This window comes from bacterium (assembly GCA_021372615.1).
Taxonomy (GTDB): domain Bacteria; phylum Armatimonadota; class Zipacnadia; order Zipacnadales; family UBA11051; genus JAJFUB01.
This window is the reverse complement of sequence record JAJFUB010000085.1, coordinates 1-193,998: the sequence shown is the minus strand read 5'-3', so window position 1 is coordinate 193,998 and position 193,998 is coordinate 1. Positions and strand designations below refer to the sequence as shown.

Below are 193,998 nucleotides of genomic sequence, written 5' to 3'. Positions count from 1 at the left end.
GGGAGGGGTTGGTGGCGCGGTCGGTTGTCAGCTTCCCCGGCACCGTGTCATGGTACTCACGAACACGTCGGCAGTGCTCCCCCTCCCTGCAGGGAGGGGGCAGGGGGTGGGCCGCCGTAGGCGTACGCCGTCCCACCCCCGCGCCTTCGGCGCGACCCCTCCCCACGGGGGAGGGGTTGGTGGCGCGGTCGGTTGTCAGCTTCCCCGGCACCGTGTCATGGTACTCACGAACACGTCGGCAGTGTTCCCCCTCCCCCGTGGGGAGGGGTGCCCGCGCAGCGGGCGGGGTGGGCCGCCGTTACTCCCCCAGCCACTGCTTGAAGTCCGGCGCCAGCAGCCCCTGCATCTTCGGCTCGTTCATGTTCTCCGGCGTCACCAATGTCTCGCCGGTGCTGATGCGCGCCTCGACCTGCTCGCCGCGCAGGTGCTGCACCACCGTCTTCACGCCCAGGTAGCCCATGTTCATCGGGTCCTGCAGCACCAGGGCGTTGAGCTGCTTGTCCTTGAGCGCCTGCACGAGCTTGGGCGAGCTATCGAAGCCGAGGAACTTAACCTTGCCCGCGAACCCGCCATCCTGCAAGGCCCGCAGCATCCCGAACGTCGTGGACTCGTTGGGGCAGAAGATGCCGTCCACATCGAGCTTGCCGCCCTTCTGGTACGGGGCGAGCAGGTTCTCGCTGGCGGCATACGCCGACTCGGTCGTAGCGCCGCCATACTGGTTGCTGCTGACCACCTGGATGCCCGGCGCCTTGGCGATGGCCGCGAGGAAGCCCGCCTCGCGGTCGGCGGTGCTGGCGGAGCCCTCCTGGTAGCGCAACACGATGACCTTGCCCTTGCCGCCCAGCAGCCGCGCCATCTCCTCGCCGGCCAGTTGCCCGCCGTGCTTGTTGTCGGTGGCCACGAAGCTGACCAGATCCTGGCTCTGGAGGGCCGAGTCGATGATGACCACGGGGATACCCTTGGCCTTGGCCTCGGCGACGGGGGCGCGCAGGGCCGTGTCATCCAGCGGCGCCAGCACGAGGCCCGACATCTTGGCGCTGACCATGTCCTCCACGATCTTGATCTGCTCGTCGCGGTTGTCTTCCTTCAGCGGGCCTTTCCAGACGATTTCCACACCCAGCTCCTTGGCCGCCTTCACGGCCCCGGCGTGGATGGACTTCCAGAACTCGTGCGTGGTGCCCTTGGGGATGACCGCCAGCTTGATCGGGCCGGTCGCGGGCTGGGCTGTCGCCTGCGGGGGCGCCCCCTCCGGCGGGGCGCTAATGGGCGGGGCCAGCTTGGGCGCGCACGCCGCCAGCCAGACCAGACACAAGGACAGTAGCAGAAGCAGCAGCAAGCGGTTCATGGCAGGCACTCCGTTGCATGGTTTGGTGTCATCTACTTCCCCATAGGAAGCCCCGCCCCCTGCTGTGCAGGTGCTGCCCGGAGGTCGGGGAAGCTATCAGCCGGCGGGCCGCCCGGGACGCCCGGCCCACGCGAAGGCCAATGAAGGAGCCGCACATGGACAATGACACCCGGGTGCTACGTGACCTCGTCCAGCAGTACAACGAGGCCATCAGCGACCCCGTCTACGACGAGCGCCGCGCCCTGTGGCGCGACCATCATAGCCTCAAGCCCACCCGCCCGCCGGTCATCGCCAGCATGGGCATGTGGAATGTGTGGTGCCGCGAGGTCTTCGGCAACGAGCGGATGCAGTGCCAGGACGCCCTCTACCGCGAGTACGAGCGCACCCTCCGGATGTGGCTGTTCCATCACGAGGTGGGGGATGACTGGATCCTTGAGCCGTGGCTGACGGTGGGCGCCAGCCAGCGCCATCCCAGGGGCGGCTGGGTCGGCGTCTGGGGGCTGGACGTGGAGCTGAAGCGCACGGGCATGGAGGGCGGGGCCTTCAAGAACGTCAAGCCGCCCCTGCAGTCGTGGGCCGACATGGAGAGGATGACCCGGCCCACGCACGAGATCGACGAGGAGGCCACGGCGAGGAACGTCGCACGGCTGCAGGAGGCCGTCGGCGACCTCATCGCCATTGACGTGAACCGTGGTCCGATCATGCAGGGCTTCCTGGCGGACATCTCGACCTCACTGGCCTACCTGCGGGGCCTGGAGCAGCTCATGCTGGACATGTACGAGAGCCCGCGCGAGCTGCACGCCTTGCTCGCCTTCATGCGTGACGGCATCCTCGCGAACCAGCGGCAGGGCGAAGCGGCCGGCGACTTCAGCCTCACCTGCGCGCACAACCAGGCGATGCCGTACGGCGGCGGCCTGGAGGACCCGATCGCCAACTCCGGCACGCGGCAGCGGCGCGACCTGTGGGGCTTCTTCGCCGCCCAGGAGTACACGCTCATCAGCCCCAAGTTCCACGACGAGTTCCTGTTCCAGTACCAGCTTCCCATCATGGCGAACTACGGGCTGACGCACTACGGGTGCTGCGAGGACCTCACGCGGAAGATTGGCATGCTGCGGCAGGCGCCGAATCTGCGCAGCATCGCCGTGACGCCCGTCGCCAACCTGGCGCAGTCGGTCGCGGAGATCGGGACGGACTACGCCATCTCGTGGCGGCCCAACCCAACCGACATGGTATGCGCCGACTTCAACGAGGACCGCATCCGCCGGATCATCCGCGAGGGCTTGCAGGCCGCCAGGGGCACGTACCTGCACATTTTCCTCAAGGACATCGAGACGCTCCAGGGCGAGAACGACCGCCTGCGGCGTTGGACCGAGATCGTGCGGAGTGTGATTGACGAGGTGTGGTAGGCAGGAACGTCACGATCGCGGTCTTGACGCGATGGCGATCGCGCCCTACAATCCGTCTCGTACGAACAGGCGACCCGACCGGGTGCGGCTGGGCTCCATGCGGAGCAGCGGGTGAGACTACGACCCGTGGGACTTCATGTCCCACGGGTCTTTGCGTTTGGGAGGCACGGGTGGAACACGGTCAGTTGCGGCGCAAGACGAACGTGGCCATTCTCTCGGTCGCGTCGAACGCCGTACTGGTGCTCCTGAAGCTGGGAGTGGGGCTCAGCATCGGCGCCGTGTCCATCATCTCGGAGGCCCTGCATTCGGCCGTGGACCTGGTCGCGGCCGCCATCGCCCTGGCTGCGGTGCGCATCTCGGGGCGCGAGGCCGATGAGGACCACCCGTACGGCCACGGCAAGTACGAGAACATCTCCGGTGCCGTGGAGGCGTTGCTGATCTTCGTCGCGGCCGCGTGGATCATCGTGGAGGCTGTCCACAGGCTCATGAAGCCCGCGCCACTGGAGGCCGTGGGCTGGGGTGTTGCCGTGATGGTGGTCTCGGCGGCGGCCAACACGATCGTGTCCGCGATGCTCTTCCGCGTCGGGCGCGAGACGGATTCGCTGGCCCTGCAGGCGGACGCCTGGCACCTGCGCACCGATGTCTACACCTCGGCCGGGGTCATGGTGGGCCTGGGGCTGATCTGGGGCGGCAAGACGCTCTTCCCCCATGCCGCCATCGAGTGGCTGGACCCCGTCGCAGCCATCGGTGTCGCGCTCCTCATCATCAGGGCGGCATGGCGCCTGACGTCCGAGGCGGTGCGGGGCTTGCTCGACACCGGTCTGGACAGAGATGAGCGCGACTGGGTCGCCGAGTACCTGCGGGCGCTGGTGCCCCGGGTGTGCGGCTATCACCACCTGCACACCCGCAAGGGTGGGGCCACGCGGTACATTGAGATGCACCTGATTGTGGACCCGGCCCTGTCGCTGTCTGCCGCGCACCACCTGACGGACGAGGTCATGGCTGCGCTACGCGAGCACTTCCCCGGCGTCCACGTAACGATCCACACCGAGCCCTGTGGCGAGGACTGCGACGAGTTGTGTCAGGCCGGGTGCTTCCTGCCCCCTGACCAGCGCCGCACCGCCCGGGAAGCAATCTGAAGGAGTGAAAGACCTGGATGGAGTGTCCCGTATGTGATGAGCGGATGCGCGAGATCGAGCGGTCGGCTGTCATGGTGGACATCTGCCCGTCCGGCAAGGGGATCTGGCTCGACCGGGGCGAGTTGGAGAAGCTGATCGAGATCAGCCGCGGTGAGGCCCCGGCCGACGACGCGCCTGCCATGCACCCGCAGGACGCATACCCCCGCGAGCCTCGAGACCACCGCCACGATGACCACGACGACCACGATCACGGGCACGACCGCCCCCACGACGATGGCCGCGGGTACGGTCACGCCGGCTCGCACGGTCGCCGGCGCGGGTCGTGGCTGGCGGACATCCTCGAGGGCCTCGGCGGTGGGGACTGACCCCAGGGCTTCAGGTCGGCCCCGACCGCTCGCACTACTCGGCCGGCGCGTTATCCTCGCGCATGAGCCGCGTCACAGGCAGCAGACCTCTCGGCCTCTTCCCGCGCGATCTGCGCCCAGAGCCACAGCCGCTGCGGCTCGAAGCTGACCGTGCTGATGTCCTTCAACACGATCTCCACCACGCAGCCCTGCAGCTTCTCGAGGTCCTCGCGGATCTCCCGCCGCGCCACGTCCGGGTCCCAGTAGCTGCCCGCGAAGATCGCCGGGTTGGGCTTGAGCGAGATCACGTAGTCGGTGCCGCACTGCTCGGCCATGGAGGCCTTGTCGGCCTTGGGGCTGCACGAGATCTTGCGCAGGCGTGGGACCTGCCGCAGGATGCCGATCTTGGTATGCAGCGGCTCGCAGCAGCCGTAGTAGTTCATGCCCCAGCGCCCCAGCCAGCGCAGCTCGTGCCGCAGGGCGAACTCCTCGTGCATCGCCGGGGAGATCTCCGAGAAGATCTGCGGCGTCGCGCAGCCCCACAGGTCCATCGGGCGCACCCGCCCCGGGTCGCAGTCCGCCTGGGGCAGCTCATCCGTGGCGCTCAGGCCGCCGGATCCCGCGCCGGCAGCGGCGTCGCCGAGCGACAACAGGTTCAGCGCCTCGTATTGGTCCAGCCGGTATAGCCAGGCATCCACCAGACGACCGATGGCGGCATTGACCAGTTCGGGTTGCAGGGCCATGTCCAGCATCGCCGTCTCGACGCCGTACCAGGTGATGAGCGAGTCCCACGGGGCGAACCAGAAGTGGCTCGTGCCCTGCTTGCGCACGGGCATGATGTCGGCGAAGACCTCGCTCAGGCGCTCGTAGCCCTCCGCGGTCGCCGCCTCGTTGTGCGTCACCTCCGGGAGCTGGATCTTCTGCACGTCATCGAGCGTCTTGATCTGCTCGTGGAAGTGCCGGCTGGCCACGCCGCTGCTGTTGTTGACATCGGAGACCTCGCCGATACCGAAGCCGGTGTCACCGATGGCCAGGCCACAGCGCACGAGCGGCTCGAGCACAAGGTCGTCGCGCATGTGCTCCCACTGGTACAGCGCCTGGCGGAAGCCGTTCTCCAGGCCGCGCGCCCACGGGTCCTCACAGGTGAGCTGGAGTTCCGCTTCCCCGGCGAACTCATGCCAGGGGATCTGGAAGATGCGCACGAGCGGACGCGTCGGGCGGAGGCCGTTGAGGTCGCGCCACTGTTGCGCCAGCTCCTGCTGGACGGGCAGCGCGGCGATCTCGGCATGCCGCGCGGCCAACGTGCGGAGGGTGTCGCGGTCCGTGCTCGACAGCGCCATGGTATACCTCGCTAGCAGGACGCGGAGGGCGCGGGGCCCGCACCTCCCGCGATGTCGGGTGCTACCGCTGCCACGACCACTGCCCGTAGATCGTGAACGCATCGCCCGGGCGCAGGTCGTAGTAGTACACCGTCATCCCCTTGCGGAAGCCTTCGGTCTTGTCCACCTTGATGACGAACGGCTGCGCGTGGTGCGTCTCGCGGATGATCGTCTGCAGCTTGCCGTCCTTCGTCGCCAGCAGCTTGCCGTGGAAGAAGTGGCTGTCATCGCGTCCGCCCAGCGCGCGGCTGTACTCGTGCGGGTTGAGCGTCGTCAACGTCTGCGCGTCGAGAGGGTCGTCGTCCAGATCGGCGAAGCCCAGGACGGCTGAGGTGCGGCCCAGGTCAATGACCGAGCCCCCGCCCTGGCGGGTCACGCCCGCGATGCGGTAGACCGTGTTGCGTGAGTAGTCCGGGTTGCCGAAGTAGATCGGCAGGCCGTTGAGGCTGCCATCGGTCGGCAGCTTGGCGGTGGTGGTGATCTTGTTGGTCGCGTAGTCTATCTTCCCGATGGCGCCGGACAGCCTGCCGGATGACTGCAGGGCGGGGGCTTGGGCCCCGCCTGCCGGCGTCACCGTCGTCGCCCCCACGGCCTTGACCGCCACCAGGCTGTCCCCATCGAACTGCCAGCAGGTGAACGCTCCGTCGCTGGCCAGCTTACCGCCCTCAAGCGACACCCTCTGCCCCGCGTTGCTGTTGTGCAGCAGCACCTCGGTCCGCCCGTTGACGTGGGTCACGCGCACGGCGACACTACCCGCCGGCGAGGGCAGGCGCTCTATGGTCTTCAGGAAGGGCTGCGCCGCAGCGTTGATCTTGCCCGCCTGGTCGGCCGGCGTGAGGGCCAGGTACTGCAGGCCGATCCAGTAGTTCTCGCCCTGCGGCTTGATCACTTTGACGCTGAAGGTGTGCTTGCCGGCAGCCAGTTGCTTCGTGCCAAGCGCCACGGCCCCGCTGCCGTTGGGGGTGACCGTGCCCGGCTCGTTCAGCAGCTTGGCGAAGGTTTCGCCGTCCACGCTCACCTGCGCCTGGCCGTAGTTCGGGGAGCCGTAGGTGGCGGCGCTGATCGTGTACTGGCCGGCCTTGGTGACCTGCAGCGGCAGCCGCATCTCGTCGTTGGGGCCCGTGGCCTTGAACAGCAGCAGGCCGTAGGCAGGAATGGCCTTCATCTCACCGGCGGTCACAGTGGCGACGTCGGTCAGCTCCTCGGCATCGTGCACACCCTGGGGCGGCTGCGGCGCGTACGGCTCGTAGACCGCCACGTAGGTGCTGGTCAGAGGCTGGTCACTCTTGCGCCGCAGGTAGACGTAACGGGCGCGAGGGTAGCCGGCCGGACTACCGTAGGCGCCGACGGTCTCGGGATACAGCCCCGGGGCCCAGGCGGTGATCAGTTCCGTGTCTGGCTCGGGCAGAGCGGTCATCCGCAGGTGGCAGTCGTCCCGGCCGATGTTCCACGTGGCCGTGAAGGGGCCAGCGACGGAAGCACGCTGGGGCTCCATCAGGAAGCCGAAGCCATTGCCCGGCGGCGGGTTCCAGTAGGGCTTGTTGGGGAAGCCGTTCATGTCCCCGTCGTTGCCCTGCAGCTCACCCCACTTGAACTCCGGGCCGGCGAGAGAGGCGGCCGTCGGCGCGCCCGGCGTGACGCCGGCGAAGTCCACGTTCTTGCTCAGCGCGTGGAAGACGTAGTCATGCTGCTTGCCACCGGCCACGTTGAAGATGTCGAGCAGGTAGGTGTCGGGGCCCTCGCCCACGAGCGCACACAGCCGCCGGTAGTCGCTGACGCCCAGGCTCTGGTAGGTCGTCTCTGCCGCGCACTCCATCACTTGCAGGCCCGGCAGCGCGGTGGACAGGAGCAGGCTGCCGCCGCTGCCATCTTTGCTCGGATTGGGGCCCTGCGTCTTCTCGTCCACCAGCACCAGGTTATGGGCCGCCGTCTGCTTGGCCCAGCCCACCTGCGTGTGCGTCGAGCCCAGCGAGTAACCCAGGTCGTACGTCAACTCGTACCCCAGAGCGTAGTACGCCAGGTTCAGGTCGTCGAAGTGGCCGTGGTTCAGCGACGGCCCGAAGCGGACCATGACGGCCTGGGCCTGTGGCCCGTTGGAGGTGCGCAGGAAGCTGAGGCCCTTCTGGCCGAAGAAGCCGGTCGCGTTGATGCGCCGGTCGAGCCAGTCGGGAAGGAGGACCGTGGGAGCGCCAGCTTCCAGCTGGCCCGGGTGCCGGCTGGAAGCCGGCGCTCCTACGGCATGGAAGACCAGCCACTCCTTCGACCCGCTGCTGTCGCGCGCCTTAAGTACATCGCCCTTGGCCAGGTAGCTCAGCAGTTGCCCGAAGTCCTCGTGCGCCTGACCTGACGAGCGGGCATACAGCATCTCGGCGAAGTGCAGGTCCAGCGCCTCGGCGGGGACCTTCGGCGGCATCTCACGCCCCAGGTCGGGACCCGAGTCGCCGAAACGAGGGCTGTGCCCCAACATGGCGATGGAGGAGGCCGGCAGCAGGTAGAACGACTGGAACACCGGGTCGGTGTAGACGTTCACGCCCTGCGGGTACTTCTCGCTGCGGTAGTTCCACAGCGGCTCGGCGAACGTCAGGTACAGCTCGCGCGAGTGGTCCGCGTAGCCCACCGAGGTCTCGAAGTAGCGACCGTCGCGGCAGACGTTGTTGTGCACCAGCGCCAGAATGCCGTAGGGCCCATCGAAGGCCCAGCGCACGTAGGGCTCGATCCCCAGCAGACAACCCACCGACAGGGCGCCGCGGATGTAGTCCGCCTCCCCGTTATTCAGGCCGCCGTGCAGCGACTGGTCATAGCAGTACTTAGCGCCGTTCTCGAGCATGTTGCGCTCGATGTTCTGGCGGCGGGTGAGGCCGGGAGTAAGCGACGCCTCTTCCAGGCTCTTGCTGTTGTAGATCTGGTCGGTGAAGTCCACGAGCCGCACCAGCACACGGGCGACCTGGTACCACGGGCGGGCCAGCCGGCCGCTGGGCGGGTTGGAGGGGTAGTCCCACGAGCCCTTGTCGCAGGAGGGGTAGATGCTGGCGATGGCGTCGAGGATGAAGGCAGCCTTCCGGGCGTACTTCTCGTCGCCGGTCAGCGAGTAGGCAATCGCGCAGTTGCCAGCCATCTCGTGGATGTACTTCTCCGTCACCCAGGCGTTCCACGAGCCCACGAAGTAGTGAATGCGGCCGTCGGGGCCCTTGTAGCCGGTCCCCGGGTCAGGATGCTCGGCATCGGGCAGCACATGGCCCTTGTTGCAGGTGACGTGGCCGGGGTTGTCCCAACTGCAGCGCGCGCCGGCCCATGTGCCCCAGCTCGACTTGCAGATCGGGCAGCCGGTAAGGCCGTAGGCGAAGCACGCGCCCTGGCCGGGCAGGTACTTGAGGTACCAGTCATCGGGGCGCGCCACGGTCTGATCGGCGCTGGCGATGACTTGCTTGGCGTACGCCGCCGCCCACGGCTCGGTCTTCATCCGTTCCCGGGCGGCCGCCACATCGGCTGGCGTGAGGTAGACGCAGGGGTGCTCGGCGCGCCCCTTGGCAGTCAGGTCAATCTTCTTCCAGGCAGTCGTGGGAGGCACTGTAACACGCACCTGTTTCTGGGGGTCATCGTACAGCGACAGCGTCGCCAGCCCGAGGTACATCCTCCCGGCGTCGTGGACCTCGGTGACGACCAGCTTGACGACATCGGTCTGGCGCGGCTCGAAGCGGACCACGAACGGCCCGCGCTCGTTGTCGAAGTCCTGGTCGATCGGCTCCCCCTGTGAGAAGCTGATCGTGACATGCTTGACGTGGCTGTAGAGCGTGGGGTTGTCGGCGTTGAGCAGCACCATCGTGTCGAGACGCCGGACCTCGGGAAAGCGCACCTCGAACGACACCGGGAGGTTATTGACGTAGGCCGCCCACCAGGTGCTCGCGTTGCTGTCCACGGCGTCTTGCGGGCCGTATTTCTGGCCGACGGGACCGGCCGATGAGGACGCCTTCACCTGTGCCTGAGGCGCCAGGTCGGCGGCGTTGCCAATGGCGAGTTGGGGGGCCGCCAGTGCGGCAGCCGTCAGCAGTAGAGACATCAACACGGGGACCGGGCGCAGCACGTGCATCACCTCATCAGGAGTGCACCCGACCCGGGGCCCAGGCCCTGCGGGGAACGGGCGCCTTGGACAACGGGCGCGGGCCAAGCCCGCGCCCCACGATCCGCACCGGCAGCGACAGCGCTAGTTCGGGCTGGTGAACGCGCCGCCGGTGAAGTACCAGTACGTCAGCTTGCGGGCTTCGGTGACCTGCAGCCACTTGGCGTGCCCATCGGCGAAAGCGCAGTTGACGCCGTTGTTGTGGCGCGGGTCCAGGGCGTAGTTCGCCGGCCACCAGTACGGCCGCGTGCACCAGTAGATGCCCTCGCTGGCGTAGATGATCTCGGCCGGCGTCTGCAGCGCTGCCATGGCGATGCCGTCGCTGGCGTACCCAAAGCACTGGTTGCCGGTGTACCCCCCATAGGCCGCATTCGGGATCACCTGGCCGCTCAACCGGCCAGTCACGGAGCCCGCCGTGGACTTGCTGGGGCAGATGAAGATCTGCCAGTTCTTGCAGTACGGGAAGATCAGCTCCATCCAGATGGCATACGGGGTCATGAACTCCCCGCCCAGGCCGGGTGTGCCGTCATAGCGGAGCGCCGTCGTCGGGTACTTCTCGTCATAGTCTTGCGCATACTGGAAGACGGCCGTGGAGATCTGCCGCATGTTGCTCAGACAACTCGTCTGGCGCGCCTTTTCCCGGGCCTTGGCGAACACCGGGAAAAGGATGGCCGCCAAGATGGCGATGATGGCAATGACAACCAGTAACTCAATAAGGGTGAAACCTCGCTTCACAGTCAGAACCTCCTGAGTATGACCGACTCGGCATGATATGGGGCACTACAGCCCCATGGCACGGCCAGTGTGCCGGACGCGAGCGCAGACGTCAGCGCTCGATCGTCCACTTCACTTCCATCTTCGCGACCGCGCGGAGCATCGCCGCAGCGGAGCAGTACTTCGTGTCCGACAGCTCCACCGCATGGGCCACCTTCTTCTCATCCAGGTCGCCCTGCAGGATGTGCTCGATGACGATGTGTGTGTACACGTGCGGATCAGTCTCGGCGCGCTCGCCCGTCACCCGCACCCGGTAGCCGGTCACAGGCTGGCGCATCTTGCGCAGGATGCTGATGACATCCATGCCCGTGCAGCCGGCGTTGCCCACGAGCAACAGCTCCATCGGGCGCGGCCCGGCGTTCTGCCCACCATGGTCGGCGGACGCATCCATCACGACCTCGTGGCCCGAGCCGGTCGTGGCGCCGAACCTCATGTCCTCCTGCCACACGGCTTCAGCATGCAAGGGGTCAGGCACTGGTGCACCTCCACTGACAGCGGACTAGGAACCGCTTTCGCCATCTAGGCGATGGTGCCCTCCTCGCACCGGGAAGGGAGCCCTGTCACGCCGGGCGAACCTGACAGGGCGCACCCCAGGACGGACATGAGGAGCCCGATCATGCGCCGTTTGCTCTGCCTGCTGGCTGTGCTACTACCCCTGGCGGCTGCCGGGGCCGCCGAGGTCTTCGTCGCGCCGAATGGCTCGGACGACAACCCGGGCACCCAGGCGAAGCCCTTCGCCACGCTGCAGCACGCGCGGGATGTCGTGCGGGAGTTGCGGGCCGCCGGGAAGCTCCCCGCCGGGGATACCACCGTCTTCCTCCGCGGCGGGACATACTCCCTGGCAGCGCCGCTGGAGTTGACCGCCGCAGACAGTGGCACGGAGCAGGGCCGCCTCGTCTTCCGCCCGTGGCGCGGGGAGCAGGTCTGGCTGAGCGGGGGCAGGACCATCGCGCCGTCGCAGTTCAAGCCGGTCACGGCCCCGGCGCTCGCGAGTCGCCTGGACCCGGCGGCGCGGGGCAAGGTGCTCGTGCTCGATCTACAGGCGGCCGGCATTCCGGCCGATGTGGACGTCCTCCCGGATGTCTACCGGGGCTTCAGCAACAAGCACCCCGTCCTGATGGAGCTGTTCTGCGGCGGGGAGCGGATGCAGCCCGCGCGCTGGCCCAACGAGGGCTTCGCGCACTATGGCGAGATCGTGGACCCCGGCTACGGCCTGCGCGACCGCAGCAACCCTCAGGCGATCGCCAAGTTCACCTACGAAGGGGATCGGCCGCAGCGCTGGCGGGTGGAGGACGGCGTATGGCTGCAAGGCTACTGGGCCCGGGCGTACATGTGTGAGACCGTGCGGGTGGGCAAGATTGACCCCGTCAAGAAGCAGATAGACTTCGCCGCCCCCAACACCTACGGCCTGGACACCTGGGGCGCCAAGCGTTTCTTCGCCATCAATGTGCTCGAGGAGCTGGACCGGCCCGGCGAGTGGTTTCTGGACCGCAAGCAGCACCTGCTGCTCTTCTGGCCCCCGGCCGACCTGAAGAAGGCCCAGACGGTCGTCTCGGTGCTCGACAAGCCGATGGTCTCACTGACGGACGCCTCGTATGTCACCTTCGATCACCTCGGCCTGGAGAACGGGCGCTGGGACGGCCTGAGCATGACCAACGGCGCCCACAACCGCATCGTGGGCTGCACCATCCGCAACGTGGGCCACCACGCCGTGGAGGTCAACGGGGGCACCGACCATGGCGTCGTGGGCTGCGACATCCACGACACCGGCTACGGTGGGGTGCGCCTGTCGGGCGGGGACCGCACCACGCTCACCCCCTGCAACCACTTCGCTGACAACAACCACATCCACCACACGAGCATCAACGTGCGCACCCACGCAGGGCCACTGTCGCTGCGCGGGGTGGGCCTCCGCGCTTCCCACAACCTGCTCCACCACGAGCCCCACAGCGCCGTCTGGTACCAGGGCAACGATCTGCTCATGGAGCACAACGAGATCTACTGGGCCCACACGGAGACGACCGAGGGCGGGGTGTTCTACACGGGCTACGACTGGACCACGCAGGGCAACGTGATCCGCTACAACTACATCCACGACATCAACGACAGCCTGGAGGGGAGCCCCACCGGCTGCAACATCGTCCACGAGGACGACTGCTCGGCCGGCACCGCCTTCACCGGCAACCTGTGCGTGCGCTGCGGCTATGGCATCTCCCTGGCCGGTGGGCCGGACAACAGCGTGGGCAACAACATCTTCGTGGACGTGAAGTGCGCGGTGAACCTGAGCGACCGCGGGCTGGTGTGGTGGACCTGGACCAAGCAGCCCGACGGCACCGTGACCGTCGTGGACACCCGCAACGGCGCCACCAGCAACAATCTGCTCACGCGCCTGCTCCGCACGCCGTACAAGCAGCCCCCATGGTCCACGAAGTACCCGTGGCTGGTCAACATCCTGGAGATGGACCCGGTCGGCGCACCGTGGCGCTACCACATCACCCGCAACATCTCCTACGGCGCGGGCAAGCTCATTAGCATCTCGCGGGGCGTGAAGCCCGAGTGGGGCGTCAATGAGAACAACTGGGATGAGGGCAATCCTGGCTTCGTGAACGCCGCCAGGGGCGACTACCGCCTCAAGCCCGATGCGCCCATGCTCAAGCGTGGCTTCGAGCCCCTGCCGCTGGAGCAGATCGGCCTGGTCAACGACGCCACGCGGGCCTCGTGGCCGGTCAAGCCCGAGCCGGCGCCGGCGGGTTGGCAGCCCCGCTGGCTGACACTCCTGGCGCAGGAGAAGCAGGCGCCGATGAACCTGCCGATCGTGGCCGCCGAGCGCGTGGCTGCCGCCATCACCATTGACGGCGTCGTGGACCCCAAGGAATGGAATCCGGCGCAGGCCACGGGCATGGCCGATGAGGGCCTCAAGCCCGTGGCGCTGCCGTGGCTCGTGGACGGCCAGAAAGCGCCGCTGCCCAGCGAAGCCTGGCTGGAAGTGGATGACGACCACCTCTACGTGGCCTTCGTCAACGCCGTGGACCCGGCGAAGGGGGCCAGCGGCGGGCACCAGTGGGGGAAGGATGATGCGGTCGAGATCGCCCTCGCCGAGCGCCTGCCCGACAAGCTGGGCCCGATCGTCGTCCTGCGCGGGTACAGCGACGGGCACTTCGAGAGCAGCAACGAGGCCGGGGCCCCGGCGCGGATCGTCCAGCAGGCCGCGCAGGGCGTCCGCTATGCCGCCAAGACGGTTGATGCGGGCCGCTGGAGCGCCGAGTTCGCCATTCCCTTCGCCTCGCTGGGCCTGAACCCGAAGCAGCGCAACCCGCGCCTGCAGTTCAACCTCAGCGTACGCAAGCCCGCGGGCGACCAGTGGGTCATGCTGAAGCAGAGCGGCGGGTTCACCTGGGAGGTCGCCAACGCGGCCCTGCTGTGGCTGAAGCCCTTTGGCAATGTCGCGCTGGGCGGCAGTGTCCCCTCCCAGGCGCGCTTCGATGTCATCGCCGTGACGGACGGCCTGACGCTCAAGGCCCTCAAAGGCTGTGAAGTCGCCACGTGGGCCAAGCCGCTGGGGAGCCGCCTGACCGGCGCCACGGGCGACCTCCCGGCCGACAAGTGGACCCCCTTCGTCTACTCATTTGTCTCAGACAAGGACGGTCAGGTGCGGCTGGAACTCATGGGGCGCCAGCACCTGAGCGAGGCCAATGGCCAGTTCATCCCCGTCTGGACCTCGTATGACAGCCTCACCGCCTCGGGGGCCACGCTGGCCAACGGCGACTTCGAGGCGATCGGGCCCGAGGGGACGCCGGTCGGCTGGCAGCGCGCCCTGGAGAAGGCCTACGTCGTCCGGGACGCCCGGCTCGCCGCCTCCGGCAGCAACTTCGTCAAGACATGGCACAACGGCCGTTTCACCCAGGTGATTGACGTGAAGGCGGGACAGACTGTGACGCTCACGGCCCGCGTGCGCGGCGAGGGGGCGCAATGAGCCTGCGGTGCGCCGGGGCCTGGCTGCTGTGGTTGGGGATACTGAGCGCGTTGCCGGCGGTGGCCCAGCAGCAGCCGGCCACCTGGCGGCAACTGTTCGTCGAGGCGGGGCGCTCCCTGGCTCAGGGGCAGTACGATCAGGCCCTCACGGGCTACCAGGCGGCGCTCGACCTGACCACCGAGGACAACGAGCGCGCCCAGGTGCTGTTTGGCCTGGCCAATGTGTACCGTTCGCGCCAGGATGTGCCCCGGCAGCTTGACTGCCTGCGCCAGGTCGAGGCCCTGCCGCATGCCAGCCCTGCCTATGTCAGCACCGCGCGCCGCCGCATGGCTGCCCTCTGCCGCGATCAGGGCGACTACACGACGGCGCGGCAGATCACCGAGAAGCTGCTCGCCGCCGCGCGGAGCCCGGAAGAGCGCCTCAGCTTCAGCCTCGACCTCGCCCAGCTCGACCTGTCGCAGAACCGCGCGGCCGACGCCGTGCGCCGCCTGGAGCCCCTGCGCAGGGAGGTCCGCGAAGGCCCCGCCCTGGCCGAACTCTACGCCACGCTGAGCCGGGCGCTCATCGCCGCCGCCCGGGCGCAGGACGCGGCGATGCTCGTACGCGAAGCGTGGAAGCGGTTCCCCAACCGTCTCGACATTCTGCTGAACGCCGCGGTGATGCTGGCTGAAGCCGCAAAGCTCGATCTCGCGGTGGGGCTGCTGCAGGACGCACTGCTGTCCGACCCCGCACAGCAGGATGTGCTGCGCGCGCTGTTCGACATCTGCCGGCAAGCCGACCAGCTCAAGCGCGTGACCGACTGGCTCGACAAGCAGGCCCGGGGCCCCGCCGCAGCGCTCTGGCTCAACTATCTGGCGCGGGTCTACGAATGGGACGGCCAGGTGAGGCAGGCCCTGGACGTCACGGAGCGGCTGCTTACGCTCCAGCCCCAGGACGCCGCGGTGCTGCAGTCCGGCGCGCAGTTGGCGCTGCGGGCCAATGACTTTGCGCGGGCGGCCGACTGGCTCCGTCAGGCCCTCGTCGCCCACCCCGGCGATGAGGGCCTCGTGACGCTGCTGGGGGAGGCCTTGCTGCGGCAGGGGCAGCTCCAGCAGGCGCTGGCCGCCTGGCGGCAGGGCCTCGCCTACGACCCGGCCCAGGCGCCGTCGGTCCGGCGCCTCGGCAGCGTGCTGATGCGCTATGAACTGTACGAGGCGGCCCTGGATGTCTACCGCGAGGGGAGGCAGGCCGCCGGGCAGCGTGACGCCTTCGCGCTCAATATGGGCGGCGCCTATGAGAAGCTCGGGCAGCCGAGTGAGGCCGCGCGTGAGTATGCCGTGGCGCTGACCACCCGCGACCGCGCGCAGACGGCCTCCTCCGCCGTCACCCAGCTCTATCATCTGGCGGACGATGGCACGGCTCGTTCCGCCGTAGCCAGGGTGCTGGAGGAGACCCGTCAGACGGACGCCCTGTCCGCAGACGGCCTGGGCGTCCTCCTCTACGCCCGTACACTGCGGGGTGACGACCCACGTCGTCTGCTGGCGGAGTTGCTCCCCGCTCCCGGCGGCCCGAACGCGGCCGAGCAGGAGTTCGCTCCCGTGCTCTCGCGCGCCGCCGGCCGTCTGGCCGCCCGCGAGCAGCCCGAGCTGGCCCTGCCCTTCTACGAGCGGCTGCTGCAGGGCGCCGCCGGCGACGATGTGGCCGCCGGCATGGCCCGTCGCGTGGCCGACCTGCAACTCCAGGCAGGCGACTGGCGCGGCGCCCTGGCCTTGCTGCAGCGCACGCTGGAGCCCGCGCGCGCGGGCAGCCTGTCTCCCGGCCAACGGGCGGCCCTGGCGCTGATGCTCGGCGAGGTCCTGCTGCACCAGGCCCGGCGGCCGACCGACGCCGTGGGCGCCTATGAGCTGACCATTAAGGCCGTCCCCGAGAGCCTCAGCGCGCGCCTCGCCCGGTGGGGCCAGGCCGACGCGCTGTTCGCCCTCGGCGACTGCGACCAGGCTCTGGAGGAGTACGAGCGGCTGCTGAACCTGCCGACGGCGCAGGATGAGGGAGAGCCCTTCGGGCCGCCCGGACGGCGCGCGTCGCAGACTCCGCCCCAGGAGGACTACGTCCTGTTCCAGCGCGCCGAGGCGCTGCTGCGGCAGGAGCAGTTCGCGAAGGCGGCGGAGGCCTTTCACAAACTCGCCGCCATGTATGCTGCCGGCGACTACGCCAACGACGCGCTGCAGCGGGTGCTGCTGCTGAACCGCCTGCAACAGGACAAGGCCAGCGCGGGCGTGTACGTGCAGGCGGCCAAGGCCTGGGCGCGGGGAGATGCCGAGGCAGCGGCGAAGACGCTGGACGTGCTGCAGGGCGAGCCCGCTTCCCCGCTGGCCGATGCGGCGCTGATGCTGCTGGCGGAGATCCGCGTATGGCAGGGGGACACTGGCGCGGCCGTGGCGGCCTATGATCGGCTGCTCGCGCAGTGCCCCGGCAGCCCTCTGGCCGCCCGGGCGGCCTTCACGGCGGCGATGTTGCTGAGCAAGCAGGACCAACCCGCCGCGCAGGCCCGGCTGCAGGCTCTCGCCGCGAAGTTCCCGGAGACGACCGAGGCCGAGGAGGCGCAGTTGGTGCTGCAGACGTGGCAGGGCAAGTAGCGGCGCTCCGCCGGCCCGGCTTGACTCCCTGCGTGGGCTTTCCTAGAATGATGGCATCACGATGACCTGCAATCGCTGCGGCAAGCCGATGAAGATCCTGCGTGGGGTGCATCACAACAAGCGCAAGTGGAAGTGCCCTCACTGTGGCCGCGTGCGCATGCAGATGAACCGCCCCCTGAAGTAGGGCGCGGGGTGGCATGATGACCCGACACCGAACGCTGATCTGCCTGATCGGCCTGCTGGCCGTAGTCCTGCTGTGGCACCAGGTCTTTGTCATGACCGGGGTGCTCTGGTGGAACGCGCCGGCGCCGGCACAGCGCCTCTCGGCCCTCCCGGCGCTCGATCTTCCGCGCCCGGACATCCGCCTCGTCAGTCTCGACGCCTATCTCGCCGCCCACCCGGAGTGGAGCCCACGGTAGCCCCGCCTCACGCCCTTGCTGCCGTCCGCCCGGCCGTGCCAGCATTCCTCCCATCCTGTCCACCGTCGTCCGTCCCGGAGGGTCACCCGTGTCATCAGAACCCATCATCGTCGTCGGCGCCGGGCTCGCCGGTTCGGAAGCAGCCTGGCAGATCGCGCAGCAGGGCGTGCCGGTGCGCCTTTATGAGATGCGCCCCGACGTCCAGACCCCCGCGCACAAGACCGGCCTGTTCGCCGAGTTGGTCTGCAGCAACTCCCTCAAGTCAGACAGCCCCGAGACCGCCCACGGCCTGCTCAAGGCGGAGCTGCGCCGCCTGGGGTCGCTGATCCTCAAGTGCGCGGACGAGGCGAAGGTCCCGGCCGGCAGCGCCCTCGCGGTGGACCGCGACGTGTTCGCCCAGAAGGTCACAGACGCCATCGAGGGCCACCCACTGGTCGAGATTGTGCGCGCGGAGATGCAGGCCCTACCGACGGAGCGCCCGGCGATCATCGCCACCGGTCCGCTCACCTCGTCCGCGATGGCCAAGGCGCTCTTCGGGTTGACCGATGAGAAGTACCTGTTCTTCTACGACGCCATCAGCCCCATCGTCGCTGCCGACAGCATTGACCGCGACCTCGTGTTCATGCAGTCGCGCTACGGCAAGGGGGAAGACGACTACATCAACTGCCCGATGGACCAGGCGCAGTACGAGGCCTTCTACGAGGCGCTCATCGGCTCCGAGATCTCGCTGCACGCCGATGTGGACCCGAAGGAGCTATTCGACGGCTGCCTGCCGGTCGAGGTCATCGGCAAGCGCGGGCGTGATGCGCTGCGCTTCGGGCCGATGAAGCCGGTGGGCCTGCGCGACCCGAAGACCGACCGCGCGCCGTACGCCGTCGTGCAGCTCCGCCCCGAGAACAACGAGCTGACGATGTACAACCTCGTGGGCTTCCAGACGAGCTTGAAGTGGGGCGAGCAAGCCCGTGTGTTCCGCATGATCCCGGGCCTGGAGCACTGCGAGTTCCTGCGCTACGGCGCGATCCACCGCAATACCTTCATCAACGCGCCGACGCTACTGCAGCCGACCTTCCAGGCGCGCGCCGACGCGGGGCTCTTCTTCGCCGGGCAACTCACCGGCGTGGAGGGCTACATGGAGTCCACGGGGGCGGGGCTGCTGGCCGGCCTGAATGTTGTGCGGCTCACGCGCGGGGAGGAGTTGCTCGTGCCGCCGCGCGAGACGATGCTGGGCGCCCTGGCGCATCACATCACGACGGCCGACCCGGAGAGCTTCCAGCCGATGAATGCCAACTACGGCATCCTGCCGCCGCTGGAGAACGAGCACCGCATCCATAGAAACGACCGCAAGCCCGCGCGGAGCAAGCGCGCTCTGAAGGCGCTGGAGGAGTGGCTGGCCGGGGTCGGGATCGCCTAGATGAGCGGGCAGGCTGTGTCGTCCCTACGGGGCTTACGCCGAAGGGGAAGAGGGGGCGCGGAGTCCACGGGCTCACGCCCGTGGCCACGCGCGACGGCGCCTTCGGCGCGCCCGGCACGACCGTTGCCGTCAGCCCGCGAAGCGGGCTGCAGATAGCAGCCACGGGCGTGAGCCCGTGGTGCGCGCGCCCCCTTCTCATTCCTCCGGTAGAGCCCCGCAAGGGGCGGCACTGCCCCGGATCACGCTTGACGCCGGGGCGACCGACGCGCGACAATACCCCTGCCAACCTGCCGTCGCCTATTACGCACCACCAACCGACGCCCATGTCCGCCGCCTACATTGACGCCTTCCTCGAACATCTCACCAACGCCCGCGGCGTGTCGGTCCAGACCGCCGAGGCGTATGCCCATGACGCCGTCCAGTTCATGGACTATCTGGCCGACCTGTGGGGCGAGGATCGGGCGTCAGACTTCGGGCAGGTCACCTACAACGTCCTCCGACGCTACCTTTCCACCCTCCACCAGCAGCACTACGAGCGGCGCTCCATGGCCCGCAAGCTGTCGGCGCTGCGCTCGTTCTTCGGCTTCCTGGCTGCCCGCAGGCTCACCGAGCACAACCCGGCCGAACTGATCCGCTCGCCGAAGCTGGACAAGAGCCTGCCGGAGTTCCTCTACAGCGCCGAGATGGAGGCCCTGCTGGCAGAGCCGGACACCGCCACGGCGCAGGGGGCGCGCGACCGCGCCATCCTGGAGTTCCTGTACGCCACGGGCTGCCGGCGGGCGGAACTGGTGGGTTTGGACCTGGGCCGCCTGGACCTGGAGGAGGGCACCGCCCGGGTCATCGGGAAGCGCGACAAGGAGCGGATCGTGTACTTCGGCGCCCCCTGTGCGGCGGCGCTGGAGATGTACCTGCACGGCCCGCGGGAGGAACTCCTGCAGCAGGCCAAACGCGTATCGGAGCAGCCTGCCGTGTTCCTCAACCGCTTCGGCGGGCGGCTCAGCGGCCGGTCGGTCAGCAACCTGGTCGAGAAGTACGTGCTGCGGGTCGGCGCCAGCCACCACATCACCCCCCACAAGCTCCGCCACACCTTCGCCACCCACATGCTGGACGCTGGGGCGGACCTGCGCACCATCCAGGAGCTCCTCGGCCACGAGAACCTCACCAGCACTGAGGTCTACACGCATGTGAGCGCCGCGGGCCTCAAGCGGGTGTACGACGAAGCGCACCCGCTGATGGGGCAGCGGTAGCGGGACGCCGCGGCACGCGGTTGACACGGCAGGGCTACGCTGCTAATCTGTATGCAGATCTGCAGGCAAGAGAGACGACCATGTCAACTACGCTCCAGACTACCCACGGCGCGGTGGCAGCCACAACGTCAGTCCGCATCTCGGCGACCACCCACGGGAAACTGCGCGCCCTGGCCGACCAACTGGGCCAGTCGCTCGGCACGACACTCGACGAGGCGGTCAAGTGCTACGAGCGCGACCTGTTCTTCAGGACGCTCGACGCGCAGTACGCGGCCTTGCAGGCCGATGAGACGACGTGGCAGGAGTACCTGCGCGAGCAGGAGGAGTGGGATGTCACGCTGCGGGACGGCCTGGAGGGGGAACCATGGGAGACGGGGTAGCGAGTCGCGGCGAAGTCTGGATGGCTGACCTGGAACCGGTGCGTGGCCACGAACAAGGCGGCCGCCGACCGGCCCTGGTCATCTCCTCGGACCGCCTCAACCACAGCCGCGCGGAGATCGTGGTCGTTGTCCCCCTGACGACGAAGCTCTTCAACCTCGCCACGCACGTGCCGCTCAACCCGCCCGAGGGGGGTGTGACTCGCCCCAGCCACATCAAGTGTGAGGACCTCCGCTCGCTCTCGGCTGAGCGTCTGGGCGAACGGTTGGGCCGCGTGGACGCCGGCACGATGGCGGCCGTCGAGCACCGGCTCAGGCTGTTGCTCGCTCTGGAGCCCTGACGCGGCGCCGGCGCGATGTGCACGATGGCCTACCCAGGCCGCCAGCCCTCTGGCGGCTTTTCTCATCTTGCGGTACACTACCCCTTGGTGATGCGAACATGAAACATGGCGACGAAGTGCGCTCGACCACCATCCTGGCCCTCAAGCGCGACGGCAAGGTTGTTCTGGCCGGTGACGGGCAGGTCACGATCGGCGACACGACCTTCAAGCACAACGCCAACAAGCTGCGCCGGATGCGCGACGGCAAGATCCTGGCGGGCTATGCCGGGGCGGCCGCCGACGCCCTCGCGCTCTTCGAGCGCCTGGAGGCCAAGCTCGACGAGTACTCCGGCAATCTCGAGCGGGCCTGCGTGGAGCTGGTCAAGATGTGGCGCACCGACCGCGTCCTGCGCCAGCTCGAAGCCATCCTGATCGTGGCTGACCGCGAGCGCCTGTTCCTCGTGACGGGGACGGGCGACCTGATGACCCCCGACGACGATCTGGTGGCCATCGGGTCGGGCGGAGGATATGCGCGCGCCGCCGCCGAAGCATTGATCAAGCACACCGACCTGTCGGCCGAAGAGATTGCTCGGGAGGCCATGCGCATCGCTGCCAGCATCTGCATCTACACGAACGACCGGATCAGCATCGAGGTGTTGGAGTAGGCAGCGAACGACGAACAGTGAGTGATGGATGCTCAATGATGAGTAGATGAGCGACGCGTGGTGAGCGACGCAGCAGGGCGCGGGCAGCCGGGGGAGCCCCGACGCCTGATCCCCGCATTCACCGCTCATACTTGCCTTTGATGAGGTGCCGTTGTGATTGAGAATGAACTGACTCCGCGACAGATCGTGGAGGAGCTGGATAAGTACATCATTGGCCAGGGCTCGGCCAAGCGCGCGGTCGCCATCGCGCTGCGCAACCGCGTGCGGCGTCAGCACATCCCCGAGGACCTGCGCGATGAGGTCATCCCCAAGAACATCCTGATGATCGGGCCGACGGGCGTGGGCAAGACCGAGATTGCGCGGCGCCTGGCGAACCTCGCCCACGCTCCCTTCATCAAGGTCGAGGCCACCAAGTACACCGAGGTCGGCTACGTCGGGCGCGATGTCGAGTCCATGATCCGCGATCTGGTCGAGATCGCCTACCGCATGGTCGAGAACGAGGCCTTCGACGAGGTGTGGGAGGAATCCGAGCGGGCGGCGGAGGAGAAGCTGCTGGACCTGCTGGCGCCGGAAGTGCCCGAGCACCCACAGATGACCCTCGCCCCGACCCCGGGGCCGACGCTCACTCCGGGCGTGACCGACCTCGAGGCCCAGCGGGCCCGCGCCGAAGCCGACGAGCGGCAGCGGCGGCGCACCGCCCGCGTGCGCGAGTTCACCCGCGCCCGCCTCGAAGCCGGCGAGCTGGAGGATGAGACCGTCGAGATCGAGGTCGAGGAGCCCACGCTGCAAAGCATGCAAGTCTTCTCTTCCGCCGGCATGGAAGAGATGGGCTTCAACATGCAGGACATCCTGGGCAACATCTTCCCGGCGCGCAAAGCCAAGAAGAAGACCACCGTGCGCGAGGCGCGCCGCATCCTCACCTACCAGGAAGCTGAGAACCTCGTGGACGCCCAGGAGGTCGCGCGCGAGGCGGTCGAGCGCGTCGAGCAGACCGGCATCGTCTTCATAGACGAGATGGACAAGGTCGCCGGGCGTGAGGGCGGGCACGGCCCCGATGTGTCGCGCGAGGGCGTGCAGCGCGACATCCTGCCGATCATCGAGGGCTCGACGGTGATGACCAAGTACGGGCCTGTGCAGACGAACCACATCCTGTTCGTCGCCGCCGGCGCCTTCCACGTCTCGAAGCCCTCGGACCTCATCCCCGAGTTGCAGGGCCGCTTCCCGCTGCGGGTGGAGCTGTCGAGCCTGAGCGAGAACGACTTCCGCCGCATCCTCATCGAGCCACAGAGCTCGCTGACCAAGCAGTACACGGCGCTGCTGGCCACCGAGGGGATCACGGTGGACTTCCGCGAGGAGGGCCTGGCCGAGATTGCCCGACTGGCGCAGGTGGTCAACGAACGTACCGAGAACATCGGTGCCCGCCGCCTGTACACGCTCATGGAGCGCCTGCTGGAGGACCTCTCGTTCGAGGCCCCCGACATCGGCGAGCAGCAGGTCATCATTGATGTCGCCTACGTCCGCGAGAAGCTCAAGGACGTCGTCGAGAACGTGGACCTGTCGAGGTATATGCTGTAGAGGCGGGAACGGAACGGCGGGACTCGGGATTCGGGAACCGCCGTGCCGCTGGCCCCGAAGGGGCCGACGTGTGTAGCCACGGGCGTGAGCCCGTGGGCCCCGGTGCCCCTCCTCCCTCTTCTCTGCCACGCCGTCTGTGACGGCGAGATGCCGGGGACTCACGAAGGCCTTACCCATCCCCTTGCGCGCAGGAGTATCCATGCCCACGAGTGCCGCCGGGTCCCGCCCCAACGTCCTGATGGTGATCGTCCACGACCTCGGCCAGCACCTGGGGTGCTATGGCGCGGGGATCAATACGCCTAACCTGGACGCCCTGGCCGCCGACGGCATCTGCTTCGACAACCACTTCTGCACCGCCGCCCAGTGCTCCCCCAGCCGAGGCAGCATCATGACCGGCCGCATGCCCCACAACAACGGGCTCATCGGCCTGGCGCACCTGGGCTGGCAGATCGGCGCGCAGGAAGTCACGCTGCCGATGTACCTGAACGCCGCCGGGTACTCCACCCACCTCATCGGCCACCAACACGAGCACCCCGAGCCGGCGCGCCTGGGCTACCAGGACATCCGCCCCGGCGGCGAGGCGCGGCAGGGGGCGCAGGCCGTGTGCGAGTTCCTGCGGGAGTGGGCCGGGACATCCTGGACCGGCCATGCGCCGTCCGGGACGTCCGGCGCCACGCAGCCCTTCTTCCTCAACGCCGGCTGGGGCGAGCCGCACCGGCCGCACATTCGCGAGGGCTATGACAACGACGACCCGGCGACCGTGCGGCCGCTGTACTGGCTGCCGGACCGGCCCGGCATTCGCGAGGATGTAGCCGGGATGAACGGGCTGATCTACCGGGTGGACGAATGCTTCGGCCAGGTGCGACAGACGCTGGGGGAGACGGGGCTGGCCGACAACACGTTGCTGATCTTCACCACCGACCACGGCACGGCCATGCCGCGCGCCAAGGGCACCTGCTATGACCCGGGCCTCAAGACGACGTTCCTCGCCCACTGGCCCGGACACTTCGAGGGCGGCAAGCGCTACGGCGAGATGCTCAGCAACATGGACCTGCTGCCCACGCTGCTCGACCTGGCGGGTGGCATGGCACTTCAGTGCCATGAGGGCACGGCTCTGAAGCGCCGCGGCACCCCTCCACAGATCGAGGGCCGCAGCTTCCTGCCGCTCCTGGAGGGACGGCCGTACCAACCGCACGAGTTCCTGTACTCAGAGATGACCTGGCACGACAAGTACAACCCGATGCGGGCGGTGCGCACCGCGCTCTACAAGTACATCCGCAACTTCGGCGACCGGCCGCTGGTGTATCTGCCCCTGGATGTGTGGAACGGCCCGGCCGGGGAGACCATGCGGGAGGACTTCTACAGCACGCGGCGTCCCACGCACGAACTGTACGACCTGCAGCAGGACCCGCTGGAGCAGCACAGCGTCTTTGGCGACCCGGCCTATGCCGAGGTGGGGGAGAAGCTGCGGGCGCAGGTCGAGCAGTACATGCTGGACACCAACGATCCGCTCCTGTACGGCGACATCCCCCCCAGCGCCGAGCAGGCCGAACGCATCAAGCAGTGGCTCGCCGATAACTGACACGCCCACAGGTTGCGCATGAGGAAGGCTCTCTTGCTCGCCACACTGCTATCTGCGGCTGTGCCGGCGCTGGCTGAGCGCCCCGTGATCGTGGCCTTTGGCGACTCGATCACCCTCGGCCCCGGCATGCAGCCGGCCGACACATATCCGGCCCAGCTTGAGGCGCTCCTGGTGGCGCGCCTGGGTGAGGCAGCGCCCCGAGTCGTCAACGCTGGCGTGGGCGGCAACACCGTGCTGGCCGGGCTGGCGCGGTTGGACAAGGACGTCCTCGCCCTCCAGCCGCGCTTCGTGCTCATCGGCTTCGGGATGAACGACTCGGTGATGGTCGCGACCGATCAGCCGCGCGTGCCGCTGGAGCAGTTCCGCGAGAAGCTGACGGAGTTGGTCGGGCGCGTGCAGGCCACCGGCGCGCAGACGCTGCTGGCCTCGGTGACGCCGGTGCTCGACGAGTACTACTTCGACCGGCACCCCCGTGAGTGGTACCCCGAGGGGCTCAAGCCGGTGCTGGAGCGCTACGGCGCAGTCATCGGCGAAGTGGCGAGGACCACCAGGTCGCCGCTGGTAGACTTGTCCGGTCTCGACCCGGCCACGCAGATCCGCAACCCCGAGAACAGCGGCCTGCGCGATGGCGTCCATCCCAACGCGGCAGGCTATGCGGTCATCGCGGCGGCGTACGCAAAGGCGCTGGCGCCGCTGCTCACCCCGGCGCAGTGACGGGCGTCGCCCTCAGCTCTCCGGGGCCCACTCGCCCTGCACCGCCACCACGCGGTCCTCAGGTACCGGGGCGAAGGCTCCGTCCCCATTCTGGCTGCAGCCGACCAACAGCCGCACCATGCACCCGTAGCGCTGGCTAGCCCAGCAGTGGCCCTTGCCGTTGTCCACCGTCCGCGGTATGATACCATGACGTCGTCCTCCGAGAGGGTGCAGCGATGCCAGCGGACATGTCTTCGGCAGGCCCTGTCTCACAGGTCATGGGTGCGCTGGTGTTCGGGGCCTTCCTCATCACGTGGGTCGTGGCGTTGCTCGACTGCCTGGCGCGCGACTTCGACTTGCCCGAAGACAAGTGGAAGTGGCTGCTGGTGCTGGTGCTGACCAGCGGCGTCGGAGCGGTGATCTACCTGTTTGTGGGCCGCGCCCACGGCGAGTTCCCGAAGTATGCGGCACCCGCCGAGGAACCTCCCATTGTCCCCTCGTCGAAGCCGTTCCCCTGACATGGATTGCTGTGGCTACCAGCTTCAGTCCTCGCGCGCCCACTCCTCCTCGACCTCCACCACTCGTCCCTCCCGCACGGCGCGCTTCATGGCCAGGCAGCAGGCGATGCTGCGGGCCGCGTCGCGGCCGGTGACCAGCGGCGTCTGGCCGGTGCGGATGCAGTCCACGAAATGCGTGATCTCGGCGATGAAGTCGCGCGCGTCATTCCCGGCGGAGTAGTCCACCTCGAGGGCCTGCGGGGCGGTGCCGGCGCGGTCGAAGCAGACGATCTCGGACGGGCGGTCGAAGCGCCCCCGGCTGCGCACGACGGCCTTCTCGCAGGCGATGAACAGCTCCTCATCGGCCACGGTCCATTCCGAAGCCGTGCCCAGCTCCACCGCGCCGATACAGCCGTTCTCGAACTCCAGCAGCCCCAGAGCGACATCTAGCTGCGGGCGGCGGTCGGGGTTGAGCAGGTTGCCGCCCAGGCCCCGGATGGTCCTGATCTCCCCGATCAGGTAGCGCAGGGCATCGAAGGTGTGGACGGAGTTCTCCAGGATTGGCCCGCCGCCGTCCTCCTCCTCCCAGAACCAGTCGCGCGGCACCTGCCCCAGGTGGTAGCGGTAGTTGAGCGACAGGGGGCGGCCGAACTCGCCGCCCAGGCGCTCCTTGAGGAACTGGAAGGCGGGGGTGAACCGCTTCTTCTGGCCGATCATCAGCACGGCTCCGGCCTGGGCACAACCGTCCGCCAGATCGAGGCACTGTTGCACCGTCGGGGCCATGGGCTTCTCGCACAGGATGTGAATCCCGCGCCGGGCGAGTTCCAGTCCCAGGGGCAGATGGGTCTTGGGGTTGGTGCACAGGCACACGGCTTCCGGCCGGGCGGTCTCGACCATCTCACGCCAGTCGCTGAAGGCCTGCGTCCCGTTCTGGGCAGCGACGTCCTGGGCGACCTCGGCGCGCAGGTCGCAGACGCCGACGAGTTCCAGCTCCGGCAGTTGGCTGATGACCTGCGCATGGACCTTGCCGATGCCCAGGCCGATGACAGCGAGTCTCATTGGGGGGAGCCTCCGATGGGGTGTGGGTGTGGGTTCGCTGGGGCGGTCGGCGCCACCTGCCCAGATCATGTCCCGGGGTGAGCTTCATGCTCCAGTAGCGCGGGCGGCCCCGCCCGCGCGTGGCCAGGACGGGCAGGCGAGGCCGCCTGCCCTACGGGTGAGGAACGGTCTCCCGCGAAGCACAGCGCTACGGCGCCAGGTACAAGTCGCGGTAGGCGACCGGGCGCTTGGCTTCCCCGATGCCCGGCGTCAGGCCCATCCAGTACGCCCGGCCCTGGCCGTTGTTCTGATTGACGATGAAGCTGGCCCCCAGCACGCGGCCGGCCTCCGGTGACACCCCGATGAGGTCCCACGGCAGCGCCACGCGGTAGATCGTGTTGGCGCCCTGGCGCTCGATGCTGACGGGGCTGTCGAGACGGCGCCGCTCGGGGGCGGTCTGCACGACCCGCGGGCCCTGCGCGCCGAGGACCAGGCCGAACTCGCAGTCGTCGGCGCCGAAGCCCGGCGCTGTGCCCGCGTCGTTCAACGGATCGAGCGCCAGTTGCAGCGAATCGCTCTGCCAGAACCTTCCTGGGTCGTCGGCCTCGACGTGGTGGACCGGGTCATGCACGAGGGCAGCGAGGTAGAGCCGCTGTCCATCCCATCCCAACCACGCCCGGACGTTCAGATCGTCGGGGCTCTGCCAGCCGACCGTGGGGTCGGGCGGGTAGACCTGTGCGCGCTGGTCGAGGACCAGTGGCGGACGGCCGCGCCACCAGTCGAGGGCCGGCAGGGGCGGGCCCTGCGCCGGCAGGGCAGTGGGCGGCACCGCCGCCAGGGGCGCGAGGTCCACGCGCACCGTCGCCCGCTGCACATCCCGCCGCGCCTTGAGCGTGACGGCGCAGTCCTGCCCCGGCGTCTGGTCCAGTGGCCGCGACGTCGGCAGCAGCACGAGGCGGCTCTCCCCGGCGGGGAGGCCCATCTGTTGCGGGCCGGACGGACCGCTGAGAGTGGCTGTCTGCGCCTCCCGGGTGACGTTGCGCAACCGCGCGCCCAGGTGGCGCAGGTCTGCCGCGAAGGCTGCCTCCAGCACGACGGGCTGTTCGTTGGCGACCGTGGCCCGGGTCACGACCTCCGCCATGCGTGGGGCCGACTTGAGCGGATAGGTCAGGTACACCGGGGCGCGGTCCACCGTGAGGGTAAAGGCCTTGCCCGCCCGCCCGCGGGCGGTCTCGCGGCCCATCATGTCCAGCAGCACCGCGTCCGCGGGCAGGCGCGCCAGCGTGACCGAGGAGCGCTGTTGCTCTGACCACAGGACCGTGACGCCCTGGCCGGTGTCAGCGCAGGCGAAGCAGTGGGCCTGCACGAGCGGACCCAGGTCCGGCGAGGCGACCGGCGCAGCGTGGTGCAGGACATACGCCAGCGTGGCATACGCCAACGCCGCCGGCAGTGGCATGCCCTGGCGGAACAGGCCATACTCGTAGCCGTGCTCGTTACACCCCTCTTCCAGGAACCAGAAGTAGCGCTCCACGCCCGGCACCGAATGCGCGAGCGCCATGGACTGCACCAGGCAGGCGGCGAAGTCACGCGAGTGGCTCGACAGCGGGTCGGCCTTCACGTCCAGCCCCCAGCCCTTCTCCCCGACCCAGAACCGCTGCTTGCCGCCGTGCTCGCGGATCATGGCCAGTGTGTCCTGACACTTGCGGCGCTCCTGGTTGGGCACCGGCCACAGGGGGCTCTGCCCGTCGCCGAAGTAGCGCACACCGGCGTAGGGGTGGCCGGTGTACACATCGAGCAGATCGCCGGCCGCACCCATGAGGGCTTGGGAGTAGGGGAGGCCGCGGTCGTAGTCCCCGCCGCTCACGTCAATGCCGGCGACGAGGGATCCCGGGGCCCCCCGGCGCACCGCCGCCGCCCCGGCCCGCAAGATGCGCAGGTAGCGCTCCACGCCCGCTTCGAAGCTGAGCTTGACCTGCTGCATGCAGGTGAGGTCGGGCTCATTCTGGATCTCGAAGGTCTCGACCTCGGCAGCCAGCGCGCGGGCGCAGTGCTCGACGTAGTCGCCCCACCACTGCACGCGCTCCTCCCAGCCGGGAGCTTCCCAGAAGGTGGCTTCCTCGGCCTGCTGCAGCGCCCAGCGGGGCGGGTAGGCCGTCATGTTGAACATGATGAGCTGGTGGTTGCGCCGCAGTTCGGACAGATCAGGGAACCAGTACGCGCCGTGGCCCTGTTCGCCGTAGCGCCAGTCGCGGCCGACGCGCACGGCCTTGCAGCCGAGCCGTTGGGCGCGGGCCCCCGAGCCGCTAGCCTGCAGCGCGAAGAAGCTGCGGGGGTCGTCGTGGCCGAAGTTGCGCGGCCGGGGCACGACGGCAACCCCCGTGGTGACAGTGGAGATGGACTGGTCGCCCTGCAGCAGCTCTGCCTCGATGAAGCTGTAGTTCGGACGGGCGAGGCTGAAGGGCACGTTGTAGGTAACGAGGCCGTGGGCCGGGAGGGCCAGCGGGCCGCTGTGGAACGGCTGGCTGGCGCCGTACCAGTCGCGCACGGTCCCGAGCACCGCCAGCGTCGCCGGCGCCGCCAGGCGGTTCTCCACCGTGGCCGCGAGGTTCACCTTGCCCTTGCCGACGAAGGCGATGTGGCCGGGATCCGGGGTACTCAGGCGGAGGCCGAAGTGCGTCCCCGGGTCGGTGGTGACGAAGGCAAGGTCCTTGATGAACACGGCGCCGGTGGGGCTGGCGCCCTTGTGCACGCCGATGATGATGCGCTTGAGCGGGAAGGCGAAGCGGCCGTCATTCTGACCGCCGTAGTGACCGGGGAAGCCCTTCTCATCGAGGGGGAGGGTAACGCGGTGCCAGTCGGCGCCGGCCGTGCAACCGCCCATGTGCTCCTGGCCCGAGGCATCGGCGACGCGGACGAAGCCACGGTTCTTGCCCTCCTGGCGGATGCTGAACACCACCGCCGAGGCCTGCGGGAGCGTCAGGGCGCGCGCGGCGGTCACGTAGTTGCCGCCACCGGCGAAGCTGTAGTCCAGGCGCACACAGGACCCGCCGGCGGCATCGGTCGCCAGCGAGACCTTGCCGTCCGCGCCGGGGAACTCCCGCCCGGGGTCGAGGCTCCAGGGGGCGATGTTGTCAGTGCGGTCCAGGAGCGCCTCCTGGCCTGGAGGCTGGGCGAGGGAGAGCGCCGGGACGAGCAGAGCCACGAGCAGCATCGGACAGCGCATGGCGAGTCCTCCGTGAAGGCAGAGCGGCCGCACGGACCCTTCGTCGCGGCGGGGCGGGGACCTGCCGCCCCCGTCTGGCGAGCGCACCCTTGCCGCCCCTAGCGGACCAATGCTATAATCTCCTTCCCAAGCGTTCCCTGACGGAGGTTGCAGACGCCATGGCCGGACACTCAAAATGGGCGAATACCGTCCACCGCAAGACGCGGCAGGACGCGAAGAAGTCCAAGATCTTTGCCAAGATGTCGCGCCTGATCACACTCGCAGCGCGCGACGGGGGCGGCAATCCCGACATGAACCCGCGGCTGCGCCTGATCATGGATAAGGCGCGCGCCGCCGAGATGCCGGCCGACAACATCCAGCACGCCATCAAGCGCGGTACGGGCGAGATCGAGGGCGTCAGCTACGAAAGCGCCATCTACGAGGGTTACGGCCCGTCCGGGATCGCGCTGATGATCGAGGTCCTCACCGACAACAAGACCCGCACGGTCGCTGACCTGCGCCGCATCCTCAAGGTGGACGGCGGCAGCATGAGCGAGGCCGGCGCGGTCACGTGGATGTTCGAGCAGAAGGGCGTCATCGCGGTCCCCAAGGAAAAGGTGGACTACGACGAGCTCTTCATGGCCGTGGTGGATGCCGGCGCCGAGGATGTCATTGATGATGGCGAAAGCCTCGAGGTCCGCACCGAGCCGAAGGCCTTCCAGCAGGTGTACGATGCCCTGCGCGAGATGGGCATCGAGTTTGACCGCGCGGAAGTCACGATGGTGCCGACGGTGACCAAGGAAGTCAACGACGAAGACGCCCCCAAGGTGCTCAAGCTGCTCGACGACATCAACGACAACGACGACGTGCAGCAGGTGTACAGCAACTTCGACATTTCGGACGAAGTGCTGGAGAAGCTCGAAGCGTAGGGGGGGAGGGTCAAGGGTCGAGGGTCAAGGGTGGAGGGTAACAGCAGCGACCTTGACCGCCCTGCATCGGGGGGCGTCGTGCTGAACTCGTTTCGCGAACTCGGAGTCTGGCAGAAGGCTTTTGACGTTGCCGTCGCTGTGGGCGAGACCGTGCGTACGTACCCCCGCGAGGATCAGTGGGGGCTGGGACGCCAGACGAAGGAAGCGGCTGCCTCAGTACCGGCCAGTATCGCCGAAGGCTGCGGCCGTGGCAGTCGCAGGGAGTACATCCAGTTCCTGCACATCGCCCACGGTTCAGTGTGCGAGTTGCAGAGCCATCTGCTGTTGGCGCAGAGCCTCGGGCTGGCCCCGCCCGCCGCGTTGTGCGCACTCATCGAGTCGGCCGACGAAGTGGCCCGCATGCTGAAGGGCCTCATCGCCAGCCTCCGCCAGAAGGAGCCGTAGCCGCTTGTCGTTACCCTTGACCCTCGACCCTGGACCCTCGACCCTATGAATCTCTCAGTTCAAGCCCTCGGCCTCACCTTCCGCAATCCCATCATCGCCGCCGCGGCTGGCGTCACGGAGACGGCCGACCGGCTCAAGCGCTGCGAGGACGCCGGGTGCGGCGCGGCGATCATCAAGTCGTACTTTCAGTACGAGCCCGCGCGCCATTCCCCGACCCCGCGCTTCACCGTGATTCGTGACGGGCTGGGCCGCGACAAGTCCTTCTGCTTGTACTCCTTCGAGCAGGCCAACATCTACGGCCTCGAGGAGTTCGCCGAGGAGATCCGCAAGGCCAAGACAAGCTGTGAGATCCCCATCATCGCCAGCCTCAACTGCATCACCGAGGAGCGGTGGGTCGAGGGCGCACGGCTCGTGGAGCAGGCCGGCGCCGACGCCATCGAGCTGAACGTGTCCTGCCCCCACGGCGTGCACATCATGTCCCATGCCGACATGATGGCCGAGATGACCCGGGCGCTGCGAGCTGTCAAGGACTCCGTGTCCATTCCCGCGATCCCCAAGATGAGCCCCCAGCTCTCTCAGCCGGGCGCCGTGGCCCAGGCGCTGGCCGAAGCCGGCGCCGACGGCGTCACGATGTTCAACCGCTTCACCGGTCTGGACATCGACCTGGAGCGCGAGGAGCCGATCATGCACGGCGGCTACGCCGGGCATGGCGGCCCCTGGTCCATCCACTACGTGCTGCGCTGGATCTCCGACGTATCGCCCACGCTGCCCGTGCCGATCCTCGCCAGCGGGGGCGTCAGCGACGGCGGTGATGTCGCCAAGATGATCCTGGTCGGCGCCACGCTGGTGCAGACCTGCACGGCCATCGTCATGCAGGGCTACGGGGTCGTCGGCAAGCTGCTGGCCGGGCTGACGGACTTCATGGAGCAGAAGGGCTATGACGACTTGGCCACCTTCCGTGGCGCCCTCTGCAGCCGCATCAAGAGCAATGACGACATTGACCGCGTCAAGCGTGCGGTGGCGGAGATCAAGGCGGAGCAGTGCATCAAGTGTGGGCTCTGCGCCCGCGTGTGCATCTACCAGGCGCCACGCGAGGACAAGCAGGCCTATGTCATCCCCGAAGAGACCTGCGACGGCTGCGGCCTATGCGAGCAGCTCTGCCCGGCCCGCGCCATCGTCATGCGCCCCCTCGCCGTCCCCCGGACGTTCACCCTCGGCGTGAAGTAGACAGTCACTCCCGCGTCGCATACTGCTCAACTCTCCCTCAAGTGCCCGAGTGAGGTGGCCGATAAGGCTACCGACTCCCCCCTGGTTGGGGGCAGCTGGGGTGCATTGATGCGGATGATCCTGGACAGTCGGGGGCATTACTTCCCCGGCGATAACAGCTTTCCGACGCTGGCACGGCAGATGGACCACGACATCCGCTCACCGCTGACGGCCATCTGCAGCTACGCCGAATGCCTGGCCTGGCTGCCGAACCTGGAGCCGAGCGTGCGGGAGTCGTATGCCTACACCATCCTGGCGGAGGCGCGCCGTCTGGGCCGGTTGGCCTCCAGCTTCCTGGCGTTGGCGGCCCCGCCGTTGTCGGATGACCTCGACGAGGTGGACCTGGGTCTGGCGGTGGACGCTGCCCTGGCCGATCTGCAGGACGTGATCCAGCTCCAGGACTTCCGGGTGGATTGGCAGCGGCCGGCCGAGACGATGGTCATCTGGCCCCAGGGGGTGCTGCAGCAACTGCTCACGGCCGTGCTCGAGACCGCCCTGGAAGCCGCCAAAGGCAACGCGTGTCTGATGGTGACAGTCACGGAGACGTCCGAGGAGGAAGTGACCGTGGAGCTGTCGAGCGCGCGCTGTGAGCCGTCCCGCGCCGCCGAGAGCTTCGCCTTCCGGGCCGCGGAAGTGCTGGTGCGCCAGCGCGGCGGCGAAGCGACGCTGGAGACCGGCTGCGGGATGTGTCTGCAGCTTCGCCTGCCGCGGGTCGGCCGGGTGCGCGGTGTGCTGGAAGACAGTCGTCTGGAGAGATCGGCCTAGCCATGTCCGCCGAAGCCATCCCGAAACGGGACGTACAGAATGCCCGGGGGAGGCCGCCCGAGGGCGGCGCCGACCGCGGCGTACTGCATCTGCACCACCTGGCCGAGGAAGCGCCGGCCACCCATCAGCCCGTCGTGCTGGTGGTGGATGACGACATCTTCGTGTGCCGGGCCGTGGCTTGCATCCTCCGGGAGGCGCGGTGTGTCCGGGTGTACGCCGCGCGCGACGGGCAGGAGGCCCTCGACCTGGCAAGCGAAGTCCTGCCCGCCCTCATCATCATTGACCTCAAAATGCCCGGGCCGCCTGCGGCCGAAGTCTGCCGCGCTCTGCGGGCCGTGCCGGGTCTGGAGCGCACGCGCATCTGCGTACTGACGGGCATTCTAGCCGAAGCCGAAGTCATGCAGGACCTGCGGCCGTACATCAATGGAGTGCTGACCAAGCCGCCTGACCCGCGGGCGCTGGTCGCGCTGGTGGACGGGGTGTGAAGCAGGGCCATGATCGCCAACCGCGGGAACGATGACTTCTCGGTGGCCCTGGCCCACCTGTCGTGTGCGCTGGGGCTGTACTGGGCGGTGTACTCTGACGGACGCGAGCGAGTTCGGGGGGTGTTGCCGCCTGTGCTTCCTACGTGCGTGCGTCCCGGGGCCTGCCCGCTCGTCGAGGCCGACGGGGCCTGCCCTGCGGCGGCCGAGGCCCCTGTGGCCGGCTCGGCGGACCTGTCGCTGCGGGCCTGCTACGCGGGCTCGGCTCGCCAGCCGGCCCCCGAGATCATGGGTGCTCTCACCCATGCTTTCGAGTGCCATGTGCGGGCCGCTGAGGACGTCGAGGCTACCGTGCGGGAGCTGACGGCGACCTACCAGGAACTGGCTATCGCGTACGGGATCATGGAGACCATCAGCCTGCCCAGTTCGCGTGAAGAGATGGCACAGGCCCTGCTGTCGCGCGTGGCTGCGGCGGCCGGGGCTGACGGGGCCTGCCTTCTGTGTCTGGACAAGTCCCGGGGAGTGCAGCCGCTGGCGATTCAGGGCATGTCGGACGAGGAGATGGAGGCCATCCGGGGATACCTGGCGCCGTCGGCCAAGCGGCTGCCGGCGGGGCGAGAGCCCTTCGCTCTGCCCCTGCAGGATCGCCAGGTGCTCGTCAGTGGCCTGCAGCGTGATGAGCGGTGGAGTGGGCTGATGGCGCTGGCGCGCGACGCCGGGCGCCCGTTCACCTCGCGCGAAGCGAAGCTGGTGCAGGCCGCCGGACACCAGGCCGCCCTGGCCCTCCGCAACCGCAGTCTGGTGGACGACCTGCGCGGCATGTTCCTCAACACGATCCAGGCCCTGGTGGCCGCCATCGAGATCAAGGACGCCTACACCTGCGGCCACTCCCGCCGCGTGGCCCAGGCAGCGCGACACACGGCCCGCCTTCTGGGGCTGCCCGACCGCGAGGCCGAGGCTGTCTACATGTCCGGCATTGTGCACGACATCGGCAAGATCGGGATCGAGCGGACGGTGCTGTGCAAGACGGGGCGCCTGACGGGGGAGGAGTGGGAAGCCATCCGCAGCCATCCCGAGCAGGGCGCGGGAATCATCAACTGCATCCCGCAGCTACAACACCTGGTGGGTGGCATACGCTACCACCACGAGCGCGGCGACGGCAGCGGCTATCCCTTCGGCCTGCGCCAGGAGGAGATCCCCCTGGCCTCGCGGATCATCGCCGTGTGCGACAGCTACGATGCCATGACCTCGGAACGGTCCTATCGGCCCGCGCTGTCGCCGGACGTCGCCGTGGTGGAACTGCGGTCCTGCGTGGAGACGAAGCTGAGCGGCCCAGTGGTCGAGGCGTTCGTGGAGACACTGTCCGATGAGGTAGAAGCAATGGCAGGCTAACTTGTACATCGCTTGACATAAAACGGACAAAGGTGTAAACACAGCGTAACCACCCACCGTAGCAGCCACTGATCGCAGCACAGGGGGACGCTGATGACCGTACTGCGCATCCGGGAACGGTGCGCGCGGGGGCTGTTGGTCGCTTCTCTGTATCTCATCGTTGTCGGTTCTCAGACCACGCAGGTCCTGGCGGGGCCTGCCGTCACGCGTACTACCCCCGCTGCTGCGCCAAGCTCTGCCACGCCCCCCAACCCCTTCAGCTTCGCTCCAGCGCCGTTTGCCCTGCCGGTGGCCAATGCGGCCCTGGACCGCCAGCTCACCGCCCTGCTCCGTGGCTTCCGCCCGATCCAGAAGAGCGAAGTGCTGCTCTCCGGTGAAGCAGGCCGCGATCTGAGCGCTCAGATCGTGGTGCAGCTACGCCCCGGGGAGACCCTCGACCTGCGAACGCTCCAGAGCCTCGTGCAACTCATCCTCGGTGCGGTCCCTGGCCTGGCCCCCGAACGACTCAACATCGCCTCGGCCGATGGCCGGATGCTCGTGACGCGGGGGCAGGTGCAGGCCGAGCGGCGAGGGGACGTGACGGCGCCACTGGGCCCGCTCTTGCCGGGCGCGCTCGTCGGGACGGCGCTGGTGATCGCCGTCGGGGTCGCGGCGGTGCTGAGGCGAGGGTGGAGACGCCAGCCCGACGACCCACTGGACGCGCTGATCCTGCGTGACGGTGGCCGCCTGGCAGGTCTACTGCAGGGCGAGCGGCCGGAAGTGCGCGGGCTGGTGGTGAGCCTCGCCGGTCCACGGGCCGGCCGCTGGCTGCAGCGGGAGTTGGGACGGCGGCAGGTCGAGGTCGGGCTTCCCACGCGGCCGACGGACGCCCGCGTGGCGCGGGCGCTCGTGCACGAGTTGCAGGAGCGCCTCAACACAGGCACCTAGAGCACGCGAAGGGCAAGAGACGATGCGCGGACTGCTGCGGCAGAGCGAACTGCAGGGCAAGGTGGGGACGATCCGCCCCTTCCACGAGGAGATCGAGCCTGCCCGCACGCTCGCCGCGCCGGCGCCGCCGGACGCCGGCGACCCGGAGCGACACTTGCGGCTGCTGGGGCGCATCGCCGAGGAGATGGTGCAGGAGCGGGCGCGGCTCCTCATGCAGATCAGGCCCGAGATCCTCGAACTGGCCCTGTCCGTCGCCCGCGAGATCGTCCGCCACGAGGTCACGGCCGACCCCACAGTCATCGAGCACACACTGGCGCAAGCCCTGCAGAACCTGCACTTCGCGACGAAGATCGTGGCGCGCCTGCATCCGGATGATCTGGCGCACCTGCAGGAGCACCAGGCCGCCTGGCAGGAGCAGGCGGCGCAACTGGAGTTCATCGCCGACCCGAGCATCGAGCGCGGCGGCTGTCGCCTCGATAGCGACCGGGGAGGCTTCGACGCCACCTTGCAGACCCAGTTGGCCACTCTGCGCGAGGCCCTGGCGGCTTCGTACAATGGATGAGGTCATGTGCGCGTACGCGGCGGCTGAGTCGGCGGCGACCATCACACAGGAGCGCGAGCGGCTGCGGGCTCTGGCCGCGCGAGTGTCGGGCTTGCCCCGGATGCGGGCCACGGGCAAGGTCGCCGAGGTGTCGGGCCATACGGTCCTGGCTGAAGGCCCGGCCGCGCGCGTGGGGGAGATCTGCCACATCCGCCCCACCGACAGCGCGCCGGAGATCGCGGCGCAGGTGGTCGGCTTCCGGCACGGTTACACGCTGCTGCTGCCGCTGGGGCGCATGGGCGGCGTGGCCCCCGGCTGCCCGGTGACGGCGACGGGGCGGGCGCTGAGCGTGCCCATCGGTCGTGGCATTCTGGGGCGGGTTCTGGATGCCTTCGGTCGCCCTATCGATGGCAAGGGCGATCTGGGAGAGACGGTGCTGCGCCCCGTCGAGAGCGCTCCCCCGCCGCCTTTGGGGCGGCAGTGCATCGTCGAGCCGCTGCACTTCGGCGTGCGCGCCGTGGACACGCTGCTGACCTGTGGCAAGGGGCAGCGCCTGGGCATCTTCTCGGGCGCGGGGGTCGGCAAGAGTTCGCTGCTGGGCATGATGGCGCGCTATCACACCGCGGACGTGGCCGTCGTGGGGCTGGTCGGCGAGCGGGGGCGTGAGGTGCGCGATTTTCTGGAGGTCAACCTCGGCGAGGGTCTGGCGCGCTCGGTCGTCGTGGCGGCGACGTCGGACGAGCCGGCCCTGGTGCGCATCGCCGCCGGGCTGACGGCCACGACCATCGCCGAGCACTTCCGGGACCAGGGCCTCGATGTGTTGCTGATTGTGGACTCGCTGACGCGGCTGGCCCGGGCGCAGCGCGAGGTCGGTCTGGCGGCCGGGGAGGCGCCCACCACGCGCGGCTACCCCGCCTCCATGTACGAGTTCCTGGCGCGGCTGCTGGAGCGCGCCGGCAGCGGGGCGACCGGCAGCATCACCGGCGTCTATGCCGTGCTGGTGGAGGGGGATGACCTGCAGGAGCCGGTGGCCGATGCGGTCAGTGCCATCCTCGACGGCCACATCCACCTGACCCGCGAGTTGGCCGACCGGGGGCACTACCCGGCCGTGGATGTCAGCGGCAGCGTCTCGCGGCTGATGTCCCGCCTGGTGGACGAGCCGCACACCCAGGCCGCGGCGGCCTTCCGAGAGCTGTTGGCGGCGCACCGCGAGGTCGAGGACCTGATCGCTGTGGGTGCCTACCGTCCCGGGGCGCGCCCGCTGGCCGATCTGGCGGTCCGCCGGCGACCGGACATGATGCAGTTCCTGCGACAGGGGCAGCACGAATACGCCGATCCGTCCGACGCCCGGCGGCGGCTGCTGGCGCTCATGGGGCCGGCTGGGGACGGGGAGAGGCAGGTGGCACATGCCTGACTCCGCCGCACGGTTCGGACGGCTGCTCCGGTCCATCGCGGGCCAGGAGCGCGCCCTGCAAGGCGAAGTCGAGCGCAGTCTGCTGGCCTGCCGGCAGGTCGAGGGGGAGTTGCAGGCCGCGCAAGCACGCCGCCCGCTGGCGGAAGCCGGCACCGCGGCGGCGCTCTGCCATCGTGACCGCTATGCCGCTCTGGTGGAACGGCAGTGTCAGGAGTTGCAGCAGGCCCTGCGCGAGGCCCGGGGCCGGGTGGCGACAGACCGCCTCAGGTGGCGGCGGGTGGCCCAGACGCGCCGGACTCTCGAGCGCCTGATCGGTCGGCTGGCCGAAGGACGGCGAGCGCGCCAGCAGCGCCAGAAGCAGGCCCTCGCTGACGAACACGCACAGCGCTATGCGCCGGAGTAGAGCCCATGCCTACAAGCGATGTCGCCCAGCGCTACGAGCCGCCGTCGGTCGAGGCACCCTCGCATGCCCAGGAGGCCTCCCTGCAAGTCCTCGGGGCCCGGGTGCAGCACTTGCTGGTGGCAGCCTTCGCCTCGTTCGGGGTGACCTGTACGCCGGCCCCCGAGCCGGACTGGCAACCCCGGCGGCTCGAGGCGGGCTTCTGGGCTGTCGCCGCCACATGGCCGCACGGGGGGGCCTGGCGGCTGCTGCTGTCGCCCACGGCCACGACGGCGCTGCTGGCGGCGCAACTGGGGCAGGACGAACTAGCCGAGCACGCCCTCACCGATCTGGACCTGCGCCTGTTGCAGTTGCCCGCCCGGGCACTTGCTGCAGACCTCGGGCGGGAGCTGCGTCTGGCCGGAAGCCCCCCGAGCCCGGTGCTGGCCCGGGGCCCTGTCCCGGCGGGTGCGGAGGCAGTGGTGGCGTGGCGGATGCACGTGGCGCACGGCCCCGCTGGCGGCGAGGTGGTACTGACAGTGCCGTGGGCCGACCTGCGCGCGTGTCTCACGCCGCCCGAGGGGGGGCAGCGACTGCAGCGGGAGGAACTCGCCGACGCGCCGGTGGTGGTGGAAGCTGTCGTGGTGGCGCCGCCGGTGACGCCGCGCGAGTTGCTGGAGATGCAGCCGGGGGACGTGCTGGCTCTCGGAGCTGGCGATCAGCAGAGCATTCTCCGGGCCAACGGCGCGCCCGTGGCGTGGGGACGCATTGGCGCCAAAGGCGCGACGCTGGCCATCAGCATCCAGCATGTGGAGGGGGGCAGGGAGGCGTGACAGTGGCTTTGTATGACACGGATGTGCCGGTAAGGATGGCGGATCAGTTCCAGCCTGCGACGGAGCCGCAACTGACGGCGCTGTCAGAGGTCCCGCTGCAGGTGACGGTGCGCCTGGGGTCAACCCGACTGGCCCTGCGCGAACTGCTCGAACTGGAGGTCGGCTCCGTGCTGCTGCTCGACCGGGAAGTGGGCGAACCCGCGGAGATCATGGTGGGCGACCGGGTCATCGCCCTGGGGGAGCTGGTGCGAGTGGACAACGACCTGGGAGTGCGGATCACGCAGGTCTCGGCCTCGGGGCTGTGACATGAGGCTAAGTGCCATCGGATTCGCGGGGGCTGTCTGCGCCGTGGCCTCGGCCCAGCCGGCAGCGCCCACGCCGGGGCTGCCCTATGCGCCCGGCCACTACCTGCTCCAAGCGCTGCTGAGCCTGGCGCTGGTCATCGCTCTCATCTACGGCGTGTACTGGCTGCTGCGGCGCGTGGGGCCGGGATGCATGGGCGCGGCGCCGTCCGGCCCGGCGGAGTTGCTGCAGTCGGTGCCCCTGCACGGGGGCTATGTGCTCCACGTGGTGCGCGTGGGGCGGAAACTGTTGGCGCTGACCTGTGGCCCCGGAGGGGTGGCGGCGACTGAAGTGCCGCCGGAGGTGCCAGCCGCGTCCGTCGACGATGGGGAAGAGGGCGATGCCCGGTGAGAGCGCGCTGGCTCGCCGTGGCGGTAGTCGTCCTCGGTTGCGCTTCGGCGGCGAGTGCGCGTGGCGGCGCCCCGGTGGCAGTCAACCTCGGGGCGACGGACGCCACGTCCTACCTGCGGCTGATCCTGCTGTTCGCGTCGGTGTCGCTGGCGCCGGCGCTGCTCGCCGTCATGACCTCTTTCGCCCGCATCGTGATCGTGCTGTTCTTCCTGCGGGCAGGGCTAAGTTCCCAACCGCTCATCCCCAACCCCGTCCTGATCGGCCTCGCTCTTCTGCTCACTGCCTTCAGCATGTCCGGCACGTTGCGCGAGATCAACGACCGCGCGGCGCAGCCACTACTGGCCGGGGAGATGAGCCTCGGGGCGGCCTGGGAGGCGACACAGGCGCCGTCGCGGGCGTTCCTGACGGCCCACACCCGGGTGGAGGACCTGCGGCTGTTCCAGGGGTTCGAGCCGTCGCCCGCACCGCAAGGGCTGCCGGCGCTCCACACGCTGGCCGCCGCCTACGCCATCTCGGAGCTGCGGGCGGCGTTCATCATCGGCCTTGTGATCTATCTGCCGTTCGTGGTGATCGACCTGGTGGTGGCGGGCACGGTGGCCTCGCTGGGGCTAGTGTCCCTGCCCGCGTCAGTCGTCGCGCTGCCGTTCAAAGTGCTGCTGTTTGTGATGGTGGATGGGTGGCGACTGCTGGCGTACGCGCTGCTGAGCAGCCTCCAGTAGCGGAACAGGGCGAGGCCGAAGCCTCGCCCCGCACACGGCATCTCCTACCCGTATGGAAGTCAGGGCATGGTGAAGGACACAAGCTCGGCCTGCGAGGTCACGCGCGAGGTGTTGCCGTGGACGTTGATGGTGGCGTACCAGTCGCTCTGGACCTCACCGCCCCAGAAGCCGACGCCATCCTTGCAGTAGTTGCGACCGCGCCCGGCGATAGCGGCGGTGCTGCCGTCCACGTTCAGATCGGCGGCGTAGTAGCTGATGTTGACGATGGTGTTGGCGGCATCGCCAATGCCGCCGAGGACACCATAGTTGAGCGTCTTGTCGTTCTGCTCGAAGCCAGTCATCTCGGTGATGAACGGCATCAGGGGCATGGGCACAAACCAGGTGCTGCCATTGTGCATGGTGCCCTGGTAGGGCGGGTTGTACAGGAAGGGGCGCGGTTCGGGCACCGACACGTTTGCTTCACCCACGCGCGCTACGGCGACCACCTCAATGTGGGCCGGCGTATCGGCGGTGGCGGCCACTGTGCGGTAGCAGGCCAGCACCGAATGCAGGCCGCCGTCGGCCGCAAACAGATGGTTGATAAAGGGGGCGACGTCCACGGACGCGCCGCCGGTGAGGTCGGGGACGGCGTTGGTCGTGTAGTCGTGGCGGAAGACGTACGTGGTGGCCGTCGCTCCGTCCACCTGGAGGTCCTGGGTCCCCACCAGCGTCCGCGTCATGGTGCCGGTCGTGGTGAACTCATCGGTGGGGGTCTCCGCCTCGAGTATGGTGTTGTAGACCCACACCGCGCCGACGGTGAGAGGAAAGTAGTTGCCCGCGATGAGCACAGGGTCGCTGTCGCCGCCACCGCAGCCGCTCAGGAGCACGACCGCCAGCAAAGCCATGATGCACAGCAAGCGCGCAGCCATGCGTCGTTCACCTCATGGGGCCCGGAAGCCGGAACGGTCCGGGGGCGGGTTACGCGGCGGCCCGCGCGGCAGGGCGGCCGAAGGACGTCGGGCATTGTGACACATAGCGCCCCAAAAATCAATGCGCGTTAGGAAGCGAGGGCAGACCGCATGTACTGGGCTGCCGGGAGCGCACTGCTCCAGAACGCACTGCTGATGGCCCTGTGGTTGTCGCTGCCGCTGCTGGCGGCGATTGTGGCCGCCGGACTGCTGGGCGCCTACCTACAGAACCTCCTGGGGCTCAGCGACCAGAGCAGTCTCCTGGCGCCGAAGCTCCTGGCGGCAGGCGTGGCGCTGGCGCTGTTCGGGGCGTGGATGCTGAGCCTGTCGTGCGGCTACTGGGGCTCGCTCTGGCTGGCGGCCGCCTCCCTGGTGCACGCGCGATGATGCCTGCCCTGTGGCCGGTGTGGGGTCTGGTGTTCGCACGGGCGGCCGGGCTGCTGGCCCTGGCGCCGCCCACGGGGTGGCGGCACTTCCCCCCGTCGCTGCGCCTGGCGGTGGCGGCGGTGCTGACGGGACCGCTGGCTCTGGCCATCGCGCCGGCAGGAGCGCCTCTGGCCCTCACGATGCCTGAGTATGTGGCAGCGGTGGCGCGCGAGGCGGCGGTGGGCCTGCTGATGGGTCTCGGGCTCTGGCTGCTGGTGTGGGGGGCATTCGCTGCCGGGCACCTGCAGGACGTGGTGGGCGGCTTCGCCGCCGCGGACGAGGAGGACGGACCGCTGGCGGGGCTCTTCACCGTGCTGGTTCTGGTGTTCTTCGTGCAGCTCAACGGCCTGCACTGGCTCGTCGCGTTCTTCCGGCAGTCATATGTCCTGCTGCCGCCGGGGCAGGCCGCCGACCTGACGGCAGCGGCCTCGTGGGTGTATTGGCCTAGCCTGTTCTTCACGGGGCTCCTGCAACTGGCCGGGCCGGTGGTGTTGGGGACGGTGCTGGCTGCCCTGATGGTCAGCAGCCTGCAGCGCGTCCTGCCCGAGTTGCGGGCGGCGGAGGTGCTACCGGCCGCCCGCGCCCTGGTGACGCTGCTGGCGTTGGGCGTGGTCGCCCCGCTGCTGGGGGCGGTGCTGTTGCACCAGGTCAGCGTCGTGGCCGACGTGACAGCTCGGTGGCTGGCGACACTGGGGTAATGACGGACGGAGGCCATGAGCGACGAGATCAAGCGCTATCCTGCGACGCCCCGGCGGCTGGAGCGACTGCGCCAGACGGGGCTCAGCCCTGCGAGTGCGGCCGTGACGGCGGCCGTGGCGATCGTGGCCGCGACCGGCGGGCTGGTGCTGCTGGGCGGGAGGCTCTGCGGCTGGCTCGCGGGCCTGCTGGCGCAGGATCTGCAGCGCCCGATGGTAGAGGCAGCGGCGCTGCCGGGGCTGCTGGCGACGCGGCTGCTGCAGGGCGGACTCGCGGTTGCACTGGTGGCCCTGGGGGCAATGGGGGTGGCCCTCCTGGCTCAGATCGCCCAGGGCGGCGTTGTGCAACGCTCAAGTAAACAGATGTATCTGCCGATGACTCACGATGCCGGCGCAAGTCGTCCCCGTTTCTCTGTGATGTCGTTCTGGTTGGGCCTATTAGCTCTGTGCGCACTTGCCGTGCTGCTCCGCAGTTGGCTGCAGGGGCTGTCGGCACAGACCGCATGGCCCGATCCCCGCGGATCGTCGGGGGCGCTGGCGTTGTGGTGGCGCTGGCTGGCGGTGCTGGTGGCGGTGGCGATCCTGCATGGTGTGGCGACACGGCTGAGCTACCTGAGCCGGGCGCAGATGAGCCACCGCGAGATGCTGGAGGACCGGCGGGAGACCGAGGGGGCGTGGCTGAAGCGGCGGCGGGTCAGTGAGTGGCTGCAGCACCGATTGCGAAGGAGACCGTAAGTAATGAATGGGAGTGCCCTGCAGCGGGTGCGCTGGTCGCGCGAGCACCTGGTGGCTTTGGCGGGCCTGTTGGCGCTGCTGGTGCTACTGCTGCCGCTGCCGCCCTTCGTGCTCGACCTGCTCCTGACCGCGAGCCTGGCCTTCGGTCTGGCGGTGCTGCTCGTGGCACTGTCGGCGGAGGGGCCGCTGGGCTTCCCGTCGCTGCCGGGGGTGCTGGTGGTGGGCAGCATGGTGCGGGTGGCGCTGGCGTTGGCGGCGGCGCGCAGCCTGCTGGCCTACGGCACCGTCGGGACACTGGCGCAGACGCTGGGGGGAATGCTGACGTCCGCAGGCGAGAACCCCATTGGTGGTGTCGTCGCCCTGGGGCTGCTCATGCTGACCTCGTACGTGGTCCTGAGCCTGGGGCTCATGCGCCTGGCGGAGGTGGCGGCGCGCTTTGCGCTGGATGCGCTGCCGGGGCAGCAGATGGCGCTGGACGCGGCTCTGGGCAGTGGCCGGCTGGAGGCGGAGGCCGGGGCGGCCCGGGCCGAGGCGTTGCAGACCCAGAACGCCTTCTACGGGGCGATGGACGGCGCCGCGCGCTTCCTGCGAGGTGAGATGCTGGCGGTCGCCGTGATCGTGGTCGTGGCGCCCCTGGCGGCGTTGGCGCCGGGCGGGGCGACGGCGCTGGGCTGGACGGAGGCCGTCGTCTTCTCGCTGGGGCTGGGGATCGTCGTGCTGGCTCCGGGACTGCTCACGATGGCCGGCGCGGCCGTGGTGCTGTCGCGCACCCGGGCCGCCGATGCCGCCGGGAGCCTCGGCCGGGTGCTGCTGCAACCCGGGTTGCTGGTCACGGTCGCCGTGGCGCTGCTGGCCGTCGCCCTGGCGCCGGGCGCAGGCCGTGCGCCCCTGCTGATCGGCGCTGCCGCCGTCGGCGGCCTGGCGTACTATGCCACGAAGCGGCGCGTGCCTGAAGCACCGGCGTCCGAGCCCCCCGTGACGCTGCAGTTGCGACTGGGCGCCGGCCTGCTGTCGCTGACGGCCCAGCCGGACCTGATCCAGTGGCTGAACCGGCAGCGTGTGGCGCTGTCCGATGAACTGGGGTTCGCTGTGCCGACGTTCGTCGTCAGTGATGACCCGACGCTGCCGCCGCATGACTTCGCCATCGCCCTCAACGGCGCCGTACTGGCGCAGGCTCCGCTGCGGCCGGGACGGCAACTGGCCGTGGCGCCTGCCCGAAGCCTCGCACTGCCGGAGGGCGAGCAGGTCGTCCTGCCCGATGGCCGCCGTGCGACGTGGCTGCGCGAGGCCGATGACGATCCTGGTGCGGAGGACGGGACGCAGCGGCTGTCGCCGCGGGAAGCGCTGGCGCTGTACGTGCGGTCGGCGCTGTCGGGGGCGGCCCCCGAGTTGTTCGACCTGCAGCGGGCGCACGAACTGCTGGAGATGGTGCGCGTGAGCCATCCGGCCGTGGCGCGGGCCTACGAGGCAGCCGGCCTGACAGAGCAGGAGTTGCGGCAGGTGGGTCGGGCGCTGCTGGCCGAGCGGGTGCCGCTTGTGGAGCGCGTATCGCTGCTGGAGGCGATAGCGGAGGCGGGGCCGGCGGCCGACCTGGCCGAGCGCGTGCGCCCGGCACTGCAGCGGACCATCACGCGGCTGGTGGCGCCCGAAGGAACGCTCTGCGCGCTGGCACTGACCGAGGGGATGCAGCAGGAGCTGCGGACCGCTATGCAGGCGGCGGGCGACGGGGCGGCGGTGGCCTTGCCCCCCGAGCGGGCCGAGCACTGGCGCGAGGCGCTGCGCCGGGCCCAGCGGCAGCATGCGGAGTCGGCCACGGGGGCCGTAGTCCTGTGTCCGCCTGAGCTGCGGCCGGCGGTGGCGGAGTTGGCACGGGAAGCGGGCGCCGTGGTGGCAGTGGTGCGCGCGGGCGAGTTGCTGCCGCTCACCGAAGTGCTGAGCATGGGCGCGCTGCCCGAATACGAGACCGGTCCGGTGGCGGCACCGGCGGCGGGGAGTTGATGGCCTTGGCAGCAGTGGCCCTGAGGCCACCCGCGACCTCGCAGGTGGCAGTATCCTGGTGCGGCACGCCCGCCTTGCGCGAGCAGACCATTCGCGACCACGTGCACATCGTCAAGTACGTGGTGGGGCGGATCAGCACCCAACTGCCGGCCAACGTGGACCGCGAGGACCTGGTGTCGGCCGGCATCCTCGGGCTCATCAAGGCCGTGGACCGCTTCGACCCCGGGCGGGGGGTGAAGTTCGAGACCTACGCGACGACGGTGGTGCGTGGGGAGGTCATGGAGTCGCTGCGGGCCAAGGACTGGGCGCCGCGTAGCATGCGGCGGCGCCTGCGGCAGTTGGCCGAGGTCGTCAGCCAACTGGAGGCGCAGCTCGTCCGGGCCCCCGAGGAAGAGGAAGTCGCCGAGGCGATGGAGATGACGCTGGAGCAGTACCATCGCTTCCTGTCGGAGGCCAGCACGGCCTCGGTGGCCTCGCTGGAAGAGCTGTTGGCGGGCGAGGAGCCGTACGAGACCAGCGACTATGCTCCGGGCGAGCCGTCCGAGGACTTTGCCGACCCGCTGGCGATCGTGGAGAAGGCGGAGTTGCGGCGGCTGGTGGCACAGGCGGTGGGGGGGCTTCCAGAACGTGAACGTACCATAATGAGTCTGTACTATGAGCAGGAGCTGACACTCAAGGAGATCGGTCAGATCATGGGGGTAACGGAATCCCGCGTGTGCCAGATCCACACGCAGGCCACGGCGCGCCTGCGGGCCGCGATCCACCGCGAGCTACGGGTGGGTTGACGGTTGTTGTTGCGCAAAACATGAGAGAGACGCAATGCGGGATCAGGGTATACTCCAGATGGAGAGAACAGGGATGCCCTGAGGGCGGTCAGGTGCGTCCTTTGCCACCAGGGGCTACACCAGTGTCAGAACATGGTGGCGGCGCCATCAGTGGGAGACCGCAGCCGGCGCTGCCACAGGACACGACCCATGCCCGTACCAGTGATCGTGTGTCCCGCCCGCAACCCCCGTGCCGCCCGGATCGTGGCCGGCCTGCTGGCGCAGGAAACTGACCTGCAGGTGACGCTCTGCCATGCCTGCGCGCCACGGCACGCCGGCTCCGACGGACCGAATGAGGTCGTCATCCTGACGGCCGGCCTGCCGGACATGCGCGACGTGTCGCAGCTTGAGAGTGCGCTCCACCTGCACCCGTTGACCCCCGTGATCGTGCTCAGCCTGTACGAAGACCCGGTCGTGACCCGTCACCTGCTGGCTCACGGGGCGGCGGCCTTCCTGGCACTGGATCAGGTGGTGAGCCGGCTGCCACGCCTGATCCGGCAGCTGTCGGGGCCGTCGCGTTCGCAACTGGTGCCGCACCGCGTTCGCGCCCATGCCGCTCCGTGACGGCCCCCAGCCCCCGTCCACCGTGCCGGAACTCCTGGCCCACCAGAAATGGTTGTTCTGTTCTGATGGGCGCTTTGCTATAATGCCATGCGATCCGTCGCTCCGCGGCGGATCCGTAGCACGGCGGGCCGGCGACGAGCCGGCCCCCTCCTGTTACCGTACCCACAGAAAGAGGCGATAATCTTGCATATGATCCGGCGGTCGTTGTCAGCGGCACTGGCAGCGATAGCGGTGCTCACGGTCGTGGGATGCGCCAACCAGCCGGTGGCGATCGTCAACGGCAGCCGCATCACCAAGAAGACGTTCTATGACCGGCTCGAACAGGCAGGAGGGGAACGGGTGCTGGCGGACCTCATCGCCCGCCAGTTGCTGACCGACGCCTTCAACAAGTCGGGGCTGAAGGTCACCGAGCAGGAGATCGCCACCGAGATCGCCAACGCCAAGAAGCAGGCGCCCAGTGAAGCCGACTGGCAGGCGTACCTCAAGCAGCAGGGGATGGCCGAGACCGACTTCCATGACTTCATCGCCTTCAACCTGAAGGTGAAGCGGATGGCCGAGAAGGACGTCAAGGTCACCGACGAGGCCCTACACAAGGACTTCGAGGAGAACCGCGAACAGTTCGGCCGGCCGGAGACCGTGCGGCTGTCCGAGATCGTGGTCAACGACAAGGCGCGCGCCGACCAGATTCGCTCGCAGCTCAAGGACGCGGCGCAGTTCCCCAACCTCGCCCGGCAGTACTCCATCTCGACCTTCACCCGGGAGCGTGGCGGCATGAGGCCTGAAGAGCCGCTCGCCCAGATCCAGCCCGGTGTGGTGCGCCAGGCCGTCATGGGGCTGCAGGTCGGTCAGATCACCCAACCGATCAAGGCCGACAACGTGTGGTACATCGTCAAACTCGAGCAGCGCAAGGCCGCCGAGAAGGCGGAGTATGACAAGGTCAAGGACAAGGTGCGCGAGCACTACATGTTCACCCACGCCAAGGGCGTGCAGGACATGATCGAGGAACTCCGCAAGACGGCGCGGGTGCGCGTCCTGCTGCCCAAGTACCAGGAGATGAACCGGATGTTCGGTCCGCCGCAGGCGCTGCCCACGTTCGGGGAGACCAAGGGCGGCCAGCCGGCCGCTCCGGCCGCAGGGCAGCAGCCCGCGGCTCCGGCGGCTCCGGCGGCTCCGGCGGCTCCCGCGGCTCCCGCAGCCCCGGCGGCAGGGCAACAGCCGGCCGCCCCGGCCGCCCCGGCCGCTCCGGCGGCTCCGGCGCCCGCCAAGACGCAGTAGGCCACGCCACAATCCAGGACGGAACATAGTAGGGCAGGGGAGTCGTCCTGCCCTACTGTCGCCTCTTCATCCCGACACGTCGCCAGGGGTGGAGACATCGGGAGACGCGGTCGCATATCAGGAAGAAGAGGTGAGTGCCTTGCGCACCATCACGCGGGCCTGGGCAGTTGTGCTGTCGGGAGTATCGCTCGTCGGGTTGCTCGCAGCCGGAGTAGCCTTTGGCGCTCCCGGTGAGACCGCGATGGATCTGAGCCAGCCGGTCGTCACGGTGAACGGCCGGGCCATCACACGGGCGGAGCTGTACCGCCGCCTCGAAGAGACCGGGGGTGAGCGTGTGCTGGCTGATCTGATGGCACGCCGCCTCATTGAGGACGCCTTCGACACTGCCGGCCTGAAGCTGGGTGACAGCGAGGTCAACGCGGCGATCGCCCAGATGAAGGCCCAGGCGCCCAATGAGGCGCAGTGGCAGGCCTTCCTGGCCCAGCAAGGCATGACCGAGGCCGACCTGCGCAGCTATCTGACCTTCAGCCTGAAGGTGAAGCGCCTGGCCGAGAAGGGCGTGGACACCTCAGACGCGGCGGTGCGCAAGTTCTTCGATGACCATATCGAGCAGTTCGGGCGGCCGGAGACGGTCGTGTTGTCCGAGATCGTGCTGCGAGACGAGGCCAAGGCCCGGCGGGTGCGCGGGCTCATCAAGACCGAGGCCGATTTCGCCAGACTGGCACGCGAGCAGTCTGTAGCGACCGAGACGCGCGAGCAGGGCGGCGTCCGCCCCGAAGAAGCTCTGGCGGACATGCAGCCCGAGGCTCTGCGGCAGGCCGTCGCCGCGCTGGCCGTGGGGCGGGTCAGCCAGCCCATCCAGACCGACGACGGCTGGCGCATCGTGAAGCTGGACCAGCGGCACGCGGCTGAGGAGGCAGACTTCGCGCAGGTGAAGGACCACGTCCGGGAGGCGTACCTGGCAGCCAGCGCCAAGCAGGTGCCGGCGCTGATCGGGGAACTCGGCCGGGCCGCCCAGATCAAGATCGTGGATCCGCGCTACCAGGGTCTGAGCCGGATGTTCGAGGCGCCACCGGCCCAGTGAGCGCAAAGCGCCAACTCAGGTGTAGCATTCCTGGCGCAGTGTATGGTATAGTATCTCTCTGACGACCGCTCGGGCTCCGGGCGGTCGTCGGTGGCGCTTGTGACATGAGACAATTCGATCGCCTGGTGGAGATCATGGCGAAGCTGCGCGGCCCCGGAGGCTGTCCCTGGGATGCCCAGCAGACCCATGAATCACTACGCCCCTATCTACTCGAAGAAGCCTACGAAGTACTCGACGCCGTAGATGACGCCGACTTAGGACGGCTCTGTGGCGAGTTGGGCGACCTGCTGCTGCAGGTGGTCTTCCACGCTGAGCTGGCGCGTGAGCGCGGGGACTTTGACATCGAGGACGTCTGCCGCAAGATCAGCGACAAGCTGGAGTACCGTCACCCGCACGTCTTCGGTGACGTACATGTGGACGGCGCGGATGAGGTGCTGACCAACTGGGAGCGCCTCAAGCGCCAGGAGGAGGAGCACCGGGAGCGGACATCGGCATTGGACGGCGTGCCGCGGGAGCTGCCGGCGCTCCAGCAGGCGGACAAGCTGCAGAAGCGGGCCGCCAAGGTCGGCTTCGACTGGCAGACGATCCAGGGACCGTGGCACAAGGTCCACGAGGAGCTGCGCGAAGTCCAGGCCGCCGAGGACCCCACCGAAGCAGCCCATGAGATCGGCGATCTGCTTTTCGCCATCTGCAACGTCGCGCGGTTCCTGAAGGTGGAGCCCGAGAGTGCTCTGCGCGAGGCCAACCGGCGCTTCAGCACGCGGTTCCGCAGCGTCGAGCAGCAGGCGCAGGCCCAGGGGCGGCGCCTGGCGGACATGACCCTCGACGAGATGGATGTACTGTGGGAGCGGGCCAAGGCGGAGGAGCGAGGCGGAGCCTGATGCGACTGGACAAGTACCTGCAGACCACCGGCCTGGTGCCCCGACGGGAGCGCGCCAAGCAGGCTTGCGACGCGGGCTTGATCGAGCTGGACGGCAAGCCGGCCAAGCCGAGCACCGAGGTGCGGGTGGGGCAGATGATCACGCTGAAGCTGGGGATGTGGGTCAGCGTGTATGAGGTGTTACAGATCGCAGAGCGGCCGGTGGCGCGCGACAAGCGGGAGGAGTACCGGCGGCTGGTGAGTGAGGAGCGGGTGGAGCTGGAACTGTAGGAGGTGTCAACCATGAGCTGGCAGGGACGCATCACCCGTGATCCGGACGTGATGATGGGCAAGCCTGTTGTTGCTGGCACTCGCATCACCGTCGAGCTCATCCTCCGCAAGCTCGGCAACGGCGTCACGATGGAGCAACTCCTCCATAGCTACCCGAAGCTGCAAGCCGAAGATGTGCTGGCGGCCCTCACCTATGCTTCCGATGCGGTGAGTCTGGACGAGTTGGTCACCACGGCGTGAGGACGGCGCATGAGGCTCCTGGCCGATGAGAACATCGAGCGCGAGTTCGTCGAGGCCCTGAGAGAACTGGGGCACGACGTGGCATGGGGCCAGGACGTCCATCGGCAGTGGCCGGACACTGAGGTATTGCAGCTTGCGGTCACAGAACACCGTGTGCTCGTGACCGCCGACAAAGACTTTGGCGAGTTGGTGTATGCCCGTGGGCTTGCCCCCATTGGCATCATTCTGCTGCGACTCAGCAGTGACGACATGACTGCGAATCTGCCAATCCTGCGGCGGGCGATGCCTGAACTCGCGAGGCTTGGCGAGGGCCACTTCGCAGTGGTGACCGATACGCGCATCCGTGTCAGACCCTTGCGCGTGAGCCCGCGTAGCCATGGGGCCGGCGCGTGAGCTAGTGCTGGAACCACTCCTGACGCCTCCCCCGGCGCAGGTGTACCGAATACTGGGAGGATGTAGATGGCACAGTACAAGCCGGTGTACATGTTTACGGACGACGCCAACAAGTTGGCGGCGGAGCTGAAGAAGGAAGGGAAGGCGCTCAAGGACCTGCTTGGCGGCAAGGGCGCCAACCTGAACATCATGAAGACGCTGGGTGTGCCGGTGCCCTCCGGGTTCACCGTCACGACCGAGCAGTGCATCCTCTACACGAAGGCCGGCAACAGGTTCCCCGCCGGCCTGGAGAAAGAGATTGATCGCTGCACCGCCGAGCTCGAGAAGCAGACGGGCAAGAAGTTCGGCGACCCCAAGAACCCCCTGCTGGTCTCGGTCCGCTCCGGCGCCCGCGAGTCCATGCCCGGGATGATGGACACGGTCCTCAATGTCGGCATGAATGACGTCGTGGCCGAGGCCATGGTGAAGGCCACTGGCAATGAGCGGTTCGTCTTCGACGCCTATCGCCGGCTCATCATGATGTTCGGCGATGTGGTCATGGGCGTGAAGCGCCATGCCTTCGAGGAGTGCCTCGACCAGGTCAAGGCCGAAGAGGGCGTCAAGGAGGACACCGAGGTGTCCGCCGCCGGCCTGCGCAAGGTCGTCGAGTTGGAGAAGGGCGTCTACAAGAAGGCCCTGGGGCATGTCTTCCCGCAGGATGCGCGCGACCAGCTCATGGCCGGCGTCCGCGCGGTCTTCGGCTCGTGGAACAATGACCGCGCCGTGGCGTACCGCAACATGAACAAGATCCCCCACGACTGGGGCACCGCCGTCAACGTGCAGACGATGGTGTTCGGCAACATGGGCGATGACTCCGGCACCGGCGTGGCGTTCACCCGCGACCCGGCGACCGGCGAGAAGGTCATGTACGGCGAGTACCTGCAGAACGCGCAGGGCGAAGACGTCGTGGCCGGCATCCGCACCCCCATGCCGATCGCCGAGCTGCGCAAGCTGAACAAGAAGGTCTACGACGAGTTCATCGCCATCTGCGCGAAGCTCGAGAAGCACTACAAGAACATGCAGGACGTGGAGTTCACGGTCGAAAAGGGCACGCTCTACATGTTGCAGACCCGCAACGGCAAGCGGACGGCGCAAGCCGCGCTGAAGATTGCGGTGGACCTGGTGGACGAGGGCGCCATCAAGCCGGCCGACGCCGTCATGCTCGTGCCGCCCGACCAGCTCGACCAGGTGCTGCACCCGCAGTTTGACTCCAAGGCCAAGCCCAAGGCGATCGCCAAGGGCGTGGCGGCGTCCCCGGGCGCGGCGGCCGGTGAGGTCGTCTTCCTCGCGGCCGACGCGGTCAAGGAGCGCGACAAGGGCAATCGCGTCGTGCTCGTGCGCACCGAGACTTCCCCCGAGGACATCCGGGGCATGGCCGCGGCGCAGGGCATCCTGACCCAGTTCGGCGGCAAGACCTCCCACGCCGCCGTGGTGGGCCGGCAGATGGGCAAGCCGTGCGTCGTCGGCTGCAGCGCCATCGAGATTGACTACAAGAAGAAGCAGTTCGTGGTCAACGGCCGGACGGTCAAGCAGGGCGACTACATCTCGATTGACGGCGCCACCGGCGAAGTCATGCCGGGCGACGTGCCGACCGGCGACAGCCCCGTCATCCTGGCGCTCAAGGGCAACAAGAAGGCGCAGCAGGACCCGCTGTATGTCTACTTCAGCCGCCTCATGGAGTGGGCCGACGACAATCGCCGGCTGGGCGTGCGCACCAACGCCGACACGCCGCAGGACAGTGCCCTGGCCATCGCGCTGGGCGCCGAGGGCATCGGCCTGACCCGCACCGAGCACATGTTCTTTGGCGAGGACCGGATCCTCACGTTCCGCAAGATGATCCTGTCCGACAGCGTCGAGGAGCGCAAGGCCGCCGCGGCCGAGCTGCTACCCTTCCAGAAGAAGGACTTCCTGGGCATCCTGAAGGCCATGGACGGCAAGCCCGTCATCATCCGCCTGCTCGACCCGCCGCTGCATGAGTTCCTGCCCAACACCCCCGAGACGATCAAGGAGTGTGCGGACGCCACCGGCAAGAGCGCCAAGGAGATCAAGGACAAGGCAGCCAGCCTGCACGAGCTGAACCCGATGCTCGGGCACCGCGGCTGCCGCCTGGGCGTCACGTTCCCCGAGATCTACGAGATGCAGGTGCGGGCCATCTTCGAGGCCGCCTGTGAGTTGAAGAAGAAGGGCCTCAACCCGATCCCCGAAGTGATGATCCCGCTGGTCGGCCTCCTCGGCGAGCTGGAGCTGTGCTTCGAGTACACCCACCGAGTCGCCGAAGAGGTCATGGCGGCCAAGAAGGTGGAAGTCGAGTACATGATCGGGACGATGATCGAGCTGCCACGCGCGTGCGTCATCGCCGACGAGATCGGGAAGATCGCGCAGTTCGTGTCCTTCGGCACCAACGACCTGACCCAGACGACGTTCGGCTTCAGCCGCGACGACGTCGAGGGCAAGTTCTTCGCCGCCTACATTGACAAGCGCATCTTCCAGGTCAGCCCGTTCGAGACGCTGGATGTCAAGGGCGTCGGCGAGCTGGTGGACATGGGCGTCACCAAGGGCCGCACGACCAACCCGAAGTTGGAAGTCGGCATCTGCGGCGAGCACGGCGGCGACCCGAAGTCCGTCGAGTTCTGCCATGCGGTCGGCATGAACTACGTGAGCTGCAGCCCGTTGCGCGTGCCGATTGCGCGGTTGGCCGCAGCGCAGGCGAACATCGGCGGCGCCGGCTCGATTGGCGAGTAAGTCACACACCTACGGGAGGCATGGCAGTGCCATGCCTCCCGTTCTGTTTTCCCCGCCAAGGAGACGCACTTGAAGCGCACGTGGGCCCGCTGGGCCAGGTCACGAGTCAGGCACGCGGCGATGCGTGCGCGCAGCCGCGAGCAGGCACCTCACTTGCCGGGTTTCACGCTCTACGCCTCGTTCCCGCGGCTGACCAAGTCGTGGGGGTGGGTGCAGCGACACGTCGGTGGGGTGGGCACCCGGATCCTGGCTGACCATGCCGAGTTGGCGCTGCCCACCGGTGACCTGCTGTGCTGCGGCACCTCGGCGCGAGCGCGGCGGGTGGCGATCAAGACATACTTCGAGGTGGCCTACCTGGGCCAGTACCTGCGGCACCACCGGCCGCGGCCGGGGGATGTCATCTTCGACCTGGGCGCCCACCTGGGCTGCGCGATGTTGCCGTGGGCGCGGCTGGTGGGCGACACCGGACATGTCTACAGTTGCGAGCCGGAGCCGGAGAACGCGGCGTACCTGCGGCAGACCGTCGCGACGAATGGGCTGCGCAATGTCACTGTCGTGGACCGGGCCATTGGGGCGACCGAGGGCATAATCCAGATGAGTCTCGCGCCGACCAGTCGCGGCCATAGCGGGGCGTTTGAGCTTGGCGGCGGCACGGTCGAGGTGGCTGCGTCCACCGTGGACCGTCTGGTCGCCGAGCTCGACCTGGAGCGCGTGGATCTGATCAAGATGGATGTCGAGGGCATGGAGGCCGACGTGTTGCGCGGCGCGGCCGAGACGCTGCGCCGTTGTCGCCCCCCTGTCCTGATGGCGGCGTATCACCGGCTGGACGATGCGGTCGAGCTGCCACGGCTACTGCGGGAGATCGTGCCCGACTACCAGTTCACGGCGGACCATCCCGCGTGGACGGAGTTCGATATCTACGCCTGGTGTGAGGCCCTGCCGGGCCGCTGACCGGTCGTGTCGGCCTGGTGCTGTCCTAACAGTCTTGTCCTGTCCCGCGCAGGGCAGTCATTCGGAGGTGGTAGACGTGACGACCATAGTAGAAGTAACCGGTCGCGAGATCATGGACTCGCGCGGCAACCCGACCGTGGAAGTGGACGTCATTCTGGATTCGGGTGCGATGGGGCGGGCCGCCGTTCCGTCCGGCGCCTCGACCGGCGAGCGCGAGGCGCTCGAACTCATGGACGGCGACAAGGGCCGCTACGGCGGCAAGGGCCGCACCAAGGCCGCCGCCAATGTCAATGAGATCATCGCCCCCGAGCTCGTCGGCCTCGACGCCACCGACCAGATCTTCATTGACGAGCTGATGTGCACGCTCGACGGCACCGAGAACAAGAGCAAGCTCGGCGCCAACGCCGTGCTGGGCGTGTCGCTGGCGGTGGCCAAGGCCGCGGCCGTGGCCGTGGGCCTGCCGCTGTACCAGTACATCGGCGGCGTGTCAGCCCGGCAGCTCCCCGTGCCGATGATGAACATCATCAACGGCGGCAAGCACGCGGACAACAACGTGGACCTGCAGGAATGGATGATCATGCCGGTCGGCGCCCCGTGCTTCCGGGAAGCCCTGCGCATGTGCGCCGAGATCTACCACGCACTGGCCAAGATCCTCAAGGACCGCGGGCTGTCCACCGCCGTGGGCGACGAGGGTGGCTTTGCGCCGAACCTCGACAGCAATGAAGACGCCCTACGCGTCATCATGCAATCGGTCGAGAAGGCCGGCTACAAGCCCGCCGACGACATCATGATCGCGCTGGACCCGGCGGCCAGCTCCTTCTACAGCGCTGAGAAGGGCAAGTACATCCTGGAGGGCGAAGGGCGCGAGCTGTCCAGCGAAGAGATGATCGCCTTCTACGCCGACCTGTGCAGCCGCTACCCCATCATCTCCATCGAGGACGGTCTCGATGAGAACGACTGGGAGAGCTGGCCCAAGCTGGTAGCGGCCATCGGCGACAAGGTCCAGATCGTCGGCGACGACCTGACCGTGACCAACGTCAAGTACCTGGAGCAGGCCATCGGCCTGAAGGCCATCAACGCCATCCTGATCAAGGTCAACCAGATTGGCAGCCTGACCGAGACGCTGGCGGCCATCGAGATGGCCAAGCGCGCGAACATGACGGCCGTCGTCTCCCACCGCAGCGGCGAGACGGACGACGCGACGATCGCGGACATCGCGGTGGCGACCAACGCCGGGCAGATCAAGACCGGCGCGCCCTGCCGCATTGACCGCGTCGCCAAGTACAACCAGCTCCTGCGCATCGAGGAGCAACTGGGCCAAGTGTCGCGGTACCTGGGCCGCAAGGTCTTCTACAACGTCGGGTAGGCCCTGGCCATCCGGATCACACACCGGGGACGGCCGGCTCCGCGCTGGCCGTCCCCGCTGCTTTTGCAGCGGGGTAACATTTGCACTCAATAGGTGGTTGTCAGCGTCCGACCACCTGGGTATAATGCCCGTGCAGTCGCCTCTCTCAGACGGGCGCTCGCGTCCGCACAGCAAACATCGAGGCCAGAGGAGTGCGACATGGCTGCACCGGCGGGTGAGGGACCACGGTCCCCACTGCTGCGCAAAGCGCTGCCAGTCCTGGCGATACTGCTGGGCCTGAGCTTCAGCATTGATACCGATTCGCTTTTCCCTCTGTTGCGTGGGGGAGAGACGACTGAGACGATTCTCAGCCGCTCGCAATACTACCAGCGTCTGATCGTCTCCAACGACGCCCTGCAGACACAGGTGCGGTACCTTGGGACCCGTGAGGGCGGCAAGTGGGCCGTCTACCGCTACCAGGGCCTAGTGGAGCCGGGCCAGCAGGTGGGCCGGGTGGTCGAGGCGCCGGCGGTCGCGCCAGCGCCGCTTAGCCAGGCGCAACGCATGCGGAACTGGATCGCGGCGACCGAGGAGTACGGGGCTCAGGTCGTGCATGGCCTGTGGCAGATGGCCCTGTGCTACGGCGGTTTCCGGCCGCTGGACCAGCCGCCGCCAGGGCGCAACGAAGGCGCCGCCGACGTGTCTAACACACCGGGGACGGGGGGCACGAACAGCGCGGGGGTAGGTGGGAACCAGCAGCCTCCGCCGTCACCTTCGCCCCCGTGATCGCCGCCATGATTCGAGGTTGACTTCCGCCAACAGGGTGTGCTAACCTGTTTTCGGTTGTAACAGGCGTGCATAGCGTACTTTGACGGATAGTGACAACACGTATCTTCGCGTTCTGACGGTCCACACCGGCACCGAAGGGAGGGACTCCCGCCTGATCGTCAGGTCCCAACGCTTGGAGAGCGGAGGGAACGGTTCGCCTCTGGAGCAAGCCCGAAGGAAACATGGTCACTTCGGCAACGCTCCTCCCGCGTCCGCCTTCCGCGGGGCCCGCGATCCCGAGTTGTCTCGGGGCGCCCCGGCCCCCAAGGGAATACAAGGAGGAGAAAGCTAATGAGGAAGCTGATTGTGGTTGCCGTACTGGCCGTAATCGTCGCGGCGCCTGTCTTTGCGCAGGCTGCCAACCCGGCGCAGACCGTCCCCTTCGACCACTGGGCCTATGACGCGGTTCAGCAGCTCGTGGACAAGGGCATTATCATCGGCTACCCCGATGGTACCTTCAAGGGCGACCGCGCGATGACTCGCTACGAGTTCGCGATGGCCATCAGCCGGCTGCTCGACGTCGTGAAGCAGCAGGCGCCCAAGGACGGCAAGGACGGCGCCCAGGGCCCGCAGGGCCCCCAGGGCCCGGCCGGTCAGGCCGGCGCTGCCGGTGTTGCTGGCGCTCAGGGCCCCGCGGGTCCCGAGGGCAAGCAGGGCCCGGCGGGTGTTGTTGACGAGGCCAAGATTGCCGCTCTGGTCAACAAGCTGTGCGACGAGTTCAAGAACGAGCTCAAGGACATGCGTGGCGACCTGGATGCTGTGACGGATGATGTCGCGGACCTGACGGACCGCGTCACCTATCTCGAAGAGCAGGCCAAGGGCCCCAAGGTCTTCGGCTGGATTGACTACCGCATGGCGTTGGCGGGCGACAAGCTCGACTTCGACAGCACCTGCGACAACATGACCGCGATGGTCGGCGTTCAGGGCAAGGTCACGGACGCGCTGTCCGCTCGCCTGGCTCTGAAGGTCCGCGACTCCGACGCGCCCTACACGATCTGGACCCCGGTCTATCCGTACGAGCGGCCGGTCGACAGCAACTGGGGCGAGAACATCTGGTTGGACGAGGCCGTGCTGGTTGCCAACAGCACCTGGCTGACCCCCGCCACGTGGTCCTTCGGTCGGCAGTTCCAGAGCTACGGCATGGGCCTGCTCGTCAACAACGAGCGGGAGAGCCAGCAGGGCGTTCGCCTGCAGGTCAAGGACGTCTTCGACACCAACATCGATCTTGATGTGTTCGGCGGCGGTGTCAGTGGGACGTTCACCGATGGCGTGAACGGCCCCTATGACTGGAACTACAACTTCGAGAACGTCTGGAGCTACAACGATGGCTACATCAGCGCCCGCGCGGCGTATGCGCGGCCGACATGGGCCCTCGGCTTCAACTGGCTCCAGGACGGCGTGAACAAGGAGCAGGGCTGGTCGGCTGATCTGTCCGCTCAGATCTGGGGTCGCGATGTGCGCGTGGAAGTGGCCCAGCAGCTCAAGCGCGCGGTTAGCCCCCAGGGCGGCGACGCTGACATCGACGACGACAACATGGCGATCATGGCGTCGGCCGACATCTGGCGCGGCAGCAACTGGCGCCTGACCGGCTACTACAGCGAGGCGGATGTCAACTACGCCCCGGTGTACTCGGCCCTGACCCCGTACTACGAAGTCGTGGATGCCAATGTGGACGCTGCGGCGTACGCCGGCGGCCCCGTACCGTGGGAGAAGTGGCTCCGCAATCCGTTGGTTGAGACCGGCTACCGCATCCTCGGTGGTCACCTCGAGTTCCGGATTGGCTCCGTGCCCTTCACCGTCGCCTACTTCGACCGCGACGCCAAGGATGGCGCCCCGGACGAAGAGTACGACGCGCTGTTCGCTATCGGCACCAGCAAGCAGCTGGCCGACGGCATCACCGCGAACCTGACCTATGCTCGCCAGCAGGCCGCGTACTCCGCTCTGGAGGACCTGCAACTGCTGCAGGGCAGCGTGACCGTGGGCTTCTAGTTCACTGCCACGTCGTCAAGTCACACAGAAGGGCTCCGGCTTCGGCCGGAGCCCTTTTCTTGTGCGAGCCGGAAGGCCGAGGGGCGGGAGCCGGGAGCCGGGACCCGGGAGCGCACGATGGCGGGCTGAGAGCCCGCACTACACTGATGGGGCGTGGGACCGTGGTTGACCCCTGGCCCGACTTACGACCCGCGTCTCGGTCCGCGGAAGCAACGCGGCCACTGCCCTGGGGCAGTGGCCGCGATCGTCCTCGACGATCAATGGGGGCACGGCTTAGCCGATGCCGGGGCCGTCCTCGTCGTAGGACAGCGGGAACTCGACCGTCGCGCCGCCCTCGCGAGACGACTTGTAGATGGCTTTGATGACCTCAACGGCGCGTCGCGCCTCGCGGCCGGGGATCTCCGGCTCGCGGTTCTCCTTGATGGCGCCGCACAGGTCCATGACGTGGGCGGTGTGCCCCGTGGCGGTCAGGGCCGTGGGGTCGGAGGCGGTGTTGGGGCCGCCTGAGGCCTCCTCGGCCTGGTCCTCATCGCCGGGGACGTCCCACTTGGAGATGCGGTCGCTGTTGAGCACGATGGTGCCCTTGTCGCCGCTGATCTCGATCTGGCAGTCGTAGCCGGGCGTGACGGAGGTGGTGCCCTCGATGACGCCGACCGCGCCGTTGACGAACTCCACTATCGCGACGGCGGTGTCCTCGACCTCGATGTTGCGGACTAGGCGGCGGGCGTAGGCGCTCAGCCGCTTGACGTCACCCATCAGGAAGAGCAGCAGGTCAATGCCGTGGACGCCCTGGTTCATGAGCGCACCGCCGCCGTCCAGCGCCCAGGTCGCGCGCCAAGCGCCGCTGGCGTAGTACTCGTGGGAGCGGAAGTACTTCTGATAGGCATCCCCGAGCACAAGCTTGCCGAGCTTGCCGGACTTGACGGCCTCGCGGACCTTCTTGGACTGGGGGGTCGTGCGGCGCTGGAAGACGCCGGACAGCTTCACGTTGGCGTCCTCGCAGGCCTTGATGGCCGCGTCAATGGCGCGCAGGTTGATGTCCAGGGGCTTCTCGCACAGGATGTGGCGGCCAGCAGCGGCGGCGGCCATGCAGCATTCGGCGTGCAGACCGCTGGGGGTGCAGACCGACACAGCGCGGATGTCATCGTCCTTGAGCATGGCCTCGATCGAGTTGTACGCCCGCAGGCCGTACTTGTCAGCGAAGGCCTTGGCCCGCTCGGGGACGATGTCACAGCAGGCCACAAGGCGCGCCGTGCCGGACGCATTGACGGCGCCTGCATGGGTGGGGGCGATGACCCCACACCCGACGATGCCCCAGCCGATGCGGTCGTCGGACTTCTTGGGGGCCGCCTTCTTGGCGGCACTGGTCTTGGTCGGCATAGGAACTCCTCCGGGGTTGGTGTGAGACAGTTGGCTCTGTCGCTTCGACAGGTGTATGCAATCGTGCAGAGGGGCGGGCTCTGCAGAGCCCGCCCACACGCTTCTGCCTACTCGCCGCCCACCAGGGCCTGCAGCATCTCGGTCAGGCAGACGATGGCTTCGGCGGTGGCGTCAACGATCGGCGCGGGGGGCTCATAGCCCATGGTGCCCGCAGCCCAGGTACCGTTGGACATCTGGCTCTCGACAATCTGGTTGCAGACGGCCTCGACGATGTTGCGGAGCGTGGCCACGCCGCTGACGGCGTACACCATCGCTGCGCCCCAGCCGAACCACCAGCCGTTGGGGGTGTCGTAGCGGCCCGAGCCGGCGGAGTCGGCGAACTGGATGTAGCTCTGCGCGGCCCGCAGGTGCTCGTCATCGCCGGTCACCTCGTAGAGCTTGGCCAGGAAGCCGGCGGCGAGACCGGGGACGAAGTACCACTGATCGTTCGCGCGCAGCGTCAGGGCGAAGGCGGGAGCCTGGGACTCGTCCCACTCGTTGACCAGGTGGTCGCCGCGCTGCTGCACGAAGAGGAGCTGGCTGCCCAGCTTGGGCTGGCGGTCGTACATCGAGACGAGGAAGTTGCCAGTCGCCTCGGCCTCGGCCACGCGGCCCGTGGTCAGCATCGCCAGGCCGGCCAGCGAACTGGTCATCAGATCCTGCATGCCGTCGAGGCTGGAGGCGGGGCCGATGGTCAGGAAGCCGCCGGTCTGCGGGTGCTGCAAGGTGGACAGGAAGTCGCTGCTGCGCAGCGACATGCCAAACTGGCCAAGGCGGTGGGCGCCGCAGATGAGCCAGGAGTTGGCGTAGTGGTAGAAGGAGGCGAGCGGCCCCTCGCGGTCAAAGCGGAGGGTGAAGTCGCCTTCGTCGTCCATGATCTGCTGCTGAATCCAGCTGCAGAGGCGTGCGCCCCGCTCCAACTGCCCCGTCACCGCCAGGGCGTAGGGAATCTTGTGAAAGGTGCTCAGGCCGTGCTCGATCGGCCGGAACGAACCGTCCGGCTCCTGTTGAGTCAGCAGCCATCTCAGGCCGTTGACCACAGCCTGCCGGTAGGTGCGGATCTCCATGCGCTTCTCCTCAGACCTCGCGGTAATCACTACAACGGAGACGAAAAAACAGCCCAGACACGCCACAGCGTCCCTGTGCGAGTAAAGCCACCTGGTAACCATTCCCCGCCATGGCCGCGATGACCTTCGCGGCGCCACCAGTATAGTGCAGCGGGCCTCCGGGGGCAAGGGCGACGAAGCGCGCGACCGCCGCAGGAAACGTCGGCGAGGGGGCGAACGAGAGAGACATGAGGGACAGCCGGCTGATCGAGCCCGCCAATGAATACGAGGAGTGGCTGCTGGAGTTCGACCGGCGCGACATTGACGCGGCCGATCCGCGCAGCCAGTGGGCACTGAAGTACCGCAGCCGCCTGCAGCGGGCGCTGCGGGCGCTGGCGGACCTGCCGGAGGGGGCAGTGGTGCTGGAGGCCGGGTGCTCCCAGGCCAATGCGAGCTTGCTGGCGGCGGAACGGGGGCTGCGAGCCGTGGGGCTGGATCGCGAGTGGCGAGCCCTGGCCTACGCCCGCCGGAAGCATGAGCGCGGCGACCTGGCGCTCCTATGTGGCCAGGCTGAGCATCTACCGCTGGGCGACGAGACCTGCGCGGCCGTCCTGGCGCTGGAGATTCTCGAGCACCTCCCCGATCCCTCGGCCGCGCTCCGGGAGATGCGGCGCGTCCTGCGTCCCGGCGGGCGACTGATCATCAGCACCCCGAACGCCGACTTCGCCCACGAACGGCTGCCCAGCTATGCCCGCCGGCCGCCGACGCCGGCGGCGGGGCAGGGGGCCGATGCCGAGGGCCACCTGTTCGCCTTCACGCCGGCGGAACTGCGGGAGTTGGTGCGTGGCGCGGGGTTCGCGGTGTGCGCCGCGGGGTACGAGGGCTCCATGGTGATGTCCGACCGGCTGTGTCTGAATCGCATTCTACCGCCGGCGACCTTGCTGCGCCTGAGCCGGTTGCTCAACCGGTGCCCGGGGGCGCGGCGCGTGTCCTACGGGTGCTTTGTGGTAGCGACGAGAGCCGACAGGCCCGGTCCCACGTGTGGAGCCCAGTAGGGGCGGGCGGCCTCGCCCGCCCCGCTGTCCGGCGCGCGGGCGAGGCCGCCCGCGCTACGGCGAGGAGCGGCGCAGACCGACGGACGGACGCTACGGATGCAGCCAGGCAGTCCGGCTGAGCGTCGTCCAGCTGACCACGACACTGTTCTTGAGCCACTTGGCGTGGCCGTCGCAGAAGCCGACATTCTCGCCTTCGTTGTGCCGGTTGCCGATGTACCAGTTGCTGCCGTACGGTCCCTGAGCCACGGGATCGGGCCAGCACCACACGCAGTAGACGCAGTGGGCGAGGGCGTCCATGAGCATGTAGTTGTCGGCCGGGGCTGTCAGTTGGCCCAGCGAGATGCCGCCGCCCCAGCCATCCACGCGCGTGTGGCGGTAGTTGAAGCCGTAGGCCACCGCGCCGGTGGAGTCGCTCGGGCAGCGCAGGATCTGGGTGTTCTTGATGTACGGTTGCACCGTGCGGTCCCACCAGAGGTAGGACATGGCGCCCGGGTCGGGCGTCAGAGGCAGCCGCTCATCATAGTCCTGGGCATAGGAGAGGATGCCCAGCATCAGTTGCTTGACGTTGGCGAGGCACGAGGTCTGCCGTGCCTTCTCTCGGGCCTTCGCGAAGACGGGGAAGAGAATGGCGGCCAGGATGGCAATGATGGCAATGACTACGAGCAGCTCGATCAGCGTGAAACCTCGTCGCATGGTGCATCCCTCCCGTTGTGGGTGCTATCATCATTCATATTCGCGCTGCACCGCCCGACCTCCTGCCATGTGACTGCCCCATGCGAGCCAGAGCTGGAAACGGGTTGACCCTGGGGCCCGATTCCGCTATAATCAACCTCGTCAACTGAAGGTGCCCCCATGGTCTAGTGGTCAGGATACCGGATTCTCAGTCCGTAGGCCGGGGTTCGACTCCCCGTGGGGGTACCAACAAACAGACAATCGCTCGTCAGCCGGCTCGTTGGAGGCGGCTCGGGTTCAGCCTTCAGAGACCGCGCCTCGGTGCGGTCTTTGTGTTTGCGGGCATTGGCGAACCGCTCACATGGAGACACCCATGCGCCATCACATCGTAGCCATGGGGCTGGTACTGTTGGCTGGCTCGTGCCTGCCGGCGGCGGAAGCCCCGATGAAGGACAATGCCCGCGAGTACCTGGCGCTGCGGGCCACGCTGCAGGCAACGACGCTTGACGCCATGCAGGCCGGCGGCCCGCGCAGCCCCTGGCGCGGCAAGACTGTCGAGGTGTACGGGCGGATCGTGGGGCGAACGGCGGGCTCGGCGGCCCGCGCCACCCCCGCGACCATCATGCTGCAGTTCCCCGGCGTGCGCGAGTTGCTGCTCCTCGACGTTCCCGACGAGCAGGGCCCGGCCGCGATTGACAACATCGTCCATGTCCTGGCGCAACTGCCCGCCAACGCCAAGCCGACTGACCGGTTCACGGTGAAGGCCATCATCCTGGAAGCCGACCTACCAGCGGCCGAGCAACGCTACGCGGCCGACACGGCCAACAACCCGACGCCCGTGGCCGGGGCGATCAGCCAGCAGGTGGGCACCAGCACTGGCGTCAAGGAAGGCAAGAACGCGCCCGATGCTGTCGAGACGCCGGCTCCTCCCGCTCCTCCCGCCCCCCCACAGCAGACCGCGACGCGACCGGGATCGCAGATGCCCACCCCGCAGCTCAAGGGCGTCTCGGACAATACGGTCGGTGTCTGGAAGCAGTGGGTCCGCCGGATGAACTCGAAGCTGACCGACAGCCAACTGGAGCTGATCGTCCGGTCGGTCATCTACTACTCGGCGCTGTACGGCGTGGACCACCGGCTGTCGTTCTCGATGATCAAGTGCGAATCCGACTTCGACCCGAGCTGCCTGTCGCATGCCGGGGCGTCGGGTCTGTGCCAGCTCATGCCGGGGACCGCCGCGGGCCTGGGCGTGGACCGCTGGGACATCGAGCAGAACATCATGGGGGGGATCAAGTACCTGTCGGATCAACTGCACGCCTACTCGAACCGTTCGAACTACGAGCAGTTCGCGCTGGGTCTGGCGTCCTACAACGCCGGGCCGGGGGCAGTCAAGCGCGCCGGGGGCGTCCCCAACATCCCTGAGACCGTGCGGTATGTGAAGAAGGTGGGGGACCTGTTCGTGCAGTTGTACCGGACGATGCCGTGAGAGGCGGAGGCGGGGACCGAACGGCGGGAACGCGGGAACGGTGAGGCGGCAACTGAGGTCGTCAGCCGCCGCCTGCCCCCATCGCTATCCGGCCGTCGTGACGAACCCCCGGAAGATCGCGGCGATGAAGTCATGACGCGGGGCCATGAGTTCGGGATGGAACTGTAGCCCGAGGCAGAAGCTTGCCTCGGGCTTTTCGATGGCCTCGGTCACGCCGTCGGCGGTGTGAGCCGTGGCGACGTAGCCGGGCGGCAGATCGCGTACCGCCTGGTGATGGAAGCTGTTGACCATCGCCTTCGGGCGGCCGGTGAGCCTCGCCAGCAGCGAGTCCGGCGCGATCTCGATCTCGTGGGTGCCGTACCAGCCGGGGGCCTTCTGGCTGTGCTGGAGGGCATTGGGGACCTGCGACGGGATGTCCTGAGCGAGGCTACCGCCGGCGAAGACGGCCATGGACTGGATGCCCCGGCAGATGCCCAGGACCGGCAGGTCCCGCTCCCCGGCGAGACGCAGCGCGATCTGGTCCAGTTGGTCGCGCAGGGGCGTGACAGAGCCGAGGGCCGGGAGCGGCTGCTCACCGTACAGGTCTGGCGACACGTCCGCCCCGCCGGTTACGAGGAGGCCGTCCGCGCGGTCCAGCAGCGCGGCGATGCCGGCGGCATCGCTCAGCAGCGGTAGAATGAACGGCACTGCGCCGGCGGCGAACAGAGCGTCAATGTAGGCGCGGGGGGTGAAGTCGTGGAGCGAGAAGTCTCCGACGGCGGTCTGCTGCTGGTTGGCGAGAATGGCGATGATAGGGGGCATGGCCGGACATTCGTCGCGGCCATGCCCCAGCCCTGCCAGGCCCTCGCCTCACGAGGTCTTGGGCTTGATGAACAGCACCTCGCCGTAGTCTACCCAGCCGGTTCTCAGGTCGCACCGGAACCAGCCGTCGCTGTTCTGGTGGTGGAAGCGTGTGGGTGAGCGATGCCCGAGCTCCTGTAGGTCGTGCTGCGCCCAGGTATTGCCCGCATCGGTGGAGATGATGAGGCCGCAGGCCATGGGCGAGGCCGGCGCGCAGTGTGAGGCCAGGATCGTGTTGCCCTCGATGATCATGTTGCCCGACTCGACCTCGGGGTTGAACAGCAGCGTGTGCTTGTCCTGACACGTCAGTTCCTCGGGCGCGCAGCGGAACACGCCCCGGTCATAGGGCTCGCGGCAGTTGGAGTCGCTGATCCAGTAGAGCTGTCCGTCGACGAAGGTGATCCCGCCGGCCTTGTAGCGGGAGTTCATGCGGTCGGAGACAAGCACTTCCCAGGCCCACTGGTCGGCCGCGTCGTCGTACTTGCCGCGCAGCCAATGGCACTCGTATCCCTCGGGCTTGTCGTGGTCGCCGGTGCACGAGTAGAAGGCGTCCTCGGCGGGGTTGTAGGCCACGGTATGCACGTGCCGGCAGCAGATGGGGTTGTCGGGATTCCCGAGCGGCGTTCCCTCGGTGCCGCCTCCCCCCGAGCCGTCGTCGTGGGTGTACGGGCTCTGCCCGAACGAGTAGGCGATCTTCACGCTCTCGCCGCCGTCGGTGGAGTAGTAGATGTTGACCGGGGCCGCGCCGCCGACCACGTTGCAGTAGTTCCCCCAAATGAGCATCTCCCTGCCCTTGACGTCAAAGGTGTTGACGCCCGGGATCGTGTGGAAGTACCAGCCCGGCCGGTCCGGGTTCTGGGGCGTGTGCAGGAGATAGGGGCTCCCGTCCACGTCCTGCACCGTGATCTCGCGGCAGGTCTTCAGGCTATCGGTGCTGACGTACAGCTTCGCGAGGGTGGCGAAGACGACGTTCCCGTTCCCGAGGATGCAACTGAACGTGATCTTGTCCGCCTCGGGAAAGGCCAGGCTGTGCGGCCAGGTCTCGCCGTTGTCTTCCGACAGCCACAGCCGCCCCTCGCCATGGGCGAAAGCCTTGTTGTCGCGCTGCGAGTCGATGTACTTGTCCTGCGGGCCCAGCCGGTACCAGAAGTGGTCCGTCTCGCCGATCTGTGTCTGGGGCATCTTGACGCCTTCTCTCGGATTGGTGTCTCCGACCGGCGGGAGCTGTTCGTCGTTACTCGCAGCCGCACCTGCGACGGGGCGCGCGCTGACGGCGTTCGTGGTTCCTCGGCCCCCGCCTGTATGCTATACTGACGCAAGACCATGGGACATCTGCTACGCATTGAGAAGTGGGCTGAGAACCTCGATGAGGTGACGCTGAATCGCTGGCTGAAGCACGAGGGGGACGCGCTGGCGGTCGGCGATTCGCTGTGTGAGATCATCACCGACAAGGCCACCTTCGAGTACGAGATGGAGGTGGCGGGAACGCTGCGGCGCGCGTACGCCACCGACAAGAGTGTCATCCCCATCGGGTACGCCATCGCCTTTGTGGGTGAGCCCGGGGAGGCGCTGCCCGAGGATGTGGAGGCCGAGAACGCGCGACTGCTGGCCGAGCACCAGGCCGCGGCGCGGACAGATCTGGACCTGAAGGCCAAGCTGGCTCAGGCGCTGGCGGGGCGGCGCGTACGGGCGACGCCGGCGGCGCGGCGGGTGGCCCGCGAAGCCGGCGTGGGGCTGGAAGAGGTGGCGGAGTGGCTGGGCGAGGACCGGCCCGTGGATGACGCCGATGTGCGCCGCTACCTGCAGGAGCGATCATGAGCGAATCGGCAGAGCCTCCGCGCGAGTCATGGTGGCGGCGGACACGCCGCCGGGCGGGATGCCTGGCCGGCTGCCTGACTGAGCCTCTGGTCATCCTCGGTCTGGTCGTGGGTGGTCTGTTTGCGGGGTGGCTGTGGAAGCGCAAGAGACGCCCGGCTCCGGAGTCCCCGGCGGCCGAGGATGTGGAGACGCATGGCTGATCTGAGCGGTCGGCGGGCGCTGGTGACGGGGGCCTCGCGCGGGCTGGGGCGGGCGATTGCCCTGAAGCTCGCGGAATGCGGCGCCGACGTGGCCGTCAACTATGTGAAGAGCGAAGCAGCCGCGCAGGAAGCCGTCGCCGCCATCGTGGGCATGGGGCGCCGGGCCGTCGCGGTGCAGGCTGATGTCGCCGACGAGGCCGCCGTCAAGCGGATGGTGGCGCAGACGGTGGCGGAACTGGGCGGCCTGGACATCCTCGTCAACAACGCCGGTCTGGTGCAGGATCAGTACCTGGCCTTCATGAGCGCTGAGCAGTTCCGCCATGTGCTGGACGTGTGCCTGACCGGGGCGTTCTTTTGCAGCAAGGCCGCCGTGCGACACATGATGAAGGGCAAGTGGGGGCGGGTCGTCAACATCTCGTCTGATGCCGGGCTGATGGGTGACATCCAGCGGGCCAACTATGCCGCGGCCAAGGCGGGGATGATCGGCCTGACCAAGTCACTGGCGCGCGAGATGGCCGCACAGGGCATCACTGCCAACGCGGTGGCGCCGGGGATCATTGAGACGGACCTGACAGCCGACATGCCGGGCCCCAGGCGCGAGGGACTGCTGGAGATCATCCCCCTGAAGCGCTTCGGCCGCCCGGAGGAAGTGGCGGCTCTCGTCGCCTTCCTGTGTTCGGAGCAGGCGTCGTATGTGACCGGGCAGGTGCTGGGGGTAGACGGCGGGCTGCGCATGTGATCTTTCGCCTGTTCACGCGGGAGCCGGCGAACAATCTGCCGGCTCCTCTGTTCTTGTAAGGCATGGACATGAAACGTGTAGTGGTGACAGGTCTGGGCGCCGTGACTCCGCTGGGACAGAGCGTGCCTGTCTTCTGGCAGCGGCTGTGCGCGGGCGAACGCGGGTTGCGGCGCATCAGCCGCTTCGACCCTACCGGCCTGCGCAATGAGCTGGGCGGGGAGGTCTGCGACTGGCGCTTCGACACCGAGAGCTTCGGGCTGATGCAGGCGCCTGACCTGGCGACACAGTTCCTGCTGCAGGCAGCGCGGGAAGCAGTGGGCGATGCCGGCCTCGAGGGGCGGGGTACGAGCCCCCGCCCTACAGTCGGGGCGGTGCTGTCCACGAACTTTGGCGGTGGGGAGTCGTGGGAGGAATGGTGTCGGGTTCTGCGGGATGGCGCTCCCTTCACCCCCCCCCTTAGGGGGGGGCAGGGGGGGGACGCCGTCCTACCCCCTGCCCCCTCGTGCGCTCGCTCGCGAGCGCGGAAGGGAGGGGGGAACGGCCCCTTCACTGAGTTCGCCTTCCATACGGCGCTCGGGCACTTGCGCGAGGTGTTCGGGCTGGAGGGGCCGCTGAGCCTGCTGTCCATCGCCTGTGCCTCGGGGGCCGCGGCCATCGGCTATGCCCTGGATCTGATCCGCGCCGGGGAAGCAACGGCCATGCTGGCGGGGGGGCATGATGCGCTGGCGCCCACGCCCCTGTCCGGCCTCTCGACCCTCCACACGATCACGGCTGAGGACATCCGGCCCTTCTCCGCCGACCGCAGCGGCACCCTGTTTGGCGAGGGCGCCGCAGTGCTGATGCTCGAAGAGCTGGAACATGCCCGGGCGCGCGGCGCGCATGTATATGCCGAAGTCCTCGGCTCGTGGCAGAACAACAACGCCTACCATCTGACCGCCCCCGATCCCGGCGGGGCGGGCATGGCGCGGGTGCTGGAGTCGGCCCTGGCCGACGCCGGCCTGCCGCCCGAGCAGCTTGAGTACATCAACGCCCACGGCACCGGCACCAAGCCCCATGACGCGGCCGAGACCGAGGCCATCAAGACCGTGCTGGGCACCCACGCCTACGAGATCCCTGTCAGCTCCATCAAGGGCGCGATCGCGCATCTCATGGGGGCGGCGGGGGCCATCGAGGCCATCGCCACGGTCCAGACCATCGCGACCGATGTCGTGCCCCCGACCGTCAACTACCGCGAGCCCGACCCCGAGTGCGACCTGAATATCGTACCCAACGTAGCGCAGGAGGCGTCGGTGCAGTATGCAGCGACGATCTCGGCAGGCGTAGGCGGCAGCAACGCCTGCGTGGTTTTCGGGCCGCCGCCGGCGAGCGAACCGGGCACGAGGGCACAGGTTCCTGCCGCTAGCCCCCGCCCTACATGGCGTCGCGTCGTCATCACCGGGGTGGCGCCGATCAGCGCCATCGGCATCGGGCGTGAGGACTTCGCCGCCGGCTTGCGCGAAGGCCGCGAGGGACGCCGACCGCCGGAACGGCTGGTCGAGGGCCATGACCTGCCGCTGCTGGCCGAATGCCTCGACTTCGTGGTCGAGGACTACCTGGAGAGCGAGAAGACCTATCTGGACCGCTGCTCGGAGCTGGCACTGGCGGCCTGCGCGCTGGCCTGGCAGGACGCGGGGCTGGACTGGCGCTCCCTGTCGCGCCCGCTGGTGGGGCTGTGCCTGGGCACGGCGTACGGCTGCCTGGACTCGATGCAGAACATGACCGACCGGGTGCAGAGCAAGGGTGTGCGCTTCGGCTCCCCTGTCATCTTCACCCACTCGTTCGCCAACAGCCCCACCAGCCTGGCGGCCATCGAGTATGAGATGCAGGGCCCGACCTCGACCTTCTGCGTGGGGGACGTGTCGGCAGGCAGCGCCCTCGACTATGCGTGGCGGTTGGTGGCCGATGGGCGGGCCGAGGTGATGCTGGCCGGTGGGGTAGAGGCGCTGAGCCTGCCGCTGGTAGTGGCGCGATCCATCGCGCCAAGCTCCGGCGCGATGAATCGCGCCACTACGCCCGGGGAGGGGGCGTGTATGCTGGTGTTAGAGAGTGCCGAACATGCGCAGGCACGGGGCGCGGCGGTGCTGGCTGAGATCGTGGCATGCTCGCTGCAGGAGGCGGGGGAGGGGGCGGCGGCGAAGGAGCCCTGGCGCGCGCCGGAGCAGCTCGGGCACACGTTCGGGGCCGCGCTGGCGCTGGACCTGGCCGCGGGGTTGCTGGCGGACGCGCCGGCGGAGTTCGTGGTGCAGCGGCGCGATCCGGCCGGCTGCAGCGCCGCCATCACCGTACGGAGACTGTCGTGAGCATTCCCCCCCAGGAAGCCGTGGCCCACTACCGGCTGATGCTGCTCATCCGCCGCTTCGAGGAGCGGCTGGCGGACCTGTTCAGCGAGGGCGTCATCACCGGCACCTCGCACTTCTGCGTGGGGCAGGAAGCCTGTGCCGTCGGGGCGGTCGCGGCCCTGCAGCCCGATGACCTCGTGACCTCCAATCACCGCGGCCATGGCCACTTCCTGGCCAAGGGGGCAGACCCGGGGCGGCTGCTGGCCGAGCTGTCCGGCAAGGCCACGGGCTACTCGGGCGGACGCGGCGGGTCGCAGCACATGGCCGACTTCAGCCTTGGCTTCCTGGGCTCCAACGGCATCACCGGGGGCATGATCCCCATCGCCACCGGCGCGGCGCTGGCTCAGAAGCGCCTGGGGACCGGCCGGGTCGTACTGTGCTTTTTCAGCGACGGCGCCTCCGGGACCGGGGCCTTCCACGAAGCGGTCAACATGGGCGCCATCTGGGACCTGCCCATCGTGTACCTCCTGGAGAACAACGCCTACGCGATGAGTACGCCCACAGCCGAGGCGTTCCGGGTCGGCGATCTCGCAGAGCGTGCGGTGGCCTATGGCATCCCGGGCGTGAGCGTAGACGGCAACGACTACTTCGCCGTGCGGGAGGCGGCGGCCGCCGCTGTGGCCCGGGCGCGTGCCGGGGCCGGGCCGACGCTCATCGAGGCCAAGACTTACCGGTGCTGCGGACACTCCAAGAGTGACAGGCGCGAGTACTGCCCGGTGGACGAACTGGCCCACTGGCAGGAGCGCGACCCACTGCGACTGATGCGGCAGGCGCTGGAGCAGCAGGGGTTGCTGGATGAGGCGCGGGTCCAGGAGATTGCGGCCGAGGTCGAGAGCGGCCTGGAGGCGGCGGCCGAGTTCGCCCGCTCGAGTCCCGATCCCGATCCGACGACCGCCGCGCAGGGCGTGTTCGCCGGCCTGACAGGCAGTTGAGCGGGGTGAGCCCCATGGACAGTCAGTCCCAACCGAGGCGGGGTCTGGCCAGCTTGCTGGGTGACGTCGTGGCGGTGGTCGCCAGCGCCGCGCCCGACGAGGCCCGGGCCGGCCTGCTGGTGCAGATGCTGGGTCACGACAACCCGACGATCGTGTGGGGGGCGCTGCAGGAACTGGCGCGCGTCGGTCAAGCCGACGCCATCGAGGCGATCGAGCCCCTGCTGTCACACGGCGATGTGACGATCCGGCGCGCGGCCGAGGAGGCGCTGCGCCGCATTGAGCAACGCACAGGGCCGGGAGGCCGAACGGCAGCCGGGGGAAGTGTGCGCGCGAGCAGCCACCAGCCACCGGCGCCGCCCCCACCGCCCCCGCCTGTTGCCGCCGTGCCGTTGCGCCCGCGCCCGCCGTATGTCCCGCCTCCCATTGGGCCGACCGCATGGCCACCGGCGCCGCCGCCCCCTCCTCCGCCCCCGCCGCCCGTGCCGACGGCAGCGCCTGTTCGAGCGCCGACGCCGCAGCGGGGCCGAGCTGCACCGCCGCCGCCCGCCCCCAGGCCGGCGCCCAGGCCCGCGCCGGCGCCCGCCCCGACCGAGATGAGCGGGAACGTCACGAGCACGGCGCCGGTGCAGGAGCAGCGCGCAGCCACCGCACACGCGCCTGAGCTGACCGAACGGCAGGTCATGGGCGGGATGCTGCCACTGCCGGCGAGCATGGCCGCGACCGTGCCCGATCTGCCGGCGCTGGGGCCCATTGCCGAGGGGCGGCCGCCGCTGCCGGACCTGGCGCCCATCCCACCGGCCGGAGGATCCTGGTCCGAGACCCTGAGCCCTGAGCCGTGAACCCCATGTACTACTCCCACGCCATACGCGCCGCGCTCGAAGAGGAGATGGAGCGCGATGAGAGCGTCATCCTGATCGGCGAGGACATCGCCGCGTACGGCGGCGCGTTCAAGCTGACCGCCGGGATTGCCGAACGGTTCGGACGCGAGCGCGTGCTCAACACGCCCATCGCCGAGGGGGGCTTCGTGGGCGTGGCCATCGGCGCGGCCATGGCCGGCCTGCGGCCCGTGGCCGAGATCATGTTCATGGACTTCATCACCCTGGCGGTGGACCAGCTCGTCAACCATGCCGCCAAGTTCCGCTACCAGTTCGGCGAGCAGTGCCGCGTGCCGATCGTGGTGCGCTGCCCGGCCGGCGCGGGGCGGGGCTATGGGCCGACCCACTCGCAGAGTCTGGAGCGGTTCTTCGTCGCTACGCCGGGCCTGCGGGTCGTCGCCCCGGCCACGGCGGCCGATGCCAAGGGGATGCTCAAGAGCGCCATCCGCTGCGATGATCCCGTCATCTTCATCGAGAGCAAGATCCTGTACGGGCGGCAGGGGGAAGTCCCCGAGGGCGACTATGTGACACCGCTGGATCAGGCGCGCGTGGCGCGTGAGGGCACGGATGTCAGCCTGATTGCTTATTCGCGGATGGTCGAGGAGGCCCTGAAGGCGGCGGAGGCACTGGCCGAGCTTGGTGTCGAGGCGGAGGTCCTCGACCTGCGCAGCCTGGCGCCGCTGGACACGGCCGCCATACAGGCAACGGCGGAGAAGACGGGGCGGGCAGTGGTCGTCGAGGAGGGGACACTGACCGGCGGGGTGGGGGCGGAGGTCGTGGCGCGCATCATGGAGACGAGCTTCGACTTCCTGCAGGCGCCGCCGCGGCGTGTGGCGGCGGCCGACGCGCCGGTTCCGTCCGCCCGCGTGCTCGAGCAGGCCGTCATCCCCGACTACCGCACCATCGCCGAGGCGGCGGCGGAGGTGGTGGCGTATTAGCACCACCCTCATCGTCGTCAGCTACAACAAGCGTCCGTACACGGAGCTATGCCTGCGCGGGCAGCTTGACTGCACGCCACCGCCCGACCAGATCGTCGTCGTGGACAACGGCTCGAACGACGGCAGTGTCGAGATGCTGGCGCAGGTGCAGGCCGAGGCGCGCCGGCAGGGGCTGGGCTTCGAGGTCATTCTCAACACGGGTAATGTCGGGGCATGCACGGCCCGCAACCAGGGCCTGGAGATCGCGACCGGCGACCTGATCGGCTTCATGGACAACGATGTCGCCGTGCGACACCGGAGCTGGCTGGCCGGGCTGGCGGCGGTGTTGCAGGGCTCGGAGGCGAACGGGATCGTGGGGCCGAAGCTGGTGTACCCCTTCGCGCCATACGACGTCGAGTGCGCCGGGGCGGCCATCTCGCGGGGCGGGCGCGTGCAGTACCGAGGGCGCGGCAGCGCGCTTGACGCTCCGCGCTGGAACGAACCTACCGAGGTCCAGTGCCTGATCAGTGCCTGCTGGCTGATGAAGCGGGAAGTGGTCGCGCAGGTCGGGGGCCTCGACGAGGCGTTCAACCCGGCGCAGTTCGAGGACTTCGACTTCTGCTACCGGGCGCGCCAGGCGGGGTGGAAGGTACTGGTCGAGCCCTCGGTAGAAATGTATCATTTCGAGAACGTCACGACCGACGGTTCGCCGGATGTGAAGTTCCGCTATGTCACGATGAGGAACTGGGTGGAATTCAAGCGACGCTGGCGGGAGGTGTACGAGCAGGAAGACGGCCCGGACGAGAGCGACTGCGGGTGGGCGGCGCTGGAGACGCGGCCTCTGGAGAAGACAGGCGTGCCGCCGATGGTTTGACGCCGATGGCATCTGCCTGGATGTAGCCGGTCAACCCCGAGACACTGCCATACGTTCTGTCTCCGCCGCGCGGCGGAGCAGATCCACAGGGGAGGTCTCGAATCCATGGCTCGCAAGGTGAAGCCGTCGAAGGAGCCCACGTCAGCCGCCGTACAGGAGTGGATCAGCAGACAGCAGGCCGAGTCTCAGCCACCGGGGGCAAAACCGGCCGCCCCGCCCTCCGCTCCCGCCGTGGCACCACCCGCGTCGCCGGCACCGCACGCCGCTCCCGGCTCGGCTCCGGCATCCGTACCCATCGGGCCGCCCGCGCCCATCTCGGCGCCGCCGCGGCCGGAACCCATCGTCCGGAACGATGCTCAACTGGAGACGTTCCCGGTCGCGAAGGTGATCGCGCTCTGCTGCGTCGTGGTCCTGGTGGGGGGCGGGGTGTTCGGCGTGATGAAGTTCATCGGGAACAAGGCTGCGGCCACACCGAAGCTGGGGAAGGCGGAGATCAGCCAGCTCCAGAGCGGCATGACGCCGGAGCAGGTGCAGACGGCCCTGGGGAAGCCACAGTCATCCCACGATGGCCTGCGTGGCCCCCGCGAGAGCAAGCTCGATCGCGCCATGGAGGCGTGGTACGTTGAGTACTACCGCAAGGGGACGCTGCTGCTCGCCTACAACAAAGAGAAGAAGCTGATCGAGGTGGCGGTGGGGGAGACGCCGGACGAGTACTACCAGCGCAAGGAGAAGCAGGTCAAGGCCCTCTGGGAAGACTACCCGGAGACCGGCTTCATACACCAGGATGTCTGGCGCCCGAACATGGGACCGGGGATGTAGCCCCGGCCCGACAGGCAAGGGGACGGCAAGTCGGGCGTGACGGATGCCTCCTGGGAACACGGCAGGGATAGCATGACCGTACTGACCGCCCCCCGTCTGGCCTTGCTCAGGGAACAGGCCACTGCCGTCAAGCGCGAGCCCGACATGGAGCGCGCCACGCTGCTGACCGAGGGCTACCAGGCGCACCTGGACGAGCCCACCGTCGTGCGGCGGGCCGCGGCGCTGGCCCATGTGCTGCGCGAGAGCACGCCACGCATCCTGCCCGGCGAACTCATCGTCGGCTATCAGGCCGCGACCTCGAACTGGAACCTGCTGTCGTACCCGGAGTTCTGGGGCGAGCAACCACCTCAGACCGGCGACGCCGAGCGCGATGCGGTGGTGCGCGAGCTGCACGGCTTCTGGGCGGCCCACCCGGAGTTCAGGGCGCGAGGGACGCTGTTCGGGCACTGCGTGCCGGGCTATGGGCGCGTGCTGCAGCGAGGCTTCCTGGCCCTGGCCGAGGAGGCCCGGGCCCTGCAGGGGGCGGCCACGGAGCGGCCCGCGTACTTCAACCTGGACTACAGCGCCGACGACTTCCGCCGGGCGATGGCGACGCTGGCCGAGGGCTGCGCGCAGTACGGTCTCAACTACGCCGCGGAGGCCGCGCGGCTGGCGGAGGCAGAGGCCGATCCCGAGCGCCGGGCCGAACTGGAGCGCATCGCCGAGGCGTGCGCGCGGGTCCCGGCCCAGGGGGCGCGGACCTTCCACGAGGCCCTGCAAGCCCTGTGGTTCTGCCTGCTGTTTGTGGAGCTGGAGGACCCGCCGAACGCGCACTCGCTGGGGAGACTGGATGTGCTGCTGGGGCCGTTCTATGAGGCGGACGTCGCGGCCGGGCGGCTCGACCGCGAGCAAGCCAAGGACCTGCTGACGGCGTTTTGGCTGAAGGTCTACAAGTCGTACGATGTGCAGAACGGCATGATCGGCGGGATGGACGCCGACGGGCGTGATGTCGCCAACGAGGTCAGCCGGCTGGTGCTGGAAGTGATGGATGAGCTGCACCTGGCGCGCCAGACCTCGGTCCGGTGGCACCGCGGCACACCGCGGGACTTCCTCGAGCAAGCCTGCGAGGTCATCTCGCACGGGCTCGACCAGCCCCAGCTCTTCAACGACGAGGCCATCGTCCCCGCGCTGGTCAAGAAGGGCATTCCCCTGGAGCACGCGCGGCAGTACGCGATCATCGGGTGCATCGAGGTCACCATCGCCGGGATGATGGACCCGCGCGCGGTGGCGTACTACTGCAACCTGCTCAAGTGCCTGGAGCTGGCGCTCAACGATGGGGTGGACATGCTCACCGGCGCCCAAGTGGGGCCGCAGACCGGGCCGGCCGAGAGCTTCGCCTTCGCGGACCTGCAGCGGGCGTACCACACGCAGCTTGAGGCAGACCTGGCGCGGGCGGTGCAGCGGCTGAGGGAGGCCGAGGCCGGCGGCGCGCGCACCTTCCCGATGCCGATGCTGTCGCTGTTCACCGACGAGTGCCTGGCCCGGGGCCTGGACATGACCGCCGGGGGGGCGCGGTACAACGCGACGAGCGTCTGCGCCATGGGCATCCCGAATGTGGCAGACGCGCTGGTGGCGATCCGGCGGCTGGTGTTCGAAGAGCAAGCAGTGACGATGGGGGAGCTGCTCACGGCGCTGCGGGAGGACTTCGCTGGTCACGAGGACCTGCGGCAGCAGTTGCTGCACGGCGCGCCGAAGTACGGCAACAACGAGGGTGACGTAGACGGGGTCGCCGATGGCCTGGCCGAGGAGTTCTGCGACTTGCTCGACCAGTTCCCTCACCCGCGTGGCGGGCGTTACCACGCGCACCTGTTCACCTTCACGCAGGCTATCGGCGGCGGGGCGGTGTGCGCGGCCTCGGCCGATGGCCGGCACGCGCGCGAGAACCTGGCCAATAGCCTCATGCCCCACCCGGGCCGGGGCCGCAGCGGACCGGCGGCGGCGCTACTGTCGGCGGCGCACATTGACCAGACCCGCGCCGCGGCCGGCACGTCGCTGATCTGCGAACTGCACCCGACGGCGCTGCCCCGTGGGGGCGAGGCGGAACTGCTCGCCGATCTGGTGACCACCTACTTCCAGGGCGGCGGGATGCATCTGGAGTTCAACATCGTGGGGGCGGAGCAGTTGCAGGCGGCGCAGCGGGAGCCGGAGAAATGGAGTCACCTGGCGGTGCGCGTGTCGGGCTACAGCGCGTACTTCACGACGCTGAGCCGGGAGATACAGGATCACATCGTGGCCAGGAGCGGGAACTGATCCGCTCGGCGGGGCCACCAGCGCCAAGCGCATGACAACGGAGGGTCTCGATGGCGGTTGATGAGCAACTCAAGCAGCAAATCAAGGACATGATCGTCGAGCGACTGTTCCTCAACGTCGCCCCGGCGGACATCCCCGACGCAGCCAATCTCATGGACGAGTACAAGATCGATTCAGTCAATCTGTTCGAGATCGTCGTGGGGTTGGAAGAGGAGTTCGGCATCACGCTGGAGGACACGGACTTCAGCACCGAGACGTTCTCGACGGTAGACAACATCGCCGCCTTCGTTGACCAGAAGCGGAGCTGACACGCATGGTCCAGGCGCCTGAGGCCGTCGCGGTCATTCCGGGGGCGGTGTCGCTGCACGCGGTCATGCACGCGTGCACCGAGGCTCAGCACCCCCGCTGGGGGCTGCTGTTCTGCGACCCCTTCGCCGAAGAGAAGAAGTGCGCCCATCGTGTGCTGGTCGAGGCCGCACGGACGTTCTGCGCGGCCGACATCGCCTGCGGGCGCTTCGATTACCGCGGCACCGGCGACAGCCCCGGCGACTTTGGCGAGGCAACGCCGGAGCAGTGGGTGGAGGACATCCTGGCGGCGGCTGACTACATGCGGCGCGAGTTGCACCTGTCAGCGCTGGGGCTGCTGGGGCTGCGGCTGGGGGCGGCGCTGGCCCTGCAGGCTGCGGCGGCCGGCGGCAATGTGGACTTCCTGGTGCTCTGGGAGCCGGTCATCAGCGGCAAGCAGTACCTCACCCAGAACCTGCGCCGCTCGCTGATCAAGGCGATGCTGACCGATGAAGAGAGGTTCGACGCGGGCAGCGTCCGCCGGGCCCAGGAGCAGGATGTCTTCGACTTCGATGGCTACCCCATCTCCACCGAGATGCGGCGGCAGATCGAGAGTCTCGACCTGCTGGGTGCCGAGCCGGACTTCAGCGGCCCGTCGTTGGTTGTGAACATCACCGTGAAGGAACAGCCGGGCGAGGCCTACCGCGAGCTGGCCGAGGCCCTCGGCGGGCGCGCCGTGGCCGTGCGGCAGGAGCCCTTCTGGGCACGCATCGGCCTGATCGAGGCGGGGCCCACCGTCGAGGCCACCGAGATCTGGCTCGCCGAGCAACAGGCCCGATGGACAAAGGATGGATGAGTGACGTAGGGGCTGCGGGCGGGGTCAGCCCCCTCCCGGACCTGCGGTCCGTCCGGGGACAGACCCCTCCGACAACGGGCACAGGCCCTGCGGGCGACGAGGATAGACCGCTTCACACACCATGGAACGACACTGCTACTTCGAGAGTGAGGGCGCCCGACTGCTGGCGGCCCTGCACATTCCGGATGAAGGCTTCCCGAAGCTGCCGCTGGGGTTAGTCTATCTGCACGGTTGGGCGGGCTACCGCATCGGCCCGCACCAGATGTTCACCAAGGCGGCGCGCCGCGCCGAGGGGATGGGGTTCTGCAGCCTGCGCTTCGACTTCCGGGGGCGCGGCGACTCCGAGGGCGACACGCAGGCGACAACGCTGACGACGATGATCGCCGATACGGTGGCCGCCACGCGGTTCCTGCTCGCCGAGACAGGCCTGGAGCGCGTGGCGCTGATCGGGGATTGCTCGGGCAGTGAGGTGGCGCTGGGAACCGGGCCGCTGCATGAGGCGATCCGCGCGATGGTGCTGTGGTCGGCGCCCATCGTGGCCGGTGACCGCCGGCTGAGCGACAGCGCCAAGAAGCGGCAGATCTGGCTGACGTACCTGCGCAAGGCGTTCCGCAAGGAGACCTGGCAGAAGCTCGTGGGGGCGAAGCTGCAACTCGGGCAGATTCGGCGCGCGCTGGCGTCGGGCGGCAAGGGCGCCGGCGAAGAGGGCGCCGAAGTAGACGCCGAGATTGACTGGTACGAGCGCTTCATGGGCTTTGGCGGCGAGCGTCTGTTCATCTACGGCGGCAACGACCCGACGACGGTGGCCTCGGTCGAGCACTACGAGATGCTGTGTCGCCGCGCCAACAAGCCGTTCGACTCGTTCATCGTGCCGGGCGCCAACCATGCCTTCTATTCGCTGGCCTGGGAGAACCAGGTCATTGATCGGACTCTGGCATGGCTGCGGGGGCAGGCGGGGGTGTAGCGAGCAACCACGAGTGGCAGGTGACCATGGTTCCCGCGCCCGCCGCATCTTCACTGCGCGTCCTGTATGTCAACCACGTCGGCGTCCTCGGCGGGGCGGAGCGGAGTCTACTGGGACTGCTGCAGGCGGTGGATCGGCGGCAGATCGAGCCGCACCTGGCTGCCCCCGATGACGGTCCGCTGGCAGACGCCGCCCGCCAAGCCGGCATTCCCGTGCATCCCCTCCCGCCCTGCCGCCTGCACCGTCCGCAGACTCCCTGGGACTTCGTCGCCGCCTTCCGCACCTTCGGGCGCTTCCGCCGCGCGTTGCGCCGAGCGTGCCGCGCGGTGGAGCCTGACCTCATCCACGCCAACAGCCTCATCAGCGCCTGGGCGTCCACGCGCGTCACCCGAGCTCCGGTCGTGTGGCACTGCCGCGATCTGCGGGCCCCCGCGCACCTCGTGCGGGCGGTTCGGCGGCGGGCGACGCGCGTCATTGCCATCTCACAGGCGGTGGCCTCCTACATCGAAGCAACGGCGCCGCAGGGCGCCCCCGTGACGGTCATCACCAACGGCTTCAGCCCGCAGGATGTGCATGTCACACGGCGGCGCAGCCAGGTGCGCGGCGACTGGGAGATGGGCGCGGAGACGCCGCTGATCGGCTGCATGGGCCAGTTGGTGCCGTGGAAGCGGCAGGATGTACTGCTGCGAGCCATGCCGCTGGTGTTGGAGCACGTGCCGCAGGCGCGGGTCGTCTTCATGGGCAGCGACACCTTCGACGAGCACCCCGAGTACGTGGCGTCACTGCACGAGTTGGCGAACGCGCCCTCGCTCCAGGGCCATGTCGTCTGGGCGGGCTTCGTGGACCACCCGGCCGACGCACTGGCGGCCCTGGATGTGCTGGCCCACCCTGCCGACCGGGAGCCGTTCGGGCGGGTGGTGCTCGAAGCCCTCGCTCTGGGCGTGCCCGTGGTGGCGGTCAACCAGGCCGGCCCGGCCGAGATCATCGAGGACGGGCGCAGTGGGCTGCTGGTGCCGCCCGACGACCCGGCCGCGCTGGCGGAGGGGATTGTGCACCTGCTGCAGGACGGTGAGCTGCGCGAGGGCCTCAGTGACGGCGCGCGCATCCGCGCCGGGCACTTTTCGGTCAGCCACACGGCCGCGCGCGTGCTGGAGCTGTACCGCGAGGTGCTCGCGCCATGAGAGTGGGTCTCGACGGCATGCTGCTGGGCGGGCACCACTCCGGGGTGGAGCAATCCATCGAGGGGCTGATCGGGGCGCTGCCGCAGGTGGCCCCGGAGCATGGATACCTGCTGGCGTGCCGACGGGAGTATGCCGAGCACAGCCCGGTAGCGGCGCTGCCCGCGCCGGGATGGGCGCGCGGGCGGTTGCTGCGGATTGCCTACGAGCAGACGCGGCTGGCGCACGACCTGCGCAGCCGCTGCGACCTGCTGCACGCCCCCGGCTACATCATGCCGCTGAACTGGCACGGGCCCTCGGTGCTCACGGTCTATGATGTCATCGCCCTGCAGTTCCCGCACCTGTGCAAGCCCAGCAATGTGTGGCACTACCGGGCGATGCTGCCGCGCAGCCTGCGCCGGGCGACGGCCGTGGTCGTGCCGACCGAGACCGTGGCACGGGATGTGCGGCAGCTGGCGCCCGAGGTGGGAAAGAAGCTGCGGGTCATTCCCCTGGGCATCGGCGAGCAGTACCGTCCGGTCGGCGCCGCCGAGGTGGCTGAAGTCCGCGAGCGCCTGGGGCTGCCGGAGCGGTTCATCCTGTGCGTGGGCAATGTCGAACCCAAGAAGAACCTGCCGGCGGTCATCCGGGCCTTCGCCGGCGTGGCGGATCGGGCGCCGCACCACCTGCTGGTGGCCGGCAGGCCGGCGTGGGGTGCCGACGCGGTCGCCGCGGCACAACGGCAGGGCGCCGGGACCGACAAGGTGGCCGCCCTGGGCTACGTGGCGCCCGCGGACCTGCCTGCGCTATACACCGCCGCCGACCTTCTGGTACAATGGTCGCTGTACGAAGGCATGGGGCTGCCGCCGCTGGAGGCGATGGCCTGCGGCACGCCGGTGCTGGTCTCCGACGGCGGGGCGCTGCCGGAGGTCGCGGGGCCGGCGGCGGAGGTCGTGCCCTTGGGGCCGCCGGAGCGGCTGACGGAGGGCCTGCAGCGCCTGCTGTCGAATGGGACTCGGCTGGCCGAACTCCGTGCGGCCGGCCTGCGTCATGCGGCGCAGTTCACCTGGCAGCGCCATGCCCGGGCCGTGGTGGCGCTCTACGAGGAAGTTCTCCATGCGCAGAGTTGACTCGGGACGAGCGCGCCTGGTCTACGTCCTGGGCCAGTTCCCCTCGCTGTCAGAGACCTTCATCCTCCGCGAGATGGTGGCGCTGGAGGAGATGGGGTTTGCGGTCATCCCCCTGTCCATGCAGGCCGCCCCTCCGGGCCCGCCCCACGCCCAGGCCGAGCCCTTCCTGCGCCGCACCCTCTACCGCCCTCGCCCGCTCTCTTCCGCCACGCTGACCGCACTGCTCAGAACGTGCTTCCAGCGGCCGCTCGGCCTGGCCTCGACGCTTTGCTTCCTGCTGCGCATGGTGGTCCTCCACCCGGGGTGCGCCCGCGAGCTACTCTCGGCCTTCGCAGCGGCCGTCCACTTCGCCTCCCAGCTCTCCCCGCGCGAGGCGCGCCATGTCCACGCGCACTTCGCCAGCTACCCGGCCACCGTCGGACTGATGCTGATGGAGATATGCGGATGCGGCTATAGCATCTCGTGCCACGCCCAGGACATCTTCGGCCCCGGTACGGTGCTGCTGTCGCGCAAGTGCCGCGAGGCCGACTTCGTCACCGTGTGCACGCGCCATGGCATGGAACGGTTGCAGCGCAACCACTCACTAATCCTGGGGGACAAGCTGCACCTCGTCCGGCACGGGGTGGATGTGGCGCGGATGGTGCAGGAGTCGCACATAGACTACCCCCTGCCGATGATCCTGTCGGCAGGGCGGCTGGTGGAGAAGAAGGGCTTCCCGCTTCTGCTGCAGGCCGCGGCGCTGCTGAACGGGCGGGGGCTGCAGTTCGAGCTGGTCATCGCCGGCGACGGGCCCATGCGGGATGAGTTGGAGCGCCTGGCGGGCGGCCTGGGCCTGCGCGACCGGGTGGTCTTTGCCGGGCATCTGACCCAGGAGCAACTGACTCACGTGTACCGGCGCGCGGACGCCTTCTGCCTGGCCAGCACCGTGGCCAAGGATGGCGACCGCGACGGCCTGCCCAATGTCATCCTGGAGGCCATGGCCTTCGGCGTGCCAGTCGTGGCGAGCAACCTGAGCGCCATCCCGGAAGCGATCATCGACGAGGAGACGGGGCTGCTGGCGGCGCCGGGGTCGCCGCAAGACCTGGCGGCGCAACTGGAGCGGGCGCTGGATGACCGGGAGCTGCGGGCCAGGCTGATCGCCAACGCACGACGACTCGTGCAGGATGAGTTTGACCTGCACAAGAACACGGTGCAGTTGGGGCGGCTGTTCGCCCAGAACCTCGGGCTGCGCGACTGGCCCTTGCAGGACAGCCCGGCGGAGCCCGCCTCCATCGAGTTGTAGACCCCTGCGGGCTGTTGGCTGATGGGAGTCATGCACACTCCGGCCAGTGGCAGGAGGATGAGGCCCATGCCACGCCACGCGCTACTGCTGTCGTTGTGTGTCCTGCTCGGCGGCCTGTCCGCCCCGGGCCGCGCCGCAGACGAGGTCGTGCTGAGGGTCTCGAACCAGGGGCATGTGTCCGTCGTGTTCTCGGACCAGACCGCCATCGAGATGGGGCCGGCGGTGCTAAGCCGCGCCTGGGCCTACACCGGCGCCTGGGCGGCGCTGATGGTTGAGGGGAACGGCCGTGACCTGACGCAGGCGGGGCAGACCACCTGGCTGCCGGTGTGTGGCGAGGGCGGCCGGTGCGTGACCGTCTCCGGTCACTTGCAGCCCGACCAAGAGGACCCGCAACTGCTGCACTTCCTGTACCGCTTCTCCGCGGAAGCGCCGGTGCCGCTCAACTCGGCCTACCTGGAGATGCGGCTGCCGCTGAAGCCCTACGCCGGCGAGGAGTTGGCGACCCTCGGCCGCCTGAAATGCGAGCCCGCCTTCTCGGTGGACCCGCCCGCGCCGGGAGCGCACCTGGCAAACGGCACTGGCAGCGGAGTGAGCGCCGCCGGCGCAGCGCCCCACGGCTTCCGCCTGCAGACCGAGACGCCGCACTGGATGTGTGTCAATGACGAGCGGGTCTGGAACAAGCGCAACGAGTTCTACACCATCCAGTCGTGCGCCATCGTGAGGCCGGAGGGGGCGACGCTGGAGCCGGGACAGTCGGCCGAAGTCCAGGGCACGATCCGGTTCAACGCGCCCCTCAGGATCGAGCAGCCGCCAGCGCCCGCCCCGCCGCCGGCACCGGCGGCGATGGCCGACCTGCAAGCCGACCTGAGCAACCCCTGGCTGGTGTGTTGGCGCGGGGCAACCGGACAGCGCGTGCTGGCCGCTCACCTGACACTGCGCGGCGGCCGGGGCGGAAACGCGATGCCCACCGTCGAGGCGACCACGCCGTCGGCCGACCCGCCCGGAGTGACCGTGACGGGGAAGCTATGGGCCGATGAGGGCGCGGGCGCCGGCTTCGACGCCTGGCAGCAGACCGTGGCGAAGCCGGGGGAGCTGGCCCTTCAGGCCAAGCTCACGGCACGCACCAAGTTCGCCTGCGGCGGGCTGGCGGTGGACACGTGGCTGCCGCGCACGTTCGCGGAGGGCTATGAGGCTGCGTTTGTGGGCGGGCCCCAGGCCCACCCGCCGACGGTCATGCTCCAGCCCGGTTCGCGCCGTGTCGGCTGCGCCCTCGCCACCGGGGTGCGGCTGCAGTCAGGCGGCCGGCGCGCACTGGAACTCCGGGGCGCCGCCCCGGCCATCTGGGAGATCTTCGCGACTGACGACGGCTATGTCGTCAGTGAATGGCTGCTGGGCTACTACAACGAGCCGGCGCGGGCTGAAGCCGGGGGTGTGACCCAGACCAGCCTGACGTGCCAATGGGGGCCGCAGTAGCCGCCCGCCGCAGACACGCGCCAACCTGCCGCAGGGAATCGGGACAGCTTTCATGGATGACGAAATGGATCTGGCGCCGGTTGATCCGGCTGAAGAACAAGCGAAGAGCGAGGCCGCCGACGATGCCACGGCGGGGCGGCGCATGGCCCTGGGCGGCATCATCATCTCGGCCTTCCTCTTCCTGGGAAAGGTCGCCGGCTACGCCAAGAGCATCCTCATCTCCGGGTACTTCGGCAGCGATGTGCGCACCGATGCCTTCTACCGGGTCTATGATGTCCTGATCTACGGGACGTACACGAACCTGGAGAAGATCATCCGTCCGGCCTACCTGCCGCAGTTCGTGCGCGACATGAAGGAGGAGGGGGAGCCGAAGGCCTGGCAACTCACCAGCACGGTGGGCAACTTGGAGTTGCTGCTCCTGCTGGCGCTGACGGTGGTGCTGGAGGTCTTCGCCCCCCAGATCCTGCGCACGCTCTGGCCGACGATGGCCGCCGACTCGATCGGCTTCCCCACGGGCGTCCTGATGATCCGGGTCATGGCCCCGACGATCATCTTCCTGTCCCTGTCGCTGATGCCGGAGTTGACGCTGCACGCCTACAAGCGCTTCACGCTGCCGGCGTTCGCGGAGTTCTCGCTGCGCGTGGGGAGCGCCGCCGGGATCGTGCTGGGCGTGTACCTGCTCTGGGACCCGCACGGCTCGCACGGCATCCTGGCAGCGGCGCTGGGGGCCATCATCGGCGGCTGCCTGCGGTTCTTCGTGATGCTCCCCGGCCTGGTGGGGAAGCTGCGCAACTACCGGGCCATTGCCAGCCCGGTGCGGGATGCCAGCACGCGGACGGTCTTCAGCCTGATGCCGCCGTTGCTGCTGGGGATGGCGGCGGCCTATGCGCGCAACTACGCCGACAGCGTGTACACCGACCGCCTGGGCCCCAGCATGTACACCAACCTCAAGTTCGCCCGCACGATGGGCGACTCGGCGCTGCAGATCCTGCCGCTGGCGGTCAGCTTCGTCGTCTACCCCTTCCTGTCGGGCTGGGCCGCGCGCGGCGAGAAGGACAAGCTGGCCGAGGCGCTGGTCAGCATGACGCGCATCATGGCCTTCATCTTCGTGCCCATCTCCGTGGCGATGATGTTCCTGGCTCGGCCGATCATCACCGTGGTCTACGAGCACGGGGCGATGACCTCCGAGGATGCGGCGCGGTCGGCGCTGGCGCTGTTCTGCTATGCTCCGGGGCTGCTGTTCTTCGCCCTGGAAACCAGCATCATGAAGTGGTTCTTCGCCCTGCAGGACACCAAGACGCCGAACTACTGGGGCGCGGGGATGGCGGTGCTGAACATCATCATCGCCGGCCTGGGCGTGATGTGGCTGTGGCCGCAGGGCTCCATTAGCGCCACCGGGGCGCTCGCCTTCGTGGCTCTGGCCCTGACGCTGAGCAAGAGCGCCAAGGTCATCATCCTGTACGGGTCGTTGCGCCGGAAGATCGGTCACATTGACCGCCGCGCCGTCCTGTCCTTCGCCGCCAGGCTCGCACTGGCGGCCGCCCTCATGGGCGGCGTCATCTACTTCATCGGCGCCGGCCTGGCCCCGACGCTGAACGCCTGGCAGCCGCCCTTTGCCGCCAAGAAGCTGCGCATGCTGGCGCTCGCGGCGGCCGTGGGGTGTGGCGGTGGCGGCGTCTTCCTGGTCACGGCGGCGCTGCTGAAGATCGAGGAACTGACCATGGTCGCGGGGTTCGTCCGCGAAAAGGTGCGCAAGCGGCTGAGGAAAGGCAATAACGAAGAGTGAAGAAGGAAGAATGAAGAGGGCAGAGGCACGAAGCGCGCTCTCGCTCGTCGCTCTTCCGTCTTCTCTCTTCCCTCTTTGATTGAGCCATGTCCCCCATTCGCCTCCTCCATGTGCTTGAAGCCACGGTCGGCGGTACGCGCCGGCACTTGCTCGACTTGTGCCTGAACCTCCCCCGCGACCGCTTCCAGCAGTATGTTGTGTGCTCGACGTTGCGCGATGAGCGCTTTCTGGATGACGTCCAGGCACTGGACGCGGCCGGGATCCAGGTCATGGATCTGCCCATGCGGCGGGAGATCAGTCCGCTGTCGGACGGGCGGTGCCTGCGGCAACTGCGGATCGCGATGGCCGCCTGGCAGCCGCAGATCGTGCACGGGCACAGCTCCAAGGGTGGCTTCCTGGCCCGCCTGGCGGTGCGGAGCCTGCGCCCCCGCCCCAGGACCGTCTATAACCCCCACGGCTTCGCCTTCCAGATGCGCACCTCCGCCCTCAAGCGCGGGCTGTATGTGGCGCTGGAGCGGCTCGCCGGGCGGTGGACGGATGTCCTCGTGGCCGGATGTGACGGGCAGAAGCAACTGGCCCTGCAGCACCATGTTGTGCCTGACGAGCGCATCGCGATCATTCCCAATGGCATCCGAGTGGACGAGTTCCGGGTGGCGGCAGATCGGGAAGCGTGTCGGCGAGCGCTGGGGCTGCCGACAGAGGCTACCCTCGTCGGAACCGTCGCCGCGCTGACGCCGCAGAAGGGCGTTGCACAGCTTGTGCGGGCGGCCGCGGCGGTGCATCGGGAGCGACCGCGGGTGCATCTGGCGGTGGCCGGGCATGGCCCGCTGCTGCCGCAACTGCGGCGGCTGGCCGAGTCGCTGCAGGCGTCGGAGGCGATCCACTTCCTGGGCCAGCGCGATGATGTCCCGCAGTTCCTGGCCGCGCTGGATGTGTTCGTCCTGCCCTCGCTGTGGGAGGGGCTGCCGTATGCGCTGCTGGAGGCCGGAGCGGCCGGCGTGCCGGTCATCGCGACGGCCATCCCCGGCAATGTGGACGTGATCGAGCACGAGCGCACCGGGCTGCTGGTAGCGCCGGGCGACCACCTGGAGCTGACACTGGCGCTGTTCCGGGCGCTGGACGACCCGCAGATGCCGCGCCTGGCGGAGGCCTTGCGGGAGCGGGTCGAGCGCGACTACAGCCTGGAGCGCATGATCGCGGGGCATGTGCGCATGTACGAGGGGCTGGTGCAGGCGTGAGGGAGCTTCAGGTGTGGCGGCTAGGGCGGCGGGAGTACGGCGAGACGGTGGCGCTGCAGGAGGAGTTGGTGCGTCAGCGACGGGCGGGGGAGATCCCGGATGCGCTGCTGCTGCTGGAGCATGAAGCGGTGGTCACGGTCGGGAGAGGGCACGGCCCGTCTGCCTCACCCCCGGCCCCTCTCCCTCGCTCCGCTTCGCTGCGTTCGGGAGAGGGGGGAACGGCAACGAACGGCGACGGTATTCCTGTGGTGGAAACCTCACGGGGGGGGGAAGCAACATACCATGGACCGGGGCAACTGGTCGCGTACCCCATTGTTGACCTGCGGCAGTGGCGGCGGGATCTGCACTGGTATCTGCGGCAGCTTGAGGCGGCGGGGATCGAGACGCTCCGGCAGCTTGGGGTCGAGGCAGGGAATAGGCCGGGGCATACAGGCGTCTGGGTACAGGAACGGAAGATCGCGTCCCTCGGGATCGCGGTGCGCGGCTGGGTGACGTATCACGGGCTGGCGCTGAACGTGGATTGCGACATGTCCGGGTTCGCCGGCTTCAACCCGTGTGGCCTGCCGTCGGACACCATGGTGTCGTTGCGCGAGCTGGGGTTGGTGGTGGGGGTCGCCGAGGTGGCGACCGCGTTCGCGCAGGCCTTCCAAGGCGTCCTTGGTTATGATAGACTTCACTTTCTTCCGGAAACGCCGGAGGATGTGTTGCGTCTAAGAGTTGTTGCTACTACAATAGATGGTAGATAGCATGGACGACGACCTGGAACTCGAACCACCGCCGCTGCATCCAGCCCATCGGCGCCAGATCAGCCTACTGTCCGGACTGATGCACGCGGGTCTGGGTCTTGTGGCCGTCTCGGCCGTGTGGACTCTGCAACCAGGCATGACGCCGCGCCAGTGGGGGGCTTACCTGCTGGTCGCAGTCGCCATGCTGGTCTGGGCTGCGGTCACGCGTGGTCGGTGCGGGTTCCAGGACGGGGGCAAGCTCCTGACGGCCCTGGGCGGAGCGCTGGTGTTGCGGCTGGCGCGCGACCCGCAACTGGCCGCCATCCCATCCCTGGGCGACAGCCTGCCTTCTTGGCTGGCGGCCGTCGCCCCAGGGCTGGCCATGCTGGGTCTGCTGTTGGCCGCCATCTGCGGCCTCCTGTTCGTGCGCACCTTGAATGCCTATCTGGGACACGGCCACGAGTCGCCGTTCGTGTGGGCGATCAACTGGAGCGCGGCGCTGGTCGTGGCGCTATCCGTGATCGCCTTCTTCACCATGCGCCGCTTCTACGAGATCGAGAACGCCGCCCTGATCGTGCTACTCGCCGGGACGGTGCAGTACTACCTGATGACGCGGCTGCTGCTCAGCGCCTCCGGACGAACAACGGTCGGGGCCGGGCCGCAGATCTACCTGGCGGTGACGATCCTGCTCGCCTTCGGCCGCAATCTGCTGGCCGGACTGGTGATCGGAGGGGAGGGCCCGTGAACGCGACTGCACCCATCGAGCGGCCCACGCCGCCTCGCTTCTTGACCTGGCTGGCACTGGCGCTGATCTTCGTCACACCGGGGCAACTGGCGTACGCGGTGGACCCCAAGCATGGCCCGTTCATCGCTCTGGCCGATGTCCTGGCAGTGATGGTGGGTGGGCTGTTCTTCCTGTGGGTGCTGTTCGCCGGCTTGCCCGAGGGTTGGCCGACGGGGCTGCGCGGGCGGCTCAGCCGCGTCTCGTGGCCGCCCCTGCCGCTGTGGGCCTGGGTGGCGGTGGCCGTGCTGTCGGGTCTGGGGGCCGAAAGCCCCAAGGCCGCGGCGCTGGAGATCATCCAGCTTGTCCTGTACTTCGGCGTCGTCTACATGCTGTTTGCCAATGTGCTGCTCGGCGAGCAGCAGCGGCGGCAGGCGGTGCGAGTCCTGCTCGTCGCGACGACGCTGGCTGTCGGCTATGCCCTGTTCCAGTACTTCACGACCAACGACCCGCTGGCGGTGAAGTCACTGTTCCAGAGCCGGACGGCCTACAGTGGCTTCCTGGCGCTGGTACTGCCGTTGTTCCTGGGGCTGACGCTGTGGTCCGAACTGGCGTGGGAGCGTTACTGGTGCGGCCTGCTGGCGGTTGTCGGTGGTCTGACGATCCTGGCCCCGCCCATGGTGTGGGTGGTGGCGATCGTCTGTGTGACGATGGCCGCGACCTGGGGCCGCAGTCACCTGCTCGTGAAGGCGGCCGCGGCGACACTGGTGTTCATGGCAGTGACAGTCGCCCTGGTGCCGCTCAACCGGCAGGTGTTCCAGGACACCCTCGACCCGTACGAGGAGGGGCCGGTCTACAAAGTCATGCAGGTGGCGGGGGAGGAGGGGGCTGCGGACCAGACGCAGGGCCCCATCGTCAAGAAGCGCTGGATCGAGTGGATGCCGTCGCTGAACATGCTGGCCGAGAACTTCGTGCTGGGCGTGGGCGCCGGCAACTACCAGCTCAACATCGGCCAGCCGCAGTACTACGGCTTCCTGCCCAATGTCAGGAAGTCCGAGCCGGACACGAACAGCCTCTACCTGGTCACGGCCGGTAGCATGGGCCTGGCCGGTCTGGTGTGCCTGCTGGCCTTCATCGGGCACTACTGGCACCTGGCCGGGAGCCTGTGGATGCACGCCCACACGCCCTTCGGTCGGGCCCTGGCGTGCGGCTTGTACGGCGCCTGCGTGGCGCTACTGATCGGCAGCCTGTTCACCAGCGTCTTCGTGCGGGGCACAGCCCTCGCCTGGGCGCTGATCTTCGCTCTCATCGCAGGCATGGCCCGCGAAGGGGTCATGCGAACACGGGCGGCGTCGGCTCCGGCGCCGTCGGCAAGAAGCAAGGGTTTCTGAGGTGATGGACATGAGGAAGTTGCTGTGCGTTGCTGTCGTCGCGGCCTGCCTGGTCGTCACGCTGTGCTGGGCCGCCGGTAAGAAGGTCGTCGTCGAGGCCGAGAAGTGCACGAGCATCACCCCCTCGATGCAGAAGACGGCGAGCCGGTTGGCTTCCGGCGGGTATTTCATCCAGATTCCGCTGCGCCGCCCCCATGCGACGACTGAGACCGGACCCGCCGACACAGGCAATGCCACCTACACCGTCAACCTGCCGATCCACGCCTCCTACCGCTTTTGGGGCCGCTGCCACTGGCAGGACGGGTGCGGCAACTCGTTCTTCGTGAAGATCGGGAGCAAGCCGGCCGTGGTGCTGGGCCAGGATGGCAGCTACCTGCGGTGGCACTGGGTCAAGGGCCCGACTGTCGAGATGGGGCCGGGGCCAGTCCAGATAGTGATCCAGAACCGTGAGGACGGCGCCAAGATAGACCAGTTCCTGCTCACCAGCGACCTCAGCTACGTGCCGGTCCGCGCCGAGCGAGCCACCCGGTAGAGGCGGAGTGACCCGTTGACTAAGCTATCTGTGTGTCTATGCCTGCTGGTTGCCGGAGTCGTCATTCCGGCCACCGCCTACCCCGCCCCCCTGCAGTTCCTGGAGGACGAAGGCGAAGGTGACTTCGACCTCCGGGGCGTCCTGGCGGTCACGGATGCCGCCAAGCTGTCCGCTCAGATCGCCTTCAACGTCCAGGAGGGTGGGAAGCAGCAGTACCTGCTGACCCTCCAGCAGGGCGCAGCGGCCATCACGCGCGTCAGCGGCCGCCAGGCGGTTGCTGTCGGTCCACGGGTGCCCCTGCCGCTCAAGAACGGGACGAAGGTGCCCTTCACGCTGCAGCGGCGCGACTGGCGCATGGCCCTGGTGTGGGACGGCGTGGTGGTGCTGCGGGCCTACGACGCGACGCTGCACGACGGGAAGGTCGGGACGCTGGCCAAAGGCGGCGCCTTCGGCGACCTGCGCGTGCAGCCGGTGGGGGAGATGATCGCCCAAGATGACTTCGTGCGCGAGGAGGGCGCGCAGAGCATCTGGCAGCCGATCCTGGGCAACTGGGAAGCACGTACGCTGCGCGATGACCCGCAGGCCGGCCGCGAGGAAAGCGACAAGTCAGCGAACGCCTTCTCCTACTTCGGCTCGGGCAGTCCCCGGGCCATTACCATCGCCGGCAACTGGTTCTGGGACCGCTACGGTGTCGAGACCTCCGTCAAGCCCATGGGCCTGGGGGCCGTCGGCGTCGTGCTGTACTACCAGGACGACAAGAACTACCTGGTAGCCCGCTGGACGAGCCTGGCCGACACCGGCGCCAATGGCGACAAGCTGCAACTCGTGGCCATGCGCAGCGGCCAGGAGACGGTGCTCGCGGAGCGCTCCGGCGGCTATGACCCCGGGCAATGGACCAAGCTGCGCGCCCAGGCCTGCGACGGCATCGTGCAGTGCGTGGTGGATGACCAGCTCATGCTGGAGACCGAGACGGGGCTGTTCGGTCAGGGGCAGATGGGCCTGTACGTCGAGGGCAAGGCCGGCGCGTTCTTCGACGACGTGTCCTGCGACCAGTGGGACCTCTTCCGCGAGACCTTCGGCAAGCCGACGGCGGGCAAGTGGCGGGGCCAGGGCTGGGTGCAGCAGAACGGGCTGATGACCCACAGCAGCGCGGGGCGCGGGACATGCGCGACCGGCGCCAACTGGGAACGCTACACCGTCGCAGCGGAGGTGACGACCAACCCCGCCGCGGGCGCCGGTGTCGCCATCGCCAAGACCGAAGAGGGCTACTGCGTGTTGCGCGTGGCCCCGCCGGGGGCCAAGGTGTCCTATGCGGGGAAGGCGCAACTGGTGCGCTTCACACCCAAGGGCGGGTCCGTGCTGGCCGAGCAGGCGCTCACCGACAGGGCGGTCAAGCACACCATGCGCGTCAGCATCGAGGACGGGCTGCTGACCGGGGTGGTGGACAGCAGCGTGCGCCTGCAGGCTCTGGCCTCTGGCGTGGTCGGCGGGGCCATCGGCCTCTATGCCGACGGGCGCGCCTCCTTCGACAATGTCCGGCTGTCGCTGCTGCCGCCGCGCAAGGGCTCGCACGTCACCAAGGAATTCACCGAGTCGGACAAGCACCCGGAGATGGCGGAATGGGCCAGCACCAAGGCCCCGTGGGTGAAGCCACCGGAGGGCCAGGACGACTGGTGGAGCAAGGGCGACTACTTCGGCGAGACCTCCGTCGCCCTGACGATCCCGGCCGTCGGCTCCAAGACGGGCACAGCCCGGGCGATGCTCGGGGGCGAGCCGGGCCAGAAGACGGGCGTGTCTCTGGTCATCACGGCCACTGAGAAGTCCAAGAAGCTGGCCTTCGCCTTGTCGGCCGCCGACCAGGAGCTGAAGAAGACCGAGGTGGACGTCGAGGGCGATGCCAACATCGTCTTCAGCCGCGAGAGCAAGCTGTTCGTCGTGAGCGTCAACGACCAGCCGGTGCTGACTGTGAATCGCTGACGTTGGGTTCCGCTGTTGACTAGCCATGACCGGGCGCGGGTGGTTCGACCCGCGAGCCCGGTGGGGCGCGCGTACCACCACATGCCCTTCGGAGCCAAGCCTAGATGAATGCCAGACTCGTCGTTGCCCTCATGCTGTTGGTTGGGGTGGGTACGGCTGCGGCCGCTGAGGCGGCGCCGGAGGCGGCGCTGGCACAGGCGGCCCTGGAGATGGAGCAGGGCCGTGTGTTCGTCTCGGGCGCGGCCCTGGGGCTGTCGGTCGGCGACGTGGACCTGCGTTCGGACCGGGTGTATGACTACACCTTCAGCTCGGCGCCGACTGACTGGGTCGTGCGCAGCGGCCAGTGGAACGCCACCAACCGCTGGACTTGCAGCCCGCAGTGGTCCTGGTACGGAGGCTACTCGCCCGACGGCATCGCCGCGATGTGGAACAAGCGGGAGTTCATGGGTGATGTCACCGTCGAGTTGCACTGCGCCTTCAAGATGCGCGTGAACCGCGACCCCACATACCTGCATCCCAATGACCTGAACATCAGCATCTGCGGCGACGGGGTCAATCCCGACAGCGGCTACTCGTTCATCGTCGGCGGTGACGGCAACCGCTGGACCCGCATCATGCGCGGCGACCGTGTGATCGCCGAGACGCGCGACCCGAAGGGGCTGTGGCCGATCTATGAGAACGGCCAGCCCAGCACATATGAATGGCACCGCAAGTGGTGGCAACTGCGGGTGCGCAAGACCGGACAGAAGCTGCAGGTCTACCTGGACGAGAACCTGGCCCTCGAGGGCACCGACCCCAACCCGCTCCCCGGCGGCCGCGTGGGGCTGTGGGTCCTCAAGAACGACATGATCACCCCGCGCGTGAAGGTCTACTATGAGAGCGAGAAGCTCCCGCGCGACGCGATGCCGGCGACGCCCTCGCCGCTGGTGGCCACGACGACCGTGGCCGAGCCCCAGGCCGTCCTGACCTGCACCACCCATCCGTCACTCCAGAACGACTTCGAGAACGCGCTGGGCACGATCACCGCGCGCGACGAGGACCAGGGCGCGGTCTGCTCGATCGTGCCGGACGATCCGGCGGGGCAGGGACACTCCCTGCAACTCTCCAACCGCGCCGCCGGCGGCAACTTCGGCGTCAACCTCATCACTCCGCAGTTCGATGCCCGCCAGCTCTCGCGGCTGTCCTTCGACTACCGGCTGACCCCGGACGCGAAGGTCAACCTGTACTTCACCCAGGGCAGCAAGCAGTATGAGATCGTGTTCGGCGGGCTGAAGGGGCCGGCGAACGGCTGTGAGATTCTCGGCGCCATCGGCGGTGTCGTGGCCGACGGCAAGTGGCGCCACGCGGAGTTCGACCTGCTCGGGGCGCTGCAGGAACGGGTGGGGCTCGGCGCCTCGATGATCTGCAGCGACCTGTGGGCCGGCAACCTGAGCAACGAGGGCTACCTGATGGCAGGCTTCGGCGGCAACCACGCCGGGGCTACCTGGTACATGGACAACTTCTACGCCGGACAGGCGCGAGGGACGAAGCTCGATTTGGCCCTGACCCCGAAGACCGGGGTCGAGGTGGCGGGCTACGCCGTGGCGGTGGATGACAAGCCGCACGGCGCCGCACCCACCGAGGCCAACTGCAAGGACGGGCACTTCACCCAGGACCTCGCCGGCGAAGGCACGCTCTACGCCCACATCCGGCCGCTCCTCAAGGACGGTAAGCCGGGCAACGCCATCAACTATGCGTTGGGGGTGGACCGGAGCGCGCCGTCGGTGAAGCTGGCCGAACCTGCCGAGGGAACCAGCCTGACCGACCAGCCGGTGCGCCTGGCCATACAGGACCCGGGTGGCAGCGGTCCCGACCTGACGACCCTCAAGCTGACGGTGGGGCAGGCAGAGCTGAACGCAGCCTCGCCGGGCGTCACCTACGACCCGCTGAAGTCGGAGGTGGACCTGGACCCGCGCGCCCTGGGGCTGGCGCTGCAGGATGGGCAGCGCGTGGCGGTCGCTCTGACCGGCCTCTCCGACCGCGCGGGCAATGCGCTGGCCGCGCCGCAGAAGTGGGACCTGGGGCTGCAGGTCAGCAACGACAAGACCCCGCCGGCGGCGCCGCGTGTGCAGATCGGCGACGGCTATGTCTGCGACGACGACTTCGAGCGGGACCTGGGCCAGTGGGCCACGTACGGCGATGGGGGCGCCGTGCTGACACGCGATGCCAGCACCGCCAACAGCGGGAAGTACAGCCTGAAGCTGTACAACCCGCAAGCCGCGCGGCGCTTTGGGGCCTACGTGCTTCAGCAGCCCTTCGACGCCGGCAAGAACCGCATCGTCAGCTTCGCCTACAAGTGCGACGACCGACTGCGCGCCGACCTGGCGGTGTATGTCAACGGTGACTGGAAGCAGATCCACTTCATGGACAACGACGCGGAGCTGGGCAGCATCGGCAACGTGCCGGACGTCAAGCCCGACAACGAATGGCACACGGCCAGCTTCAACCTGTACGACATGCTGCGGGCCGACGACGCACAGGCGCCCACCTTCATCGTGCGCCAGTTCGTGATCGCCGATTGGGGCTGGGCCGGGAACCGGCCCGGCGCGGTCTACCACCTCGACGACTTCCAGATCATCCCGGTCGTCAGCGGCGCCAAGCCCCTGCGTGTGGCCTGGGCGTCGCCGGACGTGTCAGGCCTGGCAGGCGCCGCCTACGCACTGGATGCGCTGGCCGCCGGCGCCGCGCCCGAGAAGCTCAACGCACCCGGAGCTGAAGCCCAGGTGGACCTGTCGGGGCAGACGGACGCCTGGCTCCACGTGCGGGCCGAGGACAAGGCCGGCAACTGGAGCGCCGTGACCAGCCGGCGGGTGCTGGTCGACTCCGAGGCCCCGACGGCTGTGGCGCAGGGGCCGGCGGCCGGTCAGAAGGCTGCTACGTCGGTGGTCAGTATCGGGCTGGCCGACAAGGGGCTGGCCGGCATTGACCCGGCGACCATCCGCCTGAAGGTCGGCGCGGCCGAGTACGCCATGGACGGCTTCGGCCTGCGCTTCATCCCCACCGGCGGCCGCCTGGTGTGGAACTGCGAGGAAGTGCGCCCCAACCCGGTGGTCTTTGCCGACCAGGAGAAGGTGTCGGTGCAACTTTTGGCCGCAGCCGACTACGCCGGCAACCCGGTGCAGCCGCTGGCCCCCTGGGACTGGACCATGGACTACTCGCTGGACAAGCAGCCGCCGGTGGTCCGCGAGATCCACTCCACCACGCACCCGACGCACCTGACGCAGACCTTCGAGGACGGCCTCGCCTCCTGGCGCACCTACGACGGCGAGAACGGAGCCCGCGTGGAGCTGGACGGCACCGAGGCCAGCACCGGCAAGAACTCCCTGAAGCTCACCACCCAGCGTGCCGGCGGGCACATGTCAGCGATCATTACCAACGAGGCGTACGACTGCGAGAAGTACCCGGTGATCGCGTTCGACTACAGGATCCCCGCCAGCACCAAGCTGGCATTGAGCATCTCCATGCGCGGCAAGTGGCATGCCATCACCCTCAATGACGCGGCGACCGATGTGATCGGGCGGGTGCCGGGCGTGATCGCCGACGACAGGTGGCGGCATGCGCAGGTCGAGATCATGCCGATGATGCGCCGACAGTACGCGGACGGCCCGCTGGTCGCGGACCAGATCATGATTGGCGACCGCAACACAATGGACAACGCCGCGGGCGCGGTGGCCCACTTCGACAACCTGGTCATCGGGCAGATCGGCAAGTACCCGCCGGTGCTGCGCTGGCGCGCCACGGACACCACGGGCCTGAAGGGCTATAGCTACGTGCTGGACCAGAATGCTGCCACCGTTCCCGACGAGGCGATCGAGGGGCCGGAGGTGGCCAAGAGCTTCGAGGCCATGCCCGGTGGCATCTGGTACTTCCACATCCGCGGGCGTGACGGCGCCGGCAACTGGGGGCCGACCACGACCTACGCGCTGCTGCATCTGAAGGCCGACTAACCGGGGGCTCTGGCCGACTGTGGGGCGGGGCCTCGTGCCCCGCCCATCTGTCTGCTCGGCGCCCTCCTGGGCGGGGTACAAGCCCCCGCCCTCCACCTGCCCGGCAACCGGTCGATCCCCCCTGGCTGCACCCCCTGGCCTTGCGCCTGGCGAGCGGGGCCGCTATACTCTTGCTCGGACCTCAACCACAGCACGCATCGCCCCAGGAGCCGGAGCATGGACCCGATCAGGCTGGAGTCGTCCGCCCCTGCGCCCGCAGCAGACGCGGACCAGCCGCCCCGCCCTCCGGAGCATGTGCGGCGGGCCCGCCGGGTCTGGTTCCCGCTCCTGGTCATCCTGGCGCTGGCGGCGCTGCTGAGGATAGCGGGACTGGGCTGGGGCTTACCCAACGCGACCCACGTCTTCTCGTACCACCCCGATGAGTACCACTCGCTGCGCGGCGCCCTCTCGACCGTCCTGGCCGGCGACCTCAACCCGCACTTCTTCAACTACGGCAGCCTGTACCTGTACCTGGTGACGGTGGCGGTTGTACTGGCTGACAGCCCAGTGCCCGGGGTGATGAACCCCGAGGCCATGGCGAAGATGATGCACGACTGGACGCTGGCGGCCCGCTGCGTAGACCTGCTGCTGGCGCTGCTGACGGTGCTCGTGGCGTATCTGGCGGGTCGCGATCTGTTCGGGCGGCGGGGCGGACTGCTGGCAGCCCTCGCGGTGGCCGTCTTCCCCCTGCACGTGCTGCACTCGCACTACGCGACGGTGGACGTGCCGCAGGCGTTCTTCATTGCGCTGACGCTGCTGTTCACGGTGCGGATCGGGCGGCGGGCCACCACACGCGACTATCTGTACGCCGGGCTATGCGCCGGGCTGGCGGCCTCGGTGAAATACAACGGCGCGCTAGTGGTGATCGCCCCGCTCATCGCGCACCTCGTTGCCATCCCGGGCGAGCGGAAGACGCGGCTGGTGGCCTGGCAGCCGCTGGCGATGCTGGTGATCGCGGCGGCGGCCTTCGCCCTCACCTCGCCGTACACGTTCCTGGACTGGTCGCACGCCCGCGAGCAGATCCTGTTCGAGCTGAACCACATGCGTCTGGGAGAGGAGCCGGCACGGTCGGCTGACCCCAACGGGTGGCTGTTCCATGGTCTCGGCCTGACCCTGACCACAGGCGGGGCCACGGTGGCGGCGGTGATCGGTCTGCTCGCGGTGTGCTTCAGTCGCTTCCGGCGGCCGGCGCTGGGTGTCATCGTGTTCGGGGTGCTCTGGTTCGTGATGATCGCGCTGGCGAACGTGCGCTACGGCCGCTACGAGGTGGGCCTGACGCCGGTGCTGGCGCTGCTGGTGGCAGCGGGCCCGGCCGCCATGCAGCGGCGGCGGGCCGAGTTGCGCCTGGTGGCGGTGCTGCTGCCGGCCCTGGCCGTCGGGCTGTCGCTGGGGGTGTCGGCGACGCTGTCCCTGCGGCTGGCGCGCGAGTTCGACCCGCGCGATGTCGGGCTGCAGGCCATCATGCACAATGTGCCGCCGGGACGGACGGTGGGCATGGCGTGGGACCCGTGGTTCAATGTTCCGCCCGTGGACCCGCTGAATGGGGGACAGGTGCTGCGCGAGAACGGCTTCTGGCGGCAGTTCAGCCGGCCCCTGCGCCCGCTGGCCATCACGGGCGTGGACGCGGCGGCTCTGGAACGCACGCAGCCCTTCGCGTATACGCTGAGCAACTTCGAGGTGCGTGACGCGCTGCGCCTGGAGCAGCCGGAAGCCCGGCAGTTCCGCGAGACGCTGAGCCGGCTGTACCTGCCGGCGGCGGTCACGGCGCGCGAGGCGCCCCTGTCAGGAGTGCTGGGCTGGTACCCGCCCCAGGACTGGCTGTACCCCTTCCCGGAGGTGACGGTCCACATCCTCAGGGCTCTGCCGGCCGCCCCTCTCGCCCCGGCCAAGCCGTCCGTGCCGCCGGCAACAGCACATCCTTGAGGCCCGGAGGGGACAAGTGGTATAATTGCCTGGGTCCCCCGACGACCCTTCCTCAACCCGTCACTCCCAACCGGTGCCACCAACATGAGCGTGTTCAAGCAACACAAGCCTGCCATCCTGGGTCTCGAGGATGGAACTGTTTTCGTGGGCGAGTCCTTTGGCGCCGAGGGCGAGCGGCATGGTGAACTCGTGTTCAACACGGGCATGACCGGCTACCAGGAGGTGCTGACCGACCCCTCCTATCGCGGCCAGATCGTGACCATGACCTACACCCAGCAGGGCAACTACGGCCTCAACACCGAGGATGACGAGAGCTGGCGGCCGTGGGTCGAGGGCTTCGTGGTACGCGAGGCCTGTCGCTTCCCCAGCAACTTCCGCGCGAAGATCAGCCTGCCCGACTATCTGGCCCGGCACGGCATCCCCGGCATCGCCGGGGTGGACACGCGGCGGCTGACCAAGCACCTGCGCACCCACGGCGCGAAGATGGCCGTGATCTCCACCGTGGACCTCGACCCCGACAGCGTCGTGGAGAAGGCACGCACGGCGCCGCGGCTGGAGGAAGTAGACTTCGTGGTGGACGTGTCGTGCAAGCGGCCCCGGCGCTGGGCCGAGGACGGCTACATAGACGAGGACTTCACACCCGACAAGCTGCCCCCCGATCGTGAGCCCCGGCCCAAGCCGCGAACAGTGGTCCGCGACGGCATGCCGCTGTATGCCCCGCGCATCTTCCGCGTGGTGTGCATGGACTGGGGTATCAAGCAGAACATCCTGCGCCACCTGTACAACCGCGGCTGTGACCTCATCGTCGTGCCGGCCCAGACGACGGCGGAGCAGGTGCTGGAATACCGCCCCGACGGCGTGCTGCTGTCCAACGGGCCCGGCGACCCGGAGTTGCTGGACTATGCCATCAAGACGGCCCAGGGCCTGATCGGCCAGGTGCCGGTATTCGGGGTGTGTCTGGGGCAGCAGATCATCGGCTGGGCAATGGGGGGGCGGACCTATAAGCTCAAGTTCGGTCACCGCGGCGTCAACCACCCGGTCAAGAACCTGCTGACCGGCGAAGTCGAGATCACCACCCAGAACCACGGCTTCTGCGTGGACTTCGATACGCTCCAGGGCTCGGGCATGGAGATGACCCATGTCAACCTCAACGACATGACCTGCGAGGGCCTGCGTCACAAGGAGCTGCCGCTGTTCTGTGTGCAGTACCATCCCGAAGCGGGCCCTGGCCCGCACGACGCCAGCTACCTGTTCGACAACTTCGTGCGCATGATGTCGGGGGAATGGCCGCTCTGACGGCGTGGCGGCGCGCCCCGGCTGGAACCTCTTCTTTTCCGGAGGGTTTGACAATACCAGGAGACACAGCATGAGACACAGCACGCGACGCGGCATGTCCCCGACGGAACTGCTCATCGCCCTGGTGGTTGTAGTCGCCCTAGCCTTCGGGTTCGTACAGTGGGTCAACGTCAAGGCGGAGGGTGACAAGCGCAAGCTGACCATCAAGCGGATGCTGCTGGTCGAGACGGCCATGCAGAAGTACTGCGCGGACTGCGCGGGTGCCTTCCCGACCGAGCGACAGGGCCTGATCGCCCTGTACCAGAAGCCGACTCAGCCCCCCATACCCAAGGGCTGGGCAGGCCCCTACGTATCGGACGCGCGGGTGGTGGACGACGCGTGGGGACGACGGCTGAAGTATGTCTGTCCCGGGCAACCCTATCCGGGCAGCGACGTGGCGCGGCCCTATGACCTGGCCAGCTACGGCCGTGATGGGTGCGAGGGGGGCAAGGGCCTCGACCGCGACATCAACAACTGGGATCGGAAGACGATGACACCATGAGGGCCTCGCGCTGCCTGCTCGCGTTGCTGGTGCTCACCGTCTGGGGCGGCGCGGCGGTGGCCGATGACGTGCTGGCCGACTGGACGGCCACGGCGGTCGAGTCCTTCGACCGCGAGCCATTCACCGTGACCGGGCCCCCCGACGCTGCCGTGCGCCGCGACTTCACCCGCTTCCGTCTCGCCCGCTGCGCCGATGCCCGTGTATCCGGGACTTCGGCGCGCTGGCAACTGCAGCCCCACGAGGGTGTGACCGAGGCGGCTCTACGGGTGAACACCACGGCGCCGGCCGACGGCTTCGCAGTGTGGATCAAGAATCCGCTCGAGCACGCGGTGCAGTTGTCGCTGCGGCTCACCGACGACGCGGGCCGCACCTTCACGACCCAGCCGCGAGGCCTGGGCTTGCAGAAGAACTGGTTCCGCTATGTCTTCGGCCTCGACGAGTTCCTCGCGGCCGACCCGCCCCCACAGTTGCCGTACCGCACCGTGGAGCTGGTGCTGTCCGCTCTGCCCCCGGCCGCTGAGACCACCCTCTATCTCGACGAACTGTGCGCCCTGCAGGCGCCGCCGCCCCACCTGACGGTGACGGACCTGAGCGCCCCCGCAGAGGTGACCGCGGGACACATCGCCACGATCAGGGCCGGGGTCGAGGCAACGCCGCCGCTGCTGCGGCCTGTCAGCCTCTCGGTGTCGCTGTCCCGCAGCGGCATGCCGGTGGCCACCAGGCAGCTCACGCTTGCGCCCCGCCAGTCGCGGCTGGAGATGGCTTTGGCGGTGCCGCGCCATATCGCGGGGGGGCCGTATCAACTGAAGCTCGCGGCGCCGGGGCACGACCTGTCGGGCGAGGTGGCGCGCACCCTCACAGTCCAGGCCGGTCCTGCGCCCACGGCGATCGAGGTGCGCCCCGCCGCGCAGGGGGGCTGCTTTGTGGTGGATGGCGTGGGGCTCCCCGTCCTGGGCGGGTGGTGGCGCGCCGAGACGCTACCCCAGCAGACGGCGTGGCTAATGCTCAACGTAACGAGTGACTTCGACTACACCGGGCACTCCGCCCCCGTCTGGTTGGGGCCGGACAAGTTCGACTACTCTCAGGTGCATGCCCGGCTGGCCGCGGCCCTGGGCGCCAACCCCGACGCCTACCTTATCCCGATCATCGCGATCTCCTCGCCGCCATGGTGGGATGCCCAACACCCCGGCGAGCTGATGGTGTTCGGCGACGGTAAGCCGCGCCTGCCGGCGTCCGTGCAGGCGGCCAAGCACACCTTCGCTTCGTGGGCCTCGGCAGCGTGGCGACGGGACGCCGGGGCGGCGCTCACGCGGCTGATCCAGCACCTGGAGAACAGCCCGTGGGGACCCGCCATCATCGGTTACCAGCTCGCCTCGGGCGAGGATGGGCGCTGGGCCTATCCTGGCGCCTCCGACGGCGCGTTCGCGGACTACAGCGCCCCCCAGCAGGAGGCCTTCCGGGCGTGGCTGAAGGCCAAGTACGGGGACGTGGCCGTTCTGCGCATGGCCTGGGGCCAGCCGCGGTCGCCGCTGGGTTCGGCCGAGGCGCTCAAGGAGCTCCAGCCGATCATGGGGTGGAGCCAGGTGCGCGTGCCGTCACAGGCGCGACGGTCGCGCTCCCCCAGCGGCGTGCTGCTCGACCCCAGCGGGGTCCAGGACGTCGTGGACTACCAGATCTTCTGCTCCGACCAGGTGGTGGACACCATCCGCGCCCTGGCGACGGTGGCGCGGGAGGCGACCGGGCGCAAGAAGCTCGTCGGCGTGGCCTACGGACACCCCTTTGATCTGGCGGCCACGCGGTGTGGCCTGCAGAATGGCGGCCACCTGGCGCTGTCGCCGGTCTGTTCGGCTGAGGAGCTGGACTTCATCGCCTCCCCCGGCACCTTCGGCGAGAGCGCCAATCCCCCCTTGGCCACGACAGTGGCCGCCTCCATCGCCCAGCACGGCAAGCTGTGGGTGGCACAGGGCGATGCGGGACGGAGCGAGGCAGCCGTGACCAACGCCGCCATGTGGGGAGGAGTCGCCGCGGTGGAGGCCCCGCCACAGGCCGCGTGGGTGCAGCGTCTGGCCGCACTGCCGCCGACCATGCCGCGTTCGGGCCCCGCTGAGATCGCGGTGGTCGTGGACGATATCAGCGCCGCCTACACGGCCTGCGGCTCGGAGTTGACGAAGCCGCTGCTGTCCGACCAACGCCTCGGTCTGGCCCTGATGGGCGCGCCCTACGATGTCTGGACCCTCGATGATGTGCTGAACGGGCTGGCCGTCGGCTATCGCATGTATGTCTTCCTCGACGCCTTCTATCTGGACGGCGAGGCGCGCAAGCAACTCCTGAGCGCGCTGTCGGCGCAGAAGTGCACGGCCGTCTGGGTGTATGCGCCGGGCGCCCTGGACACGGGGATGAACTCCCGCACGATCAAGGAGTTGACCGGCTTGACGCTGGCGCGCCCCCTGCGCCCGATCGAGGGGGCCGTCAAGGCTGACGAGGCCGACGGGCCGGCGCCTCGGACCGACCGCGGCCCGCTACAGGTGAAGCTGGCCGGTCCGGACCGCGTCATCTACGGCAGCACGCTGCCGGTGAGCCCTCGCTTCGCCTGCGTGGATGACCAGGCGGACATACGGGGCACGCTGGTGGGCACGGACTATGGCGGCCTGGCGGTGCTGGAGCGCAGCGGGGTGAAGTCGGTGTGGTCGGCGGCGCCGCATCTGCCGGCGTCGCTGCTGCGCAGCATCGCGCTCGACGCGGACGTGCACCTGTTCAGCGAGGGCGCCACCGGCGTGTACGCCAACCGCAACTTGCTCGCCATCCGGGCGGCCGCCGACGGCGAGCAGCATGTGCGCCTGCCGCGGCCGGCTGACGTGTTCGACCTGGCGACCGGCCGGCCCGTAGGCGCTACCGCCTCAACCGACTTTGCGGTGCGCATGAAGGCCGGAGAGATCAGATTCTACTACTGGGGGGCTGCGCCGCTGGCAGCGCCGTAACGGGGAGCGTTGCACCATGACCGAACTCGGGCACCTGCTTGTGGCTGACGCACTGCTCCAGCACCTGGAGTGGTCGGAGCGTCGCCGTGCGTCGCTATATCTGGGGTGCATCGCCCCGGACGCTTACCGGGTGACCATCGGCGTGGACTACCGCACGGTGCACTTCCGCAGCGCGCGGCACCCGGGCCAGCGGCTGACCGACTTCCTGCGCACGCACCTGCGACCAGCCCTCGCCGGGGGCGATGCGGAAGCCGAGGCCTTCTTCGCCGGCTGGCTGAGCCACATCTGCACCGACTACGTGTGGCGGCAGCAACTCCGGGCCGGCCTGCCGGAGCTGTGGGAGATGGTGGTGACGGCCCCGCGCCTCGAAGCCGTGGCGCTCAAGCACCAGTTCTACGACGAGTGCGACTGGGTGGACATTCAGCTCCACCGCCTTGACGGCGCCCGCATGGAGGAGATCCGCTGGCTGCTGTCCGAGGCCGAGGTGCGCTTCACCATTCCCCCGCTGCAGTGCAGTGACATCTACCGCTGGCGGCAACAGGTGGCCGATGAGATGTTGCCGCCGAGCAACTACACCGTGGACACGCCGCAACTGCTGAGTGTGGAGTTCGTGCAGCAGGCCCTCACCCAGGCGGTGGAGGAGACCCTGGGAATGCTGGCGTGGGAGAGCAAGATGGCCCGCGACGGCGAGGAGGTGAGCTAGCCGGGCCCCGCGCTGGCGACAGGCCTGTTGCCATTGACTTGTCCTCGTCAAAGGCTGTACAATCTACCCTGGATAAACCTACGCATCGCAGCCAGATTTGCACTCCGCTGTCGGGAGCCTTCCCATGCGCCTCTCCGCAGTTGTCGGCCTCATCGCACTACTCATCCTTCCCCTTGCGACCACACAGGCCCAGGAGACGGAGCGTGTCGGCGCGCCGCCGATGATCTGGGCCGTCCCGCACCTGCAGATCACCAGTGATGACGACACGCAGTTCCTGCGCGGGGTGGACACCACCCTGGCGCTGCCGCTGAGCCCTCGCACCCATGTCACCGCCACATGGTCCCTGGACCTGGACGACGACGACACCGCCACTGCCACCTTCAACTACGACACACCCATGAAGCGGGATACGGTCCTGCGCGGGCTGGTCGGCGTCATTCGTGACCGCTTCGGCATGGGAGTGACGCTGCATCGCAGCTACAAGGACTTCGGTGTCGGCGTGTTCGGACAGAGTGTGGACGGCGAGTTCGAGGGCGGGGTGATGCTCACGCGGCAGGTGCCGTGGGGGATCAAGCTGGCCCGGCCGCAGTCGCTGAAGCGTGAGGAGAGCGCGAAGTGGCCCAGTGGCGCCGGCGATGTGGGAGAGCTGGGGGCACGGGCGGCGCTGGCCTGGACCGCCGGCGACATCCACGAACTCGGAACCACCACCGCCTACTTCCCGACCTACCGGCACTCCTGGCCGCGCGAGGGACAGAGCGTCCAGGGCGTGTCGTACGCCAGCACGGAGTTCGCCCCGCCCGCCAAGCCGGCCTGGCGCTACCAGACGGAGGGGCCGGTGCGCGCCTCGGCCGCCATCGTGGACGGCATCGCCTACATCGGCAGCTATGACGGGTGGCTCTACGCGCTCGACGTGGTGCTTGGGCGGCGGCTGTGGCGTTTCCCCGCCGAGGCCCCGATCACCGGCGCCCCGGCGTGGGCCGACGGCCGCCTGTACCTGGGCACCGAGGCTGGCGACGTGTTCTGCGTCGCCCAGCCCCGGAAGGACGGGCCGCCCACCGGGCAACTGATCTGGCGCTACCGCACCTCTGCCGCTGTCACCGCCTCGCCGCTTGTGACGGACTCAGGGCTCGTGATCGTCGGCTCGTGCGACGGGTACATCTACGGCCTGGACCGCGCGGGTGGACGTCTAGTCTGGAAGATCTCCACCGGCGGCCCCGTGTTGGCCTCGGCCTCGAAGATGAGCCGCCCCATTCCCGCCGGGGTGGATGCGGCGGGGACGCCCACCATGCGCTCGCCGGGGGTGCTTGTGGGTAGCTCCGACGGCAAGCTCTACGCCATCGAGGAGGTCAAGGGACAGGTCATCTGGACCTTCACCACCGACGGCCCCATCACGGCCGCCACCGCGGCGCTCGACAACCGCTTGTTCGTCGCCAACCGCAGTGGCAGCGTCTACGAACTCGACGGCGTGAACGGCAAGCAGGTGTGGACGACCAAGGTAACCGGCAGCGTCGCCTACGCCCCGGCCTTGGACGGCAAGTGCGCGTATGTCACGACGATCGAGGGTGTGGTGAGCGCCTTCGACGCCAAGACGGGCCACCTGCAGTGGCAGACGGACCTCAAGTCCGCTGTGGCCGCGGCGCCGACGCTCGTGAATGGACAACTCATGTACGTCGCCTCACGCGACGGGCACCTGTGGACGCTGGAGCGGCCCACCGGCAAGGTCGTCGGTGTGCAGCGCGAGAGTGAGCCGCTGATGACGTGCGCGGCCATCGCCGACGGGCACCTGCTGGTGGGGGGCGACAATGGCACGGTGTTCGCCTACGTGCCGGGCAGCGGGGGGCTGCCGCTGCCGCCGTCCGAGGTGTCCGCGCTACCGCAACCCGTGGTGCCCGTGGAGCCCGTCGGGCCGTTGCCCACGCCGGTGGTGCAGCCGACCACGCCTGTGACGCCAGGCCCGACGGTGCCGACCCCCACGGCGTCGGCGCCGGTGCCTCCGTCCACGAACGTGCCGGCCCCCACCCCATCCACGGTGCCGACGACCTCAGCGCCCACCGCCACGGTGCCCCGGCAGACGGACGTGACGGCCACGCCGCCGCCGACCACCGGGCCGAGCCCGACCACCTCGGCCCCCGCCACGCTGGAAGCGCCGAAGACGCCGCCAGCCACGGCGCCGCCCACCAACGCCACGGTCGCCATCAAGCTGCCCACCAACTTCCCCTCGCCCGTGACGCCCCCGGCGACGAACATTGAGACGCCGACGCCCAACGTGGTGAAGCCGACCACGCCGTCGGTGGCGCCGCCGAGCGTGCCGGTGCCGCCGGTCAAGCCGCCGACTCCCACCCCCACACCGACTCTGCCATCCGTGACGCCGACGGCCACGCGCGTGCCGCTGCTGACTCTGATGCTGACCCCGGCGGACGGGCGCACGCCCGTGCTGCTCACCAACCAGTCGTACCTCTTTGTGGGCGGGAAGGTCGCGCCGGGCTCGGGTATCGTCGGGGTGCGCGTCAACGGCCTGGATGCGACCATCAAGAATGGCGAATACCAGACGCAGGTCAACTTCCCGGGGAAGGGTGAGTACCTGCTGCTCGTGGAGGCCGTGGATCGCGATGGCGGCGTCACCGGCTACCGGCGCACCATCAAGGTGCTCGAGGGGATGGACGCGACCGCGCCGGACACACTGAGCGTGCGCCAGCGCGGCGGCAGCGCGGTGCTCGCGATGAGTGCGGGGCTGCGGGTGTTGCAGGCGGCCAAGTACCGCAAGACGGTGGAGGTCCGCAACGACCAGGGCCAACTCGTCCACAATTGGACGGCGGCGGGTGATGAGACGGGCGAGATCAGTTGGAACGGCGCCAACGCCAACGGCACGGCGCTGGCCCCGGGCAACTATGAGATCATCTACATCCTCGCCGCCGAGAACGGGCCCATCGCGTGGATCCGGCAGAAGATAGAGGTGCAGGAGTAGGGACAGGGGATTGGGGATTGGGCAGGCCCCCTCCGGTGGCGGAGGGGGCCTGTTCGTTTGGGGCTAGAGGAACGACACGCCGATCTCGGCAGCGACCGAGCGGATGTGATCGGCCGCCAGGAGGTACTCCTCCTCGTTGGGCAGGTGCTCGATCATCAGGCACACGTCCGGATCCAGTTGCGACAGCTCCTCGAGATAGGCGTGATAGTCCAGCCCGCCCAGTCCCGGACGCACCTCGTTCAGATGGGTCGTGAGCTGCTCCTCCAGACGGATATCCTTGGCGTGGCAACTGCGGAACATCGGCCCCAGCAGCGCGAAGCTCTCACGGATCATCGCCGCATTCCCGAAGTAGGGCAGGACGCCGTTCACCATGTTGACGGGGTCGAAGTGCGCGGCGCACTGCGGGCGGTCAACGGCCGCCACGAGGTCGGCGTAGGACTGCGGCGTGTGGGGCGGCACCCATGGCATCGTCTCCAGCGTGTAGAAGGTGCGTTGCGGCTGGACCGTGTCAATGATGTCGCGCACCGTCTGCACGATCAGGTCGAAGGTAGCGGCGCTCAGGTTATCCGGGTGCGGGCCGTCCCACTTGCTGCCCCGGGCTCCGGCGATGTTGACGCAACAGCGCGCCCCGATGCGGTCGGCCAGGGCCAGGCCGCGCTTGCACTTGTCCAGCGCGGCGGCAGCTTCGGCGGGGTCGGGCGAGATGGGGTTGCTCCAGGTGCCGACCTCGGCGATGATGATATCATGCCGCCGCGCGGCCTCGGCGTACGACGCCACCGTGGCGTCGTCGGCGTCGGGGCCTATGGGGCAGTAGGCGCAACCATAGCCGTAGCCTTTGACCACGGCGGCCCACTCCTCGGCATTCGTGAACGGCTTGAACACGTGTGCTCCCAGACGCATCTGTGCCTCCGATGAAGCCTACGCGAGGGCGCGCAGGAGGTTGTCCCCCAGGATGGCGCGCTCGGCATCGGCGCCGAGCTCCAGCGCCCGCAGCCCCTCGAGCGCCATCGTCTGCGATTGCCACGGGAAGTCGCTGCCGAAGAGCACCTTGTCCGTGCCGTGGTTGAGCGCGATGCGGCGCAGTTGCTCCACGGGCGCCCGGTCGGTCGTGTACGACAGGTCGAACCACAGCCGCCGCCCGACCAACTCGCGCTCGACCCCGTCCCACAGCTTGTAGCCCCCCGCGTGGGCGGCGATCATGCGCAGCTTCGGGAAGCGATCCAGCAGGCGAGCGAGACGCTCGGGCGTGGGCTGGATCTCCGGCAGGGGGAAGATCTCGTCCCCGGCATGCATCATCACCAGGAAGCGGTCCGCGATGAGGTCGAGCAGGCGGGCGAACTGCGGGTCGTCGAAGGTGAACTGCTGGAAGAAGGGTTGCAGCTTGAGGCCCTTGACCCCGGCGCGCTCGACCCGCTTGAGTTCCTCGGCCGCATCGGCGCAGTGCGGGTGAATGGCGGCGAAGGGGATCAGGCGCTCGTCTCGCAGCGAGAGCAGCCAGTCGTTGATGGGCCGGACCTGCGAGGGCTTGGTGGCGACGGGGCAGACCACGATGCGGTCCACGCCGGACTGCGCCATGTGCGCGAGTACGTTGGCGACGGTGGGTATGACGACGGGCTCGGCTCGGTAGGCCTCCCGGAGCGCCGCCACGGCCTTGGCCGCGATGTCGTCGGCGAAGATGTGAGTATGGCAGTCCACGATCATGCCTGTACCTTCGTCTCGTCGCGAGCGTATCCCTCCCGGCGCAGGTCGGGCCGGGCGCGAGGAGAATAGTGCGTGGTTACGGTGGCCGCATGCCCCCGGCCCGAGCCTACGCCGCCCGTCACCGAGGAGACTCCCCATGGCCCTTCCCTGGAAGCCGTATGAACTGGACTACGTGAACCGCCTGCTGCAGGTCGAGACCGAAGACGGCTCGGTGCGACTGCGGTTCGACATGACGCTGCAGGCCGACGGCGTCGAGCACAGCCTCGTCAAGGCCGCGATTGAGGCGGGGCCGTCGCGGTCGGTGACCACTCCCACAACTGCGGCTCTGGAGAGCCGCGCTCCCACGTCGCTCCGCCTGCCCGTCAGGTTCTGGGCGCCTGACCTGGACTGGACCATCCGCCTGGACCGGGGCGCTGACGGGCGAAGCCTGCTCATCTCGTCGGAGATACATAATCCCACCGACGCACCCATCCGGCTAGGCGAGTGTCGGCTGGTGAGCATCGCGGGGGACAGGGGAGAGGCGGTGTTAGCCGGGGACGATGGCAACGCCGTGTACCTGCATGTCTCCGGGACCACCGGCCCCACGCGTGTGCATCGCGCCGACGAGGCCGAGGACAGCTTCTCGCGCGTCCTGCTACAGTTCGTCAGCCACGCGGCCGGGCGCGCGCTGCACCTGGGGTTCGTGCCCTTCACCCACCAGCACACCATTCATCGCTTCGACTACGGCCAGGACGGCTTGGCCTCGCTGGAGTGCGTGTGCGACTTCCAGGACTACCTGTTGCCGCCGGGCGAGACCATCGCGACCGAGACGCTGGTGATCGAGGCGAGCGAGGACTTCCACGAGTCGCTGCACCACTGGGCCGACCGGGCGGCGGAGGTCTACCGGCCGCCGATCTGGCCGAAGACACCCGGCGGCTGGCTGGGCTGGTCGTGGGTGGATGCCTTCAACACCGACACCTATGAGGACGTGGTGCTACGCAACTGCCGGGCCCTGCGCGAGCGGCTGCCGGGCTGCGACATCGAGTATGTGTGGGTCAGCATCGGCAACATCAAGGACGGCTACCCGGGCAACTGGCTGGAATGGGACACGACGAACTTCCCGAGCGGGCCGGAGCACCTCACTGCGGAGTTGGGCAAGCTGGGCTTCAAGCTGGGCTTCTGGTGTGGGGCGTTCTGGGTCTGCGCAGGGGCAGAGGAGAAGATGGCCCAGCTCCAGGACGCCTGCCTGAAGCGAGACGGCGCGCCGGCGATGGCCGTGCCCCACTGGAACTACGGGGCCGCAGCGCGCCTGCCCCTCGACCAGCGCCCGCCCATCTACTCGCTCGACCCCACGCATCCCACTGCGCGCGACTTCATCGCCAGGGTCTTCGCGACGTACCGCGAGTGGGGCATCCGCTACTACATGGTGGACTTCCTCAACGCTATCGCGCATCCGGTGGAGGGCGCGGTGTATGACGAGCACCACGACCCCTCGGTGCTGCGCGGGCCCGATCTGCTGCGGCAGGGCCTGGAGACCGTGCGCGAGGCCGCCGGGCCGGACACATACCTGCTATCCAGCTCCGGGCCGAACCTGTGGGATGTGGGCCTCATGGACGCCTGCCGCATGGGCAACGACTACGGCGAGGGGCGGGCCATCAACCCCGAGAGCTACTTCTACCCGGCCAGCTTCGTCATCAACGGGGCCAACTTCTGGACCTCGCACAGCTACGCCTCGGGCAACCTGGCGGGCTACTACTTCACCCACCGCAAGCTGTTCGTGAATGACTCGGCGAATGTGCTCACGCTCGATCAGCCTGTGCCGCTGTGCGAGGCGCAGATCGTCGCCAGCCTCTTCGGCATTTGCGGCGGGCCGGTGATGCTCGGCGATGACATCGCGACGATTTCCGAGGAGCGGCTGAACCTGATTCGCAAGGTCTTCCCGCGCACGCCGGAGATCGCGACACCGGTGGACCTGTTCGACCGGCCGCTGCCGGCCTACCCGCGCGTGTTCCACAACCACGTGCAGGCCGACTGGGGCGAGTGGGACATCGTGACGGTGCTCAACTACGACGACGAAGCGCTGACGCTGCCGATCTCGCTGGCGGGTCTGGGCCTCGACGGGATCAGGGCGGGGTGTCCCCCGCAGCGGGACGGCGACCCCGCCACGTACCGCCTCTTCGAGTTCTGGAACGAGCAGTACCTGGGCCTCGTCAGCGGGGAGTTCACCGCCGTTGTCCCGCCGCGCTCGGTCCGCGTGTATCGCCTGTCGCGCCACACGAAGCACCCGTGGGTGTTGGGGACGGACATGCACCTGATGCAGGGCCAGGTGGAGCTGAGCGAGGTGCAGTGGGACCGCGAGAGCTTGACGCTGTCGGGCACGGCCACGCGGCCACCGGGGTGCACGGGCACGCTGTTCCTGGCCGTCCCGCGCGGCCTGGCCGCGACCGACCCGCGCGGTTGGCACGTCGCCCGCGACGCGCACGACCAGACGCTCGTCATCTCGCGGCAGTTCGCCTTCGGCGATGAGCCCATCGAGTTCGTGATCGGCTTCAAGGTGTACGACGAGAAGATCGCGATGGAGGAGTTGGACCTGCGGTAGCGCGGATCTTCCGGAGGGCAGACGGATGCGGAAGTGGCTGGTGTGCGGGTTGCTTGGTGCGCTCATGTCGTGGTGCGCGGCCCAGGGCGAGGACATCGTTCTGCAGGTGGTGCCGCGCCGGGTCTACGTCGCCTCGGACGGCGTGGTGCCGCGGTGGCGGGTCATGCTCGTGGCGGTGAACAAGACCTCCGCGGCCGTGACGCTGGAGCAAGTGCAGGTCTCACTCGTCACAGCCGCCGCGGCAACCACTGCGACGTACCGCGGCGATCGGCTGAAGGAAGTCGTGCCCGGACATCGCGAGGCGGCGCCGGGCAGACCGATCATCATGTACCTTGCCGACGATGGCAAGGCGCCGGGGCCTCCGGAGCACGCCGAAGTTGCTCTGTCCCTCAAGGTCGGCGATTCGGCCGTCAGCAAGACGTGGAGTCTCGACCTCAAGCCTCGGACGACGACCTACTACCGCTTCCCGCTACGCGGCAGGTGGATCGTGGCCAATGGTCGCGAGGCCCAGCATGGTGGTGGCATTGCCTTCGCCTTTGATCTCATGAAGCCGCAGGACTACGACGTGGTGTTTGGTCCTTCCGACCACGACCCTCCACTGACGGATTTCGAGGGCTACGGCCAGCCGGTGCTGTCGCCCGTAGCGGGTCGCGTCGTCGCGGCTCGCGGCGATCGTCCAGATGTCGCCCCGTCTCTGAAGCAGCCATCGTTTGCGGGCAAGATCCCTGCGGACAGGACGGAGCTGGTGGGCAACTACCTTGTGATGGACGCCGGCCACGGGCGCTTCATGTTCCTCGCCCACTTCAAGCAGGGCAGCCTGCAGGTGCAGGTCGGCGATGAGGTGTGCGCGGGTCAGCCACTGGCCCGCGTGGGCAACTCCGGCAACACCAACGCTCCACACTTGCACATCGAGGTGCTCGACGGCGCCCCCGATCTGCCAAGCGTCCCCCGCATCGCGCAATCCGGCCTGCCCTTCGGCTTCAGGAGCGTCCGCGTTGAGCGCGACGGCGTGGTGAGGCGCCTCGGTCACTGTATCCCGGTCCAGCGACAGATGATCTACGGAGACGATGAGAGGGCCAGCGAATGAGCGAGAGCATGACGGACTTCACTGCCCACAACGAGGAACAGGCCGCCGTCTGGAAGGCCTTCTACGAGGGCCGGCCGACCCGCGTGCCGATGACCTGCAACTGCTCGGCCCGCAACACGATCTTCAACGAGGTCGCCAACCCCGAGGGCTACGACTTCGAGCGGTTCTTTGGCGACCCGCGCGCGATGTTCACCCACGGCCTGCGGCGGCAGCACTACATCCGCCACGTCCTGTACTTCGACCAGGAGATGGGCCTGCCCGCGCGCTGGACCGTGGGCGTGGACCTGCAGAACTCGTGGGAGGCAATGTGGTGGGGCTGCCCGCTGCACTTCCGCGAGGGGCAGGTGCCGGACACGACCCCGCTGCTGCGCGCCGACAACAAGCGGATGCTGTTTGACCGCGGGATGCCCGAGCCGTTCAGCGGCTGGCTGGCGCGGGCGTGGGAGTACTACGAGCAGTTCCAGGAGTGGGCGCAGGCGGAGGAGTTCATGGGCCGGCCGATCGCCGTCGGCGGCGTGCCGGGGGCAAGCTGCGACGGCGTCTTCACGGTAGCCGTTGCGCTCATGGACCCCACCGCCCTGATGATGGAGATGTACACCGATCCCGACTTCGTGCACGAGTTGCTGGGCTTCATCACCGAGGCCAGCATCCGCCGCATCAAGGCCTTCCGGACACGCCTCGGACAGCCGGAGACGAGTACGGCCGTCGGCCTGGCCGATGACGCCATCCAGATGCTGTCGCACGACTGCTACCGCGACTTCGTGCTGCCCTATCACAGGCGCATGGTCGCTGAGTTCGGCTCAGTGGGGCCGAACTCGATCCACCTGTGCGGCGACGCCACTCACCACTTCCGCTTCATCCGTGATGAGCTGAAGGTGATGAGCTTCGACACGGGCTTCCCGGTGGATCATGGGTGGCTGCGGGAGGAGCTGGGGCCGGAGGTGACGATCTACGGCGGCCCGCACGTGGAGTTGGTGCGCAGCGGCCCAATCCCGGCGCTAGTGGCGGAGACGAAGCGCATCCTACAGTCGGGCGTGATGGAGGGCGGCAAGTTCGTCCTGCGCGAGGGCAATAACCTCGCCCCGCACACCCCGCCCGAGCACCTCAAGGCGATGTACGAGACGTGCCGGGAGTACGGACGGTACCTGTAGTGCCCCTCCGTCGTCCTACCCCCGCGCCTGCGGCGCGACCCCTCCCTGAAGGGAGGGGTGACGGCATCGGCCGTTGCCGTTACCCTTGACCCTCGACCCTTGCCCCTCCACCCTCACTGTCTCGTCACGACCAGCGGCTTCAGCATCTGCTGGCGGTCGCTCCTTGCCAGTTCCGTCGCTGGCGGCGTGCCCTCCTTGAGGACGTGGATGAAGTACGCCACGGTCTGCCCCGGCTTGGTCTGGCCGCCGCTGAAGCCCAGACCCGCCTTGCTCCCGCCATCCCAGTAGCCGACGTTGGCGAACGGCGTCACCGGAATGCCGTTGATCGCCCACGTGGGGCCCCAGGTGGCGTACCACTGTGGCCCGGGGTTCTTGCCTGACACGTTCTCCGCATCCCCTTTGCCGTCTATGCGCGCCTTGTTCCCCTTGTCGTCCTCGTAGTCGGCGTCGGCCATGTAGTAGGCCCGGCTCATGGTGCCATAGATCTCCGACGACAGCACCTGCACGGTGAAGTAGTCGGGGGTGAAGGTGTATAGCTTCTCGTGGGCGTGGTTGTTGGCCATCTTCTTCTGCACGCGGATGATCGTGCAGATCGGCCCGTCGCTCAGGACATCGAACGATTGGACCTCGCCCTGTTCGTCCACCCAGCCCGTGTCCTTGGACGAGGTGCCCAGGTTCGTCATGACCTGGAGCGGACCGACCCGCACCGCGCGGATGTAACCCTCGGCGAACTGCACGCTATACGTGCCGTTGTCATACGTCGTGCGGTCGGCCTGCCAGCAGGAAGGGGCGGTCTGGCGGTGGCGCTTCGGCACGGCGCGGTCGAAGTAGACGCGGCAGGCGAGGCTGTTGCCCGGCTGCATGTCGCGCGGGAGTTGGAAGACCAGCTCGGTGCCCGATGACAGCGAAGGCACGAGTTGGGCGAGGCACTGGGCGCCGCTATCGGTCAGCACCACGCGCAGCGAGTCCGGGTCGCCGTCGCCCTTGAGGCCCAACTTCATCCGCTCCGCCGCCATGTCGAAGGGGACGCGGGCGAGGGGGCGGTGCAGGGCGGCTTCGGCCTTCACGGTGAGATCCAGGTGCCCATCCCACAGGGTCCAGTTTGGCGCGATCGGGACGCTGAAGGCCAGGCGGTTGTCGCGCAGACACAGCTCCTTGCCTGCCGTAGCCACCTCCAGCGCCAGGGGCACATCGCCGTCATACTGCGTGGAGTCGAACTGGAAGGAGACCGCCTTGGTCGCCCCGGGCGGCAGGTCCACTCGTTGCGTCCCTAGTTCCTGCGGCGTCGCCGTGCGGGTCACGAGGCGTACCGTGGCCTGCCTGGCCGCCTTGCCGCCGACGTTGCGGAGGTTGCCGGTGATGGCCACGCGCAGGCCCTGCTTGGTGGGGCCCGGGCCCCAGGGCTGCAAGCCCTGCCACTGCAGCTCGGCATGGTCGGCGAGGGCCTCAGGCGCGACCAGCGTGAGCGCCTCGCGGCCCTGCGTCTCGATGGGCATCAGAGTGCCCTTGCCGGCCGGCACGGTGACAAGCTGCTCCGGCTCGGCCTCAGGAGACATCGTGAGTATGTGCCACGGTCCGGCGCTCTTGCCGGGACACAGGGCGCGAACGTTGAGGCGCAGCCCCTTGGTGTCGGGGGCAAGGCTGACTCGCAGGCGCCCCGGGGCCTCGACCTTGCACGTTACGCCCCCGCCGCTGAACTCGATCAGACGCGGGATGCTCTCGGAGGCGTACAGGTAGTTGTCGCCGTGGATGCAGGTGACCGTGCGGTCGCCCTGCAGAGCGCGGTACTGCTCGATCCTGGGCCCCTTCGCATAGAAGCCGTACTGCGGCAGTTGCCATGACTTCGCGCCTTGCTGGAGCGTCCACGGCTTCTCGCCGAAGTTCACCCAGACGTTGGTCCCGTCGCCGAAGACGGTGTGTTGCACCGCCCGGTCGGCGGTCACGAACTCGTGGCTGACCATCTCCTCGAAGCCGATCTTCTCGTGCAGCTTGCAGGTGTTGCGGTAGCTCTCCAGCAGCCGGGCGCGCAACTCCGGCTTGCTCCAGTTGTAGCTGTACGGCTGGGCGACCCAGTACAGGGGCACCGTGCCGTAGAGCACGTTGAAAGCATCCTGCTTGACGCCCAGGTCCGGCGCGACCGCCTGCAGATGGCCGGTGCTGTCGCCCCAGTACCAGGTCGAGACGACACAGTCGTGGTAGACTAGTTCCCACAGGGGGTAGCGGTGCTTCTCGCCCAGGCCCCACTGCAAGTAGCGGTCGCCGATGGCCTCACGAGTCTGCGGTAGCTCCAGGCCGACGTGCCCGGCGGGCCAGGAGTAGAACCCGCCGCTCTGCATGCCCTCCCAGTAGTTGTAGATGTCCGCGCCCCACCAGCGTCCGTGCTCGCCGCCGAGCACGAGGCCCAGTTCGTCGCCCATGTAGCGCGCCAGCTTGCGGTTCACCTCGCGGTCCTGGGTGCGATCCAGCGGGTGCTTCTCGTGGTAGCACTCGCGCAGGCCGGTGGCGGTCGTGACATCAATGAACCGCGTGTTGTACGGGTAGATGGCCAGGTCCTTGGGAACCCACTTGCGGGCCACGGCCTCATAGAGCGCGCTACAACGCTTCATGAACTGCTTGGGCTTGTCGCCCTTGGTGAGCCACGCCTTCATACGGTCGCCGTTGGACTGGATGACGACATCATCAGCCTCGACAAAGTCGCCATACTGGCTGCCGTCACCCTCGTAGGCATCCTCGTAGTTGTCGTAGCGGCCCATGAGGAAGCCCATGGCCTTGATCTTCTCCATGTCGGCCGCCGACTGCGGGCTATTGAGCAGCATGCGGTCAATGCCCGCGGCGCGCGCCTCCTGGCAGAAGCGCAGATCGCTGCGCCCCCAGATGTCCGGGGCGCCCAGCAGGTTCGCCAGTTGCGGCTTCTTCCGCAGCTTCTCCTTCTGCGTCACCAGCATCCCCTGGCCCTTGATGTAGTCGCGGAAGCGCTTGCAGATGGCGACATGGCCGCCGTCGGCGCAGAAAGAGTAGCGGACCACCCGGGGCTCGGCGAAGCGCCCGCGGATGGGGTCGTGCTGCACGCCGGGGGCCAGCAGTGTGCTCTGGCCCGCCTTGACTGTCTCGAAGACCGCCTCCCCGTTGTCGCACGATGCGGGTAGCTCCCACAGCAGCATGTAGCCCAGCTTGCCGTCGGTTAGCCCCACCCAGGGCATATCCAGCACGCCACCGGTTCCCCAGAGGCGGCCCCGCCACGTCATGTCATCCGTCGGCACGCCGATGCCGTTGCAGTACTGCGCTCCGAGGATGCGTCCCGGGCGGTCAAGCACCAGCGGGTGCAGCACGCCGAAGCGCCCGGTCTGGGCCGTGCGGTCATCCGCATCCAGCACCAGTTGCAGCTCCGGTGTGTCGCCGAGCAGGCGGAAGGTGAGCGTGCCCGGGAAAGTCTTGCCCCCACTCTTGATCTGCAGCTTGAAGGAGGCCTCGCCGGGTCTGTCACCGGCGGGCTGGAACGCGGGGCCGGCCGGGGCCGCTGCGCCTGGCGTCGGCACGGCGCCCTGCGCGTCGGCCAGCGTCGCCTGGGCGAAGGTGTTGGGGTTGGAGTGGGCCCAGCCCAGGGGGTAGTAGAGCTGAGCCTCGCGGCCGGCGCCGTCGCAGTCGTTGATCCCGACGGCAAAGCGGAACTGGCCGCCCACGGCGGTGGCGGAGGCCTTCAGCAGTTGCAGGGGTAGCCGCGCCTCGACCTGGTAGCCGCCGGGCGTGCGCCGATGGGCGATGCGCGCGCCTGACACCGTACCCGTCGAGGACCACAGGTTACCACCCCCCTCGGTCAAGCGCAGGGCGTACTGGGTGTCGCCCAGCCAGAACTCGACGCTGTCCTTCTCCCACCATTGGGCCTCGTCGGCAGTGGGGAAGACCACCTTCTCGTCTTTCACGTCGGCCGCCAGGACGAGGCTGCCCGCATCCCACAGCAGGCGCACCCGGGCGCTGCAGTCGGCGGGGCCATCCACCTTGCGCGCATCGGCTACCATGTGCGGCATGATCTCGAGTAGCGCCCCGCGATCGGCCCATTCGCTCAGCACGCCGTCTACCTCGACCGGCTGGGCAGCTTGGGGCACCAGGAGCATGACGCCGGAAGTGGGCCCCGCGTCGGGACCGCGCCACAGATACCCGGCGCGCCTATCGAGGACCTGGAAGGTCCCTCCCTGCGCGTCCACCTCCACTCTCAGCGCCTGGTTCTCCAGCACCCAGCGCGTTCCCTCATGCGTGGTGCGTGGCGCCGCGGCGAGCGGCAGGGCCAGGGCGAGTACCGACAGCACGGCGGCGAAGCGTGTCATGGGGTGACCTCCAGGCAGGCTAGCGGCACTTCCGTGTGAGGCGAACGGGGCATAGTTCGGGCGCGGGAGCCCCCATTCCTGCCTGGGCGTCCGCATGCGATCGGCGGACACACCCGCCCTGCGCCTTGGCCATGCCATCCCTCTTGAGACATCCTTGCGTCAATCGTGGTAGAGCTGTGATTCGTCGGGGGAATACCCATAATGGAGGGTTGCCGCCGGAGGGGATGGCGGCCGCTTCACACCAGGTACTGGCCGCTTCGTCCCGCCGTGGCGCCCCCACGTAGCACACACCTAACGTCCGCCAGGGAGGGCCTGTGGTGAGAGTGCTCGTGCACGCAGTGGCAGCACACGAACAGGAGCAACCAGCCCCACGACGAGTGCCGAGGGGGGCCCTGCCGCGCCTGCGCCGCCGCGCGCTTGTGGCCCTGGCGGGCATGGTGGTCGGCACGGCCCTGTGGATCACGTATCTGTACCTGATGATCCACAGCACCAACCCCCTCGTGTACGTCCTGTTTGGTATGGTCGGGGCGGCCTGCGGCCTGGCGCTGGTGCAGATCCCCCTGCTGATGTGGGACTTCGTGCGCAAGCAGTGGTACCACATCCTGCTGCGCACGTGGACCGACAGAAGTCACGTACTGGCCAGCATCGCCCGGCACGAACTGCGCGACGTTGACCCAGCGGAGGACCCCCAGGCCGCCAATGACCTCGCAGTGGTGGAGTTCCTGCAGGGCGATCCGGTACAAGCCGCCGCCGGCTTTGAGGTCGCCGACCGCCAGGGCATCGCCGAGGCCTCGGCCAATCTGCTGGCAGCGCTGGCCGACAGTGGCCAGTGGGAACGCCTGGCGCGGCACGTACAGAGCGACTTGCGCCTCGAGGCCCTGACGACGGAGGCGAACCTGGCCCGTCTGGGTGCCCGTGCCACGGACGAAGAGCTCCTGGAGCGTCTGTCGAAGCTGGCGCGCGAGCGGCGCTATGCCCTGCTACTCAACAATCTGGGCGTGCGCGCGATGCTGAGCCGACAGTACCCCCAGGCCGCGCGGGCGCTGGACCTGGCGACAACGATTCGCCCGGGGTATGCCTATGCCCACGCCAACAAGGGCGTCTTGGCCTACCGCGAGGGACGGCTGGCGCAGGCGGTGGCCGAGATGGCCTCGGCGGCTGGACTGGTCGCCGAGGATGAGGTGATCTTCGGCAATCTGGGCGCGCTGTTGGCGCTGGCGGGCGACCCCCGGGAGGCCCGGACGTGGCTGCTGCGGGCCCACAAGCTGCAGCCCCGCGACCCCGCCGTGCTCACCAACCTCGGCAGCGTCCACAGTCTGGACGGCGAGGCCGAGGCGGCGGTCACGGCCCTGCACGGCGTCCTGGCCCAGCACCCGGACGATACAGCGGCTGCGTATGACCTCGGCCTGCACTACTACCACACCGGCCACATGAACGAGGCCCTGGAGCACCTGCAGGCGGCCCTCGAGCAGGCCCCCGAGGACCCCGAGACGCTGAACAACATCGGCTGCGTGCTGTTCAAGCAGGGCCAGTATGCCGACGCGCACACCTACTTCGCGCGCGTGGCCGAAGCCGGGGGTGATGCCGCCTATCGGCGCAATATCGTCCGCGCCGAGCTGGCGGCCGGGCGCCACAGCGAGGCCGCGGCCCTGCTGGAGGGCGTCGGCGACGGTGACGGGCTCGACCTCGAGCAGGGCCTGATGCACCTGTTGCGGGCGCTGGCGATCAAGCCCGAGAGCACGACGCACCGGCAGATGATTGAGTTCAACCTGACGACCGCCGCCGCGGCCTTCACCAAGGCGATGGTAGCGGGTCATGCGGCCGAGGCGCAGTTCAACTACGGCCTAACGCAATATCTGCGCGGGGAGTATGTGTCGGCCGCCGAGACCTTCGCCCAGGCGCTGCGCAAGGGCAGCTCGCACCCCGAGATGACCTACCTGACAGGCATGTGCTACATCATGGCCGGACTGCGTGAGCGCGACCAGCACGAGGCCAGGGATGACACGCCGCCGCCGGCGGTGCGAGAGCTGTTCCTCAAGGGCCGTCCTTTCCTGGAGAAGGCCGTGGAGGTGCAGAGCGTGGCCGAAGTGTCGGCTTACGACCTGGGCCTGCTCAACTACATGGTGGGGGACTTCCAACGGGCCATTGACGTGCTTCGCCGGATTGTGCGGCCGGACTCGCCCTCATACGTGGTCAACACCCTGGCGCTGGCGCAGGCGCGGCTGGCCCAGGAACTGCAACTCACCGCGCAGACGGCCACCCTGATGCCCGAGGCCCGCAAGAAGGACATCCGTACGCAGTCCCGGCAGCTTCTGGGCGCGGCGGTCCACTACTTCCACCAGGCGCTGGCCATTGAACCCCTGGCGCCGCTGACCCACGCCAACATGGGGCTGGCGCTCATGCTACGGAATCAGCGGGGAGACGTCGAGGCGGCGCTGGAGCACTGGCAGCTCATGCACCAGCACGGCGACCCGCGCTACCGCCGCACGTACGAGGAGTTCATGCAGGTCATGTCGCCCGACGCAGCGCGCAAGCTGCGCTTCCAGGATGTGGAGTTGGCCTTCCACCGGGTCAATGTCGGGGACTGGGTGGTCTTCCCGCCGCCGAAGCTGTCGGGCTTCCGGTACGTCGTGCGCGAGTTGCTGGATGAGCCGGAGTGGCAGCTTCAGGCGCGGCACCGGTTGGTGCGGCGGGCGCTGGCCTGCCGGCGAAAGGCGGAGCGAGTGCGGCGGAAGCTGCGGCGGCTGGCGATCTGAGGGGGCTGACCCCGGAGGGGTCTGTCTCCGCAGGCAGGGGCCAAGAGAAGAGGGGCAGCTTGCGCTGCCCCTCCCGTGTGTGTCCGAGTCGGTTGGCGCCTACGGCAGGTTCCGCCAGAGTCTGTTGTTCCCCAGCACATTGGTGCGCATCATCCACTTGCCGTGGCCGTCACAGAAGGCCACGTTCGCCCCCTCGTTGTGCCGGAAGGTCAGGACTGTGTTCGTGTCTGTGCACGCGCACACCCCCCCCACACCCGCGGGCCGGTGTACGTACGCAGCCGACATGCCGTCAATGAACATCAGCAGCTCGGCCGGGTAGTAGATCTTGCCCAGGGGCTGGGCGGTGTTGATGCCACCCATGGCGCTGTACGCCGCATCACACGTCACGCCATAGCCGCAAGCCACCGTCGGCGCGCTGGGACACCGGAAGATCTGGGCGTTCTTGCAGTATGGCTCTACCTGGACGTTCCACCCCCACCACGGCTGGGTGCCGGTAGGGCCTCCCCAGCGGCCCATGGGCATGCATTCGTCGTAGTCCTGGGCATACTGCAACACCGCAGTGGCCAACTGCTTGCAGTTGCTCAGACAACTGGCCTGACGAGCCTTCTCGCGGGCCTTGGCGAAAACGGGGAACAGGATGGCGGCCAGTATCGCGATGATCGCGATAACGACCAACAGCTCGATGAGCGTGAAGCCCTTACGCATGAGCGTGCCTCCTTTGTGCTAGTCTACCGCACATATTGGCCGTTCATGCACCCTCTTCCTGCTGAACTTCCGTCTTTCTTCCCGACTTGCCCCGACCCTATCCAAACCACCCGATCGGCTCGTCGGAGATGTCCTGGATGACGTTCTTGAACCGGCAGTTCTCCAGCAGCCCGTGCCGGCCCCGCTCCACCCCGATGCCGCTCTGCTTCCAGGCCGGGAACGGTGAGGTGGGGTAGACGGCGTTGTAGCAGTTCACGTAGACCGTGCCCGACTGCAGCGCGCGGATCATGCGCTGGACCCGCGAGGCGTTGGCGGTGAACACGCCTGAGCCCAGCCCGTACGGTGTGTCGTTGGCCAGGCGGATGGCGTCGGCCTCGTCCTCGAAGGGGATCGCGACCAGCACCGGCCCGAAGATCTCCTCCCGCGCGATGCGCATGTCGTTGGTGACATCGGCAAAGAGCGTGGGCTCGATGTAGAAGCCGTCCGGGTGCGGCGGGTTCTCGGGGACTTTGCCACCGGTCACCAGGCGCGCCCCCTCGCACTGCCCCAGGGAGATGTAGTCCATCACCCGCTGGTACTGCTCCTTGCTCACGATGGAGCCAAGCTGCGTGCTCGGGTCCATCGGGTTGCCCACGCGCAAGGCCGCAAAGCGCTTGCCGAGCGCTGCCACGAAGCGGTCGTAGATGCTCCGCTGCACCAGCAGGCGGCTGCCGGCGATGCAGTTCTGGCCGTTGTTGAGCAGAATGCCGAACTGCGCACCGGACAGCGCCTGGTCCCAGTCCGCGTCCTCGAAGATGATGTTGGGGCTCTTGCCGCCCAGTTCGAGCGACATGTCGGTGATGTTCTCGGCGCACAGATGCATGATGATGCGCCCGACCTCGGTGCTGCCGGTGAAGAACACCTTCTGCACATGGGGGTTGGTGCACAGCGCCTCGCCGACTTCGCTGCCGGGGCCGGAGATGACGTTGAGCGCTCCCGGCGGTAGCCCGGCCTCGTTGAAGATCTCGCCGATCGCCAGCGTCGCCATGGAGGTGATGCTGGCCGGCTTGATGACCACGCTGTTGCCCATCGCCAGGGCCGGGCCGATCTTGAGGATGCCCAGGAACAGCGGGAAGTTCCACGGGGCGATCCCCGCCACGACGCCATAGGGCTGGCGCAGGGAGAAGTCTACCTGTCCGCTCGTGGGCAGCGGGATTTGCTCGCCGGTGTTGTCCAGGCACACCTCGCCATACCAGTGCAGGTAGCTGGCCGACACGGGGATGTCAATGTTCCTGGTCTCGGTGATGGGCTTGCCCACATCGAGCGTCTCCAGTTCCGCCAGCTCGTCGAGGCGCTCCATGATGAGGTCGGCGGCCCTGGTGATGATCTTGCCGCGACTGGCGCCATCCATCGCGCCCCATTCGCCGTCAAAGGCCGCCTGGGCTGCCTCGCAAGCGGTGGCGACATCCTCCGCGCCGCCTTTGGCGATGATAGCGATCGCCTCGCCGGTGGCGGGGTTGAGGCTCTCGTAGGTGCGGCCGCCGGCCGCGTCCACGTACTCGCCGTTGATGAAGAGCTTAAGCTCGCGCATGGCCATCGTCTCCTATCCGGGCGTGGTGCGGGCTTCCAGCCCGCCCAGGGCCCTATGCGCGGCGGGCTGGAAGCCCGCACTACGCCTCTGTGCGACCAATGATCTCATCCTGCAGCACCCGCCCGCACTGCGTGAAATCCGCACTGTAGCCGGCGACGCGGACCATGAGGCCGCGGTAGTCGCCTGGCGCGGCCTGCGCCTTCCGTAGCGTCGCCGCATCCACCGTGTTGATCTGCAACTGGCTCCCGCCCTCGACCATGTAGGTGCGGATCATCGCCGCGACCTTGGACCGGGCCTCGGCGGTGGCGAGATCCTGCGGCAGCAGTCGGAGTGTCGAGACATTGCCGGCGACCAGGCGCGAGTGGTCGAGCGTGCACAGCGATCGCAGCACCTCGGTGGGCGAGCGGGTAATGCCCTGCGAGCCGGCGAGCGAGTCGCCGAGGGTCTCCTCGGCGCGGCGGCCGTCCAGCGTCGGGCCCATCGCCAGGCCGTAGGCGATGTGCATGTTCTCACCGCCGGCCAGGTGGCCCAGCACCAGCGCGGACCGCAGCGGCGTGCTCTGCCGCTCCAGCGCCTCGGACATCATCGAGACGAGGCGCGCGGCCACGGCATCCACTGAGGGATGGCCCTGGCCGAACCGGGGCAGGCTCCGCAGGCGCGCGCGCAGCTCCGCATCATCCGCATCGAGCCGCCCTAGCAGCGCCCACAACGGCTCGCCCTCATCGAACGACAGCACCAGCGCCGCGTGGATCATGTCGGCGGCGTTGGTCAGGCCTTGCCCTTCCCAATGTCCGTAGTGAGTGCGCAGCCCGCCGTGGCAGATGTCGCGGCAGCGCTCCAGGCACACCGGCATCAGCAGCGACTGCGTGTAGTTGGGCTCCACGCGCACGGCGTCGGAATGGGCGTTGCAGTCGCGGCAGGCCACGGCCAGTTCGTCAATGTGTGCGCGGATGAGGTCCCACAGTTCCTGCTCGGAGGTCACGCCCCGCGCCGCGGCCTCGCGGAGGGCCTCGTCGGCCAGCAGGGCGAAGTTGAGCCAGCCGTTCGGGGCGCCCCAGTTGCCCAGGCCCGGCGACACGACCTCCGCGCAGCCGCTCAGGGCGTAGTCACGCGCCACTTCCAGTGGCACTCCTAGCCGCTGGAGGCCCTCCAGGACCGGGGCATCACCGAAGAAGTTAGGCTCGGCCAGCCCCTCGCCCAGCATCGCCACCGCCAGCTCGAGGACATCCTGCGGTGTGTGCTCGTGGACGCGGACGTAGATCGTGGGGCGCAGCAGGCGGACCGAGCGGATCGCCTGGAGGAACAGGCGCGTGAGGTCATGGGTCGCCTCCGAGCCGTCCGGCAGTACCCCGCCGAGGGTGAGCGTCTGCACCGAACTGACGTTGCCGTCCGACTCGCTGTGGTCGGCGTGGATCTTGATGAGCAGGCACTCGATCAGCTCCTGCGCGCGCTCGGGGGTGATCCGCCCGGCGGCCAGGTCGCGCTCGTAGAGCTCCCGCAGGTACACATCGGGCCGCCCCACGCCATCGCCAGCAGCCATGTAGCCGAACCACACGGCTTGGACCGCCTCGTGGAACGTCTCGGCGGGTTCGGCCGGGACCTTCGCGCAGATGCGGGCCAGCTCCCGCAACTCGGCCGCGCGCTCGGGCGCGGCGTCCTCTGCCAGAGCGCGGCAGGCGCTCGCGTAGGTCTGCGCGTGGGCGATCAGCGTGTCATGGCCCAGCGCGAAGGCGAGAGCGAAGTCGCGTTCGGCGCCGGTGCGTTGGGCGGCGATGTCCCGGGCGCGGGCCGCCAGCGCACGGCAGCCGACGTTCAGGAGCGCCGGCCAGTCCACAACCTTGTGGTTGAACGAGCCCTGGGGGGAGATGAGGCCGCGCTGCGCCATGGCCTGCAGGTCCCGTCGGTCCGGGGGCGCGTTGCGCGCGAAGCCCTCGACGTATGAGATCGTCCCGTCGGGGATCCAGCCAACCAGGTGGTGTCCGTCCGGGTCACGGCGGCGCGCGCCGACGATCAGCTCCCCCTCACGCACCAGCGGGGTCAGGCGGGGGTAGATGTAGGCGAAGCCGAGGGCGTTGGCGCTGAAGGGGTCTGTGCCTGCGGGTACCGCAACCTCGGCGGCCAGTCGCGCCTGCTCGGCATAGGGGGCATAGACCTGATGCGCTGCCGCGTCGGCGAGGGCGCGGGTGCGGGCCGTGCACCCCCGACCCGAGAGCGCCGAGGGCACGCAGGTGTACTCTCTCAGTGCAGCCACCGGATCAGCTCCTGTCTCGCGCCGCTCCCGCACCGCCGTTCCGTCACAGGTCGTGCACCCAGATTCTGACCACATCCCCGCTCGGACCGCCCACCCACTGCTCGGTGAAGGTGTGAGTATTCACCGAGTACCGCCGCCACCGGTAGTCGACCCTGAAGCTATCCGTCGTTTCGTCCATCCCGCGCAAGGCGGCCACGAACTCCGGCTTGAGCACCCCGAGCTTGGTCAGCCCCCGCTTGATCTCGTCGGCCCTCTGCAGGTCGGCGACGTCTCTGGGCAGCGGCAGGTTGATCAGCAAGCGGCCCTTGCCCAGTACGAGCCGCCGTGGCACGGCGCCGTCCGGCGGGGGATAGAGTTCGGCATGAACGGTCACCCGCGGGTCGGTCATGCTGCCTAGGGCGAACACGTTCGTCTCGCCGCTACTGGCCCAGGTGCGCCAGACGGGTTTGGTCCAGGTCATCGACCCGGTCTTGACCAACAGCTCATCGGCCAGGAAGCGCTCAACGGACGGCAAGACGGTCCGCTCCACTGCCGCCGGGCCCTTCGGGTCCTGGGGTACGAGGCAGCCGACCACCGCCCGCGTCGTCGGACCGCATCCCGCCACCAGGACCAGGGCACACAGTCCCAGCCACATGCAGACTAGCCGACGCCATGCCGTCATCGCGGCCCTCCGGCCCGAGAGTCTAGAGTTCATCCCCCATGCAGATGCCGACGGCGCGCGCGCTCTCGATCAGCGGGTGGTCTGCCGGCACCAGGTTGCGCTTGCCGGCCACTTCCTCCAGCGGCACCGGGCGGCACTCGTCGCCCTTGCAGGCGACCAGGAAGCCGGTCTTGCCCCGGGCGAGCAGTTCGGCGCAGCGGGTGCCGACGGCGGTAGCCAGGATGCGGTCGCGCGCGGTGGGGGTGCCGCCGCGCTGCACATAGCCCAGAACGGTCTCGCGCGTCTCGATGCCCGTCATCTGCGCCAACTCGCGGGCCACGATGGAGCCCGGCCCCTCGGTGCGCCGGTCGCGCTTGGGCAGCTGCGTCCCGGCGCGCTTGGCCTCGGCCGCCTCGGCCGCGGGGAACACGCCCTCGGCCACGGCGACGATGCTGAAGCGCTTGCCGCGTCGGCTGCGGCACAGGATGCTCTCGGCCACGATGGCGGGGTCGTACTGCAATTCGGGGATGAGGATCACATCGGCGCCGCCGGCGACGCCGGCCGCCAGGGTGATCCAGCCCGTCTGGTTCCCCATCAGCTCCAGCACCATGATGCGCTGGTGGCTCTCCGCCGTGCTGTGCAGGCGGTCAATGGCCTCGGTGGCGATGCTCACTGCGGTGTCGAACCCGAAGGAGACATCGGTGCCGTGGATGTCATTGTCAATCGTCTTGGGGAGCGTCACCACATCCATGCCGGCCTGCATCAGGTGCAGGGCATTGCGCTGGGTGCCGCCCCCGCCCAGGCACACCAGGCAGTCCAACCCCATCTCCTCGTACGAGCGGAGGGCATCGGCGGTCATGTCGCGGACGGTGCCATCGGGCATGCGCATCTTCTCGGGCTTGTCGCGGCCCGTGCCCAGGATCGTGCCGCCCACGGTGAGGATGCCCGAGAAGTCGTCCAGAGCCATCGGGCGCGCGTGCTTGTCAATGAGCCCGCGGAAGCCATCGTAGATGCCCATGACCTCGATGCCGTACTCGCCCACGCAGGCCTTGCCCACGGCGCGGATGGCGGCATTGAGGCCCGGCGAGTCGCCGCCCGCCGTCAGGATGCCGATGCGTCTGATCTTGCGCTTGTTGGCCATGGCGCCTCACTCCTCCCCCGTCCAGTCAAACACAACGGCCGGCTTCTCCAGGCTGTGCTCCAGCAGCCCCTTGTACGCCCGGGCCGCGTCGGCCGGGGAGAAGAGTTGGTAGAGCCCCTCGGCAAAGACGGCGCCCTCGGCCAGCCACTGCAGCGCCCGGCGGTAGTTGCCATAGAGGCTGCCGGTGCGGAAGTCCTCCTCATGGCGTGGCACTTCCCACTCCCAGCCGCTGCGCAGCACCGCGTACTTGTGGAAGACAGCATGGCACAGGTCGAAGGCGGTCAGGTCCGACCGGCGCACCCACGGCACGCCGACCAGCACGACCTCGCCACGCTTGCGCACCATCTGCACGGCGGCCAGCGTGGCGGCCTCGTGGCCCGAGCACTCCAGCGCCAGGGCGATGTGCCCGGCGACAGCCGGGTCGTCCGCCGGCGGAGCGGCGAACACGTGCTGCAGCCCGCACTGCCGGGCCAGCTCCTGCCGCTGCTCGTCCGGGTCGCAGGCGAACACCTCGTACTGGGCGGCCTGGAAGACCTGCGCCCCCAGCAGCCCGACGATGCCCAGTCCGGTCACCAGCACGCGATCCGGCGGGCGCGCCGTCGTCGTGACGAGGGTGCTCATGGTCACACCCATCAGGCGCGCCAGGCCGGCCTGCTCGGGCGGGAGGCCCTCGGGAACCGGCACGGCTTCGGCCGCCGGAAGGCGGCTGAGGCTACGATGCCCCGCCATGCCGAAGACGATGTCGCCGGGCTTGTGGGTGGTCACCTCGGCGCCGACGGCCGTCAGTTCGAGCACGGCCGCGTAGCCCGGCACGGCGGGATAGCGCCGCCCCAGGTGGCCCTGCAGCACGGCCAGCTCCGTGCCGGAACTGACCGTGGAGTACAGCGTCCGCCCCTCGACGTGGTCGGGGGGCAGTGGATCGCTCGAGGGCGTGAACGGCTCCAGCGCCACCTCGTTGACACCGGTGAACACGATCTGGCGCGGTTCAGTCATCACGATCTTCCTGCAGCCTGGCGCGCCGACGCGTCGCCCAGCCCTCGATATTGCGCTGCTCGGCCCGCTCAATGCCCAGCGCGTCGGGTGGCACGTCCTGCGTGATGACGGCGCCCGCTGCCACGTAGGCGCCCTCGCCGATCGTGACCGGCGCGACAAGAATGGCGTCGCTGCCGATGAAGGCGCCGTCGCCGATCGTGGTCCGGTGCTTGCTCTTGCCGTCATAGTTGCAGGTGACGGCGCCGGCGCCGATGTTGCTGTCCGCGCCGACCGAGGCATCTCCCGTGTAGCTGAAGTGCGACACCTTGGCCCCCCGCCCGATGGTCGCCCGCACGGTCTCGGTGTGAGCGCCCACCCGCGCCTCGTCCTCCACCCGGCAGTCCGGCCGGATGAAGGCGAAGGGGCCGATGGTGCAGGCGTTCCCGATGGTGGAGCGCGACAGCCAACTGCCATGCCGGATCTGGCAACCATCACCGACGGTCACGCCGTCCAGTTGGGTGTGCGCACCGATGGTGCAGTTCGCCCCGATCCGCGTCTCGCCGGTGATGATGACCCCGGGCCACAGGACCGTGTCCGGGCCGATCTCTACGCCGGCGTCAACATACGTGGCGTCCGGGTCAATCATCGTCACGCCGGCCCGCATCAGCTCCTCGCGCACACGCCGGCGGGCCTTGGCCTCAGCCTGTGCGAGCTGCACGCGGTCGTTGATGCCCATGACCTCCTCGGCGTCCTCGGCCACCACGGCTGCCACCGGCTGCCCGGCTGCCACCAGCCGGCCGATCACATCCGTCAGGTAGTACTCGCCCTGGGCATTGTCGGGGCGCAACTGGGCCAGGGCCGCGAACAGCGCCGACGCCTGGAAGCAGTAGATGCCGGCGTTGATCTCCTTGACCGCCCGGACCTCGGGGGAGGCGTCCTTGTGCTCGACGATGGCCTGCACGAGGCCGCTGTCGTCTCGCACGAGGCGACCGTAGCCGGTGGGGTCGTCGTAGATCGCGGTCATCACCGTGGCCACGGCCCCACAGGCATGGTGCTCGTCCAGGAGGGCCTGGAGCGTCTCCGGGCGGACCAGTGGGATATCGGCGCAGGTGATGAGCAGGTCGCCCGCGAAGCCCGCGAGCACCTCGGCCGCGGCCATGACGGCGTGGCCCGTGCCGAGCTGCTCATGCTGGACCGCGAGCTTCACCTCACGACCGGCCAGCGCTTGCTCCATCTGTTCCCGGCCCACGCCGAGCACGACGGCCGTGACCTCCGGCCGCAGCGGGGCCACGTAGGCCAGAACGTGGTCCATCATCGTGCGTCCGCAGACGCGATGCAGCGGCTTGGGCAGCGCCGACTTCATGCGCTTGCCCTCACCGGCCGCCAGTATCAAGCAGCCCAGAGCCAACGCTAGTCCTCCTCGGGTGCGGGATGCCAGGCCCTCGTCTCGGGGAAGTGCGCCTTCCAGGCGAACCAGAACAGGCGCACCTGGGGCAGCCACCGCCCCTGAGCGTCCGTCGCGCTGTAGCTGTCATCCTGGGGCCGCACGGTCACCTTCACCGGGCCCGCCGCGGTCTCGATGGTCACCGCGCCGGTCTCCGTCGCCAACTCGTCCACGGGCGCGGCCCACTGCTCGGAGCCGCTGAGGAAGCCCAGCACCATGGCCTTGTCCGGCAGTAGCTCATCGCCCACGCGCAGGGCTGCGGGCGCCAGGATGGTGTCGCTGCGCCAGTAGTCCTCGGGCGCGCCTTGGGGCGACACGGCGGCGGCATAGGGGTCGAGGCTGTAGTTGTAGGCATAGCCGGTCTGCAGCGACAGGACCTGCGTGTTGCCATGCAGACGGCGCCACGCGCGCCAGGTCATGCGCTCGAGGGGCAGCCACTGGGTGTCGTCCGGCAGCTTCGGCGTGACCGACCTGCCCGGGGCTGACAACGGCCCCCCGCCAAACAGGTCCCACAGGGCGCCCGTCGCCGGGTCGAAGGCCAGACCCGTGCCGCGGAAGCCCAGCCCCGCCAGGCCGAGCGGCCGCGAGGCCGCCCACTGACGCCGCGCCAGGGCCAGGCCGCTGGGGGGATCCCAGAACACGTACACCGCTTGCCCGCTGAGCCGGTCGTGCACCAGGGAGTGGTAGTTCATGATGCGGACCGGGTAGCAGCGGGTGTCATCGCCGACCTTCAAGCCCAGCACGGGTTCCCGCTCATCCAGCCACACTGCTTCTTGCGCCGGGATGAACGTCGGGTTCTCCAGGGCCGGGATCGCATTCGGGCGAGGGGCCAGGTCGTAGATGTCGGCGAGGAAGGGGCAGTTACGGACATCGAAGGCCGGGTGCGGGTCCGCCGCCGACACCGGCAGCCAGCCTGCCACGGCCTGCACGAAGGTCGGGGTCACCCACCGGACTGCCTCAACCGCGGGAGTGGCGCTGCTGACGGCGCTGCCGAACCACCCGGCAGCCACCAGGGCTGCGGCCAGACCGACGAGGCTGGCGGTCAGTAACGGTGAGAACAGCCGACGTCTTGTGCAGCGATGAGGACTCCCGGAGGACATGACGAGTCATTCGGCGTGGGGGAGAGGGTTCCCTTCAGCCCACGAGCGGGCGGCGGAAAAGCGAAGCCCCTCTTCGACCGGCCGTTCAGGGCAGACACCGGGAAGAGGGGCTCGCCCAGTTTGGGGGTTCCGGCTTGTCAGTAACCTGTCGTAACAAGCGGCTCACCGCGTATGAGGCGCTCGTCAGGCGGACAGGTCAAACAGAGACTGATGGTGTGGCTGGGCCTGCTGCGGCTGACGACGACGTCCCACCCGACGGCATTGCGCCGGGCGGCGAGACTACTGGTGCGTTCGGACGCCAGGTAGATCACCTGGTTGCCCACGGCGACCGGGGCGAGGTGGCTGGTGTCGAGGGTACCCGCCGGCAGGCGGAAGACCGAGACCGCCAGCCCGCCGACCATGTAGATGGACTGCAGCGCCCACACGCCGTTGAGATTGACGACACTATGGGATACCGGCTGCCACTGGTCATTGGGACGGAAGCCCACTGCCTGCGTCAGGCCCGGGTCATTGGGGCCGATGCTGGCCGCCAGGTGCAGGTGCGCCATGCGCGGGACCTGGTTGTTGGCTGCTACGTACGCCCGTACGCCGATAGCGACCACGGCCACCGCGGCGGCAGCCAAGGCCAGCCGCGAGGAGAGCACAGGCTGGCGACGGTGGGGCACCAGGTCCGTCGCGCGGACCAGCTTGTCCACCTCGTCGAGCCGTCGGCGCACGCCGCGCCAGAAGGCGCGCGGGAGCGTGGCGGCCTCGGGCGCCGGGACGGCGACGCTCGTTCGTGCCGCCATGAGCTGGCCGAGCGTCTGGGCGCAGGACCCGCAGCCGGCCACATGGATGGCCAGGGCCCGCTTCTCCGTCGGCTCCAGCTCATCATCCAGCAGCGCCGATAGGCTCTCCTCAGAGCAGCCCACGTCCTCGTCCCTCATACCATTCTCCGTGCTCTCGCATAGTCTGCGAGGCTTTCGCGCAGCAGCTTCCGACCCCGGAAGATGCGTGACCGTACCGTGCCCAGCGGGATGTTCAGCGCATGGGCGATCTCCTTGTACGACAGCTCATGGATGTCGGACAGGATGACCGCCTCGCGGAACTCGTCGGGCAGATCGTGCAGCGCCGGGCCGACGACGTCGTCGGGCACCGTCGCCAGAACTTCCTGCTCGGGCCGCCGTGGCGTATGCTGCTCGTCGCCCGAGGGCTTCTCGCCCAGCAGCGTGAAGTCTTCCCACGCAATCGTCTCCGGTGTGCGCTTGGTACGCCGGTAGCGGTTGATGTGGGTGTTGGTCAGGATGCGCAGCAGCCAGGCGCGGAAGTTGGTGCCCAGTTGGAACTGATCGAACGCCGTGTACGCCTTCAGAAAGGCCTCCTGAGCCAAGTCCTCGGCATCGGCATAGCTGCCTGTCAGCCGCAGAGCGGCCGCAAATATGTCGCGCTGGTAGCGCTGGGCCAGTTGCTCAAACTCTCGGCGTCTCATCTGTGGGCTGGCCTCATCGTGGGTCACGCCGGAACCTGCTTTCGCGGCCCTGGCGGTGTGCTGTTGATCATCAGCAACAACATTCGCCGAGGCCCCATTTGTTCCCTGAATGCGTTGCCCGCCCCGCCCGTCCGCCCCCGCCTCCGGGCCCTGCCATCCGCGCCAACAGCTCTGGCCATTGGACGCCTTCCCCGGAGCGCACGTTCCTCACCCCGGCTATGGCCGACGCGTTATCCAATATGGTTACATTATACCAGAAACTGCCATCATCAGCCAAGAAAGTGTGGACTGACCGACGAACCGGCAGAGGAAGTCGGTGACGACCTGCGAACTGGTGTGCATCTCTTCCCGGAGGGCACCATGGCTCAGGACGGTCCCCTGCGGCTGGCGTATATCGGCGCCGGCGGCTTCACGAACGCCTTCATGTATCCGCAGCTTCGCGTGCATTCTGTCGAGTTGGCGGCTGTCTGCGACCTCGTCGAGGCGAAGGCGCAGCAGGCGGCCACGCAGTACGGCTTCCAGCGCGTCTACACCGACTTCCGGCGCATGCTGGACGAAGTGCAGCCCGAGGCCGTGATCTGCGTCGGCGGGCCGACGGTCCACTACGAGATCGGGCGGCAGGTGCTGGAGGCCGGCTTCCCCCTCTATGTCCAGAAGTCCCCGGCGCCCTCGGCGGCGCAGACCCAGGAGATGGCGGACATCGCCGCCGCCCGGGGTGTCGTGTGCCACGTGGGCTTCAACCTGCGGCAGAGCGAGGCTGTCCGCCAGGCCCGGGCCCTCGTCGGCAGCGACGAGTTCGGCCCGCTCACGATGGCCATGGTGCGCTACGGCCTCGTCTCAGGGCCCACGCTCGAGAACGCGGTGATGGACCAGCACTGCCACGCCTACGACACCTTGCGGCGGCTGGCGGGCGAGGTGGACGACCTGGAGGTGCGCGTGGCGAACGTGCCCGGCAAGCGGGCCTATGTCGTGGCCGCGCACCTGACCAACGGCGCCGTCGCCACGGTCAACTTCACCTCCGAGCAGCCCTGGCTGCAGGAGTTCTTCTACTTCGAACTGACCGGAACCAACGGGCATGTGCTGTACAGCCACGACTTCGACTTGCTGTACCGCTATCCCGAGGGCCCCGAGCAGCATTGGCGGCGTGGCGTCTACACGGGGGATCGGGTCGCCGACTTGCGCTGGCTGGGCTACGTGCCGGACGTGGCCAACTTCCTGGCCGCCGTGCGCGGCACAGACCAGGACCAGTCGCCCGTCGCCGATGCCGTCGGCACCATGAAGCTGTGCGAAGCAGTGTATCACCAACTACAGCAGCGCGGAGCGGAGCGATGACTTTCGGTACCAGCGTCCATGCCCTGACCGAGTGGGGGCAGCCCGTCAAGTCCTTCCGGCAGGTGCTCGGCGAGGCCGCGGAGATCGGCTTCTCGAGCATCATGCTGATGCACTCGCCGGCCGGCCCGGCACTCACAGCCGCGTCGCCCGATCCGCAGTCGGCCATCCTCGACCTGGCCCAGTCCGACCTGGGGCTGGTGCTGAAGGCAGTCACCGACGTGGGTCTGCAGGTGGCGTGCGTCTACCAGGGCCTGACCAAGGTGGGCAGTGAGGAAGAGATTGCGGCGACGGCGCAGGGCTTGCTGGCCCTCAGCCACATGGCCGAGGCCTTTGGCACCGACATCGTGCTGCCCAATGCCGGCGCCGCCCCCCGCCCCCGGATGCCGCTGGACGAGAAGCGGGAACTGATCGCGGCCTTCGCGCGAGCGATGGCGGGGGCGCTGGAGAACGCGCCTGCCGGGACGAGGATTGCGCCCGACATCCACTACGGCGGCATCCTCGAGACGGTGGCCGACTGCCGCGAGCTGTACCGCATCGCCCCCGACCCCCGTATCGGCATCGCCCTGAACATCGGCCACATGACGACCCTGGGCGAGGACGGGTGGATGTTGCTGGAGGGAGAGCACGCGCAACGGGTGCACGTCGTGGCCTGGAAGGACCACCTCGTGCCCGCCCCGCCGGAAGCCACGCACCCGATCTACTCGGTGGAGCTAGGCACGGGCCAGTCGCCCTTCGCCCAGTACGCGCGACGCCTGCCGGCCGACGGCGGCGGCCGGCTGCAGCTCATCACCCTCGAGCACGTGCCGCTGGCCGAGAAGAAGGAGGCCCTCCGCCGCAGCCTGCAGCACATGCAGAGGCTGTGGACAGAGACGCACTGACGGCGGGGCGGCGGAAACGGTAAGGCGGGAACACGGAAACGCAGGAACTGTAGGGCGGGGGCTTGTACCCCGCCCCGCATGGCGCTAACTAACCGACATGGGCGGGGTACGAGCCCCCGCCCCACAGAGGACCATCATGTACCAAGGCACCAAGTCAGACTACCGCGGCTTTGACCGTTATGACTTCGAGGTGGACGGCTGCGCCACCATCGTCGTTGCGCCCCACGAGGTCGCGGCGATACGCCCCTGGATGTGGCGGGCGGAGTTCTTCGATCACGAGCCCCAGGCCGATGTTGCCCTGCTTGAGCGCGGCTTCCACCTGACCTTCATTCAGGTCAACAACACCTTCGGCTGCCCGTGGGCGATGGACCGCTGGGAGTCGTTCTACGCCTTCCTGACCGGTGAGTACGGCCTGCACGCCAAGTCGGCGCTGGAGGGCCTCAGCCGCGGCGGGCTGTACTGCCACAACTGGGCGGCGCGGCATCCCGACCGCGTCGCATGCATCTATGACGACGCGGCCGTGATGGACTTCAAGAGCTGGCCGAAGGGCCTGGGCGTGGGGGACGGTAACCCGGCGGAGTGGGAGAAGCTGCTGCAGGACTACGGCTTCGCCTCGGAAGCCGAGGCGCTGGCGTACCAGGGCAACCCGGTGGACACGCTGGAGATCCTGGCGCGGGCGGACATCCCCATTCTGCACGTCTATGGCGACGCCGACACCTCCGTGCCACCGGCGGAGAACGTGCTGGTGGTGAAGGACCGCTACCCGAAGCTCGGGGGGCGGATCGAGACGATCTGCAAGCCCGGCGTCGCCCACCACCCGCACTCGCTGGTGGACCCGACGCCGATTGTGGACTTCGTCCTGCGTGCCTACGGCCTGGCTACGGGGTCCTGAGGGGCTCCGCGGCCTTGTCCTTGTGCTTGCCCTTGGCTCGCTTCTCTTTCATGGCTTTCTTGGTCAGCTTCGCCGGCTTGATTGTCTTCTCGCGCCGTGTGTTCGGCATTCCGGTCCTCCTCTTGCTGCCTTTGGACGAACCATCGCTAGGCTACCCGGCGCCTGCCGTCACGAGCCGGTTCCGGCCGGGGCCTTGACCGGCGTGTCGCCGGCGGCCTGGGGCACGAGCGTCGAGGTCGGCGCCACCGGCTCGTGTGACGGTAGACTCTTGCACAGGCCCTTGCCCGCATGCAGCCGTCGGTAGCTGAAGTTCACCAGCAGACGAGTCGCGAGGTTCCCACGGCCCGTGAGCGCGCGCTGGAAGATGGACGGGAGGGAGTAGAACCGTCGGTAGGTGTCCACCTGCCCCGCCCGCAACTGGAGGCTGGTCATCTGCTGCGGACGGAACACCACGTTGCTCATGGTGTAGTGGGACCAGTCACGGTCCTCGATGCGGCCCTCCGCCTCGAGCTGGCGATGGATCGCCGTGCCGGGGAACGGCGTCAGGGAGGAGAACTGGGCCGCCACCAGCTTGTGTTTCTGGGCGAACGCCGCAGTGCGCGCGAACACGCTGGCGTCGTCGCCATCCAGCCCGAGCACGAACGAGCCAATGATCTCGATGCCGGCCTGGTGGATCTTCGCGATGGCCTCCCCCATGTCGCAGTTCAGATTGGATGACTTGTGGGTGGCGCGCAGGTTCTCGTCCGATACCGACTCCAGGCCGATGTACATCGCCTGGCAACCACTGCGCCGGGCCAGGCGCAACAGCTCCGGGTCCTTCGCCATGGTCAGGTCGCCCTGGCTGATCCAGCGGAGCTTGAGCGGGATGAGCGCCTCGAACAGCTCCTTGGCGCGGCGGCGGTTGCCGACGATGTTGTCATCCACGAAGCCGACCCAGCCGCCCAGGCCGCGCACCTCCTCCACCACCTCAGGGACCGGTCGGAAGCGATACTGCCCGCCGAAGATCGAGCTGACAGTACAGAACGTGCAGCCATGGGGGCAGCCGCGCGCCGTCTGGACGACATTGATGGTCAGGTAACGATCGGTGTGCAGGAGCTCGCGGCGCGGACGGGGCAGACCGACCAGGTCGTGCAACTCGGGCGCCTGATAGCGCGGCTGTAGGCGCCCCCCCGCCAGGTCGGCGATCACCTCGCGCCACACTCCCTCGGCCTCGCCCACCACGACGGCGTCCGCGTGCAGCGCGGCCTCATCGGGCAGAACCGTGGGATGGATGCCTCCCATGACCACGGGGATGCCCCGCGCCCGGAAGCCCGCGGCCATCTCGTATGCCCGCGGCGCCGAGGCGGTGGGCACGGTGAGAGCCACCCAGTCGGCCGGCGTGTCCGGGTCGAGACGTTCCACGTTCTCGTCAATGAGTTGGACGTCCACATCCCGAGGGGTGAGGCCCGCCAGCAGCGGCAGGCTCAGGGGGGGAGCTAGGACCTTACCCCCGCGCCACCAGCCCTGGCACCAGGCGGGGGATACGATAAGCAGGCGCGGCTTGTCCTTACCGAGCATAGTGGCTGCCCTTCCCGAAGCTGAGCAGCCTCGTATACGTCGCGGTTGGATGTCATGAAGTCTCTCTGGTGGGAAGTATGACCGATTCAGTGGCCAATGTCCACCAAGACTTCTATACCAATGTTGGGGGTACCATCACCAGGACGGTACGTAGTAGCCCCACGCGGGCTGGCGGGCCCCGGCGGACGCGAGACAGCCATGGCGTGTGGACCGAGGGCCCGCAGCGTCACCTGACGCCGCGGAACATGAAGTACGCCGCGCCGACGAGGCACAGCCCGGCCCACAGGAAGTCCAGGCGCAGCGCCTGCTTCATATAGACCACCGCGAAGACGGCGAAGACGCCCATGGCGATGACTTCCTGGAGCACCTTGAGCTGGGCCAGCGACATGAAGTGGAAGCCCAGGCGGTTGGCCGGCACCTGCAGGCAGTACTCCAGGAAGGCGACGCCCCAACTCAGCCCGATCACCACTAGCAGGGGCTTGTCACGGAAGTCCTTCAGGTGGCCATACCAGGCGTAGGTCATGAAGAGGTTGGAGAAGACGAGCAGCACCACGGGAACCCATCTGAGCACGAGCGACAGCGTCCTTTGCTGCAGACCAAGCTGCGGAATGAGCCGCGATTGTAGCACATGGCTCGCCGGCCAGCCACCCGGTTGCCGTCGGGGGAGGGCTACGGAGCCAGCAACTGCATGATCTCCGCCATGCCACACGCCATGTCCTCGCTGACGATCTCGGCGAAACCGTCCGTCCGCTGCACGCTCTCCAGGGAGCGCGTCATCGCCTGGATGGCCGAGAAGACCAGCAGCGAGGGGAGGCTGACGCGAGCCACGCCGGCATCACGCAGTTGCGCGACCGAGAAGTTGCCGATGTTGTTGGGCATCCCGGCGGCGATGCTGACCGGGCCGGTGATCTCGCGCACGAGCTGCCGGACCTGCTCCAGGCTGTCCACACCGACCACGAAAGCCAGATCGGCCCCGGCCTGCAGATAGGTGTTGGCACGCACGATGGCCTCGCCGAGGCCCTCCGCGGGCGAGGCCCCGGCCGGGAGCGCGTCGGTCCGGCCGTTGATGATGAGCCCCGGCACTTCCGCATCATGCGCCGCCTGCCGGGCGGCCTGCAGCTTCTCCACCGCCTGAGCCAGGGGGATCAGCTGCTTGGGCCCTGGCGCGCCCAGTACCTGGTCCTCGGTGTTGATCCCCGCCACGCCGGCTCCGAGGTAGGCGTCAATCGTGTCCGGGATCATGGACGCGTCGCCGAAGCCGTCCTCACCGTCGGCCATGACGGGGATCTTGACGGCTCGGACGATGCCGGCCGTCGCCGCCAGGTTCCGCTCAAAGCCAAAGGCCGCCTCGGCACAAAGGCACGAGGCGGCCATGCTGAAGCCGGAGCACTGGACGGCCTGGAAGCCAAGCTTCTCGATGATGCGCGCCGACAGCGGATCGTAGGCGTCGGGCATGACCAGCGTCTCGCCCGCGTTGAGTAGCTCGCGCAGTCTGGTCGCCGGGTGCATGGTTGTCACTCCCTAGACGATGGCGCTGATGAACTTCACCGCCCGCGTCAGGCTCTCGAGTGCGTTCTCCTTGGTCTGGTACTGCAGCAGCACATCGCCGGCATAGCCCGCGCTCTTGGCCGCGTTGATGAAGGCGGCGTGGTCGCACAGGTCGCCCTCGCTGCCGACTTCGCCGCGATGGCTCCCCGACGCGTGCAGGATCGCCAGCGACGGTCCGAGCGCCTTGCCCGCGGCGGCCAGATCATCGCCGATGCGGAACACATGGTAGCTGTCGGCGGTCAGCGCCACCGACGGCAGGTACGGCTGGACGAACTCGATGGCTTCCGGGTACCGCTCGACGGTGTGGTCGGGCTCGAACTCCAGCGACAACACCACGCCATGGCTCTGCAGCACCGGCAGCACGGCCTCGACGTTGGCGCGCAGCGTGGCCTGGGCATCGGCCTTGGCCACCTCGGGCATCCGCCGGGGCCAGCAGTCGAGCACACGGGTGCCCAGGATGTTGGCGGCTTCCGACGCCTGGGCCACATGATCCCGCCATGCGGCTTCCGAGCCGGGAATTGCCGAGCTGTGGTTGTTGAGCCCGATGGACACGACGCCGAGACCGGCGGCGTCGAGCAGCCGCCGCACCTTGGTCGGGTCGTCCATGTCGAAGTTGGGGTGGAACGGCCAGTTCAGGCCCTGAGAGCCGCAGCCCACGGCCAGGGCGATGAGGGGTTCCGAGGTGAGCGACGGCAGTACGCCGAAGTAGGTTCCGTCCACGGCGATACGCATGGCAGCCTCCTGTAGCTTGCGATGGGCAATGGTTCGCTGCCGCGCGCGCATCTCCTGCATGGCGCCAGGGCCCTCTGTCTGCGGCTAGCCCCGTTCCGGAAGAAGGTGCTGCTCCGATGCCACTCACCCGCGACAGCTTCATCGGTCCCTGGGCCGGCCTGCCGGTCGCCTGGACCGCGAACGACGAGTTCGATGAGGCGACGTACCGGCGTGACGTCGCTGCCTGCTGTGAGGCGGGCATTCCTGGGGTCTACACCGGTGGCAGCACCGGCGAGTTCTACGCGTTGAGTGTCGAGGAGTTCCGAGCCGTCGCGCGGGCCACGGTGGAGGTGTGTCACGAGCACGGCACCCCGGCGATGGTCGGCTGCACGGACACGTGCAATCGGGGCGCCATGCAGAAGGCCGCTTTCGCCGCTGAGATCGGGGCCGATGCCGTCCAGGTCGCCCTGCCCTTCTGGATGCCGGTGCACGAGGGCCAGATCGTCGCCTTCTTCCGCGACGTGGCGAGCGCCGCGCCAGGCCTGGCGCTCTCGGTCTACGAGACGACGCGGGCGAAGGTGACGCTGACGGTCGAGCAGCACCTGGCGGTCAAAGAGGCCGTACCCCAGTACCTGATGGTGAAGGCGAACGCTGACACGGTGGGGCGGACCGAGGAGGGCTGTCGGCGGCTGAGTGAGGCGATCAACGTCTTCGTCGGCGAGCACCTCTTCGCCGAGTTCTTCCGCCACGGCGCGTGCGGCGCGTGCAGCTCGGTGGTCTACTGGTCGCCGGGGTTCATGCTCAAGCTCTGGCGCGACGCGCAGGCCGAGCGCTGGCCCGAGGCGGAAGCCGCCTGCGCGAAGCTCAAGGCGCTGTTTGCGTTCCTGGGGGAGACATGGGAGCCGCGGGGGTTTGTGGACACGAGCTTCGATCGACTAGGGGGCGTGGCGGGAGGCTTCCTGAGGACGTCACTGCGCTGCCGGGCACCGTATCCGCACGCGACGGCGGACGACGTGGAGCTATGGCGAGCGTGGTGTCGGGAGCACTTCGCGGAGATGATCGGGGCACGATAGGACAGACGGGGTGAGGACGCCGTTGCCGCCGTGCCTCACCCCGTTCTTCTGTTCTTCCGTTCCTTCTGTCCCCGCCGTTCAGTCCTCCAACAGCGGCAGTTCCACCTTCGCCCCGCCGTTGGCCACCGACATGTCCAGCGCCAGGCAAACCTCGTGGGTCTTCACGGCGTCCTCGATGTCCGGGCACGGGCGCGTGTCGCTGCGGATCGCGTCCACCAGGTGATTGATCTCGCCCTCGAACGGGTGGTGGGCCACGTCGCCGCTGTTGGGGAGGATGGCCGGCACTTCCGTCCAGGCATTGGCCTCGGGCATGAGCACCTTGGACCAGACCAGGTTGTCACGCACCGTGCCCTTGTCGCCCATGATGTCCACGTTGAACTGGTAGGGCATGATGCAGTCCACCGAGCATGAGAGCTTCCCGACGGCCCCGTTGCTCCACGTGACCGCGCCCACGACCGTCGCCGGGTACTCATAGCGCTTGTCCCAGCCGCCGCCGAAGGCCGCAACGCTCGTGACTTCCAGGCCGCTGATCCAGCGCACCGCGTCCACCGCATGGCAACCGCCGAACAGGAAGCTGCTGCCGCCCTCCTTGACGGTGCGGGCCCAGTCCCAGCCGCTGTACCAGTCCGATACGCCGTGCCAGTAGTCGCCCTCGACATAGAAGATGTCGCCGATGGCGCCGGACTGCACGAGCGTGCGCGCATTGACCAGCGACGGGCACCAGTGCAGGACGAAGCTGACGAGGGACTTCACGCCCGACTCGCGCATGGCGTCGCGCAGGTCCTTGATGCCCTGCAGCTCCATCGCCATGGGCTTCTCCATGATGATGTGCTTGCCGGCCGCCGCCGCCTGCACGCCATTCTCAACGTGGAACTGGTTGGGCGTGCATACGGACAGAACCTGGATGCGGTCGTCCTTGAGCAGCTCCGCGTAGTCGGTGTAGATGGCGGCATTGGGGGCGCCGCACTTCTCGGCGGCGCGGCGGGCCGAAGCCTCCTTGCGGCTGCCCACAGCCACGACCTCGCAGTGCGGGTTGGCCATGTAGGCGTTCAGGTGCTCATCGGCGACCCAGCCGGCACCCCAGATCGCGCAACCGAGTTTCTGGTCAGACATTGCAGCAACACCTCCGTAGCTGGCGGCAAACGAGACTGCGGGTCATTCGTCGGCGGCCGGCCCCGAACCTTCTCCGCCCGTGGGCAGGTGCGCGGCCGGCGGCCACAGCGGCAGGTCGCTGTCCACGATCGGCCAGTCGGGCCCGGTGCAGCGGCGCGGGCGCTGGAGAGGTCGGGGCCATGGCGCCTCAGCCGCTCCCGCTCCTGTGACTCTGCAAGGTCCGGGCGATCAGGGGATTGGCCGCCGCTGAGGGGAGGCCCAACTGCGGCAGGACCGCCGCGCACAGGTCCGTCGCCCCGGCCTCCGCCGCGGCTTCGACAGCGGCGGCGATCTTGCGGAGGTACTCCTGGCTCTCCGCCAGGCGCCTCGGGATCTCCTCGCCACGGCGCGCCTCGTCCCAGGCCGAGAGCATGACCTCCAATGCGGGCAGGGCCTGCAGTCTCGCCAGCGACGCCTGCAGCACCGCCGCGCTGTCGTAGATGGGCAGGTCGCCCGGCGAGAGCACCACATCGCCGGTGAAGAGCGCCCCCTCCGCCACGAGCAACAGTGAGACTGACCCGGGCGAGTGACCCGGTGTGTGGATCACCTCGACGGCCAGGCCGGGCTCCAGTTCCACCGTCCCGCCGTCTGCCAACAGCCCGGTCACCGACGCCGGGCCGCCTACGAGGGTGGAGAACCCCGGCACCGGGCGCTCGCGCGCCTGCCGGTCCACGTCCTCGACCCACGCGCGCTCCGCCGCGTGCACGAGAACGGGGCAGCCGGTACGCGCCTGGATCGCCGCGGCTGCGCCCACGTGATCGGGGTGTGCGTGGGTGAGCAGCAAGCCGGCGACATCGTCCGGCGAGCGGCCCGTCTGGCGCAGGTAGTCAAAGACGCGCCCCTCGGCGCCGGCCACGCCCGCATCTACCAGCCAGACGCGGTGCTCGCCGTAGACGAGATACACGACGACGAAACGCTCCAGCGGGCCCGTGGGCAGCGGGACTTGGAACGGAACATGTAGTGCGTGGATGTGCGCGGTGATCTGCATGGGGGCCTCAACGAGGCCATTTCGGGATAGCCGGCGTCGCGACCTGCCCCCGTCGAGAGGTGCGGTCGTGGCCGCGCCGAATAGCGTGGAACCGACACCCGCGGAGGCCAGCGTGCGACCATACGAGCCGTTCATCCAGATCCCCGGCCCCAACCCCATCCTGCGCCCCGGCGGCGCGACGGAATGGGACGGACGCATCATCGAGTGCTGCGATGTGCTCAAGGACAACCTGACCTATGTGCTCTACTACCACGGCGTGGCCGCCGACACCGAGCACTGGCGCGGCGGCTACCGCATCGGCGCGGCCGTCGCCGACCACCCGCTCGGCCCGTGGCGCAAGCACCCCGGCCCGCTGGTGGGCCTGGGCGAGCCCGGCGCCTGGGACGATCTGCATGTCGCCTGCGCCTTCGTGATCCGTCGCGGCGCCGGGGAGTACCTGATGTGGTACTCGGGCACGTCACAGGAAGCCGTGCAGGGCCCGCCGGGCGAGGAGCGCTGGAGCGTGGGCCTGGCCACGGCGGACACCCCGCTCGGACCGTGGACCAAGCACCCGGCCAACCCCATCCTCCCGCGCTTCGGCTATGTGGGCGGGGTCGTGCTGCGCGACGGGCAGTTCTGGCTGTACACGGAGTACCCCATCGGGGCGCGCGGCCCGGACTACGGCCCGCTCTCGCTGGCCATCGCGGAGCGGCCCGAGGGACCGTACACGCCCCATGAGGCGAATCCCATCCTCCGGCCCGGCGAGTGGGGCGAATGGGACGACGGGGGCTTCTCGGAGGCGGAGGTCAGCTTCAACGGCGGCCTGTTCCACTGCTTCTACGGCGGGGCGAAGCTGCACCCGGTGCGCATCGAGAGCCAGGAGAGCATCGGCTACGCCTGGAGCGAGGATGGCGTGCACTTCCACAAGCACCTCGGCCCGGTGGCGCTCCGCGAGCACAACGCCGACGCCACGGCCTTCGCCGAAGTGCACCACCTCATTGAGCCGCCGCTGGTGTACTGCTACCACACGCTCCGTTACGCCTCGCGGCCGGGGGATGAAGACCTCGGGGTGCAGGTGCTGGCGACGCAGCGGCCGTTCTGTGTGACAATGCCGGTGCTCACACTCGAGCGGCTGGGACCGGGAGAGAGGACGGACCTGGCGACCTGCCCGCCGCTCGCCCTGGGGCATGTGCAGTCCGCGGCGCTGACGGTGACGTGTGCCGGGGAGGTGGACGGGCTGCTCGTCGCCGCGTATGGCAGCGCGGACGGCCTGCACCTCGACACGGTGCCGCTGGCAGAGACCGAGGTATGGGCGGGCCAGCAAACGGTTCCGCTGCCGGCCCACGTCCCGTACGTGAAGGTGGCCATGGCGAACATGGACGAGACGTGCGAGGCCGGCCGGGTCACGGTCGTGGCGACGCTCAAGGGCTAGTGAAGCGCCCCTCCGGGGCTCGACGGGGAGGGGGATGAGGGGGGCCCGGGTGACGGGGGCTATCGCCCCCCGCCTGGTGTGAGCCGCGCCTCCGGCGCTGACGGCCCCGCACCCGTCGCCGTTCCTCGTGGACTCAGCGCAGAGGCGGCTGACGTTGCCGTTAGGCCCGGAGGGCCGACTCAGTCTAGGCGGGGGCGGTAGCCCCCGTCCACGGCCGGCCTTCTTGATCCCTCACGAGGCTGAGCCCCGGAGGGGCGCCTCACCGCCTACTGCGCCAGCGTCGGCAGCCCCGCCGGCTGCTTCGGCGCGAGCAGCACCAACGCCGCCTGCCGCGCCGGGAGCTTGACCGTGAAGCTGTGCGCGCCTGCGGCGGTGGTCAGCTTTGCCGGGGCCATGCCGCTCTTCCCCTGGAACAGAAACTGCGCCCAGGCAGGCTTGAAGCCCAGGTCGCGCACCGTGACGGTGCCCTCATTCGGCTTCGCATCGTGGTTGACGACGATCACCAGCGCCATGTCCCGGCTCTGGCGCACCCCGACCTCCATCTGCGCCGGCTTGTCGAGCACGACCGCCCTCGGCTTGGCCGGCGCCAGCAGCTTCGCCAGCAGTGCCCGCAGCTTCGCCGCCTCGGCCGGCTTCTCGTTCTCGATGGCGTCCTTATAGGCCGCTTCCGGGTCGCAGCCGAGCAGCACGACGCGCCCCTTGCCCAGGGCTCGTGATTGCGGCTCGGCCGCGCCGTCGGCGAACGTCACCGGCCACTGCAGCGCCTCCCCCTTGTGGTTCTTGGTCGGCAGCTTGTCCAGGATGAGAGTCCCGCCTTCCCGCACCCACTGCTGCAGCAGCGGTGCCATGTCGGCGTGCAGGATGTCACACCCGAGCAGCAACAGGGCGCGGTACTTGAGCGTCTTCTGTTCGAGCGCCACTTCCTCAGGCAGCACATCCACATTGCCGAACCCCTGGCTCACGCAGGCGTACGCGTACGGTTTGGGTGCGCCCTGGTCGGTGGCGAACGTCTGGGCCGTGGGGTAGAGGAACGCCACCGGTGCGGGCTGTCGCGCCAGCTTGGTCAGCAACGGGCCGAGGGCGTTCACCTTGCGCAGCTCCTGCGCGGTCCAGTCCCACCGCTCCGGCCGCGAGTCGCAGCCCGTGGCGAAGGGCAGGTGGATGAAGCTGTTGAGATAGTCCGCGCCGTGCAGCAGGGCCTCGCAGGCGCATTCGGCGCTGGCTTCTCTGGGGTTCTGCTGGAAGGGCCAGTTGCGGTCATCCAACTCGACATAGAAGCCCCAGGGCTTCTTCAGGTGTTGCGAGAGCTGCCGCATGTAGGCCATGCACCAGGCCGCCTGCACCATGCGGATCTTCTGCGAGGCCGGGTAGAAGTACGGGTAGACATCGAAGTCCATGCGGTCGGCCCAGCGGCCCCAGTCCAGCCCGTCCTCCTGGCCGTTGATCCCGCGGCCATAGCCCAGCGCCGTGCTCATGTACGTGATGAGCAAGTCGAACTGCGCGCCGGACTTCTGCTTCAGCTCCCAGGCCTGCCGGTAGCCCTCGGCCACGTAGAAGCCCTCGAAATCCGCGAAGGCCCAACGCTCGTACGTGGCGTCCGCCGGGATCTCCTCGAACTTCCGCAGGGGAATGCCGTAACGCTCCCGGAACACGCGCTGGCAGTGCTCGCAGTAGTCCATGGCCTTGGGGCTCACGGTCGGCTCGTCGAGGATCTTGACCGACAGGAGGTTCGGCGTGCGCTGGGCCACGTCAATCTGCGGGTTGAGCTTGTCCGCGAGGGCCTGCGGGTATTCGGGGCTGAAGACGCAGGGCTTGTTTGGCTCGGCCCCCGAGACGCGGTTGAAGCTCGTGTACTCGAAGATGGTCGCCAGGCCCATCTCACGCGCCAGGCGCTGCAGGGCCCAGATGTTGCGGGTGCCGGCGGAGGGCTTGTCCTGCGGCCGGGTCAGGCCGCTGAGCCCGCCGACAGCCACGGTATTGAAGCCGGCGGCCTTGACCTTCTCCACCTCCCGACGCAGGTCCGTCTCGCTCAGGTAGTGCCCCGAGGACGCCCCGCCGACCATCGTGATGAGGGGGAAGAAGTCCGTGCGGTTGAGCGTGGATGGCTGGGGCGGCGTGGCGGGCGGCAGGTCCCGCTCGGCGGGCATGGCCGCAAGCTGCTGCGTCTCGCGGTGGAGGACCCACTGGAGGGTCCTCTGCACCAGCGCCGGCCCGGCGGGGGAGGCGAACAGGTCGTCGTCCCGGTCCAGGTTCGGCTGGGCGTTGATGATGGCGACGCGGCCTTGGCCGAACTCGCCGACGGTCACCAGCGGTCGGTCGTCGCCCTTCAGCACCACCGTCGCGCCCTCCCTGGGCGTGAGCTTCTGCACCGTGGACGCCAGACCCAGGCCAGACGGGTCCAGGCCCTGGCTCACGAAGTGCGGCGTGCCGAGGCTGACCTTGCGCGAGACGTACTGCGGATCGCCGGCCTTGAAGGTCACCGGCAGCACGTCGGCCAGCGGACGCTTGAAGCCCTTGCTGTTGGCCAGCGTGTTGCCGCCGGCGAAGAACACCAGCCCCGTGCCCGAGTAGGTCAGGTCGGCCAGCCAGGCTGCCTGCTCGGGGGTCATGGTGAACGGGTCCACATCCACCAGCACGATGAGGTCGGTGTTCAGCAGCCCCTCGAGCTTCGGCGGGAAGCCGAAGAGGTCGAGGCCGAAGTGCAGCCCCTTGAAGGGATACGAGCGCAGGCGAAACTGCGGGTCCAGCGTGCGCCAGGCGGGGTCGAGCCAGTACGTCGAGGCACTCGCGGCGGCATGGTGGATGAGCAGCACGTCCAGCCGGTCATCGCGCTGAAGGCGGAGGGGCTGCGGGGTGTAGGCCTGTTCCGTCGGCTCGGCGACCGAGGCGACGACGTCGTCCACCAGCAGCGTGAACTGCGTGTTGCGGTTGTCAATGTCATCGAGGCGGAACGTGAGCTGCTTGACCTCCCCGAAGACCTTCCCCCACACATTGACCAGGTTCCCGCCGGTCTTGGTGTCAATCACGCAGTGCTGCCACTTGCCGAAGACGGGCGTGACATCATAGTCGTTGAAGCTGGTGTCCGAGGTGCGGAGGCGGACCTTGAAGCTCTCGAGCCCCTCACCCCGCCCTTCGGGCACCCCTCTCCCACTGGGAGAGGGGGTGGGGGCGAGGGCCAGCTTGTACCAGAAGCTCACCGTCCGCAGGTACGCCAGGGGCAGGGGCTTGGGGAGCTGATAGGTGATGAAGCAGGGCTCCGACTTGCCCGCATCCACAAAGCGCACGTCCGCCGCCAACACGTTGCCGCGCTCGGCGTCCTTCACCACCTGCAGGCCCTGCTGGCCCGTGTTACCCCTGTAGTACTCGGGCGACATGCTCGTGGACCAGCCCTTCAGGTCGGGCTGCTCGAAGTCAGCGATGGCCTGGTTGGTCTGGGCGAGCAACGGTGAGGCGACCAGAACGAGCGGAATGAGCCATCGGGACATATCGCACCTCGTGGCGAGACGGCGCCCCTGGAGGGGCTACTGTGTTGCTTGCTTGATCAGCGCCTGTAGCGCCGGGTCATACAGGGCAGTCTTCAGGTCGGCCGCCTGACGGCTGAGCGACACGAAACGGCGGTAGGCCGCGGGGTCGGGTTGGGGCTGTTGCAGCGCGGCGATGGTGACCGCCATGTCCACCTGCAGTTGGTGCCACCGGGCCGCACGGTCGCCCGCCGCGGCCCCGGCGAGGGCCAGGACCTCGGCCACCTCCGCCTGCTCCCGCTGCCAGCGCGCCAGGTCCACCGGCACACTCCAGTCCGTCGCCCGCAGGCGCTTCAGACGGGCCGGCGCCTCCGGCATGAAGGCGGCGATGGCCTGCGGGTAGGGCGTGTCCCAGAAGTAGCCCATGGCGAAGGTCGCCGCCGACAGCGGCTTGAGGGCCATGCGCACCGCGATGGGGTACACGCCGCCGATGTCGGCGCTCGTCACTTGGTCGGGGTCCATGACCAGCAGCGAGCCGCCGTCCTCGTGGGCGAAGCGGTTGTGCATGAGCACGGCCCACTCCTGCGCGGGGTCCAGTGGCACGGGCTTGCCCATCTGCATCGTCCGCGTCGGCGTCGCCGCCCACCGCTGGCGTTCGGGCGGGCCGCTGGTGACGGTGGGATACGAGTGCAGCTCGATCTGCGTGAGCTTCGTGTCCGGCTCGCCCTCGATGCTGACCCGCACGGTCATCCAGGCGGGGTCGTCCGGGAGCTTCACGAACCGCACGGCGAGGCAGCCAGGCTGAGGCCGCGTGGCGGTGGCGGGCAGGGGCCACACCATGTCGGCCACACCGCGCTGGCCCTGCTGCAGGATGGTGATGCTCTCTTGCAGGAGCGCGCGGTTGGCGACGAACGGCTTGTCGCCCGGGCGCGCCACCGTGACGTTCAGGAAGTACTCCAGGTCCCAATTCCACGAGCCGCGCGGGAAGTCGCAGCCGAGAGCGTAGTCGCCGTAGCGCTGGACGACGGGCTTGTCTTGCTGCGCCGGGTCCACCAGTTGCTGATAGCGGAAGGCGGCATTGCCCAGCGTGAGGGAGCGCTTGACCAACTGCAGCCCCTCGCGGCCGGCGTCCTTCTCCGGAAGGCGCTCCTCCTTGACCGTCGCCACGACCTCGTCCTGGGCAGACGCCGGCACGGCCACAGACGCCAGCGCAGCCATCAGCAGCATAGGCAGCCACATGCTCGTCGGCCTCCGAACCAGGGCTGGGTGTCGGGCGTGGCCCGACGGGGACCCCGCCGCGTAGTCTGCCACGGGTGCCACTGCCAGCAGGGCTGGCAGTGCCTGGACCATGCCCTGGACGGCCAGGGGGCCTGGCCGTGGCACCCCGTGCGTCGCTTTGCCGCCTAACGCACCGTCACCCTACACGTCCCGCTCTGCCCGGTCGCCACGTCCGTGACGCGCACGGTCCAGGCCCCGGCCGGGTCGCTGTAGGCCCACGGCAGCCGGGCCGTGGCCTGCGGGCCGGGCATGGTCACATAGGCGCGGTAGGGCATGGCCTCGGCGCCGTCGGGCCGCAGGGCTTGCAGACGCACAAGTCGTCCTGCGGCGGCGCCAGGTAGCGTGAGCGCGAGCTTCGTGACGCTGCCACGTGCCGCGGCGGCCGGGGACGCCACGGTCGGGGCCTTGGCCGGAGTCGGCAGCAACGCGAAAACGCGCACCGGCGGTCCACCGGCCGACAGGGCCACACTGGTCAGCTTGCCCAGCGCCTTCCCCGCGCGCACGTCGTAGACATACGCGGGCTGGGCCAACTGCAGCGTCGTGTCGGGGGCGTTCTTGCCCTCGCGCGCCACGCCGATCAGCTCCAGGCCGCCCTGGACGAACCGCCGCGCCAGGTAGCCCTTGCTCTCGGTCAGATGGCAGCGCGGCGCGACCTGCAGCGCTGCCAGCAGGTCGCGGCAGAAGGGGACGGCATCGGGATGCTCGGCATTGGGGAAGGTGAAGTTCAGGAACACCACGCGCCCCTTGCCGTGGCTGCGCAGCAGGAAGATCGGCGTGTCCCCGATCTGTGCCGTTGACTGCGCCACGACCGAGCTGTCCGGCCGGAAGGGGAAGTCGCGCAGCGGTAGCTTCGCGCCGCCGAGGTCGAAGGTCTGGCTGGCCGGGGTCTGCTGGGACTGCGGGTCGCCCTTGCGGGTGACGCCCAGCAGGGCATCCAGTTGCCCCTCCCAGGCCCCGCCGGCCTTCCACTTCGGCTTGCAGTTGCCGTCCATCAGGCCCGCGCCGACATCGGCGACCAGCAGCCCGCCGGCGTCCACGAAGGCAGTGATCCGCTTCACTTCATCATCCGACAGCGCCTGCGAGCACGGCAGGAAGAGCACGCGCACGCCCTGGTCGAGCGTCCCCTGGCCGATCGTCTTCGTAGTGACGAAGCGATAGCCGAAGCCGCAGCGGTCCAGCAGCGCCAGCAGGTTGCCTTGCGAGGCCGCCGGGGTGCCCACACCAGTGAACATCCTCGCGGCGTGCTCGCTCACCTGGGACCAGTGGATGGCGATTCCATCATCCGGCACGCGGCCGGCAGCGAAGAGCTGGCCGATGCCGCCGTAGATCTCGCGTAGCTCCGGCAGCATCTTGTCAAAGTAGTCGGCGTAGCTCAGCTCGCTCGCGAACAGCCCCTCGGAACCGACGGCGGCGAAGTAGAGGCTGGTGTTGACCGCCCCGCTGATGAGCTGTCGCCACAGGATGTCTGCCCCGGCGCGGCCTCCGTGCGAGCCCACGTAGCCCCCCCACCAGTTCCCCCGCACCACCTGCGGTGACACCAGCGACCGCAGCAGCTCATTGCCGCGCTTGTCCGAGTACGGACCCCAGATCTCCAGGCCCGCGACCGTCTCCTCCAGGTCGCCCGGCACGGAGCCCTCCGCCCCGACCCACGCCCCCGGGTCGGCCTTGCGTATCTCCTCGCGCAGGAAGTGATGGTAGAAGGCGTACTCCTGCTCGTTGAAGCTCATGTGGTCATGGACCGCGGGCCACTGGCCCTGCTTGATCGCGTCCGCTGTCGGCAGCGGCTTGACCTCGTCCCAACTGGCGAACTGCGTCCCCCACGTGGCGTTGAGCTGCTGCAGCGTCCCGTGCTTGCGCTGGAGCATCGCCCGGAACGACTGCAGGCCCACGGGGGAGAAGCCCGACTCATAGTCAAAGTAGTTCTCGTCGCCGAGGCTGTAGAGGCTGACGCCATAGGGGATCACGTTCTTGATGCGCCCCAGCACCGACGCGCTGGCCTTCTGCTGCAACTCCGGGTTGTAGACGCAGCCGTCCTCGACATCCTTGACCCAGTGGTCCTTGCGCCAGCCCCTGTCATCGGCCCCGCCCATGACGCGATAGGCGTAGCAGACCAGGGGCAGGTCGCACAGGGCCATGAGGCGCTCGACGCTGCCCGAGGCCGAGGGGTGCGACAGGTGATAGGTGAAGCCGGCGGCGCGGAGTTGGCGCATGGCCAGCCAGGTGAGGCCGCTGTCGCCGCCCGCGCCCCAGATGACGGAGCGGAACTGGTCGCTCTGGCGGCGCGGCACGAAGAGGAACTGGTCCTGCGCGTCCACGGGCTGCCCGGCGACAAGGAACACGCCGTGCAGGCGGCTGGCGATGGTGGTCGCGCCGGCGAGATCGGCCTGGCCGAGGCTCACCGTCGTCTGCCCGGCCGGGACGGGCACGGCACGCAGCAGGTAGAGCCGGTCGTTGGTGTCGGTGAGGGAGAGGCGGATCGTGGCCTGTGGCGGCGCGGGGGCTGACAGCGTGGCCGTGAGCGCCGGGGCCTGCCCTTGCTCGCAGAACTCGCTAGCCGCACCGAACTGTGCCATCGTGACCGGGGCCGTCACCTCACACCACACCGTGCCCCACTGCTCGACCCCCTGCGGCGACACGACGGCCAGGTCCAGGAAGTGCCGTCCGGCCTTCACCTTGGGGAGCGCCAGACTGACGGTGTTGTCGCCGGCGGTGAGCTTGAGCGGCAGTTCCTGCCGGCCCTCGACGGCACTGGTGTGATCGCGGACCGTGACGGTCAGCTTGCCGGTCAGCGGCTTGTCGGCCTTGAGGGTGAGCGGGATCTGCTGCGGCAGGCTGTCGCGCGGATAGACCGTGCCGCCGGCGGGCAGGCCCGTGAACTGCACGGCCGGCTGCCTGCTGCCCACGGTCCACAGCAGCGCGCGGTAGACGAGCGAGAGGAAGGTGTCGTAGTCGGCGGCCCAGTGCAGCGAGTAGGCTTCCGGGGGGGTGAGGCCGTGGCCGCCATAGTACGTGCCCGAGCCGCTACCCCACGTGAGCACGGCGATCCGCCCCTGGCCGAAGCGGTACGTCTCCACGACCTTGCCGGGGATGTCGCTGTCGGCCTGGACGCGCAGGGCCTTGCGGACGTCCTCGCGGGCGAAGAAGTCCGTGGCGGCCAGTGGCACGCCCTGGGTGATCTGCTCGCGGCCGTCGGCCAGGGGCTGCTTGAAGATCGGCAGCCGCGTCATCCGGCCGTACGTGAACAGCAGCCCGGCGCCGTCGTTCACCTGCTTGAGCAGCCGGTACTGGGCCTCCTTGGGCAGCATGTCCAGGGAGGCGTTGGCCATCACGAAGGCCTCGTGGGGCTTGGCGAGCAGGCCAAGGAGTTCGGAGGTCTTCTCCTCGATGCTGGTGCCCTCGACCGCCAGGTCATAGGGCGCGGCCCCCGCGTCGGACTCAAAGGACATCAGCCCGGAGTGCGCCGTGGTGAAGGCGTCGAAGTCCAGGTCGAAGCGCTGCCATAGCTCGACGATCTCGCGCGGGGCGAACGTGCGCGGCGTGATGAACAGCACGTGGGGCTGGCCGGGCGCGTAGCGGGGCACAACGTCCACGTGGGGCGTCTGCAGCCGCGTCGTCACCTGGCGCAGGTAGTCGCCGTTGTGACGGGCGTGGGCAAGCGAACAGACCGCCAGCACAGCGAGGATGATGGCGCTGCGTCGGGTGTCCATGATGGGCTCTCCTGTGTTGGTCCACGCCGTGAGATGCTTCTACGGAAGCCGACCGTCTAGGCTCACTTCCCAGACGCACTGACCAACTCCCAGACGCGGGCCTCCCACTTGACCTCGGCGGCCTGTCGCGCGAGCCGCAGGAAGTCGTAGTGGAACAGGACCGCCTCTGCCGGCCGGATCGGCGTCTCCTCGCCCTGCGTCGCGTCTGGCGTCTGCATCGCTACTGCCGCGTAGGCCTTGCTCAGGCGCTCGCGATCCGGGCCGGCCGGTATGGCCAGCAGCGCCGCCTGCGCCTGGGTCAGCTCGTCGTTCACGCGCTTCCGGCCATCGCTGAGCCAGGTCGTCACGTCCTGACGGAGCCACTGGCCGGTCGGCAGGCGGGTGTAGACCGTAGGCGGCATGATGAACCGGAAACTGTCGCCCTTGGTCGGGCGGATGATCTTCGCCAGACGCTGGAGCTTGCTGTCTGACAGCGGCTGCAGCGGGCCAAAGTACAGGTAGCCGAACTTGGCCGGGGCCGCCCCCGCGCCGCCCAGTGACCAACTCACACCCTTGAAGGCGCCCGTGGCCCAGCCGTAGCGCACCAGGTCAAACGACCAGACGTCTCCCTCGCGCGGCTGCGCGTCCACGTCGCTCCAGGGCAGGAAGAACTCGATGCACCAGGCCCCGTCCCCGCGCGAGGTCTTCACCTGCCAGCCCTCGACGCTCCAGCCGTCGTCCAGCACCAGGTTCGCGGCCTTCTGGTCATGTCGGACGGCATTGAGGTTGGTCGTGAACTTGAAGTAGCTGCTCCCGGTGTTGTGCGGGTCCGCCATGATCTCGACGCAGTCGTCGTGCCACGTCTCGGGGTTGTCCCGACCGGTGACCTCCGCCTTCACCCGGTCGAGCTGGTCCTCGAACATGGTGACACCCATGTACAGGCCCCGGTCGTCGTAGCACAAGCGTGCCTCGGTGCGCAGGGGCGGAGGCAGCGGCGCCGGGCTCCAGTACTTGTAGAACTGGTCCATCACGGGGAGAGAGGCATAGCAGGGGTCGTCGAGGCGCCCGTCCATCACGGGGGGCGTGGCGCAGCGTCGGCACTCATACAGTGCCACCTCGGCGGGCTCAACAGCCAGGGCAGGCGAGAGCATCGCCAGCCAACCGACAGCCAACAGTAGACCGCGTCGCTTCATGGCATCCTCACAGGGAGCGTTCGGCACGGCGCCGAGGCATTTCGTTGCCGGAGTGAGACGGTCCTGCTTCAGACGGCGTGGGTAGTGAAGCGGGCGCGACGCGAGGAGAAGACACGGGCGACGGCGAAGGAACCATCGCTCCGCACAGAACACGCCTACGGAAGCTGCATCTCAGATGTCACCCAGTTCCACGCCTCCTGACGCCCACCCGCTCATGTCCACGCACCGCAAAGTGCTCTTCGTGTGGCATTGGGGCCACCAATGCCACCTGTTCCGGCTGATGGGGGGGGCCTTGCCCGAGGGCCTCGGGCATCGCTGCCGCGGCGTCTGGGAGTTCATCCCACCGACGCAGTTGCTGCGCCTGCGCCGTCATCGCGTCCTCGCGCCCGAGTTGCTGGAGCGCATCACACGCTTCGAGGCCACGCGCATGGCCTGTGTCCGGCGCACCGCCGATGCCGCGCAGTTCTCCCAGTGGCTCTCGCGCGTGGCGGCTGCGTGGTACGACGTCATGCGGCGCGCCCTGGAAGGCTACGACGCGGTGGTCATGTGGAGCGCCTTCCGCGTTCCGCTGGCGGCAGCCGCGGCGGCGGCGCATTCACTGGGCCGTCATGCCATCATCTGCGAGAACGGGCCCTTCCCGGGCACCATGGCGATGGACCCCGGCGGCATCAACGCCGAGAGCAGCATCACCGACTGGCCGCCGGAAGCCTACCGCGCACTGACCCTCGACCCGGCCCGCACGCAGGAGCTACTGGGTACGCGCCTGCAGCAGCGCCCGCTGCGCAAGACGTCCGCCACGGGTCAGGATGACCTCGACGACGCCAAGCCGCTGCCCGAGCGCTTCGTCCTCTTCCCGATGCAGGTACATGACGACAGCCAGGTGCTGGTCTTCTCGCCGCGCTTCGACACCGTCGCCGACGCGATGCGCTACACCGCACAGCAGGTGGAAGCGTACAACGCCCGGACGGGCGACAGCCTGGCACTGGTGGTCAAGGAACACCCATCGGACTACGGGCGCATTGACTACGGCGCGCTGCGCGCCTCCATGCCGCAGGTGCGCTTCCTGCGGACGACGCCGGTGAGTGAGATCGTGGGGAGCGCCCGGGCGGTGGTGACGCTGAACTCGTCGGTGGGGGTGGAGGCGCTGCTGAACATGCGGCCGGTGGCAACACTGGGTAGGGCGCTATACAACGTGCCCGGCGTGGCGCGGCATGTGCGCGCCGACGAGGACCTCGCCGATGTCCTGCCCGAGCTGGTGGACCAGCCCGTGGACGAGGACCTCATCACGCGCTTCCTGTACTTCCTGCGCTACGAGTACCTGCTGCCGCTGACGCTCAAGGGCGCCGACCGCACCAATGTCCAGCCGGCCGCCCAGCGGGTCGTGGATGTGCTGGAGGGCCGGCTGGCCTGGGCCCGGCCGACCCCACCCCCTTCGCCGTAGCAGCCCCGTCGGTCCGCTCAGTACGTCCCCATGATTGTGGACGCCGCCAGCCACTTGGCGTGGCCATCGAAGAAGGCCACGTTGCTGCCGCCGTTGTGGGCGGTATAGTCGGCGGTGCCGATGTAGCTCTCGTAGTGGCAGGCATTGGGGTACTTGAGGCGCGGATAGGCGAAGCAGCGGTCGGCGCCCAGCGACGTCGGGTACGTCGTGTCCGCCCACGCGACGACTTCGGCCGGACGGTCGAGCGCCTCGACGTGCACCGGCGGGTTGGAGTACTGGCCCGGCCCGTAGCCGAGGCCCAGGCCCAGGAACTCGTCGGGATACGCGGCGCTGCCGTACATCGCGTGGCCGCCGGAACTCCAGCCGTTCGCCTCCGTCCGCGACGGACAGGTGTGCACCTGGATGTTCTTGACGTACGGCTGGATCTGCGCCTGCGGAGCCAGCGCCGCGAGGGTCACGCTCCAGCCCACCGCATCGGCCCGTACGGTCGGCGACGGGCACCAACGCCCGTCGTAGTCACTGCAGTACATCAGCGTGGCGTTCCCGATCTGCCGCATGTTGGACAGACAGCTTGTCTGCCGCGCCTTCTCACGGGCCTTGGCGAAGACGGGGAAGAGGATCGCCGCCAGGATGGCGATGATGGCGATGACGACCAGCAGTTCAATCAGCGTAAAGCCCACACGTCGCATGAGACAAACCCTCCTGGGCCGGTATTCGTAGCACAACCACGCGCCATTCGCCCTTGTGTTGCGTCCTTCCTGCTGTGTGTTCCAGCCAGACCTGCCCCACCGGGCGTTCTGGACTCGCCGGACCTGCGTGCCTCGCCCGCAGACCCTTCAGCGCGTCAGCACGAACGTCCGGTACTGCGACGGGTCCTGCCCGCCCGCGATGCCCGGCGTGAGGCCCATCCAGTAGCTGGCCTGTCGTTCCTCGGGGGTATCCACATCGAACACGACGAAGCTCAGGGCGAACACCAAGCCCGGCCGCGGCTGGACCCTCAGCGCCTCCCACGGCAGCGCCAACTCGTACACGGTCTCGCCCCGGACGCGCCTGACGGCTACCGGGTATGAACGCGGGCCCTGAGGCTCCGTCGCGCCGCGCTCCACGAAGCAGTACAGGCTCGGGCTATCGCCCGTCAGCCCCGCCCCGAAGTTGTAGTCGTTGGCGTCATAGCCACTGCGCCCGGCGACGGCCGGCGAGAGCGCGTCGTTGACCATGTCCAGCGCGAACTGGAAGCAATCATCCATCCACATCTTGTCGCCCGACTGGCGTTGCACGTGGGCGTCGTCGCGCACGCGGGCCGCCACGTACAGGGCGCGCTCATCCCATCCCAGCCAGGCCGTCACGCTCAGGTCATCCGGCCCCGTCCACAGGCCCCGGGCCATCACCTCGCGCGACGGCATCAGGGCGTCTGCCGAGTCAAGCGCAAGCGGCGGCAGCTTCGCCCATTCGGCCAGGTCGCCATCCACCTTCACGGCCCCGCCGACTGCCGGCACGGCCCGCGCCGACAGATCCGCCACCACGGGCAGCGCCTGCGCGCCGGCGTGAATGGTCGCCTGCAGCTCCCCCAGGCGCGCCAGTTGCACTTGCTGCAGGGGCACGCGCAGGCTCTGCTTTCCACTGCCAGGGACCTCACCCCGCAAGGTCGGTGTGGCCGCGACTGCCCCCGCCACCTTGGTGACTCGCACCTCCACCGACACCGGCTGTGCCGACTGGTTCACCAGGTCCACGACCGCGGTGTTCAGATCGGCCAGGCGCGCCTCGGCCTTGAGCGACGACCGCGCCGGGAACGTCGCCTTGCGCAACATCTCCGCTATCACCTCGGGCGGCGCGGCCACTCGCAGGAACACGGGGGAGCTGCTGAGCGCCACCTGCGCCGGCCCCTTCGCGAGCTTCCGGGCATTGCCCATCAGGTCCACACACTCGACCTCCGCCGGCAGATCGAGTTGCATGGCGCAGGACTGGGCGTCGGTCGTCCAGAGCGCCGCAACCGTGCGGTCCGGGCAGGTGAAGACATAGCTGTAGATGCCCTGCTCGGGCAGGACCTCGGTGCAGGCCGTGCTGCCGCCGAGCATCCGGGCGACCGTCGCATACGCCGCGACGGCGCTGCGCGGCCGGTACCAGACCTTCCCGCCCTTCTCGTACCACGACCGCCACAGGCCCAGGTCTATCTGCGGGTTGGCGTCCGTGGACACCTTGCCGGTGCTCTCCCACCAGCCGCCACTGCCGCAGAACATGTGCAGGGCGTAGAACTGCACCTGCGGCAAGGATTTGCCGATGATGAGGCTGCGGGCGGTGAGGTCGGCCTGCAGCTTCTCCAGCGGGTCGGTGGGGGGCAGATGCAGGGCCAACCCATAGCCACGCTCGGAGATGGTCGTGACGGTGGCCTTGTGCAGCGACGCCTGCAGGGCGAGCGTGTCGAGCAGCTTGCTGCGCATCTCGCCGGCCTCCGGCCCGCGGCTGGGCTGAACGACCCAGTTCCACGAGTCGGTGTACAGGTCCGGACCGATGACGTCCGTGTAGTCGCGCAGGTCCGCCAGCAGCCGCCGCACCATCGGGTAGCTCGGGGTCTGGTTGAAGTCGCTTGATACCGCCAGGCCGATGACCTGGTTCTCGGGGTTGACCTGCTTGAGGCGCTGGTACGCGATGCGGCACATGAGCACATAGCGCATGACCTCGGCCGAGGGGCTGCCGCTGAGCAGGTCGGGCACCCCGACCGTCCCGTCAATCTCCTCGGACAGCACCCACACCTTCACCCGGGGCTTGAACACGGTGGCCTCGGCCTCGACGAAGTCGCCGAACTGCTGGAAGAAGGCGTCCGGGTAGGGGAACAGGCCCTGCTGGCGGCGTTCTTCGATGGTCGCCTTCCATTGCGGGTCCATGAACTCCCCGCCGATGAAGATGTTGCCGATGAGGGTCAGGTCCGACTTCCAGTAGACCGCGGTGCGGCCGGTCGTGATCTCGTTCTGCCAGTACTTCACCAGGTCGCCCCGCTGGTCCATGGGCACCCAGCGGATCGTGCCCCCTATCTTGCGGGCAGACACGCCGATGGTGCGCATCGCCGGGACGAGTTCGGCCTCCTGGCCGTTCACGTCCGCGGCGAAGTAGTCGTCGCGGCGCTCCACGGGCTGCACGACGCAGAGGGAGGTCTGCGGGCCGACGGCCGCCTTGCCGTCATGAGTACAGGTGGTCTCCACGCGCAGCCAGCCCAGGCGGTCGGCGGCGGGGAGGTCGAGGGTCTCGCGTACGGGCTTGCCGGGCTCGGCCCGCACATGGAACGACTTGGCCCCCGCAGGCTGGCCGAAGAAGTCCACCAGGCGCACCTGAAGGCCATACTCCACCGGCGTCGGGGCAGTGCACTGCCCGCTGAGCATGAGCTGCAGGGGCTGCCCGGGCTGGAAGAGGCCGCGCTCGCCAATGGGGAAGAGGCGCTCCAGTTGGAGCCCGGTCGGCGCAGGCGCCGGGGCTGCGGTCGGGGCTGTCGGCGCCCCGACGGGCGACAGGGCGAGGTCGTCGAACCACACCGTCCCGCCGCCCTCCGGCGGGTTGGCCTTCAGCTTGTCGTCGGTCCAGAGGCCCAGGCAGATGGCCAGGTGGGTCGCCTCCGGCGGCACGACTGCCTCCAGCGACCACGGTGTCCAGTCCATTGTCCGTCCGCGCTGGGTGAAGTGGCTGTTCTGTAGCCACTTGATGACCGTCTTGTCCTTCGCCGCCATCAGCGCGGCGCGGATGATCCAGTCCGGCCCCAGGTTGCGGCACTTCACCCACAGCGTGAAGCGGTACTTGCTGACCTGCGGATCGCGCGGCAGGGCCGTCTGCAGCAGCAGGCCGCGCCTGCCGGTCTCCGCCTTCATCGCCAGCGAGGCCATGTCCGCGCCGCGGAAGACCGCATGGTCCACCGTGACCGGGGGTTTGGCCTCCGCCGCCTCGAGCCACGTCTCCCAGCCCTTCAGGCCGTCGGCGAAGGAGGCGTTGGCGATGGGGTCGTCGGCGTGGGCCACAAGGGGGGTCAGCACCAGCAGCGCGAGCAGGCAGAAGCGGTTCACGTCCGTCACCTCACAGGGCGATGCTCAGGGGATCCCGACCGTCACAATGGGCCGTCGGTCCCCCGCGGTCGGCCAGCGGATCTCGTCATGTCGTCCCGGCCACTGCAGCCGCATCACCAGCGCCTCGGCCGTGCGCTCAACGCGCACCTGCGGCTCCACCGTGCCCGCTGGCAGCGGCAGCAGCACCGCCGCGAAGTCCGGCTGCACTGACGACACGATCGCCTTGAGGCGCTGGTGGCCGTCGTAGCTGTCCACTGCATAGCGCACGGGCGCCGCCGCCGTGAGCCATAGTCTCATGTGCGGGGCCTTCGGATCGCCAGGGACAGTGGTGAGCCGCATCGGCGGCGTGACTGATGCCGTCTCGACCGGGAGAGGGATCGCCGGCGTCCCGGCGGCGAACGGTGGCGCGGCCTGCGTGTTCGTGGTCAGTGCCGCCTCGGAGACCTGCGCGCCGGTCTCGCGCGTGAGGAACCGCAGCGTGTGCCGGCCCGCGGTCAGGCGGTAGCTCAGGGGCTGCTGCGCCACTCCGGCGGCTACCTTGCCCCACGTCCATTCCTGCCCGCCGGGCATGTGCCAGTCGGTCGGCTGCCCCTCGTCCATCTGGACGAAGAAGGAATCGGACTTGCCGAGTTCCTCCCCCGTCGCGCGGACTCGCGCCCAGAGCACGTAGTCGCCCGCCTCGGGCGCCTCGAACGTCCAGGCTGCCGCCCCGCGCCCCTCGGCCTGCAGCGGCGTCTCGATGTAGCTGTGCGCGAAGGCGCTGCCGGGGGTGATGACGGCGCCGTCGGGCTGGGTCTCGACGCGCATGTCGGCCGGCAGGTGCAGCAGCCACGTGTACTCATGGCTGGCGGCGTCCTTGCGGATGTCATCGCAGACCACGCCGTACGCCGCGGCCCCGCCGGAGGGGCGCACGAAGCACACGTGGCGGCGGGCGCGTTCCACACCCACGCCGGGCTGCCCGCCGGCGTTGTGATTGTAGGCTTCGGTCGCGTCGGCGAGGGCATAGCCACAGGTCGCCGTGTTCTCATAGGCGACGATCTGGCCGTTCGTCCCGGCCCCTGCACCCGAGGGCGCCTGCCCCTCGCCGTCAATCAGCACACAGTTGTGAGCCATGGTCGAGTCGCGCCCGCCCGGCTGGCGGTTGTTGCCATAGCCAGAGTCAATCGCCCACCGCTGGCCCAGGCCGTACAGCGTGAAGCTCCCCTTGTCGCCCTGGTTGTGGGTGACGGCGTGGAACGGCCCGGCCTCGACCGACAACATGACATCCCCCTGCCCCCAGCCCGTGCGCCAGATGCACAGGCCCCGGCCCGGAAAGTGGCTGCCTGGCGGCTCGGCGGTGGACGGGGCGGTCGGGGCGACGCGGTTGCTCCAGATGAGGCGGAAGGGGGAGGTCCCGCCGCCGGAGGACTGCCACAGCCAACTGGCGACGCCGCTATCGAGCGCCGTCGCGAGGCGTATCATGGTCGGATCGTCGAGGCTGCTGTAGTTGGCGTCATTGCGCGCCTCGAAGACCCGCTCGCCGGGGAGCAGCGACAGGGCGTAGAAGTCCGGGATCTGCTTTACATGCGGGCGCTGGAGCAGGTCCGGGCCTCCGCTGCGCTTGAGCGCATCGGCGAAGCGGATGGCGTTGCTCAGGCCATACTGGCCGTACATCGTGCCCTCGGAGTACGCGCCCTGCGCGTCCCAGCCCTCATCGAGCCACTGGCCGACCATGTTGGTGCAGGTCGCCAGCCAGCCGGGGGCCTCCTGCGGGTAGAGGGGGCGTAGCTCCAGCGCCAGCAGCCCGGCCGCGCCCATGGCCACACCCATGAAGTTGTGGTACGGCCGCCACCAGACTTTCTCCCCCGTGGCCTCGGCGACGATGTTGCGCACATAGCCCGCCGCCGTCTCCGCCCATGCCGCCTTCTGCTCGGGCGTCATGGCCTCCCCCAGCCAGTCATAGCCCACGGCCAGACCGCGCATGATGTCCCCGCGGGCTCCGGCGAAGCCCTTGGCGATGTCGGGATCGGTCACGGGCAGCTGCGCCGCCGCCGTCGTCAGGAGCAGCACCCCGTGGCGGGCGAAGCGCTCATCGCCGGTCAACTGGTAGGCGAACCCGAGGGCCTCCATCCAGTCCGTCAGCCGCCGGCCGAAGAAGTGCCCCAGGATCTGCACGCGCTTGTCGCCGGCGGGCCGCTGGGCGACCTGCTCGGGCGTCGCGTACTGCCCCGAACCGGGAGTGCAGTAGCCCTCGGCCTGCGCCAGCAGCGCGCGCCAGACAGCCGCCTCGGGCTCGGCGGCCGCGGCGGCCTCCAGGCGCGGGAGGTCCTCCTGCGCGAACCACAGGGCGGGTTGAGCCGACACCTGGCAGCACAGCAGGAGCATCGCGACCGACGCGACGAGGAGGAAGGCAACCATGGGGTCAGTACCCGTGTCCGTTCTGAGCATGTTGAGAACGCATTCCCGCGCCGAGGGGGCCGCACCTGCCGCGGGGACGCGCGCAGGTCCGGGGCGACCGGCGGAGGAAGAGACCCACGCGATACCTGTGGAGGTCGACCCCATGCGAATGCTCTTGCCCGTGCTGCTGCTGGCTCTGTGCCTGTGCGTGCCGCTGTGCGCCCAGAACGCCGACACCGATGGCGACGGCGTGCCCGATGCCATCGAGAAGCAGCTTGCCACCGACCCCAACTTCGCCGAACAGCTCACGCTGGTGGCGACCGACAAGACGAAGGCCGAAGGCGATGGCTGCGGCAAGGACAACTACACGCCCGGGCTTGACGTGGTCGCCGTGTCCGTGGGCAATGTAGCCGGCAACCGCTACCTGTGGCGCGTGGACTTCGCCGACACCTGCGCCTGTGACAAGGGCGGCTTCATCATCTACCTGTACGGCGATGACAGCAAGGCCACCGGGCGGTCGGACATGGGCTGCGAGTACATGCTCGTGTACGGCCAGGGCTCGGCCGGCCTGCGCGCCTTCGCCGCCGACGGCAAGGAGACCCCTGAGCCGCTGCGGGCGGCCATGCTGGGCAAGAGCCTGTACCTGTGCGCCGATGTGAACATCCAGCAGCAGGAGGGCGAGGCCGTGGGCGCCTTCCAGGTGCTGACCGAGACGCGCGACCCGTACAAGGGCATGGACAGCATCGGCCTGACGAAGTTCGCCGTGGCCGGCGACAGCCCCCGCGCCAAGATCATCGGCCCGCAGGACCTGACCGCCAGCCGCAACATGCAGGTGACCTGGGGCTTCCGCCTGCTCGAACGCCTCAAGCAGGACCCCAAGACCACCGTCCTGCACCCGTGGGAGGGGACGCTGAGCGGCTATGAGCTCAACATCCAGACGGAGTATGTGAACCGGCACGTCATGTGCGTGGGCCGCACTCCGCACACCATCACCGTGAAGGCGCCGCGGGCAGGCAAGCTGCACGTGGGCTTCATCACCTACCAGTCCGGCGGGCGCAAGAACATCGTGCTGAGCGTCGGCGGCAAGGAAGCGGGCATGGCGGTCGCGGGCGAGCAGAACAACCGCGAGTGCCTGTTCTTCACCGACAAGCCTCTCGACCTCAAGGCAGGCACGGAGATCGCACTGGAGGCGGTGGCGGGGACGCCGCTCATCGAGGAAGTCCTGCTGCTGCCGCAGCCCCCGTCCGTCACGAAGCTGGCGCGCAAGCTGACGAACCTGGAAGCCCGCCCGGCCCTGACCCCCGACGGGCGCCTGGTGGGCGAAGTGACCTTCATCACGACGTGGCCGACGGTCTGCACCGTGCGCGTGGGGCCGAACGTCCCGGACGGCCCCACGTCGGTCCAGGACCCCGAGCCCTTCGCCAACCACCGCTTCTGGCTCAATGACCTCAAGCCGGGCCAGAAGTACGATGTCACCGTCGAGGCCCAGACCCCCGAGGGCGAGACGGTCAGGCAGCAGGCTGCCTTTGTGGCCGCCATCCAGCCGCCCCCGGGGTCGGTGAAGCAGACCGCTCTGCCCCTGACGATGGCCAACGACTACCCCTTCGAGCTGAAGGCCTGGCCGGTCACGCAGGGGCTGCCCTTCCCACAGGGCGCGCTGGTGTCGGCCGATCACCTCAAGCTACTCGACGCCGCCGGTCGCGAAGTGCCGCTGCAGGCCACGGTGCTGTGCTACTGGCCCGACTACTCCATCAAGTGGGTCCTGCTGGACTTCCAGACCGACCTACAGGCCAAGCAGACAGTGTCGTTCACGCTCCAGTACGGCACGCAGGTCAAGCGCACGCCTATTGCCCGACCACTGCAGATCACCGAGGGGCAGACGGCTCTCACCGTGAACACGGGCAGGCTGCAGGTCGAGCTGCCGCGCGACAAGTCGGCGCTGCTCGGGAAGGTGTGGCTCGACAGCAGCGGCGACGGTCGGTTCAGCGATGACGAGATGATCTCCGACGGCGGCCAGAGCCTCCTCACCGCCGGTGGCAAGACCGGGACGGCCCAGCCGGCGACGCTGAGGATCATGCGCCGCGGCCCGCTGCACAGCATCATCCGCGTGGACGGCAGCCTCAAGGGTGAGAACGCTGCCCTGGGCGATCAGGTGGACCTGCACTTCTATGCCGGCAGGAGCGACGTGGTCGTGCACCACACCTTCACGAACACGAACACGACGAAGGCGTTCTCGGAGCTGAACTCGTTGACGCTGACCCAGGGCCTGGCTCTGGGTGCTGACCCGAAGGGGCAGTTCGGCCCGGACGGGTCGCGGTCGGTGACCGCTCCCACACCGCTTCCCCAGCAGGGCGCGACTCTCTGGCAGGGCTTTGACGACAACTTCCGCGTCACGGGCCTGGGCGCCGACGCCTCCGGCAAGCGCGCCGCCAACTGGGGTGATGTCACCGGCAGCAAGGCCGGGCTGACCGTCGCCGTCCGCTACCTTTGGCAGCTCTACCCCAAGTCCCTGACCCTCAGACCCGACAGCGTGTCCATCGGCCTCATGCCGCCGTTCGCCCCCGGCACCTACAAGATCAGCAAGGAAGGCGAGCTGGAGGACAAGCTCTACTACTACCTCAAGGACGATGTCTACAAGCTCAAGTGCGGCATGAGTAAGCACCACGAATTGCTCTTCGCCTTCCACGGTCCCGGCGAGGCCCCGGCTGCGAACGAGGCCGTGGCCTTCGACGAGCCGCCCCTCCTCAAGGCCGGCAAGAACTGGTACTGCGACTCGAAGGCCTTTGGCGACATCCTGCCCTCCAGCCCCGAACTCGGCGGCCTCTTCCTGACTTACGAGCGCAATGTGGAGAAGGCCGTGACGGGGTACCTGCAGAGCCGCGAGCGGGGTCGTGAGTACGGGATGCTCGACTTCGGCGACTGGTGGGGCGAGCGCGGGCGCAACTGGGGCAACATCGAGTATGACAGCCAGTATGCCTTCTACCTGCAGTTCGTGCGCAGCGGCGATGAGCGCTACTACCGGCTGGCCGAGCAGGCCGCGCGGCACAACCACGATGTGGACATGATCCACGCCGGTGACCCCCACCAGATCGGCAAGGTGTACGCCCACTGCATCGGCCACACCGGCAGCTACTACGACCACAAGATCAACGATCAGGGCAGCCCCGGTGGCGGCTGCTCCGTGTCGCATAGCTGGTGCGAGGGCTACCTGGCCGACCACTTCCTGTCCGGCGACGTGCGCGGCCTGGAATCCGCGGCGCTGCTCACGGACGCGTACGACGGCTACTACACGAACAACTACGACTTCGGCAACAACCGCACCAACGGCTGGCACCTCATCCTGACCATGGGCATGTACCGCGCCACGAGCGATCCGTACTACCTCAACGCCGCGCGCATCATCATGGACCGGACCCGCGAACGTGAGGACCCCGGCGGCGGCTGGATTCGCGAGATGATGCCGGGTCACTGCTACTGCCTGCCGCGCCACCGGGGCGAGGCCGCCTTCATGATGGGCGTCCTGATGTCCGGCCTGCGCGACTTCAACCAGGTCGCCCGCGACCCGGATGTGGACCGGATGATCGCCGGCGCGGCGCACTACCTGATCCGCACCACGTGGGTGCCGGAGCGGAAGGCCATGCGCTACACGAGCTGCCCGGTCAGCAGTGCCGGCGGCGGCCTGTCCGAACTCATCACCGAGGGCATGATGCATGGCTACATGTGTCGCCCGGACAAGGTGCTCGGTGACGTCGTGAAGACCGGGACGGTGCAAGAAGTGCGCAGCGTCAGCGGCTTCGGCAAGAGCTTTACCCAGCAGATCCGCCGCACCCCGGCCATCTTGTACCAGTTCGCCCAGGCCGACATGGACAACTACAACTTCTCCCCCGGCCAGAGCGTGCAGATTGTGCTCCGCCAGTCCGTAGACCGCGGCTTCATGGTGACCCTCAGGCCCCGCGGGCAGGGCGCGCTGGGCGGCACGGCGACCCTCACCAGGGATGGCAAGACTGTTGCCGAGGCCAAGCTCGACCAGCGCCCGGCCGTTGTCCTGGAAGTGCCACCGGGCAGCGGCCTGGGTCTGTACCTGCTGCAGCTGGACCTCGCCGGGCAGGTGCCGTGGGACTTCGACTGCGATCTGGATAGTCAGGTCGTGGACGTGAGCCGCCCCACGCGCTTCGGCCCCGGCCTGCGCCTCCCCTCGTACATGGTGCAGCTCCCTGGCAACGGCAAGACGACGCTTGTGCTGCGGGGCCTGGGCAAGGGCAGCTACAAGGCCGCGCTGCGCGCTCCCGGTGGCAAGGTCTTCCCGGTCAGCTTCGGCGACAAGCCGGTATCTCTGGTGGCCGACCCGGCTGCCGGGGCCAAGGGGCCGTGCGAGCTGAGCCTCACCTCCTGTCCCGGCGCCTTCGAGCTGCAGATCAAGGGCACGCTGCCGTACCTGAGCTACTGGCCCAGCCAGCTCTTCGCCCAGGGCGAGCCGCTGCCGGGCCTGAACATCCAGGGCAACCTCGGCCCCGGCGGCAGCCGTGAGGTCACGCTCGACGCCTCGGCCAGCACCGACGTGGACAACGACATCACCGGCTATGCGTGGGACTTCGGCGACGGTCAGAGGGGCCAGGGGAAGGTCGCGAAGCACACCTACGCCAAAGAGGGGACGTTCACGGTGACGCTGACCGTGTCCGACAAGCTCGGCACCGCGTCCTCGGCCAAGCGCGTGGTCTCGATGCCGCCGGACTGGGTGCTGGCCCTCGACCCGCGCCAGGCGGTCATCGTCGAGGCCGAGAACTTCAGCGGCCAGGGCGCGGGCGCCGTGGAGATCGTGGATCGCGTCGCCAACATCGGACGGATGGTCACGAAGTGGGAGGCCAGCATGGGGCACTGGCTGGAGTGGAGCTTCGATCTCCCCGAGGCCGGCGACTACACCATCGTGCTGCGCTACTGCACTGCCTCCGATCCGTCGAAGCGGGCGCTGACGATCGACGGGCAGCCGCCGACGGCCGGCGGCGTGGAACTCGTACTGCCCAACACGGGCGGCTACTGCACCGACCGCGACAACTGGCAGTTCTTCCGCATCCCGGCCCAGCCCGGCGGGGCGAGCAGCGACCAGCCCGCCCGCTTCCATCTCGCGGCCGGCAAGCACGTGCTGCGCCTGGCCAATGTCACCGGCGGACTGGGGCTGGACCAGATCATCATCAGCCGCGGGAAGTAGCCTGTACGGCGAGAGCCGTCGCAGCAAGGGCGGGGGCTATTCGGGGCAGGCGATCTACAGCGCACGGCTGGCGCCGTACGCGGGGTACCGGATCGTGGAGGCCGGATCGCGCCTGGCGCACGCGCTGTGGCGCAAGCGAGGCGGGTCTCTGGAAACCTCGCTCACTGCTTGCCGTCCGGTCAGCCCCTCAGCCTCACCCACTCGATGTCCGTCTCATCTGCTGCCGAACCGCTGTAGTAGACGACCAGCACGTCGCCATCGGGCAGAGCGGCCGTAGCGGGCAGGCCCAGGCTGAAGCCGTACATCTCCTCCCACGCCTCCTGCATCGTCGTCCGGTCGGCGCTCTGGCGGTCCAGGCGCGGCTCGCAGATGATGGTCTCTGTGTCCGGCGGCCAGGTGCGCCCGCCGTCCCTGCTCGTGCGTGCCTTGATGGTTGGCGCGCCCCTGCGGTCCACATACGCCATCAGCAGCCGCCCGTCCGGCAACGACACGGGCTGTGCTGGCTGGCCCGGGACACCGGTGTCCCACAGCTCTCCCCACGTGCGTCCGTGGTCGCGCGACTGGCACGCATGGATGTTCAGATACGCGCCGGCGCACCGGTCGTAGGTCCAGAAGAGGTCAAGCAGCGTCCCGTCTGCCAGCACGCCCGGGCGCTGGTCCCAGTAGAAGACGCGGCGGTCAGGATCATCCGTCACCCGTAGGTGCTCCGGCCATGTCCGTCCACGGTCTGAGGAGAACATGAGCACCGACGAGTGGCGCCACGGCGCGCGGTCGAGGTACGGCTTGTTGAGCTCGCACTGCAGTGCCCAGCGCCCGTCGGCGAGGACAAGCACCGGCCCCGTAGGCGGGGTCGGCATGTCATAGGGCGCCGTGTCAATCAGTTCCAGTTCAGACCATGTCGCACCGCGGTCGGGCGACCGCGCCAGCCACAGCCGCGAGCCCAGCAGCCCCTCCGTCTCCTCATTGAAGAACGGTCGCTCGGGGTCGGAGTAGTCCACCCAGTACACGAGCGCAACGACGCCGTCGCCACCGGTAGCGGTACAGCAGAGAGCGCGGAACAGGCCAGGACACCCGCGAATGTCCGGCGGCGCAAAGGGCGCCGCGGGCTCGGTCCAGGTGCGGCCCTCGTCGTCCGACCGACACAGCATCGCCTGCTGTCCAGCCATGCCCGCCTTGGTGGGCGCTGCGCGAAAGCCGCACAGCCAACGTCCGCCGGGCAGCACGCAGATGCTCGGGAAGGCCAGGCTCGGCCTCTCCGCACTCGAGCGTGCGACGATGCCCCTGTCCGCGATGGTCATGCTTCGCTCCCATAGCGGCCGTGCTCAGCCACCAGCTCAGCCAGGAGCTTGATGCGGTCCTCGTCCGCGCCAGGGGGCACCTGGTCGCCGGCGGCGGCGATCAGGCGCGGGCTCACCTGGCGCAGCGCCAGCCACTCCCTAGCCGCTCGCGCGAACTCACTGATCGGCATCTGCGGCAGCCACAGCAACGGGGCAATGCCCCCCGACAGGATGAAGCCCGGCCCGGCCTCGGCGCGGCACTGCTCCGGCGTCAGATCGCCCGTGGGCGTTGGTGTCACCGCGTCGGCGGCGTCCGCTCCCGTGTACGCCAGCATACGCAGGCCTCCGTGCAGCCGGCCGTCGAGGTGCAGGGCCACGTACTTGCCGGCCGCATGCAGTCGCCGCACGGCCTCCACGTAGTACGCGCGCGACCACTCATGGAAGAAGCCGGGGGGCTGGATGTCGGTCGAGAAGTTGTCGCCCATCAGGATGATCTCGGCTGGCGACCGGGCCGCCAGGTCCACCAGCCGCAGGTTGGCCTCATTGATCTCGCGCACCACGCCGCGCATCAGGTCCGGCCAGTCGTGGATGGCGTAGTGGGTGCCCTCGACCCCCATCCACAGGTTCATCAGAACGCCGATGGCGCTGTAACCGAGAGACAGGTAGACGACTCCGGTGTCACCCACAGCCTCGCGCCAGGCCTCGTAGCGATCCCAGTGAGGATGGAAGGTCCGGCCGGCCAGGGCCTGCGCCAACACGCGCAGGTCCTGCGGCGTGCGCACGCCCCAGTCGCCGATGCGCCACGAGTAGGTGCGGTCGTCCCAGTACCGCGTCCGGGCGATGCGACCGAGGGGCGTCTGAAGGCTCCAGGTCAGCGCCGCGGCGCCGGACTCAAGGTGGCGTGTCGTCTCGGCGACGACTCCGTCGGGGTACTCGGTACCGTAGAAGGGGCAGAGGCTGGGGAGGTAGTAGCCCACATCGCAGTCGCGATGGACCGCGATGAGGTCGGTCTCGGGCTCCAGGGGCGGGGCCGCCAGGTCCCACGGCAGGCGCTGCCGGTGCAGCCACCAGTGGGACAGATCCAGCATCACCGGCACGACATCGGGGGTGTCGCCGCGGTAGACGGACAGGATGCGCTCGCGGAGGGTCACAGCGCCCCCGATCCCACCCACAGCCGGTAGACGTTGCTGCTGCTGTCCACGCTCCCGGTTGCGCCGCCAACCACGTACAGGTAGTCGTCCACCATCGCCTGGCCGCCGGAGTTCCACGGGATCAGCGGCTCGGGCACCGGCGGGGCTGGCTGCCACAGGCTGCCGTTGAAGGCCTCCACAGCCGTCGTCCCCATCGCGACCGACGAGATGCTCCCCCCCATGGCGAGCAGGTGCGTAGCGCTCAGCCCCAGGGAGAGCGCCGTGCGCGCCGTGGTCAGGGGCGTCGCGGTGTCCCAGGTGTCACTGGTCGCGTTGTGGCGGTACACGGCGTTGGTGGGGGTGGCGTACGGCCCGAGGCCGCACACGTACAGGCTGCCGCCGAAGACAGCCGCCGAGCCCATGGAGCCCGCCACGGGGAAGCTGTTCATCGTCACCCACGCATTGGTGGCCGGGTCATAGATCTGGACGACCGAGCTCGCGCCGTTCACAGCGTCCACCCCGCCGATGAGCCACAGCCGGCCGCCGAAGGCCGTCGCCGCCGGCCCGTACACGCCCGTCGGCATGGGCTTCTTCGCCGTGACGCCAAGTGTGCCCGGGTCAATCTCGTAGGTGGTGCTGACACCCTCACCGTACGTCTCGGCGAGGTAGATCTTGCCGCCGATGACGCCCAGCGCCGGGGCGAAGCGCTCCACCGGCAAGTCGGGCGCTGCCTGCCACGTCCGCGTGCCCGGCGTATAGACATACCACTGCTTGGTCGGGGTGTTCAGGGCGATGGGGCCGAAGCAGTAGATCTTGCCGTTGTAGACGACGGTGCGGTAGGCGCCCGCGCTGGGTGTGCTGTCCCACAGCTCCCAGCCGCGCACGCGCACGTCCAGGCTGCCGCTCACGCCACTGACGGTGGCCGTGATCGTGGCCTGGCCGGGGAATCTGGCCGTCACCCTCCCGGTGGTGTCCACCGTGGCGATCTTGTCGGCACTGCTGGTCCAGGTGAAGCCCGTCACGAGCAGGATGTTGCCCTCGCTGTCATACGCCGTGGCGGTGAGGTTCAGGCTGTCATCCACGTTCAGGATGGTGCTGGCCCCACCGGCGGACACGACGACCCTCGCGGGTGTGGTGCCCAGCGTCACTCTCACCTGTGTCGTCGCGTTGGCCGCCACCGTCGTGTCCGTCACGGCCCAGGCGAGCATGTTGCCGGACGCCTGCACGTTGCCCAGCGCATCCTCAGTGTAGCTGTCATACGCCCCGACGTGCACATGCACAGGGCCCACATGGATATCGGTCACCGTGACGTCTGAGGTGGTGGCTTCCGCCGGGCGCTTCACGGCCACAATCCGCTTCCAGAGGCCCTGGGTCAGTGTGATCTGGACGCACTGCGTCGCGGTCGGGATGGCCGCGGGGGTGACGCTCGACGTAGTGGGAACGGCCGGCCAGATGATGCGCATGGTCAGCGCGCCGGTCCCCCCGACGGCGGGCGAGTCGCCGCCGCCACACCCCGCCAGCAGACACGCGACCATCAGAGTCGCGGCGGCGATGGGGCCGACCAGCATCACCCGCATCGTGTCTCGGCGCATGAGAGTGCCTCCCCTGGGAGCCGGCTGGTGTGTATTCGCCAGTATGCTATGGGCTTGTTCCACGCCCCGCCGCGATCTCCTCCCCCGTCGCGGGGCGCCGTTGGAGCGCGGCTCTGGCTAGTTCCTCAGCCCCTGCAGCGGCGCGGGAATGCGACCGCCGCGCCCGATGAAGCGGCTGCTGTCGAGCGCGCTGACGGCCATGATCGGCGCCCGGCCCAGCAGCCCGCCGAACTCGATGGTGTCGCCGACCTGCTTGCCCGGCGCCGGGATGATCCGCACGGCGGTCGTTTTGTTGTTCACGACGCCGATGGCGGCCTCGTCGGCGATCAGGGCGGCGATGGTCGTCGCGGGCGTGTCGCCGGGGACGGCGATCATATCCAGCCCCACCGAGCACACCGCCGTCATCGCCTCCAGCTTCTCGATGGACAGCACTCCTGCCTCAGCCGCCTCGATCATGCCGAGGTCCTCGCTGACGGGGATGAAGGCCCCGCTGAGGCCCCCCGCGTACGAGGTCGCCATCAGCCCGCCCTTCTTCACTGCGTCGTTGAGCAGGGCTAGGGCCGCCGTGCTGCCCGCCGCGCCGCACTGTTGCAGGCCCATCTCCTCGAGGATGTGCGCCACGCTGTCACCGACGGCCGACGTGGGGGCCAGCGACAGGTCTACGATGCCGAAAGGCACACCGAGGCGGCGCGAAGCCTCCTGGGCGACGAGTTGCCCCATGCGCGTGATCTTGAAGGCCGTCTTCTTCACCGTCTCGGCCACGACGCCGAGGTCGCCCTCCGGCACTTTCTCCAGCGCGCGCTTCACCACGCCGGGGCCGCTCACGCCCACGTTGATGCAGCACTCCGGCTCGCCCACCCCGTGAAATGCCCCGGCCATGAAGGGGTTGTCCTCCGTGGCGTTGGCGAAGACCACAAGCTTGGCGCAGCCCAGGCCGTTCTGGTCGGCGGTCAGGCCTGCGGTCGCGACGATCACCTCGCCCATCTGGCGCACGGCATCCATGTTGATCCCCGCGCGCGTGGTCGCGACATTGACCGATGAGCAGACGATCTGTGTGCTCGCCAGGGCCTGGGGCAGCGCCTGGATGAGGGCCTCATCGCCCCGCGTGTAGCCCTTGTGCACCAGCGCCGAGAAGCCGCCGATGAAGTTGACTCCGACCCGCTGGGCCGCCTCGTCGAGGGTCTGCGCGAGAGCCAGGAAGTCCTCCGGTGAGTGCCCGTCGGCCACCAGCGCCAGGGGCGTCACCGACAGGCGCTTGTTGATGATGGGGATGCCGAACTCGGCAGCGATCTCTTCGGCCACGGGAACCAGGCGCTCGGACAGACGCACGATCTTGTCGCCGACCATCTCCCGCACGCGCGCCAGGTCACGGTCGGTGCAGTCGCGCAGCGAGATGCCCATCGTGATGGTGCGGATGTCGAGGTTCTCTTCCTCGATCATCTGCAGCGTTTCCATGATCTCGTCAGTGTTGAGTAGGGGCATGGTCGGCAGCCAGGTCGTGGCGCAGTGCACTGCGCCGGTCGTTGGGCGCGATGAATCGCGCCGTTACTTCGCCAGACGGATCTCGCCCATCCGCATCGGCTCGCGGAAGCCGCCGTAGGTCGGCGACCAGGCGATGGACCGCACCATGCGGGTGGCGCGGATGGCGTTGAAGTACAGCCTGTCGCCGGGCTTGGCGCCGCCATACACGAGCTGGCGGAGCGGCAGCGCCATGCGCACGCGCCAGCGGTCCTTAGCCGACACATCCGAGCGCAGCATCACGCCGCTCTGCCAGTCCTTGCTCGGCTCATCGTAGGCGAGGTCGAAGTGCACCCCGGCGGCGTTCAGGCCCATCTGCCGGTAGCGCGGGCCCCGCTTGCCGGCGAAGAAAACCTCCCACTCGTCCTCGTTCCACACGGTGATCGAGTCGCCCAGCACGAGCTTGGACGGGTCAATGCCCGCCTCCTCCAGCTCCACGTACAGGAACTGGCCGTCGTGCGCCAGGCGCGCCTGCACCTGCCGGGCGCTGGGCTCGCCACGCAGACTGCTCCACTGGCCCAGCACCGCCGCGGCGTTCCAGTCCACCCGGTCCGCGTTACCGCCCGCGTCCGCGACGCGGGGGATGTCGGCGCTCGGCGGCGTTGAGCCGTGCAGGGCCTGCATCTGCACGAAGCTCTTGCGCCCCGCGGCCATCCAGCGGACGATGCCGCGGTCGAACAGGGCCACGCGCTGCTGGGTGAGTTCATCCCCGCCGCGCGCCAGCCGCCGCGCCTGTGAGATCAAGTCCCGGTACTCCCGCAGCCGGGCCTCGGTGCCCAGGTACGTCCAGGCCTGCAGTTCGGTCTGGGCGCGGCTGGCGCCGGGGTGGTTGGCGGGGTCGGCGTACGTCGCCTCCATGCTCTCGTACAGCTTCCGCATCGGCGCTGCCGCCGGGCCGTAGTAGCTGGTGAAGAACTCGTTGATGATCCGGTTGCCGTCCAGCGTCGGGTCGAAGGCCAGATGATACGTGAGGTAGGTCTCCAGCTGATCCATGAGCGGACTGCGCTGGCTGTGGGCCAGGTAGGCGGGCTCGATGAAGAACCCGCGCACCCCGCTGCGGTGGAACTGCGCGAACTGGCCGACGATGCTGTGGGCGAAGAAACCCGGATAGGGCCGCCAGCCCTGCGCAGCGGCCCACAGGCTCGGGTAGCAGTAGTAGAGCCACACGAACTTCGGGCGCTCCACCGACTCGCGTGTCCAGGCGTCCAGGATGCGCCGATCGTTGGCCATGGACTCGCGGCTGTAGGTCAGCCGGATCGGCAGGCACAGCATGATGCTCACGTTCCTCTCCAGCGGCTCGCGCGTGGGCGGATAGACATAGCGGCTATACGCCAGGGCCGCCAGCCACTTGTCCGGGTCGGTCTTGCCCACTTCGCGCGCCACCCGGTTGATGAACCCGAAGATGTAGTTGCTGGCCGTGTCGTTGGAGGTGTCCGGGTAGCCCCGCGTGGGCTGCTCCAGGATCTGGGCCTGGCAGCGCTCGCAGCGGCACCAGGTGGCGTTGTCCATGGGCACCAGGGCGAAGAAGTCGCCGGCCGCGACGGCCTGGCGTTCCACCTTGCCGGTGCTGAAGTACTGCCGGGCATCGGCGACGACCTGGTTGGTGAAGCCCGGGCTCGTGAAGCACATCTGCGGGGGCTCGCCCGTGTGGCCCTGTGCGAACCAGTCCGGGTGCTCCTTGAGGAAGCGGCTATAGAAACCGTAGAACGAGTGGTTGGCGTTATAGCGCGCGCCGCCCTGGCGCATCCGCCGCATGAAGAGACGTGACGAGCGCTGGTCGAGCGAGGGGTAGCCGCCCTCGTGGTCCACGGTATCGCCGATCAGGTCCGCGGGCAGGGCCTCGCCCCGGTAGACATAGCGGTAGATCATCGCCGGCTTGCGCCGCACGTCCTGCCCCTCGGCCGTCAGGGACTGGCGCGGCGGGATCACTTCGCCCAGTTCGGTCGGCAGGTACCAGCGCACGCCACAGTAGCGCTCCAGGAAGTCATAGACCGCGTACACGGTGCCCTGCTCGTCGAAGTCACCCGGGAAGGTGGCCGCCTTCTGGTAGTCCATTGCGCCGCGGTCGTCGCCATCGCGCCCCATGAGCACCAGCGCCTGCGGGCGGAAGCCGACCAGGTATTCCTGGGGCCCGAAGTCGCTGCTCTTGAGATTCAGGGCCCGTGTGGCCGCGCTCTCGCCGACCAGGATCGCCGGCTGCGGGGCCGGGTCGGTGTCCTTCGCCAGCGGCACCGTGGCCCCGGTCATCTTGCGTAGGTGATATTGCAGTTCGGCGGCGGCGAACTGCGCCGCGCGCGTGGGCTGAGCGGCCAGCACGATGCCTGCCGTCGCCTTCCCGTTGTCAACCAGCGTCAACCGCTCCCCGTAAGCCGCCCCCACGCCGACACATGCCGACCACACAGCAACAAGCGCCACCCATGATGCCCGCAAGACCATCGCCTCCCATGGACCTCAACACCGCAGACTGGTTCCGACGGGGAGGCCACTTCCCTGCCGCAGGCGCGTTGACCTCTGCCTCTCAGTGCGGGGACAGGCCGCGCCGCGCAGGTCCGGCGCGACCGGGCGGCGAACTGCCGTCCGGCCCGGTCAGGTGATCCTGGCCGGGCGGCGGCGCGTCTGCGCAGACGCCGTCCGTCATCAGCGAAGTGCGAGTAGGAGACACCATGCAGAGCGGGACGACGTCGGTCAACGGGCTGGGCGAGGCGGGAGAGATGCGGTTGCAGGACACCTCGGGTCTGAGTGTGCGGTTCTCCGCGCAGGGGCAGCTTCTGTCCCTGGAGCGCGAGGGCTGCGCCTGGAGCTTCGTGGCCCCGTGCCATGGTTGGGCGCTGCGCACCGCGTGGGACGACGCGAACCCCGGGATGCTGCGCCCCGGCCCCGCCGCTCGCGTGACCCAACCCGATGCGACCCACCTGGTCGTGGAGCTGGACCGGCTGCAGTATGACGACGGCCGCGAGGTCGAGGCCGCGGTGGAGTTGGTGTGGGAGGTCGCCGACGGCCTGCTCCTGGGTCGGCTCGCGCGTCTGGAGCTGCCCGAGGGGCTCAAGCCCGTTGCGCTGGCTTGCCCCGATGTGCGCGTGCCCTACGGCGACGGCGCTCAGTGGCTCGTGCCACACGACCTGGGCATGGTCGTGGATGCCCCCCTCGCGCAGGCCGTGGACGCCCCCGACATGAGCGCCCACAGTCGCATGCGGGCGCACATGCAGTTCACCGCCTGGCTCGCGGGCGGCATCGGCCTGCACTTGGCCGGCCGCGACACCGAGGGCTGGATGAAGTCCCTGCTGCTCCGCGTGGGGCAGGGGACTGCCGAGGTGTGCCTGGAGCACCTGCTGCCCCAGCCGGTGTCCGGGCGTCCCGAGTTCCCCCGCTACGCCGTATCGCTCGCGCCGTTCGTGGGTGGCTGGTACGAGGCCGCGCAGGTGTACCGCCCGTGGGCCCTGCAGCAGTACTGGGCCGCGCGCGGTCCGGAGCAGCGGCGCGACACCTACGTGGCCGAGGTCGCCTGCTGGCTCTGGCTGCGGGGGCGCATCAGCAACGTCTGCCCGCCCGCCAAGGAGGTCGCCCGGCGGCTGGGCCTGCCCGTGGCCCTGGACTGGTACTGGTGGCACAAGAACCCGTATGACACGAGCTATCCCGACTACTTCCCACCCCGTGAGGGGGCCGAAGCCTTCAGCGCCGCCGTCGCCGATCTGCAGCAGCACGGAGTGAGCACGCAGGTCTACACCAACGGCATGTCCTGGGACCGTGAGGAGCCGCGCTGGGAGACCGACGGCCGCGCCTGCACCACGGTTCTGCGCGACGGCGAGTACTGGGGGCATGTCTACAACACGTGGGCGAACCGCCGCCTCATGCACACCTGCGGCGCGGCCGACGGCTGGCACCGCCAGGCGCTCATTACCGCCGACGGCGTGGCCGCCCTGGGCCTGGACGGGCTGTACATGGACCAAATCGCCATTGTCGGCGGCACGACGCCGTGCTTCAGTACCGAGCACGGGCACGTGCCCGGCGGCGGCTCCTATGGCGTCCAGGGCTTCCGCGACCTGTTCCGCAAGGTGCGGGCGCGCCACCCGAACCTGGTGCTCAGCAGCGAGAGCGTCGCCGAGGTATACCAGGACCTCCTCGACTGCTGCATCACGCTGCACACCAGTTGGGAAGCCTCGTGCGGGGCGGCCGGCTGCCAACACGCCAACCTCGTCCCGCTCTTCCCGGCGGTCTACCACGGCCGCGCCGTCGTGTTCGGCAACTACGCCCACATTGACGGCATCACGCCCTATGACGAGCTGTGGCCGCAGGACGCGCGCCCCGATCCGAGCGAGGAGCGCGACTGGCACGCCCTGTGCCCCGACCAGTTCGCCCTGGACATGGCCCGCACCGTCGCCTGCGGCTGCCAGCCCCTCGCCACCAATCTGACGGCCCAGCACCTCAGCAGCCCTGACCTGGCCGCCGATGTCGCCTTCTTCCTCGACCTCGCCCGCTTCTTCCACGCCCACCGCGAGTGGCTGCTCTGGGGCGACATGCTCGCCCCCGGCACGGTAGACTGTGAGACCGTCGAAGTCACCTGCATCCAGCGCAGCATCTTCACGCCGCCCTCCACCATCGAGCCCTTCACGGTGCAGCGCCCGGCCGTCCTGCACAGCGCCTGGCGCAGTCCTGACGGAGCCGCCGGCCTGTTCCTGTTCAACTACACGCGGACCGAGCAGACCGTCACCATCACACGCTCGGACGGCCTGGTCCCCGACGGCGAACCCTCCACTCTGACCTTGCCTCCCCGCTCCATGCGCTGCGTGCCCCTGGTGAGCAGCCCCTGACCTGGCATCCTTGCGGCACAGTAGGGCAGGCGGCCTCGCCTGCCCGGTCCGCGGTGCGCGGGCGAGGCCGCCCGCGCTACTGTGCAGCACTGCCCGCCCCACTGTGAGTCGCCGCCCGCACACTCTTGACCAGAGCGTGAGGTCAGTTCGTTGCGCGAAGATATACCATATGCGAGACTCGCTGGGCCGTGTAGGAAGGGTAGCCACGCCGTGGGGCCCTTCCAGCAAAGAGGAGGCATCAGGCAATGTCTCTCAAGCGATGTGTTACCGGGGTCGCGGTGGTTGCTGTGGTTGTGGCTCTGGGGCTGGTGGTTCAGGCAGTGGCAGCTCCGCCGTACACCCCCATCCCATTCAAGCTGCCGGACCTGGTGGTGAAGGAGGTGAAGATCGAGCGCACGGGCGGCGGAGAGTTCCCGGCCCACGACTTCACGATCATCATCAAGAACAAGGGCATCGGCAACGCCGGGGGCACGACACTGGGGGTGCTGAGCGTCACTGACGTTACCGGAGGCGTCATGGGCGCTGGCGTGTTCGCTTCGGTGGGGGTCCCGGAGATCCCTGCAGGGGCGCAGGCGACGGTCAAGTTCCAGCGGCAGATGCCCATAGACAAGGCCTACTGGGTGTTCGTGGCCGACGCGCCGGTGGCAGGGAAGCCCCTGGGCCGACTCCTTGAGGCCGGCGGAACCACGAAGGGCAAGTGCAACAACAGCTTCGTGGTCGCCTACAGCTCGGCCTACGGCAACCCGCAGGTCTTCACGAACGCGGCGGCCCTGTAGCGCCAGCCGCCGCTCGGCGGGCCCCACCGCAGCCTCCGGCTGCGGGCGGTGGTGTGCGGCCCGGTAGCGCGCCTCACCGCACCAGGCGCACCTCCCACGGTTCCAGCGCCACCTCCCTGAGCTTCGCCCGCCATGTCAGCTTCCCTGTCTGCGGCTGATCGCTGACATTGACCACCACCACGGCCTCACTGCCGTCCGGTGCGCGGTAGGCGTTATGCAGGATCGCCGGCCACGTGTGCCCCTGCGTCTGGATGCTGCCGACCTCCAGGCGCGGCGGATGCAGCATCATCCCCAGCAGCAGATACGGTCGCCCCGCGCCGTGGTACAGGTCGGCCCACTGCTTCATCAGGTCGTGGTCGGCCGGCGTGTCCGGCCATGTCACCGGGCGAGCCGTGCCGTCGGGCAGTACTTCCTCCAGCAGCATGTCGTCCACCCACACCTGCGCCGGGCCCTGCACGTGGATCATGATCCGCAGGAAGTCCGAACCCTCCGGGACGGCGAACTCGGCCTGTCCCCGTGTCCAGTCGCCAGCCTGCGCCGGGAACGCAATGGCGCCGCCCCCGCCGGTGCCCTTGAGGTCTGTAGTCAGCGTGGTGAAGCCGATCTGGTTGGGCTTGGCCAGGTGGCCGGTCTTGACCCAGGCGCTCAGGCGGTAGCGCTTGCCCACGATGAGTGGGGCGCCGACTGACAGGTTCTGCGAGACCTGCACGACCTCGCTCTCCTGCTGGTTCTCCAGCCGCAGACTCGCGACCCCGCCGTGCTTGACCTGATCATCACGGTGGCAGCGTCCGTCAAAGGTCTTGCCCTGCCAGCCGGCGACTTTGTCCCAGCCCTCGGGCACCTCGCCGGTCCAGCTCTCGAACGCTCCATTGCGCGGCGCGCTGCCGAGGTCGAACCCCGACGAGGGGACGAAGTGGGGCACCTGGCCGTTGACGAGGCAGTATGCGGCCATGACCTTGTTCCCCTCGCGGGGGTTGCTCTGGAAGGTCGGCACGTACTCGTGGTAGAGATAGTTGAAGACCGAGGCTAGCTCGACGGGCGGCCTGGCGGACCGGAACACCTCCCAGTCGCGGTAGTCTTGCAGGCCGATCTCCTGCAGGAACACTTCGTTGGGCTCCTCGAAGCACACCACCGAGTCCCGCTCGATCTTCCGCATGGCGGCAAGCATCGTCTGCAGCTGACGGTGGAAGACCTCGGTCTGCCACAGGCCCGGGCCGGGCGGGTGCGGGTGCCGGGTGGTGTAGCAGGCCGGGAAGCTCCCGCCGACTACCTGGTCCACCTGCACGATCTCCACGCCTCGCCGCGCGCACTCGACCGCAGTGTGGTTGAACCAGTCGAGCGTCCACGGGTCCCCGGGGCACATGCAGGACGTCTCCCCCCCCACCAACCACGAACGGGCCGCCTGGTAGGCCTTCCCCTCCGGGGTCACCACTGCGTGGGGCTGGGCCACCTGCGCGAATCGCGCTCGGTCATCCCACTCGAAGGTACCGTCGTCCCGCTTGCGGTAGGTGAGCGTGTAGTGGTAGCCGCTGGGCCAGAAGAAGGCGTGGCCGTTGCGTGCGCGGGCAAGCTTCTGGAGCCGGGCAAACTGCTCGTCGGACGGGTACACCGGGAAGTAGTCGGGAGTGACCCAGGTCTGGACCTTCTCCCAGCCCCAGTACGCGGTGATGAGCGGGCGGCGATCCGCGAAGTACCGCCCCCAGTACCGCGCCAGCCACTTCTCGATGCGCTCCGGGGCGGCCAGCCAGCCCCGGTTGAACCGCACCATCGCCGGGCCGGCCTTCATCCAGGCGGGGATCCCTTTGCGCTCGGCGTACGTCCGCGCGCACCAGGGCTGCCGGACCGCCCACTGCTTGTACAGGTCGGCGGCATCGCGCCAGTCGGTGGGCCGCGACGCGTCGGGGCTGCGGAAGACCGTCTGCACCACGTCATAGTCCAGCGCCCAGGTCGCCGGGGTGAAGCAAGCGCGTGTCCAACTGACCTCCAGCCCCTCCGGACCGCGCCGCACGCCGACCGTCTTGGGGGTGCCGAGGCTGTCGTGGCAGGCGGTGAGAAAGCCGCCGGCGTCGTCGTAGACCGTGGCGAACTGGGCCGCGAGGCTGCCGGGCATCCCGCGCCACAGGCCGGTTCCCTGCGCCCACTGGGAGGGCTGCGGGTAGACGCCGCCCTTTGTCGCGCCGAGCACAACAGCTTCCCCTGGCGTGCCCGCCGCCAACGGCGCCCGCAGCACCACCAGCGGGAAGTCCACCCGCGTCAGCGTCAGCTTCTCCGGCAGGCGCAGTGACAGCCGCCAGCGCACGTACGGGTCCCCGGTGGCCACCGCCGCGGTGCATGTGGCCTCAATCCCTCGTCCGCCGAGATTGCCAAAGCGCAGCGTCGCCAGACCGCGAGCGCCCTCCGAGCGCACTTCAACCGCGCAAGTCGCGGCCTCACGGCTGGACACCGGGATCTGCTTGCGGGTGGCGTCGGCGTCGTCGGTGAGGGTCAGGGCAAAGAGTTGCGGCGCGGCTTGAGCGGCCACCATCTCGCGCCCCGAGGCCGCATCCACCAGCGACACGATGGCCCCCTTCTCGGCCTTGCTCAGCGCCATGGTCAGACACTCACTGCGCAGCACGACACGGTCGGCCTGCTCCTCGACGCGTGGCGCCTGCGCCCAGACTGCGGCACAGGTCAACACGGGCGTCAGAACCCAGAGATACCAGCGGGTGCGCACTGTTCCACCTCGGCTCGTTCAGGGTCGGGGCGCCATGCGGCGCGCCGGGGTCACTCCGTCGTGGGGGACGATGCCTCCCCCGGGTCGCCGGGGTCTGGTAGCAGGGAACGGATCTTGTCGCAGATCTCGACCATGGGGGCGGGCTTGTCGAACCAGGCGTCGGCCTTCATCCACTCCAGCACGGTCTCCGGGTTGCGGTGGAAGTCGAAGCCCATGTCGTCCACAACGGAGGTGAGCATGATGATCGGGGACTTGCGGAAGCGGGGGTCGCGGCGCAGGGCCCGGGCCAGGCGGGCGCCCGAGTCGGTCCGTTCCATCATCATGTCCAGCACAAACGCATCCGGGATCTCGCGGTTGGCGACTTCCAGCGCCTCATCGCTGCGCTCGGCGGCGACCACGGCGAAGCCCGCGCTCTCGAGCATCAGGCGGTGCTGCTCGAGGAAGTCGGGGTCGTCATCCACGATCATGACCTTGAGCGCCCCGGCCCCCACCCGCGGGGCCGCCTCGGCGCGCAGCCGTAGCGTCACCGTCGTGCCCTCGCCCGGCGCGCTGTCTATGAGCAGCTCGCCACCATGGGCTTGCATGATCCCGTGCGCCACCGGCAGTCCCAGCCCCGCCCCGCGTAGGTCCTGCTTGGTGGTGACGAAGGGCTGGAAGACGCGTTCGAGCAGGTGTGGGGGAATGCCGCGTCCCGGGTCGTGGACATCCACCTCGACCATGCGGCGATCCTCGGACAGGCGCCCGGTGATGGTGATGGTCCCGCCCCCGTCCATGGCCTCCAGGCTGTTGGTCAGGACGTTCACCAGCACCTGGGCCAGTTGCGCGGGGTCGGCGACGAGGGGCGGCAGGTTGGCGGGCAGGTGCTGCTCGACGGTGACGCTGGCCGCCTGCAGCTTCGTCTGCAGCTCGCCCAGCGCCCGCGCCACGATGGCCGACACTTGCGTCTCCTCCCACTGCGGCTCGCGCTGCCGGGCGAAGCCCTGCAGACTGGACAGCACCTCGCGGCAGTGCAGCGCCTCGGCCACGATGTTGGCCACGTCCTCCCGCCGCACATCATCGGCGGGCATGTTGTCGCGCAGCAACTGCGCGAACAGCACCAGCCGCGCCAGCGGGTTGCTGATCTGCTGGCCGATGTCGGCCGCCAACTCGCCCATGGAGGCCAGTTGCTGCGCCCGCCAGGCCAACTCGCGGGTCCGCGCCAACTCCTCGCGGCCGCGGGTGATCTGGTCGAGGTTCACCTGCAACTGGTCAATCAGGTACGGCAGGCACATCTCCGGCTCGGCCAGGCCCTGGTAGACGGCGATGGCCTTGTCGCGGCACGTGGGGTAACCGCACGCGCCGCAGTTCAGTTCGTCCGCCGGGGTGAGCTTGCTGGTCTTGGCAAGGATGTCACGGATCTCGGTCTCGGTGGGCTGTGACGCCTGCAGGGGCTGGGGAGTAAAGCTACGGCCTACGTTCACTCCCGCCACCTGCCTGAGCGACCGCGTGAGCTGGCGCGCCTGTCGCTGCAAGGTCCGCACATGGGCCGTCACGCGCTCCTTGCGCGCCAGCAGCGAGAGGCTGTCGGCATACGCCGGGCCCGCGATGCACCCCTCACAAAAGAGCGCATCCACCAGGCGCGGCGCCACATTGCCCTCGCCCAGTTCGCGCAGGGCGGCCAGGCAGCGGTCGGGGCCCTCCACGACCAGGATCGAGTCGTCGAGCACGTCGGCCTCGATGGCCGCCGCCTTCAGCAGCCCCCCGGATACGGGAAAGACGGCGCCCATGTAGGGGAGGGGATCATCGGCCGTTGCGGGCGGCAGCGACGCCGGATCGAGGCCGCGCTGCTGCCAGAGCTCCTGCAGCCCTGTGAAGCTGAGCACGGCATCTACGGCGCCCGCGACGGCGGGAGAGAGACGCTCGACCTTCTTGGCGATGCAGGGCCCGATGAACACGACGGCGGCGCCGGGGGCCAGCTGCTCCTTGACGGCCCGCCCCAGCGCCACCATCGGCGACACGATCGGCGCCAGCATCGGCACCAGTTCCGGCATGTACTTCTCAATGTAGCCGACCAGAGCCGGGCAGGCGGTGCTGATGACCGTGCCCCACGGCCGCGACTTGAGCAGCCGCACATAGGCCGCGGCCACCATCTCCGCCCCGAAGCCGACCTCCATCACCTTGTCAAAGCCCAGCGCTCGCACCCCGGCCACGACATGCCCGGCGTCCAGATGCTCGAAAGCCCCGGGGTAGGAGGGGGCCAGGATGGCGACCACAGGCCGCCGTCCGTCGCGTGGGCCGGGACATCCTGGACCGGCCAGAGAGACGGGAACGTCATCGGCCGGTCCAGGATGTCCCGGCCCACGCGCAGTCAGGCTCAGCAGGCCCTGCACTTCCTCCAGCGCCGACTGCACCTGCTTGGCGTTCTGGGCGCAGACCCGGAGGCAGTTGCCGCACCCGATGCAGCGTTCGGCCATGACCCACGCCTGGCCGCTCTGCACGCGAATGGCCTTGGCGGGGCAACTGCGCACGCAGTTGTAGCATCGCTTGCACTTGGCCGCGATGGTGCTGACGACGCCCTGTACCGGCTGATCGCTCATAGGCGCTCCGTAGCAGCGCGATTGATCGCGCCTTCATATGGCAGCGGTCAGTTGTGCGAGCAGTCAGTCGTGGGAGCGGTCACCGACCGCGACCGATCGGGGTCGGTGACCCCTCCCGCAGCAACCATGCCCCTACAGCAACTGCGCCCCTACCACTGCAGCGCCACCACTGCCTCCCCGGCCCCGACGACCACCAGCGGCGTGCCACCCATGTCCAGCAGCGCCATCTGCGTCACGGGCCCTCCCAGCTCTGCCGCCTTGACCGGCTGAAGCTGCGCATCCAGCTCGTACACGATGCCGTCGCGGCAGCCGGCCACAACCGTCTTGCCGGCGACCGCCAGCGACAGCACCGGCGCGCTGAGCTGGCGCATCGCCTTGACGCTGCCATCCGCGTTGAGCAGATAGACATAGCCCGTCTCGGAGGCGAGGGCCGTCTCGATCTTGCCGTCGCCATCCACGTCCGCGCACTTGACCTCGCGCGCGCCGTAGCCAAAGTTGTCGAAGTTCCAGGCCACACGCCCACGCCACGGGGTACAGGTGAAGGCCCCGGTGGAGGAGCCGTTGACGATGTCCGGCTGGCTGTCACTGTTCAGGTCCGCGACATCGAACACCACGTCGCCCAACTCAGAGTACGCCCCCGCCATGGCCCGGCCCTTGCAGTCCACGACCTCGACCGCGCCGTAGCGATTGCCGGCAACGACCTCGAGCTTGCCGTCCTTGTCCAGGTCTATGAGCCGCATGCGGAACGTGCCGTGTTCGATCTGGTTGAAGCTCCAGACCTTGTTCATCTGCAGGTCGTACCGCACGATGTTGCCATTGCGGGTGCCGACGATGATGTCGAGCTTGCCGTCGGCGTCCACGTCACCCACGCAGACATGAGCCACGCGCGGGTCGCGCACGCTGCTGGTGCCGATGCGCAGTGCCGCGTCGCAGTGCGTCTTGGACAGCACCTTGCCATCGGCGTCGGCGATGTACAGGAACTCATCGTCCGAGGCGACCAGCACCTCGGGCTTCTGGTCGGCGTTGAGGTCGGCCACGCACATGTCATTGACCCGCCCGCCCGTCTCGACCGCCCAGAGCTGCTTGCCGGAGAAGTCGAGGGCCACGCACTTGCTGCCCCGCCCGACGAGCAGCGTGTGCATGCAGGCATCGTGGAGGTACGCACCCACGAGGCGGTTGACGACGGCGACGTCCTTCTCGTCTTCCATGACCGGCGGGGAGGCCCACACCTGCTTCATGGCCGGGACGGTGAGCCTCTCAGCCCCTGCGGGCTTCGGGGCGACAGCCTGCGTGGCAGCCGCGTCGAGCGCGGCGACTGCCTCGCGGCGCATCTGTGTCGTGTTGATCCTCTGCCCGATCTTCCAGACGATGCTTCGGCCCGCCGGGACCGAGAAGTCCTCATCGAGGACCGTAGGCTCCATCGCATGGATGTGGGCATCAGCCGTCTTGTAGTCAATGAGCAGCGAGTACGGGTGGTCAGCGATGGGCTTGCCTCCGGGTGTCAGCCCGCACATCGAGAAGGCGACCCAATTGTCGAGCGTCTGGAGTGTCGCGACCGCGCCCTTCACCCCGGTGTCGAGCAATCCCCACGGCTTCCCGCCGCGCAGGATGAGCACCCGATGATCATCTACGCGCCGGAGGTCCAGGTTGCGCGGCTGGTCGCTGCGGTCGCTGTAGAATAGCACCTGGTCGGTCACGGTCTGTCCGGCCTGCAGCTTCCCACCGAAGAGGTGCCGCAGGTACTTGAGCCGCAGGTTGATGTTGTTGGTGCGGTCGGTGATGGCCGCCTGGGCCACGCCGTCGCCCTTGAGGTAGAAGCAGGCGTCCGGCGCGGCCTTCACAAGGTCCTGCGGTAGCGGCGGAGGCTTAAGCGCGTCAATCGTTGCGACTTCCTTGCCCGCCTTGTCGGCGATGGTGACCTTCTGCAGCATCGTCCCCGGCCCCTCGCGCAGCGTGATCCGGACGATGTGCGTCCCACTCTGGCCGATCTTCACATTGGGTGTCGGCACATCCTTGGTCCAGGCGGCGCTGGAGGGCCCCAGCTTCTCGATGGGCACGTGGCAGGCCACCGGTTCGGCCTCGTCCACCTGCAGCCAGAAGCTGTCGGTGCCGCCGCCGGTGCCCTGACCGAAGAGCGTGATGGCGTACTCACCCGCCGGGAGCGTCACAGGAAACTCCAGCCGCGAGCCCTGGTTGCCGAAGCGCACCACCTTGCCCACACCCTCGGCCTGCGTGTACGACAGGTCGCGGCTGCCCATGCCGCCGGCCGTCGGGCGGCTGACCTTCGCGCAGCGCCCGTCGAACTCCAGCTTGCCCAGGTCCAGCATCTTGAAGACGTTCTCGAAGGTGTAGCTGCCGGGCTGCCGGGCGGTCAGCTCATCCACGACGACGAAGCCCTCGCCCTTGAGCCACAGGATGTTGCGGGTCCAGTCCGCGCCGTTGTAGCCCTGCACTGTCGTGCGGGTGAAGCCTACGCCGGGGAGGTCGGCGTGGGCGTCGAGGCTGGTGAAGGCCGGCTCGAGCACGGCGCACCGCCCGTCGCGCACGATGCTGATCATGTTGTGGTCGGTGGTGTTGCGGACCAGGTAGTCGCCGTCAATCAGCCAGTCCTCGCCATCGGCGTGGTAGCGGATGATGGAGTTGCCGTCGTACTGCAGGTGCTTGCCGCGGGCAAAGCCGTCCAGCAGCAGGAACTGCCCATCCCGGCTGATGTCCTCGCGGAAGCTGATCTTGTCGAAGGACTGCTCGTAGGTGACCTCGGTCTTCTCCGTGCCCTCGCCATACGAGGACGAGGTCGTGGCCCACTTGTAGTACTCCGTGGGCATGCGGTAGACGTTGACACCGACGATCTCGGGCCACGGCTGCGGCGTGATGTCGGTATGGTAGGGGTTCTGCCACTTGCCGCCGTAGATCTGCTGGAGACGCCACAGGTAGCGCGGGTCCCGGGTGTACCAGAACGCCAGCGGCAGACCGTTCAGCTCATAGCCCGGCCCCTTCCCATAGCCGGAGTCGCCGAAGCCGGGAATGTTGCCCTGATTGTCGCACACGCCGGTGAGGTACTCGGCGAACTGACGCACATTGCCGCTCTCAAAGAAGCGGTAGTCGTTACGCGAGAGGGTGTACTCGATGGTATGCCGCGGGGTGATCGTCAGGTAGCCGTCGGCATCGCACTGGGGCTTCCAGCTCTTGAGCTGCCCACGGAAGGCTCCGTGCACCTGCGCCAGGTAGTCGCCGGCGACGTCCCGGTCCGGGTACCAGCGCTCGAACCAGCGGGCCATCCAGTAGACGCCCAGCAGCGGGAAGGTCTGGTGGTTCCAGACGATGGTGTCATTGCTCGCGAAGGTGCCCCAGTTGTAGACATTGCGCCGCATCCCGAGCATCGTGGCGAAGATGACGTTCTCGGCTTCGGCGCGCTCGGTGTCACTCCACACCGGCGCCTCCTCGATCACGTCCCACATCTTCCCGATGTCGTTGGAGCTGGTCTCCTCGGGCCAGTCGAGCTTGTACTGCGGGTCCGTCACGAGCCGCTCGCGGCACAGCCCCATGAGCCGCTTGGCTTGCAACGCCCAGCCTTCGTCGCCGCTATCGCGATAGGCGGCGCAGGCGCGGTGGAACTCCATGAGCAGGCTGGCCGAGGGCTTGCCGGAGAGCAGCTTCTGGCGCTGCTCGTCGTTCATCGGTTTGGCGCTGGAGGCGAAGAGGAGGGGCTGGTCGAGGGCGCAGTCGCGGCTATCGGGCAGCCGTTTGGCCAGTTCCAGCGCCCCGGCCTTCGCGCCCTCCAGGTCGCTGGCCTCGATGGTCAGGACATTGATGTCGCCGAAGTTGAACGGCTGGTGCACGGTCCGCAGCGCGAACGCCCCGGCGCCGGGCCACAGCGAATCCGCGCGGGTATAGCCGTTGAAGTACAGCCGCTCGATGGCGAAGTTGTTGTTCAGATTGCCGAGGGCCAGGATGGTCTGGTCGGTCTTCAGCAACTCGCTGAGCCTGGCCCGGTTGTCCTGCGCCTCCCCCCCGCCCTTAGCGCGGGCTTCCCCTGCGCCCGTAGTGCGGGCTTCCAGCCCGCCCCCGGTCGTCACGCTGACCAGGTGGATCGGCAGCGTCGCGCCGGTCTTGCGCTGGATCGCGGTCTGCAGATCCATCGCCACTTGCCGCCACTGCGGGTCGGAGGGGCAGGCGATGATCGCGGCGGGTTCTCCGCCCCGAGCCAATGGCGTCTGCAGCTTCAGCTTGCGCGGCCCGGCCAACGGCTCCTGGCCAAACTGGAAGATCGCCGTCGCGACCGACGGCGTGGCCGCCGCCTCCTTGAGCGAAGCGTCGTCAATCAGCGTATCGCTGGTCCAGAAGTGCATCGTGTAGACGTAGACACGCGCGGTCTTGGCATCATCGGGGGCGACGCCGCCGAGACTGTAGCGCTTCCAGTCGCCGCCGATCGGGGGGGCGACATAGTTCGAGACATTCCTGGCCTCGGCGCCGCCCAGGAAGGTGATCTGCAGCACGACGGCCTGGTCGTTGTTGCGCGCGATGGCCTTGGCCCACACCGACGCCAGGTAGAACCGCCCGGGCGTGACGGGCACATCCTGCTGCACGCCGATGGCGTAGCGGTTATCGCGCACATTGGGGCCGGTGTCAGTGAGATGGACCGCGGACTTCCCGGTCCGCGCCGTCGCCTCAACCTTGAGCACACTCTCCGGCACGCCGCCGCCGTACTGCGACCAGCCGGCCGGCAGGCCCTTGTCGGTGACTTCCTCGAAAGAGGTGTTCTTGAGGAGTTCCTGCTGGGCGAATAGGGGAGAGGTAGCCGTGGTCAGCAGAAGCACGACATAGGGGGTCAGTCTCATGGCTTCTTGTGCTCCTCAATGATGTGCATCACTTCAGCGATCTCTGCATCCTCCGCGGCCCTGTTGACGCGTCCGTCGCGCAGGCCCCTGACGGCTGATACCGCCAGAGTGCCGCCGATCCCGCCCAACGCGCCGCCAAAGACAGTGAAGAGCAACGCAAACCACTGCGGTGCTCCGGGCGTCATGCCTGCCAGGTTCCAGACTCTGGTCAGCAGTATCAAACAGATCAGCCCCCCGAGCACACCGCCCGCCGCGGTGCCGACGGCCCAGGCCGAGGCGTGCGTGCCGGCACGCCCGCCGGACAGGCAGTAGACTGAGCAGCCAAGGTAGATGAGAACAAGAAGGGCGGGGACCAGCACGAAGATGATGCCCATGCTCCTGTGCCTCGTTTCAGCGGTGGCCCTGCTAGCCTCTCTTGGCCGCCTTTTCCTTCCCCTTGTCTTCCTCAGTCTTGGCCAGGTGCTCGGCTACCTTCTCCTCGGCCTTCTTGAACTGCACCTCGCACAGACGCGCGTACAGCCCGCCCTCCATCGTGGCCAGCTCGGCGTGCGTGCCGCGCTCGACGATCTTGCCCTGGTCGAGCACCAGGATCGTGTCGGCCTCCATGACCGTTGAGAGACGGTGGGCGATGGTGAAGGTCGTGCGGCCCTTCATCAGGCGGTCGAGGGCCTCCTGGATCAGCGCCTCGGACTCGGAGTCCAGGGCGCTGGTAGCCTCGTCGAGGATGAGGATGCGCGGGTTGCGCAACAGGGCGCGAGCGATGCTGATGCGCTGGCGCTGCCCGCCCGACAGCCGGGTGCCGCGCTCGCCCACGAGCGTCTCGTAGCCGTCCGGAAACTCCATGATGAAGTCATGGCAGTTGGCGGCGATGGAGGCTTGGACGACCTCCTCGTCGCTGGCCTCCGGCCGGCCGTACTTGATGTTCTCGCGCAGCGTCCCCATGAACAGGAAGTTCTCCTGCATGACCATGCCGATGTTGCCGCGCAGGCTGGCGATGGCCACGTCGCGCAGGTCCGTTCCATCGAGCAGGATGCGGCCGCCGACCGGGTCGTAGAAGCGTGGGATGAGATGCACGAGAGTCGTCTTGCCCGAGCCGCTGGGGCCAACCAGGGCCGTGGAACTGCCCGGCTCGGCCACGAAGTTGATGTCGTCGAGCACCATCTCGCCCGGCTCGTAGCTGAAGGCCACCTTGTCGAACTCGACGCGGCCCTCCACCCGCCCCAGACGGACGGCATCGCGCCGCTCCTGCAGGTCGGGCACCGTGTCGAGAGTCTCGAAGATGCGCTCCACCGCGGTCATCACGGTGTTGATCGTGTCATTGACCGTGACCAGGGCGATGATGGGCGTGTACAGCATCATCAGGTAGGTGCGGAAGGCGATCAGCTCGCCCATGCTCATGCGGCCGGTCACCAGCACCTCTCTCATGCCGATGAGCAGGATGGCGACATTGGCCACGGTCGTGAGCTGGCCCGCGCCGATGCCCAGCAGCGTCTGCCACCGCCCGGTGCGCAGGTTGAGGCGGATGCTCTGGCGACACTCGTTCACAAAGCGCCGCGCCTCGGCGCTCTCGCGGGCGAAGGACATGATGATCTTGATGCCCGAGATGGACTCCGAGAGCGTCGAGTAGACCTCCGAGTACTGCTCGCGGCTCTCGGCCGCGGCCTGGCGGATCTTGTTGCGGAACACCAGGAAGTTCAGGACATACAGGGGCAGCACGGCGATGGCGCAGAACGCCAGCATCCAGTTGGAGCTGAACAGCACCACGATGATGACGATGACGGTGACGACGTTGCTGACGATCTCGACAATGCCGCCGGACAGGATGCTCTGGACAGCCTCCACGTCATACAACACGCGCGCCATGATGCGGCCGTGGGGGTTGGTCTCAAAGTAGCGCAACGACAGCCGCTGCAGGTGGCGGAAAACGCGCCGACGAACGTCGTAGACGATGCGATTGCCCACAAACAGCAGGATCATGCCACGGGCGTAGGTCACGATCGCCCCGGCGGCGGACAGCGCCAGCATCAGCACACAGGTGTAGACGGCGATGTGCATGGCGTTGGCGCGGGCCAACTCGACGTTGGCGCCGCTGCCGCGGGCGTTCTCCATGAGTCCGGAGGCGTCAATCAGGTTACCCGTTAGCTTGGGCATGGGCAGTGTCAGGGCAGTGCCGATGAAGACCAGCAGCAGCGCCACGCCCAGGTTGCCCCGGTAGTTCTTGGCAAAGCGTAGGAAACGGATGAACAGAGGCATGATATCTTCTTTGGGTAGAGTGCGTTACCGAGTAGTTCCCTGCGCACTGCTCGCCGCCCTGCTTGGCGGCGCGGTGGCCTGGGGGGCTGATCTGTCCGGCCAGGTCAAGGCTGCCACCGGCGAGCCCATCCCGGCCCGCCTGCTGATCCTGAACCCCGCCACCCGGGCCTCGGTGGTGTTGTACACTGACCCGCAGGGCAACTTCAAGTCCGAAGTGCCCGACGGCGCGCTGCGAGTGGTAACAACCCACGGTCCGGAGTGGACCATCGCCGAGCGCGAGGCCCGGGGCGGCGCGCGCCTCGACCTGGTCCTCACCCGCCTGGTGGACATGCCTGCCCGCGGCTACTACGGGGCGGACTTCCACATGCACTCCACCGTCAGCGATGGCAAGCAGACCCCTGCCGAGGTGGCCTTCCACTGCCAGGTCGAGGGCCTGCAGATCGCCGCGCTGACCGACCACCACCAGGTGGCCCAGCAGGAGCCCTGGCTGGCGACGGCCAACGACGCCTTCCTGCCGCTGCGCGGCCAGGAGTTCAGCACCCAGTTCGGCCATGTGGTCGGCGTCAACACCCCTGCGCTCATCCAGAAGGTGATGACCACCGCCCAGGACTTCCTGGACGTGTTCCAGGCCATCCATGCCCAGGGCGGCTTCGCGATCGTGGCCCACCCGTGCGCCCCGACGATGAACTACCAGGCACCCCAGATCCACGACTACGACGCCTACGAGATCCTCAACGGCAGCATCCCGCCGTACGGGGGCATCTTCGACATGGTGCAGGCCCGCAAGGCCTGGCACACGCTGCTATCGCAGGGGCTGCATGTCGCCGCCGTGGGCGACTCGGATAACCACGACAACCTGAATGCCCTCGGCCGCAGCCTTCTGGAGCACCCCGAGAAGGTCGCGCAGATGGACCGGCGCGCCGCGATACTCATGAAGATGGTGGATGTCGAGAAGACCCTCGTGCCATGGGGCTGGAAGGGGCTGCATCCGGGCTTCTACCGCACCTACCTGCAACTGCCTGAGAAGACCCCGGAGGCCGTCCAGACGGCCGTCAAGGCCGGGCGGGGGTTCGTGACCAACGGCCCGCTCCTGGTCGCGACCCTCGACGACCAGCCGCCCGGCAGCCAGATCGCCACCAACGGCCGCGAGACCATCCCGTTCCGCGCCGAGGTGTTCGCCAACAGGCCCCTCGAGCGCCTCGTGTTGGTCGTCAACGGCCAGGAGACCGTTACACTGCAAAGCAACGTCGCACGCCTGGAAGCCGCGCTGCCGCTGAAGGCGGGGGACTGGGTCACGGCGGAGCTGTATGGCCAGTGGCCCGAGTTCGCGACGACGAACGCGTGGTACGTGAAGTAAGGCGGGAGTCGGGAGCCGGGAATCGGGAATCGGGAATCGGGATTAGGGAAGCCGCTGCGGGGCGAGCCGCGCCTTGAGCGCCGGAGGCGCGGCTCATGCTAGGCGGGGGCGGAAGCCCCCGTCACGCTCGGCCCCCCAACTCCTCCCTCCGCGTCCCTCTCTACGGCGCCCCGCTCGCCCTGCTGGATGACATCTGTTGTTGGGAGACCTCATCGTGGATCACATGCCCCTTCGTGTCTATGGTAGCCCTTCTCTGGCCGACCTCCGCCCCGTGCGCGGCGGTGTGCCCCTGGCTGAGGGCGCCGCACCGGCCGGTGCGGTCTTCGCGCTGACCGACGCCGCCGGTGCCCCATTGCCGCTGCAGACCGAGGTGCTCGCCACCTGGCCCGACGGCTCGGCCAAGTGGGTGCTGCTCGACTTCATCGCCGCCCCTCCGCCCGGAGGTGCGGTGGACTACACCCTCCGTTGGGATGGTGCCCCAGCCGCAGCGCCGGACGCGTCCGTTGCCGCCGCCGAGGGCATGCTGCGCGTCGGTGACGCCGCCGCGGTCAGCACCGGCGGCGACAGCCTCCTCACCGTGGGCGACGGCCTCGCGACCGATCTGCTCGTCGAGGACGAGCACGGTGTCACCTGGCGTGCGCAAGCGGAGCACACCGCTATCGCCGCCGCCGGCCCGGTGCGCGGCACGCTCTGCCTGTCGGGTGCCTTCCGCAACGAGGGGGGGGAGAGGTGGTTTGACTTCCGCCTGTGGGTCAGCGCCTTCGCCGGGCTACCGCGGCTCTTGCTCGAGCCCCTGGTCATCATCAACGCCGACCAGGGACTGGTCCAGCGGCTGCGGCGCCTGCGTGTCGTCTTCCACCCGCGGGCAGGCGTCGCCACCGCCTCTGTCGGCGGCGCCGACGAAGCGGGCCTGCCGCTGCGGCTGGTGCAGGTGGATGATGAGCAACTTGCCCTGAATGGCCAGGCCCGGGCGGGGCAGGCTCCGGGTTGGGTTGAGGTCCCCGGCCAGTTCGCGGTCGCCCTGCGCGACTTCTGGCAGCAATGGCCCAAGGGCTTCACCGTGGACGCGGAGGGGGTGTCGCTGGAGTTGCTGCCGCCCTTCACGCCCGGCACGTTCGACCACATGGGCCCGTGGTACAAGCACGATTACCTGTTCGAGGGTGACTGCTACCGCCTGCGCACCGGCCAGGCCCGGCGCTGGCAGGTGTGGCTCGACCCGCAGGGCGACGGGCCGGCTCTGGCCGAGGCCGCCAACGTCCCCCTCGTCGTCTCCGCCGACCCCGCCACGGCTCTGGCCACGGGCGTCTGGGGCCCGCAGATGCCCGCCGGACCGTCCACGGCCGCCTACGACACCTGGGCGGAGCAGCTCTTCGACGTCTACATGCTGTCGCTCAAGAAGCACCGCGACTACGGGGCGATGAACTGGGGCGACTGGTGGGGCGAGCGACGCAGCAACTGGGGCAACCACGAGTACGACACGCCGCTGCACATGCTGGTGCAGTTTGCCCGCACCGGCGACCCGAAGTACCTGCGCGCCGGCGACATCACGGCCCGGCACATGGCCGAGGTGGATGTCGTCCACGCCGCCAACGAGGACCTGGCGCGTTACTACCGCGAGGACATCGGCCACGGGCTGCCGGCGCGGCCCGGCATCGTCCACCAGCACTGCATCGGCCATGTCGGCGGCTTCCACCCGGTCGAGCAGATCCGCGAGCTGTACGTGGGCTTCTACCGCGAGGCGGGCCACGACCGGCCCAACCCCTACCTGTGCCTGGACCCCAACAACCTCGGCCACGTCTTCACCCAGGGCATGGCCTACCACTACCTCCTCACCGGCGACCCGTGGGTGCGGGAGACGCTGACGCAGATCGGCGCGAACCTGTGCGCGCTGATCGAGGAGCAGGCCTACCAGTTCAAGGGCTGGGACCACTGCGGCCGGGTGAACGGCTGGACCATGCTGGCGCTGGCCGGCTGCCACGATGTCGCGCCTGCCGAGCGCCTCATGGCAGCCATGCGCAGCCTCGCCGACGATGCCCTGTCCGAACAGGACCCCAACTGCGGTGGCTGGCTGTATGAGCTGCCCTGGGGCCACTGCTACTGCGAGACGCGCAAGCATGTCGGCGAGGCGGGGTTCATCAGCGCGGTGCGGGTCAACGGCCTGGCGCGCTACTACGGCCTGACCGGTGACGAGCGCATCCCCGAGGCCGTCCGCCGCGCCGTCACGCACCTGAACAATGACACCTGGCGCGAGCAGGACAGCGACTGGCGCTACACCTCGTGCCCGGCCACCTCGCTCATGCGGCAGTTCGGGGTCATCATGATGGCCCTGCGCAACAGCGTGGTGCTGACCGGCGACGAGGAGCAACTGCGCATCCTGCGCCAGGCGTGGCAGGCGAAGCTCACGCGGCTGCAGGAGGAGTTGGGGGCGCTGCTGACCGGGGACGACGCCCCGTGGTTCGGCAAGGAGTCCATGGGCAAGGAGTACGGTGCCACGGCGTACGGCTGCGGCGAGACGATGGGGCTACTAGCCAGCCTGGACGAGTGCTAGCCCCGACCTGCGTGAGTTCGCGCACTGACGGGAACAGGTCGCGGGTGTCGCGTCGTGTGCGACGGG

At 68.7% G+C, this 193,998-nt stretch carries 142 protein-coding genes, 1 tRNA gene and 3 pseudogenes; 96 read left to right on the top strand and 50 right to left on the bottom strand.

What is annotated here, in order from left to right; genetic code table 11:
* Positions 1–298 precede the first annotated feature (298 nt).
* Positions 299–1,345 carry a substrate-binding domain-containing protein gene (locus LLH23_12780; GenBank protein MCE5239349.1) on the bottom strand — a complete coding sequence of 349 codons (1,047 nt, stop codon included), beginning with the start codon at positions 1,343–1,345 and terminating at the stop codon, positions 299–301.
* Positions 1,346–1,500: 155 nt separating this feature from the next.
* Between LLH23_12780 and LLH23_12775 the strand changes: the two genes are divergently transcribed.
* The 3 genes from LLH23_12775 (at position 1,501) to LLH23_12765 (ending at position 4,255) form a co-directional block, all read left to right on the top strand.
* Positions 1,501–2,751: a hypothetical protein gene (locus LLH23_12775; GenBank protein ID MCE5239348.1), complete on the top strand. Its 1,251-nt coding sequence runs from the start codon at positions 1,501–1,503 to the stop codon at positions 2,749–2,751.
* A 170-nt stretch (positions 2,752–2,921) separates the two neighbouring features.
* On the top strand, positions 2,922–3,890 hold the full coding sequence (locus tag LLH23_12770) for a cation diffusion facilitator family transporter (GenBank protein ID MCE5239347.1): 969 nt from the start codon (positions 2,922–2,924) through the stop codon (positions 3,888–3,890).
* Positions 3,891–3,907: 17 nt separating this feature from the next.
* A complete protein-coding gene (locus LLH23_12765) occupies positions 3,908–4,255 on the top strand; it encodes a zf-TFIIB domain-containing protein (protein MCE5239346.1) in 348 nt (115 codons plus the stop codon).
* Between the two features lie 50 nt (positions 4,256–4,305).
* Here the strand turns inward: LLH23_12765 and LLH23_12760 are convergent, their stop codons facing one another.
* The 4 genes from LLH23_12760 to LLH23_12745 form a co-directional block, all read right to left on the bottom strand.
* The gene (locus LLH23_12760; protein MCE5239345.1) at positions 4,306–5,574 is read right to left on the bottom strand and encodes a hypothetical protein; all 1,269 of its coding nucleotides are present in this window, start codon (positions 5,572–5,574) and stop codon (positions 4,306–4,308) included.
* Between the two features lie 61 nt (positions 5,575–5,635).
* Positions 5,636–9,670: a heparinase II/III family protein gene (locus LLH23_12755; GenBank protein ID MCE5239344.1), complete on the bottom strand. Its 4,035-nt coding sequence runs from the start codon at positions 9,668–9,670 to the stop codon at positions 5,636–5,638.
* A gap of 144 nt (positions 9,671–9,814) precedes the next feature.
* On the bottom strand, positions 9,815–10,465 hold the full coding sequence (locus LLH23_12750) for a DUF1559 domain-containing protein (GenBank protein ID MCE5239343.1): 651 nt from the start codon (positions 10,463–10,465) through the stop codon (positions 9,815–9,817).
* 91 nt (positions 10,466–10,556) lie between these two features.
* Positions 10,557–10,979 carry an OsmC family protein gene (locus tag LLH23_12745; GenBank protein MCE5239342.1) on the bottom strand — a complete coding sequence of 141 codons (423 nt, stop codon included), beginning with the start codon at positions 10,977–10,979 and terminating at the stop codon, positions 10,557–10,559.
* A gap of 141 nt (positions 10,980–11,120) precedes the next feature.
* On the opposite strand from LLH23_12745, the gene LLH23_12740 reads away from it, so the two are divergent.
* The 12 genes from LLH23_12740 (at position 11,121) to LLH23_12685 (ending at position 25,899) form a co-directional block, all read left to right on the top strand.
* Positions 11,121–14,477 (top strand): right-handed parallel beta-helix repeat-containing protein, encoded by a 3,357-nt coding sequence (locus LLH23_12740; GenBank protein ID MCE5239341.1) that lies wholly within the window; start codon positions 11,121–11,123, stop codon positions 14,475–14,477.
* Positions 14,474–17,092 (top strand): tetratricopeptide repeat protein, encoded by a 2,619-nt coding sequence (locus LLH23_12735; GenBank protein ID MCE5239340.1) that lies wholly within the window; start codon positions 14,474–14,476, stop codon positions 17,090–17,092. Before LLH23_12740 ends, LLH23_12735 begins: the two co-directional genes overlap by 4 nt.
* Before the next feature lie 200 nt (positions 17,093–17,292).
* Positions 17,293–17,511, top strand: a complete 219-nt coding sequence (locus tag LLH23_12730; GenBank protein ID MCE5239339.1) for a hypothetical protein — start codon at positions 17,293–17,295, stop codon at positions 17,509–17,511.
* A gap of 88 nt (positions 17,512–17,599) precedes the next feature.
* On the top strand, positions 17,600–18,922 hold the full coding sequence (gene trmFO, locus LLH23_12725) for a methylenetetrahydrofolate--tRNA-(uracil(54)-C(5))-methyltransferase (FADH(2)-oxidizing) TrmFO (GenBank protein ID MCE5239338.1): 1,323 nt from the start codon (positions 17,600–17,602) through the stop codon (positions 18,920–18,922).
* 323 nt (positions 18,923–19,245) lie between these two features.
* The gene (locus LLH23_12720; GenBank protein ID MCE5239337.1) at positions 19,246–20,169 is read left to right on the top strand and encodes a tyrosine recombinase XerC; all 924 of its coding nucleotides are present in this window, start codon (positions 19,246–19,248) and stop codon (positions 20,167–20,169) included.
* Positions 20,170–20,249: 80 nt separating this feature from the next.
* The gene (locus LLH23_12715; protein MCE5239336.1) at positions 20,250–20,549 is read left to right on the top strand and encodes a toxin-antitoxin system protein; all 300 of its coding nucleotides are present in this window, start codon (positions 20,250–20,252) and stop codon (positions 20,547–20,549) included.
* On the top strand, positions 20,534–20,887 hold the full coding sequence (locus tag LLH23_12710; GenBank protein MCE5239335.1) for a type II toxin-antitoxin system PemK/MazF family toxin: 354 nt from the start codon (positions 20,534–20,536) through the stop codon (positions 20,885–20,887). The genes LLH23_12715 and LLH23_12710 overlap by 16 nt, the downstream gene beginning before the upstream one ends.
* Positions 20,888–20,985: 98 nt before the next feature.
* On the top strand, positions 20,986–21,531 hold the full coding sequence (gene hslV / locus LLH23_12705; protein MCE5239334.1) for an ATP-dependent protease subunit HslV: 546 nt from the start codon (positions 20,986–20,988) through the stop codon (positions 21,529–21,531).
* 156 nt (positions 21,532–21,687) lie between these two features.
* The gene (hslU, locus tag LLH23_12700; protein ID MCE5239333.1) at positions 21,688–23,106 is read left to right on the top strand and encodes an ATP-dependent protease ATPase subunit HslU; all 1,419 of its coding nucleotides are present in this window, start codon (positions 21,688–21,690) and stop codon (positions 23,104–23,106) included.
* A gap of 199 nt (positions 23,107–23,305) precedes the next feature.
* Positions 23,306–24,688 (top strand): sulfatase, encoded by a 1,383-nt coding sequence (locus LLH23_12695; GenBank protein MCE5239332.1) that lies wholly within the window; start codon positions 23,306–23,308, stop codon positions 24,686–24,688.
* An 18-nt stretch (positions 24,689–24,706) separates the two neighbouring features.
* Entirely contained in the window at positions 24,707–25,402 is a 696-nt protein-coding gene (locus tag LLH23_12690; protein MCE5239331.1) for a GDSL-type esterase/lipase family protein, read from the top strand.
* A gap of 227 nt (positions 25,403–25,629) precedes the next feature.
* Entirely contained in the window at positions 25,630–25,899 is a 270-nt protein-coding gene (locus LLH23_12685; protein MCE5239330.1) for a PLD nuclease N-terminal domain-containing protein, read from the top strand.
* Between the two features lie 24 nt (positions 25,900–25,923).
* On the opposite strand, the gene LLH23_12680 is transcribed toward LLH23_12685, so the two are convergent.
* Positions 25,924–26,937: a Gfo/Idh/MocA family oxidoreductase gene (locus tag LLH23_12680; GenBank protein MCE5239329.1), complete on the bottom strand. Its 1,014-nt coding sequence runs from the start codon at positions 26,935–26,937 to the stop codon at positions 25,924–25,926.
* 187 nt (positions 26,938–27,124) lie between these two features.
* Positions 27,125–30,139 (bottom strand): hypothetical protein, encoded by a 3,015-nt coding sequence (locus tag LLH23_12675; GenBank protein MCE5239328.1) that lies wholly within the window; start codon positions 30,137–30,139, stop codon positions 27,125–27,127.
* Between the two features lie 158 nt (positions 30,140–30,297).
* Here LLH23_12675 and LLH23_12670 point away from each other — a divergent pair, with 158 nt between their 5' ends.
* From LLH23_12670 to LLH23_12605, 14 genes are all read left to right on the top strand, one after another.
* Entirely contained in the window at positions 30,298–31,047 is a 750-nt protein-coding gene (locus LLH23_12670) for a YebC/PmpR family DNA-binding transcriptional regulator (protein ID MCE5239327.1), read from the top strand.
* Positions 31,048–31,125: 78 nt separating this feature from the next.
* Positions 31,126–31,491 (top strand): four helix bundle protein, encoded by a 366-nt coding sequence (locus LLH23_12665; GenBank protein ID MCE5239326.1) that lies wholly within the window; start codon positions 31,126–31,128, stop codon positions 31,489–31,491.
* A 45-nt stretch (positions 31,492–31,536) separates the two neighbouring features.
* Positions 31,537–32,718, top strand: a complete 1,182-nt coding sequence (locus LLH23_12660) for a 4Fe-4S binding protein (protein ID MCE5239325.1) — start codon at positions 31,537–31,539, stop codon at positions 32,716–32,718.
* Positions 32,719–32,826: 108 nt separating this feature from the next.
* The gene (locus LLH23_12655; GenBank protein ID MCE5239324.1) at positions 32,827–33,522 is read left to right on the top strand and encodes a hypothetical protein; all 696 of its coding nucleotides are present in this window, start codon (positions 32,827–32,829) and stop codon (positions 33,520–33,522) included.
* A 2-nt stretch (positions 33,523–33,524) separates the two neighbouring features.
* A complete protein-coding gene (locus tag LLH23_12650; protein MCE5239323.1) occupies positions 33,525–34,007 on the top strand; it encodes a response regulator in 483 nt (160 codons plus the stop codon).
* 9 nt (positions 34,008–34,016) lie between these two features.
* Entirely contained in the window at positions 34,017–35,396 is a 1,380-nt protein-coding gene (locus tag LLH23_12645; GenBank protein MCE5239322.1) for an HD domain-containing protein, read from the top strand.
* 93 nt (positions 35,397–35,489) lie between these two features.
* The gene (locus tag LLH23_12640) at positions 35,490–36,323 is read left to right on the top strand and encodes a hypothetical protein (protein ID MCE5239321.1); all 834 of its coding nucleotides are present in this window, start codon (positions 35,490–35,492) and stop codon (positions 36,321–36,323) included.
* 22 nt (positions 36,324–36,345) lie between these two features.
* Entirely contained in the window at positions 36,346–36,885 is a 540-nt protein-coding gene (locus LLH23_12635) for a flagellar assembly protein FliH (GenBank protein MCE5239320.1), read from the top strand.
* A gap of 4 nt (positions 36,886–36,889) precedes the next feature.
* Positions 36,890–38,278, top strand: a complete 1,389-nt coding sequence (locus LLH23_12630; GenBank protein MCE5239319.1) for a FliI/YscN family ATPase — start codon at positions 36,890–36,892, stop codon at positions 38,276–38,278.
* The gene (locus LLH23_12625; GenBank protein MCE5239318.1) at positions 38,271–38,681 is read left to right on the top strand and encodes a hypothetical protein; all 411 of its coding nucleotides are present in this window, start codon (positions 38,271–38,273) and stop codon (positions 38,679–38,681) included. The genes LLH23_12630 and LLH23_12625 overlap by 8 nt, the downstream gene beginning before the upstream one ends.
* 5 nt (positions 38,682–38,686) lie before the next feature.
* A complete protein-coding gene (locus LLH23_12620; GenBank protein MCE5239317.1) occupies positions 38,687–39,490 on the top strand; it encodes a FliM/FliN family flagellar motor C-terminal domain-containing protein in 804 nt (267 codons plus the stop codon).
* 2 nt (positions 39,491–39,492) lie between these two features.
* Positions 39,493–39,795, top strand: a complete 303-nt coding sequence (locus LLH23_12615; protein MCE5239316.1) for a FliM/FliN family flagellar motor switch protein — start codon at positions 39,493–39,495, stop codon at positions 39,793–39,795.
* A gap of 1 nt (position 39,796) precedes the next feature.
* Positions 39,797–40,183 carry a hypothetical protein gene (locus LLH23_12610; protein ID MCE5239315.1) on the top strand — a complete coding sequence of 129 codons (387 nt, stop codon included), beginning with the start codon at positions 39,797–39,799 and terminating at the stop codon, positions 40,181–40,183.
* Complete coding sequence (locus LLH23_12605; protein ID MCE5239314.1) at positions 40,180–40,902, top strand: flagellar biosynthetic protein FliP; 723 nt, start codon at positions 40,180–40,182, stop codon at positions 40,900–40,902. The genes LLH23_12610 and LLH23_12605 overlap by 4 nt, the downstream gene beginning before the upstream one ends.
* Before the next feature lie 59 nt (positions 40,903–40,961).
* Here the strand turns inward: LLH23_12605 and LLH23_12600 are convergent, their stop codons facing one another.
* Positions 40,962–41,810: a hypothetical protein gene (locus tag LLH23_12600; GenBank protein MCE5239313.1), complete on the bottom strand. Its 849-nt coding sequence runs from the start codon at positions 41,808–41,810 to the stop codon at positions 40,962–40,964.
* Positions 41,811–41,960: 150 nt separating this feature from the next.
* Between LLH23_12600 and LLH23_12595 the strand changes: the two genes are divergently transcribed.
* The 18 genes and pseudogenes from LLH23_12595 to LLH23_12510 all read left to right on the top strand — a co-directional run bounded on the left by LLH23_12595 (position 41,961) and on the right by LLH23_12510 (position 57,804).
* Positions 41,961–42,236, top strand: coding sequence for a flagellar biosynthetic protein FliQ (locus tag LLH23_12595; protein MCE5239312.1), 276 nt, complete (start codon positions 41,961–41,963; stop codon positions 42,234–42,236).
* Positions 42,233–42,973, top strand: coding sequence for a flagellar biosynthetic protein FliR (locus LLH23_12590; GenBank protein MCE5239311.1), 741 nt, complete (start codon positions 42,233–42,235; stop codon positions 42,971–42,973). Before LLH23_12595 ends, LLH23_12590 begins: the two co-directional genes overlap by 4 nt.
* A gap of 15 nt (positions 42,974–42,988) precedes the next feature.
* On the top strand, positions 42,989–43,705 hold the full coding sequence (locus LLH23_12585) for an EscU/YscU/HrcU family type III secretion system export apparatus switch protein (protein MCE5239310.1): 717 nt from the start codon (positions 42,989–42,991) through the stop codon (positions 43,703–43,705).
* 3 nt (positions 43,706–43,708) lie between these two features.
* On the top strand, positions 43,709–45,703 hold the full coding sequence (locus LLH23_12580) for an FHIPEP family type III secretion protein (protein MCE5239309.1): 1,995 nt from the start codon (positions 43,709–43,711) through the stop codon (positions 45,701–45,703).
* Positions 45,704–45,717: 14 nt separating this feature from the next.
* The gene (locus LLH23_12575) at positions 45,718–46,488 is read left to right on the top strand and encodes a FliA/WhiG family RNA polymerase sigma factor (GenBank protein MCE5239308.1); all 771 of its coding nucleotides are present in this window, start codon (positions 45,718–45,720) and stop codon (positions 46,486–46,488) included.
* A 189-nt stretch (positions 46,489–46,677) separates the two neighbouring features.
* The gene (locus LLH23_12570; GenBank protein ID MCE5239307.1) at positions 46,678–47,091 is read left to right on the top strand and encodes a hypothetical protein; all 414 of its coding nucleotides are present in this window, start codon (positions 46,678–46,680) and stop codon (positions 47,089–47,091) included.
* A gap of 189 nt (positions 47,092–47,280) precedes the next feature.
* Positions 47,281–48,366, top strand: a complete 1,086-nt coding sequence (locus tag LLH23_12565; GenBank protein MCE5239306.1) for a peptidyl-prolyl cis-trans isomerase — start codon at positions 47,281–47,283, stop codon at positions 48,364–48,366.
* 139 nt (positions 48,367–48,505) lie between these two features.
* Positions 48,506–49,450 (top strand): peptidyl-prolyl cis-trans isomerase, encoded by a 945-nt coding sequence (locus LLH23_12560; protein MCE5239305.1) that lies wholly within the window; start codon positions 48,506–48,508, stop codon positions 49,448–49,450.
* Positions 49,451–49,554: 104 nt separating this feature from the next.
* Complete coding sequence (gene mazG, locus LLH23_12555) at positions 49,555–50,331, top strand: nucleoside triphosphate pyrophosphohydrolase (protein MCE5239304.1); 777 nt, start codon at positions 49,555–49,557, stop codon at positions 50,329–50,331.
* Complete coding sequence (locus LLH23_12550) at positions 50,331–50,600, top strand: RNA-binding S4 domain-containing protein (GenBank protein ID MCE5239303.1); 270 nt, start codon at positions 50,331–50,333, stop codon at positions 50,598–50,600. The genes mazG and LLH23_12550 overlap by 1 nt, the downstream gene beginning before the upstream one ends.
* 12 nt (positions 50,601–50,612) lie before the next feature.
* Positions 50,613–50,840 (top strand): DUF433 domain-containing protein, encoded by a 228-nt coding sequence (locus tag LLH23_12545; protein ID MCE5239302.1) that lies wholly within the window; start codon positions 50,613–50,615, stop codon positions 50,838–50,840.
* A 9-nt stretch (positions 50,841–50,849) separates the two neighbouring features.
* Positions 50,850–51,233: a DUF5615 family PIN-like protein gene (locus LLH23_12540; protein ID MCE5239301.1), complete on the top strand. Its 384-nt coding sequence runs from the start codon at positions 50,850–50,852 to the stop codon at positions 51,231–51,233.
* Positions 51,234–51,299: 66 nt separating this feature from the next.
* Positions 51,300–54,014: a pyruvate, phosphate dikinase gene (gene ppdK, locus LLH23_12535; GenBank protein ID MCE5239300.1), complete on the top strand. Its 2,715-nt coding sequence runs from the start codon at positions 51,300–51,302 to the stop codon at positions 54,012–54,014.
* Between the two features lie 153 nt (positions 54,015–54,167).
* A complete protein-coding gene (locus tag LLH23_12530; GenBank protein MCE5239299.1) occupies positions 54,168–54,965 on the top strand; it encodes an FkbM family methyltransferase in 798 nt (265 codons plus the stop codon).
* Positions 54,966–55,041: 76 nt separating this feature from the next.
* Entirely contained in the window at positions 55,042–56,331 is a 1,290-nt protein-coding gene (gene eno, locus LLH23_12525) for a phosphopyruvate hydratase (GenBank protein MCE5239298.1), read from the top strand.
* Positions 56,332–56,529: 198 nt separating this feature from the next.
* Entirely contained in the window at positions 56,530–57,096 is a 567-nt protein-coding gene (locus tag LLH23_12520) for a hypothetical protein (protein ID MCE5239297.1), read from the top strand.
* Between the two features lie 333 nt (positions 57,097–57,429).
* A pseudogene (locus LLH23_12515) lies at positions 57,430–57,633 on the top strand (S-layer homology domain-containing protein).
* Positions 57,634–57,684: 51 nt separating this feature from the next.
* Positions 57,685–57,804: pseudogene (locus LLH23_12510) on the top strand (collagen-like protein).
* Positions 57,805–59,400: 1,596 nt separating this feature from the next.
* On the opposite strand, the gene LLH23_12505 reads toward LLH23_12510, so the two are convergent.
* Both LLH23_12505 and LLH23_12500 read right to left on the bottom strand, forming a co-directional pair.
* Positions 59,401–60,507, bottom strand: a complete 1,107-nt coding sequence (locus LLH23_12505; GenBank protein ID MCE5239296.1) for a Gfo/Idh/MocA family oxidoreductase — start codon at positions 60,505–60,507, stop codon at positions 59,401–59,403.
* A 107-nt stretch (positions 60,508–60,614) separates the two neighbouring features.
* Entirely contained in the window at positions 60,615–61,613 is a 999-nt protein-coding gene (locus tag LLH23_12500; protein MCE5239295.1) for a hypothetical protein, read from the bottom strand.
* Between the two features lie 227 nt (positions 61,614–61,840).
* Between LLH23_12500 and LLH23_12495 the strand changes: the two genes are divergently transcribed.
* On the top strand, positions 61,841–62,647 hold the full coding sequence (locus LLH23_12495) for a class I SAM-dependent methyltransferase (GenBank protein MCE5239294.1): 807 nt from the start codon (positions 61,841–61,843) through the stop codon (positions 62,645–62,647).
* Positions 62,648–62,737: 90 nt separating this feature from the next.
* On the opposite strand, the gene LLH23_12490 is transcribed toward LLH23_12495, so the two are convergent.
* Positions 62,738–62,944, bottom strand: a complete 207-nt coding sequence (locus LLH23_12490; protein ID MCE5239293.1) for a hypothetical protein — start codon at positions 62,942–62,944, stop codon at positions 62,738–62,740.
* A gap of 207 nt (positions 62,945–63,151) precedes the next feature.
* Positions 63,152–63,340, bottom strand: a pseudogene (locus LLH23_12485) (DUF1559 domain-containing protein).
* A 153-nt stretch (positions 63,341–63,493) separates the two neighbouring features.
* Here LLH23_12485 and LLH23_12480 point away from each other — a divergent pair.
* Both LLH23_12480 and LLH23_12475 read left to right on the top strand, forming a co-directional pair.
* Positions 63,494–63,568: transfer RNA gene (locus LLH23_12480), tRNA-Glu, on the top strand.
* Between the two features lie 124 nt (positions 63,569–63,692).
* Positions 63,693–64,802, top strand: coding sequence for a lytic transglycosylase domain-containing protein (locus LLH23_12475; GenBank protein MCE5239292.1), 1,110 nt, complete (start codon positions 63,693–63,695; stop codon positions 64,800–64,802).
* Between the two features lie 84 nt (positions 64,803–64,886).
* On the opposite strand, the gene LLH23_12470 is transcribed toward LLH23_12475, so the two are convergent.
* Together LLH23_12470 and LLH23_12465 are read right to left on the bottom strand one after the other, a co-directional pair.
* A complete protein-coding gene (locus LLH23_12470) occupies positions 64,887–65,603 on the bottom strand; it encodes a gamma-glutamyl-gamma-aminobutyrate hydrolase family protein (protein MCE5239291.1) in 717 nt (238 codons plus the stop codon).
* 48 nt (positions 65,604–65,651) lie between these two features.
* The gene (locus LLH23_12465; GenBank protein MCE5239290.1) at positions 65,652–66,824 is read right to left on the bottom strand and encodes a hypothetical protein; all 1,173 of its coding nucleotides are present in this window, start codon (positions 66,822–66,824) and stop codon (positions 65,652–65,654) included.
* 141 nt (positions 66,825–66,965) lie between these two features.
* Between LLH23_12465 and LLH23_12460 the strand changes: the two genes are divergently transcribed.
* The 31 genes from LLH23_12460 (at position 66,966) to LLH23_12310 (ending at position 107,431) form a co-directional block, all read left to right on the top strand.
* The gene (locus LLH23_12460; protein MCE5239289.1) at positions 66,966–67,460 is read left to right on the top strand and encodes a hypothetical protein; all 495 of its coding nucleotides are present in this window, start codon (positions 66,966–66,968) and stop codon (positions 67,458–67,460) included.
* The gene (locus LLH23_12455; GenBank protein ID MCE5239288.1) at positions 67,457–67,660 is read left to right on the top strand and encodes a PEP-CTERM sorting domain-containing protein; all 204 of its coding nucleotides are present in this window, start codon (positions 67,457–67,459) and stop codon (positions 67,658–67,660) included. Before LLH23_12460 ends, LLH23_12455 begins: the two co-directional genes overlap by 4 nt.
* On the top strand, positions 67,653–68,399 hold the full coding sequence (locus LLH23_12450; GenBank protein ID MCE5239287.1) for a 3-oxoacyl-ACP reductase FabG: 747 nt from the start codon (positions 67,653–67,655) through the stop codon (positions 68,397–68,399). The genes LLH23_12455 and LLH23_12450 overlap by 8 nt, the downstream gene beginning before the upstream one ends.
* Positions 68,400–68,467: 68 nt before the next feature.
* Positions 68,468–70,738: a beta-ketoacyl-[acyl-carrier-protein] synthase family protein gene (locus LLH23_12445; protein MCE5239286.1), complete on the top strand. Its 2,271-nt coding sequence runs from the start codon at positions 68,468–68,470 to the stop codon at positions 70,736–70,738.
* On the top strand, positions 70,735–71,709 hold the full coding sequence (locus LLH23_12440; protein MCE5239285.1) for a thiamine pyrophosphate-dependent dehydrogenase E1 component subunit alpha: 975 nt from the start codon (positions 70,735–70,737) through the stop codon (positions 71,707–71,709). Before LLH23_12445 ends, LLH23_12440 begins: the two co-directional genes overlap by 4 nt.
* Before the next feature lie 14 nt (positions 71,710–71,723).
* Positions 71,724–72,548 carry a HEAT repeat domain-containing protein gene (locus tag LLH23_12435; protein MCE5239284.1) on the top strand — a complete coding sequence of 275 codons (825 nt, stop codon included), beginning with the start codon at positions 71,724–71,726 and terminating at the stop codon, positions 72,546–72,548.
* Positions 72,549–72,553: 5 nt separating this feature from the next.
* A complete protein-coding gene (locus LLH23_12430) occupies positions 72,554–73,522 on the top strand; it encodes an alpha-ketoacid dehydrogenase subunit beta (GenBank protein MCE5239283.1) in 969 nt (322 codons plus the stop codon).
* On the top strand, positions 73,413–74,375 hold the full coding sequence (locus LLH23_12425; protein MCE5239282.1) for a glycosyltransferase family 2 protein: 963 nt from the start codon (positions 73,413–73,415) through the stop codon (positions 74,373–74,375). Before LLH23_12430 ends, LLH23_12425 begins: the two co-directional genes overlap by 110 nt.
* Positions 74,376–74,759: 384 nt before the next feature.
* Positions 74,760–75,194 (top strand): outer membrane protein assembly factor BamE, encoded by a 435-nt coding sequence (locus tag LLH23_12420; GenBank protein MCE5239281.1) that lies wholly within the window; start codon positions 74,760–74,762, stop codon positions 75,192–75,194.
* A 72-nt stretch (positions 75,195–75,266) separates the two neighbouring features.
* Positions 75,267–77,483 carry a hypothetical protein gene (locus tag LLH23_12415; GenBank protein MCE5239280.1) on the top strand — a complete coding sequence of 739 codons (2,217 nt, stop codon included), beginning with the start codon at positions 75,267–75,269 and terminating at the stop codon, positions 77,481–77,483.
* A 50-nt stretch (positions 77,484–77,533) separates the two neighbouring features.
* The gene (locus LLH23_12410; GenBank protein ID MCE5239279.1) at positions 77,534–77,791 is read left to right on the top strand and encodes an acyl carrier protein; all 258 of its coding nucleotides are present in this window, start codon (positions 77,534–77,536) and stop codon (positions 77,789–77,791) included.
* A 5-nt stretch (positions 77,792–77,796) separates the two neighbouring features.
* Positions 77,797–78,624, top strand: a complete 828-nt coding sequence (locus tag LLH23_12405; GenBank protein MCE5239278.1) for an alpha/beta hydrolase — start codon at positions 77,797–77,799, stop codon at positions 78,622–78,624.
* A 121-nt stretch (positions 78,625–78,745) separates the two neighbouring features.
* Entirely contained in the window at positions 78,746–79,588 is an 843-nt protein-coding gene (locus LLH23_12400; GenBank protein MCE5239277.1) for an alpha/beta fold hydrolase, read from the top strand.
* A complete protein-coding gene (locus tag LLH23_12395; protein MCE5239276.1) occupies positions 79,561–80,769 on the top strand; it encodes a glycosyltransferase family 4 protein in 1,209 nt (402 codons plus the stop codon). The genes LLH23_12400 and LLH23_12395 overlap by 28 nt, the downstream gene beginning before the upstream one ends.
* Positions 80,766–81,875, top strand: coding sequence for a glycosyltransferase family 4 protein (locus LLH23_12390; protein MCE5239275.1), 1,110 nt, complete (start codon positions 80,766–80,768; stop codon positions 81,873–81,875). The genes LLH23_12395 and LLH23_12390 overlap by 4 nt, the downstream gene beginning before the upstream one ends.
* On the top strand, positions 81,862–83,157 hold the full coding sequence (locus LLH23_12385) for a glycosyltransferase family 4 protein (protein MCE5239274.1): 1,296 nt from the start codon (positions 81,862–81,864) through the stop codon (positions 83,155–83,157). Before LLH23_12390 ends, LLH23_12385 begins: the two co-directional genes overlap by 14 nt.
* Positions 83,158–83,223: 66 nt before the next feature.
* Entirely contained in the window at positions 83,224–84,630 is a 1,407-nt protein-coding gene (locus tag LLH23_12380; protein MCE5239273.1) for a hypothetical protein, read from the top strand.
* Between the two features lie 52 nt (positions 84,631–84,682).
* A complete protein-coding gene (locus LLH23_12375) occupies positions 84,683–86,416 on the top strand; it encodes an oligosaccharide flippase family protein (protein ID MCE5239272.1) in 1,734 nt (577 codons plus the stop codon).
* A gap of 86 nt (positions 86,417–86,502) precedes the next feature.
* Positions 86,503–87,654 carry a glycosyltransferase family 4 protein gene (locus tag LLH23_12370; GenBank protein MCE5239271.1) on the top strand — a complete coding sequence of 384 codons (1,152 nt, stop codon included), beginning with the start codon at positions 86,503–86,505 and terminating at the stop codon, positions 87,652–87,654.
* Entirely contained in the window at positions 87,651–88,400 is a 750-nt protein-coding gene (gene lipB, locus LLH23_12365; GenBank protein MCE5239270.1) for a lipoyl(octanoyl) transferase LipB, read from the top strand. The genes LLH23_12370 and lipB overlap by 4 nt, the downstream gene beginning before the upstream one ends.
* 1 nt (position 88,401) lies before the next feature.
* Positions 88,402–89,124 carry a hypothetical protein gene (locus LLH23_12360; GenBank protein MCE5239269.1) on the top strand — a complete coding sequence of 241 codons (723 nt, stop codon included), beginning with the start codon at positions 88,402–88,404 and terminating at the stop codon, positions 89,122–89,124.
* On the top strand, positions 89,121–90,491 hold the full coding sequence (locus LLH23_12355; GenBank protein ID MCE5239268.1) for an O-antigen ligase family protein: 1,371 nt from the start codon (positions 89,121–89,123) through the stop codon (positions 90,489–90,491). The genes LLH23_12360 and LLH23_12355 overlap by 4 nt, the downstream gene beginning before the upstream one ends.
* Before the next feature lie 10 nt (positions 90,492–90,501).
* Positions 90,502–91,023, top strand: a complete 522-nt coding sequence (locus LLH23_12350; GenBank protein MCE5239267.1) for a hypothetical protein — start codon at positions 90,502–90,504, stop codon at positions 91,021–91,023.
* Between the two features lie 15 nt (positions 91,024–91,038).
* Positions 91,039–93,000: a hypothetical protein gene (locus LLH23_12345; protein MCE5239266.1), complete on the top strand. Its 1,962-nt coding sequence runs from the start codon at positions 91,039–91,041 to the stop codon at positions 92,998–93,000.
* A gap of 104 nt (positions 93,001–93,104) precedes the next feature.
* Complete coding sequence (locus tag LLH23_12340) at positions 93,105–96,986, top strand: hypothetical protein (GenBank protein ID MCE5239265.1); 3,882 nt, start codon at positions 93,105–93,107, stop codon at positions 96,984–96,986.
* Positions 96,987–97,202: 216 nt separating this feature from the next.
* Positions 97,203–98,948, top strand: coding sequence for a glycosyltransferase family 39 protein (locus LLH23_12335; protein MCE5239264.1), 1,746 nt, complete (start codon positions 97,203–97,205; stop codon positions 98,946–98,948).
* Positions 98,949–99,032: 84 nt separating this feature from the next.
* On the top strand, positions 99,033–100,244 hold the full coding sequence (carA, locus tag LLH23_12330) for a glutamine-hydrolyzing carbamoyl-phosphate synthase small subunit (GenBank protein ID MCE5239263.1): 1,212 nt from the start codon (positions 99,033–99,035) through the stop codon (positions 100,242–100,244).
* A gap of 70 nt (positions 100,245–100,314) precedes the next feature.
* Positions 100,315–100,785, top strand: coding sequence for a type II secretion system protein GspG (locus LLH23_12325; GenBank protein ID MCE5239262.1), 471 nt, complete (start codon positions 100,315–100,317; stop codon positions 100,783–100,785).
* Positions 100,782–103,763, top strand: coding sequence for a beta-galactosidase (locus LLH23_12320; GenBank protein ID MCE5239261.1), 2,982 nt, complete (start codon positions 100,782–100,784; stop codon positions 103,761–103,763). The genes LLH23_12325 and LLH23_12320 overlap by 4 nt, the downstream gene beginning before the upstream one ends.
* Positions 103,764–103,779: 16 nt before the next feature.
* Positions 103,780–104,466 carry a zinc dependent phospholipase C family protein gene (locus tag LLH23_12315; GenBank protein ID MCE5239260.1) on the top strand — a complete coding sequence of 229 codons (687 nt, stop codon included), beginning with the start codon at positions 103,780–103,782 and terminating at the stop codon, positions 104,464–104,466.
* A 124-nt stretch (positions 104,467–104,590) separates the two neighbouring features.
* Positions 104,591–107,431 (top strand): PQQ-binding-like beta-propeller repeat protein, encoded by a 2,841-nt coding sequence (locus LLH23_12310; protein MCE5239259.1) that lies wholly within the window; start codon positions 104,591–104,593, stop codon positions 107,429–107,431.
* Between the two features lie 63 nt (positions 107,432–107,494).
* On the opposite strand, the gene LLH23_12305 is transcribed toward LLH23_12310, so the two are convergent.
* Both LLH23_12305 and LLH23_12300 read right to left on the bottom strand, forming a co-directional pair.
* Positions 107,495–108,331, bottom strand: coding sequence for a sugar phosphate isomerase/epimerase (locus tag LLH23_12305; protein ID MCE5239258.1), 837 nt, complete (start codon positions 108,329–108,331; stop codon positions 107,495–107,497).
* Positions 108,332–108,349: 18 nt separating this feature from the next.
* Positions 108,350–109,132 (bottom strand): amidohydrolase family protein, encoded by a 783-nt coding sequence (locus tag LLH23_12300; GenBank protein ID MCE5239257.1) that lies wholly within the window; start codon positions 109,130–109,132, stop codon positions 108,350–108,352.
* Positions 109,133–109,268: 136 nt separating this feature from the next.
* On the opposite strand from LLH23_12300, the gene LLH23_12295 reads away from it, so the two are divergent.
* From LLH23_12295 to LLH23_12285, 3 genes are read left to right on the top strand one after another with little or no spacing between them, the layout of a single operon-like run.
* Complete coding sequence (locus LLH23_12295) at positions 109,269–111,710, top strand: hypothetical protein (protein ID MCE5239256.1); 2,442 nt, start codon at positions 109,269–109,271, stop codon at positions 111,708–111,710.
* Positions 111,711–111,735: 25 nt separating this feature from the next.
* Positions 111,736–112,797 carry a M23 family metallopeptidase gene (locus LLH23_12290; GenBank protein ID MCE5239255.1) on the top strand — a complete coding sequence of 354 codons (1,062 nt, stop codon included), beginning with the start codon at positions 111,736–111,738 and terminating at the stop codon, positions 112,795–112,797.
* Positions 112,794–113,948, top strand: a complete 1,155-nt coding sequence (locus tag LLH23_12285) for a uroporphyrinogen decarboxylase family protein (GenBank protein ID MCE5239254.1) — start codon at positions 112,794–112,796, stop codon at positions 113,946–113,948. Before LLH23_12290 ends, LLH23_12285 begins: the two co-directional genes overlap by 4 nt.
* Before the next feature lie 113 nt (positions 113,949–114,061).
* On the opposite strand, the gene LLH23_12280 is transcribed toward LLH23_12285, so the two are convergent.
* Positions 114,062–118,270 carry a hypothetical protein gene (locus tag LLH23_12280; protein MCE5239253.1) on the bottom strand — a complete coding sequence of 1,403 codons (4,209 nt, stop codon included), beginning with the start codon at positions 118,268–118,270 and terminating at the stop codon, positions 114,062–114,064.
* Between the two features lie 317 nt (positions 118,271–118,587).
* Here LLH23_12280 and LLH23_12275 point away from each other — a divergent pair, with 317 nt between their 5' ends.
* Positions 118,588–121,026, top strand: coding sequence for a tetratricopeptide repeat protein (locus LLH23_12275; protein ID MCE5239252.1), 2,439 nt, complete (start codon positions 118,588–118,590; stop codon positions 121,024–121,026).
* 99 nt (positions 121,027–121,125) lie between these two features.
* On the opposite strand, the gene LLH23_12270 is transcribed toward LLH23_12275, so the two are convergent.
* The 10 genes from LLH23_12270 to LLH23_12225 form a co-directional block, all read right to left on the bottom strand.
* Complete coding sequence (locus LLH23_12270; GenBank protein MCE5239251.1) at positions 121,126–121,731, bottom strand: DUF1559 domain-containing protein; 606 nt, start codon at positions 121,729–121,731, stop codon at positions 121,126–121,128.
* A gap of 97 nt (positions 121,732–121,828) precedes the next feature.
* Positions 121,829–123,301, bottom strand: a complete 1,473-nt coding sequence (locus LLH23_12265; protein MCE5239250.1) for an aldehyde dehydrogenase family protein — start codon at positions 123,299–123,301, stop codon at positions 121,829–121,831.
* 79 nt (positions 123,302–123,380) lie between these two features.
* Positions 123,381–125,552, bottom strand: a complete 2,172-nt coding sequence (locus LLH23_12260) for a hypothetical protein (GenBank protein ID MCE5239249.1) — start codon at positions 125,550–125,552, stop codon at positions 123,381–123,383.
* Positions 125,553–125,595: 43 nt separating this feature from the next.
* Positions 125,596–126,213 (bottom strand): hypothetical protein, encoded by a 618-nt coding sequence (locus tag LLH23_12255; GenBank protein ID MCE5239248.1) that lies wholly within the window; start codon positions 126,211–126,213, stop codon positions 125,596–125,598.
* 22 nt (positions 126,214–126,235) lie between these two features.
* Complete coding sequence (locus LLH23_12250) at positions 126,236–127,333, bottom strand: 6-phosphofructokinase (GenBank protein ID MCE5239247.1); 1,098 nt, start codon at positions 127,331–127,333, stop codon at positions 126,236–126,238.
* Positions 127,334–127,339: 6 nt separating this feature from the next.
* Positions 127,340–128,326 (bottom strand): zinc-binding alcohol dehydrogenase, encoded by a 987-nt coding sequence (locus LLH23_12245; GenBank protein ID MCE5239246.1) that lies wholly within the window; start codon positions 128,324–128,326, stop codon positions 127,340–127,342.
* On the bottom strand, positions 128,319–129,713 hold the full coding sequence (gene glmU / locus LLH23_12240; GenBank protein MCE5239245.1) for a bifunctional UDP-N-acetylglucosamine diphosphorylase/glucosamine-1-phosphate N-acetyltransferase GlmU: 1,395 nt from the start codon (positions 129,711–129,713) through the stop codon (positions 128,319–128,321). The genes LLH23_12245 and glmU overlap by 8 nt, the downstream gene beginning before the upstream one ends.
* A gap of 2 nt (positions 129,714–129,715) precedes the next feature.
* The gene (locus LLH23_12235) at positions 129,716–130,693 is read right to left on the bottom strand and encodes a DUF3179 domain-containing protein (GenBank protein ID MCE5239244.1); all 978 of its coding nucleotides are present in this window, start codon (positions 130,691–130,693) and stop codon (positions 129,716–129,718) included.
* A gap of 293 nt (positions 130,694–130,986) precedes the next feature.
* Entirely contained in the window at positions 130,987–131,775 is a 789-nt protein-coding gene (locus LLH23_12230; protein ID MCE5239243.1) for a zf-HC2 domain-containing protein, read from the bottom strand.
* Positions 131,772–132,317 (bottom strand): sigma-70 family RNA polymerase sigma factor, encoded by a 546-nt coding sequence (locus tag LLH23_12225; protein MCE5239242.1) that lies wholly within the window; start codon positions 132,315–132,317, stop codon positions 131,772–131,774. The genes LLH23_12230 and LLH23_12225 overlap by 4 nt, the downstream gene beginning before the upstream one ends.
* A 360-nt stretch (positions 132,318–132,677) precedes the next feature.
* On the opposite strand from LLH23_12225, the gene LLH23_12220 reads away from it, so the two are divergent.
* The 3 genes from LLH23_12220 (at position 132,678) to LLH23_12210 (ending at position 135,419) form a co-directional block, all read left to right on the top strand.
* Positions 132,678–133,649 carry a Gfo/Idh/MocA family oxidoreductase gene (locus LLH23_12220; protein ID MCE5239241.1) on the top strand — a complete coding sequence of 324 codons (972 nt, stop codon included), beginning with the start codon at positions 132,678–132,680 and terminating at the stop codon, positions 133,647–133,649.
* Positions 133,646–134,527 carry a TIM barrel protein gene (locus LLH23_12215; protein MCE5239240.1) on the top strand — a complete coding sequence of 294 codons (882 nt, stop codon included), beginning with the start codon at positions 133,646–133,648 and terminating at the stop codon, positions 134,525–134,527. The genes LLH23_12220 and LLH23_12215 overlap by 4 nt, the downstream gene beginning before the upstream one ends.
* A gap of 136 nt (positions 134,528–134,663) precedes the next feature.
* A complete protein-coding gene (locus LLH23_12210) occupies positions 134,664–135,419 on the top strand; it encodes an alpha/beta hydrolase (protein ID MCE5239239.1) in 756 nt (251 codons plus the stop codon).
* Positions 135,420–135,587: 168 nt separating this feature from the next.
* Here LLH23_12210 and LLH23_12205 read toward each other — a convergent pair whose 3' ends face one another.
* The 4 genes from LLH23_12205 to LLH23_12190 all read right to left on the bottom strand — a co-directional run bounded on the left by LLH23_12205 (position 135,588) and on the right by LLH23_12190 (position 139,256).
* A complete protein-coding gene (locus LLH23_12205; protein ID MCE5239238.1) occupies positions 135,588–136,976 on the bottom strand; it encodes a B12-binding domain-containing radical SAM protein in 1,389 nt (462 codons plus the stop codon).
* 226 nt (positions 136,977–137,202) lie between these two features.
* Complete coding sequence (locus tag LLH23_12200) at positions 137,203–137,547, bottom strand: DMT family protein (GenBank protein MCE5239237.1); 345 nt, start codon at positions 137,545–137,547, stop codon at positions 137,203–137,205.
* A 98-nt stretch (positions 137,548–137,645) separates the two neighbouring features.
* A complete protein-coding gene (locus tag LLH23_12195) occupies positions 137,646–138,485 on the bottom strand; it encodes an isocitrate lyase/PEP mutase family protein (protein ID MCE5239236.1) in 840 nt (279 codons plus the stop codon).
* Between the two features lie 12 nt (positions 138,486–138,497).
* Positions 138,498–139,256 carry a sugar phosphate isomerase/epimerase gene (locus LLH23_12190; protein ID MCE5239235.1) on the bottom strand — a complete coding sequence of 253 codons (759 nt, stop codon included), beginning with the start codon at positions 139,254–139,256 and terminating at the stop codon, positions 138,498–138,500.
* A gap of 116 nt (positions 139,257–139,372) precedes the next feature.
* Here LLH23_12190 and LLH23_12185 point away from each other — a divergent pair, with 116 nt between their 5' ends.
* Positions 139,373–140,308, top strand: coding sequence for a dihydrodipicolinate synthase family protein (locus LLH23_12185; GenBank protein ID MCE5239234.1), 936 nt, complete (start codon positions 139,373–139,375; stop codon positions 140,306–140,308).
* 78 nt (positions 140,309–140,386) lie between these two features.
* Here LLH23_12185 and LLH23_12180 read toward each other — a convergent pair whose 3' ends face one another.
* Positions 140,387–141,421 (bottom strand): Gfo/Idh/MocA family oxidoreductase, encoded by a 1,035-nt coding sequence (locus LLH23_12180; GenBank protein ID MCE5239233.1) that lies wholly within the window; start codon positions 141,419–141,421, stop codon positions 140,387–140,389.
* Positions 141,422–141,608: 187 nt separating this feature from the next.
* Entirely contained in the window at positions 141,609–142,448 is an 840-nt protein-coding gene (locus tag LLH23_12175; protein MCE5239232.1) for an MBL fold metallo-hydrolase, read from the bottom strand.
* A 112-nt stretch (positions 142,449–142,560) separates the two neighbouring features.
* Here LLH23_12175 and LLH23_12170 point away from each other — a divergent pair, with 112 nt between their 5' ends.
* Entirely contained in the window at positions 142,561–143,859 is a 1,299-nt protein-coding gene (locus LLH23_12170; protein MCE5239231.1) for a hypothetical protein, read from the top strand.
* 266 nt (positions 143,860–144,125) lie between these two features.
* Here the strand turns inward: LLH23_12170 and LLH23_12165 are convergent, their stop codons facing one another.
* The 4 genes from LLH23_12165 to LLH23_12150 all read right to left on the bottom strand — a co-directional run bounded on the left by LLH23_12165 (position 144,126) and on the right by LLH23_12150 (position 153,477).
* Complete coding sequence (locus LLH23_12165; protein ID MCE5239230.1) at positions 144,126–147,344, bottom strand: hypothetical protein; 3,219 nt, start codon at positions 147,342–147,344, stop codon at positions 144,126–144,128.
* A gap of 36 nt (positions 147,345–147,380) precedes the next feature.
* Positions 147,381–148,559: a hypothetical protein gene (locus LLH23_12160; GenBank protein MCE5239229.1), complete on the bottom strand. Its 1,179-nt coding sequence runs from the start codon at positions 148,557–148,559 to the stop codon at positions 147,381–147,383.
* 164 nt (positions 148,560–148,723) lie between these two features.
* Positions 148,724–152,305 (bottom strand): beta-galactosidase, encoded by a 3,582-nt coding sequence (locus tag LLH23_12155; protein MCE5239228.1) that lies wholly within the window; start codon positions 152,303–152,305, stop codon positions 148,724–148,726.
* Positions 152,306–152,367: 62 nt separating this feature from the next.
* Entirely contained in the window at positions 152,368–153,477 is a 1,110-nt protein-coding gene (locus LLH23_12150; GenBank protein MCE5239227.1) for a hypothetical protein, read from the bottom strand.
* 175 nt (positions 153,478–153,652) lie between these two features.
* Here LLH23_12150 and LLH23_12145 point away from each other — a divergent pair, with 175 nt between their 5' ends.
* Positions 153,653–154,918 carry a hypothetical protein gene (locus LLH23_12145; protein MCE5239226.1) on the top strand — a complete coding sequence of 422 codons (1,266 nt, stop codon included), beginning with the start codon at positions 153,653–153,655 and terminating at the stop codon, positions 154,916–154,918.
* A gap of 17 nt (positions 154,919–154,935) precedes the next feature.
* On the opposite strand, the gene LLH23_12140 is transcribed toward LLH23_12145, so the two are convergent.
* The 3 genes from LLH23_12140 to LLH23_12130 all read right to left on the bottom strand — a co-directional run bounded on the left by LLH23_12140 (position 154,936) and on the right by LLH23_12130 (position 161,361).
* Positions 154,936–155,607 carry a DUF1559 domain-containing protein gene (locus LLH23_12140; protein MCE5239225.1) on the bottom strand — a complete coding sequence of 224 codons (672 nt, stop codon included), beginning with the start codon at positions 155,605–155,607 and terminating at the stop codon, positions 154,936–154,938.
* 147 nt (positions 155,608–155,754) lie between these two features.
* Positions 155,755–158,964 carry a hypothetical protein gene (locus tag LLH23_12135; GenBank protein MCE5239224.1) on the bottom strand — a complete coding sequence of 1,070 codons (3,210 nt, stop codon included), beginning with the start codon at positions 158,962–158,964 and terminating at the stop codon, positions 155,755–155,757.
* Between the two features lie 24 nt (positions 158,965–158,988).
* On the bottom strand, positions 158,989–161,361 hold the full coding sequence (locus tag LLH23_12130; GenBank protein MCE5239223.1) for a heparinase II/III-family protein: 2,373 nt from the start codon (positions 161,359–161,361) through the stop codon (positions 158,989–158,991).
* 142 nt (positions 161,362–161,503) lie between these two features.
* Between LLH23_12130 and LLH23_12125 the strand changes: the two genes are divergently transcribed.
* On the top strand, positions 161,504–166,546 hold the full coding sequence (locus LLH23_12125; protein ID MCE5239222.1) for a PKD domain-containing protein: 5,043 nt from the start codon (positions 161,504–161,506) through the stop codon (positions 166,544–166,546).
* Positions 166,547–166,725: 179 nt separating this feature from the next.
* Here the strand turns inward: LLH23_12125 and LLH23_12120 are convergent, their stop codons facing one another.
* The 5 genes from LLH23_12120 to LLH23_12100 form a co-directional block, all read right to left on the bottom strand.
* Positions 166,726–167,844 carry a glycoside hydrolase gene (locus tag LLH23_12120; protein MCE5239221.1) on the bottom strand — a complete coding sequence of 373 codons (1,119 nt, stop codon included), beginning with the start codon at positions 167,842–167,844 and terminating at the stop codon, positions 166,726–166,728.
* Complete coding sequence (locus LLH23_12115) at positions 167,841–168,974, bottom strand: hypothetical protein (protein ID MCE5239220.1); 1,134 nt, start codon at positions 168,972–168,974, stop codon at positions 167,841–167,843. Before LLH23_12115 ends, LLH23_12120 begins: the two co-directional genes overlap by 4 nt.
* A complete protein-coding gene (locus LLH23_12110) occupies positions 168,971–170,545 on the bottom strand; it encodes an Ig-like domain-containing protein (GenBank protein ID MCE5239219.1) in 1,575 nt (524 codons plus the stop codon). The genes LLH23_12115 and LLH23_12110 overlap by 4 nt, the downstream gene beginning before the upstream one ends.
* A 117-nt stretch (positions 170,546–170,662) precedes the next feature.
* Positions 170,663–172,027 (bottom strand): PFL family protein, encoded by a 1,365-nt coding sequence (locus LLH23_12105; protein MCE5239218.1) that lies wholly within the window; start codon positions 172,025–172,027, stop codon positions 170,663–170,665.
* Positions 172,028–172,090: 63 nt separating this feature from the next.
* Positions 172,091–174,493 (bottom strand): DUF4838 domain-containing protein, encoded by a 2,403-nt coding sequence (locus LLH23_12100; protein MCE5239217.1) that lies wholly within the window; start codon positions 174,491–174,493, stop codon positions 172,091–172,093.
* Between the two features lie 233 nt (positions 174,494–174,726).
* On the opposite strand from LLH23_12100, the gene LLH23_12095 reads away from it, so the two are divergent.
* Both LLH23_12095 and LLH23_12090 read left to right on the top strand, forming a co-directional pair.
* The gene (locus tag LLH23_12095) at positions 174,727–176,871 is read left to right on the top strand and encodes a DUF6259 domain-containing protein (GenBank protein ID MCE5239216.1); all 2,145 of its coding nucleotides are present in this window, start codon (positions 174,727–174,729) and stop codon (positions 176,869–176,871) included.
* A gap of 245 nt (positions 176,872–177,116) precedes the next feature.
* A complete protein-coding gene (locus LLH23_12090) occupies positions 177,117–177,647 on the top strand; it encodes a hypothetical protein (protein ID MCE5239215.1) in 531 nt (176 codons plus the stop codon).
* Between the two features lie 73 nt (positions 177,648–177,720).
* Here LLH23_12090 and LLH23_12085 read toward each other — a convergent pair whose 3' ends face one another.
* The 5 genes from LLH23_12085 to LLH23_12065 form a co-directional block, all read right to left on the bottom strand.
* Positions 177,721–180,360, bottom strand: a complete 2,640-nt coding sequence (locus LLH23_12085) for a DUF6259 domain-containing protein (protein MCE5239214.1) — start codon at positions 180,358–180,360, stop codon at positions 177,721–177,723.
* A 50-nt stretch (positions 180,361–180,410) separates the two neighbouring features.
* Positions 180,411–182,936: a response regulator gene (locus tag LLH23_12080; GenBank protein ID MCE5239213.1), complete on the bottom strand. Its 2,526-nt coding sequence runs from the start codon at positions 182,934–182,936 to the stop codon at positions 180,411–180,413.
* Positions 182,937–183,085: 149 nt separating this feature from the next.
* Positions 183,086–187,774 carry a hypothetical protein gene (locus tag LLH23_12075; GenBank protein MCE5239212.1) on the bottom strand — a complete coding sequence of 1,563 codons (4,689 nt, stop codon included), beginning with the start codon at positions 187,772–187,774 and terminating at the stop codon, positions 183,086–183,088.
* Positions 187,771–188,148 (bottom strand): hypothetical protein, encoded by a 378-nt coding sequence (locus LLH23_12070; protein MCE5239211.1) that lies wholly within the window; start codon positions 188,146–188,148, stop codon positions 187,771–187,773. The genes LLH23_12075 and LLH23_12070 overlap by 4 nt, the downstream gene beginning before the upstream one ends.
* Before the next feature lie 31 nt (positions 188,149–188,179).
* On the bottom strand, positions 188,180–190,027 hold the full coding sequence (locus LLH23_12065; protein MCE5239210.1) for an ABC transporter ATP-binding protein/permease: 1,848 nt from the start codon (positions 190,025–190,027) through the stop codon (positions 188,180–188,182).
* A 19-nt stretch (positions 190,028–190,046) separates the two neighbouring features.
* Here LLH23_12065 and LLH23_12060 point away from each other — a divergent pair, with 19 nt between their 5' ends.
* Together LLH23_12060 and LLH23_12055 are read left to right on the top strand one after the other, a co-directional pair.
* Positions 190,047–191,384, top strand: coding sequence for a CehA/McbA family metallohydrolase (locus LLH23_12060; protein MCE5239209.1), 1,338 nt, complete (start codon positions 190,047–190,049; stop codon positions 191,382–191,384).
* A 223-nt stretch (positions 191,385–191,607) separates the two neighbouring features.
* The gene (locus LLH23_12055) at positions 191,608–193,932 is read left to right on the top strand and encodes a hypothetical protein (protein MCE5239208.1); all 2,325 of its coding nucleotides are present in this window, start codon (positions 191,608–191,610) and stop codon (positions 193,930–193,932) included.
* Positions 193,933–193,998: the final 66 nt, after the last annotated feature.

Excerpts from the sequence above, each read along its gene's own strand:
- LLH23_12780 (MCE5239349.1), bottom strand. The coding sequence starts at position 1,345 with ATGAACCGCTTGCTGCTGCTTCTGCTACTGTCCTTGTGTCTGGTCTGG.
- LLH23_12775 (MCE5239348.1), top strand. The coding sequence starts at position 1,501 with ATGGACAATGACACCCGGGTGCTACGTGACCTCGTCCAGCAGTACAAC.
- LLH23_12765 (MCE5239346.1), top strand. The coding sequence starts at position 3,908 with ATGGAGTGTCCCGTATGTGATGAGCGGATGCGCGAGATCGAGCGGTCG.
- LLH23_12760 (MCE5239345.1), bottom strand. The coding sequence starts at position 5,574 with ATGGCGCTGTCGAGCACGGACCGCGACACCCTCCGCACGTTGGCCGCG.
- LLH23_12755 (MCE5239344.1), bottom strand. The coding sequence starts at position 9,670 with ATGTCTCTACTGCTGACGGCTGCCGCACTGGCGGCCCCCCAACTCGCC.
- LLH23_12740 (MCE5239341.1), top strand. The coding sequence starts at position 11,121 with ATGCGCCGTTTGCTCTGCCTGCTGGCTGTGCTACTACCCCTGGCGGCT.
- LLH23_12735 (MCE5239340.1), top strand. The coding sequence starts at position 14,474 with ATGAGCCTGCGGTGCGCCGGGGCCTGGCTGCTGTGGTTGGGGATACTG.
- LLH23_12730 (MCE5239339.1), top strand. The coding sequence starts at position 17,293 with ATGACCCGACACCGAACGCTGATCTGCCTGATCGGCCTGCTGGCCGTA.
- LLH23_12720 (MCE5239337.1), top strand. The coding sequence starts at position 19,246 with ATGTCCGCCGCCTACATTGACGCCTTCCTCGAACATCTCACCAACGCC.
- LLH23_12715 (MCE5239336.1), top strand. The coding sequence starts at position 20,250 with ATGTCAACTACGCTCCAGACTACCCACGGCGCGGTGGCAGCCACAACG.
- LLH23_12710 (MCE5239335.1), top strand. The coding sequence starts at position 20,534 with ATGGGAGACGGGGTAGCGAGTCGCGGCGAAGTCTGGATGGCTGACCTG.
- hslV (MCE5239334.1), top strand. The coding sequence starts at position 20,986 with ATGAAACATGGCGACGAAGTGCGCTCGACCACCATCCTGGCCCTCAAG.
- LLH23_12695 (MCE5239332.1), top strand. The coding sequence starts at position 23,306 with ATGCCCACGAGTGCCGCCGGGTCCCGCCCCAACGTCCTGATGGTGATC.
- LLH23_12690 (MCE5239331.1), top strand. The coding sequence starts at position 24,707 with ATGAGGAAGGCTCTCTTGCTCGCCACACTGCTATCTGCGGCTGTGCCG.
- LLH23_12685 (MCE5239330.1), top strand. The coding sequence starts at position 25,630 with ATGTCTTCGGCAGGCCCTGTCTCACAGGTCATGGGTGCGCTGGTGTTC.
- LLH23_12680 (MCE5239329.1), bottom strand. The coding sequence starts at position 26,937 with ATGAGACTCGCTGTCATCGGCCTGGGCATCGGCAAGGTCCATGCGCAG.
- LLH23_12675 (MCE5239328.1), bottom strand. The coding sequence starts at position 30,139 with ATGCGCTGTCCGATGCTGCTCGTGGCTCTGCTCGTCCCGGCGCTCTCC.
- LLH23_12670 (MCE5239327.1), top strand. The coding sequence starts at position 30,298 with ATGGCCGGACACTCAAAATGGGCGAATACCGTCCACCGCAAGACGCGG.
- LLH23_12660 (MCE5239325.1), top strand. The coding sequence starts at position 31,537 with ATGAATCTCTCAGTTCAAGCCCTCGGCCTCACCTTCCGCAATCCCATC.
- LLH23_12655 (MCE5239324.1), top strand. The coding sequence starts at position 32,827 with ATGCGGATGATCCTGGACAGTCGGGGGCATTACTTCCCCGGCGATAAC.
- LLH23_12650 (MCE5239323.1), top strand. The coding sequence starts at position 33,525 with ATGTCCGCCGAAGCCATCCCGAAACGGGACGTACAGAATGCCCGGGGG.
- LLH23_12645 (MCE5239322.1), top strand. The coding sequence starts at position 34,017 with ATGATCGCCAACCGCGGGAACGATGACTTCTCGGTGGCCCTGGCCCAC.
- LLH23_12640 (MCE5239321.1), top strand. The coding sequence starts at position 35,490 with ATGACCGTACTGCGCATCCGGGAACGGTGCGCGCGGGGGCTGTTGGTC.
- LLH23_12635 (MCE5239320.1), top strand. The coding sequence starts at position 36,346 with ATGCGCGGACTGCTGCGGCAGAGCGAACTGCAGGGCAAGGTGGGGACG.
- LLH23_12630 (MCE5239319.1), top strand. The coding sequence starts at position 36,890 with ATGTGCGCGTACGCGGCGGCTGAGTCGGCGGCGACCATCACACAGGAG.
- LLH23_12625 (MCE5239318.1), top strand. The coding sequence starts at position 38,271 with ATGCCTGACTCCGCCGCACGGTTCGGACGGCTGCTCCGGTCCATCGCG.
- LLH23_12620 (MCE5239317.1), top strand. The coding sequence starts at position 38,687 with ATGCCTACAAGCGATGTCGCCCAGCGCTACGAGCCGCCGTCGGTCGAG.
- LLH23_12610 (MCE5239315.1), top strand. The coding sequence starts at position 39,797 with ATGAGGCTAAGTGCCATCGGATTCGCGGGGGCTGTCTGCGCCGTGGCC.
- LLH23_12600 (MCE5239313.1), bottom strand. The coding sequence starts at position 41,810 with ATGGCTGCGCGCTTGCTGTGCATCATGGCTTTGCTGGCGGTCGTGCTC.
- LLH23_12595 (MCE5239312.1), top strand. The coding sequence starts at position 41,961 with ATGTACTGGGCTGCCGGGAGCGCACTGCTCCAGAACGCACTGCTGATG.
- LLH23_12590 (MCE5239311.1), top strand. The coding sequence starts at position 42,233 with ATGATGCCTGCCCTGTGGCCGGTGTGGGGTCTGGTGTTCGCACGGGCG.
- LLH23_12585 (MCE5239310.1), top strand. The coding sequence starts at position 42,989 with ATGAGCGACGAGATCAAGCGCTATCCTGCGACGCCCCGGCGGCTGGAG.
- LLH23_12580 (MCE5239309.1), top strand. The coding sequence starts at position 43,709 with ATGAATGGGAGTGCCCTGCAGCGGGTGCGCTGGTCGCGCGAGCACCTG.
- LLH23_12570 (MCE5239307.1), top strand. The coding sequence starts at position 46,678 with ATGCCCGTACCAGTGATCGTGTGTCCCGCCCGCAACCCCCGTGCCGCC.
- LLH23_12565 (MCE5239306.1), top strand. The coding sequence starts at position 47,281 with ATGATCCGGCGGTCGTTGTCAGCGGCACTGGCAGCGATAGCGGTGCTC.
- mazG (MCE5239304.1), top strand. The coding sequence starts at position 49,555 with ATGAGACAATTCGATCGCCTGGTGGAGATCATGGCGAAGCTGCGCGGC.
- LLH23_12550 (MCE5239303.1), top strand. The coding sequence starts at position 50,331 with ATGCGACTGGACAAGTACCTGCAGACCACCGGCCTGGTGCCCCGACGG.
- LLH23_12545 (MCE5239302.1), top strand. The coding sequence starts at position 50,613 with ATGAGCTGGCAGGGACGCATCACCCGTGATCCGGACGTGATGATGGGC.
- LLH23_12540 (MCE5239301.1), top strand. The coding sequence starts at position 50,850 with ATGAGGCTCCTGGCCGATGAGAACATCGAGCGCGAGTTCGTCGAGGCC.
- ppdK (MCE5239300.1), top strand. The coding sequence starts at position 51,300 with ATGGCACAGTACAAGCCGGTGTACATGTTTACGGACGACGCCAACAAG.
- LLH23_12520 (MCE5239297.1), top strand. The coding sequence starts at position 56,530 with ATGGCTGCACCGGCGGGTGAGGGACCACGGTCCCCACTGCTGCGCAAA.
- LLH23_12505 (MCE5239296.1), bottom strand. The coding sequence starts at position 60,507 with ATGCCGACCAAGACCAGTGCCGCCAAGAAGGCGGCCCCCAAGAAGTCC.
- LLH23_12500 (MCE5239295.1), bottom strand. The coding sequence starts at position 61,613 with ATGGAGATCCGCACCTACCGGCAGGCTGTGGTCAACGGCCTGAGATGG.
- LLH23_12495 (MCE5239294.1), top strand. The coding sequence starts at position 61,841 with ATGAGGGACAGCCGGCTGATCGAGCCCGCCAATGAATACGAGGAGTGG.
- LLH23_12490 (MCE5239293.1), bottom strand. The coding sequence starts at position 62,944 with ATGGACGCCCTCGCCCACTGCGTCTACTGCGTGTGGTGCTGGCCCGAT.
- LLH23_12475 (MCE5239292.1), top strand. The coding sequence starts at position 63,693 with ATGCGCCATCACATCGTAGCCATGGGGCTGGTACTGTTGGCTGGCTCG.
- LLH23_12470 (MCE5239291.1), bottom strand. The coding sequence starts at position 65,603 with ATGCCCCCTATCATCGCCATTCTCGCCAACCAGCAGCAGACCGCCGTC.
- LLH23_12465 (MCE5239290.1), bottom strand. The coding sequence starts at position 66,824 with ATGCCCCAGACACAGATCGGCGAGACGGACCACTTCTGGTACCGGCTG.
- LLH23_12460 (MCE5239289.1), top strand. The coding sequence starts at position 66,966 with ATGGGACATCTGCTACGCATTGAGAAGTGGGCTGAGAACCTCGATGAG.
- LLH23_12455 (MCE5239288.1), top strand. The coding sequence starts at position 67,457 with ATGAGCGAATCGGCAGAGCCTCCGCGCGAGTCATGGTGGCGGCGGACA.
- LLH23_12450 (MCE5239287.1), top strand. The coding sequence starts at position 67,653 with ATGGCTGATCTGAGCGGTCGGCGGGCGCTGGTGACGGGGGCCTCGCGC.
- LLH23_12445 (MCE5239286.1), top strand. The coding sequence starts at position 68,468 with ATGAAACGTGTAGTGGTGACAGGTCTGGGCGCCGTGACTCCGCTGGGA.
- LLH23_12435 (MCE5239284.1), top strand. The coding sequence starts at position 71,724 with ATGGACAGTCAGTCCCAACCGAGGCGGGGTCTGGCCAGCTTGCTGGGT.
- LLH23_12430 (MCE5239283.1), top strand. The coding sequence starts at position 72,554 with ATGTACTACTCCCACGCCATACGCGCCGCGCTCGAAGAGGAGATGGAG.
- LLH23_12415 (MCE5239280.1), top strand. The coding sequence starts at position 75,267 with ATGACCGTACTGACCGCCCCCCGTCTGGCCTTGCTCAGGGAACAGGCC.
- LLH23_12410 (MCE5239279.1), top strand. The coding sequence starts at position 77,534 with ATGGCGGTTGATGAGCAACTCAAGCAGCAAATCAAGGACATGATCGTC.
- LLH23_12405 (MCE5239278.1), top strand. The coding sequence starts at position 77,797 with ATGGTCCAGGCGCCTGAGGCCGTCGCGGTCATTCCGGGGGCGGTGTCG.
- LLH23_12400 (MCE5239277.1), top strand. The coding sequence starts at position 78,746 with ATGGAACGACACTGCTACTTCGAGAGTGAGGGCGCCCGACTGCTGGCG.
- LLH23_12395 (MCE5239276.1), top strand. The coding sequence starts at position 79,561 with ATGGCTGCGGGGGCAGGCGGGGGTGTAGCGAGCAACCACGAGTGGCAG.
- LLH23_12390 (MCE5239275.1), top strand. The coding sequence starts at position 80,766 with ATGAGAGTGGGTCTCGACGGCATGCTGCTGGGCGGGCACCACTCCGGG.
- LLH23_12385 (MCE5239274.1), top strand. The coding sequence starts at position 81,862 with ATGCGCAGAGTTGACTCGGGACGAGCGCGCCTGGTCTACGTCCTGGGC.
- LLH23_12380 (MCE5239273.1), top strand. The coding sequence starts at position 83,224 with ATGCCACGCCACGCGCTACTGCTGTCGTTGTGTGTCCTGCTCGGCGGC.
- LLH23_12375 (MCE5239272.1), top strand. The coding sequence starts at position 84,683 with ATGGATGACGAAATGGATCTGGCGCCGGTTGATCCGGCTGAAGAACAA.
- LLH23_12370 (MCE5239271.1), top strand. The coding sequence starts at position 86,503 with ATGTCCCCCATTCGCCTCCTCCATGTGCTTGAAGCCACGGTCGGCGGT.
- LLH23_12360 (MCE5239269.1), top strand. The coding sequence starts at position 88,402 with ATGGACGACGACCTGGAACTCGAACCACCGCCGCTGCATCCAGCCCAT.
- LLH23_12350 (MCE5239267.1), top strand. The coding sequence starts at position 90,502 with ATGAGGAAGTTGCTGTGCGTTGCTGTCGTCGCGGCCTGCCTGGTCGTC.
- LLH23_12340 (MCE5239265.1), top strand. The coding sequence starts at position 93,105 with ATGAATGCCAGACTCGTCGTTGCCCTCATGCTGTTGGTTGGGGTGGGT.
- LLH23_12335 (MCE5239264.1), top strand. The coding sequence starts at position 97,203 with ATGGACCCGATCAGGCTGGAGTCGTCCGCCCCTGCGCCCGCAGCAGAC.
- carA (MCE5239263.1), top strand. The coding sequence starts at position 99,033 with ATGAGCGTGTTCAAGCAACACAAGCCTGCCATCCTGGGTCTCGAGGAT.
- LLH23_12325 (MCE5239262.1), top strand. The coding sequence starts at position 100,315 with ATGAGACACAGCACGCGACGCGGCATGTCCCCGACGGAACTGCTCATC.
- LLH23_12320 (MCE5239261.1), top strand. The coding sequence starts at position 100,782 with ATGAGGGCCTCGCGCTGCCTGCTCGCGTTGCTGGTGCTCACCGTCTGG.
- LLH23_12315 (MCE5239260.1), top strand. The coding sequence starts at position 103,780 with ATGACCGAACTCGGGCACCTGCTTGTGGCTGACGCACTGCTCCAGCAC.
- LLH23_12310 (MCE5239259.1), top strand. The coding sequence starts at position 104,591 with ATGCGCCTCTCCGCAGTTGTCGGCCTCATCGCACTACTCATCCTTCCC.
- LLH23_12305 (MCE5239258.1), bottom strand. The coding sequence starts at position 108,331 with ATGCGTCTGGGAGCACACGTGTTCAAGCCGTTCACGAATGCCGAGGAG.
- LLH23_12300 (MCE5239257.1), bottom strand. The coding sequence starts at position 109,132 with ATGATCGTGGACTGCCATACTCACATCTTCGCCGACGACATCGCGGCC.
- LLH23_12295 (MCE5239256.1), top strand. The coding sequence starts at position 109,269 with ATGGCCCTTCCCTGGAAGCCGTATGAACTGGACTACGTGAACCGCCTG.
- LLH23_12290 (MCE5239255.1), top strand. The coding sequence starts at position 111,736 with ATGCGGAAGTGGCTGGTGTGCGGGTTGCTTGGTGCGCTCATGTCGTGG.
- LLH23_12285 (MCE5239254.1), top strand. The coding sequence starts at position 112,794 with ATGAGCGAGAGCATGACGGACTTCACTGCCCACAACGAGGAACAGGCC.
- LLH23_12280 (MCE5239253.1), bottom strand. The coding sequence starts at position 118,270 with ATGACACGCTTCGCCGCCGTGCTGTCGGTACTCGCCCTGGCCCTGCCG.
- LLH23_12270 (MCE5239251.1), bottom strand. The coding sequence starts at position 121,731 with ATGCGTAAGGGCTTCACGCTCATCGAGCTGTTGGTCGTTATCGCGATC.
- LLH23_12265 (MCE5239250.1), bottom strand. The coding sequence starts at position 123,301 with ATGCGCGAGCTTAAGCTCTTCATCAACGGCGAGTACGTGGACGCGGCC.
- LLH23_12255 (MCE5239248.1), bottom strand. The coding sequence starts at position 126,213 with ATGACGGCATGGCGTCGGCTAGTCTGCATGTGGCTGGGACTGTGTGCC.
- LLH23_12250 (MCE5239247.1), bottom strand. The coding sequence starts at position 127,333 with ATGGCCAACAAGCGCAAGATCAGACGCATCGGCATCCTGACGGCGGGC.
- LLH23_12245 (MCE5239246.1), bottom strand. The coding sequence starts at position 128,326 with ATGACTGAACCGCGCCAGATCGTGTTCACCGGTGTCAACGAGGTGGCG.
- LLH23_12230 (MCE5239243.1), bottom strand. The coding sequence starts at position 131,775 with ATGAGGGACGAGGACGTGGGCTGCTCTGAGGAGAGCCTATCGGCGCTG.
- LLH23_12225 (MCE5239242.1), bottom strand. The coding sequence starts at position 132,317 with ATGAGACGCCGAGAGTTTGAGCAACTGGCCCAGCGCTACCAGCGCGAC.
- LLH23_12220 (MCE5239241.1), top strand. The coding sequence starts at position 132,678 with ATGGCTCAGGACGGTCCCCTGCGGCTGGCGTATATCGGCGCCGGCGGC.
- LLH23_12215 (MCE5239240.1), top strand. The coding sequence starts at position 133,646 with ATGACTTTCGGTACCAGCGTCCATGCCCTGACCGAGTGGGGGCAGCCC.
- LLH23_12210 (MCE5239239.1), top strand. The coding sequence starts at position 134,664 with ATGTACCAAGGCACCAAGTCAGACTACCGCGGCTTTGACCGTTATGAC.
- LLH23_12205 (MCE5239238.1), bottom strand. The coding sequence starts at position 136,976 with ATGCTCGGTAAGGACAAGCCGCGCCTGCTTATCGTATCCCCCGCCTGG.
- LLH23_12195 (MCE5239236.1), bottom strand. The coding sequence starts at position 138,485 with ATGCACCCGGCGACCAGACTGCGCGAGCTACTCAACGCGGGCGAGACG.
- LLH23_12190 (MCE5239235.1), bottom strand. The coding sequence starts at position 139,256 with ATGCGTATCGCCGTGGACGGAACCTACTTCGGCGTACTGCCGTCGCTC.
- LLH23_12185 (MCE5239234.1), top strand. The coding sequence starts at position 139,373 with ATGCCACTCACCCGCGACAGCTTCATCGGTCCCTGGGCCGGCCTGCCG.
- LLH23_12180 (MCE5239233.1), bottom strand. The coding sequence starts at position 141,421 with ATGTCTGACCAGAAACTCGGTTGCGCGATCTGGGGTGCCGGCTGGGTC.
- LLH23_12175 (MCE5239232.1), bottom strand. The coding sequence starts at position 142,448 with ATGCAGATCACCGCGCACATCCACGCACTACATGTTCCGTTCCAAGTC.
- LLH23_12165 (MCE5239230.1), bottom strand. The coding sequence starts at position 147,344 with ATGTCCCGATGGCTCATTCCGCTCGTTCTGGTCGCCTCACCGTTGCTC.
- LLH23_12160 (MCE5239229.1), bottom strand. The coding sequence starts at position 148,559 with ATGTGGCTGCCTATGCTGCTGATGGCTGCGCTGGCGTCTGTGGCCGTG.
- LLH23_12155 (MCE5239228.1), bottom strand. The coding sequence starts at position 152,305 with ATGGACACCCGACGCAGCGCCATCATCCTCGCTGTGCTGGCGGTCTGT.
- LLH23_12150 (MCE5239227.1), bottom strand. The coding sequence starts at position 153,477 with ATGAAGCGACGCGGTCTACTGTTGGCTGTCGGTTGGCTGGCGATGCTC.
- LLH23_12145 (MCE5239226.1), top strand. The coding sequence starts at position 153,653 with ATGTCACCCAGTTCCACGCCTCCTGACGCCCACCCGCTCATGTCCACG.
- LLH23_12140 (MCE5239225.1), bottom strand. The coding sequence starts at position 155,607 with ATGCGACGTGTGGGCTTTACGCTGATTGAACTGCTGGTCGTCATCGCC.
- LLH23_12130 (MCE5239223.1), bottom strand. The coding sequence starts at position 161,361 with ATGGTTGCCTTCCTCCTCGTCGCGTCGGTCGCGATGCTCCTGCTGTGC.
- LLH23_12125 (MCE5239222.1), top strand. The coding sequence starts at position 161,504 with ATGCGAATGCTCTTGCCCGTGCTGCTGCTGGCTCTGTGCCTGTGCGTG.
- LLH23_12120 (MCE5239221.1), bottom strand. The coding sequence starts at position 167,844 with ATGACCATCGCGGACAGGGGCATCGTCGCACGCTCGAGTGCGGAGAGG.
- LLH23_12110 (MCE5239219.1), bottom strand. The coding sequence starts at position 170,545 with ATGCGCCGAGACACGATGCGGGTGATGCTGGTCGGCCCCATCGCCGCC.
- LLH23_12105 (MCE5239218.1), bottom strand. The coding sequence starts at position 172,027 with ATGCCCCTACTCAACACTGACGAGATCATGGAAACGCTGCAGATGATC.
- LLH23_12095 (MCE5239216.1), top strand. The coding sequence starts at position 174,727 with ATGCAGAGCGGGACGACGTCGGTCAACGGGCTGGGCGAGGCGGGAGAG.
- LLH23_12090 (MCE5239215.1), top strand. The coding sequence starts at position 177,117 with ATGTCTCTCAAGCGATGTGTTACCGGGGTCGCGGTGGTTGCTGTGGTT.
- LLH23_12080 (MCE5239213.1), bottom strand. The coding sequence starts at position 182,936 with ATGAGCGATCAGCCGGTACAGGGCGTCGTCAGCACCATCGCGGCCAAG.
- LLH23_12075 (MCE5239212.1), bottom strand. The coding sequence starts at position 187,774 with ATGAGACTGACCCCCTATGTCGTGCTTCTGCTGACCACGGCTACCTCT.
- LLH23_12070 (MCE5239211.1), bottom strand. The coding sequence starts at position 188,148 with ATGGGCATCATCTTCGTGCTGGTCCCCGCCCTTCTTGTTCTCATCTAC.
- LLH23_12065 (MCE5239210.1), bottom strand. The coding sequence starts at position 190,027 with ATGCCTCTGTTCATCCGTTTCCTACGCTTTGCCAAGAACTACCGGGGC.
- LLH23_12055 (MCE5239208.1), top strand. The coding sequence starts at position 191,608 with ATGCCCCTTCGTGTCTATGGTAGCCCTTCTCTGGCCGACCTCCGCCCC.